At 74.0% G+C, this 227365-nt stretch carries 190 protein-coding genes, 6 pseudogenes and 2 riboswitches (2 of these 198 cut by a window edge); of the genes and pseudogenes, 89 read left to right on the forward strand and 107 right to left on the reverse strand.

The genetic code is table 11. The features are described from left to right. Positions 1-180 carry the final stretch of a hypothetical protein gene (locus IF61_RS0101050; RefSeq protein WP_030364226.1) on the forward strand. The gene continues 402 nt to the left of window position 1, outside the view, so 180 of the gene's 582 nt are visible here — the last part of the coding sequence; its start codon lies beyond the left edge, outside the window; the stop codon is at positions 178-180. Positions 181-230: 50 nt separating this feature from the next. Here IF61_RS0101050 and IF61_RS0101055 read toward each other — a convergent pair whose 3' ends face one another. From IF61_RS0101055 to IF61_RS0101085, 7 genes and pseudogenes are all read right to left on the reverse strand, one after another. Further along, the gene (locus IF61_RS0101055; RefSeq protein WP_030364227.1) at positions 231-1748 is read right to left on the reverse strand and encodes a recombinase family protein; all 1518 of its coding nucleotides are present in this window, start codon (positions 1746-1748) and stop codon (positions 231-233) included. A 30-nt stretch (positions 1749-1778) separates the two neighbouring features. Beyond that, positions 1779-1913 (reverse strand): annotated as a pseudogene (locus IF61_RS33815) (DUF4291 family protein); the annotation flags it as partial. Between the two features lie 126 nt (positions 1914-2039). Continuing rightward, entirely contained in the window at positions 2040-2705 is a 666-nt protein-coding gene (locus IF61_RS0101065; protein ID WP_030364228.1) for a hypothetical protein, read from the reverse strand. A 115-nt stretch (positions 2706-2820) separates the two neighbouring features. Beyond that, entirely contained in the window at positions 2821-4674 is a 1854-nt protein-coding gene (gene asnB / locus IF61_RS0101070) for an asparagine synthase (glutamine-hydrolyzing) (protein WP_030364229.1), read from the reverse strand. Positions 4675-4810: 136 nt separating this feature from the next. After that, the gene (locus IF61_RS0101075; protein ID WP_052392296.1) at positions 4811-6289 is read right to left on the reverse strand and encodes an MFS transporter; all 1479 of its coding nucleotides are present in this window, start codon (positions 6287-6289) and stop codon (positions 4811-4813) included. A 126-nt stretch (positions 6290-6415) separates the two neighbouring features. Beyond that, entirely contained in the window at positions 6416-6874 is a 459-nt protein-coding gene (locus IF61_RS0101080; protein WP_030364231.1) for a hotdog fold thioesterase, read from the reverse strand. Continuing rightward, positions 6871-8610, reverse strand: coding sequence for a class I adenylate-forming enzyme family protein (locus IF61_RS0101085; protein WP_078659914.1), 1740 nt, complete (start codon positions 8608-8610; stop codon positions 6871-6873). The genes IF61_RS0101080 and IF61_RS0101085 overlap by 4 nt, the downstream gene beginning before the upstream one ends. Positions 8611-8946: 336 nt before the next feature. Between IF61_RS0101085 and IF61_RS0101090 the strand changes: the two genes are divergently transcribed. From IF61_RS0101090 to IF61_RS0101140, 11 genes are all read left to right on the forward strand, one after another. After that, positions 8947-10776: an AMP-binding protein gene (locus IF61_RS0101090; protein WP_078659881.1), complete on the forward strand. Its 1830-nt coding sequence runs from the start codon at positions 8947-8949 to the stop codon at positions 10774-10776. Continuing rightward, the gene (locus IF61_RS0101095) at positions 10773-11933 is read left to right on the forward strand and encodes a beta-ketoacyl synthase N-terminal-like domain-containing protein (protein WP_030364234.1); all 1161 of its coding nucleotides are present in this window, start codon (positions 10773-10775) and stop codon (positions 11931-11933) included. The genes IF61_RS0101090 and IF61_RS0101095 overlap by 4 nt, the downstream gene beginning before the upstream one ends. Beyond that, the gene (locus tag IF61_RS0101100) at positions 11930-12877 is read left to right on the forward strand and encodes a beta-ketoacyl synthase N-terminal-like domain-containing protein (RefSeq protein ID WP_030364235.1); all 948 of its coding nucleotides are present in this window, start codon (positions 11930-11932) and stop codon (positions 12875-12877) included. Before IF61_RS0101095 ends, IF61_RS0101100 begins: the two co-directional genes overlap by 4 nt. Before the next feature lie 73 nt (positions 12878-12950). Then, positions 12951-13223 carry an acyl carrier protein gene (locus IF61_RS0101105; RefSeq protein WP_030364236.1) on the forward strand — a complete coding sequence of 91 codons (273 nt, stop codon included), beginning with the start codon at positions 12951-12953 and terminating at the stop codon, positions 13221-13223. Then, entirely contained in the window at positions 13220-14005 is a 786-nt protein-coding gene (gene fabG, locus IF61_RS0101110) for a 3-oxoacyl-[acyl-carrier-protein] reductase (protein WP_052392297.1), read from the forward strand. The genes IF61_RS0101105 and fabG overlap by 4 nt, the downstream gene beginning before the upstream one ends. Positions 14006-14300: 295 nt before the next feature. After that, on the forward strand, positions 14301-16127 hold the full coding sequence (locus IF61_RS0101115; protein WP_157848533.1) for an Hsp70 family protein: 1827 nt from the start codon (positions 14301-14303) through the stop codon (positions 16125-16127). A gap of 9 nt (positions 16128-16136) precedes the next feature. Next, a complete protein-coding gene (locus IF61_RS35690) occupies positions 16137-17045 on the forward strand; it encodes a hypothetical protein (protein WP_030364239.1) in 909 nt (302 codons plus the stop codon). Beyond that, positions 17042-18109, forward strand: a complete 1068-nt coding sequence (locus IF61_RS0101125; RefSeq protein WP_030364240.1) for a hypothetical protein — start codon at positions 17042-17044, stop codon at positions 18107-18109. The genes IF61_RS35690 and IF61_RS0101125 overlap by 4 nt, the downstream gene beginning before the upstream one ends. Further along, a complete protein-coding gene (locus IF61_RS0101130) occupies positions 18106-19422 on the forward strand; it encodes a patatin-like phospholipase family protein (RefSeq protein ID WP_030364241.1) in 1317 nt (438 codons plus the stop codon). The genes IF61_RS0101125 and IF61_RS0101130 overlap by 4 nt, the downstream gene beginning before the upstream one ends. Positions 19423-19442: 20 nt before the next feature. Beyond that, positions 19443-20186 (forward strand): glycerophosphodiester phosphodiesterase family protein, encoded by a 744-nt coding sequence (locus IF61_RS0101135; protein ID WP_030364242.1) that lies wholly within the window; start codon positions 19443-19445, stop codon positions 20184-20186. 78 nt (positions 20187-20264) lie between these two features. Continuing rightward, on the forward strand, positions 20265-20792 hold the full coding sequence (locus IF61_RS0101140; RefSeq protein ID WP_052392299.1) for a DUF4231 domain-containing protein: 528 nt from the start codon (positions 20265-20267) through the stop codon (positions 20790-20792). A gap of 27 nt (positions 20793-20819) precedes the next feature. Here IF61_RS0101140 and IF61_RS0101145 read toward each other — a convergent pair whose 3' ends face one another. Beyond that, positions 20820-23789, reverse strand: a complete 2970-nt coding sequence (locus IF61_RS0101145) for an AfsR/SARP family transcriptional regulator (RefSeq protein ID WP_043187331.1) — start codon at positions 23787-23789, stop codon at positions 20820-20822. Between the two features lie 228 nt (positions 23790-24017). Here IF61_RS0101145 and IF61_RS0101150 point away from each other — a divergent pair, with 228 nt between their 5' ends. After that, entirely contained in the window at positions 24018-24203 is a 186-nt protein-coding gene (locus IF61_RS0101150) for a hypothetical protein (protein WP_030364245.1), read from the forward strand. A 508-nt stretch (positions 24204-24711) separates the two neighbouring features. Next, positions 24712-25782 (forward strand): S1 family peptidase, encoded by a 1071-nt coding sequence (locus IF61_RS0101155; RefSeq protein WP_030364246.1) that lies wholly within the window; start codon positions 24712-24714, stop codon positions 25780-25782. A gap of 94 nt (positions 25783-25876) precedes the next feature. On the opposite strand, the gene IF61_RS0101160 is transcribed toward IF61_RS0101155, so the two are convergent. Beyond that, entirely contained in the window at positions 25877-26350 is a 474-nt protein-coding gene (locus tag IF61_RS0101160; protein ID WP_030364247.1) for a C40 family peptidase, read from the reverse strand. A gap of 5 nt (positions 26351-26355) precedes the next feature. Continuing rightward, positions 26356-26519: riboswitch (cyclic di-AMP (ydaO/yuaA leader) on the reverse strand. A gap of 344 nt (positions 26520-26863) precedes the next feature. Between IF61_RS0101160 and IF61_RS0101165 the strand changes: the two genes are divergently transcribed. Next, a complete protein-coding gene (locus IF61_RS0101165; protein WP_030364248.1) occupies positions 26864-27946 on the forward strand; it encodes a carboxylate-amine ligase in 1083 nt (360 codons plus the stop codon). A 115-nt stretch (positions 27947-28061) separates the two neighbouring features. On the opposite strand, the gene IF61_RS0101170 is transcribed toward IF61_RS0101165, so the two are convergent. Further along, the gene (locus tag IF61_RS0101170) at positions 28062-29294 is read right to left on the reverse strand and encodes a sodium:proton exchanger (RefSeq protein ID WP_078659886.1); all 1233 of its coding nucleotides are present in this window, start codon (positions 29292-29294) and stop codon (positions 28062-28064) included. Between the two features lie 287 nt (positions 29295-29581). Between IF61_RS0101170 and IF61_RS0101175 the strand changes: the two genes are divergently transcribed. After that, positions 29582-30409 carry an MmyB family transcriptional regulator gene (locus IF61_RS0101175; RefSeq protein WP_030364250.1) on the forward strand — a complete coding sequence of 276 codons (828 nt, stop codon included), beginning with the start codon at positions 29582-29584 and terminating at the stop codon, positions 30407-30409. A 22-nt stretch (positions 30410-30431) separates the two neighbouring features. Here IF61_RS0101175 and IF61_RS0101180 read toward each other — a convergent pair whose 3' ends face one another. Then, positions 30432-31967 carry an MFS transporter gene (locus IF61_RS0101180; protein WP_245684354.1) on the reverse strand — a complete coding sequence of 512 codons (1536 nt, stop codon included), beginning with the start codon at positions 31965-31967 and terminating at the stop codon, positions 30432-30434. 118 nt (positions 31968-32085) lie between these two features. On the opposite strand from IF61_RS0101180, the gene IF61_RS37375 reads away from it, so the two are divergent. Both IF61_RS37375 and IF61_RS37380 read left to right on the forward strand, forming a co-directional pair. Continuing rightward, complete coding sequence (locus tag IF61_RS37375) at positions 32086-33630, forward strand: FAD/NAD(P)-binding protein (RefSeq protein ID WP_211264825.1); 1545 nt, start codon at positions 32086-32088, stop codon at positions 33628-33630. Positions 33631-33677: 47 nt separating this feature from the next. Next, positions 33678-34058 (forward strand): annotated as a pseudogene (locus tag IF61_RS37380) (universal stress protein); the annotation flags it as partial. 25 nt (positions 34059-34083) lie between these two features. Here the strand turns inward: IF61_RS37380 and IF61_RS37385 are convergent. Both IF61_RS37385 and IF61_RS33140 read right to left on the reverse strand, forming a co-directional pair. After that, entirely contained in the window at positions 34084-36435 is a 2352-nt protein-coding gene (locus IF61_RS37385) for an FUSC family protein (RefSeq protein ID WP_052392300.1), read from the reverse strand. A gap of 99 nt (positions 36436-36534) precedes the next feature. After that, positions 36535-37290 (reverse strand): polysaccharide deacetylase family protein, encoded by a 756-nt coding sequence (locus IF61_RS33140; protein ID WP_052392301.1) that lies wholly within the window; start codon positions 37288-37290, stop codon positions 36535-36537. A 242-nt stretch (positions 37291-37532) separates the two neighbouring features. On the opposite strand from IF61_RS33140, the gene IF61_RS0101205 reads away from it, so the two are divergent. Further along, a complete protein-coding gene (locus tag IF61_RS0101205; RefSeq protein ID WP_107042946.1) occupies positions 37533-38585 on the forward strand; it encodes a YncE family protein in 1053 nt (350 codons plus the stop codon). 70 nt (positions 38586-38655) lie between these two features. Next, complete coding sequence (locus IF61_RS0101210) at positions 38656-39075, forward strand: YchJ family protein (protein ID WP_030364257.1); 420 nt, start codon at positions 38656-38658, stop codon at positions 39073-39075. 5 nt (positions 39076-39080) lie between these two features. Here the strand turns inward: IF61_RS0101210 and IF61_RS0101215 are convergent, their stop codons facing one another. The 8 genes from IF61_RS0101215 to IF61_RS0101250 form a co-directional block, all read right to left on the reverse strand. After that, entirely contained in the window at positions 39081-39947 is an 867-nt protein-coding gene (locus IF61_RS0101215; protein ID WP_030364258.1) for an endo alpha-1,4 polygalactosaminidase, read from the reverse strand. Continuing rightward, positions 39944-40684, reverse strand: coding sequence for a spherulation-specific family 4 protein (locus IF61_RS0101220; protein ID WP_078659889.1), 741 nt, complete (start codon positions 40682-40684; stop codon positions 39944-39946). Before IF61_RS0101220 ends, IF61_RS0101215 begins: the two co-directional genes overlap by 4 nt. After that, positions 40681-41580 (reverse strand): NAD-dependent epimerase/dehydratase family protein, encoded by a 900-nt coding sequence (locus IF61_RS0101225; RefSeq protein WP_030364260.1) that lies wholly within the window; start codon positions 41578-41580, stop codon positions 40681-40683. Before IF61_RS0101225 ends, IF61_RS0101220 begins: the two co-directional genes overlap by 4 nt. A 9-nt stretch (positions 41581-41589) precedes the next feature. Beyond that, positions 41590-42303 (reverse strand): nucleotidyltransferase family protein, encoded by a 714-nt coding sequence (locus tag IF61_RS0101230; RefSeq protein ID WP_030364261.1) that lies wholly within the window; start codon positions 42301-42303, stop codon positions 41590-41592. Positions 42304-42362: 59 nt separating this feature from the next. Then, positions 42363-43364: an SDR family NAD(P)-dependent oxidoreductase gene (locus IF61_RS0101235; protein WP_030364262.1), complete on the reverse strand. Its 1002-nt coding sequence runs from the start codon at positions 43362-43364 to the stop codon at positions 42363-42365. An 89-nt stretch (positions 43365-43453) separates the two neighbouring features. Beyond that, positions 43454-44911, reverse strand: a complete 1458-nt coding sequence (locus IF61_RS0101240; RefSeq protein WP_030364263.1) for a hypothetical protein — start codon at positions 44909-44911, stop codon at positions 43454-43456. Then, complete coding sequence (gene pelF / locus IF61_RS0101245; RefSeq protein ID WP_078659890.1) at positions 44908-46458, reverse strand: GT4 family glycosyltransferase PelF; 1551 nt, start codon at positions 46456-46458, stop codon at positions 44908-44910. The genes IF61_RS0101240 and pelF overlap by 4 nt, the downstream gene beginning before the upstream one ends. A 67-nt stretch (positions 46459-46525) precedes the next feature. After that, the gene (locus IF61_RS0101250) at positions 46526-48703 is read right to left on the reverse strand and encodes a hypothetical protein (RefSeq protein WP_030364265.1); all 2178 of its coding nucleotides are present in this window, start codon (positions 48701-48703) and stop codon (positions 46526-46528) included. An 808-nt stretch (positions 48704-49511) separates the two neighbouring features. Between IF61_RS0101250 and IF61_RS0101255 the strand changes: the two genes are divergently transcribed. The 3 genes from IF61_RS0101255 (at position 49512) to IF61_RS0101265 (ending at position 52554) form a co-directional block, all read left to right on the forward strand. After that, entirely contained in the window at positions 49512-50528 is a 1017-nt protein-coding gene (locus tag IF61_RS0101255; RefSeq protein WP_043187340.1) for an SDR family oxidoreductase, read from the forward strand. A gap of 89 nt (positions 50529-50617) precedes the next feature. Then, complete coding sequence (locus tag IF61_RS0101260; RefSeq protein WP_030364267.1) at positions 50618-51751, forward strand: alpha/beta hydrolase; 1134 nt, start codon at positions 50618-50620, stop codon at positions 51749-51751. Between the two features lie 332 nt (positions 51752-52083). Continuing rightward, complete coding sequence (locus IF61_RS0101265; protein WP_157848534.1) at positions 52084-52554, forward strand: hypothetical protein; 471 nt, start codon at positions 52084-52086, stop codon at positions 52552-52554. A gap of 55 nt (positions 52555-52609) precedes the next feature. Here IF61_RS0101265 and IF61_RS0101270 read toward each other — a convergent pair whose 3' ends face one another. Together IF61_RS0101270 and IF61_RS0101275 are read right to left on the reverse strand one after the other, a co-directional pair. After that, positions 52610-53185 (reverse strand): hypothetical protein, encoded by a 576-nt coding sequence (locus IF61_RS0101270; RefSeq protein ID WP_245684355.1) that lies wholly within the window; start codon positions 53183-53185, stop codon positions 52610-52612. Positions 53186-53209: 24 nt separating this feature from the next. Continuing rightward, positions 53210-54634, reverse strand: coding sequence for a hypothetical protein (locus IF61_RS0101275; protein WP_030364270.1), 1425 nt, complete (start codon positions 54632-54634; stop codon positions 53210-53212). Between the two features lie 430 nt (positions 54635-55064). Here IF61_RS0101275 and IF61_RS0101280 point away from each other — a divergent pair, with 430 nt between their 5' ends. Continuing rightward, positions 55065-56525, forward strand: a complete 1461-nt coding sequence (locus IF61_RS0101280; protein ID WP_030364271.1) for a PP2C family protein-serine/threonine phosphatase — start codon at positions 55065-55067, stop codon at positions 56523-56525. 96 nt (positions 56526-56621) lie between these two features. Here IF61_RS0101280 and IF61_RS0101285 read toward each other — a convergent pair whose 3' ends face one another. Continuing rightward, complete coding sequence (locus IF61_RS0101285; protein WP_030364272.1) at positions 56622-58133, reverse strand: DNA-binding protein NsdB; 1512 nt, start codon at positions 58131-58133, stop codon at positions 56622-56624. Positions 58134-58423: 290 nt separating this feature from the next. Here IF61_RS0101285 and IF61_RS0101290 point away from each other — a divergent pair, with 290 nt between their 5' ends. Beyond that, on the forward strand, positions 58424-59530 hold the full coding sequence (locus IF61_RS0101290; protein ID WP_078659891.1) for an aminoglycoside phosphotransferase family protein: 1107 nt from the start codon (positions 58424-58426) through the stop codon (positions 59528-59530). Positions 59531-59786: 256 nt separating this feature from the next. Then, positions 59787-61802 (forward strand): N-acetylmuramoyl-L-alanine amidase, encoded by a 2016-nt coding sequence (locus IF61_RS0101295; protein ID WP_030364274.1) that lies wholly within the window; start codon positions 59787-59789, stop codon positions 61800-61802. Positions 61803-61877: 75 nt separating this feature from the next. Here the strand turns inward: IF61_RS0101295 and IF61_RS0101300 are convergent, their stop codons facing one another. Further along, entirely contained in the window at positions 61878-62375 is a 498-nt protein-coding gene (locus tag IF61_RS0101300) for a hypothetical protein (protein WP_030364275.1), read from the reverse strand. 311 nt (positions 62376-62686) lie between these two features. On the opposite strand from IF61_RS0101300, the gene IF61_RS0101305 reads away from it, so the two are divergent. From IF61_RS0101305 to IF61_RS0101310, 3 genes are all read left to right on the forward strand, one after another. Continuing rightward, complete coding sequence (locus tag IF61_RS0101305) at positions 62687-63130, forward strand: rodlin (protein WP_052392304.1); 444 nt, start codon at positions 62687-62689, stop codon at positions 63128-63130. Positions 63131-63275: 145 nt separating this feature from the next. After that, positions 63276-63350, forward strand: coding sequence for a putative leader peptide (locus IF61_RS37665; RefSeq protein ID WP_353620260.1), 75 nt, complete (start codon positions 63276-63278; stop codon positions 63348-63350). Between the two features lie 174 nt (positions 63351-63524). After that, entirely contained in the window at positions 63525-64541 is a 1017-nt protein-coding gene (locus tag IF61_RS0101310; RefSeq protein ID WP_030364277.1) for an isopenicillin N synthase family dioxygenase, read from the forward strand. Between the two features lie 7 nt (positions 64542-64548). Here IF61_RS0101310 and IF61_RS0101315 read toward each other — a convergent pair whose 3' ends face one another. The 5 genes from IF61_RS0101315 to IF61_RS0101335 form a co-directional block, all read right to left on the reverse strand. Next, on the reverse strand, positions 64549-64782 hold the full coding sequence (locus IF61_RS0101315) for a DUF397 domain-containing protein (protein WP_030364278.1): 234 nt from the start codon (positions 64780-64782) through the stop codon (positions 64549-64551). A 99-nt stretch (positions 64783-64881) separates the two neighbouring features. Next, positions 64882-66060 carry a thiolase domain-containing protein gene (locus IF61_RS0101320; protein ID WP_030364279.1) on the reverse strand — a complete coding sequence of 393 codons (1179 nt, stop codon included), beginning with the start codon at positions 66058-66060 and terminating at the stop codon, positions 64882-64884. Next, on the reverse strand, positions 66057-67037 hold the full coding sequence (locus tag IF61_RS0101325; RefSeq protein ID WP_030364280.1) for a lipid-transfer protein: 981 nt from the start codon (positions 67035-67037) through the stop codon (positions 66057-66059). The genes IF61_RS0101320 and IF61_RS0101325 overlap by 4 nt, the downstream gene beginning before the upstream one ends. After that, the gene (locus tag IF61_RS0101330) at positions 67034-67981 is read right to left on the reverse strand and encodes a Zn-ribbon domain-containing OB-fold protein (protein ID WP_030364281.1); all 948 of its coding nucleotides are present in this window, start codon (positions 67979-67981) and stop codon (positions 67034-67036) included. The genes IF61_RS0101325 and IF61_RS0101330 overlap by 4 nt, the downstream gene beginning before the upstream one ends. A gap of 13 nt (positions 67982-67994) precedes the next feature. Beyond that, positions 67995-68798, reverse strand: a complete 804-nt coding sequence (locus IF61_RS0101335) for a crotonase/enoyl-CoA hydratase family protein (protein ID WP_030364282.1) — start codon at positions 68796-68798, stop codon at positions 67995-67997. Between the two features lie 174 nt (positions 68799-68972). Here IF61_RS0101335 and IF61_RS0101340 point away from each other — a divergent pair, with 174 nt between their 5' ends. Further along, positions 68973-70613, forward strand: a complete 1641-nt coding sequence (locus IF61_RS0101340; protein WP_030364283.1) for an acyl-CoA synthetase — start codon at positions 68973-68975, stop codon at positions 70611-70613. 111 nt (positions 70614-70724) lie between these two features. Next, positions 70725-71987 carry a phenylacetate--CoA ligase PaaK gene (gene paaK / locus IF61_RS0101345; protein WP_030364284.1) on the forward strand — a complete coding sequence of 421 codons (1263 nt, stop codon included), beginning with the start codon at positions 70725-70727 and terminating at the stop codon, positions 71985-71987. A gap of 220 nt (positions 71988-72207) precedes the next feature. Here paaK and IF61_RS0101350 read toward each other — a convergent pair whose 3' ends face one another. After that, on the reverse strand, positions 72208-73722 hold the full coding sequence (locus IF61_RS0101350) for a fatty acyl-CoA synthetase (RefSeq protein ID WP_030364285.1): 1515 nt from the start codon (positions 73720-73722) through the stop codon (positions 72208-72210). Between the two features lie 166 nt (positions 73723-73888). On the opposite strand from IF61_RS0101350, the gene IF61_RS0101355 reads away from it, so the two are divergent. Continuing rightward, entirely contained in the window at positions 73889-76291 is a 2403-nt protein-coding gene (locus tag IF61_RS0101355; protein ID WP_030364286.1) for a penicillin acylase family protein, read from the forward strand. 31 nt (positions 76292-76322) lie between these two features. Here the strand turns inward: IF61_RS0101355 and IF61_RS0101360 are convergent, their stop codons facing one another. From IF61_RS0101360 to IF61_RS33145, 6 genes and pseudogenes are all read right to left on the reverse strand, one after another. Then, positions 76323-77876 (reverse strand): acyl-CoA synthetase, encoded by a 1554-nt coding sequence (locus IF61_RS0101360; protein WP_030364287.1) that lies wholly within the window; start codon positions 77874-77876, stop codon positions 76323-76325. Positions 77877-78329: 453 nt separating this feature from the next. Next, a pseudogene (locus IF61_RS0101365) lies at positions 78330-79421 on the reverse strand (NAD(P)H-dependent flavin oxidoreductase); the annotation flags it as partial. Between the two features lie 80 nt (positions 79422-79501). Continuing rightward, positions 79502-81805, reverse strand: coding sequence for a serine/threonine-protein kinase (locus IF61_RS0101370; RefSeq protein ID WP_030364289.1), 2304 nt, complete (start codon positions 81803-81805; stop codon positions 79502-79504). Further along, positions 81787-82713: an oxygenase MpaB family protein gene (locus tag IF61_RS0101375; RefSeq protein WP_030364290.1), complete on the reverse strand. Its 927-nt coding sequence runs from the start codon at positions 82711-82713 to the stop codon at positions 81787-81789. The genes IF61_RS0101370 and IF61_RS0101375 overlap by 19 nt, the downstream gene beginning before the upstream one ends. A gap of 24 nt (positions 82714-82737) precedes the next feature. Beyond that, a complete protein-coding gene (locus IF61_RS0101380) occupies positions 82738-83925 on the reverse strand; it encodes an acyl-CoA dehydrogenase family protein (RefSeq protein WP_030364291.1) in 1188 nt (395 codons plus the stop codon). Between the two features lie 141 nt (positions 83926-84066). Further along, on the reverse strand, positions 84067-84867 hold the full coding sequence (locus IF61_RS33145) for a phosphatase PAP2 family protein (protein WP_078659892.1): 801 nt from the start codon (positions 84865-84867) through the stop codon (positions 84067-84069). A 554-nt stretch (positions 84868-85421) separates the two neighbouring features. Between IF61_RS33145 and IF61_RS0101390 the strand changes: the two genes are divergently transcribed. Beyond that, positions 85422-86660, forward strand: coding sequence for a serine hydrolase domain-containing protein (locus tag IF61_RS0101390; protein ID WP_052392338.1), 1239 nt, complete (start codon positions 85422-85424; stop codon positions 86658-86660). Between the two features lie 91 nt (positions 86661-86751). On the opposite strand, the gene IF61_RS0101395 is transcribed toward IF61_RS0101390, so the two are convergent. From IF61_RS0101395 to IF61_RS36770, 3 genes and pseudogenes are all read right to left on the reverse strand, one after another. Continuing rightward, positions 86752-88371, reverse strand: a complete 1620-nt coding sequence (locus tag IF61_RS0101395) for a phospholipase D-like domain-containing protein (RefSeq protein WP_078659893.1) — start codon at positions 88369-88371, stop codon at positions 86752-86754. A 134-nt stretch (positions 88372-88505) separates the two neighbouring features. Then, complete coding sequence (locus IF61_RS37390) at positions 88506-89495, reverse strand: TIGR04222 domain-containing membrane protein (protein WP_030364295.1); 990 nt, start codon at positions 89493-89495, stop codon at positions 88506-88508. Continuing rightward, positions 89492-90941: pseudogene (locus tag IF61_RS36770) on the reverse strand (multinuclear nonheme iron-dependent oxidase). The gene IF61_RS37390 and the pseudogene IF61_RS36770 overlap by 4 nt, the downstream one beginning before the upstream one ends. A 289-nt stretch (positions 90942-91230) precedes the next feature. Here IF61_RS36770 and IF61_RS0101415 point away from each other — a divergent pair. Further along, a complete protein-coding gene (locus IF61_RS0101415; protein WP_030364298.1) occupies positions 91231-92277 on the forward strand; it encodes a tetratricopeptide repeat protein in 1047 nt (348 codons plus the stop codon). Between the two features lie 79 nt (positions 92278-92356). Next, a complete protein-coding gene (locus tag IF61_RS0101420) occupies positions 92357-93409 on the forward strand; it encodes a polyprenyl synthetase family protein (protein WP_030364299.1) in 1053 nt (350 codons plus the stop codon). A 16-nt stretch (positions 93410-93425) separates the two neighbouring features. On the opposite strand, the gene IF61_RS0101425 is transcribed toward IF61_RS0101420, so the two are convergent. From IF61_RS0101425 to IF61_RS0101440, 4 genes are all read right to left on the reverse strand, one after another. Continuing rightward, positions 93426-95021, reverse strand: coding sequence for an alpha/beta hydrolase (locus IF61_RS0101425; protein WP_078659894.1), 1596 nt, complete (start codon positions 95019-95021; stop codon positions 93426-93428). A gap of 147 nt (positions 95022-95168) precedes the next feature. After that, the gene (locus IF61_RS0101430; RefSeq protein WP_030364301.1) at positions 95169-96338 is read right to left on the reverse strand and encodes an alpha/beta hydrolase family protein; all 1170 of its coding nucleotides are present in this window, start codon (positions 96336-96338) and stop codon (positions 95169-95171) included. 56 nt (positions 96339-96394) lie between these two features. Then, positions 96395-97756 (reverse strand): MFS transporter, encoded by a 1362-nt coding sequence (locus tag IF61_RS0101435; protein WP_030364302.1) that lies wholly within the window; start codon positions 97754-97756, stop codon positions 96395-96397. Further along, positions 97753-98400, reverse strand: coding sequence for an ArsR/SmtB family transcription factor (locus IF61_RS0101440; RefSeq protein ID WP_078659895.1), 648 nt, complete (start codon positions 98398-98400; stop codon positions 97753-97755). Before IF61_RS0101440 ends, IF61_RS0101435 begins: the two co-directional genes overlap by 4 nt. 41 nt (positions 98401-98441) lie before the next feature. On the opposite strand from IF61_RS0101440, the gene IF61_RS0101445 reads away from it, so the two are divergent. After that, the gene (locus IF61_RS0101445) at positions 98442-98645 is read left to right on the forward strand and encodes a hypothetical protein (protein WP_157848535.1); all 204 of its coding nucleotides are present in this window, start codon (positions 98442-98444) and stop codon (positions 98643-98645) included. Positions 98646-98657: 12 nt separating this feature from the next. Here the strand turns inward: IF61_RS0101445 and IF61_RS0101450 are convergent, their stop codons facing one another. From IF61_RS0101450 to IF61_RS0101460, 3 genes are all read right to left on the reverse strand, one after another. Next, entirely contained in the window at positions 98658-99818 is a 1161-nt protein-coding gene (locus IF61_RS0101450) for an alpha/beta hydrolase (RefSeq protein ID WP_030364305.1), read from the reverse strand. Between the two features lie 157 nt (positions 99819-99975). Then, positions 99976-100524 (reverse strand): hypothetical protein, encoded by a 549-nt coding sequence (locus tag IF61_RS0101455; protein ID WP_030364306.1) that lies wholly within the window; start codon positions 100522-100524, stop codon positions 99976-99978. A gap of 118 nt (positions 100525-100642) precedes the next feature. Next, positions 100643-100894: a hypothetical protein gene (locus IF61_RS0101460; protein ID WP_052392306.1), complete on the reverse strand. Its 252-nt coding sequence runs from the start codon at positions 100892-100894 to the stop codon at positions 100643-100645. A gap of 181 nt (positions 100895-101075) precedes the next feature. Here IF61_RS0101460 and IF61_RS0101465 point away from each other — a divergent pair, with 181 nt between their 5' ends. The 6 genes from IF61_RS0101465 to IF61_RS0101485 all read left to right on the forward strand — a co-directional run bounded on the left by IF61_RS0101465 (position 101076) and on the right by IF61_RS0101485 (position 107756). Continuing rightward, positions 101076-102299: a sensor histidine kinase gene (locus IF61_RS0101465; protein ID WP_030364308.1), complete on the forward strand. Its 1224-nt coding sequence runs from the start codon at positions 101076-101078 to the stop codon at positions 102297-102299. After that, complete coding sequence (locus IF61_RS0101470; protein WP_078659917.1) at positions 102296-103054, forward strand: response regulator; 759 nt, start codon at positions 102296-102298, stop codon at positions 103052-103054. The genes IF61_RS0101465 and IF61_RS0101470 overlap by 4 nt, the downstream gene beginning before the upstream one ends. 346 nt (positions 103055-103400) lie before the next feature. Then, the gene (locus tag IF61_RS0101475; RefSeq protein WP_245684357.1) at positions 103401-105542 is read left to right on the forward strand and encodes a PIG-L family deacetylase; all 2142 of its coding nucleotides are present in this window, start codon (positions 103401-103403) and stop codon (positions 105540-105542) included. A gap of 11 nt (positions 105543-105553) precedes the next feature. Further along, a complete protein-coding gene (locus tag IF61_RS37670; protein ID WP_078659896.1) occupies positions 105554-105667 on the forward strand; it encodes an endonuclease domain-containing protein in 114 nt (37 codons plus the stop codon). A 39-nt stretch (positions 105668-105706) separates the two neighbouring features. Continuing rightward, positions 105707-106489, forward strand: a complete 783-nt coding sequence (locus IF61_RS0101480; protein ID WP_030364311.1) for a class I SAM-dependent methyltransferase — start codon at positions 105707-105709, stop codon at positions 106487-106489. Positions 106490-106649: 160 nt separating this feature from the next. Next, positions 106650-107756, forward strand: a complete 1107-nt coding sequence (locus tag IF61_RS0101485; protein WP_030364312.1) for an isoaspartyl peptidase/L-asparaginase family protein — start codon at positions 106650-106652, stop codon at positions 107754-107756. A 253-nt stretch (positions 107757-108009) separates the two neighbouring features. Here IF61_RS0101485 and IF61_RS0101490 read toward each other — a convergent pair whose 3' ends face one another. Further along, a complete protein-coding gene (locus IF61_RS0101490; protein ID WP_030364313.1) occupies positions 108010-108720 on the reverse strand; it encodes a hypothetical protein in 711 nt (236 codons plus the stop codon). Positions 108721-108764: 44 nt separating this feature from the next. On the opposite strand from IF61_RS0101490, the gene IF61_RS0101495 reads away from it, so the two are divergent. Continuing rightward, positions 108765-109397: an AAA family ATPase gene (locus tag IF61_RS0101495; protein ID WP_030364314.1), complete on the forward strand. Its 633-nt coding sequence runs from the start codon at positions 108765-108767 to the stop codon at positions 109395-109397. A gap of 80 nt (positions 109398-109477) precedes the next feature. Here the strand turns inward: IF61_RS0101495 and IF61_RS0101500 are convergent, their stop codons facing one another. The 3 genes from IF61_RS0101500 to IF61_RS0101510 form a co-directional block, all read right to left on the reverse strand. Continuing rightward, complete coding sequence (locus tag IF61_RS0101500; protein ID WP_078659897.1) at positions 109478-110302, reverse strand: lysophospholipid acyltransferase family protein; 825 nt, start codon at positions 110300-110302, stop codon at positions 109478-109480. 111 nt (positions 110303-110413) lie between these two features. Continuing rightward, positions 110414-111259, reverse strand: coding sequence for an SAM-dependent methyltransferase (locus tag IF61_RS0101505; protein ID WP_030364316.1), 846 nt, complete (start codon positions 111257-111259; stop codon positions 110414-110416). A 179-nt stretch (positions 111260-111438) separates the two neighbouring features. Then, positions 111439-111951: a hypothetical protein gene (locus IF61_RS0101510; protein ID WP_030364317.1), complete on the reverse strand. Its 513-nt coding sequence runs from the start codon at positions 111949-111951 to the stop codon at positions 111439-111441. A 92-nt stretch (positions 111952-112043) separates the two neighbouring features. Between IF61_RS0101510 and IF61_RS0101515 the strand changes: the two genes are divergently transcribed. After that, on the forward strand, positions 112044-112625 hold the full coding sequence (locus IF61_RS0101515) for a TetR/AcrR family transcriptional regulator (RefSeq protein WP_030364318.1): 582 nt from the start codon (positions 112044-112046) through the stop codon (positions 112623-112625). Between the two features lie 96 nt (positions 112626-112721). Here IF61_RS0101515 and IF61_RS0101520 read toward each other — a convergent pair whose 3' ends face one another. Continuing rightward, on the reverse strand, positions 112722-113114 hold the full coding sequence (locus IF61_RS0101520) for a YunG family protein (RefSeq protein ID WP_030364319.1): 393 nt from the start codon (positions 113112-113114) through the stop codon (positions 112722-112724). A 241-nt stretch (positions 113115-113355) separates the two neighbouring features. Here IF61_RS0101520 and IF61_RS0101525 point away from each other — a divergent pair, with 241 nt between their 5' ends. After that, on the forward strand, positions 113356-113658 hold the full coding sequence (locus IF61_RS0101525) for a hypothetical protein (protein WP_030364320.1): 303 nt from the start codon (positions 113356-113358) through the stop codon (positions 113656-113658). A gap of 91 nt (positions 113659-113749) precedes the next feature. Here the strand turns inward: IF61_RS0101525 and IF61_RS0101530 are convergent, their stop codons facing one another. Further along, entirely contained in the window at positions 113750-114163 is a 414-nt protein-coding gene (locus tag IF61_RS0101530) for a hypothetical protein (RefSeq protein ID WP_030364321.1), read from the reverse strand. A gap of 184 nt (positions 114164-114347) precedes the next feature. Here IF61_RS0101530 and IF61_RS0101535 point away from each other — a divergent pair, with 184 nt between their 5' ends. Continuing rightward, a complete protein-coding gene (locus tag IF61_RS0101535) occupies positions 114348-115331 on the forward strand; it encodes an alpha/beta fold hydrolase (RefSeq protein ID WP_030364322.1) in 984 nt (327 codons plus the stop codon). Positions 115332-115472: 141 nt separating this feature from the next. On the opposite strand, the gene IF61_RS0101540 is transcribed toward IF61_RS0101535, so the two are convergent. The 8 genes from IF61_RS0101540 to IF61_RS0101575 all read right to left on the reverse strand — a co-directional run bounded on the left by IF61_RS0101540 (position 115473) and on the right by IF61_RS0101575 (position 126020). Then, positions 115473-116729 carry an MFS transporter gene (locus tag IF61_RS0101540; protein WP_052392307.1) on the reverse strand — a complete coding sequence of 419 codons (1257 nt, stop codon included), beginning with the start codon at positions 116727-116729 and terminating at the stop codon, positions 115473-115475. Next, entirely contained in the window at positions 116726-117631 is a 906-nt protein-coding gene (locus tag IF61_RS33150) for a formyltransferase family protein (RefSeq protein WP_052392308.1), read from the reverse strand. Before IF61_RS33150 ends, IF61_RS0101540 begins: the two co-directional genes overlap by 4 nt. A gap of 38 nt (positions 117632-117669) precedes the next feature. Then, positions 117670-119190, reverse strand: a complete 1521-nt coding sequence (locus tag IF61_RS36165; protein WP_169748792.1) for an FAD/NAD(P)-binding protein — start codon at positions 119188-119190, stop codon at positions 117670-117672. Between the two features lie 379 nt (positions 119191-119569). Then, a complete protein-coding gene (locus IF61_RS0101555) occupies positions 119570-120199 on the reverse strand; it encodes a hypothetical protein (RefSeq protein ID WP_030364326.1) in 630 nt (209 codons plus the stop codon). Between the two features lie 146 nt (positions 120200-120345). Continuing rightward, positions 120346-122343 carry an RICIN domain-containing protein gene (locus IF61_RS0101560; protein WP_245684358.1) on the reverse strand — a complete coding sequence of 666 codons (1998 nt, stop codon included), beginning with the start codon at positions 122341-122343 and terminating at the stop codon, positions 120346-120348. Positions 122344-122491: 148 nt separating this feature from the next. Next, positions 122492-124132: a sigma-70 family RNA polymerase sigma factor gene (locus IF61_RS0101565; RefSeq protein WP_030364328.1), complete on the reverse strand. Its 1641-nt coding sequence runs from the start codon at positions 124130-124132 to the stop codon at positions 122492-122494. A gap of 247 nt (positions 124133-124379) precedes the next feature. After that, the gene (locus IF61_RS0101570) at positions 124380-124778 is read right to left on the reverse strand and encodes a VOC family protein (protein WP_030364329.1); all 399 of its coding nucleotides are present in this window, start codon (positions 124776-124778) and stop codon (positions 124380-124382) included. Positions 124779-124793: 15 nt separating this feature from the next. Continuing rightward, positions 124794-126020, reverse strand: a complete 1227-nt coding sequence (locus IF61_RS0101575; protein WP_030364330.1) for an acyl-CoA dehydrogenase family protein — start codon at positions 126018-126020, stop codon at positions 124794-124796. A gap of 158 nt (positions 126021-126178) precedes the next feature. Here IF61_RS0101575 and IF61_RS0101580 point away from each other — a divergent pair, with 158 nt between their 5' ends. Beyond that, complete coding sequence (locus IF61_RS0101580) at positions 126179-126823, forward strand: TetR/AcrR family transcriptional regulator (protein ID WP_030364331.1); 645 nt, start codon at positions 126179-126181, stop codon at positions 126821-126823. A 39-nt stretch (positions 126824-126862) separates the two neighbouring features. On the opposite strand, the gene def is transcribed toward IF61_RS0101580, so the two are convergent. Then, entirely contained in the window at positions 126863-127438 is a 576-nt protein-coding gene (gene def / locus IF61_RS0101585) for a peptide deformylase (RefSeq protein ID WP_030364332.1), read from the reverse strand. A gap of 177 nt (positions 127439-127615) precedes the next feature. Here def and IF61_RS0101590 point away from each other — a divergent pair, with 177 nt between their 5' ends. From IF61_RS0101590 to IF61_RS36170, 5 genes are all read left to right on the forward strand, one after another. Then, positions 127616-128854, forward strand: a complete 1239-nt coding sequence (locus IF61_RS0101590) for a MurT ligase domain-containing protein (protein WP_030364333.1) — start codon at positions 127616-127618, stop codon at positions 128852-128854. Between the two features lie 29 nt (positions 128855-128883). Then, a complete protein-coding gene (locus IF61_RS0101595) occupies positions 128884-129612 on the forward strand; it encodes a type 1 glutamine amidotransferase (RefSeq protein ID WP_030364334.1) in 729 nt (242 codons plus the stop codon). Positions 129613-129732: 120 nt separating this feature from the next. Beyond that, positions 129733-130758, forward strand: a complete 1026-nt coding sequence (locus IF61_RS0101600; protein ID WP_030364335.1) for a 6-phosphofructokinase — start codon at positions 129733-129735, stop codon at positions 130756-130758. A gap of 113 nt (positions 130759-130871) precedes the next feature. Next, on the forward strand, positions 130872-131825 hold the full coding sequence (locus IF61_RS0101605) for a cytochrome c oxidase assembly protein (protein WP_030364336.1): 954 nt from the start codon (positions 130872-130874) through the stop codon (positions 131823-131825). Between the two features lie 131 nt (positions 131826-131956). Then, a complete protein-coding gene (locus IF61_RS36170) occupies positions 131957-132115 on the forward strand; it encodes a hypothetical protein (RefSeq protein ID WP_030364337.1) in 159 nt (52 codons plus the stop codon). 45 nt (positions 132116-132160) lie between these two features. On the opposite strand, the gene IF61_RS0101615 is transcribed toward IF61_RS36170, so the two are convergent. The 9 genes from IF61_RS0101615 to IF61_RS0101655 all read right to left on the reverse strand — a co-directional run bounded on the left by IF61_RS0101615 (position 132161) and on the right by IF61_RS0101655 (position 140087). Continuing rightward, positions 132161-132577: an SSI family serine proteinase inhibitor gene (locus IF61_RS0101615; RefSeq protein WP_030364338.1), complete on the reverse strand. Its 417-nt coding sequence runs from the start codon at positions 132575-132577 to the stop codon at positions 132161-132163. A gap of 129 nt (positions 132578-132706) precedes the next feature. Continuing rightward, on the reverse strand, positions 132707-132907 hold the full coding sequence (locus tag IF61_RS0101620; RefSeq protein ID WP_078659919.1) for a hypothetical protein: 201 nt from the start codon (positions 132905-132907) through the stop codon (positions 132707-132709). A gap of 176 nt (positions 132908-133083) precedes the next feature. Continuing rightward, a complete protein-coding gene (locus tag IF61_RS0101625) occupies positions 133084-134685 on the reverse strand; it encodes an alpha/beta hydrolase (protein WP_030364340.1) in 1602 nt (533 codons plus the stop codon). 161 nt (positions 134686-134846) lie between these two features. Then, positions 134847-135698 (reverse strand): urease accessory protein UreD, encoded by an 852-nt coding sequence (locus tag IF61_RS0101630; protein ID WP_397945352.1) that lies wholly within the window; start codon positions 135696-135698, stop codon positions 134847-134849. Next, on the reverse strand, positions 135656-136363 hold the full coding sequence (ureG, locus tag IF61_RS0101635) for an urease accessory protein UreG (protein WP_030364342.1): 708 nt from the start codon (positions 136361-136363) through the stop codon (positions 135656-135658). The genes IF61_RS0101630 and ureG overlap by 43 nt, the downstream gene beginning before the upstream one ends. A gap of 643 nt (positions 136364-137006) precedes the next feature. Next, entirely contained in the window at positions 137007-137747 is a 741-nt protein-coding gene (locus tag IF61_RS0101640; RefSeq protein ID WP_078659900.1) for an urease accessory protein UreF, read from the reverse strand. Further along, on the reverse strand, positions 137747-139468 hold the full coding sequence (locus tag IF61_RS0101645; RefSeq protein WP_030364344.1) for an urease subunit alpha: 1722 nt from the start codon (positions 139466-139468) through the stop codon (positions 137747-137749). Before IF61_RS0101645 ends, IF61_RS0101640 begins: the two co-directional genes overlap by 1 nt. Beyond that, a complete protein-coding gene (locus IF61_RS0101650; protein ID WP_030364345.1) occupies positions 139461-139772 on the reverse strand; it encodes an urease subunit beta in 312 nt (103 codons plus the stop codon). Before IF61_RS0101650 ends, IF61_RS0101645 begins: the two co-directional genes overlap by 8 nt. Positions 139773-139784: 12 nt before the next feature. Beyond that, the gene (locus IF61_RS0101655; protein WP_030364346.1) at positions 139785-140087 is read right to left on the reverse strand and encodes an urease subunit gamma; all 303 of its coding nucleotides are present in this window, start codon (positions 140085-140087) and stop codon (positions 139785-139787) included. Between the two features lie 737 nt (positions 140088-140824). Then, a riboswitch (cyclic di-AMP (ydaO/yuaA leader) is annotated at positions 140825-141000 on the forward strand. A gap of 4 nt (positions 141001-141004) precedes the next feature. Between IF61_RS0101655 and IF61_RS0101660 the strand changes: the two genes are divergently transcribed. Beyond that, positions 141005-141475, forward strand: coding sequence for a C40 family peptidase (locus IF61_RS0101660; protein WP_030364347.1), 471 nt, complete (start codon positions 141005-141007; stop codon positions 141473-141475). Between the two features lie 98 nt (positions 141476-141573). Here IF61_RS0101660 and IF61_RS0101665 read toward each other — a convergent pair whose 3' ends face one another. Next, positions 141574-142014, reverse strand: a complete 441-nt coding sequence (locus IF61_RS0101665) for an ATP-binding protein (RefSeq protein ID WP_030364348.1) — start codon at positions 142012-142014, stop codon at positions 141574-141576. A gap of 305 nt (positions 142015-142319) precedes the next feature. Here IF61_RS0101665 and IF61_RS0101670 point away from each other — a divergent pair, with 305 nt between their 5' ends. Both IF61_RS0101670 and IF61_RS0101675 read left to right on the forward strand, forming a co-directional pair. Then, a complete protein-coding gene (locus IF61_RS0101670) occupies positions 142320-143198 on the forward strand; it encodes a helix-turn-helix domain-containing protein (protein WP_030364349.1) in 879 nt (292 codons plus the stop codon). A 9-nt stretch (positions 143199-143207) separates the two neighbouring features. Next, positions 143208-143438: a DUF397 domain-containing protein gene (locus IF61_RS0101675; RefSeq protein ID WP_030364350.1), complete on the forward strand. Its 231-nt coding sequence runs from the start codon at positions 143208-143210 to the stop codon at positions 143436-143438. 13 nt (positions 143439-143451) lie between these two features. Here IF61_RS0101675 and IF61_RS0101680 read toward each other — a convergent pair whose 3' ends face one another. Then, positions 143452-144612, reverse strand: coding sequence for an 8-amino-7-oxononanoate synthase (locus IF61_RS0101680; RefSeq protein WP_030364351.1), 1161 nt, complete (start codon positions 144610-144612; stop codon positions 143452-143454). A 191-nt stretch (positions 144613-144803) separates the two neighbouring features. Between IF61_RS0101680 and bioB the strand changes: the two genes are divergently transcribed. The 7 genes and pseudogenes from bioB (at position 144804) to IF61_RS0101715 (ending at position 152805) form a co-directional block, all read left to right on the forward strand. Next, positions 144804-145973, forward strand: a complete 1170-nt coding sequence (gene bioB / locus IF61_RS0101685) for a biotin synthase BioB (RefSeq protein ID WP_030364352.1) — start codon at positions 144804-144806, stop codon at positions 145971-145973. After that, complete coding sequence (locus tag IF61_RS0101690; protein ID WP_030364353.1) at positions 145966-147273, forward strand: adenosylmethionine--8-amino-7-oxononanoate transaminase; 1308 nt, start codon at positions 145966-145968, stop codon at positions 147271-147273. The genes bioB and IF61_RS0101690 overlap by 8 nt, the downstream gene beginning before the upstream one ends. A 457-nt stretch (positions 147274-147730) precedes the next feature. Next, positions 147731-148447, forward strand: a complete 717-nt coding sequence (gene bioD / locus IF61_RS0101695; protein ID WP_030364354.1) for a dethiobiotin synthase — start codon at positions 147731-147733, stop codon at positions 148445-148447. A 143-nt stretch (positions 148448-148590) separates the two neighbouring features. Beyond that, positions 148591-149256 (forward strand): annotated as a pseudogene (locus tag IF61_RS0101700) (class I SAM-dependent methyltransferase); the annotation flags it as partial. A 190-nt stretch (positions 149257-149446) separates the two neighbouring features. Continuing rightward, the gene (locus IF61_RS0101705; protein ID WP_030364356.1) at positions 149447-150796 is read left to right on the forward strand and encodes a hemolysin family protein; all 1350 of its coding nucleotides are present in this window, start codon (positions 149447-149449) and stop codon (positions 150794-150796) included. Beyond that, positions 150793-151809, forward strand: a complete 1017-nt coding sequence (locus tag IF61_RS0101710; protein WP_030364357.1) for a hemolysin family protein — start codon at positions 150793-150795, stop codon at positions 151807-151809. The genes IF61_RS0101705 and IF61_RS0101710 overlap by 4 nt, the downstream gene beginning before the upstream one ends. Positions 151810-151965: 156 nt before the next feature. Beyond that, positions 151966-152805, forward strand: coding sequence for an SGNH/GDSL hydrolase family protein (locus tag IF61_RS0101715; protein ID WP_030364358.1), 840 nt, complete (start codon positions 151966-151968; stop codon positions 152803-152805). Positions 152806-152822: 17 nt separating this feature from the next. Here IF61_RS0101715 and IF61_RS0101720 read toward each other — a convergent pair whose 3' ends face one another. After that, entirely contained in the window at positions 152823-153650 is an 828-nt protein-coding gene (locus tag IF61_RS0101720; protein ID WP_030364359.1) for an ATP-grasp domain-containing protein, read from the reverse strand. Between the two features lie 120 nt (positions 153651-153770). Between IF61_RS0101720 and IF61_RS0101725 the strand changes: the two genes are divergently transcribed. Further along, the gene (locus IF61_RS0101725; RefSeq protein WP_030364360.1) at positions 153771-154190 is read left to right on the forward strand and encodes a VOC family protein; all 420 of its coding nucleotides are present in this window, start codon (positions 153771-153773) and stop codon (positions 154188-154190) included. 30 nt (positions 154191-154220) lie between these two features. Here the strand turns inward: IF61_RS0101725 and IF61_RS0101730 are convergent, their stop codons facing one another. Further along, positions 154221-155051: an alpha/beta fold hydrolase gene (locus IF61_RS0101730; protein WP_030364361.1), complete on the reverse strand. Its 831-nt coding sequence runs from the start codon at positions 155049-155051 to the stop codon at positions 154221-154223. Positions 155052-155156: 105 nt separating this feature from the next. Here IF61_RS0101730 and IF61_RS0101735 point away from each other — a divergent pair, with 105 nt between their 5' ends. Continuing rightward, positions 155157-156041 carry an RNA polymerase sigma-70 factor gene (locus IF61_RS0101735; protein WP_030364362.1) on the forward strand — a complete coding sequence of 295 codons (885 nt, stop codon included), beginning with the start codon at positions 155157-155159 and terminating at the stop codon, positions 156039-156041. Positions 156042-156049: 8 nt separating this feature from the next. On the opposite strand, the gene IF61_RS0101740 is transcribed toward IF61_RS0101735, so the two are convergent. Then, complete coding sequence (locus IF61_RS0101740; RefSeq protein ID WP_030364363.1) at positions 156050-156796, reverse strand: SDR family oxidoreductase; 747 nt, start codon at positions 156794-156796, stop codon at positions 156050-156052. Between the two features lie 153 nt (positions 156797-156949). Between IF61_RS0101740 and IF61_RS0101745 the strand changes: the two genes are divergently transcribed. Next, on the forward strand, positions 156950-157693 hold the full coding sequence (locus IF61_RS0101745) for a GntR family transcriptional regulator (protein ID WP_030364364.1): 744 nt from the start codon (positions 156950-156952) through the stop codon (positions 157691-157693). 226 nt (positions 157694-157919) lie between these two features. On the opposite strand, the gene IF61_RS0101750 is transcribed toward IF61_RS0101745, so the two are convergent. The 3 genes from IF61_RS0101750 to IF61_RS0101760 all read right to left on the reverse strand — a co-directional run bounded on the left by IF61_RS0101750 (position 157920) and on the right by IF61_RS0101760 (position 161186). Beyond that, the gene (locus IF61_RS0101750; protein ID WP_030364365.1) at positions 157920-159101 is read right to left on the reverse strand and encodes an ROK family protein; all 1182 of its coding nucleotides are present in this window, start codon (positions 159099-159101) and stop codon (positions 157920-157922) included. An 84-nt stretch (positions 159102-159185) separates the two neighbouring features. Then, positions 159186-159836: a response regulator transcription factor gene (locus IF61_RS0101755; protein WP_030364366.1), complete on the reverse strand. Its 651-nt coding sequence runs from the start codon at positions 159834-159836 to the stop codon at positions 159186-159188. Positions 159837-159977: 141 nt separating this feature from the next. Then, positions 159978-161186, reverse strand: a complete 1209-nt coding sequence (locus IF61_RS0101760) for a sensor histidine kinase (RefSeq protein ID WP_030364367.1) — start codon at positions 161184-161186, stop codon at positions 159978-159980. A gap of 108 nt (positions 161187-161294) precedes the next feature. Here IF61_RS0101760 and IF61_RS0101765 point away from each other — a divergent pair. After that, positions 161295-161954: pseudogene (locus tag IF61_RS0101765) on the forward strand (ABC transporter ATP-binding protein); the annotation flags it as partial. A gap of 74 nt (positions 161955-162028) precedes the next feature. Next, positions 162029-162787 carry an ABC transporter permease gene (locus tag IF61_RS0101770; RefSeq protein ID WP_030364369.1) on the forward strand — a complete coding sequence of 253 codons (759 nt, stop codon included), beginning with the start codon at positions 162029-162031 and terminating at the stop codon, positions 162785-162787. 215 nt (positions 162788-163002) lie between these two features. Here the strand turns inward: IF61_RS0101770 and mug are convergent, their stop codons facing one another. The 5 genes from mug to IF61_RS0101795 all read right to left on the reverse strand — a co-directional run bounded on the left by mug (position 163003) and on the right by IF61_RS0101795 (position 166560). Beyond that, complete coding sequence (mug, locus tag IF61_RS0101775; RefSeq protein WP_030364370.1) at positions 163003-163545, reverse strand: G/U mismatch-specific DNA glycosylase; 543 nt, start codon at positions 163543-163545, stop codon at positions 163003-163005. 14 nt (positions 163546-163559) lie between these two features. Further along, complete coding sequence (gene purB / locus IF61_RS0101780; RefSeq protein WP_030364371.1) at positions 163560-164993, reverse strand: adenylosuccinate lyase; 1434 nt, start codon at positions 164991-164993, stop codon at positions 163560-163562. Positions 164994-165058: 65 nt separating this feature from the next. Beyond that, entirely contained in the window at positions 165059-165514 is a 456-nt protein-coding gene (locus IF61_RS0101785; protein ID WP_030364372.1) for a hypothetical protein, read from the reverse strand. 79 nt (positions 165515-165593) lie between these two features. Then, entirely contained in the window at positions 165594-165812 is a 219-nt protein-coding gene (locus IF61_RS0101790) for a hypothetical protein (protein ID WP_245684367.1), read from the reverse strand. Positions 165813-165894: 82 nt separating this feature from the next. Further along, entirely contained in the window at positions 165895-166560 is a 666-nt protein-coding gene (locus tag IF61_RS0101795; RefSeq protein WP_030364374.1) for an HNH endonuclease family protein, read from the reverse strand. Positions 166561-166745: 185 nt separating this feature from the next. Between IF61_RS0101795 and IF61_RS0101800 the strand changes: the two genes are divergently transcribed. The 4 genes from IF61_RS0101800 (at position 166746) to IF61_RS0101815 (ending at position 173189) form a co-directional block, all read left to right on the forward strand. Continuing rightward, positions 166746-168317, forward strand: coding sequence for an alkaline phosphatase D family protein (locus IF61_RS0101800; protein ID WP_030364375.1), 1572 nt, complete (start codon positions 166746-166748; stop codon positions 168315-168317). Between the two features lie 63 nt (positions 168318-168380). After that, positions 168381-169781 carry a dihydrolipoyl dehydrogenase family protein gene (locus IF61_RS0101805; RefSeq protein WP_030364376.1) on the forward strand — a complete coding sequence of 467 codons (1401 nt, stop codon included), beginning with the start codon at positions 168381-168383 and terminating at the stop codon, positions 169779-169781. 239 nt (positions 169782-170020) lie between these two features. Further along, on the forward strand, positions 170021-171427 hold the full coding sequence (locus IF61_RS0101810; protein ID WP_052392310.1) for a GNAT family N-acetyltransferase: 1407 nt from the start codon (positions 170021-170023) through the stop codon (positions 171425-171427). Positions 171428-171503: 76 nt separating this feature from the next. Continuing rightward, positions 171504-173189 (forward strand): DUF885 domain-containing protein, encoded by a 1686-nt coding sequence (locus IF61_RS0101815; protein WP_030364378.1) that lies wholly within the window; start codon positions 171504-171506, stop codon positions 173187-173189. Between the two features lie 58 nt (positions 173190-173247). Here IF61_RS0101815 and IF61_RS0101820 read toward each other — a convergent pair whose 3' ends face one another. The 3 genes from IF61_RS0101820 to IF61_RS0101830 all read right to left on the reverse strand — a co-directional run bounded on the left by IF61_RS0101820 (position 173248) and on the right by IF61_RS0101830 (position 174422). After that, positions 173248-173619 carry a hypothetical protein gene (locus tag IF61_RS0101820; RefSeq protein ID WP_030364379.1) on the reverse strand — a complete coding sequence of 124 codons (372 nt, stop codon included), beginning with the start codon at positions 173617-173619 and terminating at the stop codon, positions 173248-173250. Further along, entirely contained in the window at positions 173619-173849 is a 231-nt protein-coding gene (locus IF61_RS0101825) for a hypothetical protein (protein WP_030364380.1), read from the reverse strand. Before IF61_RS0101825 ends, IF61_RS0101820 begins: the two co-directional genes overlap by 1 nt. Positions 173850-173927: 78 nt before the next feature. Beyond that, positions 173928-174422 carry a rhodanese-like domain-containing protein gene (locus IF61_RS0101830; RefSeq protein ID WP_030364381.1) on the reverse strand — a complete coding sequence of 165 codons (495 nt, stop codon included), beginning with the start codon at positions 174420-174422 and terminating at the stop codon, positions 173928-173930. Positions 174423-174516: 94 nt separating this feature from the next. Between IF61_RS0101830 and IF61_RS0101835 the strand changes: the two genes are divergently transcribed. Next, positions 174517-174963 carry an Lrp/AsnC family transcriptional regulator gene (locus IF61_RS0101835; RefSeq protein WP_030364382.1) on the forward strand — a complete coding sequence of 149 codons (447 nt, stop codon included), beginning with the start codon at positions 174517-174519 and terminating at the stop codon, positions 174961-174963. Between the two features lie 143 nt (positions 174964-175106). Here the strand turns inward: IF61_RS0101835 and IF61_RS31970 are convergent, their stop codons facing one another. Together IF61_RS31970 and IF61_RS0101845 are read right to left on the reverse strand one after the other, a co-directional pair. Next, a complete protein-coding gene (locus IF61_RS31970; protein WP_043187360.1) occupies positions 175107-178349 on the reverse strand; it encodes an AAA family ATPase in 3243 nt (1080 codons plus the stop codon). Next, positions 178346-179521, reverse strand: a complete 1176-nt coding sequence (locus IF61_RS0101845) for an exonuclease SbcCD subunit D (RefSeq protein WP_030364384.1) — start codon at positions 179519-179521, stop codon at positions 178346-178348. Before IF61_RS0101845 ends, IF61_RS31970 begins: the two co-directional genes overlap by 4 nt. Positions 179522-179620: 99 nt before the next feature. Here IF61_RS0101845 and IF61_RS0101850 point away from each other — a divergent pair, with 99 nt between their 5' ends. Next, positions 179621-180631, forward strand: coding sequence for a polysaccharide deacetylase family protein (locus IF61_RS0101850; protein ID WP_078659903.1), 1011 nt, complete (start codon positions 179621-179623; stop codon positions 180629-180631). Positions 180632-180646: 15 nt separating this feature from the next. Here IF61_RS0101850 and IF61_RS0101855 read toward each other — a convergent pair whose 3' ends face one another. Next, on the reverse strand, positions 180647-181273 hold the full coding sequence (locus IF61_RS0101855) for a YigZ family protein (protein WP_030364386.1): 627 nt from the start codon (positions 181271-181273) through the stop codon (positions 180647-180649). Positions 181274-181331: 58 nt separating this feature from the next. Here IF61_RS0101855 and IF61_RS0101860 point away from each other — a divergent pair, with 58 nt between their 5' ends. Beyond that, a complete protein-coding gene (locus IF61_RS0101860) occupies positions 181332-181784 on the forward strand; it encodes a CoA-binding protein (RefSeq protein WP_052392312.1) in 453 nt (150 codons plus the stop codon). A gap of 61 nt (positions 181785-181845) precedes the next feature. Beyond that, positions 181846-182343 carry a GNAT family N-acetyltransferase gene (locus IF61_RS0101865; RefSeq protein ID WP_030364388.1) on the forward strand — a complete coding sequence of 166 codons (498 nt, stop codon included), beginning with the start codon at positions 181846-181848 and terminating at the stop codon, positions 182341-182343. Between the two features lie 46 nt (positions 182344-182389). Here IF61_RS0101865 and IF61_RS0101870 read toward each other — a convergent pair whose 3' ends face one another. Continuing rightward, on the reverse strand, positions 182390-182965 hold the full coding sequence (locus tag IF61_RS0101870; protein WP_030364389.1) for a helix-turn-helix domain-containing protein: 576 nt from the start codon (positions 182963-182965) through the stop codon (positions 182390-182392). Between the two features lie 103 nt (positions 182966-183068). Here IF61_RS0101870 and IF61_RS0101875 point away from each other — a divergent pair, with 103 nt between their 5' ends. Continuing rightward, a complete protein-coding gene (locus IF61_RS0101875; protein WP_030364390.1) occupies positions 183069-183935 on the forward strand; it encodes a DMT family transporter in 867 nt (288 codons plus the stop codon). 108 nt (positions 183936-184043) lie between these two features. On the opposite strand, the gene IF61_RS0101880 is transcribed toward IF61_RS0101875, so the two are convergent. From IF61_RS0101880 to IF61_RS0101895, 4 genes are all read right to left on the reverse strand, one after another. Continuing rightward, positions 184044-184805: an acyltransferase gene (locus IF61_RS0101880; protein ID WP_030364391.1), complete on the reverse strand. Its 762-nt coding sequence runs from the start codon at positions 184803-184805 to the stop codon at positions 184044-184046. Positions 184806-184884: 79 nt separating this feature from the next. Next, a complete protein-coding gene (locus IF61_RS0101885; protein WP_043187363.1) occupies positions 184885-192594 on the reverse strand; it encodes a non-ribosomal peptide synthetase in 7710 nt (2569 codons plus the stop codon). Next, positions 192591-195935, reverse strand: a complete 3345-nt coding sequence (locus IF61_RS0101890; RefSeq protein ID WP_043187366.1) for a type I polyketide synthase — start codon at positions 195933-195935, stop codon at positions 192591-192593. Before IF61_RS0101890 ends, IF61_RS0101885 begins: the two co-directional genes overlap by 4 nt. Next, positions 195932-197224: an MFS transporter gene (locus IF61_RS0101895; protein WP_030364394.1), complete on the reverse strand. Its 1293-nt coding sequence runs from the start codon at positions 197222-197224 to the stop codon at positions 195932-195934. Before IF61_RS0101895 ends, IF61_RS0101890 begins: the two co-directional genes overlap by 4 nt. Before the next feature lie 284 nt (positions 197225-197508). Between IF61_RS0101895 and IF61_RS0101900 the strand changes: the two genes are divergently transcribed. Further along, positions 197509-197739 (forward strand): response regulator transcription factor, encoded by a 231-nt coding sequence (locus IF61_RS0101900; RefSeq protein WP_030364395.1) that lies wholly within the window; start codon positions 197509-197511, stop codon positions 197737-197739. Between the two features lie 59 nt (positions 197740-197798). Here the strand turns inward: IF61_RS0101900 and IF61_RS0101905 are convergent, their stop codons facing one another. After that, a complete protein-coding gene (locus IF61_RS0101905) occupies positions 197799-198461 on the reverse strand; it encodes a DedA family protein (RefSeq protein WP_030364396.1) in 663 nt (220 codons plus the stop codon). A gap of 115 nt (positions 198462-198576) precedes the next feature. Beyond that, complete coding sequence (locus IF61_RS0101910) at positions 198577-199032, reverse strand: DUF4442 domain-containing protein (RefSeq protein ID WP_030364397.1); 456 nt, start codon at positions 199030-199032, stop codon at positions 198577-198579. 82 nt (positions 199033-199114) lie between these two features. Here IF61_RS0101910 and IF61_RS0101915 point away from each other — a divergent pair, with 82 nt between their 5' ends. Further along, complete coding sequence (locus IF61_RS0101915) at positions 199115-200176, forward strand: DUF8017 domain-containing protein (protein ID WP_030364398.1); 1062 nt, start codon at positions 199115-199117, stop codon at positions 200174-200176. A gap of 43 nt (positions 200177-200219) precedes the next feature. Here IF61_RS0101915 and IF61_RS0101920 read toward each other — a convergent pair whose 3' ends face one another. Then, positions 200220-201074: a spermidine synthase gene (locus IF61_RS0101920; RefSeq protein WP_030364399.1), complete on the reverse strand. Its 855-nt coding sequence runs from the start codon at positions 201072-201074 to the stop codon at positions 200220-200222. Between the two features lie 15 nt (positions 201075-201089). Beyond that, the gene (locus IF61_RS0101925; RefSeq protein WP_030364400.1) at positions 201090-202274 is read right to left on the reverse strand and encodes a GTP-binding protein; all 1185 of its coding nucleotides are present in this window, start codon (positions 202272-202274) and stop codon (positions 201090-201092) included. A 180-nt stretch (positions 202275-202454) separates the two neighbouring features. Here IF61_RS0101925 and IF61_RS0101930 point away from each other — a divergent pair, with 180 nt between their 5' ends. The 6 genes from IF61_RS0101930 (at position 202455) to IF61_RS0101955 (ending at position 206943) form a co-directional block, all read left to right on the forward strand. Next, the gene (locus IF61_RS0101930) at positions 202455-203165 is read left to right on the forward strand and encodes a TVP38/TMEM64 family protein (protein ID WP_043187369.1); all 711 of its coding nucleotides are present in this window, start codon (positions 202455-202457) and stop codon (positions 203163-203165) included. Between the two features lie 95 nt (positions 203166-203260). Continuing rightward, positions 203261-203581 carry a hypothetical protein gene (locus IF61_RS0101935; RefSeq protein ID WP_030364402.1) on the forward strand — a complete coding sequence of 107 codons (321 nt, stop codon included), beginning with the start codon at positions 203261-203263 and terminating at the stop codon, positions 203579-203581. A gap of 305 nt (positions 203582-203886) precedes the next feature. Continuing rightward, the gene (locus tag IF61_RS0101940; RefSeq protein ID WP_030364403.1) at positions 203887-204483 is read left to right on the forward strand and encodes a hypothetical protein; all 597 of its coding nucleotides are present in this window, start codon (positions 203887-203889) and stop codon (positions 204481-204483) included. Between the two features lie 49 nt (positions 204484-204532). Continuing rightward, positions 204533-205087, forward strand: a complete 555-nt coding sequence (locus tag IF61_RS0101945; protein ID WP_052392313.1) for a DUF4352 domain-containing protein — start codon at positions 204533-204535, stop codon at positions 205085-205087. A gap of 297 nt (positions 205088-205384) precedes the next feature. Then, positions 205385-205810, forward strand: a complete 426-nt coding sequence (locus tag IF61_RS0101950) for a type II toxin-antitoxin system VapC family toxin (protein WP_245684368.1) — start codon at positions 205385-205387, stop codon at positions 205808-205810. 89 nt (positions 205811-205899) lie between these two features. Further along, on the forward strand, positions 205900-206943 hold the full coding sequence (locus IF61_RS0101955) for an enoyl-CoA hydratase/isomerase family protein (RefSeq protein ID WP_030364406.1): 1044 nt from the start codon (positions 205900-205902) through the stop codon (positions 206941-206943). Positions 206944-206964: 21 nt separating this feature from the next. Here IF61_RS0101955 and IF61_RS0101960 read toward each other — a convergent pair whose 3' ends face one another. From IF61_RS0101960 to IF61_RS0101980, 5 genes are all read right to left on the reverse strand, one after another. After that, a complete protein-coding gene (locus IF61_RS0101960; protein ID WP_030364407.1) occupies positions 206965-208314 on the reverse strand; it encodes a CAP domain-containing protein in 1350 nt (449 codons plus the stop codon). Between the two features lie 115 nt (positions 208315-208429). Then, positions 208430-209419, reverse strand: a complete 990-nt coding sequence (gene meaB, locus IF61_RS0101965; RefSeq protein ID WP_030364408.1) for a methylmalonyl Co-A mutase-associated GTPase MeaB — start codon at positions 209417-209419, stop codon at positions 208430-208432. Between the two features lie 15 nt (positions 209420-209434). Continuing rightward, a complete protein-coding gene (gene scpA / locus IF61_RS0101970; protein ID WP_030364409.1) occupies positions 209435-211645 on the reverse strand; it encodes a methylmalonyl-CoA mutase in 2211 nt (736 codons plus the stop codon). Then, a complete protein-coding gene (gene mutA, locus IF61_RS0101975) occupies positions 211645-213534 on the reverse strand; it encodes a methylmalonyl-CoA mutase small subunit (protein WP_030364410.1) in 1890 nt (629 codons plus the stop codon). Before mutA ends, scpA begins: the two co-directional genes overlap by 1 nt. Positions 213535-213792: 258 nt before the next feature. Next, positions 213793-215895, reverse strand: coding sequence for a SpoIIE family protein phosphatase (locus IF61_RS0101980; protein WP_052392315.1), 2103 nt, complete (start codon positions 215893-215895; stop codon positions 213793-213795). Between the two features lie 70 nt (positions 215896-215965). On the opposite strand from IF61_RS0101980, the gene IF61_RS0101985 reads away from it, so the two are divergent. Further along, on the forward strand, positions 215966-217402 hold the full coding sequence (locus IF61_RS0101985) for a lipase maturation factor family protein (RefSeq protein WP_030364412.1): 1437 nt from the start codon (positions 215966-215968) through the stop codon (positions 217400-217402). A gap of 79 nt (positions 217403-217481) precedes the next feature. On the opposite strand, the gene IF61_RS0101990 is transcribed toward IF61_RS0101985, so the two are convergent. Next, a complete protein-coding gene (locus IF61_RS0101990; RefSeq protein WP_107042949.1) occupies positions 217482-218951 on the reverse strand; it encodes an FAD-dependent oxidoreductase in 1470 nt (489 codons plus the stop codon). A 123-nt stretch (positions 218952-219074) separates the two neighbouring features. Here IF61_RS0101990 and IF61_RS0101995 point away from each other — a divergent pair, with 123 nt between their 5' ends. Then, positions 219075-220091 carry a PHP domain-containing protein gene (locus IF61_RS0101995; protein WP_030364414.1) on the forward strand — a complete coding sequence of 339 codons (1017 nt, stop codon included), beginning with the start codon at positions 219075-219077 and terminating at the stop codon, positions 220089-220091. 10 nt (positions 220092-220101) lie between these two features. Continuing rightward, on the forward strand, positions 220102-221076 hold the full coding sequence (ligD, locus tag IF61_RS0102000) for a non-homologous end-joining DNA ligase (RefSeq protein WP_030364415.1): 975 nt from the start codon (positions 220102-220104) through the stop codon (positions 221074-221076). Positions 221077-221086: 10 nt separating this feature from the next. On the opposite strand, the gene ligD (IF61_RS0102005) is transcribed toward ligD (IF61_RS0102000), so the two are convergent. After that, positions 221087-221992 carry a non-homologous end-joining DNA ligase gene (ligD, locus tag IF61_RS0102005; protein ID WP_030364416.1) on the reverse strand — a complete coding sequence of 302 codons (906 nt, stop codon included), beginning with the start codon at positions 221990-221992 and terminating at the stop codon, positions 221087-221089. Positions 221993-222024: 32 nt separating this feature from the next. On the opposite strand from ligD (IF61_RS0102005), the gene ku reads away from it, so the two are divergent. After that, entirely contained in the window at positions 222025-223035 is a 1011-nt protein-coding gene (gene ku / locus IF61_RS0102010; RefSeq protein WP_030364417.1) for a non-homologous end joining protein Ku, read from the forward strand. Positions 223036-223080: 45 nt separating this feature from the next. On the opposite strand, the gene IF61_RS0102015 is transcribed toward ku, so the two are convergent. Further along, positions 223081-225795 carry an ATP-binding protein gene (locus tag IF61_RS0102015; protein ID WP_052392316.1) on the reverse strand — a complete coding sequence of 905 codons (2715 nt, stop codon included), beginning with the start codon at positions 225793-225795 and terminating at the stop codon, positions 223081-223083. Between the two features lie 447 nt (positions 225796-226242). Between IF61_RS0102015 and IF61_RS0102020 the strand changes: the two genes are divergently transcribed. Then, positions 226243-227365: the 5' portion of an ATP-binding protein gene (locus IF61_RS0102020; protein WP_030364419.1), read on the forward strand. It continues 389 nt past the right edge of the window; only the first 1123 of its 1512 coding nucleotides appear in the window; its start codon is at positions 226243-226245; the stop codon falls past the right edge of the window.

The raw sequence follows: 227365 nt of genomic DNA on the forward strand, positions 1-227365 counted from the left end.
GTACTGCTCTCAGCCGATGGCGGTCTCTGCCGCGGGCCCGCCGGGGAGAAGTGGTGGCACATCTTCCACGCCTCCTGGTCCGAACTGCGCGTCGCGGGATTCTCTCCGTCCGGACGTACCCTGGCCGTCGCCACCAGCAGTGACATCACGCTCCTGACCAGGTCCGAACCCAACCCCTGAACGGCATACGGAGGGGCCCAGGCCATGGCCCCTCCTTCGCAGTACCTTGGTCAGAGCCAGATCGGGCTCTGGTCGATGTCGATCCTGCCGTAGTCGAACTGGCGGCCCTTCTTCGCGGCTTCCTTGATCTTCACGGCCTCGAAAAGGAACCGCATGACGGCATTCATGCGCTGGTGGTTCCCCGCCTTCTCCAGCGACTCCCAGCTCTCACGGGCGTCCGGACCGACGAGCCCCTTCAAGACGTCTGCGGCAGGGCGGACGATCATCTTGCGTTCGACCTCAGCGATGCGCGCCTCGACCTTCTTGCGCATCTCGCGGTACTCCCTCGTCCTGAGCTCTTGGCTCTCCCACATGTCCTTGAGGTCTTCGAGCTCTTGACGGTCGGCATCAATGGCGGCCTGGTCCTCTTCCGACAACGTTGACGGCGTGGGGGCGTTGGCGAGATCGAGGCGTTCCAGGAGATAGATCGCGGCCTTGGTCACGAAGTCCTCCAGGATGGGTGCGGACACGGCCCGGTTGCAGCGCGGGACGTCAAGCCGGTGGGTGTGGCCGTTGCAGATGTACTTCCCTCCGGCTCCGCCCATGGGCTTGCTGCACCCCGTGCAGATGACGATGCCGCGCAGGAGATAGAACCTGCCCGCTTGGTCACTGGTCTTCCGCGCCGCGGCCCGGTACGCACGGCGCTCCCTGACCTCCAACCACATGCCCCGGTCAATGATCGCGGGCCATTCGCCATCGCCGATCTCCTCGCCCCGGAAGACACGAATGCCTGCGACATGGCGGTTGTCGAGGAGATCACGCACTCGGGGTGCGTTCCAGTAGCGCCCTTCCGCGGTCTTCTCACCACGGTCGTACAGGTCCTTGGCCAGTTGGACCGGGCTCTCCCCGTCCAAGTAGCGGGTGAAGACCTCCCGGACGATGGCGGCTTCCTCGGGGATGATCTCCATGCCGGTCTTGTCGTACCCGTACCGGCGCCTGCCCGTGTGCGGCCTTCCGTCCTTCGCCCGGTCCACCATGGCGTCGATCAGCCGGCGTGAGGTGTCATCGCTGGAGCGACAGGCGTGCGCCACCTCGATCCGGAGGAAGAACCGGTCGTCGGGGTCCGAGAGATCGCGCCGATTCGCCTGCCCGTGCAGGGTGATGTCGTGGTCATCGGCAATCTGCAACAGCTCTTCCAGATCGCGCGGCTGCCGCATCAGACGGTCAGGGTGGTACGTCAGGACGTGGCGCACGCGCCCTTTGCCCGCCTCGGCAAGCAGCGCCTCCCACCCCGGGCGTTTCCGCTTGCGCTGCCACGCAGACCTGTTGTTGTCCACGAACACTTGGTCCTCGGACACGGTGAGACCGAGACGCTCGGCAACTTCCCGGCAGATCCTCTCCTGGCGGTCCACCCCGGTCTGATCGTCGTCGTTCACGTGGGAGATCCGGCAGTAGATCGCCGCTGACTCTCCCTGCCAGTTGGCGCGACCGCCGACCTTCCTGGCCCGTTGCGCACCTGCTGTCTGACTTGCGCGCAGGGCCCTACGTAACCGCGCGTCGGCCCTCTCGTCCTTCTCGTCTGCCGTCATGGAAAGAGCCTATGAACACTGCTTGACTCACGTCATCCGGTCGCGCTTCCACGCAGGCGGGAAGCGGCCGTCCCGGGCAGCCGGCAGGCCGAGGCGGGGCGCGTACGCCTGGTAGACGGTGATGGTGGTGTCGGTGTACGCCGCCCGGATACGGCGGTAGGGCTCTTGCACGTCTTGCATGTCTTGCACGTCTTGCATGGGGTCAGTCTCGGCGGGCGGTGGTGTGCGGCCAAACGATTTACGGCGGGCGGGGCCGGGCCGACGGCTCCGGCCCGGGCCCGCCGCACCGCGCTACCGCCGCACCACCGCCGTGTCCAGCAGGTCCGTGACGAACTTCCGCAGCCGTCCGGCGCGTACCGGCTGGACGCCGTGGAGGACCTGCGCGCCGTAGGCGAGGCCGGTGCCGGGCCCGGCGGGGGTGACCCAGCGGGTGCTGGGGACCTCCTCCAGCCACGTGGGCACGGCGGCGTGGTCGGGCACGTGCGGCAGCCGGTGCGTCAGGGGCGTGCCGGGGGCGTAGCCCTCGGGCTCGCCGACGAGTTCCCCGGTCCAGACGGCGGGGCTGGCGGTGGTCTCGATGTAGAACTCGCCTCCCTCCTCGGCCTGTTCGATGACCACCCCGATCCGCCCGATGCGCCGGGGCGCGGTGGCCGGGTCGGGGATGCCGTCGATGTGCGTCGGGATGTACTGACCCGCCGTCAGTTCCGTGTAGTCCCAGCGGGCGTCGGCCGCCACCGAGGGCAGGGCCCGCTGCAGGGCGTGCAGCGAGCGGGCCGTGGCGGCGCGCAGGATCTCCTGGGCGGGCGCGGGCGCCCGGAGGACGTCGGCCTGGTGCCGGGGCCGCCATCCGGTCGCCGCGAGCTCACTGTCCATGATCTTGATCAGGTGCTCCCGCTCCGCCGCCGTCAGGAAGTCCTCGACGCTCTGCAGGGCCAGGGTCTCGGTCAGCTGGATCACCAGTCGTCCCCTCGCTCGACGTGCGCGGTACTTGCCATGGGATTCATCCGGCAGTGTCCCGGCACGGCGTGCCCTCGGGCAGTCGACAACTGGCCGACTTGGCCGCGGCCTCCGGTCAGAACTCCAGGGACACGTCGTGCGTGCGCAGCCAGAAGTCCAGGGCGAGGACGAGTTCGGTGCCGGTGCGGTAGCCCGGCTGCGGGTCGCCGGCGGTGGCCGCCGCCAGCGAGGGGCCGTCGAGGAGCGGGCGGACGAGCGAGTCCGGGCCCTCGGTGACGCGTTTGAGCGCGGCGCGCAGGCCGTCGAGGTAGTGCGGGTCGCGCGTGGTCGGGTAGGGGGCCTTGACGCGGTCGGCGATCTCGGGCGGGAGGAGGTCGCGGGTGGCGGCACGCAGGAGGGACTTCTCGCGGCCGTCGAAGGTCTTCATGGCCCAGGGCGTGTTGAAGACGTAGTCGACGAGGCGGTGGTCGCAGAAGGGGACGCGGACCTCCAGGCCGACGGCCATGCTGGCGCGGTCCTTGCGGTCGAGCATCCACTGGACGAAGCGGGTGAGGTGCAGGTGGCCGATCTCGCGCATGCGGCGCTCCACCGGGGAGGCGCCGGCCACATGGGGCACTTCGGCGAGCGCGTCGTGGTAGCGCTGGGCCCGGTACCCCTGCAGGTCGATCTTCTCCAGCAGGCCGCGGTCCAGCAGGGCCTCGCCGGGGCCGCTGCCGGGGCCTGAGATGCCGGTGCCGAAGGGCGGGGCGAGCCAGGGGAAGGTGTCGGCGGCGACGGAGTCGGGGTGGTGGAACCAGCGGTAGCCGCCGAAGACCTCGTCGGCGGACTCCCCGGACAGGGCGACGGTGCACTGCTCCCGGACGGCCTTGAACAGCAGGTAGAGGGAGGTGTCGCCGTCGCCGAGGTCGAAGGGCAGGTCGCGGGCGCGCATGACGGCCTCGCGGGCCGCGGGGTCGAGCAGTGCGGACGGCGGGAGGGTGACGACCCGGTGGTCCGCGCCGGCGTGCCGGGCGAGGAGGTCGGCGTAGGGCGAGTCGCGGGTGCCGCGCCAGTCGTCGGCCGTGAAGTTCTCGGCGTGGCGGGCGAAGTCGAGGGCGAACGACTTGACGGGGGCGCCGCCTTCGGCGGTGCGCTGCCGGGCGCCGAGCGCGGTGATGACGCTGGAGTCGAGGCCGCCGGAGAGGAGGGTGCCGAGGGGGACGTCGGCGACCATCTGCCGGGCGATGATGTCTTCCAGGAGCTCGCGGATGCGGGCGACGGTGGTGTCGAGGTCGTCGGTGTGCTCGCGGGCTTCGAGCGCCCAGTAGCGGCGCAGGAGGGTGCCGCCGCGCCGGACGCGGAGGGTGTGCCCGGGCGGGAGTTCGTACATGCCCTTGTAGACGGCGTGGCCGGGGGTCTTGGTGAAGGCGACGAGTTCGGCGAGGCCCTCGGCGTCGACGGCGGGCCGGACGGCCGGGTGGGCGAGGATCGCCTTCGGCTCGGAGCCGAAGAGGACGCCGCCGGGGAGCGGGAAGTAGTACAGCGGCTTGATGCCCATGCGGTCGCGGACCAGCAGCAGTTCCCGGGTCCGGGCGTCCCACAGGGCGAAGGCGTACATGCCGTTGAGGCGCTCGGTGAAGTCCTCGCCCCACTCGAGGTAGGCGTGCAGGACGACCTCGGTGTCGCTCCGGGTGCGGAACGCGTGGCCGCGTCTCTCCAGCTCGGCGCGCAACTCGCGGAAGTTGAACACTTCGCCGCTGTAGGTGAGGGCGACGGCCACCCGGCCGGCGTGGTCGAAGGTCATGGGCTGCTTGCCGCCGTCGGGGTCGATGACGGCGAGGCGGCGGTGGCCGAGGGCGACCCTGTCGTCCAGCCAGAGGCCGTGCGCGTCCGGGCCGCGGCACGCCATGGTGTGCGTCATCGCGTCGGCGGTGTCGGCGGTGACGGGGTGTGCCGGGTCGTACGAGACCCATCCTGCTATTCCGCACATGGCGTGCTGTCTCCTGTCGGTGTGCCGGGGTGTGCCTCTTGGCGTGTGCCTCTTGGCGTGTGCCTCTTCGGGGGTGAGAGAGGGGGTGCGGCCCTCCTGGCGGAAGGGCCGCACCCCTGCGGTGCCGTGGTGGTGGTCAGACGTGCGCGGCGGGCACCTCGGCAGGCCGCTCGCCGCCGGTGAAGCGGCGGAACGTCCAGGTCATCCACATCACGACGAGGACCATCAGCACGCTGATCGCAGTGGCCCAGGCCATGGCGTCGGCCCAGCTCGCGTCGGTGGCGTGCTGGCCGGCGACGGCGAAGAACACCGCGCCGATGACGGCGACGCCGGCGGCGCTGGCGAACTGCTGGGTGGTGGTGAGGATGCCCGAGGCGATGCCGGCGTCCTGGGGCCGGACCCGCATCAGCGCCGCGCCGAACAGGGCGGGCAGCACGACGCCGTTGCCGGCGCCGATCAGGCACAGGCACGCCACGATCCACGGCAGGCCGGTGTCGGGCCCGGCCGCGTACAGCCGTACGGCCAGGGCCACCAGGCCCAGGGCGATCACCGCGCTGCTGACGACGAGGGCGCTCATGCCCCAGCGGTTGGTGAGCCTGCCGCCGATCATCGAGGTGGCGGTGAAGAGGATGCCCATCGGGGAGAACACGAGGCCCGCCTGGAACGGCCCGAACCCCAGGCCCGACTGCAGCAGCAGGGTGAGGGTGAACATGAAGCTGCCGAAGTAGACCATGAACGCGACGCTCGCGATCACGCCGCCGCGGAAGGACGGGCTGCGGAACAGCGGGAAGACGAGCACCGGGTCGCCGCCGCGGCGCCGGAGGGTCTGCTCCCAGCGCAGGGTGACGGCCGCGACGGGAATCGCCAGGGCCATGCAGACCCAGGTCCACGCCGGCCAGTCGGCGCTGTGACCCATGGTCAGCGGTACGAGCAGCAGGGCGAGGGAGAGGGAGACGCCGAACGCCCCTACGGGGTCCAGGCCGATGCTGCGGCGCTGCGTCTGCGCGGGCAGGACGCGCAGTGCGGCGGCGGCGATGACCACGCAGAACGGGACGTTGATGAGGAAGATGGTGCGCCAGCCGAGACCTGCGAAGTCGGCGGCGATCAGGGCGCCGCCGAAGACCTGGCCGGCGATGGAGCCGAGGCCGGCGGCGGCCCCGTACCAGGCCATGGCCTTGGGCTTGCGCTCGTCGGGGAAGTGCGCCGTGATCACGGCGAGCACCTGCGGGACCATGATCGCGCCGGACAGGCCCTGGGCCAGGCGGGCGGCGACGAGCTGCTCGGGGTTGGCGGCGATGCCGCAGAGCAGCGAGGTGATGCCGAAGGCGATCGTGCCGATGACGAACAGCCTGCGGTAGCCGTACTTGTCGCCGAGCCGCCCTCCCGTGATCATGCCGGCCGCGTAGGCGAAGGCGTAGCCGCCGACGACGAGTTCGAGGGCGGCGGGCCCCGCGTGGATGCTCTCCTCCAGCGACGGCGCGGCGACGTTCACCACGAAGAAGTCGAACTGGGCGAAGAACATGGCGGACAGCAGGACGAGGAGGATAGGTCCGGTGCGTACGGTCGGTTTGGTCGAGGCCTCCGCCACGGCGGGCGGGGCGAGCTGGTCGGTCATGGGGCTCCTCGGCGCGGGCGCGTGCGGCGCCGGCGCGGTTCGCGGACCTGTGGTCGGGACGGGGTGGACTCGAAGGGACGGATCCCTGCGTGTACGGGGGTGTCTACGGGGGGCGTCTACGGGGTGTCAGCGGTCCCCGCGCCGGCCGTGGACGGCGCAGGTGATGCGGGCGGTGCACACGCGCCGCCCCGCCTCGTCCGAGATGACGACCTCGTAGGTCGCCGTCGTACGGCCGAGGTGGAGCGCGGTGGCGACGCCGGTGACCGTGCCGGTGCGGACGGCCCGGTGGTGGGTGGCGTTGAGGTCGACGCCGACGGCGATGTGGCCCTCGCCGGCGTGCAGCACGGCGCCGATCGAGCCCAGCGACTCGGCGAGGACGGCCGAGGCGCCGCCGTGGAGCATGCGGTAGAGCTGGGTGTTCCCGGCGACGGGCATGGTGGCGACGAGCCGCTGCGGGGTGGCTTCCTGGAAGGTGATGCCCATCCGGTCGGCGAGGGTGTGCTCCCCCGCCGCGTTGATCCAGGCGACGGGGTCCTCGGGGGGCGCGTCGAGGATGCCCGGGGTCCGGGGCGCGGCCGTGGTCATCGGGTGGTCACCGCCTCGGCGACGGGAGCCTCAGCGGCGGGCGGAGCGGCGGGCGCCGTGGCGACGGCCGCGGGGTCCGCCGGCCGGTAGGTGCGCAGGGCCAGGTACTTCTCGCGCAGCTGCCGCTTGAGGACCTTTCCGGTGGGGCCGAGGGGGATGTCGCCCGGGGACGCGGCGATCTCCAGGAGGGCGAGCCGGGGCTGGCCGATCCGGTCGAGGACTGTGTTGGCCCTGCGCAGGAGGTCCGCGGCGTCCCCGCCGCCGCCGAACAGCCGGACGAGGGCGACGGGCACCGTGCGGTCCTGGTCGTGCCCGGCGACGACCGCGCAGTCGGCGACCTCCGGAAGGCTCAGCAGGATCTCCTCCTCCATCAGGGCCGAGTAGCCGTCGCCGGCGTCGGTGCGGATGCGGTCGACGGCGCGGTCGACGTGGAAGTACTCGCCGTCCTCGGTGCGGTGGACGAGGTCGCCGGAGAGCCAGTAGCCGGCGAGGGTGGAGCGGTAGGTGGTGTCGGAGTCGTTCCAGTAGCCGCGGGCGATGGAGTCGCCGCGGACGCCGAGCAGGCCGACCTCGCCGGGGTCCGCGTGGCTGCCGTCCTCGCGCAGGACGGCGACCTCGGAGAGCGGGACGCGGCGGCCGAGGTGGCGGGCGCGGGGCGGGCTGTCCGGGGTGATCTCGCGGCGCAGGGCCGCCCAGCCGAGCTCGGAGGAGCCGAGTCCGTCGTCGATGACCGAACCGGGGACGGTGCGGCCGTCGGGGGTGACGGTGTGGCCCAGCTCCATCAGGCGCCGCATGTGGGCGTCGTGACCGCAGTCGCCGAGGTTGACCCACACCTGTACGGAGGTGAAGTCCGCCGGGTCGGGGTGGTGGTGGGTCGCCAGGTGGGCGAGGGCCTCGTTGAAGGCGAGGACGACGCCGGGCCGGTAGGTGGCGCAGCCGCGTGCGAGGCCGGGCCCGGTGGGGTCGGACCAGGCGACGGTGGGCAGGCCGCCGAGGACGGAGAGGAAGGTGAAGGCGATGGCGCTGGAGTGGGACTGGGGGTAGGCGGCCAGGACGACGGAGTCTTCGGGGCCGGGCGGGTTGACGAGCCGGTAGCGGGCGCCGGCGACGCTCTGCGCGTGGGTCCACACGACCGGCTTGGGGTTGCCGGTGGTGCCCGACGAGTGGCAGATGACGACCGGGTCGTCGGCGCCGTGGCGGTACTCGGCCCCGGCGGGCAGGGTGCGTTTGCCGAGGATGCCGGCGTCCTGGCGGGTGCAGGTCCAGCGGACGACGGGCAGTTCGCGCTCGCGGCCGGCGAAGAGGGCCAGCCGGGGTGCGTCGGTGTAGATGCCGACGGGGGCGGTGCGGCGGATGAGGCCGAGGGCGAGTTCCGGTTTCATCCGGCCGTTGATGAGGACGGCGATCGCCCCGATGCGGGCGAGGGCGGCGAGGTGGAGGTGGTCCTCGAAGGAGTCCTCGATGTAGACGGCGACGCGGTCGCGGGGCCGTACGCCCCGGTCGTGGTACCAGGCCGCCCACGCCTCGGCGAGGTCGTCGAGCTGGCGGAGGCTGAACTCGCTCTGCTGCCAGCCGTCCGTGTTGAGCAGCGGCACGTCGGCGGCGATGAGCGGCAGGTCGGCGGCGGGGTTGGCCGCGGCGGCGACGCGCCAGGCGTTCCCGCCGCCGAGGCCGGGGTGGTCCACGAGGCGCAGGCGGGCCTCCGGGGGGAGCAGCGTGTGCGGAGTGAGCGGCATCATTCACCTGGCCTCGGGATTCGGGACGGAACGGAGCGTGCGGGGGTCCGAGTTCGCCGGAACATGGCAGTCCGCTGAGGGGGCCCGCCGGTAGGCGACGCTAGGCGCGCCGTCGGGGGGCCCGCCAACCGCCGGACGATAGACCGTCAAGTCGCCTTGCGGGAACGGGAGTCGGGGCCGGACCGGCGGCGTGAAAGGCAAGCCGGTTCCACTTGACGGACTCCCCCGCGGCCGGTTCGGGCGTCACAGGCGCGTGGCTATGTTCGGGAAAGTCCTCCGGCGTGCTCCGGGATCCGCAGTGACCGGTAGCCGTACGTTCCCGAGAAGGAGTACACAGTGCCACCTGTCCGGAAATCCGATGCCGGCGACCGGCTTCGCGAAATAGTGGCGTTCGTCCTCGACGTCGACGTGGCGGACGTACGGACCGACGCCTCCTTCCACCAGGAGCTCAAGGTCGACTCCCTGGAGAAGGTGGAGATCGCGGCGCGCATCGAGCAGACCTTCGGGATCGTGCTCGGCGACGACGAGACGGCGGCCGTGGACAGCGTCCGGGACGCACTGGAGTTACTGGCCGCGAAGAGCTGCCGGAGCTCCGAGGTCTCCGCGGGCGGCGATGCCCCGGCGGGCGCGGCGCCCCCGGCCGCGGAGGGCGGCGCCCTGGTGGACCGCCTGCTCGGCACCCACGTCGCCGCCGGGCACGGCGAGCGGACCGCGTACACGGACCCGGAGGCCGGCACCGTCTCGTACGCCCGCCTCCACGCGGCGGCGCAGGGTTATGCCCGGGCCCTGGCAGCTCGGGGCGTGCCGGCCGGCAGCCGCGGGCTGGTCGTCGCCGAGGACTCCGTGGCCACGGTCGCGGCCGTCCTCGGGCTGTGGTGGCACGGGTGCGTGCCGGTGCCGGTGAGCCCGATGCTCGGCGACGACGACATCCGGTTCGTCGCCGCCGACTGCGGCGCGGCCGTCGTCCACCTCGACACCGCCCCGGCCCAGCAGGCCGCCCTGCAGGAGGCCTTCGCCCGCCTCCCCCTGCTGACGGGAGATCAGGTGCGGGAGGAGCTGGCGGGCGCCCCTCTCGCCGGCCCGCCCGTCCCGCTCGCGCACCGCCCCGCGGGCGCCGAGTCGCTCATCCAGTACACCTCCGGCTCCACCGGCCGGCCCAAGGGCGTGCGGCACTCCGCCGCGGGGATCCACGCCATGCTCGACGGGTACGGCGCCGTGCTCGGGCTGCGGCCCGACGACGTCGTGCTGTCCACCGCCCGGATGTCCTTCGGCTACGGCTTCGGCAGCTCGGTGCTGTGCACGCTGGCGGCCGGCGCGAGCGCCGTCGTCCTGCGCGGGGCCGTGGACCCGCTGTCGGTGAGCGCCGCCCTGCGCCGCCACCGGCCGACCGTGCTGTGCTCGGTGCCGCGCCTGTACGCGGGCCTCCTCGACGCCGCCGGCCGCCCGGACGACGGCGCCCTGTCGTCCCTGCGCCTGTGCCTGACCGCCGGCGAGCACTGCCCGGCCGCCCTGAGCCAGCGCATCGAAGCGGCCTTCGGCGCGCACGTCATGAACTGCCTGGGGGCGACCGAGGTCATGCACGTCGCCATCGCGACGCCCGCGGACCGCCCGCTGCACGGACTGGCCGGCCTGCCCGTCCCCGGCGTGACCGTGACCGTCCGCGACGACCTGGGCCGGCCGGTGCCCGACGGCACCGACGGCCGGCTGCACATCGCCGGACCGACCGTCTCCCTCGGCTACGTCGACCGCCCGGACGCCGACGCGGTCACGTTCGGCGCGGGCGGCGCGTACACCGGCGACATCGTCCGACGGAACCCCGACGGCAGCATCTCGTACCTGTGCCGCGCCGACGACATCCTCAACCTCGGCGGCTACAAGGTCGTGCCCCGCGAGATCGAGGACGTGGTCCGCTCGATCGACGGCGTCACCGACTGCGTCGTGGTCGGCGCCCCGGACCCCGACGGCCTGCAGCGCTCGGTCGCGTTCACCGTGACCGCGGAGGGCACCGACCGGGACAGGGTCCGGCGCGCCATCCGCGCCTGCGTCCGCAGCCGCCTCGCCCCGTACAAGCGGCCCAGTCGCTTCGAGTTCGTGGACGTCCTGCCGGCGACGGCCACCGGCAAGCTCGCCGCCTACCGGCTGCGCGAGCGGATGGGACAGTCATGACCTGGGACATCACCGGCATGGGGGCGGTCGCCAGCATCGGCGGCACCCCGCAGGAGATCTTCGCCGCGCTCTGCGCGGGCCGCAGCGGACTCGCCGGGCTGCGCGCCTTCGACACCGAAAAGTACCGGGCCCGGCAGGCCTACGAGATCGACGACCGCGCCCGCCCGGGAACCGACGAGCCGGGCCGGGCCACCCGCTGGCTGCGGCAGGCCGTCGCCCAGGCCCTCACCGACGCGGGTCTCCCCCACGACCTCGCGGACGTCCCCGTCCTGGTCGGCACCACCCTCCAGGAGCAGCGCAGCGCCGAGCTGTGGTGGCGCCAGGGCAGCCGGCTGGCCCCTTCGGACCTGCACTTCGGCACCGCCCTGCGGGCGGCCTTCGGCGCCACCCGCACGTACACCTTCGCCAACGCCTGCGCCGCCTCCCTCTACGCGCTGGCCATGGCCACCGACCTCATCGAGGTGGGGGCCGCGGACACCGTCGTGGTGGCGGGCACGGACGCGATCGGCGAGAGCGCCTTCGGGACGCTGGACCGGGTGCAGAACGACGTCCCCGACGCGCTGCGCCCCTTCGACCGCTCCCACAAGGGCATGCTGATGGGCGAGGGCGCGGTGGCGGTGGTCGTGCGGCGCGCCCCGGCCGAGCCCGCACCCGGGCGGCGCGTGCACGCGCGCGTGCGGGCCGTCGGCATCAACTGCGACGCCCACCACCCCACGGCCCCCGACCCCGACGGCATCACCCGCGTGGTGCGCGACGCCCACCGGCGCGCCGGGGTCGCCCCCGGGGACATCGACCTGGTCATGCTGCACGGCAGCGGCACCCCCAAGAACGACACGACCGAGGCCGGCGTGCTCGCGCGGGTCTTCGCGGCCGGCCCCGGTGGCGGTGACGGAAGCGGGCCGCTGATGACGGCCGTCAAGTCGATGACCGGCCACACGCTGGGCGGCTCCGGGCTGCTGAGCCTCGTGGTCGCCGCGCTCGCCCTCCGGCAGGGCACGGTGCCGCCGGTGCTCGGGCTCACCGACCCGGTCGAGGAGGCCGCCGGGCTGCGGCTCGTCCAGGACACGGCGGCCACGGCCGACCTCGGCCTCGCCCAGATCGACGCGTTCGGCTTCGGCGGGATCAACGCCGCGGCGATAGTGGAGGCGGTCCGATGAGCAGTGCGTCCAGTACGTCCGCGCAGCCCGAGGTCGTCGTCTCCGGCGTGGGCCTCGCCGTCCCCGGCGTCACCTTCCCCGACGAACTCCTCGGCGCCGTCCGCGAGGGCGGCTTCGACCCGCACACGGGCCTCACGGGCCGCGAGATGCGGCACAAGGACCGCGCCTCGCGCCTGGCCCTGCGCGCCGCCGAACCGGCCCTGCGCGACGCGGGCCTGCACGACGGCAAGGCCTTCACCGGCGACGGCGACACCACCGCGGTGGTCGTCAGCTCCAACTTCGGCATCCTCGACAGCGTCTGCGCGTTCGCCGACGTCATCGCCCGCGACACCGTGAAGGGCCTGAGCCCCCTCGGCCTGCCGCAGACGTCCAGCAACGTCATCGCCGGGTCCGTGGCCATGCGCCACGGACTGCGCGGCCCCAGCATCACCCTGTGCAACGGGCCCACCAGCGGGCTCGACGCCGTGTACTGGGCGCGCGGGCTCATCGCGTCGGGCCGCGCGGAGACCGCCGTCGTCATCGGCGTCGAACCGTCCGGCGACGCCGTCACCAAGCTCCTGGGCGAGCCGGTGTTCGACGGCGCCGCCGCCCTCGTCCTGGAGGCCCGCGACCGCGGCGCCCGGCCCCGGGCCGTCGTCGGCGCGGGAGCGTACGCGCGCGGCGCGGACCCGTCGGCCGCGGTGGCCGCGGCCCTGGGCAGCCGCTCCCCCGGCGCCGTGGGCCTGTGGCTGCCCGGCGAGGACGCCTGCGGCGCTCCCGGCGGCGGGCCGGCCTTCGACCTCACGGCGCGGCTCGGCCGGTGTTCCGGCGCCCTGGGCGTGCTCCAGTGCGCGGCGGCCGTCGCGTACTTCGACCGCCGCGCGAACGAGGACACCGCCGTCCTGGCCTCGGCCGGGGGCCCGGCGGACGACGCCGCCGCGGCGCTCCTGCTCACCGCTCCCTGAACTTCCCGTTCCCGCTCCGCACTTCCCTCCCCGTACAACCAGCCCTGACATCCCCCGAACCGGAGGCACCGCCATGACCGCTCAGCCCACGATCAACACCCTCGACGTCGAAGAGCTCCGCGCCGTGGTCGCCGACGCCCTCGAACTGCCCGTCGAGGAGGTCACCGACGACGCCCGCTTCAAGGAGGACCTCGACGTGGACTCGCTGATCTCCCTGGAGATCGCGGTGCGCATCGAGGAGCAGTACGGCATCCGCATCGACGACTCCGACCTCGCGGACCTGGGATCCTTCCGGCTGATCAGCGAACTGGTGGCGGACCGGGTCGCGGGGCGGTCCGCGGCATGAGCGCGGCGGCCCGCGCCGTGCGCGGCGAGGCGGCGGACGGCGCCGCGCGGCGGCCGGTGGCCCTGGTCACCGGCGGCTCGCGCGGCATCGGCCGGGCGGTGGTGGTGCGGCTGGCCGAGGACGGCCACGACGTCGCCTTCTGCTACCGGTCCGACGCGGACGCCGCGGAGACCACCGCGAAGGCGGCCCGGGCGGCGGGCGCCCGGGTGCTCGCCCGGCGGGTGGACGTGGCGGAGGCCGGCGCGGCCCGGGAGTTCGTCACCGAGGCCGTCCGCGAACTGGGGCCGCCCGACGCGGTGGTCACGTGCGCGGGCATCACCCGCGACCGGCCGCTGGCGCTGATGACCGACGAGGAGTGGCGGGAGGTCATCGACACCAACCTGCACGGCACGTACCACGTCTGCCGCGCGGCCGTCTTCCCGCTGATGAAGCGCCGCAAGGGGGCGATCGTCACGCTGTCCTCCGTCGCCGGCGTCCACGGCAGCGCGGCGCAGACCAACTACGCCGCTTCGAAGGCCGGCATCATCGGCTTCACCCGCTCGCTCGCCAGGGAGGGCGGGAAGTACGGCGTCCGCGCCAACGTCGTCGCGCCGGGCCTGATCACGACGGACATGACGGCGGCCCTGCCCGAGGCGGTGACGAAGCGTCACCTGGAGCAGATTCCGCTCGGCCGGGCGGGGACCCCGAAGGAGGTGGCCGACTTGGTCGCGTACCTCGTGTCCGACCGCGCCGCGTACATCACCGGGCAGGTCGTCGAGATCAACGGAGGGCTGCCGGGATAACGCCCGTCCGGGGCCGCGCAGAGCACGGCCGCTAAAGATCGAACGGATATATCTATGGGTTTCTCCTGAGCTCCTCATAGCTCCTCCTGAGCTTCTCCTGAGCCTTCGCCAATAGATGCCGCCACCAAGGAAATCCATTCCCGGCCCCGCGCCGGACGGCGGCGGAACTCATTCCGCGAATGGTCTCCCCGCAACCCACGGTGACGTGTACCCTCATGCACCTGTCGGCAACTGTGCGGAGCTCGGGGGACCCATGACGCCGTCAACACCACGTGGTGCGACTTTCAAACCCAAGGTGATCGTCGCGATCGATTTCGGGACGCACGGCACCGGTTTTGCCTGGGCGACCGTTTCTGCACTGCAGGACGCGGCGGGGCACCGGGTCGTGGTCTACCAGCCGTTCACACAGTCGGGGGGCCACACCTACCCGAAGGACCTCAGCGCCGTCCTCGTGAACCGGTCCGGCGCCCCGGTGAAGTTCGGGGAAAAGGCGCGCAATGCCTGGGACCGTGAACTCGCCCGCGGAAACCCCCAGGGTTTCGGCTACGCCGGCAAGTTCAAGATGGCAATTCACGGGCGCGAGGGAAAGTCCGACATCCCGGAATTCCTGGGCAGCCTGGCGGGCGCCCGGCGGAACACCGTGAAAGCTCTTGTCACCGCCACGCTCACACACGTGCGCGGGGCCGCGCTGGACCAGATCGGCCGTTATGCCGTCGGCGGCGCCGCCTATACCGCCGACGAAATCCGCTGGTGCCTCACCATTCCGGCCATGTGGACCGAGGCGGACCGCCAGTTCATGCGGACGGCGGCCGTCTCCGCCGGGCTGCCGGGGGACGTCGAGCGGCTGCTGCTGGTGCAGGAGCCCGAGGCCGCGGCCGTCTACTGCGCGCTCAACGCGGGCACGGTGCTCGGCCCGGACCGCCCGGAAGGGCAGTTAGAGGTCGACACCCCCGGCAGCCGGTTCATGGTGGTGGACTGCGGCGGCGGCACCGTCGACATCACCAGCTACCAGATCCGCGCCGAGGGCGTCGGCCCGGGCCAGCTCAAGGAGACCCGTGTCGCCGACGGCGACCGCCTCGGCTCCGCCTACGTCAATCACGCCTTCGTGACGGACATCCTCGCCGACCGCTTCGGCGAACAGCAGCTCAAACAGCTGATCGCGGCCTGTCCCAAGGAAGTCGGGCAGCTGGAGACGGAATGGGAGACCGAAAAGGTCCGGCTCGTCTCCGAAACCGCCGGCGACGGCACCCCCGTGATCACGGACACGGTGCTCATCAGCATTCCCGGCAAGATCTGGGACGCCCTCGACGCGGGAACCCGGACCCGGCTCACGGTGCTCGCCTCCGGCGAGACCCACTACATCGAGATCACCGCGCACGAGGTCACCAAGCTCTTCGAATCCGTGGTGCACCCGATCCTCTCCACCATCGAGCGGCAACGGGCCGCCGCGGCCGGCGACGGCCCGGCCGTCGGGCGGGAACAAATGCTGCTGGTGGGCGGATTCGCGCGCTCGACGTACCTCCGGGACCGCATCGCCCAGCGCTTCGGCCACGAAGTGCGCGTGATCACGCCGATGGACCCGGCGGTCGCCGTGCTCGGCGGCGCCGTGCACTTCGCCTACGACCCGTCCATCATCTGGGGCCGCCGCTCCAAATACACCTACGGATTCGGGTGCAGCATGCCGTTCCGGCACGGCATCGACCCGCAGGAGAAGTTCTTCATCGACGACGACGGCAACGAGAAGTGCAACGACCGCTTCGTCGTCATGGCCCGGCGCGGCGACCTCGTGCCGACGGACCACAAGGCGGTGAGCACCGTCGCGGTGTTCCCGAAATGGACGTCGGTCCAGGTGACGATCCACGCCACGTACGCGCACGACCCCGACTACACGGACGAGGAAGGCTGCGAGGCCATCGGAAAGGTCATCCCCGACATCTCGGGGTCGGTGGGACTCCCCACGAGCGAGCGCTCCCTGGACGTCGCCTTCTCGTTCGGGACCACCGAGATCGAAGTGGAGGTCTGCGACCGCCGGTCGGGGGCCGCCCGCCGCGCCGAGGTCGCCTTCGACGACCTGTACGGCCGCGGCAGCACCGACCGGCCCGACACCCCGCAGGGAAGGTGACCCAGGACCATGTACGACTACGGGTGGAACGATCACGAGGCACCGAAGGAACCGCACCCCGCCGCCCCCTCCATGCGGGCGGCGACCAGCGGCCAGTACTCGCAGGAGTGGTGGCTCGGCCAGCTGCACGACCTCCAGCAGCGGCTGGCGGCGGTGGAGTCCTGGCAGCACGCCGTGGACGCGAGGGCGGAGCAGCAGGCCGCGAAGGCGAGAAGGGGCGGCGGCTCCACGCAGACCGACCTCACCCGCCTGCGGGAGACGGTGGTCCGGGTGTCGGACGGCGTGACGGCCATGGCCCACCGGGTGGACCACCTGGAGACGAGGCTGCGGCAGGCCGAGGTCCTGCTCGACCGGCTGCGCTCCGCGGGCGTCCGGGACGCCATCGCCACCGGCGAGGCACCCAGCGACATGCACCGCCGGCACTCCCAGATCAAGGAGCGCTACCAGCGCCTCGTCGACCAGGACCTGCGCAACCTCGCCCGCGAGCTGTGCCCCGCCGACGCCCGGCAGTGGGACCAGATATCCGGCGGCCTGCCGGCCGCGCGGGCCCGGGCCGTCGGCGAGACCGTGCTCATGCTGTTCACGGCGGCCCAGCAGGGCGCGCCCGCCACGGCCGAGGGCGTGCAGTCCACGCTGGCGCACCGCGGCTACGCGACGGAGGGCATCGACCCCCGGCTCCGCAAGGTCGTGGACGGGGCCAATGGCATCGTCCGCGACATGGCCGACGTCGACCTGCCCGCGTCCCTGCTGTTCGACGTCGACGTCACCACCCTCACCGAGGGCGAGTACCAGGCCTACAACCGGCAGGACACCGGGGTCCCCGGCTTCCTCGTCGCACCGGCCTACGCCGTCCAGGGCGAGGCCCCGGAGAACCACCTGAAGGCGTTCGTCTTCCTGGCCCCCGGCGAGGCCCCATGACCCCCCGGGACGACTCGCTCAGCCTGGAGATCGTGGCCCGGGGCGTGCCGCTCGTCGACGACCGGCTGCTCCTCGAGCTGACCAACGACCTCCACACCGCGAACGACCTCACCCGCGCCGCGGCCCGCGAGGGCTTCTTCGCCCGCCTGCTCGGCCGGGCGACGGGCCGCGACCGGATCCGCGAACGGACCGTCCGGGACCGGATGCTGAGCTCCCAGCAGCTCACCCTGCGCTGGCTGACGCACCTGAGCGAGCGGATGACGGTGACCGACCTCGTGGTGGCCGAGGTCTCCGAAGAGGTGCACGACGCGAAGAAGCGCATCGAGCGCGTCGAGGCCGCCGGCCGGTGGTCGGCCGCCGCGATCGGCGAACTCGGGGCGATCCTCGGCAGGCTGGCCAGCGACACCGGCCGCTTCCTCTCCGACCACGAGCGCCGGCTCGCGGCGCTGGAGGCCCAGCTGGCGCTGGACCGCGCGGCCCGGCGCTGGCGCCACCCCCGGCCCGACCCGGAGCTGCCCTGGCTCGTGGGAGCGGTGCTGCTGGCCCGCGAGGTGGCCTCCGGGCCGGCCGGCACGTACGCCTTCACGGGCGGCGAGGCGCTCATGCAGCGGCAGCTGGTCGAACGCATGCTGCAGGATCCGCCGGCGCCCTGGTTCGAGGGCGTGAAATCGGTGCCCGCCATGCTCACCGCCGTCGTGCGCGACCTGCCCAGCGAGAACCACCGGCTGATGGTGGCCGAGCTCCTCGGCCTCGGCGTGGCCGACGAACTGTCGGACGCCGTCGGCCCGCTGACCTCCGCGCTGGCGCGGGCGACGGAGCTGGCCGTGGCCGGTGCCGACCCCGACGACGCCGCGCGGGCCGCCCTGCGGGACAGCAGCGGCAGCGGCGACCTCTTCCTCCCGTCCAGCCTGAGCGTCGAACAGCTCGTGCGGCGCATCGTGGCCGAGCAGTTCGCGGAGGCGCGGCAGCGGCGGATCCGGCTCCGCAAGCACGCGGAACCCGATGACGATGCCGCCGCCGCTGGCGGCGGCGGACAGGACGGTGCGGGGCGTGATGCACGGTGAGTGACACGCAGGACATGGGGGAGGCACCGGACACCGGTGCCCCGCGGTGCACGAGCCAGGCACCGGACACCGGCGATCCGCGAGACACGGGCGAGGTGCCGGGCACCGGTGGCCCGCCGTACGTGGGCGAGGCACCAGGCATCGGTGACCCGCCGTACCTGGGCAACGCGCAGGACATCGCGCGCACCTTCGCCGGCTGGGCGGCCCGCGCCGACAGCGTGGCCGCCGGGCACGCCGCCCCCGTGCCCAGGGCGCGCCCGGCCCCCGAGGAGCCGGGCACGGCACCGGCGGCCCGGCCGGCGTTCCCGTCACCCGGATCGCTGCGCATCGGGCTCGTGCTGGCCGGCGGAGGCGCCAAGGGGGCCTACGAACTGGGCGTCTGCGACTACCTCGCGGAGATGGGCCTGGAGATCGCGGCCATCGCCGGGACCAGCATCGGCGCCCTCAACGGCGCCGTGCTGGTCGGCGCCCCGGACCTGCCGACCGGCACCCGGCGCCTGGCCGGGTTCTGGGAGCGCTTCTCCACCCGCTCGGGCGTGACGCCCTTCGCCGACCAGGGCCTCCCGCTCGACGCGGCCGGGGCGGCGGCGGAGGGCACCGCCCGGCAGGCCCGGCTGCTCGCGCCCAGGCTGCTGGGCCTGCGTCGCCGGGTCGGCCTGCTGGAGGAGCTCGTCGGCGAGGCGGTGGACGCGGCGGCGATCCGGGCCGGCCGCCCCCTGTGGGTGGCCGCGTACCCGCTCGTGCGCACGCCCGCCCTCCCCGTGCGGATGCGCCACCTCGTGGAGGTCCTGCGGTGGCTGGGCGGCGCGAAGGGCGCCATCCTGCGCCTCAACGGCTATCCGGAGCACCAGATCCGGGAAGCCGTCCTTGCGAGCGCCGCGCTGCCGTTCATCTTCCCGTCCCGCGTGGTCGACGGCTGCGCCTACCTCGACGGCGGGCTGGGCGGGCCCGGCGACCGCACCCCGGTGCGCGCCTTCGCCGAGCAGGAGCACTGCGAGGTCGTGGTGGTCGTCCACCTGCACCCGGACGCCGTCGTGAGCTCGCACCCCGCGGGCCCCGTCACCCGGATCGACATCCGGCCCAGCGTCCCCATCGTCCCGCCCGGCCCGCTGGGCCCGCTCACCGGCCTGCTGTCGTTCTCCCCGGACCGGGTCCAGGCGCTGCGCAGGCTCGGATACCGCGACGCCTGGGTACGCTTCGAGGAGCTCCGCCATCTGCTCGGTGTGCACAACTCCCTCTCGCGGGCCGAGACGCGCATGCTCGCGGCGTTCCAGCGGCTGTGCGACGCGCCCCGGCCCGCGGCTCCGTCGTGACATCCGTCCTGGAGGCCATCGTGCGAGATCTCCCCTGGCACCTGAGCCGGCCGATCGCGCACCGTGGCCTGCACGGCGGCCCGGACGGCCCGCCGGAGAACTCGATGGCGGCGTTCCGGCGCGCCGCCGCGCACGGCGTGCCCTTCGAGCTCGACGTGCAGCTGACCAGGGACGGTGCGCTCGCCGTCGTGCACGACGCGGTGGTCCGCCTGCCGTCCGGGCGCGAACGGCCCGTCACGTCCCTGACCCTGGGCGAACTGCGCGCGGTGGCCTCGTCGGTGCCGGGCGCCGCCGTGCCGGTCACGCTGCCCGAGGTGTTCGCGGCGGTGGCCGGGCGCGTGCCCGTCATGGTGGACGTCCGCCGCTGGGGGGTGGCGGGGGCGGCCGGCCTGGAGCGGGCCGTGACGACGGCGGTCCGCCGTTACGGCGGCCCGGTCGCCGTGCAGTCCTTCGATCCGCGCACGGTGTACCGGCTGCGGCGCGCGCTTCCCGGTGTGCCGGTGGGGCAGATCGCGGGGGCCCTGAGGTCCGCGCCGCCCGTCCTGCGTCCGATCGGCCGGTCCATGGCCACCAACGCCGTCTCCCGCCCCGGCTTCCTCAGCTTCGAGCTGGACGCCCTGCCGTCGCGGGCCCTGCGCTTCTGGCAGCGGCGGGGGCTGCCCGTCATCGGGTGGACCGTCCATTCGCCGGAGCAGGAGCGGGCCGCGCGCGAATCGGTGTCGAACGTCTTCTTCTCCGGATACCTGCCGTCGGCGTACGCGTAACGTCCGCCGGCGCCGGTCCGGTGATCCGCCGTCACCGGACCTGTGAGTGAGTGAGCGCGAGTGAGTGCGAGGAAGAGTGTGCTGAGGAAACTGGGTCTGAGATTCTCCGCGCCCCGCTGGCGGAACTCCGACAAGGGGTTCACCGCCGCGACCGAGCGCTACGTCCTGGACGTCATAGATTTCTACGACATCCGCGCCACCTGGCACCGGCGCTTCTACCGCCTGAGCGGTGCCCTGGTGATCCTGGCCGGCGCGGCCCTACCGGTCCTGACCGCGCTCGACTTCACCGGCAAGAGCGCCGCGATCTCGGGCGCGGGGTTCCTGGTGGCGGTCACCACCGCTATGAAGAGCCTCTACCGCTGGGACGTCTCCTGGATACTGCTGCGGGAGACGGAGGTCGAGCTCACCCGCGTCTATCTCCAGTGGTGCGCGGGAGGCCTCGGCCCGGACGGCCCCGACGGCTCGTCCCGCTCGGCGAACGCCCTGCTCGACGCGGTGTTCAAGATCCGCCGCCGGGAGTCCTCCGAGTTCTTCAAGAACCTCCCGGACCCCGGCCCGGCCGTCCAGCCGGTCAACGGCGGCACGGGGAGCCGCGCGGCGCGCTGACGGCAGGCGGGAGGTCCTTCCGCCGCCTCACCGCATCCGTACGGGCGCTCCGGCGAGCAGCTCCCGCACCGGAGCCGCCTCCGGCACCCCCAGCCTCTCGAAGAGGGTGAGAGCCTCGCGGAGGTGGTCGTGGCCGTGGGAGGGGTCGCCCAGGCGGGTGCGGGCGCGGCCGAGGACGGCCAGGGCCAGGCCCTGGCAGTAGGTCTTGCCGAGTTCGCGGGCGATGGCCAGGGACTGCTCGGCGCAGGAGACCGCGTCCTCGTCACGCCATTCGGCGAGGCGGCACTCGGCGAGGCGGGCCCAGGCCAGGCCCTCCCAGCCGCGCTGCTGCTGCTCGATGAAGGAGCCGAGGGCGTTCTGGAGCTGACGGCCCGCCAGGTCCGGTCGGCCGGTCTTGATGAGGACGCAGCCGTGCTGGTAGAGGGTCAGCGCGATGGTCGGGCCGTTGCCGGTGGCCCCGGCGATGCGGACGGCCTCGGCGGCGTCGCGCTCGGCCTCGCGGGGCCGGTCGAGGGCGAGGCGGACGCGGGCGGTGTTGGCGAGCACCCTGGCCTCGCTGCCCTTGTCGTCCAAGGCGTCGCACAGGCAGCGGGCCTGCTCCAGGAGGGGCAGGGCGCGGGCGGGGCGGTCGGTGGCGAAGCAGAGGATGCCGAGGGCGTTGGCGGCGAGGTGGCGGCACATGGGGTCGTCGGCGTCGTCCGCGAGGCGCAGTGCCTCGGACAGCTCGCGCTCGGCGGCCTCGTACACGTCGGTGAGGTAGTGCAGGTTGCCGAGGGTGTAGCGGGCCCGGGCCCCGACGCGCAGGTCGCCCGCCGCGTGTGCGGCGAGGGCGGTCAGCTCGGACAGGCGGCGCAGTTCGTCGCGGTGCGCGGGGCCCTCGATCAGGCCCGACCAGGTGAGCAGCAGGTCGCCTGAGGGGCGCAGCGCGCCGGGCAGTTCGCGGACGGCCTGGGCGAGGCCGGTGGCGAGCGTGATGTGCTCGCGGCGCAGCCACTGGCGGGCCTCGTCGGCGTCGGCGAAGCCGGTGCCGGGGGTGGTGACGGGGTGGAGGTGGCGGTGCAGGGCGTGGTCGGGTTCGAGGATGCGGGAGGCGTTGCCGACGGTGGCGAGCAGGTGGTCGAGGAGGCGGGCGACGGCGGCGCGGCGGTCTTCGGGGGCCTCCGTGCGTTCGGCGCGGCGACGCGCGTAGAGCCGCAGGAGGTCGTGGAAGCGGTAGCGGCCGGGGGCGTACGACTCGAGCATGCCGGCGTCGGCGAGGCCCTCGGCGAGGTCTTCGGCGGTGAAGTCGTCGCAGCCGAGGAGGGCGGCCGCCGCGGTCAGGGGGAGGTCGGGGGCGTCGGCGAGGGCCAGCAGGCGGAAGGCCCGGGCCTGGTCGGCCGGGAGGTGGGTGTAGCCGAGGCGGAAGGTGGACTCCACGGTGAGGTCGCCGGCCTGCAGTTCGTCGAGGCGGCGGCGTTCGTCGTCGAGGCGGGCGACGAGGGAGGCGACGGTCCAGCCGGGCCGGGAGGCGAGGCGGGAGGCCACGATGCGGACGGCGAGCGGCAGGTGGCCGCACGCGGCGGCCAGGGCCTTCGCGGCGCGCGGCTCGGCGGTGACGCGCTCCTCGCCGGCGATGGCGGCCAGCAGCGAGAGGGCCTCGGCCTCGCTCGCCACGCCGACGTGGAACTGCCGCGCGCCGCCGAGGGTGACGGCCCGGGAGCGGGTCGTCACGAGCACGGCGCTGCCGGCGGTGCCGGGGAGCAGCGGGCGGATCTGGGCGGCGTCGCGGGCGTTGTCGAGGAGGAGCAGGACGCGCCGGTCGGCGAGCACGGAGCGGTAGAGGGCGGCCCGCTGTTCCAGGTCGTCGGGGATGTCCGGCTCGGGGACGTCGAGGGCCTGGAGGAAGTGGGCGAGGACGCTGCCGCTGTCCGCGGCGTCGGCGCTGGTGCCGCGCAGGTCGACGTAGAGCTGGCCGTCGGGGAAGCCGGGGCGGGCGAGGTGGGCGGCGTGGACGGCGAGGGTGGTCTTGCCGACGCCGCCGATGCCGGTGAGCACGGCGATCGGCACGGCGGGGCCGGCGGCCGGGGTGAGCGCGCCGCGCACGTCGCCCAGCAGTTCCTCGCGGCCGGTGAAGTCGGGTATGCCGGCGGGCAGTTGGAAGGGGGCACCGGCCGGGCGCCGGCCTTCGGCGGGCCCGGCGGCCGCGGTCGCCGTGGGGGCGGGCAGGGCGAGCGCGGGGTCGCCGGCCAGGACCTGGGCGTGCAGCCGGGTCAGCTCGGGGCCGGGTTCGACGCCGAGTTCCTCGACGAGCAGCCGCCGTGCGTCGGCGTAGGCGGCGAGGGCGTCGACCTGGCGGCCGCAGCGGTAGAGGGCGAGGATCAGCTGGGCGCGCAGCCGTTCCCGCAGCGGGTGCTCGGCGGTGAGCGAGGTGAGCTCGGGGACGAGTTCGGCGTGCCGGCCGAGGGCCAGGGCGCAGTCGAAGCGGCCCTCCTGGGCGGCGAGGCGCGCTTCGGAGAGCCGGTCCTGCTGGCGCTCGCAGTACGGGCCCGGGAGCCCGGCCAGCGGGGTGCCGTTCCACAGCTCCAGGGCGGCGGCGTACGCGTCGTGGGCCGTCGCCGTATCGCCCGTGGCCCGGGCCGCGGCCGCCTCGGCGAGGAGGCGTTCGAAGACGTGGGCGTCGACGTGCTCGGGCGCCACGCGCAGGGCGTAGCCGCCGGCCACGGAGACGAGGACGGTCGCGGGGGTGCGGGCGGCGCGGCCGGGTTCGAGGAGGGTGCGCAGGCGGGAGGCGTAGGTGCGGACGGTGCCGAGGGCCTGGGGCGGTGCGTTCTCGCCCCACAGGGCGTCGATCAGCTCGTCGCTGGAGACCGTGGCGCCACCGCGGAGCAGGAGGACGGCGAGCATGGCGCGCTGCTGGCGCGCGCCCAGGTCCACGTGGCGGTCGTCCGCCAGTGCGCGGACCGGGCCGAGCAGCTGGAAATGGAGCCGGCCCGTGGACGGCTCCGTTGTATCCCGCATGTCTCCCCCGACCGTGCCGTGCCGGATTCGTCCGGCGACAGCGGTGACAGTACCTCAGTGTTCCTTACGGGAGCAGGCGTCGGGATGGGCGGGCGGTCCGGTGGGCGGGCGGGGGCGTGCCGGGCGCCGGTGAGGGGGCGTTGATCGTCCGTTGATGGCGTCGATACATACTGCTGGCACCGTTGTTTCACGGCGCGTCACAGCGCGCCTTCTCTACAGGAGTTCGATATGACCGCTGAGGACCCCAAGCACACGGAGCAGGCCGGGGCCCCCGCCGAGCATGCCGCCACGCCGTCCGAGCAGGCCATCTCGACCGAGCTGGACCAGCCGGTCGAGCACGCGGAGGGTGCCGGCGCGCAGGGGCAGGGCGCCAGCGGCCCGATCCGTCCGACCCACACGACGGGCGCCCAGTAACCACGCGTGACGGGGCCGGGGTCCGCCGTGCGAACGACGGGTCCCGGCCTTGCTTTTGCAGGCGTTCCGCCGCCCCGGCCGTTAAGACTGTGCAAAGGACGCCCCCGGGCCCGGGCACGGACGGCCCGCGGAGAGCGAATACCGGACAGGCGCGCCCCTCGCCGTCCGCTCACCGCCCGGCCGCCGTCCGTACGCGTCGCCCCCGTTCAGGAGGACGGCCTTCCGGTGCGTATGTGCCGCCGGAGGTCTCCCGCCGGGGCCGTTCGCACGACCGAATGTCGCTCTTGAACTTCCGCTCGCCGCCTCGGGATACTCGCCCGTATCCCGTTCTTGACATGGACGCGACGATCTCATCGGCCTGTCGCGCACCGTGTCCCGCCCGTGCGCGTCACGTGGGCGCATGACGTACGCGCAGCACGCACGCGCACGACGTACGCACGTCCGCACCTCCTCCATCACGCCCGGGCGCCCGTGGCGCCGCCGGGCACTCCCCCACAGGAGGCCACGAGTGAAACGTTCCTGCACATCCAAGCGCTGTACGGCCGCCGCCGGCGCGGCGATGGTCGCGCTGACGGCCGCGGCACTCACGCTCCCCAGCGCGCACGCGAGCTCGCCGGCGCCCCGTCAGCTCTCCTCGCCGCAGGCTTCGGAGCTCGCCCGGAAGATCTCCGCCGAGCTGGGCGCGGACTCGGCCGGCACGTACTACGACGCCGGGAGCGGCCGGCTCGTCGCCGGCGTCCTCGACGAGGGGGCGGCCGCACGGGTACGGGCCGCCGGCGCCGAGCCGAGAATCGTGCGCCACTCCGCTGCCGAGCTCGCCTCGGCCCAGCGGACGCTGAAGTCGGATGCATCCATTCCGGGCACGGCCTGGGCGGTGGACCCGCGCCTCAACAAGGTCGTCGTCACCGCCGACAGCACGGTCACCGGCGCCCGCAAGGACCGTCTCGACAAGGTCGTCGCGAGCCTCGGCGACAAGGTGGCCGTGAAGAGGACGGCCGGGACGTTCCGCCCCTTCATCGCGGGCGGCGACGCGATCTGGGGCAGCGGCGTGCGCTGCTCCCTGGGCTTCAACGTCACCAAGGGCGGCAAGCCGTACTTCTTGACGGCCGGGCACTGCGGCAACGCCTCGCAGACCTGGTCCGCCACGCAGGGCGGCGCCCAGATCGGGGTGACCGAGAGCTCGACCTTCCCCGGCCACGACTACGCGCTCGTGCGCTACACCTCGTCCGTCGCCCACCCCAGCGCGGTGGACCTCTACGGCGGCGGCACGCAGAACATCACCAAGGCCGGCGAAGCGACCGTCGGCGAGACGGTGCAGCGCAGCGGCAGCACGACCGGCGTCCACGACGGCCAGGTCACCGCGCTCGGCGTGACCGTCAACTACCAGGAGGGCGCGGTCGAGGGCATGATCGGCACCTCGGTCTGCGCGGAGCCGGGCGACAGCGGCGGCGCGCTCTTCGACGGCGGCACCGCCCTCGGCCTCACCTCGGGCGGCAGCGGCGACTGCTCCTCCGGCGGCGAGACGTTCTTCCAGCCCGTACCGGAGGCCCTGCAGGCGTACGGGGCGCAGCTGCCCTGACGCACTCCTCCGGGGACGCCCGCCGAGGTGTCCCCGGAGGTCTCCGGGCCGGGGTGGGGTCGCCCCGGCCCGGTTCGTCCGCGTCCGGCCGGGGTCAGTTGACCCGGCCGTACCAGACGCTGCCGGACCAGATCTTCTCCAGGCGCACCGACGTGCCCGGCTTGGGCGAGTGCCAGATCTTGTTGCTACCCGCGTAGATACCGACGTGGTAGACGTTGCTGCCCGAGTGGAAGAAGACCAGGTCGCCCGCCTGGCGGGAGCCGGAGGAGATGTGCCGGGTCTTGTTGTACTGGTCGGCCGCGGTGCGCGGCAGGTTCTTGCCGGCCTTCTTGAACGAGTAGAGCGTGAGGCCCGAACAGTCGAACCGGTTGGGGCCGGCGGCGCCGTACTGGTAGGGGGAGCCCTGCTTGGAGGCCGCGACCTTCAGGGCGGCGGCGCCCGAGGTGGCCGCACTCGCCTCGGCCGACATGCCGGGAAGGAGCATGGACGCGGTCACGGTGGCGGCGGTGACCACGGAGGCGGCACCGGCGCGGGACATGAGCGTGGATATGCCAGGGAACGCAGACATGCCAAAAACCCTTCGTCATCCGCCTACGAAAGATGACCTGTCGGGTTCGGGCTGTCGAAGTTGCCCGGCCATCTGAAATGGCTTCACCCCAAGGACCACCGCCATCGTGGTCCGCCGTGCTCGGGTCTCCCGCTCCTGCCGATCCATTCGCTTGAAGCTCCGCACCCGGTACGGCGGCAGGACTCGGCGTCCGCCCGGGTCGCCCGCCTCGGTGACGGGATCTTGTTGTTCGATGCACGATCCTGCATCACGGACCGCCGGAATTCGGAGCCGAAAGGTGCTTCTGTGAACTTCTTCACTTCGCGTCGGCCCGTGGAACCGGGGTGTTACCCGGCATCACGAGTGACGGGAAATCCCGTTTATCAAAAGGCAGTTGAAGAACTGATTCGAGTCACCCCGGCAAGGCCCGGAAGGCGAGGTGAGCGGGGGCGCGGCAGGGCGTCTTTGCGTCAGAAAGCCGGAGTGGCAGGCTCCGTGCGGTTCGCCGCGAGGGCCTGAGGGTAGCCCTACGGCATGCTCACCCTAGGGATCGAGGAGGAGTATCTTCTGCTCGACCCGGCCACCGCACTGCCGGTTCCCCTGGCCGATGAGGTCCGGGCGGCGGTCGACCTGGATCCGGTCGTGAATGAGCGGGAGATTCAGGCGGAGCTGTTGCAGGCCCAGGTGGAAGTTGCCACTCCGGTCTGCTCCGATCTCGCCGAGGCCGGCCGGCACCTGCTGCGGCTGCGCCACGCGTTGAGCTCCGCCGCCAAGCGGTCCGGCTGCCGGATCGCCGCCTGCGGTACGGCACCGTGCTCGGGCCCCGAGCCCATCCCGGTCACCGGCAATCCGCGCTATCTGGCGATGCGGACGCGTGCCGCCCAGCTCGTGGACGAGCAGTTCGTCCACGGGATGCACGTCCACGTCGCCATCCCCGACCGCGAGACGGGCGTCGCGGTCCTCAACCGGGTGCGGCCCTGGCTGCCCGTCCTCGTCGCCATGGCGGGCAACTCCCCGCTGTGGAACGGCCAGGACACCGGCTTCTCCAGCTGGCGGACGGTGGTCTACAGCCGCTGGCCGGTCAGCGGCCCGCCCCCGTACTTCCACGGCCTCGCGGACTACGAGGAGCGCATCGAGGCGCTGCTGACGGCCGGGGCGATCGCGGACCGGGGCCAGCTGTACTGGACGGCACGGCTCTCGGACCGCTATCCCACGGTCGAAGTGCGCTGCCTGGACGTGCAGTTGCGGGCCGACGACGCCGTCATGTTCGCCGGCATCGTCCGCGGGCTGGTCGCCACCGCCATCCGCGACGAGAAGGCCGGGCGGCCCCCGGTGCTCTGCCTGCCGGAGCTGCTCGCCGCCGCGAACTGGCACGCCGCCCGGCACGGGCTCGACGGTGTCCTCGTGGACCCCGCCGGCCGGCGCCGGGGCGCGGACGAGGTCGTCCGCTCCCTCCTCGTCCACATAGGGCAGTCCCTGGAGGAGGCGGGCGACACCCGGCAGGTGACCTCGCTGGTGCACCGGCTGCTGCGCCGGGGCACCGGGGCGGACCGGCAGCGCCGGGCGCTGGCGACGGACGGGCTCAAAGCGGTGACGGAGCTGATCTCGGAGCCGTAGGGCGCGGCCGGGCGACCGTGAGCCGCGGGCCGGGACCGGGCCCGCCGTAAGCCGCAGGCCGCTCCCGGCGCCGTGAGCCGTATGCCCCGGCAGGGCGGCGCCCCTCGCCGGGAGTTCAGAAGTGCGGATCGCCCTCGATCCGCCCGCCCAGGGCCCGTCCGGCGGCCGGGAGGTACCGCACCCGCGTCGTCAGCAGGAGGGCCGCCAGGCCCAGGTAGACGTAGGTGAGCACCTCCCGGGCGTACTCGCCGGGCAGCGCGAACTGCACCGCGAACAGGACGAACAGAGTGGCCGCCTGCCAGTGCGCGAAGCGCAGGTCCAGCAGGACGACGACGGCCAGGACGGTCTGCGCGGCCGTCAGGGCTACCTCGTCGACCTGACGGGTCACCAGCGGCAGGGCCGCCCCTCCGCCGCCGAGCGCGTGGGCGAGGGGCAGGCAGCCGACCAGCAGCGTCCACTGGTTGACCTTGCTGGACAGCAGCGCGCCGAGCCCGTCGCCGGCCCGCGCGCGCCACGCGAAGACCACGGCGACGATCAGCTCCGGCGCCTCCGAGGCGAGCGGGGCGAGCCACTGCACCAGGACGAAGCGGTCGATGCCGAGCGAGGCACCCGCCTCCACCAGGCCGTTCGCGAACGGCTCGGCACAGGCGAAGACGACCGCCGCGGCGCCGGCGAACAGCACGGCCGTGGTGGCGCGCCGGCCGGTCCGGGGCAGCTCGGCGAGCCGGGCCGGAACGCCGACGAGATCCTCCATCTCGCCCGAGCTGCACTTCCCGATCCGGTAGAGGTAGTAGCCGTACCAGGGGACGAGCACGACCGGTACGTACCAGCCGATCTCCCGGGTGAGCGGCATGACGAAGGCGAAGACGGCGGCCACGGCGAGGAAGGCGACGTCGATCCGGCGGTGCGGCTCCAGGACGACCGGTCCCGGGGCGGCGCCCCGGCGGCGCCGGGACAGCGCGGCGGCGAGCGCGACGAGCGGCCAGCCGACGCCCACCAGCAGCCGGTTGGCGCCGGTCATGTTGGCCGCCGCGTACGCGGCGTAGGAGGGATCGGATCCGGCCGCGTAGGCGAAGTAGAGGTCGACGGCGTACTCGGGCAGCACCGCGATGAAGGCCAGCAGGGCGAGCGCGAGCGCCCCGGCCATGTCCGCGCGGGCCGTCTCCGCGGCCCACATCAGCAGCAGCGCCGCGCTCAGCACACCGAGCCCGAAGACGGCGACGGCCGGGCCGGGCGAAAGCCCGGCGCCGCTCAGCCGCACCACGACCGCGGGCGCGGCCCCGGCACAGGCCACGGCGATCCGCGCCGTGCTCACCGGAAGGGAAGGCGGGGCCGCCGACTCGCGCATACCGCTCCTGAGCATCGTGTCCGTACTGCCCGTTCCTGCCGATCTACCAGCAGGAACGGCCCGTACGGCGCGAACGGCCCGGAGCGGCGGCCACTCCCGCCCGTTCGGCCCAGGAAAACGGCAGGCCGGCTGCACCCCCGTGACAACCGGCCCACGGTCCGATCATGCACCGGGGGTGCGATCATTTCTGCGGCGTACTTTTCCTGGGAAAAACTGGCCCGGAAAAACGCCTTCCGCAGGAATTTCCGGTCTGGTAATGGACCGGCCCGGACAGAGGACAGAACAGCGTGGACAAGGAAGCGTTGCGGGCCCTGCTCCGCGAACGCCGGGCGCTCGTCGCACCGGAAGACCACGGCCTCCTCCGTCCTTTCCGCCAGGGCAGGCGCGCCCCCGGGCTCAGCCAGAGCCAGGTCGACCAGCTGCTGCACCGCACCCAGGGCACGTACAACCGGCTGGAGACGGGCTCCTGGCCCAACCCGCCCGAGGACCTCCTGCGGGACGTCGCCCGCCTGTTCCGCTTCAGCGAGCACGAGTGGACGTCGCTGTGGCTGTACGCGGTGCACCGCGACCCGCCCCACCCGCTGCACCCCCGCTCGGGGACGGAGGTCCCCCGGGCCTGGCAGGACGTCATCGACGGCATATCCCACATGGCGTACATCAACGACCAGTCCTGGCGGGTGCTCGCCCACAACGAGGCGTTCGCCGAGATGTTCCCGCGGGGCGAGGTTCCCGGGAACACCATGCGCTGGATGGCCCTCGACCCCGGGGCCCGCTCCGTGCTGACCGGCTGGCGCGACCACTGGGTCCCGATGATCCTGCCCCAGGTGCGCGCCGCCGTGGCCGCCCTCCCCCACGACGAGACCCTCGCCGCGCTGGAGGCCGACATCCTCGCCGACCCGGTCGTCGGCCCGCTCTACGAGGCGGGCGGCCGCGCGTACGTCCACCCGGACGGTGACGAGCGCCCCCTGCACCACGCACTGAAGGGCCCGGGCTGGGTCTCCCTGTGCGGCGCCCAGCCCCTGGCCTCGCCGCGGGCCCGCCTGATGGTCCTGATCTTCCGGCCGGGCGAGCACAGCGGTCCCACGGCCGGCCGCCCGATGCTGTACGCGCGCTGACCCGCGCCGCGCCGCCCGGCGTTCAGTGCGCCGAGTCCGCGCGGAAGCCCTTCGGTACGAGGAACGCGGCCAGGGCCACGGCCGCCGCCACGATGACCGCCGACACCAGCGACGTGGTCCGCAGGGCGTCGTCGAAGGCCCCTCTCGCCGCGGCGAGCAGGGCGCGGCCCTCCCTCGTGGCGGGGCCGAGGGCGCGGGCCGCCTGGTCGGCGCCGCCCACCGATTCGCGCGCGGCCGGCGGGAGGCCGGCGGGCATGCCGGAGCGGAAGAGGGTGGTGTGGATGCTGCCGAGGAGGGCGACGCCGAAGCCGATGCCCAGCTCGTAGGCGCTCTCGGAGACGGCACCGGCCTGGCCTGCGCGTTCGGGGCGGACGGCGGCGACCATGACGGCCGCGGCGGCGGTGATCGCCATGCCGTCGCCGATGCCGAAGGTGACGAGGGCGACGGCGACGACGCCGTAGCCCAGCGGCTGGGGCGCGGCGGCGAGGAGGACGAAGCCGCACAGCAGGGCGCCCAGACCCGCCGTCAGGACCGTGCGGACGCCCGTGCGGCGCAGCATCCACGGCGTCAGCAGCGAGGACGCGAGCAGGGCGAGGGCCACCGGAAGGGTGCGCACGCCGGCGGCGAGGGCATCGTGGCCGCGGACGTACTGCAGCCACAGCGAGATCAGGTAGAGGGCGGCGCCGATGCCCATCATGGCGATGAGGGTGGCGAGGGCCGCGGCCAGGAAGGGGCGGCTCGCGAAGAGGCGGACGTCCAGCAGCGGGTCGGCGGACTGCAGCTGGCGGCGGACGAACCAGGTCAGGGCCGCGAGGCCGACGAGCAGGGCGGCGAGGTCCACCGGCCGGAAGCCGCCGGCCAGGTGCTTGATGCCCCAGGCGGTGAGGACCACTCCGGCGACGGAGAGCAGGGCGGCGACGAGGTCGAGGTCGTGGTGGGAGGGGCTGCGGTACTCGGGCAGCAGGAGGACGGCCGCCACGACGGTGGCCAGCACGACGGGCACGTTGACCCAGAACGCCGCCGACCAGGAGAAGGCGTTCACCAGCAGGCCGCCGACGAGGGGGCCGATCGCGGCGCCCGCACCGGCGACGGCGGCCCAGATCCCGATGGCGAGGGTGCGCTCGTGGGGGTCGGGGAAGATGGTGCGGATCAGGGACAGGGTGGACGGCATCACCATGGCCCCGCCGATGGCGAGCAGGACGCGTCCGGCGATCAGCTGCAGGACGCTCTCGGTGAGGCCGGCCGTGGCGGCGAGCACCGAGGCCGCGCCGAAGACCGTGAACCCGGTGGTGAACAGCAGTTTCCGGCCGAACCGGTCGCCGACCGCGCCCGCGGTGACGAGCAGGCCGCCGAGGACCAGCCCGTAGATGTCGATGATCCACAGCTGTTCGAGGGCGTCGGGCCGCATCTCCTTGATGAGCGAGGGCAGGGCCACGTTCAGGATGGTGGCGTCCATGGCCACGAGCAGCAGGCTCGCGCACAGGACGGCGAGCATCGCCCAGCGCGCGGGATCGGCCTGCGCCTGCTCAGGAGGGCCTTCGGGGGAGGGACGGTCCACAGCCGGAACGTAACCGCCGGGTGGGCGGCCCGCATCCGGAAGGCCGGGCGGGTTCCGCGGGCCGGCCGGCTGGGCAGTGTGCCCTACGGGCCCGGGAGAGAGAGCCGGGGGAAGGGCGGTGGATGTGAAGGGTGACACCGGCCGGGAGGTCGTCGTCATCGGCGGCGGGGTCGCCGGGACCAGCCTGCTGCTGCAGCTGGTCCGCACGCTCGCCGGCCGCCGCCCGCCGCACCCCGTGCGGGCCGTCCGCATCGTGGATCCCCGCCCGGCAGGCTGGGGGCTCGCCTTCGGGGACGAGGACCCACTGCTGCTGTGCAACTCCGCCGCCGAGCTCAACTCGCTCCTCGCCGACCGGCCCGGCGACTTCGTCGACCACCTGCGCGCGCACGGCTGGACGGGCTCCGCGAAGGACTGCGTCCCCCGCGCCCGCATGGCCGAATACTGCGCGGACCGCGCGGACCGGGCGCGGGAACAGGCCGCACGGGCCGGCATCGCCGTGGAGCACGTACGGGCCTCGGCGGAGAGCATCGGCACGGCGGCGGACGGCCGCGGCGGCCACCAGGTGCGGCTGAGCACGGGCGAGGAGCTGTACGCCGACGACGTGGTCGTCTGCACCGGCGTGCAGCGCCCCCGCGTTCCGCGCGGCTTCGCGGAGTTCCGGCACCACCCGCGCTACCTCGACAGTCCCTACCCGGCGAGCCGGATCCGGCAGCGCCTGCGCCCGCGCTCCCGGGTGCTGGTCCTCGGCAGCCACCAGTCGGCGACCGACGCGGCGCTCCTGCTGTGCCGCGACGGACACCGCGCCACCCTCTCCTCGCCGTCGGGGAAGCTGCCCGCCGTGCGCGAGTCCCTCGCCGCGCCGCCGCACGCGTACCCGCCGCTGGAGCGCATCTCCCGCCTCGACCCGGCGGACCCGTACCTGGAGGACCGCCTGGTGCGGTGCGTCGTGGAGGCGGTGCGGCTGCACGATCGGCGCCCGCTGCGCCGGCAGGTCTCCCGCGCCTCCGACCCCGTGCAGCGGCTGCGCGAGGAGACCGCCCTGGCCGAGGCGGGCGCCTGTGCCTGGCCGGACGTGATCGTCCCCCTGATCGAGCAGGTCATCGAGCTGGCCCCGGAGCTGCCCGCGGGCCGGCTGGAGGAGCTGTCGGCGGAGTTCGCCTGGCTGACCGACCGGTACGCGACCGCGCTGGCCCGCGTGAACGCCCGGCGGCTGCTCGCGCACTTCGACTCGGGGGCGCTGCGCCTGGCCCGCCCTTATCCGCGGGCCGCCTCCTTCGAGGACGGCCTGTGGCGGGTGGAGCGCCCGGGGGCCGCGCCGGAGACGTACGACTACGTCGTCAACGCGACGGGTTTCGAGCAGCCGGTCCTGCACTGGGACCGGGAGCGGACCGCCCTCCACCTGGACGGCGCGCCCGCCGGGGGCACGGCTGTCGGCCGCCTGGAGGCGGACCTGCGGGTACGGAGCGGGCCGGGGGCGGCGCCCCAGCGCGTGTGGGTGGTGGGGGTCGGCACGCACGTCCGCATCCCCTTCGCGAACCACCTGCGGAACGTGGTCCGCCAGGCCCGGCAGGTCGCGGACCGGCTGGCGGAGCCCGCCCCCGATCCCGCCTTTTCCGTCATTTCGGTCATACGGCCGATGCCGTCCGGGGACTGCCTTTCCTAGCGTGGGCCGAGGAGCGATAAGGACCCCCGAGGGAAAGGACCGGGCCCATGCCGGAGAACGTGACGCGCGTCGTCGTCGGAGTGGACGGCTCAGCGGGCAGTCTGGCCGCCCTCAGGCAGGCCGCGCAGGAAGCGGCGCACCACGGCGCCGTGCTCTGCCCCGTGATCGCCTGGCAGCCCCCGGGCGGCGAGGCCGCCGACGCCGTGCAGCCGGCGCCGCCCGACGTCTGCGCCCACTGGGAGCGAGCGGCCCGGGACAAGCTGTCACGAGCCTGCCGCAGAGCTCTGGGCGAGGACGCGCGGCGCCTGCGGATGCGCCCCCGCGTGGTGCGGGCGGACGCCGGGCCGGCGCTGGTGGCGTGCGCCGCGCGGGACACCGACATGCTGGTGATGGGGGCGGGCAGCCACGGCCCGGTCCACCGGCTGGTGCACGGCTCGGTCAGCCGCCACTGCCTCAGGCACGCCCGGTGCCCGGTCCTGGTCGTCCACCCCCGTGCCGGGGAGGCACCGGAGGAAGGTGCCACGCGCCGTCCGCGGCCCCCGGCCCGGCCGCCGGCCACGATTCCGGCGGGTCTGCTCGACGTGTGGCCGGCACGTCCCTCCGGGCCGGAGCCGCCCGCGTCCGCACCGCGTCGTGGGCCACGCCGGTGAGCCACGCCTCGGTGTCGACGATGAGCATCACGTGGGCGTCGCTGACGCCCGCCTGCCCCTCGGTGGCGCGGCGCAGCGGGCCGGACTCCTCCGCCGGGTAACGGGAGACGGTCGTGCGGGGCTCGCGCGGCCCGCCGCTGCGCACGGAGTCCGCCGCCCGCAGCACCTCCTGCGCCACCTGCCCCGCGAGGCCGGTCAGCGCGGCGGCCGGGCCCGGCGGGAGGGGCTCGCGCAGGCCGTCCTGGTGGGTCATCAGCAGGAGCTCGGCGCCGTGCACGACGGCGCGGCCGGTGGCCAGGGCGGCCTCCCAGTGCTGCTCGGGCCGGACGCGGTGCATGCGCTCCGTCAAGTACTGGGCGAAGGAGGCCTCGGCGAGGTGCATGGCGCGGCGCGCGGGCTGCAGCGGATCGCCCTGGGAGCGCTCGCGCTGGAACCGGTCGTCGCCCAGCAGCGCGGTCACGGCGCGGCAGGCCACGGCGCACTCGGCGAGGAAGTCGGCCATGTCGCGCCCCAGTTCGCCCCGGCCCCCGCGCGGCCAGGCCAGCAGGCCGGCGGCGACGCCGATGGCGCTGCCGACGAGGACGTCGAGGATCCGCGCCTCGGACAGCCGCCAGTCGGCCGTGGAGAACTGGGCGAAGACGAAGACGACGACGAGCGTGAAGGCGGCCTGCATCCAGGCGGGCCCGAGCGGGGGGCCCGCCGTGAAGCCGGTGAACATGACGAAGGGCAGCGCGACGGCGTAGACGAGGGGCCGGTCCCCGACGGCGTACAGCAGGAGGGCGGCGGCGGCCGCACCGGCGACCGTGCCGGTCAGGGCGGGGCGCAGGGCCGCCCGGGTGTCGGCCGCCGAGGTGCGCATGAGGCTGAGGGTGGCGAGCAGCACCCAGAAGCCGTGGGAGAGGTCGAGGGCGCCGACGACCAGCCGGGCGCAGGCGAGCGCGGCGGCCAGGCGCAGGGCGTTCTGCAGGTGGACCGAGTGCGGCGTCAGGTGGACGCGCAGGCGACGCCACCACAGCCGGTACGGCGGCGTGGTGGCGTACGCGAAGACGTCCGTGCCGGGCCGCGCGGGGCGACCGGCGTCCCCGGCCGGCGGGCCGTGGCCGGCGGGGGGCCCGTTGCCGAGGGCGATGCCGGCGGCCTCGGTGGCCAGCCGGGTGCCTTCGGCGGCCGCCCGGGCGACGGCGTCCTGACGGAGCCGCTCGGTGGCCGTGCCCCGCAGCCCGGCGGCGCGGGCGGCGTCGAAGGCGGCGAGGGCCGCGGGCAGCGGGTCGGTGTGGGCGTCGGCGGTGCCGGTGCGCAACGCGCCGGCGACGGACCGCAGGGAGAGCTCGGTGTGCCGGAGCAGGGTGACGGCGGCGGGGTCGGCGGGGAGGGGGCCGGGGCAGTCGGCGAGGCGGTCGAGCTGGTCGCGCACGTGGCGGACGGCCGCGCGGGTGTGGTTGAGGGCCCGGTCGTGCGCGGAGGGCGAGGCGGGGCGCTCGGTGACGGGCACGCGGGACAGGCGGGCGGCGGCGAGCGCGCGGTCGGCCGCCTCCCGCTCGGCCAGGGCGCCGCCGCCGGCCTCCAGGTGGTAGGCGGTGGCGCTGGTGTAGTCGGCGACGGCCGCGGCCGCCCCGGCGAGGACGGCCCGGTAGGGGACGGGGTCGGGCTCGGGCAGCAGGAACCGCTCGGCCAGGACGGTCAGGAGGATGCCGGCGGTCAGGCCGGCGAGCCGGGAGCCCAGGGTTCCGGGCTCGTACGGAGGGAAGCAGGGCAGCACGTAGAAGAGCTGGAAGGCCATGGCGAGGCCGGTCAGGCGCGGGCCGCCGACCCCGCAGAAGGAGATGGCGAAGCCGACGGCGAACATGCCCGCGGCCGCGGCCCAGGGGCTGACGGCGAGCAGGGTGCCGGCGGTGACGAGGACCCAGCCGACGGGCAGGGCGGCGAGCAGGGTGCGGGTCCGCTGCGGCGCGGGACCGGGCACGCGGCAGAACATGGCCAGGGGCAGCGCCCCGAACATCGCGTACAGGGCCATGACGGAGTCACCGGTGACGTACCGGAAGAGGTAGAAGCCCGGGCAGCCGGCCGCCACCACCCACAGGGCGCGGCGGGCCGCCTGCGGCACGCCCTCGTGCCGCAGGAGCCTGTGGACGGGCGTGCTCACGCCCGCGCCCACCGGGGCACCTTCGTGCCAATTGCGCTGATCATAGTGTTTCCTCACATTAAGTGAAGTCCCGTCAGCTTCAAGGCGACACCCCGTCGCGCGGCGGACCGGTCAGCACCGCAGCGGGTCCTTGATCACCGGCGTGGTGCGGCCGGTGTTGCGGCACAGGGAGTAGCCCTGGGCCCGCAGGTCGTCGACGATGCCCGGCACGGCGTCCGGGAAGCTGCTGAACAGGTGTCCGAGGATCACACCGCCGCGCTTGTCCGCCGCGGGGGCGTTGCGGACCCTCGCGCGGAGCGTGGCCACGTCGGGGAGGCGGCCGTCCCCGCCCTCCCAGTCGAGGGTGTCGACCGTCCAGGTGCACACGCGGGCGCCCAGCGACGCGGCGATCCGCACCTCGCGGGGGCCGTAGTCCCCGTACGGGGGCCGGAACAGCGAGCTCTTGACGCCCTCGCCGATCTCCTTGCGGGCGGCCTCCTCGGACAGGCCCGTCAGGTGCGGGTGGGACCAGGTGTGGTTGCCGACCCAGTGCCCCTGGCGGCGCAGGGTCCTGGCGACCTCCGGGTGCTGCGAGGCCTGCTCGTTGATGAGGAAGAACGCCGCGCGGATCCCCCGGCCCCGCAGGTACGCGCCCACCTCCGCGGCCCGCTCGACGCGGTCGTAGGACCAGTCGTCGAACGTGAGCAGCACCCGGCCGGAGTCGTTGCCGCATCTCGTCCGGTCGTAGTCGCGGGGGGCCGCGGGGGCGGGGGGCGCGGCGGACGCGGAGGCGGGCAGCGGGCACAGCGTCAGGAGCAGTGAGGCGAGGGCCGCGACGAGGGGCGGCCGTACGCGGAGCGTGTGGAGCACGGGGGACGTGGCGAGCACGGGGGACTCCTCCCGGGGGCACGGCTGGGGGTTCAGATGATTCCGGCGCCCGCGCACCGCCGCCAGCAGTGCGCCGCCTACGGAGTCACACGGAGGGACCACCCGGGCCGCCGGCGGTGTGACCCCTGCCACGGCGCCAACCGCCCGCGGCGCCCACGAGCAGCACGAATGCGCGCAGGGCAAGGCATCCTTGCCCGTACGGCATTGGAACGCCCCGGGAAGGGCGGCCGAGGATGCGGTCCATGAACACCACCACGGATTCCCGCGGCGGCCTGCTGGCCGTCGTGAGCCAGACCGGCCCGACCGTCACCTTCTTCGACGCCACCACGTACGAGCGGCTCGACGTGCTCGAAGTGCCCGCGCAGCCCCACGAGTTGTGCTTCGACCCGGACCGGAAACTGCTGTACTGCGCGACCACCTACGTCTCCGGCTACTACCACGACCACCAGGGCCGCGCCCGGCAGCTCACCGTCATCGACGCCGACACCCGGAAGGTCGTCGACACCGTCGACCTCGGACCCGACCACGGGCCCCACGGCCTCGCCCTCGACCGGGAGCGCTCCCGGCTGTACGTCAGCGTCGAGTCCACCGACGACACCACGGGCGGCGTCGTGATCCTCGACGCGGACACCCGCCGGCGCATCGGGCGGATCCCGGTGATGGCCGACGGCCCGCACTGGTTCGCAATCTCCCCGGACGGCCGCCGCGGCTGGTCAGCCAACAAGGAGGCGGGGTTCGTCTCCGTCCTGGACCTGGAGCGGGAGGAATTCGCAGGACGCGTGCCGGTCCCCGGCAGCGAAGGCCTGGACGTCTCCCCCGACGGAACGTACGTCTACGTCGCCGGCCCCAAGGGCGACTTCCGTCCCGCCCCCTCCGCCCGGCCCGGCATCCGGGTGATCGAGGCCGCGACCGGCGAGGTCGTGCGCGTGCTGCCCACCGAGGGCGTGGTCTTCCCCGTCCACACCACGGCCTCCGGCCTGGTCCTCGCCGGCGAGCTCCGCATGGAGCCGGGCGAGGGCGGCTCGCTGGGCGCCCAGGCGGACGGAGTGCTCACCGTCTTCGCGCCCGGCTCCCACGAGGTCGTGGGACAGGTGCCCGTGGGCCGGTTCCCCCTGACCATCACCTCGTCGCCGGACGGCCGGACGGGCTACGTCGCGGGCGTCGTGTCCAGCACGGTGACCGTCGTCGACCTGGAGCGAATGGCCGTGATCACCACCCTGGAGGTCGCCCGGGAGGGGGAGGCGGGCGCACACGGACTCGCCTACATCCCCGCCGCCGGCCGAACCACGCCCTGAAGGCCGCCGGCCGCGGCCGCCCGCAGGGGTGGCGGCCGGGGCCGGACCGGGGAACGGGCACAATCGTGGGGTGAGCGGAAAAACCAGACACCACGCACCCCGGCCGGCCGTCACCGGCGCCTCCCCCTGCCCCTGCGGGCTCGACGCCGCCTACGGCGACTGCTGCGGCGCCCTGCACGACGGCCGGCGGACCGCCTCGACCGCCGAACGGCTGATGCGCTCGCGCTACAGCGCCTTCGCCGTCCAGGACGCCGCCTACCTGCTGCGCACCTGGCACTCCACCACCCGGCCCGGTAGCCTGGAGTTCGACCCCGGCATGCGGTGGACCCGGCTGGAGATCCTCGGCACGACGGACGGCACGCCCTTCCACCAGGAGGGCACGGTCGAGTTCCGCGCCCACTACACGGCCCACGGCCACGCGGACTCTCAAGCCGAGAACAGCCGCTTCGTCCGCGAGGACGGCCGGTGGGTGTACGTGGCCGAGGTCTGAGCCGCTCAGCGGCACGGCTCCCGCCACGCGTCCAGTCCGAGCTTCTTGCGCATGGAGCTGAGACCGAGCTTCTGCGCCGTCGCGCAGAACTCCTTCGGCTCCAGCTCGTACTCCACGTGGAAGACCGCCTTGCCGTTCTTGACGAACGGCGTCAGCTTCTCGCACTCCTCGAACTCGGCGCACTGCTCGTTCACCGCGAAGTCGAAGTCGCCCACGAGGGCGGGGACCTGGTCGAGGTCGTTCTTCAGGCCCACGGCCATGCCGCGGTCGTGGGCGAGCCGGGCCAGCATCCGGTTGAACGCGAGCTGGTCCTCACCGGACAGCGGGAAACCGGTCTTGTTGCGGTATCCCTCCGTCAGGTCCGGCTCGACGGCGTCGAACCCCTTCTCACGGCACATCTCGAAGCGCGCCGCCATGATCGGCCGGAGCTCGTCCAGGCGGCGAATGTCCAGCCACCTCTCGCCCTTCCAGCCCTTGTTCCGCTCCCCCAGCAGCCGCTTGGGGAACGCCTTCTGGTCGGTGCGGAAGTCCTCCCACGCCCCGGCGTTGACGTAGCAGATCACCTTGGCGCCACGGTCGTGCAGCTCCTTTACCGTACGGGCGGAGTTCTCGAAGCCGTCGATGTCGTAGACGGGAACGCCCACGGACGTGTCGACCTTGCCGTCGAGCTGCCACTGCCAGCGCAGACCGGGGCGCGGCTGCCAGTGCGGCCCGCCGGCCCGGCGGGCTTCTCCCGACGCCGCCGGGGCGGTGGGCCCGCCCTCGCCGTCGTCGTCCGGCCCGTCGCCGGCCTCCGTGGCCGAGCAACCGGCCGCAGCGGCGAGCAGGAGCAGCGCGACCAGGGCGGCGTACGGCCGCTGCCGCCGGTTCACAGCGCCCTCCGCTGCAGCGAGGGCGCGGCGGCGCGCAGCGCGGACGCGGCCGCTCCGGACGGGCAGCCGTCCGGCCACGGCCCCGAGCGCCACGGATTCGCGCCCTCCCCCGGGACCGCGCAGTGGGCCGCGGCGCCGCGGCTCTCCGCGGTGCGGGCCACCTCGGCCGCACCGCCGGGCGGGACGGCGTAGACGAGGTGGCAGAAGCGGGACGGCGGGTGGTCCGCGGTCCACGGCGGGACCGCGGCCTGCCGGTAGGCCTCCCACGTGCCCTCGAAGGTGACGAGGAGGTCGGCGATGCGGGCGTAGCCGGGGTCGGGGTGGGTGCCGGGGTTGAGGACGGCCGTCCCCGCGCCGAGCGCCTTGGCGAGCAGGACGAGCCGGCGGTAGTGGGGCAGCGGCGCGGCGTGCGCCGGGACCTGGTCGAGGAAGACGCCGTCGACGCCGTACCAGCGGCGGTGGCGGCGGATGTCGCCGACGACGGCGCGCGGCGCGCGGCGGCCGTAGCCGGTGTCGACGTAGCCGAGCAGCGGGACGCCCGCGCCGCGCAGGCGCTCCGCGGCGGCGTGGAAGGCGGGGTCGGGCCGCTGCCCGGGTCCGTCCGCGGCGTTGAGGACGACGCCGCGGAGCCGGGGCGCGGCCTCGGCCAGGGCGGCCCACGCCGCGGGGTCGACCGCGGGGTGGACGTAGAGCGGAACGAGCAGCCGCCCGCCCGGCGGCGGCCCCGGCGGGGTCATCGTGCGCGCTCCTCGGGACGGTCAGCGACCTCGGCCCAGAGGTCGGCGAGGGAGGTGGCGAGGGAGCGGCGCGGCGACCAGTCCAGCGCCCCGCGGGCCAGGGTGACGTCGGCCTCCTGCCAGGGGACGGCGGCGGAACGGGAGGAGCCGGCGCCGTCCTCGTCGAGCCGGCCGCGGAACCCCGCCGCGGCGATCAGGGCCTCGGCGACGGCCCGGACGGGGCGGGCCGTGCCGCCGGCGATGTTGAGCACGGGCGGCAGCGACCCGGGCGCGGTGACGGCGAGCGCGACGGCGTCGGCCACGTCGCGGGCGTCGACGAAGTCGCGGTGGGCGGAGAGGTCGCCGACGCGGACCCGGCCGTCCCGCCCGGCCTCGCGGAGCAGCCCGGCGAGGCGGCCGGGCAGCGAGGCGGCGGGCGCGCCGGGCCCGACGGGGTTGAACACCCGCAGGACGGTGGCGTCGAGGCCCGAGCCGGTGACGGCGAGGGTGCCGGCCAGCTTGGCGGCACCGTAGAGGCCGGCGGGGCGGGCGGCGTCGGTCTCCGTGAGGGGACGGTCGGCCGGCCCGTACTCGGCGGCGGAGCCCAGGTGGACGAGGCGGGCCTTCGGTGCGGCCTCGGCGAGCGCCGCGCACAGGGCCGCGGGGCCCAGGGCGTTGACGCCGGTGAGGTCCACCGCGCTGCCGCCCACCGCGCCCGCGCAGTTGACGACGGCGTGGGGCGCGGCCTTGCGCAGCGCGGAGGCGAGCCGCACGGTGTCCCCGCGGGCCAGGTCGGCGGGGAGGTCCGCGCGGGGGGACCGCCCGGCGTGGAGCACCTGCGCGCCCGGGAGGGCGCGCAGGCGCTCGGCGGCGTGCCGGCCCAGAAAGCCGGTGCCGCCCAGGACGAGGATGCGCATGCCTGCCGTTCACACTCCCTTGATCAGCATGTCGCGGTGCAGGGAGAACTCCCGGTTGGCGCGGTCGTAGTCGTCGGGCCGGCCGATGTCGAGCCAGTAGCCGTCGAACTCGTACGCGTGGGGCGGGGTCTGTGCCTGCAGCATGTCCAGCACCAGTTCGTCGAAGCCCAGCGGGAGGCCGGGGGTGTAGCGGGCGAGGGCGGCGCGCGAGACGCCGTAGACGCCCATGGAGACGCGGTAGTCCATTCTGGGTTTCTCCGCGAAGCCGACGACTCTGCCGGAGTCGGTGGTCAGCACGCCGAAGTCGATGCTCACCTGGCGGGCGTAGGTCGCGATGGTCAGCGGGGCTCCGGATGCCACGTGCGTACGGTACACATCGCCGAAGTCCAGGTCGGTGAGGATGTCGCCGTTCATGGCGAGGAAGTGCTCGGGCAGCCGGTCGAGCATGGTGAGGAGGGGGCCCATGGTGCCCAGGGGGCTCTCCTCGGTGGCGTAGTCGACGCGTATGCCCCACTGGGAGCCGTCGCCGACGTAAGCGCGGATGATGTGGCCGAGGTGGCCGATGGCGAGGGTGCAGCTGGTGAAGCCCGCGTTGACGAGCTGGCGCATCACGATCTCCAGGATCGCGTGCTCCTCTCCGATGGGGACCAGCGGCTTGGGCAGGGCGGTGGTGTAGGGGCGCAGCCGGACGCCTTTGCCTCCGGCGAGAATGACGACATGCATGGGTGCTGTTCCTCTCTGCGTGGGTGACGCCGGGACGGGCGGCGAGCGGTGCCGCCGCGTCAGACGTTGTAGATGCCGGCCTTGTACCGTGCGAGGTTCAGCGGGTCGCGGAAGAAGGCGACCGTGCGGGCGAGGCCCTCCTCCAGGGTGTGGGCGGGGGCCCAGCCGGTGGCGGTGCGCAGCCGGGTCGCGTCGCAGACCAGGCGCATGACCTCGGAGGCGGCGGGCCGGATGCGCTCCTCGTCGGCGCGGACCTCCAGCTCGGTGTCCATGATCTTGCCGATGAGGGTGACGAGGTCGCCGACCGAGATCTCCTCGCCGGTACCGGCGTTGAAGGTGCGTCCGACGACGTCGGCGGCGGGTGCGGTGCCGACGGCGAGGAAGGCGGCGACGGTGTCCTTCACGTAGCTGAAGTCACGGGTGGGTCGCAGGTCGCCGAGGGTGATGGTGCGCTCCCCGGCGGCCACCTGGCCGATGACGGTGGGGATGACGGCCCGCATGGACTGGCGCGGCCCGAAGGTGTTGAAGGGGCGCAGGGTGACGACGGGGAGCTCGAAGCTGGCGTGGTAGCTGTCGGCGAGGCGGTCGCCGCCGGCCTTGGAGGCGGCGTACGGCGACTGGGTGTTGATGGGGTGGTCCTCGCTGATGGGCACGGTCTGCGCGGTGCCGTAGGTCTCGCTGGTGGAGGTGTGGACCAGGCGCGGGATGCCGAGGTGGCGCACGGCTTCGAGCACGTTGAGGGTGCCGGTGACGTTGGTCTCCACGTAGCTGTGCGGCGCGCGGTACGAGTAGGGGATCGCGATGAGGGCGGCCAGGTGGTAGACGGCCTCCGTGCCGGCGACGAGGCCCTGGACGGAGCCGGGGTCGCGCACGTCGCCGAGGACGACGTCCACGTTGTCCATCACCTCGTCGGGGACGGTCTCCAGCCACCCGTAGGAGGAGAAGGAGTTGTACTGCACCATCGCGCGGACCCGGTGGCCGGCGGCGACGAGCGCTTCCACCAGGTGCGAGCCGATGAATCCTTCCGCGCCGGTGACGGCGACGGGTGCGGGTGCGGACATGACGGTGTCTCCCTTGCGTGGGCGGAACGCGGCGGGTGCCGCGGCGGAGCGGGGACGTGCCGAGAGCAGCGGTCGGAGCGGACGGTGCGTCAGCGGTGCGTGGTGATCCGGCTGAGCAGGGCGGTGGCGGCGGCGAGCAGGCACGCTGCCGCCGCCGTGCAGACGGCGAGCTGGGTGGCGACGGGTGCGGACAGCCGCAGGGCGAGCGCGGCCGCTTCGGCGCCGGCCGCGCCGAGGCAGAGCAGGGCCGGGGTCCAGGCGACGCCGAAGGCCTGGAGGAGCAGTCCGGTCCACAGGACGGCGCCGAGGGCGAGCAGGGCGGCCGTGCGGGCGGCGGTGACCGGCGGGCCGTCGGGCCACAGGGCGCCGGTGGCCAGGCCGAGCACCGCGAGCGCCGCGAGATAGACGGCGACGCACAGGGCCAGGATGCGGGCCGCGCCGAATTTCAGCCCGGCGGTGGTGGTGGAGCGGGCGAGGGCCGCGAGGGCGGTACCGCGGCAGCGGTAGAGCAGCCATTCCGCGACGCCCATGCTGAGGGTGAGCGCGATGACGGCGGCTCCGGCGGTGGTCGCGCCGGGAGTGCGGCGCAGGACGTCGCCGAGGGCGGCGATGGTCGTCAGCACGCCGCAGCCCAGGCCGAACAGGCCGTACGGGACGGAGGCGAGCGGCGACAGGGCGGGCTGTTCGGGTGGTTCGCCCTCCCGGCGGGCGCGCAGGATCTCGTACGCGGCCGTGCCGAGCACGCCGCCCGCGGTGGCGAGGAGCAGGCCGGTGCGGACGGCTTCGGGCGGCTGGACGACGAGGAGCGCCGCTCCCCCGGCGGCGGTGGGCGCCAGCGTGAGGAGGAGCAGCCGCTCCCGGCCGAGGACCAGCAGCACCGTGGCCGCGGCGAGGTAGAGCGCCTGGCCCGCCGCGAAGGCGGTGACCCCGGCCAGGCCGGGCAGGGCCGCGGCCGCCCCCGCGGCCAGGAGGGCGCCGAGCGGGGCGCCCCACTGCAGGCAGCGGGCCGCCGCGGTGCGGCCGCCCGTCGCCAGCCGCAGGTAGGCGCGGTGGGCGAGGGCCTGGTTCCACGCCCAGGCCACGAGGGCGGAGAGGACGAGCCCGGCGGTGCCCTGCGGCAGGCCGTAGCCGTCGCGGCCGCCGGCCATGAGGGGTGCGGCCAGCGAGTAGCCGAAGCCGGGCAGGGTGAAGACCAGGGCCCGCAGGACGAACCGGCCCGGGCTCACCCTCCAGGGGTCCGGGCGGGGCCCGGGCTCGGGGTGGCTGCGGGGGACGCGTGCGTACAGCTCCGCGGCGAGCTCGAAGGCGTCGGCGCGGCCGTAGCGTTCGGTGATCTGCTCGCCCGTGAGGCCGTCGGCCTCCAGGACGGCCGCGATCTCGTCGGGGTGGACGGCCGCGGCGCACACCTCGGCCAGTTCTTCGGCGAGCGCGTCGACGGGGTCGGCCGCCCAGCGGGGCCGCGGCCGGGACCGCACCGCTGCCGGTGCGGCCGCCAGGTCGTGGGCGGGCTCGGGCTCGTCGGGCACGAGGCGCAGTAAGCCGCTCATCCCGCACCGCCCGCGGCCATGGCCATGACGGGTCTCTCGGCGTCCGCGGCGGCCCGGGCGGGCCGGGCCGGTGTGCGCCGGGGACGCTCGAAGGGTTCGGGCCGGCGGGTGCCGGCGAGGTCGTGGTAGATGTCGCGGAAGGCGTCGATGGTCTGCCGGAGGGTGAACTGCTCGATCACCCGGAGGCGGGCCCGCTCCCCCATGCCGGCGCGCAGCGCGGGGTCGTGCAGGAGTTTCAGGGCGGCCCGGGCCATGGCCTCGGGGTCACGGGGCGGTACGACGAGGCCGGTGTCGCCGACGGCTTCGCTGACGCCGCCGACGTCCGTGGAGACGGTGGCCCGGCCGCACGACATGGCCTCGATGAGGGTGAAGGGGAATCCTTCGCTGATGCTGGAGAGCATCACCACGTTGCCGGCGGCGTAGGCGTCGCGGATGTCGTCGACGCGTCCCTCGAAGACGACGGCCTCGCCGACGCCGAGCTCGGCGGCGAGCTTCTCGCAGGCGGTGCGGTAGCCCTCGCCGCCGCGCGGGGTACCGCCGAAGAGCCGCAGGCGGGCCTCGGGTATCTCCTCGCGGACGAGGGCGAAGGCGCGGATCAGCGTCTCCAGGCCCTTGATGGGGTCGACGCGCCCGGCCCAGCTGAGCGTCGGGTGCTCCGGCTCGGGCCCGGCGGGCGGGAACGCCGCCGGGTCGACTCCGTTGTAGACGGTGCGGATGCGGTCCGGCGGGGTGCCGCCGTGCTCCTCCCAGCGCCGGTTGTAGCGGTTGCCGGGGGTGACCAGGGAGGCGCGCCGGTAGCTCTCGGCGGCGAGCAGCCGGAACAGGCCCAGCATGAGGGCCTTGACGGGCCACCGGTAGGGCTCGGCGCGGAAGCTCAGGTAGCGCTCGCGGAGGTAGATGCCGTGCTCGGTGAGGAGGAAGGGGGTGCCGTGCCGGTGGTGGGCGAGCAGGCCGGGCAGCGTGGCCAGCCCTCCGCTGACGGCGTGGGTGACGCCTTCGGCCGGCGGGGTCGCCGCGAGCGGGCGCAGCGCGTGCTCCAGCAGGTCGGTGGCGAGCAGCGCGTCGTGCAGGGTGGGGCGGGCGGCGGCGGTGTGCAGGTGCGGGCGGTTCCAGACGCGGACGAGGGTGCGGGCCGCGGCCTCCCCGCGCAGGGCGGCCGAGAGGGTGCCGGAGGCGGCGTGGTCGGCCAGGCGGTAGAAGGTGCGGGCGAAGTGCTGTTCCTGGCCGGGGTCCAGGAGGGACAGCAGGAACTGTTCGTAGGCGGTGAGGAAGGAGCGCAGGCCCCGGCCGCGCGGTGCGCGCCCGGGGGGCGGCGGTCCCCACAGGGGATGGCTCTCCACCTCCCTGACGTGGCGCGGCAGTTCCCAGGCGAGCGGTTCGCGGCCGGTGCCTGTCACCGCTATCACCCGGAATTCGACGTCGGGCATGCCCTGGACGAGCTGGTCGCACCACACGCTCACTCCGCCATGGCTGTGCGGGTACGTTCCTTCGGTGAGCAGCGTCACCGAGGGAGTGTCGGATGCCGTTTCGGCAGGCGGTCCGTGCATAGAACTCGGTTCTCTCCAGTGTCGGCGGTGCATGGGGTGGTGCGGCACGGAGTGATGGCGGGCCGGGTCAGCGCCGGGTGGCGTCCCCGGGGCCGTACGGAACGCGGCCGGTGACGCCCTCGGGCACCGGGAGTGCGGTGCGGGCCGGGGGCTGTACGCGCGCGGTGGCGGAGGTCAGCGCACGGGCGGCCGGGGTGGCGCTTGCGGGCAGGGTGAGGTCGAGCCGGGTCTGGCCGGCGGCGGGGGCGGCCCAGCCGGAGCGCAGGCCGGCGTAGGCGTCGCCGAAGACGGTGTTGGTGTCGTTGCGGACGGTGCCGCCGGGCAGGGTGGCGGTGATCTGCGTGCCGGCGGGTGCGGTGACGGTGACGGCGCTGCCGATGCGGTAGGCGGTGACCTTGCCGGCGGCGAGCGCGGCGCTCCAGGCGGCCCGCTTGCTCATCTCGCCGCCGATGTCGCGCATGCGGAGGTTGACCAGCGGGGTGTTGTCGGCGTAGAGGCCGGAGTAGTCGCCGAGGACCTTCTCCAGGACCTTGTAGCCGATGCGCTCCTCGGCGAGGTTGGACTGGTGCATGAAGTGCGGCCGCGGGTCGTTGGCCAGGACGTGGCCCATGGCGATGCGGGATTCCAGGGGCACGATGTACGACGAGAAACCGGTCTTGACGTCCAGCGGGGCCTTCAGGCAGGTGGTCGTGGAGGAGTTCTCGCAGATGCCGCTGCCGCCGTCGGCCTTCTTCGTGTACAGCCAGTTGTACTCGTCGGTCTGCTCGGTGGCCTTGCCGACGTTGTAGTAGACGTTCATCGGGTAGCGCGGCACGGTGAGCGCGGGGCCGGCCTGGCGCTGCCCGGGCTCGCGCGAGTTGTCGCTGGCGATCCAGCCGACGCCGTACTGGGTGAGGGACGGGGCGAGTTCGGGGTTGTCCTGGGGCTGCTGGGGCGTGGTCTTCAGGCCGGAGTGCTCGCCGGTCACCAGCTCGTCCTTGTCGAGGCCGAGGCCCTGGCGCGCCGCCCAGTTCAGGTTGTTGCCGATCTCGCCGCCGATGGTCGCGCGGCTGACCCAGCGCACGTTGCCGAAGAGGTCGGTGGCGCACTTCCAGGGGACGACGGTGGTGTTCTGCACGCAGCCCAGGAAGGCGTGGGTGTAGGTGTGGTTGATCCAGCGGAAGGACTTCTGGTCGGTGCGCAGCTGGTCGAGCAGCGGGTCGTACGTCCCGCCGTGCTCCGCCTTGAACTCCTCGCTGCCCACCCCGTTGTAGGCCAGGTCGAGCGGGAGGTTGTGGCTCTGCGACCACTGCTTGGCGTACTGGGCGTCGGCCGCCGTCATCCGGATCGGCGGGCTGTCGGGGCTGGGGTTGCCGGGGCAGTCGACGTCGCCGGGGGTGCACTTGCGCTTGGTGTCCCAGCGGTCGTCGGAGGCGAAGACGTCGTCGGCGTGCACGCCGAAGTAGTTGCGGGAGGCGCCCAGGTGGACGCCCTGGGTCAGCCACTCCACGATGCCGCGGGAGACCAGCCGGAACTGGCTCTGGTACTGGTTGGCGATGAAGGTGACGACCAGTTCGCTGCGGCCGTCGTGGGTGTACTGGCCGATCAGCGAGCCGCGCGCGGTGCTGCCGGGGACGGGCGCGTCGAGGTAGCTGGTGTAGGCGGCGCCCGGCTCCTGCTGCGCGAGGGGCGCGGCAAGGTAACCGTAGCTCTCGTTGACGGAGGCGTCGTTGTCCTCGAAGGGAACGTTTTTCTTGAGGTAGCCGAAGGGGCCCGTGGCGCCGCCCGCGGTCACCTGTGCGGTCTTGCCGTCCATGGGACCGCTGTACCCTCCCCCGTCCTGGGGGCTGTTGAGCCCGACCTTGGGGCTCGCGTACGTGTAGGCGTCGACCTGACGTATGCCGAAGCGCTTCTCGTACGTGGCGAGGGCGGCCATCTCCGGCGAGTCCGCGCCGAAGGGGTTCTCGTTCGGCAGCACGACGCCCTGGAATCTGGCGCGGGGTCTGCCGTCGACGGTGTCGCTGAGGAACGCCTCGTCGATGCGCTGCCGGTTGCTGCTGGTCAGGTCCACCTTGGTGTACGGCGTGCCGGCGCCGTCGAGCTCGGCGCGCAGCGCCTCCGTGGCGGGCCCGCCGTCGTCCACGACGAGGACCTGCAGGTCGATCCTCGGCGCCGGGCCGGCGGCTTGGGCGCCGCCGGCCGGAGCGGCGACGGCGAGCAGAGCGGCCGCGGACAGCACCGCGGCAAGACGGGTCGGACGACCCATAGGATTCTCCCCCCAGGACGGCGGCGCGCACGACGCGGCCCTCCGGTCCAAAGACACGTGCGCGCAGCGCCGACGGCGCGGCCCGCACATCGAATCGATCCCCACTTGATCCCCATTGGCACGGCCCCCCGGCGGTCGTGCCTCCCCACCCGACCGCCTGCCGGATCCCCCCACGGCCCCGGACACCGATGCCCGTGACCGAGCCGCACGGCCGGAGCCGGACCGCACGGCGTAGCGCGGGCGCCGGGCACACGGATGCCACGGCATCGAGAGGCACTTGCGTCTCTCAACAGTCTCTCGACCGCCCAGGCATATAGTGCGCCATGCCCGGAGGTCTCGCTGGCTCACTGGCCCAGGAGCGGGGTGAACCCTTCGGCCGGTGGCCGGAATTGACCGCCTCGCGATCATCTCGCACGGGACGGGCGGTTCGCTCGTGCGCGGTTGCCCGTGCGGCGGTGACCTGTGGGAACATGGTCGCGCGCCGCAGGCTCCCCGGCGTGCGCTCCCCGGCGCCCCAGGGGTCCCGGGAGCGGCGGACCGCGCCGAGATCGGCCTGATGAAGGCCGTCCGACTTTTCGCCTTTATCGCCCGATCAGCGTCTACATCCCCCGGCTCCCGCCGCTGCTGATCTCGTGGCGCAGGAGGGCCCGCAGGACCCGGAGGCAACCGGAAGCAACTCCTCGCCCTCTAAGTAAGGTTACCCTCCTTCCGCTTGGCGATCTCTCCTCCGTTTTCCCCCTCCCGGTTTCCCCCTCCCGGCGGCCTCCCCTTCTTCCCCGGGCCGGGGTGCAAGAGGCAGGGTGGAGGCATGAGGCTCTTGATACTGGGCGGCACGGAGTTCGCAGGCCGGGCCGTCGCCGAGGAGGCACTGGCCCGCGGCTGGCAGGTGACGGTCTTCCACCGGGGGCGGCACGCCCCGCCGGAGGGGGCGGCGGCCCTGCACGGCGACCGCACCGCGCCGGACGGCCTGCGCGCGCTCGGCCGCGGCGAGTGGGATGCCGTCGTCGACACCTGGTCGTGGGCACCATCGGCCGTGCGGGACGCGGCGCGGCTGCTCGCCGGACGCACCGGGCGGTACGCCTACGTCTCCAGCGGCTCCGTCTACCGCTACCCCTCACCCGCCGGGCACGACGAGGACTGGCCCGTCGTCGACGGTTCACCGGACGCCGGGGAGGTGGAGTACGCGCAGGACAAGCGCGGCGGCGAGCTGGCCGCTCTCGCGTCCTTCGGCGACCGGGCGCTACTGGTGCGGGCCGGGCTGATCCTCGGCCCCGGCGAGAACCTGGGCCGGCTGCCGTGGTGGCTGGGCCGGATCGCCCGCGGCGGGCCCGTCCTGGCCCCCGGCCCGCGCGACCTCGGACTGCAGTTCATCGACGTGCGCGACCTCGCCGAATGGACCCTGGACGCGCTCGGAGCGGGGCTCGGCGGACCGTACAACCTGGTGAGCCCGCCCGGCCACACCACCATGGGCGAGCTGCTGGAGGCGTGCGTCCGGGTGACCGGCTCGGACGCCGAGCTGCGCTGGACCGCCCCCGAGCGGATCCTCGCCGCGGGCGTCGAGCCGTGGACCGACCTGCCGGTGTGGGTGCCGCCGGGCGAGCTCTACGACGTACTGCACATGGGGGACTCTTCCAAGGCCGTCGCGGCGGGGCTGCGCTGCCGGCCCGCGGCCGGGACCGTGGCGGACACCTGGGCGTGGCTGGGGCGGATCGGCGGCCGGGCGCCGCAGCGGCCGGACAGGCCGCCGCTCGGGCTGGACCCGGAGCGCGAGGCGGAGCTGCTCTGCCGCTCTGCGAGCACGGACACCAATGTCAATATAAAGTGAAAAACTGAAATAAGGGTTACATGGCTCAACCCCGACCGCTCCGACTCCCCTCTCTCCTGGAGACCGCCCTCCAAGAGGAGTGACTGCCCGTGGGCCTGACGTCCCCGACGTTCCAGCTCGTCCTCGTGCTCATCGCCGTCGCGGTGTGCGTGCTCGTCCTGTGGCAGTGGCCGCGCGCCGCGCGGAAGGGGCCGCTCGCGCTGGCCGGGCGCGTCGGCCTGCTCGTCCTGACGCAGGTGAGCATCCTGGCGGTCCTGCTCGTCGCCGCGAACAAGGAGTTCGGCTTCTACTCCACCTGGAACGAACTCCTGGGCCGCACGTCGAGCAGACAGGCCATGCAGCCGGGCACGGACGGCGGCAAGCGGCCGCCCGCGCTCGCCGTGAAGGGACAGGAGTCCATCGGCCTCAAGGGCACCCGCGAGAAGGCCGGGCAGGTGGACCGCATCGAGATCCGCGGCCCGGTGACCGGGCTGAGCATGGACGGCTACGCCTACCTGCCGCCGGAGTACTTCCAGAAGGAGCACGAGAAGGAGAAGTTCCCGGTCGTGGTGGTGATCACCGGCCAGCCGGGGGTCTCCAAGAACCTCATCACCCAGCTCAAGGTCCCGCAGACCGCCTCCTCCGCCATCATGAAGAAGGAGATCCGGCCGACGATCTACGTACTGGTCCGGCCCTCGGTGGTCGCCGACCGCGACACCAACTGCACGGACGTGCCCGGCGGTCCGCAGGCGCTCGCCTTCTTCAACCAGGACCTGCCGCTGGCCGTGACCGACGTCTACCGCGCCTCCGGCGCCCCGGGCAGCTGGGGCGCCGTCGGCAACTCCACCGGCGGCTACTGCGCGTTGAAGCTCGCGATGACCAACCCCACGCGCTACGGCGCGGCCGCCGGCCTGTCCGCCGACTACTTCGCCCGGCAGGACGGCAGGACCGGCGACCTGTACGCCGGCAGCAAGGCGTACAAGAACGAGAACGACCTGACGTGGCGGCTGGAGCACATGCCCCCGCCGCCGGTGTCGCTGCTCCTGGCCACCAGCAAGAACGAGGACGACTACGAGCCCAGCCTGAAGTTCGCACAGAAGGCCAGGCCCCCGCTCAAGGCCGACAAGCTGGTCCGGGACGAGGGCGGGCACAACTTCCAGACGTGGCGCGAGGAGTACCCGGTGGTGCTCAAGTGGCTGGACAAGGAGCTCAGGGCACTGGCGGACCGCAACGGCGGCCAGTAGCGCCGCCGTCCGCCGCGGGCGTACGGCGCGAGCGGGCCCGATGGATCCCAAGTGTCCGGATCAGCGCCACCCCTGTCGCATTCGGCGCTCTTGCCCCGCTGGTCACAGCGATGCTCGCTGGCCACAGAGATGAAGGCCGCGTACTGGAGGAAAGTGACCACACCTAAGGATCAGAACGTTCCAGTTCCGTCCCAGAGCTTCCGTGCGCCCTGCTCGGCGACTTGTCGGTGTGCAGATAATGGGGGCCGCGTTCCGGAGGCCGGGCCCTGCGGCCCGTCGTCACCGGAACGCACCTCTGCACAAGATCACCTGGAACACCGATGGGGGCGTCAATGAACGCTGAGCTGATGGACGACGAGCGGCAGGCAGGTGCGGCGGCACCCGTCGTACGGCGGCGGTGGCAGCGGGCCCGCCGGGCGGCCGTCGTCGCGGCGCTCGCGCTGGGCGCCTCCCTGCTGGTCTCCCCGGCCTCCGCCCAGGGCACGGAGCAGGCCCGCCCGGCCGTCGTGACGGCCGTGGCCGAGCGTCAGGCCGAGGTGAGCACGGCGGCGGGCACCGCGCAGTCGGGTGCCGCGAACGCGCTCCAGGCCTCGCACGGCCACCACCGGTCCGCGAAGGACCACGTGACGACGGCGGCGAAGAAGCCGAAGAAGGACAAGGACAAGAAGAAGAAAAAGGGCTTCTTCAAGAAGCTCGGCATCTTCCTGATCATCGTGCTGATCCTGGTCGTGATCTTCATCATCGCGCTGATCGCCCTGGCGATCCACTTCATCCGGAAGGCCCTCAAGCGCCGCCGCGCCTGAGGAACCGCCGGACGGGAGGGGGTACAGGGCCGTTGCCCCGTACCCCCTTCGGCCGTCAGCTGACGGTCTGGTCGCCGTCGGGCACGTCCTGGACGGTCACGACGGCGCGCGGCTGCCCGAGGCCCGCCGCGACGGCCGCGGCGATGCCGCCGGGGTCGGGCGCCTCCGGGAAGGGCACGGCCTCGCCGTCCCCGTAGCTCTCGATGGCCTTGGTGAAGTAGCTCGGGTCCCAGGCGCCGACGGCGCCCCTGACCTCGACCGCGCGCACCGCACGGCCGCCGACCCGCTGCTTCAGCTCGGACAGGATGCGGTCGGAACGGAACTCGCCCGGCACCTGGAAGAGGCTGGCGTGGGCGCCCACGAGGCCGCGGTCGCGCAGCCGGACGGTCACGGTCAGGCAGCTGGTGACGCTCGGGTAGAGGAGGGTGCCGCCCGGGGCGGCCTCGCCGACCTGCCCCTCCGTGATCCTGACGGCGGCCGCCTTGCTGTGCGGACCGCCCGGGGCCTTCACGGCGACGCCGACGGCGGCCGGTGCGGGCGCCGGAGCCGCCTCCGCGGCCGTCGCGGCCGCGAGCTGCGCCCCTACGAGGAGGGCGACCGCACTTATTTTCGCAGTTGTTATCGCATTCACGTGATCATTCTGCTCGTACGCCCGTCACACCGCGGTCTCCGGCCCGAAGCGGCTGCGGACCGCGGTCTGGACGTCGTCCTCCTCGGCCGGGTCCGCGGCGAGCCTGCGCAGCTGTTCGACGACGCGGGCGTCGGCGGTGGTGGCGTGGTGCGCGGCGAGCTCGCGGGTTGTCTCCTCGCAGTCCCACAGGCACTCCACCGCGAAGCCGGTCGCGAAGGACGGGTCCGTCGCCGCCAGCGCCCGCGCCGTGCGGCCGCGCAGGTGCGAGGAGGACGTCTCCCGGTAGATGTGGCGCAGCACGGGCGCGGCGCAGGTGATCCCCAGGCGGCCGGCGCCCGGCACGAGGTCCCACAGGACCGGCGCGTCGGGGCCCTCGGCCCGGACCGTGCGGCGCAGGGCACCGAGGACCAGCGGCGCGTCGTAGGGCGCGCCGCGGGAGGCGAGCATGCCGGCGGCGGCGCCGCCGAGGGCGTCGGTGCGGTGGATCCAGGCGCGGGCTCGCTCCAGGGCGGCCGTGCCGCGCATGCGCTCGAAGGCGGTGACGGCGGCCTCGGCCACGAGCGCGCCGGGATCGGCCGCGGCGGACTCGATGAGGTCGAGCGCCTGCGGGTCGTCGTGCTCGGCGAGGTAGCGCAGGGCGGTGGCACGGGCGGCCTCGGGGCCGAACGCGGCGGCCTCGATGATCTCCAGCCGGTCCTCGGGGCCCGCGACGGCGTTCAGGCAGCGGGTCGCGGGGACGTGGCGGAGCTGGGCGGGGTACAGGCCGAGGCCCTCCTGGGCCCAGTCGAGCACTTCGCGCACGCTCCAGCCGGGCCGCGGGCCCGACGGGCGCAGCTGGCGCTGCCAGCGGTCGAAGGAGCCCTGCTCCTGAGCGGCGCGCACCCGGGGGGCGGTCACGGGCGACTGCGTCTCGTCGGCCCACAGCCGCCAGGGGCGGGGCTCGAAGGCGTCGCGCACGGCCGCGGCGAGGTCCCGGTCGCCCTCCTGCCCCGCGGGGAAGCGGGCGAGGACGCTCTCGCCGAGGGCGAGCAGCCCGGCGTCGTCGTCGCGCAGGGCGAGCTCATCGAGGGCCCAGGCCCAGTTCGCGCCGGAGATCGCGTACCGCCGCAGGAGCAGCAGGGCGTCCTCGCGGCCGTACGAGGCGAGGTGGCCGAGGACGGCGAGGGCGAGGCCGGTGCGCTCCTCCGCGCTGTCGAGGAGGTCGTCGGCGCAGAAGAGGTGCCGTTCGAGCTCGCCGAGCCCGGCGTCGAGGTCCAGACACAGGCGCGCGTAGTAGAGGGAGCGGTTCTCCACCTGCCAGTCGCGCCTGGGGTCGCTGAGGAGGCAGTGGTGGAGCGCCGCGAGCGCCTCCGCCCGCGGCGCCGCGAGGGCATGCAGGGTCCCGTCGCCGCGGCCTCGCTGAAGGAGGCCGAGCAGGGTGCCGCTGGGCGCTATGTCTGGATCGAACATGGGGTCAGCATCCGGTGCGGGGAGTCGGCTGGCAACGGGATTTCCGTCGTCCGGCATTCTTGCCGGTGTCCACCGGTGCTATGCGTGGTGAACAGGGGGAACTCGAGGTCGGTCGAGCGCCCCGCAGCCTACCTGGAGTGCGGGATTCCGCCGAGCCCTGTCCGTTTCGCCTCCTTTTCACCCCCTTACCGGTCCCTTCCCGACGCCTTCCGGCCCCCTTCTGACAGGTCCGGCCCCGGCGCACGCCCGGCCCGCCCCGAGGGGAACCCTCCCTCTTGAATTTTCCTGCCTCTGACATATGCCCTGGACACCACCGGATCGGGTGTTGCCAAAGCCCTTACAGGCCCTCTCCGCCTGTGCCAGAGTCGTTACGGCCCATCCCGCGGATCCTACGGAGCCGGCTGCGCCGCTCCCCCCATCGGAGTACGACATGCCGTCCCCCCTCCACGCGGACTCCTCCGCAGCTCAGCCGCCCGAGCACGGCACGGTCGACGCCCTCATCTCGCAGACGCGGCGGCTGCGCGGCGGCCTCGATGCCGTGCGGCGCGCGGCGGCCGCCGGGGAGGAGCCGGACGACGCCCACCGGCGGTGGCACCGCGCCCTGTGCGACCTGGCCGCCCACCACCTCGACGATCTCGGGGAGCACCTGGGCCAGCTCCGCGAGGGCCCTCCGCCGCCCGGCGGCACCGCCCCCGCGGGTGCGGTGCAGGCCCCGCCCGCCCCGCAGCCCGCCACCGCGCCGGGCCGGGCCGGCAGCGCGGAGTGGAATCTCCTCACCGACGAGGCCACCTGGTCCGAAGAGCTCTTCCAGCTCTTCGGCCGCCGCCCCGAGGACGGGCCCCTGACCCTGGACGAGCTGCCCTCCTGGCTGCTCGAGGAGGACCGGGGCCTGCTGACCACGATGGTCACCGGCTGCCTGGTGGACGGCAAGCCCATCGACGGCGAGTTCCGTATCGTGCGCGCCGACGGCTCGACCCGTGCGGTGCACATGATGGGCGAGCCCGTCCTGGACGGCGACGGCGCCGCGACCTCCATGTGGGCCGTCTTACGCGACGTCAGCGAGCTGCGCCGCAGCCGCCGTGCCGTCGACGAGACGTCAGACTCCCTGCAGCGCCGCCGGCACCTCGCGCGGGCCGAGCACCGGATCGCGGTCGAGCTGCAGGAAGCCGTGCTGCCACCGTGGCGCGGCTCCCTGCGCTTCCCCCAGGGCGGCGCTCCGCAGTCCGACGGCGCCCCCGGCACCCTCGACCTCGCCGCCCACTACCTCCCTTCCGCCAGCAGCGCCCTCGTCGGCGGTGACTGGTTCGATGCCCTGGGCCTGCCCGGGGGGCAGACCCTCCTCAGCGTGGGCGGCCTCACCGGGCACGGCGTGGCCGCCACCTCCGGCATGGCCATGCTGCTCGGCGCGCTGCGCGGCATGGCCGTGACCGGCGCCGAGCCCGGCCCCCTCATGGGCTGGCTCAACCGCCTCCTCGACGCCTCCGCGCAGCCCGCCCTGGGCAGCGCCGTCTGCTGCCGTTACGACCCCGCGAGCCGCACCCTGGCCTGGTCCCAGGCGGGCCACCCCGCACCGCTGCTCTTCCGCGGCGGGAGGGGCCGTGCGCTGCAGCCCCCGGAGGGCATGCTGCTCGGGGCCGTCGCGGATGCCGCCTACGGGCAGGCCGAGGAGCTCCTGGAGCCCGGCGACGTCCTTCTCCTGCACACCGACGGACTCTCGCCCCACAGCGCGGGGCCGGTCGCCGGGACGGTCACCGACCGCCTGCTGGACCTCGCCCCACGGTTCACCGCGGCGAGATGCGCACAGGACTGCGTACGAGCCGTGCTGGAGGAGTTCGGCGGCAAGGAGCGCGAGGACGACGCCTGCCTGCTGATCGGCCGCATTAACGGCTAGACGTGGCTGTTCCTACGGCTGCACGTACCGGAGACCGGACGTACCGACTGGACGCCGGACACGTACGAGCCGGACACGTACGGGACATCCCGGCGGCTAGACCGCCAGGCCCTTCCCTCCGCTCCCTCCGCCCTTCTTGGGCTGGGCCTTGGGGGCGTTGGGCAGGGCCCGTTTGATCTCCTGCCGGAGATCCTCGATCCGGGCGTATCCGGCGTACTTCCCCGTGAGGCGGTACATCTCGCGGAGCCGGTCCCAGGTGCGGTGCGAGGAGGTCTCGCCGATCGACACCAGGGCCAGCCGGGCATAGGTGTCCGCCTGGTCGGGGTCGTTGCTGATGAAGCAGGAGGAGGCCATCGAGATGTAGTCGAAGATCATCGACCGTAGGGTCTCGTTCCCCCGCAGGGCCAGCGCCTCCTTGGCGTGCCGCTGGGCGATGACCGCGACCGAGGGATCGTGCTCGGCAAGCGTCCGGTAGGCCAGGGCCTGCATGCCGTGGAGCTCGACCTCGTCGAACTTCTGCATCCAGCTGGGGGCGGGCACGTCCCCCTTGTCGGAGATGAAGAGCTCCTCCGCCTCGCCCAGGGTCCGCCGCATGGCCTGACCCCGGCCCATCGACGCCTGCGCCCAGGCCTCGATCGTGGCGAGCATGGCCCGGGTGCGCGGCAGGGTCTCGCCGCCGGAGCCGGATTTGGCGAGCTTCATCAGATCGAGGGCGTCGTCGGGCCGACCGAGGTGCACCATCTGGCGGGCCGCCCGGGAGAGCGCCTCGCCGGCACGGGGCCGGTCGCCGCCCTCGCGCGCCGCGTGGGCGGCGATGACGAAGTACTTCTGGGCGGTCGGTTCGAGGCCCACGTCGTGGGACATCCAGCCGGCGAGCACCGCGAGGTTCGCCGCGACGCCCCACAGCCTGCGCTGGAGGTGCTCGGGGTGGTGGTAGGAGAGCATCCCGCCCACCTCGTTGAGCTGGCCCACCACCGCCTTGCGCTGCAGCCCGCCGCCGCGGGCCGCGTCCCAGGCGCGGAACACCTCGACCGAGCGCTCCAGGGCGTCGATCTCGGTGGAGCCCACCGGCGCGGCCTCGTAGCGGTCGAGCCCGGCGGATTCGGTGTGGATGCCGTCCCTGAGGGGATCGTCGAAGCGGGGGGAGTCGGAGGCGAGGACCGGATCGGAGTGCAGCCAGTCGTGCATGGCGCTGCTGAGTGCTGAGCCTGCGGCGAGCGCGGCGCCCGCGCCCACCAAGCCGCGTCGGTTGAGCATGAGGTCCATTCCCGTGAATTCGGTGAGGACCGCGGCGGTCCGCTCGGGCGGCCAGGGGAGGCCGTCCGCGGACTGCCCCCTACCCGCGCGCCCTCGACGGCCGAACCCGAGGTCCTCGATGGTCACGACACGGCCGAGTCGCTCGGTGAAGAGGGCTGCCAGCACCTTGGGCACGGGATCGCGCGGGGATTCCCCCATGTCGATCCAACGCCGCACTCGCGAGGTGTCGGTCGCCAGCTGCGGGTGGCCCATGACGGCCGCCTGCCGGTTCACGAGCCTCGCCAGTTCGCCCTTGGACCATCCGGCCAGACCGAACAGATCCGCGAGGCGGGTGTTGGGTTCCCTTGTCACGTCAAGCCCCCAGGTTCTCGGCTGACTTGAAGGTAGCGGCCCGTCATGGACCAGGCGAGTATTCGCCAGGGTTCGCCAGGGTCCGCCACATGGTGTGCCACCCGCGGCCGGGTGTGATGTAGGAACGCGCCACCCCGGTCACCCGGCAGCCGGTCCGGATCCGCTGTTCCCCGCGTATGCGGGGAGGGTCCGTCAAGGGGTGACCCCGTGCATTCCCCAGGGTGCACGGCCGGCCCGGGTACCGGGGCAGCGCGGCAACTCGTCGGCACACGAAGGGATCCGTTCCGCTCATGTATGCAGCCTCGTCCTCCGTGTCCGCCCCGCCCCGGCTCCGTCCCCAGCACGCCGGCGGCGGGCCGTACCTCGACCCCTCCCATGCCGCGGGGGCTGCCTTCGGGGGCGGACGGGCCCGGCTGTCCCCGGGGCTAGGCGGCCAGCCGCTCAGCGGGAGAATCGACCTGTCCGGCCCCCAGGGGGCGCAGTTGCGTACGGTGATCGCCGCGGTGCAGCGCATCTGCCCGGAGTTCAACGCCGTCCAGGTCCTGCGCCACAACGCGCACTCGGTCCTGCTGGTCGGCTCCACCGGCCGCACCACAGCGGTGGCCAAGTGTTTACTGGACCCGTCGCCGGCCTGGACCGAGCGGTTCCGGCAGGAAATAGCGACATACCGTGCGTTCGTCCGCCACCGTCCGCCGGTGCGGGTGCCGCGGCTCATCGCCGCGGACCCCGACAACTGCACGCTGGTGATCGAGCGCATGCCCGGGCGGCCCGCGGCCGCACAGCGCCACCCTTCGGACACCCCGCCGCGGGCGGACGTCCGGGCCGCGCTCGGTGCGATCTGCAGGGTCAACCTGTGGCGCCCCCCGGCCGGCATGTTCGACATGCCGCTGGACTACGGCAAGCGCATCGCGCGCTATCACGAGCTGGGCCTGCTGACCGACCGCGACATGGGCGACCTGCAGAAGCTGCTGTACGGGCTGGCCCACGTCCAGGGCCAGTTCTGCCACGGCGACGCCCAGCTCTCCAACATCCTCCTGGCCCCCACCGGCCCGGTGCTGGTGGACTGGGATCAGGCGGGCTGGTACCTCCCGGGGTACGACCTCGCCACGCTCTGGATGGCCCTCGGCGACGCCCCTGTGGCGCGCCGGCACATCAGCCAGGTCGCCCGGCAGGCCGGCACGGTGCAGCGTGACGCCTTTCTGGTGAATCTCATGCTCGTGCTGACCCGCGAGCTCCGCATGTGCGAGACGGCCGTGCAGCGCGCCGTGCAGGACCCCGCCCCGGCGGCGCCCGGCGCGGCCGACGCGGGCGAGGAGCAGCGGCTGCTGCTGCGCCGGCTGCACGACGACTGCGCGCTGGCCCGGCGCGCCGTGCGGGCGGCGGTCGGCACCCGCTGACCGCCCGGCCGCCGGCACGTCACCGGCCCCTCCGCGACACGCCGCGCCCCGTGCGCGGCGTGTCGCCGTGTGCGGGGCCGGAAAGGGTGCAGCCTCGGCGTCGGAGGCGCAGTGTCCGTACGGGCAACATGCTTCGCAGCAGCATGATTGACGGATCGTCTGCCAGGGACTACCTCTGGTTACGTCCGGTCCCGCACGCCCGCTCGCGCCCCGACCATTTCCCGCGCGTGGCACGGCACGCCCCGAGGAGGCTGCATTGCGAGGATCCGTTCCCGAATCGTGGACCGCTCCCCTGAGAGCCCTCCGAAGAAGCCGGGGGGCGTTCCGGGCGGCCGGAGTCCTGGCTTCGGCTGCCCTGTTGCTGCCCCTGGCGCCCGGTGCGGCCACGGCTACGGCCACGGCCACGGGCCGCCAGGCGCGCTCCGGCGCGCTGCAGCGGGCCTTCGCCGCGGCGTCCCACGAGTACCGCGTTCCGCAGAGTGTGCTGCTGGGCGTCGCCTATCTGGAGTCGCGGTGGGACACCCACAGCGGCGCCCCGAGCGTCACCGGCGGCTACGGCCCCATGCACCTGACCGATGCCGCGCACGCCGTGGCCGCCGTTCCGCACCACAGCGACGGCCGCGAGGATCCGCGCGGCGACAGCTCCCGCCCGGCCGCCGGCCCCCGGACGGTCCGGCCGCCCGTGCTGCCGGCCGGTGAGCTCCCGCCTCGGCTGCGCATGCTGGAGCAGGCCGCCCGGGTGTCCGGCCTGTCGCGGGAGGCCCTGCGCAAGGATCCCGCCGCGAACGTACGGGGTGGCGCGGCTCTGCTCGCCGCCGCCCAGAAGCGGCTGGGGATGCCCCTGAGCGAGGATCCGGCGGACTGGTTCGGCGCCGTGGCGGGCTATCCGGGCGCCTCCGACACGGCGACGGCCACGGCCTTCGCCCGTGACGTCTTCGACGTGATCCGTTCGGGTCAGCGGCGCACGACCGACGTCGGCCAGCGGGTCGCCCTGCCGGCCGCCCCGCGCCTGCCCGACCGTCCGGAGCAGGTGGGGCGGCTGGGCCTGCCGGATCCTTCGGACGAGGAGACCGAGTGCCCGGCGGCGGTGGCCTGCGAGGCGATCCCGGCCCCGTACGAGAAGCTGCAGGGCGACAACTACGGCAATCACGACCTGGCGGACCGCCCTGACTCGCAGAAGACGGAGTTCATCGTCATCCACGACACGGAGGGGTCCTGGGAGACGACGATCAAGCTGATCAAGGACCCCGCGTACGTCTCGTGGAACTACACGGTGCGCTCCTCGGACGGCCACATCGCCCAGCACGTGCCGACGAAGGATGTGGCCTGGCACGCGGGCAACTGGTACGTGAACGCCAAGTCGGTCGGCATCGAGCACGAGGGCTTCCTCGCCCAGCCCGACGCCTGGTATACGGAGGAGATGTACCGCACCTCGGCCCGTCTGGTGCGGTATCTGGCGCAGCAGCTGGGGATCCCGCTGGACCGGCAGCACGTCCTGGGCCACGACAACGTCCCGGGCACGACCCCGGCGACGATCAAGGGCATGCACACCGACCCCGGTCCGTACTGGGACTGGGCGCACTACTTCGATCTGATGGGCAAGCCGTTCCGCCCGACGGGCGGCGCTTACGCGGGCATGGTCACGGTCCTGCCCGACTACGACGCCCACAAGCCCGCCTACACCGGCTGCACGGCGCCGGCCAAGCCCTGCGCCTCGCACGGTTCGGGCGCGGTGCGGCTGTACACGCAGCCGAGCGAGAAGGCGCCGCTGGTGAAGGATGCCGGGCTGCGGCCGGACGGCAGCGCTTCCACGATCGACGTCAACGACACGGGGGCGCGCGCCTCGACGGGCCAGCAGTTCGCGGTGGCGGGGCGCAAGGGCTCGTGGACGGCGATCTGGTACCTGGGGCAGATGGCGTGGTTCAGGAACCCGTTGTCGCAGCCGACCGCGGTCAACGCCTACGGCTCGGTGGTCACCCCGAAGGAGGGGCTGGCGGAGGTCCCGGTGTTCGGGCGCGCGTATCCGGAGAAGGAGGCGTATCCCGCGGGGGTGCCGGTGCAGGCGCTGGCCCCGCTGCCGTACAAGCTGCCCGCCGGGCAGGCGTACGTCATGGGGCAGCGGCTGCGGAGCGAGTATCTGTGGGCGAAGACCTTCGATCCCGAGGGCCACAAGGTGATCCAGGGCAAGGACGTGTACTACGAGATCCAGTTCGGCCACCGGGTGGCCTTCGTGAAGGCCGCTGACGTGACCGTGCGGCCCTCGAACCGGTAGCGCCCGCAAGGACGCGAGGAGCCCGGTGCGGCGTCGGCCGTACCGGGCTCCGGTGCGTCGGTGTGCGGGGCCTTGTCAGGCCGTCTGGAACATCTCGGCGGGCAGCGGCTTGAGGAGCTGGTAGAGCTCGTCGGTGATGGGCCGGTCCCAGCTGGCGATGGTGACGAGGACGCCGTCGCTGCGGTCGAACTGGGTGCAGGAGATGCGGCCCTCGGAGCACTTGATGCGCCGGACGATCAGGAGGTTGTCCTCGTGCATGACCGGGATGTCCTCGGTCTCCAGCACCTGCACCGGCTCCTCGTTGCCGAGGGCGGCCAGGAGCTGGGTGACCTCGAAGGGCACCTGGCCCTCTTCGAGCTCGCGCGCCGGGGAGCCCTCCGGCAGATTGCCGATGATCATCGCCGGGCCGCGCCCGCCGAAGAGGTCGTAGCGGAGGAACACACCCTGGCAGCTGCCGTCGGGCGCGGGCAGCAGCCCGGCCCCGAGATCGCCCGGCCAGTCCCCCGGGTCCATGGCCAGGACGTCGAAGTCCGGCCCGGTGGGCGTGGCGCTGCGGCGGCGGAGGAAGGACATGCCCACATCGTACGTGCCCGGACCCCTGGCGTGGCGCCGGGGAGAGCTTCGGGCGGCGGCTCGTCCGAGGGGCCCTCAGCCGGTCCAGGGTCCGCCCGGACGCAACTTGTGGGGGCGCTGTCCGGGCGGACCGACGGCCGAAGAACACCGCCGCGGGCGGCACGTTACCAGGCAAAAGCGGGACTTCTCCGTACGGAAACCACTGTCCCGAAGCAAATGAGTGAATTCCCGAAACTTCCGTTATGGGGCCGAGTTACTCAGGTCGCTTCCCTGTCTGTGAGAGGCAGCTAATCGATCGAAAGGCACAGACCGTGCTCAAGAAGGTACTCACGACGGCCGCCGTGACGGTTACCAGTGTCGGCACCATCGCCGGCCCTGCGATGGCGATCGGCAACGACCAGGACGTCGCCAACGGCAACGCTTCGCACACCGGCTACGGCAACACGATCACCGGTGGCAAGGAAAGCCCGCAGATGAGTCTCATCCAGGGCACCCTCAACAAGCCGTGCCTCGGAATCGGCAAGATCGGCATCCAGTCGGTCCTCGCCCTGCTGCTCAACGTCGGCATCCAGGACGTACCGATCCTCACTTCCCAGCAGCAGCAGCAGTGCACCGACAACTCGACGATCAGCGACGGCGACGACCCGCTGTCGCACATCCTCGACGAGATCCCGATCATCTCGGGCAACGGCTCGGGCAACAAGGGCGGCGGCCACCCCGGCTTCGGCGGCCCCGGCTTCAACCACGGCCACTGACCGACGCCGCGCCCGGCCTCACGGCCGGCCGGATCTCCCCCTGTCTCGGGTGCACGGGCCCCGGGGCAGGGGGATTCCCTTGCCCGGAAACCGCAGGTCAGAGCCGCTCGCGCCGGTTTCCCTGCGGGTCGTATACGATGGGCGCGTGACTATGCTCGTCAAACGCCGCCACGTGGACCTCCTCCGCGTCACGAGCATGTCCTGTCGCCGCTACGGCTGATCTTCTTTCTGCCCGGCCCCTTTTCTCCGGCCGTGGCCGCCTTTTCTTTCTTTTCTTCTTTCCTGCCGTTCTCCCGGTCCCGCTTCGCCCTGCCCGCGCACCCCGCGGCGGCGCCGCGGGCGTCCGGCGCACCGCCGTACGCGATTCCGGGCCCTCACGCTGTGGACAACCCTCATGAGCAACAAGCTTCCCGTCCTCGACCTCTCCGCCGCCTCCGCCGGTCCCGAGGCCCGTGCCCGCTTCCGCGAGGAGCTGCACTCGGCCGCGCGCGACGTGGGCTTCTTCCATCTGACCGGCCACGGCGTCACCGAGGCGGAGACCGCCGAGCTGTGGCGCACCATGCGGGCGTTCTTCGCCCTCCCCGAGGCGGACCGGCTGTCCATCAGCAACCTCAACTCCCCCCACTTCCGCGGCTATACCCGCATCGGTGACGAGCGGACGGGCGGCAGCCGGGACTGGCGCGACCAGCTCGACATAGGCGCCGAGCGGGAGGCGCGCGCGCCGGGTGCGGACGAGCCCGGCTACTGGTGGCTGGAGGGCCCGAACCAGTGGCCGGCGGCCCTCCCCGGGCTGCGGACGGCCGCCCTGCGCTGGATCGACCGGCTGAGCGCGGTCGCCGAGCGGCTGCTGCACGAGCTGCTGGCCTCGATCGGCGCCCCCGAGGACTTCTACGACGAGGCCTTCGCCGACCGCCCCCACCTGCACCTGAAGCTGGTCCGCTACCCCGGCAGCGCCCCCGACGGCGCCGGGCAGGGCGTGGGCGCCCACAAGGACTACGGCTTCCTGACCCTGCTCCTGCAGGATGCGGTGGGCGGCCTGCAGGTGGAGGCGGCGGACGGGTCCTTCCTCGACGTGCCGCCGGTGCCGGGGGCGTTCGTGATCAACCTGGGCGAGCTGCTGGAGGTGGCCACGAACGGCTATCTGAAGGCCACCAACCACCGTGTGGTCAGCCCGGCCGGCACCCGCGAGCGGTTCTCGGTCCCGTTCTTCTACAACCCGCGCCTGGACGCGCGCATCGAGCCCGTGTCGTTCCCGTACGCGGACCGGGCGCCGGGCGTCACTCAGGACGCCGGCAACCCGCTGTTCGCGGAGTACGGCCGCAACGAGATCAAGGGCTGGCTGCGCGCGCACCCCCAGGTGGCCCGCCGCCACCACGCGGACCTGCTGACCGAGGGAACGCCCGTGGGCTGACGGTTCGTCAGGTCAGGTCGAACTCGCCCTCGCGGGCGCCGCGTACAAAAGCGCGCCACTCCGCGGGCGAGAACACCACTGCGGGACCCGGATCACGTCCGTTGCGCATGGCGATGAAGCCTTCCACGAAGGCGATCTGGACATCGCCGGTCCCCTGACTGCCCGGCAGCCAGGCGGCGTTGCCGAGGTCGAGCTCGGGCACGATGGCGCCCGCCGGTCGTTCAGTCGTGCTCTCTGCCACTGCTGAAGCTCCTCCCGGTCGTCGTCCCGCGCCCACCCTAGCGAGCGCGGCGTGCGCCGCACAGGCCGCACGGCGGCAAACGCTCCCCCCTGCGCTCCTTCAGGTGGTGGGCGGCCGGTCGCCCACCACCCACATGGAGAAGAACTGCGCGCCCCCTCCATAGGCGTGGCCGAGCGCTTTGCGGGCGCCGTCGACCTGGTGCTCCCCCGCCCTCCCCCGCACCTGGAGGGCCGCTTCGGCGAAGCGGATGAGGCCGGAGGCGCCGATGGGATTGGTGGACAGGACGCCGCCTGAGGGGTTGACGGGCAGTTCGCCGCCGAGTTCGGTGGCGCCGGAGGCGGTGAGCTTCCAGCCCTCGCCCTCGGCGGCGAAGCCGAGGTTCTCCAGCCACATCGGTTCGTACCAGCTGAAGGGCACGTAGAGTTCGGCGACGTCGAGCTCGCGGCGCGGGTCGGTGATGCCTGCCTGGCGGTAGACCTCGGCGGCGCAGTCGCGGCCCGCGCGCGGCGAGACGAAGTCCTTGCCGGCGAAGAGCGTGGGCTCGCTGCGCATGGCGCCGCCGTGCACCCAGGCGGGCGGGTGCGGGGCGCGGGCGGCCCCGGCGCGGTCGGTGAGGACGACGGCGCAGGCGCCGTCGGAGGAGGGGCAGGTCTCGGAGTAGCGGATCGGGTCCCACAGCATGGGCGAGGATTGCACCCGCTCCAGGGTGATGCCGTGCTCGTGCACGTGGGCCCAGGGGTTCCGCAGGGCGTTGCGGCGGTCCTTGTAGGCGACGAGCGCGCCCACGCCGCCGGGCGCGCCGCTGCGGCGGATGTAGGCCCGTACGTGCGGGGCGAAGAATCCTCCGGCGCCGGCCAGCAGGGGCTGCTGGAAGGGCACGGGCAGGGACAGGCCCCACATGGCGTTGGACTCGGACTGCTTCTCGAAGGCGACGGCGAGGACGGTGCGCTGGACGCGCGCCGCGACGAGGTCGGCGGCGACGAGGGCCGTGGAGCCGCCGACGGATCCGGCGGTGTGCACCCGCAGGACGGGTTTGCCGGCGGCGCCGAGGGCGTCGGCGAGGTACAGCTCGGGCATCATCACGCCCTCGAAGAAGTCGGGGGCCTTGCCGAGGACGACGGCGTCCATGTCGGCCCAGGACAGCTGCGCGTCGTCGAGGGCCCGCCGGGCGGCTTCGCGGACGAGTCCGGCGAGCGAGACGTCGCGGCGGGCCGCGGCGTGCTTGGTCTGGCCGATGCCGACGACGGCGACGGGTTCCCTGCTCGTCCGTCCGCTCACCGGTTCTCCCCCTCCAGCACGGCGACGAGGTTGTGCTGCAGGCAAGGCCCGGAGGTGGCGTGGGCCAGGGCCCGGTCGGAGTCGCCCCGGTGGATGCGGGCGGCCGCTTCGCCGAGCCGGACGAGGCCGGTGGTCATGAGGGGGTCGGCGGCGAGCGCTCCGCCGGAGGGGTTGACGGTGACAGTTCCGTCGAGGCGCAGTGCCCGCCGCAGGACGGCCTCCTGTGCGGTGCAGGGGGCGTGGAGTTCGGCCGTGTCCACGGGGGCGCGGAAGGCTCCGGCGCGTTCGGCGGCCAGGCGGGTGGAGGGCGAGTCGGTGAGGTCGCGCAGCCCCGGGGCCTGGGGTTCGATGCGGTGGTCGATGCCGCGGATCCAGGCGGGCCGGTCGCACATGCGGCGGGCGGTGTCGCCGGCGGCGAGGACAACGGCGGCCGCGCCGTCGGTGGGGGCCGGGAAGTCGGTGGCGCGCAGGGGCAGCACGGCGTGGGCCTCCGCGGCGGGCGGCTCGTCGAGGTGGCCGGCGTCGATGAGGGCGCGGGCCTGGAGGGCGGCCAGGGCGAGCGGGTCGGGCCACAGGGGGGCGAGGTAGTAGGGGTCGAGCTGGCGGGTGAGGACGTCCGCCGGGTCGCCGGCGGTGGGTTTGCCGTGGGCGTAGACGAGGGCCGTGCCGGCGCGGCCGGTGAGGATCTTCACCCAGGCCTCGTACAGGGCCCAGGCTCCGTCCGTCTCCACGTGGGACTCCGCGATGGGCGGCCAGGCGCCGACGCTGTCGAGGGTGAGAGTGAAGGAGAAGGGGCGGCCGGCGAGGTAGTCGCTCGACCCGGAGCAGGTGAAGTCGGCCTCGCCGGGGGCCAGTCCTGCCTGGCTCAACGCGTCGTGCAGGACGGGCAGGAGCAGTTCGGGCTCGGACGCGCCGCCGGCACCGCCGTGGTGCTCGCTGCGCGCGAAGGCGACGACGGCCACGTCGCGGGGCGTCACAGCAGCTCCTTGTAGGTGTCGTAGCCGGCGTCGGGCTCGCCGGTGGGCCGGTAGTGGTCCGGGTGGCGGGCGTCGCCGGTCCACACGGGTGCGACGCGCATGCCCATGCGCACCTCGTCGTAGGGGATGCCGCCGATGCGCGCGTGGAGGGCGAGGTCGGCCCCGTCGAGGGCGATGTGGGCGTAGACGTACGGGACCTCGATGCCGGCCCCCCTGGCCTTGATGTTGACGACGCAGAAGGTGGTGACGGTGCCGTGCGGCCCGACCTGTGTCTGCTCGGTCGTGGGGACGCCGCAGGTGGGGCAGACACCCCGGGGCGGGACGTGGACCTTGCGGCAGGAGGGGCAGCGTTCGCCGGTGATCCTGTGCTCGGCGAGGGCGGCGAGGTGACGGCTCAGGGCGCGGCCGGGCGTGTAGGTGTAGTCGAGGCGGGCGGGGGTGACGATGCCGGTGACGGGGTCGTCGAAGACACCGTCGTGCGGTACGGCCGGGCCTGCGCGCTCCTCCCCTTCGTACGGTTCGAAGCAGCCGATGTCGGTGATGGCGCCGGTGCGTTCGGGGGCCCAGCGGATGCGGACGCGCATGCCGGTCCGTACGGCGTGCGGGCCGGGGGCGTCGAGGACGTGCAGGAGTGCGGTGTCGGCGCCGTCGAGGCGGACGAGGACCCAGGCGAAGGGGGTGCGCAGGGGCTGATTGTCCCGGGGGGCGGGGTTCCAGGCCCAGGTGGTGACGGTTCCGGTGGGGGCGACCTCGGCGAGGTCGCGGATCTCCTCGGCGGTGACGGGGTCGTACTCGACGGGCGGTACGAGGATCCGGCCGTCGGTGGTGCGTACGCCGAGGACGGTGCGCTCCCGGAGGCCGGTGAGGAAGGCGCTCTGGACGGGGCCGAGGGAGCGGGTGAAGGGGAAGGAGACGGTCAGGGGTGCGGTGAGGATCTCCGGCACGGCGGGGCTCCCTTCAGGCGCGCCGGTAGACGGCGGGGCGCTTCTCGGCGAAGGCCCGGGTGCCCTCCTTGGCGTCGGCGCTGCCGAGGACGGGCAGGCCCCGTTCGAGTTCGAGGGCGAGGCCCGCGGCCTCGTCCAGGCCGGCGGTGTCGTGGACGCAGGCCTTGACGGCCTCGACGGCCAGCGGCCCGTTGGCGTTGACGAGTGCGGCGGTCTCCAGGGCCCGCTCCAGGGCCGTGCCGTCGGGGACGACGTGGCCGACGAGGCCGATGCGCGCGGCTTCGGCGGCGGTGTAGGGGCGGCCGGTGAGCAGCATCTCCAGGGCGTGGGTGCGCGGGATCTGGCGGGCGAGGCGGACGGTGGAGCCGCCGACGGGGAAGAGGCCCCGGCGCACTTCGAAGAGGCCGAAGACGGCGCTCTCGCCGGCGATGCGGATGTCGGTGCCCTGGAGGATCTCGGTGCCGCCGGCGACGCAGGGGCCCTCGACGGCGGCGATGACCGGTTTGCGCGGCCGGTGGTGGCGGAGCATGGCCTTCCAGTGCAGGTCGGGGTCGGCCTTGAAGCGTGCGCGGCAGGCGTCGTCCGCCGCCGGGCCCGGTCCGTGCAGCGCCTTGAGGTCCATGCCGGAGCAGAAGGCGCCGCCGGCGCCGGTGAGCACGACGGAGCGGATCGCGTCGTCCTCGTCGGCCTCCAGCCAGCCGTCGTGGAGCCCGGCCAGCATCGGCAGCGACAGGGCGTTCTTCGCTTCCGGCCGGTTGAGAGTGAGCACCAGTGTGGCGCCGACGCGTTCGACCGTGAGGTGTTCGGTCCCGCTCATGGGTGGCCCTCCCGTCCCGACGACCAGAACAGGGTGCAGGAGGCGTGGCCGGGGTTCAAGAGTTTTCTGACTTCCCGTCAGATTTCTTGGCCTTCCCGGGTTCCGGCCCTTCCTCCCTGCGGCCCGCGGCGCTCTAATGGGCGCCGGCCGCCGTTCCCCCGGGCAGGAGGAGACGTGGACTACAACCTCGCGGATCTCTTCGAGTCGGTCGTGGACGCCGTGCCCGGCAGGGAGGCCCTGGTCCACGCGGACCTCCCGGGTCCCGGCGCCGAGCGCCGGCTGACGTACGCGCAGCTCGACGCGGCCGCCAACCGGCTCGCGCACCACCTGCGCGACCAGGGGATCCGGCCGGGCGACCACGTCGGGCTGCACCTGTACAACGGCGTCGAGTACCTGCAGTCCTTCTGGGCCTGCCTGAAGATCCGGGCGGTGCCCGTCAACGTCAACTACCGCTACGTCGAAGACGAACTGGCCTACCTCTACCGGGACGCCGACCTCGTGGCGCTGGTCTTCGACGCCGCGTTCACCGCCCGGGTGGCCGCGGCGCTCCCCCGTACGGACGTGCTGCGCCACCTCGTGCGCACCGGGACGCCTCCGGAGGGGGCGCCCGAGCCCGCCCTCGCGCCCGTCCCCTTCGCCGAGGCCGAGGCGTCGGGCTCGCCCCTGCGGGGCTTCGGCCCGCGCTCGGCGGATGACCAGGTCGTCATCTACACCGGCGGCACTACCGGCCTGCCCAAGGGCGTGATGTGGCGCCAGGAGGACCTGTTCTTCTCCGGGCTCGGCGGCGGCGCGCCCACGGGCGAGCCGGTCGCGCACCCGGGGGAGCTGGCCGAGCGGGTCGCCGAGGGGGGCGAGGGCCTGGTCTTCTTCCCCACCGCGCCGCTGATGCACGGCACGTCCACGCTCACCGCGCTCATCGCCTTCGACTACGGCCAGAAGGTCGTGCTGCACAGCAGGTTCGCCCCCGAGGAGGTGCTGCGCACCGTCGAGCGCGAGAAGGTCACCTGCGTCTCCCTGGTCGGCGACGCGATGCTGCGGCCCCTGGTGGACGCGCTGGCCGGGCCGCTGCGGGGCACCGACTGCTCGTCGCTGTTCAGCGTGAGCAGCTCGGGGGCGATCCTGTCCCGCACCGTACGGGAGCAGTTCGCGGCGCTGCTGCCGCACGTGGCGCTGCTGAACAACTTCGGCTCTTCGGAGTCGGGCTTCAACGGCACCGCCGAGGACGGGGCGGGGGCGGAGGAGGCCGGTGGTCTCCGGCTGCGCGTCAACGACCGCACGGCCGTCGTCGACCCGGTCACGCACGAGCGCGTGGCGCCCGGCGGGGAAGGGCGCGTCGCGCAGCGCGGCCACGTGCCGCTCGGCTACTACAACGACCCGGAGCGGACCGCGGCGACGTTCTTCCGGGCGGGCGGCGAGCGGTGGGTGCTGCTCGGCGACATGGCGCGGGCCGGCGCGGACGGCGAGATCACGCTGCTCGGGCGGGGCTCGCAGTGCATCAACACCGGCGGCGAGAAGGTGTACCCGGAGGAGGTCGAGCAGGCGCTCAAGGCGCATCCGGACGTGTACGACGTGCTGGTCGCCGGCGTTCCGGACGAACGGTGGGGGCAGCGGGTGGCCGCCGTCGTCCAGTTGCGCGAGGGGGCGGGGCCGCTGCCTCCCGGCGTGCTGCAGGCGCACTGCCGCGCGCGGCTGGCGGGCTACAAGGTGCCGCGCTGCGTGGTCTTCACGGAGCGGGTGCGGCGATCGCCGAGCGGGAAGGCGGACTACCGGTGGGCGCGAGCGGTTGCGGAGGAGGGCGCGCGGACGGGGAGTTAGCGCCCTCTTGACGCCCGCCGCCGCCCCTGGATACTTGATCCCATGCAACGACCGAACGATCGGTTGGTTCCCGGAGCCGTTCCCGCCATTCCACGGGATCCGGCCGAGCGGATGTCCCGCGATGAACTGGCCGCGCTCCAGCTGGAGCGGCTGCAGGCCACCCTCCGGCGCGCCTACGAGCACGTGCCCTTCTACCGGCGGGCCTTCGACGCGGCCGGCATACGCCCCGAGGACTGCCGCAGCCTCGCCGGCCTCGCCCGCCTCCCGTTCACCACCAAGGCGGATCTCCGGGAGCACTACCCCTTCGGCATGTTCGCCGTTCCCGGCAGCGAGGTCCGGCGCATCCACGCCTCCAGCGGCACCACGGGCACCCCCACCGTCGTCGGCTACACCGACCGGGACCTGGACGTCTGGGCCGAGGTCGTCGCCCGCTCGATCCGCGCCGCCGGCGGGCGGCCCGGCGACAGGATCCACGTGGCCTACGGCTACGGCCTGTTCACCGGCGGTCTGGGCGCGCACTACGGCGCCGAGCGGCTCGGCTGCACGGTGATCCCCGCCTCCGGCGGCATGACCGCGCGCCAGGTCCGGCTGATCCAGGACCTGGAGCCCCGGATCATCATGGTGACGCCCACCTACATGCTCACCCTGCTCGACGAGTTCGAGCGCCAGGGCATCGACCCCCGGAGCACCTCCCTGACCACCGGCATCTTCGGAGCCGAGCCCTGGACGGAGGAGATGCGCCGGGAGATCGAGGAGCGCTTCGCGATCGACGCCGTCGACATATACGGCCTCTCGGAGGTCATCGGCCCCGGCGTCGCACAGGAGTGCGCCGAGACGAAGGACGGCCTGCACATCTGGGAGGACCACTTCTACCCGGAAGTCGTCGACCCGGTCACGGGAGAGGTGCTGCCCGACGGCAGCCACGGCGAGCTGGTCCTCACCTCCCTCACCAAGGAAGCCATGCCCGTCGTCCGTTTCCGCACCCGCGACCTGACCCGGCTCCTGCCCGGCACCGCCCGCCCCGCCTTCCGGCGGATGGAGCGGATCACCGGGCGCAGCGACGACCTGATCATCCTGCGGGGGGTCAACCTCTTCCCCGGCCAGATCGAGGAGATCGTGCTGCGGACGCCCGGCCTCGCCCCGCACTTCCAGCTCCGGCTCACCCGCGAGGGCCGCATGGACCACCTCACCGTCCGGGCCGAGGCGCGGCCGGAAGCGACGCCGGAGCAGCGGGTGGCTGCCGCCGGCGAGGTGGCGCGGCGGGTGAAGGACGGGGTCGGTGTAACGGTGGCCGTCGAGGTGGTCGACGGTGGGACGCTGGAAAGGTCGGTGGGCAAGCTGAAGCGGGTCGTGGACGAACGGGGGGCGGGGTGAGGGGGCCGGTGCGTTGCGGGGCCGGGCCGGGGGCTCCGGGGCAGGGTCCCTGGACCGTGCAGCCCGGCGGAGGCCGTTCCGGCGCCGCGGCGCCGGCAAAAATTGCCCGCCGCAACGGCGAGACACCATCGCGGCGCGGGTCCGGCGGAATCCGCGATCACAGCAGCGTGAATGCGGTCGTCATCCGCCCGAAGGGCAAACCGCAACCCGGACGTCGTCGTCATCCGCCCGAGAGGGCAAACCGCAGCTCTCTCTTCAGCACCTTGCCGGAGGCATTCCGCGGGAGGGCGTCCGCGAACAGCACGCGCTTCGGCACCTTGAAGGGGGCCAGCCGCTCCCGCGCGTACGCCACCAGCTCCTCCCCGGTCACGGTGCCGCGCGCGACGACCACGGCCGTGACCGCCTCGATCCACCGCGCGTCGGGGAGCCCGACGACCGCCGCCTCCGCGACCGCCGGATGACCGTAGAGCACGTCCTCGACCTCGCGGGAGGCGACCAGCACGCCACCGGAGTTGATGACGTCCTTCAGCCGGTCCACGACCGTGAAGTAGCCCTCGGCGTCCCGGACCGCCAGGTCCCCGGAGTGGAACCAGCCGTCCCGGAAGGCCTCCTCGGTCTCCTCGGGCTTGCCCCAGTACCCCCGGCACAGCTGCGGGGAGCGGTAGACGACCTCGCCCGGGGTGCCGTCGGGCACGTCCACGCCCTTGTCGTCCACGACGCGCGCCTCGACGAACATCACCGGCCGGCCGCACGAGTCCATCCGCCCCTCGTGCTCCTCGGGCCGCAGCACGGTGGCCAGCGGCCCGATCTCGCTCTGCCCGAAGCAGTTGTAGAACGCGAGACGGGGCAGCCGGGCCCGGAGCCGCTCCAGGACCGGCACGGGCATGACGGACGCCCCGTAGTACGCCTTGCGCAGCGCCGACAGGTCACGGGTGGCGAAGCCGGGGTGGCCGGCCAGTGCGATCCATACGGTCGGCGGGGCGAAGAAGCTGTCGGCCCGCCCCGCCTCCACCAGTTCGAGGATGCGGTCCGGGTCCGGCGCGTCGATGAGCGTGCTCTCGGCGCCCACCGCCAGGAAGGGCAGCAGGAACACGTGCATCTGCGCCGAGTGGTACAGCGGCAGGGCGTGCAGCGGCCGGTCCGTCTCCCTGAGGTCCAGGGCGGTGACCGCGCTCATGTAGGCGTGCACGAGCGCGCCGTGCGTCATCATCGCGCCCTTGGGCTGCGCGGTGGTGCCGGAGGTGTAGAGCAGCTGCACGAGGTCGCCCTGGTCCGGGCCGCCGACGGCGAGGGTGGCCCTGCCCACGCGCGGGGGCCGCACCGCCCGCTCCAGCAGGGAGCCCGTGGCGTCGCGCAGCGGCAGGGTGCGCACGGAACCGGGCAGCTGGTGGGCCAGGGCCGGGTCGGTGAGCACCAGCGCGCTGCCCGACTGCTCCAGGATGTAGCCCAGTTCACCGCCCGTGAGCCGGTGGTTGACGGGCACGTGCACCAGGCCGGCCCGGGCGCAGGCCAGGAAGCCGATCAGGTAGGCGTCGGAGTTGTGGCCGTAGGCGGCGACGCGGTCGCCGTCGCGCAGCCCGCTGCCGAGCAGGGCCAGGGCGGCGCCCGTCACGGCCTCGTCCAGCTCGCGGTAGGTCCAGACGCGCTCCTTGTACCGCAGCGCCGTCCGGTCCGGCACGCGCCGGGCCGTGCGCCGCAGGATGCCGTCCACCGTGCTGTCGTGGGCTCCCGTCATGCCCCGGATCCTGGGGCCGCCGCGCGCGGAAGGTCAAGAGGCGGCCGCATCGTGCCCGCGGTCAACTCCCCGCGCCGCCCGGGCGTCCTCCTCCTCGCAGGCGACTTCTCGTCCCTCTGTACCCATGGGAGCCACGTTGCCCTCACGCCATCGCATCCGCGCCCTGATGGGCCTCGGCCTGGCCGTGCTGACCTGCGCCGCCACCCTGCCCGGCGAGGCCGCGGCCGCCGCCGCGCCCGCCTCCGAACGCGCCTCGGGCGGCGGCCTGTCCGCCGTCATCCGCTACACCGAGTACGGCGTCCCGCACATCGTCGCCGGGGACTACGCGAACCTCGGCTTCGGCACCGGATGGGCCCAGGCCGCCGACCAGGTGTGCACGCTCGCCGACGGGTTCGTCACCCTGCGCGGCGAGCGCTCGGCCCGCTTCGGCCCCGGCGCACGGCCGGACGGATCCCTCTCGTCCGCCTCGACCAACCTCTCCAGCGACCTCTTCTTCCGCGGGCTCAACGACGCGAAGACCGTCGACAAGCTCCTCGACCGGCCCGCCCCGGCCGGCCCGACCCGGCAGGCCAAGGAGCTGATGCGCGGCTGGGCCGCCGGCTACAACGCCTGGCTGGCCCAGCACCGCATCAGTGACCCGGCCTGCCGCGGCGCCGGCTGGGTCACCCCGGTGACCACGCTCGACGTGGCGCGGCGCGGCTACGCGATCACCGTCCTCGGCGGCGAGGGCATGGCCGCCGACGGGATCGCCGGTGCCGCACAGCCCGGCACGGCGGCCCGTACCGCCAAGGCTCCGGCGGACCCGGCCGAAACGGCCCGCAAGGTCTTCGACCAGCAGCGCAGGGCCGCCGGCCTGGGCTCGAACGCGGTGGCCTTCGCGGGCTCCACCACCGCGAACGGCCGCGGCCTGCTGCTCGGCAACCCCCATTACCCGTGGCAGGGCGGCCGCCGCTTCTGGCAGTCGCAGCAGACCATCCCCGGCGAGCTGAACGTCTCCGGCGGCTCGCTGCTCGGCGTCCCCGTCGTGGAGATCGGCTACAACGAGCACGTCGCCTGGAGCCACACGGTCGCGACCGGCGTCCCGACGAGCCTGTACGAGCTCCGGACCGCGCCCGGCGACCCGCACGCCTACCTCGTGGACGGCAGACGGGAGAAGATGACCGAACGCAAGGTCACCGTGCCCGTGCGGGGCGAGGACGGCCGGACGTCCGAGGTCACCCGCAGCCAGTGGTGGACGCGGTACGGGCCGGTGGTCACCTCCCTCGACGAGCTCCCGCTGCCCTGGGCGGACGGCAAGGCGTACGCCCTGGTCGACCCCAACGCGGAGAGCCTGCGCTTCACCGACAGCTCCCTCGCCCTGGGCAAGTCCCGCAGCGTGCGCGGGATCCAGGACGCCCTGCGCCGCACACAGGGCCTGCCGTGGGTGAACACGATCGCCGCCGACTCCGGCGGTCACAGCCTCTACACCCAGTCCCAGATCCTGCCGCGCGTCACCGACGAGCTGGCCGGCCGCTGCTCCACCCCGCTCGGGAAGCAGACCTTCCCGGCCGCCGGCCTCGCGGTCCTGGACGGCTCGCGCGGGGACTGCGCGCTCGGGCGGGACGCCGACGCGGTCCAGCCCGGCGTCTTCGGGCCGTCCGCGATGCCGTCACTGGTCGACGCCCCGTACGCGGAGAACTCCAACGACAGCCCCTGGCTGGCCAATGCGGACCGGCCGCTCACCGGCTACCCGCGGATCTTCGGCGACGTCGCGACGCCCCGTTCGGTGCGCACCCGCGGCGCGATCGAGGACGTCTCCGCCATGGCGCGGCGCGGCGGGCTGACCGTGGCTGACCTGGAGCGGCAGCAGTTCGCGAACCGTGCTCCCGCGGGCGACCTGGCCGCGGCGGACGCGGCGAAGGCGTGTGCCGCGCTGCCGGGCGGGAAGGCGACGGGCAGTGACGGCAAGGCCGTCGAGGTCGCGGAGGCCTGCGGGGTGCTGGGCCGCTGGGACCGTACGGTGCGCACCGGCAGCAAGGGAGCGGTCCTCTTCGCCCGCTTCTGGGGCAGGCTCGTCCGCTCCGTCCCGCAGGCGGAGCTGTGGCGCGTCCCCTTCTCCGCCGCCGCCCCCGTCACGACGCCGAACACCCTCAACACGGCCTCCCCCGCGTTCGGCCGCGCCCTCGCCGACACCGTCGCCGAGCTGCGGTCGGCGGGCATCGCCCTGGACGCGCCCCTGGGCGAGCACCAGTTCGTCGTGCGGAACGGCCGAAGGATCCCCGTCTCCGGCGGCGCCGACGCGCTGGGCATCTGGAACATGATCGAGTCGGCGCCGTGGGACTCCGCCCGCGGCGGCTGGTCCGAGGTGCGGCACGGCTCCAGCTACATCCAGGCCGTCGGTTTCGAGGGCGGCTCCTGCCCGGTGGCCCGCACGCTCCTGACGTACGGGCAGTCCTCGGACCCCACGTCGCCGCACTCCGCGGACCAGACCCGGCTGTTCTCGGCCGGGCGCATGGTCCCGGGCAGGTTCTGCGAGAAGGAGATCATGTCCTCGCCGCAGCTGCGGGTGGTGCGCGTGAGCGAACGCTGACGGCTCCCGCCGGACCGGGGCCGGGCGCCGCTCACACCGGGCGGGCCCGGCCCTGCCAGTGGGGCTCGCGCAGCCGGCGCTTGTAGAGCTTGCCGTTGGGGTCGCGGGGCATGGCGGCGATGAACTCGACGGCCCTGGGCCGCTTGTAGCCGGCCAGGGCCCCGGCGCAGTGCGCGAGGATCTCCTCGGCCAGCGGGGCGCCCGGCGCGTGGCCCTCGGCCGGTTCGACGACCGCGCGGACCTCCTCGCCCCAGTCGTCGTGCGGCACGCCGAAGACGGCGGCGTCGGCGACGGCCGGGTGCCCGAGCAGCACGGCCTCGATCTCCGCGGGGTAGATGTTGACGCCCCCGGAGATGATCAGGTCGATCTTGCGGTCGCGGAGGAAGAGGTAGCCGTCCTCGTCCAGGTAGCCGAGGTCGCCGACGGTGAAGAAGTCGCCGATGCGGCCGGCCCGGGTCTTGCCGGCGTCCTTGTGGTACGCGAAGCCGCCGGTGGTCATCTTCATATAGACGGTGCCGAGCCGGCCCGCCGGGAGGCGGTTGCCGTCGTCGTCGAAGACGGCGAGCTCGCTGATGGGCCAGGCCTTGCCGACCGTGCCGGGCTTCTTCAGCCAGTCCTCGGCGGTGGCGAAGGCGCCGCCGCCCTCGCTGGCCGCGTAGTACTCCTCGATGCAGCCGCCCCACCAGTCGATCATCGCCCGCTTCACGTGGTCGGGGCAGGGCGCGGCGCCGTGCACGGCGTGGCGCATGGACGACACGTCGTAGCGGGCGCGGACGTGCTCCGGCAGGGCCAGCAGCCGCTGGAACTGGGTGGGGACCATGTGCGTGTGCGTGCACCGGTGGGTCTCGATGAGGCGCAGCATCTCCTCGGGCGCCCACTTGTCCATGACCACCAGCCGGTGGCCGATGTGCAGGGCCGCGGCCGCGAACTGCAGCACGGCCGTGTGGTAGAGCGGGGAGCACACCAGATGGGTGTTGCCGTCGAACGGCCGGATCCCGAAGATGCCGAGGAATCCGCCCAGATGGCCCTCCTCGGGCGGCCTGCCGGTGAGCGGGCGGCGGATGCCGCGGGGCCGGCCGGTGGTGCCGGAGGTGTAGTTCATGACCCAGCCGGCGGTGCGGCCGGCGGGCGGGGTGTCCGGGCGGTCGTCGAGGAGCGCGGCGTACGGGCGGAATCCCGCGATGTCCCCGACCGCGTAGCGCTTGGCGGCGGGCAGGGCGGCCTCGTCCGCGGCCGCGGCCGCCGTGGTGGCGAACCGCTCGTGGGCGATGAGCGCCTTGGCCTCGCAGTCGGCGACGATCCAGGCGATCTCCGGGCCCACGAGGTGATGGTTGACCGGCACCAGGTACAGGCCCGCCTGCGTCGCGGCGAGGTGGGCGGTGAGCAACTCGGCGCCGTTGGGGAGCACGACGGCGAACGCGTCCCCGGCCCGCAGCCCCGCGGCGCGCAGCCCGTGGACGAGCCGGTTGGCGGCGGCGTGCAGGCGGCCTGCGGTCCAGGTGCCGCCGGCCGGGTCGACGAGGACGACGCGGCCGGGGTCGGCGGCGGCCTGCGCCCAGAACCCGTTGGGCGGTGGGGGTGGCATGGGGCCTCCTTCGTCTGGCGGGTGGAGGGTGGACGGCGTGGGCGCGCTACGCGGTGCGGCGCCGGGCGCGAACGTGGCCGGGGCGGTCGGTCCGGCGCAGGACCAGGCCGCGGCGCTGCCGCGGTCGGAACGGGTGTCCCGCGCGTCCGCGCCCGGTCCGGCTCGTTCCGCAACGCCCGCGGCACCGGGCGCCGCAGGAGCCCCGCGGCCACGGCTCACCGGCAAGTCCTGCACTCACCGGCCCGGCCCGGCCTGATGGGTACCTTCCCCGGCACCGGGCGCCGGAGCGGCCTCGTGGCCACGGGCCTCGGGCGAGGCCTCCACGTCCTCGAGCGCCGCCGCCCGGTCGGCGCCGCCCCCGACGCCGGGAGTCGTGACGGCCCCGCGGGCCGCGGGCGCGTGCGGTGCGTCCGCGGGGAGTTCCGCCCGCCCGGAAGGGCCTTCCGCCCCCGACGCGATGCGGTCGAGGCGGGCGACGGCCCGTTCGAAGCCTCTGGTCAGGTCGTCGAAGACGGCCTGGACGCCGCGGCGGGTGGTCATGCTGCCGACGATCTGGCCGACCGGCGTGCCCAGCAGCGGCTCGGCCTCGTACTTCTGGATGCGGGTCAGCGCCTCGGCGACGAGGAGGCCCTGCAGGGGCATGGGGAGGGTGCCGGGGCCGGCGGGGTCCTCCCAGGCCTCGGTCCAGGCCGTGCGCAGCTGGCGGGCGGGCTTGCCGGTGAGGGCGCGGGAGCGCACGGTGTCGCCGGAGCCCGCGGCGAGGAGTTTGGCCGTCAGGGCCGGCGAGCCCAGGTCGGCCTCCTCGGTGGTGAGCCAGAGGGAGCCGAGCCAGACGCCCTGGGCGCCGAGGGCGAGCGCGGCGGCGATCTGCTCGCCGGAGCCGATGCCGCCGGCCGCGAGGACGGGCAGCGGTCCGACGGTGCGGACGACCTCGGGGGTGAGGACCATGGTGGCGATCTCGCCGGTGTGGCCGCCTGCCTCGTAGCCCTGGGCGACGACGACGTCGATGCCGGCGTCGGCGTGCCGGGCGGCGTGCCGGGCGCTGCCGGCGAGCGCGGCGACGAGGACGCCGTGGGCGTGGGCGCGCCGGACGACGTCGGCGGGCGGCGGGCCGAGGGCGTTGGCGAGCAGGGCGAGCGGGTGGTCGAAGGCGGTGTCGAGCTGGGCGCGGGCGACGTCCTCCATCCAGCCGGTGATGCGCCAGCCCTGCCGGTCCCCGGCGGCGAGTTCGGGTACGCCGTGCCGGGCCAGGGTCTCGCGGACGAACCGGCGGTGCCGTTCGGGGATCATCGCCTCGACGTCCGCCTCGGTGACGCCTTCCACCTTCTTGGCGGGCATGACGACGTCGAGCCCGTACGGTCTGCCGCCGGTGCGGGCGTCCATCCAGTCGAGGTCCCGGGCGAGGTCGCCGGGGTCGGTGTAGCGGACGGCGCCGAGGACGCCGAGCCCTCCGGCGCGGGAGATCGCCGCGGCGACCGCGGGGAAGGGCGTGAAGCCGAAGACGGCGTGCTCGATGCCCAGCCGCCGGCTCAACTCGGTCTGCATGGGCGGCAGGATGCCGCAGGGGTCCGGGCGAGGGAAGAGGTTTTCTGACGCAACGTCAGAAAAACCGGGCAGGCCGCCGCTCAGCGGTGCAGCGGCCGCCCCCGCGCGGCCCCGACCCGGCGGACCGCCGCGACCTGCCGGTAGAGCTCCACGGCCTCCGTGGAGCGGCCCAGCTGTTCGAGGCAGTGCGCCTCGTCGTTGCGGCTGGTGAGGGCGTCCGGATGGTCGGCGCCCAGGACCCGCTGCCGGGCCTGCGCGACCTCGCGGTAGACGGCGAGGGCCTCGGTCCAGCGGCCGAGCCAGCCGAGCCCGACCGCGATCTCGCGCCGGCTGACCAGCGTCTCGGGATGGTCGGCGCCCAGCACCCGCTCGCGCACCGCGCACACGTCGCGCGCCTCGGCCAGGGCCTCCTCCCAGCGCCCGAGGCGGCCGAGGTTGACGCCGAGGCAGTGCCGGGAGCGCAGGGTGTCCGGGTCCTCGGGCCCCTGGGCGCGGGTGCGCTCGTCCACGAGCTCGCGGAACAGCCGCAGGGCCTCCGCGCTGCGCTGGAGGCGGCCGAGGCAGATGCCGGTCTCGTAGCGGGCGGCGAGCGTGTCGGGGTGGCCGGCGCCGAGCACCCGCTGCCGCGCGACGGCCACTTCGCGGTAGGTCTGCAGCGCCTCGGTCCAGCGGCCCAGCTGCCCGAGGGCGTAACCCACCTCGTAGCGGCTGACGAGGGTGTCCGGGTGGGCCGGGCCCAGCACCCGGGAGCGGGTGACCGCCACCTCGCAGGCCATGCGGTACGACTCCTCCAGCCGGCCCAGGCGGCCGAGGTTGAAGGCCAGGTTGTGGCGGCAGCGCAGGGTGTCCGGGTGGTCGGGGCCCGCGGTCCGCTCGCGCGCGGCGAGCACGGCGGCGTACACGTCGTGCGCCTCGAAGTGCCGGCCGAGCTGCCCGAGGACGTACGCGGTCTCCTGGCGGGCGGCGAGCGTGGCCGGGTGGTCCGGCCCGAGGACGCGCTCGCGCCCGGCCGCGGCGCGGGCGTACTCGCGCAGCGCCTCGCCGGGGCGGCCCAGCACGCTGAGGGCGAAGGCGGCCTCGTAGCGGCTGGTGAGGGTGTCGGGGTGGTCGGGGCCGAGGAGCCGCTCGCGGTCGGCGGCGACGGCGGCGTGCGCCCGGCCGGCCTCCTCCCAGCGGCCCAGCCGGCCCAGGCGCAGGCCCTCCTGGTGGCGGGCCACGAGCGCGGCGACGGCTTCCGGCGCGGGCGGGACGGCCGGCTCGCGGACAGCGGGCAGGCCGCCGGCGGGCACGGCCGTGAGCCCGGCCGGCCCCGCGGGCCCCGCGGTCCAGGCGCCCGTGAGCGCCGCCGCCGGGTCCGGCGGGAGCGCCGTCCGCGGCCCGGGGCCGGTCGCCTTGGAGCCGGTGGTCATGTTCCTGGCCCAGCCGGGCAGCCGGGGTTCGGGCAGCCGGACGGCCGCCCGCACGGGGTGCGGGCGGCGCTCGGGCGGCGTCCGGTGGACGGTCACCGGGCGGGCAGGCCGGCCGTGGGGTTCCACCACGAGCAGGCGGCCGTGGAGGTCCGCGGCGTCGGGAGGGCGGTCGTCGGGGTCCTTCGCGAGCAGGTCGAGGACGATGCGTTCGAAGGCCTCCGGCAGCTCCGGACGGTGGGTGCGCGGCGGCAGGGGCGCGGTGTCCCGGTGGCCGACGAGCACGGCCCAGGCGTCGTCCATGTCGAACGGCGGGGCGCCGGTGGCGAGCTCGTACAGCACGCAGCCCAGGGAGTACAGGTCGCTGCGGTGGTCGACGGGGCCGCCGCCGATCTGCTCGGGCGACATGTAGTGGGGCGTGCCCATGGCGATGCCGGTGCCAGTGAGGCGGGAGGAGACCGAGGAGTAGCCGATGGAGTCGCCGAGCCGGGCGATGCCGAAGTCGCAGATCTTCACGCTGCCGTCGGTCAGCCGCATGACGTTGGCGGGCTTGAGGTCCCGGTGGACGACTCCCTGACCGTGGGTGTAGGCGAGGGCGGCGGCGACCTGCTCGGCGATCTCCAGGATGTCGGGCACGGCCAGCGGGCGCCCGCAGGTGTCCTCCAGGAGCTCGCTGAGGTTGCGGCCGTCGAGGAGCTCCATGACCAGGTAGAGCACGCCGTCGGACTCGCCGAAGTCGTGGATGACGGTGATGCCGCGGTGCTGCAGGGCGGCCGCGACGCGCGCCTCGCGCCGGAAGCGCTCGCGCAGCACCCGGAGGTAGGAGGGCTCGTGCCGCGGCCCCATCGGCTTGAGGCACTTGACGGCGACCTGCCGGCCGAGCGACTCGTCGAGCGCCCGCCACACCTCGCCCATGCCGCCCCGCCCGATGCGTTCGAGCAGGCGGTACCGCCCTTGGATCAGCCTGGTGTCCACCATCCCGCGCCGCCGCCCCCGTCGATGCCCCGCGCCTCCCCCGGCCCGTCCAGTATGGCGGCCCGTCTGTGCAGGTTGTAGACGGAAGGACGGGTACCGGGCCCGAGTCTGGCGACCGCGCGGAGGATGTGCTTGGGCGGAAGCTGCCAGCGGACACCGGCGGGGATCAGACGCAGCGCGGCGCCCGCGGCGCGCAGCCGGCGGGTGACGACGGCCGGGGGCGGGGCCGGCCGGCCGTACAGCTCGTGGGCCCAGGGAGGCAGCGCGGCGTAGGCGAGGGAGGCCACCCGGCCCCAGACCAGGGCGCGGGCCGGGACCGCCGGGAGCGGCACGGGCGGGCGCCGCAGGAAGGCGTCGACCCCGCGGGCCTCCGGGGTGAGGGCGAGCTCGGGGCGCACCTTCTCGAAGTAGGCGGCCAGCCGCCCGGTGGTGTCGGGCACGTCGGCGGGATCGAGGCCCACGAGGCGGGCGGACTGCCGGTGTTCGGCGCAGTAGGCGTCGGCCCGGGCGGCGCTGAGGCGGATGCCGGAGCGGCGGACGACGTGGAGGTAGGAGTCGATTTCGGCGCAGTGCACCCACAGCAGCAGGCCGGGGTCGTCCACGGGGTAGCGCTCGCCGGTGGCGGGGTCGGTGGCGGACAGCCGGCGGTGGATGCCGCGGACGGCGGCGCCCGCGCGCTCGGCGGCCTCGGTGGTGCCGTACGTGGTGGTGCCCACGAAGTTCGCGGTGCGCAGCAGGCGGCCCCAGGCGTCCTTGCGGAAGTCGGAGTTCTGCGTGACGCCGCGGACCGCGCGGGGGTGCAGCGCCTGCAGCCACAGGGCGCGCACCCCGGCGATCCACATCATGGGGTCGCCATGCAGCTGCCAGGTCACCGAGGCGGGCCCGAAGAGCCCGGGGTCGGCTTGCGGCATGGGGCACCTCCCGTCGTCGTCAGGTTAGCGGCGCACGCGCGGCATCCCCAGGCCGATCCAGGAGATGATCTCCCGCTGGATCTCGTTGTTGCCGCCGCCGAAGGTGAAGACGACGGCGGCGCGGTAGGCGCGTTCCAGTTCGCCGTGGAGGGCGGCGCCGGCGGAGCCCTCCTTGAGGGGGCCCGCGGCGGCGAGGACCTCCATGAGCCGGGCGCAGGCGTCGCGGCGGGTCTCGGAGCCGTAGACCTTGGCGGCGGAGGCGTCCTGCGGGGTGAGGGCGGAGCGCTGCAGGGCGTCGACCATCTGCCAGTTCAGGAGCTTCATGGCCTCCAGGCTCAGATGGGTGCGGGCGAGGCGGGTGCGGACCCAGCCGAGGTCGATGACGCGGCGGCCGTCGGCGAGCTTGGTGGCGGCGGCCCAGCGCCGGACGTCGCGCAGGGCGCGGATCGCGGTCGCGCCGTGGGCGGCGAGGGTGACGCGCTCGTGGTTGAGCTGGGTGGTGATCATCCGCCAGCCCTGGTTCTCCTCGCCTACGCGGTTGCGGACGGGGACGCGCACGTCCTCGTAGTAGCCGGCGGTGGTGCTGTGGGAGGCGAGGGTGTTGATGGTGGTGCAGGAGTAGCCCGGGGAGCTGGTCGGTACGAGGAGGAGCGTGATGCCCTTGTGCGGCGGGGTGCCGTCCGTGACGGGGGTGGTGCGGACGGCGAGCCAGATCCAGTCGGCGCTGTCGCCGTTGGTGGTCCAGATCTTCTGCCCGTTGACGACGTAGTCGTCGCCGTCGCGCACGGCGCGCGTCGTGAGGGAGGCGAGGTCGGTGCCGGCGTCGGGCTCGCTGTAGCCGATGGCGAAGTCCAGCTCGCCGGAGAGGATCCGCGGCAGGAAGTACGCCTTCTGCTCGGCGGTGCCGAACTGCATGAGGGTGGGGCCTACGGTGTTGAGCGCCATCAGGGGCAGCGGCACGCCGGCCTGGGCGGCCTCGTCGAAGAAGATGAACTGCTCCATCGGGGTCCGGCCGCTGCCGCCGTACTCGGCGGGCCAGCCCACCCCGAGGCGGCCGTCGGCGCCGAGGCGGCGGATCGTGGCGCGGTAGAAGCGCTTCTGCGCGGCGGGGTCGTCGTGGCTCTCCGGGTCCCGGCCAAAGGCCAGTCCGGCGAAGTAGTCGCGCAGCTCGGCGCGGAAGCGCTGCTGTTCCGGGGTGTACTCGAGGTCCACGGCCCCTCCAGGGTCTCGCCCGCACCGACGGCGCACACCGTAGAACCTGTTCCAGAAATGTGGAAGGCGCAGAAAAAACAGACCTCGCAGGGCGTCGGCCCTGCGAGGTCCCGTCAGAGGCGGCGGACGGCGCCGCGGCCGTCAGCGGCCGGCGTGCCGGCGGTGACGGCCGCCCGAGGCGGCGCCGCTTCCCCCGCCGCGGCGCCGGCTGTGCGGCACGGGACGGGTGTGGTCGTGGTGGCCGCCGTGCTCCGCGGCCTCCAGCTCGGCGAGCTCCTGGTCCAGGCCGAAGCGCTCCAGCAGCGGGATGCGGTAGAGCCGCGGCAGCAGCCAGGCGTGCCAGACGCCGGTGACGAAGAGGATCGCGGACGAGGCGATCAGGACCGAGCCGAGGGTGTCGGTCGGGTAGTGGGCGCCGACGTACCACCGGGAGAAGGCGACGAGCAGCACGGCGAAGGCGCCGACGACCAGCACGGTGCGCCGGTGGCGCGACTCCCGGAAGAGGAAGTACGCGGCGATGACCACGGCCACGGTGAAGGCGGTGTGGCCGCTGGGGAAGCTGTTGGAGCCGATCTCGGGGTCCAGCATGAACTCCCGCGGCGGCCGGGGCCGGGCGACGATGGCCTTCGCGAGCTGGGTGCTGTTCCAGCCGACCGCGACGACGAGGAAGGTGGCGACCGCCGTCACCGGCCGGCGCCGCACGAACAGCAGCCAGCCGCTCCAGACCGCGAGGATCAGGACGCCCGCGACCGGGGACGCGAGAGCGCTGACCCCCTCCATGACCACGTTCAGCCACCCGGTGCGGAAGGTGGTCTGGACCGTGCGGTCCAGCTTCAGGTCGTGCGGCTGGATGAGGTCGGTGTGCACCGCGACCAGGCCCAGCGCGATCGCGACAGCGAACAGCAGGAGGGAGTTGCGCAACCAGTGGCGCACGTACGGCATGGGTGGGGCGTCCTTTGGATCGGTAGGGCGGTACCGGCACGGCAGTACCCGCGAAGGTGACGATCGCCTGCCGCAGAGGATGACGACGGCACGGCTGTACGGCAAAGCTACACGCGCCCCGCCCGCACCCCCTCGGTGGCGCCCGCCGCGGGCGGCAGGCACGGGCCGCCGGCACCGGCCGCCACCGGGCGCGGAGCACCCTGGGTGAGCGAGTTATACCCGACAGTGACACCCCGGCCGGACGTGAAGACGGCTGCCGCGCAGCGCTGGAGCGGTCGCAGGGTACGGGATTCAGCCGATCGTGGGGCGAGGCCGCCCGGGCCGGGGACGGTCACCCTTGACGCCGCGGCCCCCTTTGCGGTTCCCGCGCGGTGGATTCTGTGCGGTATCTCAACCCGATCGCACACCCTGACACACACCCGGCCTTAAACCGGATGCTCCCCTTCCAGGTGGCCTGATCTCGAGCCTCCCCCACAAGGCCCTTCAACCCCAGGCGCCTTGGTGAAGTCCTGCCTCGTGTCCGCACACCGGCCGGAGCAGAGGGGTTGCACACCATGACCATGCGCACCATCCACAGAGCAGTGACGGGAGCACTGGCCACCGCCGCGGTGACCGCGGCGGTCCTCACCGTCCCCGCGGCGGCCGGCACGGCCGACGGCACCGCCGCCGGGCGCCACGACCGGCACTCCGCCACCCGCAGCGCCATGGAGGCCCAGATACGGGCGGGCATACCCGGCGTCCTGGGGCAGACCCGGGACGCCGGCGGCACCTGGCAGGGGTCCGCGGGGGTCGCCGATCTCGACACCGGGCGCCCGCGCCTCCCCCAGGACCGCTTCCGCATCGGCAGCGTCAGCAAGGTCTTCACTTCCGTCGTCCTGCTCCAGCTGGAGGCCGAGGGCAGGCTGAGCCTGGACGACTCCGTCGACCGCTGGCTGCCGGGCGTGGTCCGGGGCAACGGCCACGACGGCCGGAAGATCACCGTCCGGCAGCTGCTCAACCACACCAGCGGGATCTACAACTACACCGCGGACCCCGAATTCCAGAAGTTGATCGGCCCCGGCTTCCGCGAGCACCGCTTCGAGACCCACACCCCGGCCGAGCTGGTGAAGATCGCGACGGCGCACGCGCCGGACTTCCGGCCGGGCGAGGGCTGGAACTACTCCAACACCAACTACATCCTCGCCGGCATGATCACCGAGAAGGTGACGGGCCACTCGTACGCCACCGAGATCGAGCGGCGCGTCATCCGGCCCCTCGGCCTCCGCGCCACCACCCTCCCGGGCACGTCGCCGAAGATGCCCGACCCGCACGGCACGGCGTACAGCAAGCTCGGATCCGAGGACCCGAGCACGCAGCCCTTCGACGCCACCGAGCTCAACCCGTCGTGGGGCGGGGCCGCCGGCGAGATCATCTCCACCACCGGCGACCTCAACCGCTTCTACCAAGCCCTGATCGGCGGGAAGCTGCTGCCCGGGGCCCAGCAGCGCGAACTGCAGACCACCGTCTCCACCGGCGGCAAGATGCCCGGCGCCCGCTACGGCCTCGGGGTCGCCGAGATCCCGCTGTCGTGCGGGGTGACCGTCTGGTCGCACACCGGCGGCATCCACGGCTCCGTCACCCTGGCCGCCTCCACGGCCGGCGGCAAGCACACCGCCGCCTTCAACCTGAACGGCGACTGGGCCGGCGACCTCACCGCGCTGACCGAGGCCGAGTACTGCGGCAAGGCGCCCTCCGGGGACTTTGCCGGGCGGACGCCCGACCGCGCTCCGCAGAAGGTCATGACGCTGCGCTGACGCGGCAGGGACTCCGGCAATGACCGCGGCCCGCGGCTGGTGACAGCCGCGGGCCGCGGTTTCCTGCGGGTGGGCGAGGACCGTCAGGCGCTCAGCCCTGGCAGATCCCCCGGGCGTAGTCGAAGGTCGCGGTCGCCTGCGAGTACTTCCACTGCGGGGCCAGCAGCTCGGAGTCGAGCTGCTTGGCGGCCTCCGGGCTCTCCACCACGTACCCGAAGTCCTGCAGCCAGGACGGGTAGAGGTTCTTCGAGCCGATGTAGAAGGCCGAGCCGTCCACCGAGACCAGCTTGTGGTGCTGGGCGTACGGCTTGCCGTCCGCCCACTTGGCGCTGTCCGAGCTGCGGGCGGTCGCGAGCTGCAGGTTGCCGCACATGGCCGTCTTCGCGCCCTGCGCGCCGCCGGGCAGCAGCGAGAGGCGGTTGCGCAGGACGTCGCTGATCTCGTTCAGCGACTTGATCTGCGAGTAGCCTCCGCTGCCGACGGCGCCCCGGTTGGCGGGGTCGCTGACGACGATGCGCACCTTCACGCCGGCGGCCAGCTTCGCCGCGAGCGCGTCGTAGAGGCGGACGTCGTAGCGCGGCAGCGGCGGGCAGGTGGCGTTGAGGTCCTGCTGGGAGATCTCGACGTGGCTGCGCGCACTGCCGACGAGGGCGCGCAGGGCGCTCTCCTCGGGGTTGACCGTGTCGTAGTCGCGGTCGGCGTTGGTGTTGTCGTGCAGGCCCACGACGCACTTGGTGTCGGGTGCCGACGGCAGCTCCGGCCGGAAGGACGAGGACGGGTCGGAGTCCTTGATGCCGACGCCCAGTCCGCCGACGGCGATGACGGGGACGTTCCCGGTGGCCGGGGCCGCCGCGGGGTTGGCGTCCTTCTCCATCGTGGGCATGCAGCCGGCGCCCGGGGAGGCGGCGAACCAGACGCTCGCGATGTTGCTCTTGTTCTCGCAGGTCCAGGACCACAGCTGGTCCAGGTACCGGCCGGCGGAGCCGGCGGCGGGCCCGGTCAGGGCGAGGTCGACGTCGGACACCGGGTGGGTGGTGTCGACGTAGTCGTCCTTCCAGCTGTTGATGCCGCCGGTGATCGCCGACTGCCCGTCCACGACCAGGAGCTTGGAGTGGTTCCAGGAGAACGCGGTCTTGGAGGTGGTCATCGACGCGACGTTGAGCGTGATGCCGTCGGCGGCCTTGCCGAGCTTGTCGCGCAGCTCGTCGCGGTACTTCGAGGGCAGCACGTTCATGTGGTAGACCGGCGCGGCCCCGACGAGGACGCGGACCTTCGGCTTGTTGCCGTTCTCCACCGACTTCTTCAGGCCGGCGACGATCGCGTCCTGGAACGCCCCGTTGGGGAACGGGGCGAGGGTGGATATGTCGACGGTGCGCGTGGCCTTCGAGATGTTCTCGGTCATCCTGGCCAGCAGCCGCTTCGTGCCGGGGCGCTCGGTGCAGCCCGCGTCGCCCCAGCAGCCGGGCGTCTGCAGCAGCCAGCCGGCGGGATCACCGGCAGGGGCGTCGAGCGCGTTGCCCGCCGTGCGCTCCCACACGTGGCCTTCGAGGCCGGGCGAGACCTGACGGAGAGTCTGCTCGACGGCGTCGAGGTGCGGGGTGCCGGAGGAGTCGGCGGACGCCGGGGTCGCGGGGAGCGCGGCGAGGGCGAGGGCGGAGACCGCCGCGGGGCCTGCAATACGGGTTAAACGGCGGAGCCGGTGACGAGCCAAGGTGCTTCCTTTTCGGGGGTGCTGGTAACGACCAGGTGATCGAGAAGTGATCACCTGGTGAAGCTACCAGCTCACCGGAAGGAAGCGTTCAGGAGGAACCGTCCAGGAAAGTCCAGGAACCGTTCAGAAACCGATCAGGAAGAACAGCTGCTGCCGCCGCCGCAGCTGGAGCTCGAACTGGAGCAGGAGGAACCGGAGGAGCAGCTGGAGTGACCCGAGTGTCCCGAGTGGTGGGAGCCGGAGGAGCAGCTGGAAGCGCCGGAACAGCTGTACCCGCCGGAGGAGTAGGAGGTGTACGACGACGAGGACGAAGAGGAGGACTTCGCGGACTTGGAGGTCTTCGCGGGGGTGCGCTTGGCGGGGCGCGACACCGCCGCCAGCCTGAGCTGGTGCAGGTACGACTCGTCCGGCTCCGGCCCGCCCGTGCCGTGCACGGCGACGACGCCCGCGACGCCTTCCGGGTGCCCGGCGGACGTCCGGGCGCTCCAGGGGCCGGTCCTCCCCACCCGGTCGGTGAACTCCTGGCCGCGCGGCGTGAGCCCGGGCTTCGGGCGCGGCCCGTACGCCATGCGGAGCTTGATGCCGCCCGCGAGGAGGACGAGCCCCACGATCGCCACCGGGAGGGCGGCGGACACGCCGAGCAGCCCCAGGGCGATGACGCCTCCGACGACCAGGCCGCCCACCTGCACCTCCCCGGCCCGCTTCCACTTCTCCTCCGCCGCGCGGGATATCAGCAGCCCGCGGTTGACGAGCGAGCTGCGGACGCCGTCCACGGCTTGGTCGAACTGCAGCTGGACGCGGAGCCGGTACAGCTCGGTGCCCCAGTCGGAGCCGCAGCGGGCCAGCAGGGCGCGCTCCACGGCGTTGCAGGCGACGGCCCGCTCCACCTTCAGCTTGCCGCTGCTGTTGACGGACACCCGCCCGTCCTCGCACATGCGGGTGATGGCGGTGTCCACCACCCGGATCGGCCCGCCCGTCATGTGCGCGACGCCGAGGAGGTCCGGTTCGCCCCGTACGGACGGCGGGAGGGCGAGCGTACGGCGGCGGGTGACGGCCAGCCGGGCCGAGGGGACCAGGAGGGCGAGGAACATCACGAGGGAGAGCACGATGATGCCGGCGGTCATAGATCGGTTGCCTTTCGGGTCACGCGTGAACGAAGGGTGCGCCAGGCCGAGGCGAGGCGGGCGGACGGTGGGCGGGCCTCGGCCGTGTGGTCCGTCGCACGGTCCGGCGTGGCATGCGCCTCCCGCCACGCCGCGAGGCGCTCCCGCTGCCCCGGGTCGGTGAGTGCGCCGTCCGTCTCCAGGAGCCGGGCGGCGAAGTCGAGGGCGTCCTGGCGGTATCCGTGGCGCATGGGGCGGCCGCGGGCGTGGTCGAGGAACAGCCGCCGGAAGTCCGCCCCGAGGATCGCGGGCAGCTCCGGCGCGACCTTCGCGACGACCTCCGCGCGCTTGCCCAGCAGCGCCTGGCGCTGGGTCCGCAGCCGCTGCGGGTCGTGGCCGGCCGGCGGGGGCGCGTCCGCGACGAGCGCCGAGAGCAGGGCGTGCTGGGCTTGCGCGAGGCGCAGGCGTGCGGCGTCGGCCGTGGAGGCGGTGGGATCCGAGGGGGGCATGAGGCCCGATGGGGCCGAGGTGGCTATGGGATCTTTGGGGTCCGAGGTGACTACGGGATCCGTGGGTTCAGACACCGGAGGCCTCCTTCTGCCGCCGGGCCGGCTGCACGGGGCGCCGGGCTCCGGCCACCGTCGCCCTCACCGCGCCGAGTTCCGCCGCGAGCTCGTCCGCCCCGGGGAAGGCGTCGTCCCTCTCCAGGAGGACGCCGGGGAGGGCGACGCGGGAGGCCAGTTCGGCGAGGACGTCGAGGACGGGCCGGGTGACGGGGTGGGCGTGGGTGTCGTGCCACAGGCCGTCGCGCTCGGTGCCGCCGGCCACGTGCACGTAGGCGATGGCGTCGAGCGGCAGCTCGTCCAGCGCGGCCGCCGGGTCCTGGCCCAGGTTGACGTGGTTGGTGTGGAGGTTGGCGACGTCGACGAGCAGCCTCACGCCCGTCCGCTCGACGAGCTCGGCAAGGAACCGGCCCTCGGTCAGCTCCTCTTCGGGCCAGGTCATGAGGGCCGCGATGTTCTCCAGGGCGAGCGGTACGGGCAGCATGTCCTGCGCGATGCGGACGTTCTCGCACAGGACGTCCAGGGCGTCGCGGGTGCGGGGCACGGGCAGCAGGTGGCCGGCCTCGATGCGCGGCGAGCCGGTCAGCGGCCCTCCGGAGCGTACGAAGGCGATGTGCTCGGAGACGAGCGGCGAGCCGAGGGCCTCGGCGCGCTCGGCCAGCGCCGCGAGGCGGGCGAGGTCGGGGCGCTCCGCGCCGCCCAGGCCGAGGGAGACGCCGTGCGGGATCACCGTCGTGCCGCGCTCGCGCAGCCGCCGGATCGGCTCAGGGAGGTGGCCGGGGCAGATGTTCTCGGCCACGACCTCCACCCAGTCGGCGCGGACCGGTCCGGCGAGGGCGGCGGCGAGCTCCGCCCGCCAGCCGACCCCCGTCCCCAGCGCACCGGGCACACCGGAATCGCTCATGGTCCCGCCCCCCGTCTTTCCTGTGCTCCCCCTGGCGCCGAACGCCTGTACCAGGGGATTTCCCAGCAGGACACTTTACAAATCCTTCCCCCGGCCCCCGGTCCCCGTACATCTCGCGTATGACCCGCGCCCTGCGCGCCGGACCTCAGATGTACGGAACACCGCCTCACGGTCTGATTACCCGCGGTGGTCCGGGGCCGTAGTTTCTTGATCATCGGCAGGGGGCGCGGGCTGCCACGGCATGGCGCCCTCCCTGAGCGATCCCGAAATCCCGACTTTGAGGCGGACCATGTACGGCAAGGCATTTGCTCCCGAGTACCGGGGCTCCCTGGAGGACCTCTCGGTGAACGCTTCCCTCGAAGAAGTGCTCGCCAAGGCCGTCGAGCAGCAGCGGCGTGCCGAGCTGGCGGGCTCCGCCCTGGACGCGGCGCACGCCGGGCTGGCCGTCGCCGAGGCGAGCCGTCGGCTCGGCCGGGTGGCCGAGGCCGAACGCGCGTGGAAGGCGAGCTACCGGTCCGCGCGGGAGGCCGGCGACCAGGGGGCGATGGCGTGGGCCGTGTGGAGCGGCGGCACGCTCGCCCGGCAGCGCGGCGAACTGGCCCTGGCCCGCCGGTGGCTCGGCATCGCCGCCGCCCTCGCCGAGCGGGGCGGTGACATCGTCGCCCGGGGCTACTCCCTCGCGGGCCTCGCCGAGACCGGCCGCATCCAGGGTGACTACGAGGCCGTCGGCGCGCTGCACGAGCAGTTGCTGGCGGAGGCCCGGCGCCGCGGCGAGGCCCGGCACACGGTGTGGGCGCTGGAAGGCATCGCGCAGATGCACCGCAACTCCGGTTCGTACGACACCGCGCTCGCGATGTTCGAGGAGGCCGCGGAGATAGCGGGCGGGGCCGACGACTCCCGCGGGCACGCGTGGGCGCTGCGCGGGATCGCCGACGTGCTGTCCCTGCGGGGGGAGACTGAACGGGCGCTTGCGCTGCTGTCGGAGGCGGAGGGGACGTGCCGGCGGATGAAGCTGGTGAGCGCGCTCGCCTACAACCACAAGATGCGGGGCAACGTGCTCTTCCGCGCGGGCCGTTACGCCGAGGCCGAGAAGTGCTACCGGGGCGCGCTGGCGGAGTTCGAGGAGATGGCGGAGCCGCGCGGCGCGGCGCTGGCCCGGCTGGGGCTGGTCAAGTCCCGGGCCCGGCTGGGGCACGACCGCGCCGCGACGGCCGCGGAGCTGGACGACCTGCACCGCACGCTCGGCCGGATCGGGCTGCTGCACGCCCGGGAGATGGTCGAGGCGGCACGGGCCGAGCTGGGGATGTCGCCGGCCGGCGCCCGGCCGGCCGCCTGACCGTACGACTTCCGCCCCGTACGCCCTCCGCCCGCGCGGCGCTCCCCACGCCGGGCCCACCACAGGAAAGAGAAGCCCCATGCCCACGCAGACCAGCCTCCCCGCCCCCGCGCCCCCGGCGACGGCCCGTGCAAGGGAGTTGGTGGAGCCGGCGCTCAGAGCCGCCGTGGCGACGCTGCATCCGCTGCCGGGCCGGATGGCGGCGTTCTCGTTCGGCTGGTGCGAGGCCGACGGCACTCCGGGCGCGTCCCCCGGCGGCAAGGGTGTCCGCCAGGCGTTCGCCCTGCTCGGCGCGGAGGCGGTGGGGGCACCGGTGGAGACTGCGGTGCAGGCGGCGGTCGCCGTCGAGCTGGTGCACACGTTCTCGCTCGTGCACGACGACATCATGGACGGGGACGAGCGGCGGCGGCACCGTGACGCGGCGTGGAAGGCGTTCGGCACCGGCCCGGCGGTCCTGACGGGCGACGCCCTGTTCGCGCTCGCCGTGCAGACGGTGGCGGGGTCCGAGGGCGGGCACGCGGGCCGGGCAGTGGCGCACCTCGCGGACTGCCTGGGCGAGCTGGTGCGCGGGCAGGCCGACGACCTGCTGTTCGAGGACCGGCCGTGGGCCGGGCCGGACGCCGTGGGCATACCGGAGTACGAGGCGATGGCCGGCCGCAAGACCGGCGCCCTGCTCGGCTGCGCGCTGTCGCTGGGCCCGGTCCTCGCGGGTGCCCCCGCGCTGCAGACGGGTGCGCTCGCGGAGGCGGGCCGGCGGCTCGGTGTGGCGTTCCAGGCCGTGGACGACCTGCTGGGGATCTGGGGCGACCCGCTCACGACGGGAAAGCCGGTGCACAGCGACCTGCTGCGGCGGAAGAAGACCCTGCCGGTGCTCGCCGCCGTCGCCCGGGGCGGCGGTGCGACCGGACGGGAACTGACCCGGCTGCTGGGCTCGGAGACCGCACCGGACGCCGCTGCCGCGCAGCGTGCGGCGGCCCTGGTGGAGGCCGCGGGCGGCCGGGACTTCGCCTTGGAGGAAGCGCGCCGCCATGCCGATGCCGCGCAGGCCTGCCTGCGCGGCGCGGGGCTCGCCGAGAGCGCGACCGGTGAGCTCGTCGCGCTCTCCGCACATCTCCTGGAGCGGCAGCTGTAGGGCGCTCCGGGCTGCGCTACTTGGCCGGTGCGGCCTCACAGGTGACGTCCCGTGCGGGCAGCTCCCCCGACAGGAGGTACTTGTCGACGATGCCGTCGGCGCAGGCGTTGCCGTCGCCGTAGACACCGTGGTCGCCGCCGGGGACCGTGACCAGGCGCGAGCCGCGCAGGGCCCGGTGGGCGCGCTGCGCGCCCTCGTAGTACGTGGCCGGGTCGTGCAGGGAGTTGAGCATCAGGACGGGCGGCACGCCCTTGCCGGTGATCTTCACGCGCGGGCCGGGGGCCGTGGGCCACGCCGCGCACGTGGCGGAGAACGCGAGCTCCCGGGCACCGGCCAGGGGGTACTTCGCGATGTCCTCGGCGCTGCGCCGGACCCAGTGCTCCGGGTCACGGCTCCAGGCCGTGTCGGCGCAGGTCACGGCGAGGAACTCGGCGAAAAAGTTCGGGGAGAGGTACGAGCCGAAGACCCTGTCGGCCATCTGGCGCTCCGCGGCCGTGGCGGAGTCCCAGTGCTCCAGCGCGGCCAGGGCCGTCGCCAGGCCGGGGAAGCCCTGCTGCGAGTTGTAGACGGCCTGGATCGTGCCGCTGTCGAAGCGGTTGGGGTCGACGGTCTTCCCCTTGGTCTTCCCTCCGTCGAGGCCGAGCGGCCGGTCATGCAGGGCGCCGCGGCGGCGCTCCCAGGTGGCCTTGGCCTCGGCGGCGGTCTTCCCGTAGTGGTAGGTGGCGTCGTTCTTCGCGAGCCAGGGCAGGAAGTCCTGCTCGAAGCGGCGCTGGAAGCTCTTCGGCTGGCCGGTCTCGAACTCCTCCCACGTGCCGTCGAAGGCGATGTTGCTGTCCAGGACGGCGCGTTCGACGCGCTGCGGGAAGACGGAGGCGTAGTAGGCGCCGACCATGGTGGCGTAGGAGGCTCCGTAGTAGGAGATCTTCCGCTCGCCGAGCAGGGAGCGCAGGAGGTCCATGTCGCGCACGGTCTGCTCGGTGGTGATGTACGGGAGGAGGTCGCCGTGCTTCGCGCCGCAGGCTTCGGCGAGCTTGCGGGAGTTGTCGAGGACCCGCTGGACGGCCTCGGGTGAGCGGTCGCGGAAGTCCCCCGCGAAGAAGGCGTCGAGCTCTTCCTGGGTCTGGCACTGCAGCGGTGTGCTCGCGCCGACGCCGCGCTGGTCGAAGCTGACGATGTCGTGGACGGCGCCTATGGAGGGGGCCGCCTTCGCGAGCCCCGCGGGCCGCTTGAGGCCGGAGCCGCCCGGGCCGCCGGCGGCCATCATCAGCACGCCGCGCCGGTGGGCGGGATCGCCCGCCTTCACGCGCGACACGGCGATCGTGAGGTCCTTGCCCGCGTCCGGGTCGTGCCAGTCGCGCGGGACGGTCATCTGCGCGCACTCCAGGCCGGGCGCGACCTCGGGGCAAGGCTTCCAGTCCAGCTTCTGGGAGGCGTACCGCTCAGGCACGGTCACCGCGCCGGCCGTGTGCGACGCTGCGGCCGTGTACGACGGACCGGCCGCCCCGGGCGCTGCGGCCGCGGTCCCCGCCGAGAGGGCGGTTGCTGCGATCACCACGGCCACTGCTGCCGACACGGCGGAGACGGCCCGCCGCGACTTCCTGGACTCGAACATCGAACCTCCTGGGCTTTTCTTGACGGTTCGATGTTCCCGGGCGGCGGTGCCGTGGACGATCCCTCTGGTATCCGTTCCCGGGGTGGCACTGGTACCACCCCGGGACCCGCTGCTCCCTCTACAGGAAGATGGCTTACCTCGGGTGAGTCACTTCTGCAGGAAGGTGACTTCCGGATAGGCCGGGGACGGCCGGTCGAGGAGCGGGCTCGGGGTCCCGCGCAGGTGCCGGTCGAGGAACGCGCCCACGTAGGCGCGGGTCAGGGCGGCCGAGCGGGGGCCGTGCAGGGTGCCGTATCCCCTCTTGACGTCAGCCGGCGGCGTCCCGTCGGGCAGGCCGAACCGGTCGGCGAGCCAGGGCGCGTCGGTGAAGGTCATGTGCCCGCCCTCGGGGACGTCGAGCCAGCGCTTCCAGCCCGTCAGCTGCTTCCAGGTCTGCTCCCAGTTCGCCTTGGGCTCGGCGAGCTCACCGCGCTGGGCCCCCATCAGCAGCACCGGCTTGTTCACCCCGCCGGCGAGTTCGCCGAAGAAGTTGCCGTCGAGGTTGACGGCGGCGTCCACGCGCGGGTCGTCGTGGAGGGCCTGCACCGCGCTCGCACCCCCGATGGAATGCCCGGCCACGGCAATCCGGCGGGCGTCGACGGCGAGCGGGCTGCGGGGGCCGGTCAACTGGTCGAGCAGGAACCGGATGTCCTTGGACCGGTTCGGCACGACTGCGGGGAGGAGGTCGTACTTCTGGCAGATCTCGCAGGCCTCGATGCGCCCGCCGGGAAACTCCACCGGGGCCTCGTAGGTGTGGTCGACCGCGGCCACGGCGTAGCCGCGGGACGCCAGGTCCTCACCGAGCCCGGTGAGCGACGCACGGCTCATCCCGAAGCCCGGCGAGAGGACGACCAGCGGCCGGGGCTTGCCGGCCGGCCGGGCGCCGGCGGTGGCGTTGGTGCGCATACCGGCCAGGTCTTCCTTGCCGAGCCACGCCTTGGACAACTGCTTCGACATGTAGGGGGCGTTCCGGTCCCCCTGGTGCCGCGCCGGGTACCAGAGCGTGACCATGAGCTCCCGCTTGCCGGCGGCGGGCTTCCAGGGGTCCGGCCGCGAGGTGTCGACGAGGTGCAGGGTCTTCGTGCCGACGGGCTCCTTGCCGGTGGGTGCCGGGAGCCGGTCCGGGGTCTCGGTGCCGGCCCGCCCGGGCGCCGCCGGGGCCACGGCCGGGACCGTCGCCGCGGCGGCGACGGCCGGGAGCTGGGGTACGGCGAAGGCCGTGAGGAGCGCGGCGGCCACGAAGGACCGCCGCGTTATCTTCCGCGATTTCCACATCATGATCATCAGGCTATGCGGCCGGGGTGTGCCGGGCATCGGCCGCAGGTCGGACGTGATCACTGCAGGGCGGCGGCGTCCTCGGGCCGCTCCGTACGCGAGCTCCTCGCAGCGCGGCCGCGGCCGCGGTCCATCTCGCGCCATTCCGGGCGCAGGCCGGCCAGGTTGGTGGTGAGGAAGTACAGCGCGCCGCCCGCCAGGAGGACGGGCGCGAGCCCGGCGGAGGTGACGGCGAGTCCGGCGAGCAGGCCGCCCAGGGGGATGCCCGCCCAGGCCAGGGAGTCGCCGAGCGCCCGCACCCGGCCCAGGAGGCCGCGCGGCACCCGCTCGAAGGAGACGGCTCCGAGGATGGGGTTGAGGAAACCGCCGCCGAAGCCGCTGACGGCGAAGACGACGAGCACCGCCCACAGCGGCGCGTCGCAGGCCAGGACCACGAACCTCGGCGCGCCCGCGAGCAGGAATCCGGCGAAGAACACGGGCCGGCGGCGCATCCGGTGGGCGAGCGCGGCGGCGACGAGACTGCCGCAGACCGCGGCGATGCCCGCGGCACTGCTCGTGAGCCCGATGACGGCCGGGCCGTCCCCGGACCGCTCGGCCCACACGGGGACGAGGACGGCTGCGAAGCCCGCGTCGAGGAGGTTGGTGATGCCGACCATGACGATGACGGTGAGCAGCAGGGGCTCGCCGCGCAGGAACGTGAAGCCCTCGCCGAAGCGGCGCCAGTAGCCTGCCGGTTCGCCCGCCGGGGCGCCCGCAGTGTCACCGTCCGTACCGCCCGGTGGCTCGTTTCCGGGCGGTACGGCGCGGCCCATGCCGCGGGGCAGGACGAGCGCGATGACGAGCGAACCCAGGGCGAAGGAGACGGCGTTGACGACGATGCCGGCCATGGGGCCGAGCAGGGCCACGAGCGCGCCGCCGGCCGCCGGGCCGACGGTGGAGGCGAGGCGCTCGGTGACGCCGGAGAGGCCGGTCGCCCGCTCCAGCGGGACCCTGCTGCGCTCGGCCGCCTCCGGAACCATGATCTCCTTGGCCAGGTCGCCGGGCCCGCGCACGGCGCCGATCACCGCGACGAGGGTGAGCAGGAGCCAGAAGGGCAGCAGGCCGAAGGCGTGGAGCGCGGGGATCAGCGCGGCGGCGACGGCGCTGAGGGAGTCGGCCGACCACGAGATGACGCGCGGTCCGACCCTGTCCACCAGCGGGCCGGTGAACATCTTCACCAGCACGTACGGAGTCATCTCGCAGAAGGCGACGAGCCCGGTCTGCGCGGCGCTGCCGGTGGTGACGAGCACGAACCACGGCAGGGCGATCGCCGAGACGCGAGTGCCGGTCAGGGAGACTGCGGTCGCGGCGAGGACGCCGGCGAGGGGGCGGATGCTGCGCCCGGATATCGGGCCGGGCGGCGACGGAACGGACCCGGTCATGCGCCGCTCCACGACGCGCCCTGTGCGCTCTCGGCGTCGTCCTGTACGTCCTCGGAGTCATCCTGCGCGTCTTCGGAGTCGTCCACCGCGGCCGGATCCGGCAGGAGCTGCAGGATCAGGGAGACGCGCTCGGTGTCCGCGGGGGCGTCGGCACCGGGTGCGTGCTGCCGGTACCGCTCGACGACGGCCCGGAGTTCGCCGCCGAGCTCCACGGCCTCCTGCGGGGTGAGCCGGAGCATCCAGTCGCTCATGTCGAACGCTTCGCGCCAGGGGCGCGGCAGGCCGGGGTACGCGGCGGTGGCCAGCTGGGCGCGGAGGGTGTGGCCGGCTGCCACGCCCTGCAGGAAGCCGAGCATGGCCTCGGGCTCCTGCTCGGCGAGGTCGTCGCCCTCGATCCGGGTGACCTGGTGGACGGCGCGCCACCAGCGCTCGCGGGCGTTGCCCCGGCCGGTGTCCTCCACGACGAAGCCCGCGTCGGCGAGCTGCCGCAGGTGGTAGCTGGTCGCGCCCGAGGCGACGCCGAGCCGCTCGGCGAGCCGGGTGGCGGTCGAGGGTCCGTAGACCCGCAGCAGCCCGACGAGCTGCACCCGCACGGGATGGGCCAGGGCGCGCAGTCCCTTGGCATCGAGGATCGCATCGGTCATGGCCTCAGACTAGACCGCCAAGGTTTCTTTGCAAAGAAACCTTGGCAATCGCCGTGAGTGCGCCCCGCAGGGCGGAGTTGACCGGGATCACGCCGAGCGGCTCGAAGGCGGTGTACGAGGAGAGGTTGACGAAGGCCCCGCGCCGGGCGTGCTCCATGTCCTTGCGCCGCGAGGACCTCGACGCCCGCTTCCCCGGGCTGCTCGACGCGGTGCTGCGCGCCACTCCCCCGCTGCGGGAGCCGTAGGCCCCGGCGCGGTCAGCGGACCGAGGCGTACGCGCCGAGGGCGATGTCCGCGAAGTTGTGCAGGGAGTCCGTGCCGGGCGCGAAGTACCCGGTGTGGCCGTGGGCGCCGCCGGTGGGGACTACGCGCGCGCCGAACTCAGGGGAGGTCGGGTCGGTGCCGTGGCCGAGGCCGAAGAGGTCGACGTTGGGCACATTGCCGATCCAGTCCGAGGAGTTGCGCGCGGCCGCCCACACGCGGGCGCCGGTGTGCAGTTCCTTCACGGAACCGGCCCGCATGCCGGGGCTGCCGAGCGCGACGAGGTCGGCGGCCTCGCTGCGGTCGACGGAGGGCGCGGCCAGCCCGCAGACGACCGAGCCGTAGCTGTGGCAGAACACGGCCGGCGGCGGCGCCGCGGGCGAGGCCGCGGCGGCGGCCAGCCCGGCGAGCAGGCGCTCCAGCCGGACCGCCCCGGCCTGCGCGAGCCGGCCGGTGGCGGCGTCGACGCCGAGGCCGACGGGCGTGGTGTAGCCGGCCCAGGCGATGACGGCCGTCGGGGTGCCGGGCGCCCGGCGCTCCATCTCGGACCGCAGCGCTACGGCCATCCCGGCGGGGGTGCCGTACCGGTCGTGCGTGCGGTCGAAGCCGGCGAGGTCGATGTCCGATCCCGGCACGACGACGGCGGTGTGCCGGGCCGTCGCCAGGTCGCCGAACACCTCGGCGACCTGGCCGCGCCCCCGCGGGTCGAAGGCCAGGATCCGCCGGCCCGGCGCGAGCAGCCGCTCGCAGTGGTCGGCCCGCTTCCGGGCCTCTTCGCGCACGGCGCGCGGCAGGCCGGAGTTCCCGGCCCGGGCCAGCGCCTTCTCCCGCTCGGCGGCTATCGCCCAGGCGTTGGCCTCGTACCTCAGGGTGACGGGCGCGCCGTCGAGGTTGCCGACGGTCAGGGCGTGACGGGCCGCCAGATCCTTGCGCTGGTCCTCCGTGAGGCCGGCGAAGAACGCGGCGACCGTGCGCGGGGCCGCCGTCGCGGGGTCCGGCAGCGTGCGGTGCAGGGAGTGGTCCGCGCGCCACTCCGCCGCACCCGCGGGCGGACCGGTGACGGCCGTCTGCTCGCTGCCGGCGGCCCAGCCCGCCGTACCCGCGACGACCGTGGTGGCCAGCGCGGCGGCGACCAGCGTGCGCTTGAAGCGGCCCATGAACGTCTCTCCCTCGCCCTGTGTGGTGACAGGGGGAAAGCTAGGAAGAGCACGCCGGGGACGACGTCACCCCTGGGAGCCAACCCTGGGGTGATACCTCAGTAGGGGGCTGCCGACAGTGGGACCCGCCGGCAGCGGCGGCTGCACGGCCGATCCGCTACAACCAGCTGACCCGCGCGCTGGTGACCGGCCCGGAACCGTCACCGCCCGCCGGCCGGCCGAGCTCACCGGCCCAGACCCGCTCCAGGAGCCGGCGGACGGTGTCCGCGATCTCGGGCACGGCCGCGCGGAGACCGGCCGCATCCGCCTCGGTGAGCTCACCCGGAGAGATGCCGGTCTCCTTCAGCAGACCGGGGACGTCGGAGAGCTTGCCGGCCAGCCAGACCAGCGGATCGGCGGACAGCTCCTCTACGAAGACCCGCGGGCCGGGGATCCAGCCGTTGAAGTCCGGGTGGTGGTGCGTGCGGTCGAAGGTGGCCGGGGCGGCGTCCGCATCCTGCAGCAGGTCGACCCGCCACAGCGGGCGGGCGATCGTGATGGGCCGCGCGGCGTAGACGGACCCGGCCGGCTCGCCGCGCTCGAAGAGCCGGAGCTCCAGGCGCACCCCTCGCTCGGGGGTCGCCTGCCCGGGCAGCGGATCCGGGTCGACGAAATAGAGGTCGCTCACCACGACGCCGAGCCGCTCGAAGCCGAATGCGTACAACACGTCAACCCCCTGGGGCCGCTTGCGGGACATACGCGCCTGTAACGACGAGCCTACGGAAACCCGCTCCCCTGCCGCATCAACCCGAACCGGCCACGCAACCGCCGGAGGGCCGCCCCCCTCAGGTGCGCGTCCGGCCGCCGGACTCGGTCCCTGACCGGTCGCCGGACCAGGCGCCGGCCTTGTCGGAGGCTATGAGCATGCTCACGCCGAGGACCGCGAGCACGATGCTCGCGTACACCTCGTAGCCGTCGAGGAAGCCGAGGTGGCGCACCACCACCCCGTACCGGAACCAGCCGGTGACGGCGTGGACGATGCCGGCCAGGCCCTGCAGCGCGAGGATGAAGCCGAGGATTTCGAGCGTCTTCTTCATGCCTGCCATGCTCGGGCCGCCGGCCGGCCCCGGTCATCGCCCGGAAGGCTCCGGCACCACCGGCCGAAGTAGCCTTTGCCGCACCCCCGGGACCATCCAAAGTCTCGTCTCCTGCGACTTTGGTACACGACCGCCGTCCGGCGCCCCCGCCCCCTCCGCCGGCTCAGTAAATTGGCTGTTCATGAACGGGACAGCAGGGGCGATGAAGGAGGAGCGGCCGCGCACGGCGCGCAGCTTGCGCGACTGGGCCGTCGACATCCTCTGCCTCGCGCTCGCGGCCGTGATCGGAATACTGGCCGCCGAGGCCCTGCGCAAGGACCCGGACGTCTCGCCCGCGCTCCTCGCCGCCGACCAGATCGTGGGCGCCGTCGCCTGCGTCGCCCTGTGGACGCGCCGCCGGTGGCCGGTGCCCCTCGCCGTGACCCTCATCGTGGTCAGCACGTTCGTGCCCCCGGCCTCCGGGGCCATGCTGGTCGCCGTGTTCACCGTGGCGGTGCACCGGCCGTTCCGGACCGTGGCCGCCGTGGGAGGGCTCGCCCTGATCAGCGAGCCGGTGCAGGCGGCCGTGCGCCCCGACCCCGACCTGCCGTTCCTCGTGGCGACGGCCACGGGCGTGCTGCTGGTCCTCACGGTCATCGGCTGGGGCATGTTCGTCCGGTCCCGGCGCCAGCTGGTCCTGTCACTGCGCGAGCGCGCCCTGCGCGCCGAGGCGGAGGCCCGGCTCCGGGCGGAGCAGGCGCAGCGCCTGGCCAGGGAGCGCATCGCCCGCGAGATGCACGACGTCCTCGCGCACCGGCTGTCGCTGCTGTGCGTGCACGCGGGCGCGCTGGAGTTCCGGCCGGACGCACCTCCCTCGGAGGTCGCCAGGGCCGCCGGGGTGATCCGCGACAGCGCCCACCAGGCCCTGGAGGAGCTGCGCGAGGTGATCGGCGTGCTCCGCGCCCCCGGAGCGGACGGCGGTGGCGACCGTCCGCAGCCCACTCTGGCGGCGCTGGAGGAGCTGGTGGAGGAGTCCCGGCAGGCGGGCATGGCAGTGGCGCTCGACCAGCGGGTGGCCGACGCCGCCGCGGTGCCGGAGGCCACCGGCCGCACGGTCTACCGGATCGTGCAGGAGACGCTGACCAATGCCCGTAAGCATGCCGAAGGAGCCGAGGTGAGCGTCCGGGTGGAGGGCTCCCCGAAGACGGGCCTGACGGTCGAGGTCACCAACCCGCCGGGCGGCGAGCAGGGCGAGACGGGCGCGAAGGGCGGGTCCACGGGACGGAGCGGCGCATCCGTGCCCGGATCCGGGCAGGGTCTCATCGGGCTGGCCGAGCGCGCCGCCCTCGCCGGCGGCCGCTGCGCGCACGGTCCCACCCCTGACGGCGGCTTCCGCGTCCACGGCTGGCTACCGTGGCGGCCATGAACGCCCCGCAGCGCCCGCACAGCCCCGGGCTCCCCCAGGATCCGGCGGCCCCGAGCGGCCCCGGCTCGCCCCGGACCCCGCCGATCCGGGTCCTGCTCGTCGACGACGATCCGCTCGTGCGGGCCGGGCTGTCGTTCATGCTGGGCGGCCTGCCCGACCTCCGGATCGTCGGCGAAGGAGCCGACGGCACGGAAGTCGCCGCGCTCGTCGACCGGCACGCGCCCGACGTCATCCTGATGGACATCCGCATGCCGGCCATGGACGGCCTGGCCGCGACCGAGGAGCTGCGCAGCCGCGAGCGGGCCCCGGAGGTCATCGTCCTGACCACGTTCCACGCCGATGAGCAGGTACTGCGGGCCCTGCGCGCCGGGGCGGCGGGCTTCGTCCTCAAGGACACCCCGCCGGCCGAGATCGTCGCGGCGGTGCGCCGGGTCGCGGCGGGCGAGCCGGTCCTCTCCCCCGCCGTGACGCAGCAGCTGATCGCCCGGGTCACGGGACACGAGCAGCAGCAGGAGCAGGACACCCGCGGCGACCGGGCACGCGCGCAGCTGGCCCTGCTCAACGACCGGGAGCGGGCTGTCGCGGTCGCAGTGGGCCGCGGGCAGTCCAACGCGGAGATCGCCCGCGCGCTCTACCTGAGCGTGGCCACGGTCAAGACGCACGTCTCGCGCATCCTCACCAAGCTCGGCCTCAACAACCGGGTGCAGATCGCCCTGCTCGTCCACGACGCGGGCGGCCTCGACGCGGAAGCCTGAGGCTCCACCGCCCACGGCCCCTGAGGTCCTGCCGCCGGAACCTCCTCGGGCCCCGGCTCCGTCCTCCCTCCGGGAACCGTCTCCAGAAGCCGTTCCGCTACCACCGGGCAACCGTCGGTGACCTCCGCCCGGGGCCGCGGTCCGCGTTGCGCAACCGCGCACGAACCTACATGCGGCCGACGTACGGCTGTTACAAAACAGCGGGGAAACAGCAGGTTGCGTTTCATAAGATCGAACTCACGATCCACGGGCGATTAGTTCTAATCGCCCTTTCGCTTTTCCACTGCGCGTCCAGCGCAGCAGAGTTGGGGGAATACCTGTGCCAGGGCACATACCGCGCCGACGCGTGCTCCAGGTCGCGGGCGGCGGCATCGTCCTCGGAACGGGCGCGGTGGGGGCCTGGCAGTGGCTCGCACCCGACGCGAAGAAGAAGCCCGGGCACGAAGGCGCCCCGGTGCGGCCCGCGAAGGCCACGACCTCCGAGTCGTTCGTGCACGTCATCGCCCACCCCGACGACTCCCTCTATTTCATGAACCCGGAGCTGGAGCAGTCGATCCTCGGCGGCGGCCCCTCCGTCACGGTATGCCTCACCGGCGGCGAGTCCGACGGCCGTAACGAGCTGTCGAACGCCCGCGGCTACAAGCAGCTGCCGGAGAAGCGCGGCGAATTCGTCCGCGCCCGGCTCAACGGCTTCCGCGAGGCCACCGCCCAGATGGCCACCGGCGACTGGCTCAGCCCCTGGACCGTCGAGCCGCTGTCCCTCCTGCCCGGTGTCCAGGTCGAGCTCCACACGCTGCGCGCCGCCCCCCAGGTCCAGTTGATCTTCCTGGAGCTGGTCGAGGCCCGCACCCTGCGCAACCCGCGCAAGGACAGCCTGCGCGGCCTGTGGCTCGGGGCGACGCCCCGGCTGACGACGCTGCTGCCGGCCGGCAGCCCGGTCAAGCGCACCTTCCAGTACGACCGCCAGCAGGTCATCAACACCCTCGTCGCGATCTTCGAGCGCTACCAGCCGACCGTGGTCCGCACCCTGGACCCGAACCCGACGCACCTGCCCAAGCCGCCGGAGTTCCCGAACACCCCGCCCGTCCTGCGCGGCATAGCCAAGTACGACCACCAGGACCACACCACGTCGGCGTTCTTCGCCCAGGCCGCGCTCGCCGAGTACTGGGGCCGCAAGCACGCCCGCCCGACGGCCGTGGACAGCTACGTCGGCTACGAGGTCTCCCACCTCCCCAGCAACCTCGACAAGGCCACCACGGACCACAAGCTCAAGTTCCTCGACACCTACGGCTGGGCCGACGGCAAGGACTGCGGCGACGACGCGGGCTGCGGCGACCGCAAGGTCGGCAAGACCTCGCGGACCAAGTACCACGGCTGGTCGAGCAACTGCCGCCACCGCGCCCCCGGCACCATGCGCTGGGTGCAGCCGCTGCCCGACGGCCGCCTCGCGGCGTTCGGCCTCCTCGACGGCGCCGCGCAGTGCTGGACCGAGGCCAAGGCCGGCAGCGGCGTCTGGTCCACGCCCACGTCGGTCGGCGGCTCGATGCTGGAGGGCCAGATACAGGCGCTGCGCCAGTCCGACGGCACCCTCCAGCTGTTCTCCATACGCACGGTGCTGCCCGCGAAGGACCAGCCGCACCGGCGCGAGGTCGTCACCGCCCTGCAGACCGGCAGCAACGGCGGTACCCCGGCCTTCGGCCCCTGGGAGTCGCTGGGCTCGCCCGAGCAGGACCCGGAGCGCACGATGGAGATGGGCTATCCGGTGGCCGCCGCCGGCAAGGACGGCACGGTCCACGTCTTCGTCCGCACCTTCGAGGGCGAGGTGGCCTTCCGCAGCGGCTCCGGCGGCAAGGACTTCTCCGACTGGGAGACCCTGCCCACGTCCGGCCCGCCGGTGAAGACCGAGGACGGGCTCGACGCGGCCCTCGACAGCCAGGGCCGGATCCACCTCGTGGCCGCCGACACGAAGACCGTGCACCACTGGATGTCGCAGGGTCCCGGCGCCCCGCTGCAGATGACCGAGCCCACGAAGCTCCCCGCCGCCACCGGCCCGCTGTCCCTCGTTCCCCTCGCGAACGGCGGCATGCGCATGGCCATGCGCCAGCCGGACACCTCCCGCATTCTCGTCGCCGACCGGCTCGGCGACGACAAGGGCTGGCGGATCTCCTCCCAGTGCGAGCCGCTCCACGGCCACGGCCGGGTCGCCGTGGCCCAGGCCGGGAACACCACCGTCCTCACGGACCACGACGCCAAGGGCCGCGTCCGGCTGTCCGCCGGCTCGGGCCGGCCGGGCCCGTGGGGCAAGGACGGCATCCCGCACCGCGGGGTCCCCGGCGTCGCACTGGACGGCAAGGACAATCCGGTCGTCGTCGTCATGGGCCTGGACAACCGGCTCAGCAGCGCACGGCTGCGCGGTACGGGCAAGGACGCGTTCACGGACTGGATCACGCACGACGGCAAGGCCGCCCGTACGAACGCGGAGTCGTAGGCCCGTAGCCGGTGTCAGGCCTTGGAGCCCCGCACCGCGTCCGCGCTCTGTTGTGCACAGCATGCAACCAGGGAACCGGCAAGTTCCGGGATAACCCTGAGCTTCTGCGCGCGGCAGCCGCTTAGCTGGAGGCCATCCAGGCCCTTTGGGGTATTACTTCTGATATGCCATCCGATAACCCTGATGTACAGCGCGGCTTCGACGAGCTGGTCGCGGAGGCGGAGACCGTCCCCGTGGCCGGCTGGGACTTCTCCTGGCTGGAGGGCCGGGCCACCGAACAGCGTCCGTCCTGGGGCTATCAGCGCACGATGAGCGAGCGCCTCGCCCACGTGGACGCGGCCCTCGACGTCCAGACGGGCGGCGGCGAGGTCCTCGCCGGCGCGCGCCGGCTGCCCCGCACGATGGTGGCCACGGAGTCCTGGCCGCCCAACGTCGCCAAGGCGACGAAGCTGCTGCACCCCCTCGGGGCGGTCGTGGTCGCGGACCCCGACGAGCCGCCGCTGCCCTTCGCCGACGAGGCGTTCGACCTCGTGACCAGCCGTCACCCGGCGACCGTGTGGTGGGAGGAGATCGCCCGCGTGCTCCGGCCCGGCGGCGCGTACCTCGCGCAGCACGTGGGCCCGGCCAGCGCCTTCGAACTGGTCGAGTACTTCCTGGGGCCGCAGCCGGAGGAGGTCCGGCGCAGGCGCCACCCCGACGACGAGCGGCGGGAGGCAGAGGCCGCCGGGCTCGGCGTCGTCGACCTGCGTGCCGAGACCCTGCGCATGGAGTTCTTCGACGTCGGCGCGGTGATCTACTTCCTGCGCAAGGTGATCTGGATGGTTCCCGGCTTCACCGTCGAGCAGTACCGCGACCGCCTGCGCGAGCTGCACGAACGCATTCGGGAGGACGGCCCCTTCGTCGCCCACTCGTCGCGCTTCCTCATCGAGGCCCGCAAGCCCGTGTAAGCCGAGGCCCGCACGCCCGTGCGAGACCTTGGTGACGCCTCCGCACGCGGCGGCAAGGCGGCGTTCCCGGCCGTTCCCGGCCGTTTCCCCGGATCCCGTTCCGTCGCGCCCCTGTCCTCGGCAAGGTGAGCGGGACACCGAGCGAGCGAGGAGAGGGCCCATGCGCGTGCGTTCGAGACTCTGGATCGTTCCCGTACTCGCCGCCCTGGTGGCGGTCGTGGCGGCGCTCCCGGCACTGTCGCAGCCGGCCGCGGAGCCCGCCGCCACCACGTCCGTGGCGGTCGGCCCCGGCCGCGGGTCGCCGTCCCGGCCGGAGGCCACCGGGGTGGTGCTGGCCGTGCACGGCGGCGCCGGGACCGCGCTGCGGCGGGAGGACACCGACGCCCGTACGGAGAAGGCCTACCGCGACGGGCTGGCCGGCGCCCTGCGCGCCGGGCAGAAGGTGCTGCGGGACGGCGGCGGCAGTGTGGCGGCGGTCGAGGCGGCCGTACGGGTCCTGGAGGACGACCCGCTGTTCAACGCGGGCCGGGGCGCGGTGTTCACCGAGGACGCGGGGCACGAGCTGGACGCGTCGGTCATGCGCGGCTCGGACCAGGCGGCCGGGGCCGTGGCCGGCGTGCGGCACGTGCGCAACCCCGTCTCCGCGGCCCGGCTCGTGATGGAGAGGACCCCGCACGTGCTGCTGGCGGGCCAGGGCGCCGACGACTTCGCCGCGCGCAACGGCCTGCCGGCGGTCACCCAGGACCACTTCTGGACACAGGCGCGCTGGGACAGCCTGATGAAGGCCAAGGAGCGGAGCAGGGGCGGGCGGACGCCGGCCGTGGGCGCGGAGGCGGCCGGCGAGGCCGCGATGGGCACGGTCGGCGCCGTGGCCGTCGACCGCGGGCGGGACCTCGCGGCCGCGACGTCCACGGGCGGGATGACGAACAAGATGGCGGGCCGGGTGGGCGACTCCCCCGTCGTCGGCGCGGGCACGTACGCGAAGAACGGCACGGTCGCGGCGAGCGCGACGGGGCAGGGCGAGGTGTTCCTCCGGGGCGCCGCGACCGCGACGATCTCCCACCTGATGGAGTTCGGCGGCCGGGACGTGGCCTCGGCCGCCCACGAGGTCGTGCGCGAGCGGCTGACCGCCCTGGGCGGCACGGGCGGCGTGATCGCGCTCGACCCCCAGGGGGTGCTCGCCGCCCCGTACAGCAGCGAAGGCATGCTCTACGGATATCTGACCGCCGACGGCGAGGTGGTCACGAAGGTGTTCCCCGGCGAGTGAAGCGAGTGAAGAGCGCGCCGAGCACTACGGACGGGCAGCAGCTCACCGTTCCGTACAGGTACATGGGCAGGCGCTCGGGAGCGAGTACCGGCCCTGGCCGCCGGGCGGACGACGGCGCCGGGGACGTGCGCGCGCAGCCGCACGGAGCCGTCCGGATCCCCCGGGGTCGTCCGCTGCCCGGCGCTCCGGCCGGTGCCGCCGGTTCGGGTGAGGCCGGGGGCCGGCAGCCCGGGGGCGCGTCGGCGGTGCCGGGTCAGCGGGCGGTGGCCGCCGCCGTGACGTCGGCGACCAGCTCGACCATGTCCGGGCCGTACGCGTCCGAGTTCACGACCTTCAGCAGCAGGCAGAAGGTGCCGTCGAGCCCGTGCTGGCGGGCGAGCCGTGTGTGGTGCTGGGCCAGGTACCTTATGGCCGCCTGGTTGGTAACGCTGCGCTGGCCGGAGACGAGGAAGACCGGCCTGCTCCCGCCGGGCCCGGCCAGCCGGGCGAGCAGGGCGTACTCGGCCGTTCCCTTGTCCATCCGGTATGTCTCGCCGCCGACGGTGAACGCGCCCTCGTCGGGGCTCTCGTGCACGGTGTTCACGTCGACCCCGGGCAACAGCGAGCGCAGGTGGGCCTCGGTGCGCCGGTTCGACACGGGCCCGCCGACGCAGAACTCGGTCCGGACGCCGATCCCCTGGCGGGCAGCGTCGTGCACCACGATGTCCGCGTGCGCCCCGCACTCCTTGATCAGCGCGGAGATCTCCAGCAGCGCGAAGGCGTCGTGACGTGCGACGCCCCAGCCGCTTGCGGTGGGGTCCTGGTTGACGACGAGCAGACACTCCGAGCCCATGGAGAGGCCGAAAAAAGCGCGTTTGCGGCGGAGTTGGCGCCGCCACAGCTGTGTCCTCACGAACCAGCCCGCGGCAGCGCTGATCCCGCTGGCGACCAGGCCCAGAACGATATTCCGCACATCGTCATTCATGGGCGGGGAGCCTACGGGAACGCCCCCGGCGTAGGGTCCGGGGCATGCTTCTGTGGATCAACGGCCCCTTCGGCGGCGGCAAGACGCAGACCGCGCACGAGCTCCGGCGGCGCCTGCCCGGCAGCGTCATCTGCGACCCCGAGCACGTCGGGTTCGGCCTGCACCGGATGGTTCCGCCGGCCCTGCGCGGCGACTTCCAGGACTTCCCGGCCTGGCGGCAGGGCGTGTACGAAGTGCTGGATCTGGCCCTCCGCGAGCACGGCGGGCCGGTCATCGTGCCCATGACGGTCGTGGAGCCGGAGGTCTTCCGGGAGACCGTCGGGCGGCTGCGCGAACGCGGTCACGACGTCCGGCACTTCACCCTCATGGCCACGCGCGCCACGGTGCTGCGGCGCCTGCGCGAACGCTCCGTGGTGCACGCCCTGCAGGTGGCCACCGGCCGCACCGCGCCCGGGCGGCGGGGGAGCTTCGCCGAGTCGATGCTCGACCGGTGCCTGGAGCGGCTGCGCGAACCGGAGTTCGCCGCGCACCTGTGGACCGACCGGCTCACGGTCCCGGCCGTCGCCGACGCCGTCGCGGGTGCGGCCGGCCTGACCCTCGCCCCGGACACCGACGGTGCGCTGCGGGGAGGGCTGCGCCGGGCGTGGACGGGGATCAGGCACATCCGCTTCGACTGAGCCCCGCCCGCTCCGGCGGGGCCCCGACGGCGGTCCGGCGTACCGGTCCCCGCAGCGGCCCGGCCGCTCTCCTGCGTCTCCTACGCCGCGTGGCGTCCTTCTCCGGGCGCCGCGTGCCGGGCGGCGGCCGGGCGGTCGCCGGGCGTGCGGTCGCCGGGCGTGCGGTCCGGGACCGGCGCGAGCTGCGAGGCGCCGGCGGCGTCCGCGCGGGCGGGGCCGGAGCCGTGGGCGGTGAGCTGCGCCCTGGCGTCGACCGCGTACATGTCGACGTACTCCTGCTCGGAGAGCTTGAGGATCGCGTACATGATCTCGTCCGTGACCGCCCGCAGGACGTGCCGGCTGTCCGCCATGCCCGCGTAACGGGAGAAGTCCAGGGGCTCGCCGAAGCGCACCGTGACGGGGACCAGTCGGGGCAGCCGCCGCCCCGCGGGCTGCGCCTCGAACGTGCCGATCATCGCGCACGGCACCACGGGCGCGCCGGAGCGGATCGCCATCTCCGCGACGCCGACCTTGCCCTTGTACATCCGCCCGTCGTGGGAGCGCGTGCCCTCCGGGAAGATGCCGAGGAGGTCGCCGCGGCCGAGCACGCGCACGCCTTCGTCGACGGCCGCCTGGCCGGCGGCCCGGCCGGAGCGGTCGACGGGTATCGCCCCGAGCCCGCGGAAGAAGGCCGCGGCCAGCCGGCCCTTCAGGCCCCGGCCGGTGAAGTACTCCTGCTTGGCCAGGAAGCTGATCCGCCGCCGGAGGACCACTCCCATCAGGAACTGGTCGGTGAACGACTGGTGGTTGCCCGCCACGATCGCCGCGCCGTGCTGCGGCACCCGGCCCAGGCCCTCGACCCGCGGCCGGAAGAGCCACCGCAGCAGCGGCACGAGCACCACAGCCCTGAACGCGCTATAGAACATGCCAACGCCCTTCTCCCAGAGAGGCCCCCGCGCCGGGGCACGCTACTCGCGGGTATCGATCAGGGGGAGAAGGCAAATCAAGCCAGAGCGTGGCCGGTCGGTCACTGACGATTACGGGCGGCTGCCGTGCAGGACGCCCCAGCGCAGCAGGCCGCGGCGCGCGGCGTCGGCCCACACGGGCAGGTTCTCGTTGAGGTGGGTGAGGTAGGCGGCACTGATGCGGCCGCCGAGCTCCGCCGTGCGCGCCGCCGTCTCGGCCGTCAGCCGGTCGTAGTGGGTGACCAGCTGGCCGCTGTGGTCGTCGAATCCGGTGCCGGTGAGGCCGAGTTCCGCAAGCCGCTCCCGGTAGAAGGACGGGGTCGCGAGGGCGTCCACGCCGAGGCGGGAGACGGCCGGGCGCAGCGCCTCCGCCGTCGCGTCCTCGGCGGCCATGATGTCGGTGAAGGCCAGGGCGCCTCCGGGCTTGAGGACGCGGACCGCCTCGCTCAGCACCCTGGGCCGGTCGCCGCTGTGGCAGAAGGCTTCCAGGGAGCAGACGGCGTCGAAGCTGCTGTCGGGGCACGGCACGTCGTGGAAGGAGCCGGTGACGACGTCGACGAGGCCGTCCAGCCCGCGCGCGGCGTTGACCGCGCGGTGCTTCTCGTTCTGGGCGGCGCTGAGGTTGAGGGCGACGACGCGGCAGCCGAAGCGCTCGGCCAGGCGGCGGGCGGTGCCGCCGTACCCGGATCCGAGGTCGAGGACCGTCCGGTCCGGGCCGAGCCGGTGCGCGAGGCGGTCCGCGACCCGGTCGACGGTGCGGCGGGAGGCGTCGGCCACGGGTTCGCCGGGTCGAGCGAAGATGCCGGTGTGGATGTCCTCTCCGCCCCAGACCGCGTCGTAGAAGGCGTCGACGTCGCCGGAGTCGTAGTACTCGCGGGTCGCTTCCTCGCCGCTGCGCAGCGTGTTGTCGCCGGTCACAAATGCTCCCCTCGCTGACGGGATGGTTCGTGATCAGCCTGGCCCGCCGCGCGGCGGGCGGCCACAGGGCAGAACCGGCCATGATCGGGCCGCGTTCGCGCCCGCGCCGCAGTCCCCTGTGCTGCGGCGTGGACGCGAACGGACCCTGTCCGTGGGGCCGGCGGGGCCGGCGCCGGTGGTCAGCGGGCGAGGGCGCGGAGCGCTCTCACGTACGGGCTCCAGCGGGCGGGCCGTGCCACCGTGCCCGTGCAGGCGAGTTCGGCGCGGTCCAGGCCGTCCTCCAGACAGGCGTCGTGGAGCGGCCGCCAGAACAGCGGCCAGGTGAGGCGGGCGGGGCCGCGGGCGGCCATCGCGAGGGTGTGCCGCAGGACGGAGTGGTCCCCGTCGGCGTGCGTCCCGGCGGCGTACGTCCCGGCGGCGGGCAGGGCCGCGAACTCGTGGAAGCCGTGGAAGCCGCGCGGCCCGCTGAAGGTGAAGCGCACCCAGGTGGCGGGGACATAGGCGGCGACGCGGTAGCGGACGGGCCCGTGGCCTCCGACCGCCCCCACGCTCAGAGGGCGGTCGAAGGCCATCGGATGCCAGGACCTGCGCGGCCACAGCCGGTCCCCGTCGCTCGCGAGGCCGTCGATCAGCGCGCCCGCCTCGCACTCCGGCACGGGCAGCAGGCGTTCGTGCACGTTATACACGTCCATGGGTCCCCCCGGTCCTCCGTGACGTTCTCCTGTGACGTCTCGACCGATTATAGAGACTCCTCTCTAATATTGTGGAGAGTAATCTCCAACTCATGGCACGCCCTTCCCGCTTCGACACCGACCAGCTCCTCGACGCCGCCGTGCGGCTCGCCGCGGAGTCGGGGCCGGCCGGCGTCACGATGTCCGCGGTCGCCAAGCAGGTGGGCGCACCGAGCGGTTCGGTCTACCACCGCTTCGCGGGGCGGACCGCGCTGCTCGCCGAGGTGTGGCTGCGAACCGTCGAGCGCTTCCAGGAAAGCTGGTTCGCCGTCCTCGGAGGGGACCCCGACCCCCGGCGGGCCGGGGCCGCGGCGGCGCGCCACACCGTCGCCTGGAGCCGCGCCCACCCGCAGGAGGCCGCGCTCCTGCTCTACGGGGCCGCCGACTTCGCACGCGCCGAGTGGTCCGAGGAGCACGCCCGCCGCGCCGACGAGGGCCACCGGCGGGTACGGGCCGCCCTCGCGGGCCTCGCCGCGGCCCTGGGAGCGGAGGGGCCCGCGGCGGCCGAACGCGTCAGCGTCGCCGTGATCGACCTGCCGCTCTCGCTGGTCCGCCGCCGCCTGCGGGCCGGCGAGCCCCTGCCCGCCCACACGGAGGACCTCGCCGAGGAGTGCACGGCGGCACTGCTCGGCTGAAGTCACGGGACCGCCCGACCGGAGACGCGGGACCGCCCCCGGCCGGGCATGCGCGGCTGCCCGGCCGAGGACGTGCGGACGAGGCGTCGCGGCCCGCTACGCCGCGGCGGAACCCGCCAGCCTCTCCAGCACCCGGGCGCGCAGCAGTTCGTACTCCTCGCGCAGGCGCTTGATCTCCGGCGGGCGCGGTATGACCACACCTGCGGTGACGATCTCCTCGGGGCGGAACTGCTCGCGCGTGAGGTCGATCTCCACCCCCTCCCCCAGGCGGTTCCACCAGTGGTAGTCGGTCCGCACGCCGCCGACGCGGACCTCGCCCCGGATCAAATCGCCACCCAGTAGGTCGTTGAGGACCAGCGCAGTGACACCGCACTGGTCGCGGGCGGGATTGGCCGGGGTCCACTGCGACCGGCACTCCGGTGTGCACGTGTCGGCACCCCAACTGCTGCGCAGGGCTTTTTCGATGTCGGTGAGAAGTCGAGGAGTCATGCCGGGCATCCTGGCACCAGGCACTGACAATGACCGGAGTCACCGGCAGAAGCAGCCCTGCTCCGGTCGCTTTGCGGGCGCGTTCTGCCATATCCGAAGGCGACTTGGGAGCTTCTTGACCACGGTTCACCCACAACGGGGATCACCCGCCGGCGCGAGGGGGCGCTCCCGGCGCGCGGACACCTAGGGTGCTTCCACGTGACCCGCTGACGGACAGAATCACGGACAGAATCGAGGACACGTGGACGAGGAAGAGGACCGGAGGCTGCGGGCGATCGCCCCGGAGATCTCGCACACCACCATCGGGCTGATGCGCACCATCGTCGGCCTCGAACCGGCGGAGCGCGTGCCGGAGGAAGCCCTCAAGGTCGCGGACAGGGTGCTCGCCGAGCACGGTACGGACGGGCTGCGGGTGCTGGTCATGAGCGTGTCGGGCTGGATGGCGGTCGGCATCGAGAACGTCGCGCACCTGAAGGGCCAGACGAACGAGGCCATCATCGACGACATCGAGCTGACCTGCCTGGAGGCCAACCCGGAGGGGTGACGGAGCTCCGAGGCAGCCGGTCTCGCGGAGGCCGCCCGGAGGGGCGATCCGGCACGTAGCGGACCATCCGGCCCGTGGCGGGCGATCGCCCCTATCCGGCGTCCTCGACCCGGAGCCGCACCTGCTCCTCCAGCCGCGCGAGGCTCCGGTCGAGGGCGCCGAGCACGGCCTCCTCCCCCGGGTCGTGCCGCCGGTCGGAGAACGAGAGGTGGACGGTGACCTCGCTCGCCCCGGTGTCGTAGCCGGCCACCTGGAGCCATCCCGTGTATCCGCTGCCGCCCTCCAGCGCTCCCCACTCCAGCCGCATCCGCTCCCGGTCCGCGTGGAGCAGCGCGGGCGCGTCCAGGCCGGTGCGGTCCTCGTGGACGGCCACGGCCGGCGGGTCCCCGGGCCGGACGTGCACCTCGTCCGGGAGCCAGCTGCTGAACCAGGTGATGACGCTCGCCTGGTCGAAGACGTGCTCGGGGAGATCGGGCATCGTCCGGGAACGCTCGTATTCGCTCATGCCCTACCCATGACCCACCCCGCCGGCCGGCGCAACAGCAGCGCGCCACCCGGCCGAACGCCCCGCCGCCGGAGCACGCCGCGGATCGGGAATCCCGGGTCCGCGCCCCGAAGTTGCGCCTACTGTGGAGTACGCCACGGAGTACGCCGGTGACCGCGCCGGCGTTACGCCCCAGGAGGACGCCATGGACAGCTCGGTCGGGCACAGCTTCGTCGAGGTCAACGGAGTCAGGCTGCACATCGCCGAGCAGGGGCGGGGGCCGCTGGTCGTGCTCCTGCACGGCTTCCCGGAATGCTGGTACTCCTGGCGGCACCAGTTCGGGCCCCTGGCCGGCGCCGGCTACCGGGTGGTCGCCGTGGACCAGCGCGGCTATGCGCGCAGCGAGCAGCCCGGCGACATCGGCGCCTACAGCGTGCTCCACCTCGCCGGTGACGTGATCGGCCTGATCCACGCCCTCGGCGAGGACAGCGCGGTGCTCGTCGGGCACGACTGGGGCGCGCCGGTCGCCTGGACGACGGCGCTGCTGCGGCCCGACGTCGTGCGCGGCGTGGCCGGCCTGAGCGTGCCGCCGGCGCCGCGCGGCCCGGCGGCCCCGCTGCCGGCCCTGCGCCGCCTGCTCGGCGACGGGTTCTACCAGCTGTACTTCCAGGAACCGGGCGTCGCCGACGCGGAGTTGGTGCGGGATCCGGCGGCGACGTTCCGGGGGTTCCTGGTGGGCGCGTCGGGCGACAGCCCGCGGACCGAGGAGCCGAGCCCGTGGGTCATCCCGGCCGGCAGCACGATCCTGGAGACGATGCCGGAGCCGAAGGAGCTGCCGGGCTGGCTCACCGAGGAGGACGTGGCCACGTTCGTCCGCGAGTACTCCGCGCACGGCGACCGCGCCTTCACCGGCGGCCTCAACTGGTACCGCAACATCGACCGGAACTGGGAGCTCCTCGCGCCCTTCGACGGCCGCCGCATCGAGGTGCCCGCGCTGTACGTGGCGGGCGACCGCGACCTCGTAGGGTCCTTCCCCGGTGTCGCGCAGGTGGTGGCGTCGCTGGAGACGCAGGTGCCGCGCCTGCACCGCAGCGTGACCCTGGCCGGCTGCGGCCACTGGACGCAGCAGGAGCGCCCCGACGAGGTCAACGCCGCGCTGCTGGGTTTCCTGGCCTCCCTGGGTGCGTGACGGCAGCCCCGTACCACTTCCACCCGATCGGGTGAGCTCCCCGCCATCGCCGGGCAGGACTGAGGTCCCGCCCGGCCGGGGCCCGCGCGCCCTGCGCAGGTCCGCCCGGTGCCCCCTCGCGCTCGGCGGCCCGATGCGTGGTCAGCCCGCCCGGGAGGCGGCCTCCTCGGCGGTGGTGCCGGCCGGGGCGTCGCCCACCGGTCGCGCGTCACGGGTGGTGCACAGGATCGGCGCGGCCAGCAGCAGAGCACCCACCCCGAGGACGGCGACGGCGTACCACCCTCCCGCGTTCCAGATCTGGGAACCGATGAGGGAGCCCGTCGCGATCCCCAGGAAACGGGTGGTGAAGTAGAGGGTGTTGAGCCTGCTGTGCTGCCCTGCATCGAGCTTGAAGAGCATGGCCTGGTTGACGACCTGGTTGCCCCATACACCGACGTCCAGCAGGATGACGCCCAGCACCATCAGGGCCAGCCATTCCTTGCCGCCCGCGAGCGCCGCCCAGCCGGCCAGCGAGACGACCAGCAGCACCGTCTGGGTATAGCGGCCCCCCTTGCGGTCGGCCAGCCGGCCGGCCCGCGGCGACCCGAGCGCGCTCGCCGCGGCGACCAGGCCGAACAGCCCGGCGATGCCCGGCCCGTAGCCGTAGGAGTCCTGAAGGACGAAGGCGAGCGTCGTCCAGAAGGCGCCGAAGGAGACGCCGACCAGTGCCCCGGACGTACACACCCGGCGCACCAGCGGGCTGCCCCGGAACAGCTTCGGCAGGCTCTTGAGCAGATCGCCGTACGGCATCGCGGCACTGCCGGTGATGCCCTTGGGCAGCGCGAAGAACAGCAGGACCAGGAGCATCACCATCAGCGCGACCGAGCAGCCGTAGACCCAGCGCCAGCCCACGAGGTCGGCCAGCGCCCCGGCGTAGGTGCGGGAGGCCAGCAGGCCGACCAGCAGGCCGCCCTGGAGGACGCCGACGGTCCGGCCCTTGGCCTGACCGCCGGTGAGCGCCACGGCGAGCGGGACGACGATCTGCGGAATCGGGGTGAGGGCGCCCAGCAGGAAGCTGACGACGGTGAGGACCGCGAGGTTGGGGGAGAGCGCGGCGGCGGCCAGTGCCACCGTCGTCGCGGCCCCCAGGGACAGGATCAGCTTGCGGCGGTCGCGGGTGTCGCCGAGCGGGACGAGCAGCAGGATGCCGAGCGCGTAGCCGAACTGCGTGGCCGTCGGGACCGAGCCCATCGCGCCCTCGGAGACTCCGAAGGAGCTCGCCATGTCGGTCAGGACGGGCTGGTTGATGTAGATGTTGGACGAGGTGACCGCGCAGGCCAGGGTGAGCACGATCGTGAGCGTCCGGCCGAGCGCGCCGTCCGCCGCGCCGCTCTTCGGGGGACCGGCCGCGGGCGTCACGGCAGGATCCCGGCGCCGACGACGGCGTCCCGCAGGACCTTGTGCGCCGCGCGCGCCGCGCTGCCGCCGTCGGCGCAGAAGGCGCGGACCAGTGTCCCGATGACGGGCTCGGCCCGGAACAGACGGATCCCCTTGTCCTGGATGACGGTCATTTCCTCCGGCGTGGCGTGGGTGTAGTAACGGGCCTCAGCCGCCGGCTGCGGAACGCTCAGCAGCCGCTCGCCCCCGAGCGTCTGGACGACCGCCTCGTGTATCAGGGCTGCGCCGGCCCGGTGGTGCCGGATCATGTTCTCCAGCACCGAGCGGTCGTGATCCAGCGGCTGGGTGGTGCAGGCCAGCACATCACCCGCGTCCCAGTCGGCATTGATGTGGTGCAGCGTAAACCCGGCGTGTGCATCGGAGTTGGCCATGGCCCGGGCGTAGGTGAGCACCCCGCGGTAGGCGGGCAGGACGCCCGGGTGGAGGTTGAGCAGCGCGGAGTGTCCGGCCGCCGCGGAGAAGTACTGGATGATATCGGCACCGAATTTCTGGTAACAGCGTACCGAGAAGCCGAGGGTTATCCCTCGGCGGCGCAATTCCTGGATGGTGTCGGGGGAGTTGACATTGTCCAGTCGCTGCACCGTGATGCGCTTCGGGTCCATTCGGGCGAGGGCGTCGGGAGTGTAGTACGGGCCCTCTGCCACGGCCGCGGCGTCAAGGTGGGGGTAGAGCACGTCATTCGTCAGCTGGTGCTCGACGAAGAACAGATCGCGGCGTTCGCGCGGGGCCGCCGGGTTCGGTTTCTGCACGGTGTGGAAAAGGTGGATTCCGACATCCTCCGTGGCGAGCGAACGCACTGCCGCGTTGACCGCCAGGTGCGAGGTGACATCGCTGCCGACAAAGAAGGCGACTTGCAGGGTCATTAAGGTTTCTTTCCTTGGAGATTCCGGGCTGTCCGGTACTAGCCGAGATCGCGCAGCACGGACCGCGCCGTGGCCGTGGAGTTCGTGCGCAGGGTCTCCACCGAATTGGTATAGAAGTGCACGCCCCGGGTGAGCGGACCGACGAAGTACACCGGCGCGCTCGCGGTGCCGTCAAGGCCGATCAACCGGCCGGTCTCGAAGTCCACATCGACCCCGCCGTGCCGGTGCGGGCGCAGCCGGCCGGCCTGCCGCAGGTTGCCGATCAGCGGGTCGTCCAGCTCGGTGATGTCCGGTGACGCCCCGGTGGCGTTGACGACGTAGTCCGCGCCGAACTCCCGTTTCCGGCCGTCCTCGACGCAGGTGAGGGTGTGCCGCCCGCCGTGCGCGACGGCCGCCCGGAGGCCGGTGTGCGCATGCAGCTGTCCCGCGCGCACCAGCCGCCAGAGCTTCTCGGCGTTGGGGAGCGGCATGCTGTGCCGGTACATCGCCCACAGCGAGGCGTGCTTCGCCAGGAAGACCTCCTTGGCGGCGTCGTCCATGCGGTGCCACAGACGGGGGGCCAGGTGTCCGGTGGCGTCCAGCGCCGCGTACCAGCGGTTGCGCCCCTCGGCGGCGTCCCGGATGTCCTCGGGCAGGGTTTCGGCCACCGGGCGGCGCGCCGAGCGCAGGGCCGCCTCCCAGTCCAGGGGGGCTCCGGTGGCCAGCTCGATCTCCTGCCGGAAGAGGCCGGCGATCTCGGCCAGGGTGGCCTGCCGTGCCCCGCCGGCGGTCAGTTCCTCGACGCGCTCCTCGGTGACGTACTGCGACTTCCAGGGTGTGGGCGCCCCCTGCACCTTGGGCAGCGACCGCAGGCGGGAGAAGCAGTGGATTTCCCCCTGGTGACCGAGGGCGTCGAGCAGGACGACCACGTCGACGGCGGTCAGGCTGGAGCCGATGACGGCCACCGAGGCGGTCGAGGGGATCCCGGCGATGTCGTCGTACTGCCAGGCGGAGGGGAGGTACGCCGGAGAACCGGCCAGCTCCGGCAGCCCCTTCCCCGGCAGGTCCCCGGAGCACAGCACTGCGGCGTCGCAGGAATATACGACGTCCCCGCACTGGACGAGCGCCTTTCCGGCACCGGGCAGACAGTCCGTGACGCGGGCCGTCACGAACTCCACCTCGACGCCGTGCCGGTGGGCGTCCTCAACGGCGGCACGCAACTGCTCGCGAAGGTAACCGCCGTATTGCGCGCGGGGTATATACGCATCTCCGGAGGTCGGTCGACTCCCTTGCGGAATACGCGAGTCGATCCAGTCGAGGAAGTGGTCCGGACGGTCGCTGTACATGCTCATGGTGGCTGCACGCATGTTGAGAATATGACATTCGTGCGGCGTGCCGTAAGCGGGACCGGTCGCCGGCTCGCCGGTGTGGTCGAAGAGTTGGATGCGTAACTTGTAGTCGCGACTTAAAACAGCTGCCTGGGCGATGAGTTGGGTCGTCGTGAGAATGCCGCTGGCCCCTGCGCCCACGACAGCGACAACTCTTTCCGAGTGCGGACCTCGGCCCTTGATCGCGTTCACTCGGCGAGCGTAACAACGTAGATCTTTTGCGCCCAATACTGAAATCAAGCCACCTAGCAACGGCTCACAGGAGTCGTTGCAGGGTGCACGGAGTTGTCGGAAAGGGGACCAAATCCCCCGTCAATGACCATCGAAATCGGCCGCGTTGCCATGGTCGGCCGGCTCCGGGAGTGGCCGGAGAGGTACGCCCCGGCATCGCCGTGATCCGAGGCTCGCGGAAAAGAGACGCCTTGCAGTCGCTCAAGGATTGGCAAAAGACCGGCACCGCAACCGGCACCTCCACTCCGGCCGGCCCACCCCGGCCTCCGGACGGGAGTGATGCCCCTGCCCCGGCCCAGGAGGCTCAGCGGTACCCGGCCCGCTCGCTGTCGGCCGCGCCTCACGCGGATGCCGCGCGGCCATTCCTCGACCGCCAGGCGCGGTACAGGAGCACGCCACCCACGGCCGCGATCACGACGGCCGCCGCACCGGCGCCGACGGCGAGGCCTGTACGGGATGAGGACGCCGCTTCCCGCGGGGCGGCGCTGTGGCCGGACGGCGCGGACTTGGCCGCCGGGGGCGCCGTGGCGGCCGGAACGGGGCCGCTCCCGGCTTCGCCACGGGCCCCTTCGCCCTTGGCTGCTTCGCCCTGGGCCGCCACGTCAACCGTGCCCTCGCCGTGGCCGAGGTCCGGGAAGCCGCTGTGGACGACGACCTTCCAGCTGCCCGGCGGCAGGGCTTCGCGGGTGGTGTAGGCCGCCTTCTCGCCCCCGGCGGCCACGAGCTGCCACGGCCCGAGGGTGCGCCCGTCCCGGCCGGTGGCCGTCAGGGTGCCGGCCACCGGCTCGTCCACGGGGTCGCCGTCGTTGTCCCAGGCCGCCACGGCCCGTACGTGACCGTCCGACTGCGCGCCGCCGACGGTGAAGTGGATGGTGTCGCCGTGCGCGGCGGCCGGCGCGGGCGTGCCCAGGACCAGCAGGGCGGCGGCACAGCCGAGCGCGGGGGCCAGGGTGACGGGGCGGGGCTTCATCGCGGCGTTCCTCCGGGGAAGGTGTGGGCTTGGGTGGGTGAGCAGGGCAGGGAGGGCCGGCGACCGCCGGTGGGGGGATGGGGAACAGCGGTCGCCGGCCCGGATCAGGGGACGGCCGTCGAGGGACGGCCGTCAGGAGTCAGCCGTCAGGAGGCGGCCTTCGCCAGGGTCCAGTTCTGGTAGCCCTGGCCGTTCTTCGGCTGGAGTTCGAGCAGCCAGCCGCCGTAGTACCAGCGCTTGCTGATGCCCAGCACCAGGGAGGAGCCCTCGGGCTGCAGGACGTACGCCCCGCCGCCGGCGCCGTTCAGCCGCCACTTCTGCGCGGCCGTGTCGCGGCACGGCCGCTGGGCGACGTACTGGCCGGACACGGCCTGTCCGCCGCTGCCCAGTTCGAGGCACTTGCCGCTCTGGGCCGACTTCAGGCGCAGCGCGCCGCCGCCGGCGTTCTCGAAGACCCACTGCTGGTTGGCGTAGCCGTGCCGCTGGTAGGCGATGGCGACGGTGCCGTCCGCGGCGGAGCCGCCCCACAGGTCGACGGCCTGGCCGGTGAGGCCGTTGACCATCAGGTACGGGGTGCCCGGGCGGACCGGGGAGCCGCCGTCCGCGGGGAGGGTACGGAAGGCCGCGGCGCGGCCGGGCGCGGAGGTCTTGCCGTCGGTTCCGCGCGCGGCGACGGCGACCTTGTAGGCGGTGCCGGGGGTGAGGTTGGTGAGGCGGACGACGGTGTCCTTGACGTCGGCCGTCTTCTTCCCGTCGACCAGCAGGTCGTAGCCGGTGGCCGAGGGGACCTTCGTCCAGCTGACCACGGCGGAGTTCGGGGTGATCTGGCTGACCTGGGCGTCGGGGCCGGCGGACGGCTGCCGCGTCGGGCCGGGGCCGGGCGTCCGGGTCGGCGTGGGGCCGGGGTCGGGGTTGGTGGTGCCGCCATCGGCCATCAGGAAGCGGTTGTTCGCGATGTTCCAGTGGGTGGCCAGGTAGCTGCCCGGCTTGGGGTTGGTGTGGAAGTAGTCGTCGTGGCCGCAGTCCAGGCGGTTGTCGTTCGCCCGGTCGGGGCAGATGGTCTGCATCTTCGGGTAGTACGGGGCGTCCGAGTAGCACATGATGTCCCACTCGTCGACGCAGTGCGCGGCCTTGCTGGTGTGCGGGGCGCTGTTGTTGACCGCGCCGAGGTTGTGGCCGAGTTCGTGGGCGGGCGTGCTGCCGCCCCAGCAGCCGGAGTCCGTGCGCCCGTAGGAGGGCCCGAAGTTGCTGAGGTTGTCCTGGCCGGGGCGCTCGTCGCCGTTGAAGGTTCCGATGCCGCAGTAGACCTGGGCGTCCGCGAAGACCATGTACTTGCGGTCGCGGCGGTTGAAGCCCTTGGCGGCCAGGGCGTTGTTCATCGCCCCGAACTCCTGCAGGTCGCCCGCGGAGACCTCGACGTCCAGGACGGAGACGGTGCAGTCGGCCTCGGTGACGTAGCGGACGTGGCGCTCGCCGCCGGTCTCCTTGGCGCTGGCGTTGTAGATGACGTCGGTCTCGGCCGCCCACTGCTTGAAGGAGGCCGCGTACTGGCCGAACCGGTCGCGGCCGGGGGCGTGCACGTACAGCACCTGGACGCGGTTGCCGGTGGTGCCGTCGCCCTCGCAGACGACCTTGGAGCCGGAGCCGTCCTGCGGGCCGGCCGGCGAGCCGGTGCCGGGGCCCGGTGCGGCGGCGGCCGCGGCCACGCCGCCCTTACGGGCGTCGATCACGGCCGGTGCGCCGCGCAGGGCCTCGGTGGCCGAGGGAGCCTGCTCGCCGTCGCCGGTCAGGGACGAGGGCCCGGCGGTGCCCTTGGCCGCGGGCGGGGTGTCCTTGGTGATGTCGATGCCCTTGGGCGGGGCGTCCGGGCCGTGGGTGCACAGGCCGGCCCGGGAGACGCTGTAGACGCCGACGCAGCGGTCGCCCTTGGGGGCGGGCTTGAGGCCCTCGTAGACGAGGCCGCGGCGCTTGTCGGCCTTGGGGGCCGAGGTGAGCGGGGCGGGCGGCTTCTTGTGGACGGGCTCGGAGGCGGGGGCGCTCACCGCCCCGGGCTGCGGGCCGCCGCCCGGGCTCGCGGATCCGGCGCTGATGACGCCGAAGGTGATGCCGGCGGCCGCGGCGGCCGCGGCCGCCGTGAGTATCACGCGGCGGCCGGTTCTGCTGCGGCGGTGGCTGTGTTTGCGTGGCAAGGGAGTTCCCTTCGGTGGGGGGCTTGCGGGACGGCCGGGCGCGGCGCGGGGCCCGCCCGGCGGGGAAAGAGGCTCGGAGTGCCGTGGCCGGGCGCGGCCCGGCTCAGCGCGCGGCGAAGACCTGCAGCCAGCGCGGTCCGTCGTAGGTGAAGGTGACGCCGACGCCGATCTCGGTGTAGGCGCAGTTGAGGACGGTCCTGCGCTGCCCGGGGTCGTTCATCCACGCGGTGACGACGGCGGAGGCGCTGCCCTGGCCGGTGGAGGCGTTCACCCCGTACGTGCTCCAGTGGTGGCCGGGCGCGGCCATGCCGCGGGCGAACGCGGACCACTGGTTCAGCGGGGTGTGCGGCGCCGTGTCGTCGGTGCGGCGCTGGGCGAAGGCGACCAGTTCGGCGCTGCGGCGGACGGGTCCGCAACCGGCCTTGGCGCGCTCGGTGTTGACGATGCGGACGACCTCTTGCGCGAGGTCCGTCCCCGGAACGGGCGGCGGGGTGCGCCGGGGCGACGCCTCCGCGGCGGGCTTCCTGCCCGGTCCGGGCGGCGCGCCGGTCCGGCCGGGTGCCTTGTCCGTGGCCGGAGTGACGGACGGGGTGACGGCCGGGGCCGGCGGTGCGGGAGCGGCGGATTCGCGTACGGGGGGCCGCCCGTTGTTCTCGGAGCGGGCTACGGGCGTGGCGTCGGTGCGCTCGGGCGCGGTCGGCGTGGGGCCGCCGGCGGTGACCGGGACGACCTCGACGGGGCCGCCCGGAGCCTGCGGAGCCGCGCTCTTGGGGGCGGCGCTGAAGAGCTGCGGGCCGCCGCCCAGGGCGCCCGCCACGACGACGGCGATGACACCGGCGACGACGGCCCGGCGGGCCAGGCGCGCGCCGTCGCCGGACCAAGAGGGGGCGGCCGGGGCGGTCTCCGCGGGGCCCGCCGCGGCGCAGGCCGTCATGGCGTCGCCCATCGCGCTCCCGGTCAGCCGGCCCAGCAGGGCGGCCCCGAGGGGGACCAGCCCGAGGCCGGCGAGCAGCCCTTCCGCGGGCACCAGCGCGGACCAGTGCCCGCCGCAGTCGGAACAGCCGCGCGCGTGCCGGGCGATGCGCTTGCGCCACAGCGGGCCCGGCGCTCCGTCCCAGCCCCCGAGGACGGCGGTGAGCTCGGGGCAGCGCGGGGTCGTGGCGAGGGCGCGGACGACGACGCGGGCGGTCTCCAGCTGCGTCTTGGTGCGCTGGACGCGGACGGCGGTGTACTGCGGCGAGCGGCCCAGGGCCGCGGCGACCTCGGCGCGGTTCAGCTCGCCCGCGGCCTCCAGCCACCACAGCGACATGACGACCTGGTCGTCGCCGTCGAGCCAGCGCGTGGCCTCGGCGGCCTGCCTGCGCTGGCCCTGCAGGCCGAGGCGGAGGATCGACCAGTCGACGAAGTCGGGCTCGGGGGCGGCGGCCTCGGCCACCTCCTGCGGGCCGCCCGCGGGGGCGTCCTTGCGGTCCCCCCGCTCCTTGCGCCAGTGGCTGCGGATCTGGTTCATCGTGATCGCGACGAGCCACGACCGGAACCCTTCGGGGTCCCGCAGCCCGCCCAGGCCGCCGACCATCCGGATCATGGTCTCCTGCACGACGTCGTCGACGTCCGCGTGGCCGTTCAGGGCCCGGCCGACGATGTTGTAGACCAGGGGCAGGCATGCGGCGACCAGCTCGCCCTGTGCCGCGCGGTCCCCGTCGCGTGCCGCTTCGACCACACCGGCCGTGCTGTCCAAGTTCACGTTCCGCCCACCTCTTTCCGCTCCACCGCATCGGCGGTCTTACGCATGGGAGACCAGGGGGCGCGTAGCGGATAACAGAAAAATCTGCGGTTCGGCGGAATCTTTTTTGCCGGGGTGGGTATGACGGGTGCTCACACCCGGGCGAGGGCCCGGTTCTCGGCCCCGTTCCGGGCCGTACGACGCCGGCAGCAGGCGACGGTCACGGCCGTCGGAAGCACCGCCGGAAGTTCCCGTCAGGAGCCACCGGTCAGGGGGCGTCCCCCGCCGTGACGGCGACGAGTTCGACCTCGAAGCCGTCCTCGTTCTCCAGGTACGCGGCGTAGTGGCCGGGCCCGCCGGCGAAGGGGTGCCGGTCGGGGAACATCAGCCGCCAGCCGTGCCCGGGAGCCTCCTCCACGAGCGCGTCGACGGCCGCCCGGCTCTCCACGCGGAAGGCGACGTGGTTCATGCCCGGCCCGCGCCGCTCGTGGGTGCCGCCCGTGAGCGCGGGCGACTGCTCGACGACGAGATAGAAAGCGCCCAGCCGCCAGCTGCGACCGTGCTCCCAGTGCTGGTAGGGCGTGCAGCCCAGGGCGCCGAGCAGCCAGCCGAAGCTCTTCTCGGCCCGCTGCAGGTCGGGCACCCACAGCTCCAGATGGTGCAGCACGCCCACGCCCCCGGTTCAGCGGATCGGTACGTCCGAGATCGTACGGGCGATCACCAGCCGCTGGATCTCGCTCGTGCCCTCAAAAATGGTGTAAATGGCCGCATCCCTATGCATGCGCTCCACCGGGTAATCGCGCGTATAGCCGTTCCCGCCGAGGATCTGCATCGCCTGGGCCGTGACGGCCTTCGCCGTCTCGCCCGCGAAGAGTTTGGACATCGAGCCCTCCGCCGAGGTGAAGGGCTTGCCCGCGGTGGCCATCCAGGACGCGCGCCACACCAGCAGCCGCGCGGCGTCGATACGGGTGCGCATGTCGGCGAGCTGGAAGGCGACGCCCTGGTTGTCGATGACGGGCCGGCCGAACTGGACGCGCGTCTGGGCGTAGTCGAGCGCCACCTCGTACGCGGCGCGGGCGATGCCGACGGCCTGGGCGCCGACCGTGGGGCGGGAGGCCTCGAAGGTGGCCATGGCGGCGTTGTGCGTACGGGCACCGCCGGCGCGCACGCGCTCGCGGGCGCGGGCCAGGCGCTCGTCCAGCTTGTCCTTGCCGCCGAGGAGGCAGTGGCCGGGGAGGCGCACGCCGTCGAGGACGACCTCGGCGGTGTGCGAGGCGCGGATGCCGTGCTTCTTGAACTTCTGGCCCTGGGAGAGCCCCGGCGTACCCGGCGGAACGATGAAGGAGGCGTGGCCGCGCGCGCCCAGCTCGGGGTCCACGACCGCGACGACGACGTGGACGTTCGCGATGCCGCCGTTCGTCGCCCAGGTCTTCGTCCCGTTGAGCACCCATTCGTCCTTGGCCTCGTCGTAGACGGCGCGGGTGCGCATGGCGGAGACGTCGGAGCCCGCGTCGGGCTCGGAGGAGCAGAAGGCGGCGATCTTCACGTCGTCGGCGTCGCCGTACATCTGCGGGAGCCAGGTGCCGATCTGCTCCTCGGTGCCGTTGGTGAGGACGCCGATGGCGGCGAGGCCGGTGCCGGTGATGGCGAGGCCGAGGCCGGCATCGCCCCAGAAGAGCTCCTCCATGGCCATGGGGATGCCGAGGCCGGTGGGGTCGAAGAACTGCTGGGCGTAGAAGTCGAGGGAGTAGAGGCCGATGCGGGCCGCTTCCTGGACGACCGGCCAGGGGAACTCCTCGCGCTCGTCCCACTCGGCGGCGGCCGGGCGCATCACCTCGGCGGCAAAGCCGTGGATCCAGTCGCGCACACCCCGCTGGTCCTCGTTGAGCTCCATCGTGAACTCGGCCACGCGGCCCTCCCACCCCTCGGCACGGCATTACTCGCGGTAACGCGAGTATGTTACCGACCGGTAGTAGTGTCAACCGTCCCGCCTCCCGGATTCGCTGGGTGGAGCGGGTGTTACGTTGCGCAGGCATCAGGATTCACAGGGGCGGGGAGGCAGGTCATATGGAAACCAGTCAGCGGGAGGACCAGCAGCACGCGGCGGAGCGCCGCCGCCAGGAGCTGCTCGAGGCCGCGGACCGGGTGGTGCTGCGGGAGGGGCCGGGGGCCTCGATGAACGCAATCGCCGCCGAGGCGGGCATCACCAAGCCGATCCTCTACCGGCACTTCGGCGACAAGGGCGGCCTCTACCGCGCCCTGGCCGCCCGGCACACCGACGCGCTGCTCGTGGGGCTGCGGGCCGCGCTCGACGCCCCGGCCGAGCGCCGCGACCGCGTCGAGCGGACGCTCGACAGCTACCTCGCGGCCATAGAGGCCCGGCCGCAGGTCTACCGCTTCTTGATGCACCCCGCCGACGAGGGCCAGCCCTCCGAGGGCGGCTTCGACGTGGGGCGGCACTCGGCACCCCTGCTGCGGCGGATGGGCGAGGAGCTCGCCCAGGTCATATCCGAGCGCGTCGACCTCGGCCCGGGCAGCGACGAGCTGGCGCGCACCTGGGGCCACGGCATCGTGGGCATGATGCACGCGGCCGGCGACTGGTGGCTGCGCGAGCGCCCCTTCCCGCGCGAGCACCTCGTGCGGCACCTCGCGGACCTGCTGTGGGGCCGGCTCGCCTACTCGGGCGACCTGCCGGGCGGGCCCGGCTTCTGAAGAGCTGAAAAGCGCGCCGCGGCCGGCCGCCCGTACGTCCTACGCCGTACGGGCCGGCTCCGGCCGCGCCTCCGTGCGCCCGGCCCACGGCGCACGGCGTACGGCCCGCAGCGCCCGGCGGCGGCGCAGCCCCGTCACGTGGTCCAGGTAGAGCCCGCCGTCGAGGTGGTCGCACTCGTGCTGCAGGCACCGGGCGAAGAACCCGGTGCCGGCCACGCGCACCCGCGAGCCGTCCAGGGTGAAGCCCTCGACGACGGCGTGGTCGAAGCGCGGCGTGCCCGCCTCGATGCCGGGGACGGACAGGCAGCCCTCCGGCCCGCGGACGGTGATCCCGTCGGCCTCGACGAGCCGGGGGTTGACCAGATGCCCCAGGTGGCGGCGGTCCTCGTCGTCCGGGCAGTCGTAGACGAAGACGCGCAGCGGGACGCCGATCTGGTTGGCGGCGAGGCCCACGCCGTTCGCCGCGTACATGGTCGCGAACATGTCCTCGACGAGCCGCGCGAGGCCGTCGTCGAAGTCCGTGACGTCCTCACAGGGGGTGCCGAGCCCCGGGTCGCCGAGCAGCCGCATGGGCCGCACACGTCCGGAACTGCCGGGGATCGAGCCGTTTCGCATGCGCCAACCCTACGGTCAACCTCGCGCTACGTGGACGGCCGGTTCGGGCCTGCGGCCGGATCTCGATAGGCTGATCCCCGACCGGGCCTCCTGGCTGGCGATTCGGCACGGAGGGGGCGTTCCACCACCGGCGGACCAGGGACGGGCACGGCGCCGGAACAAGGAGGATCTAGGACGATGGCAGGCAACTCGGGGCCACTGTCGCCGCGGGCCAAGCTGGCCGTGACGGCGGGCAAGGCGGCTGCGGCGGTGTCGCGGGCCGCGGGCCGCGGCAGCGGATCGGTGATCGGCGGCAAGGTCGCGCTCAAGCTCGACCCCGACCTGCTGGCCCGGCTGGCGACCCACCTGGACGTGGTCCTGGTGTCGGCCACCAACGGCAAGACGACCACGACCCGGCTGATCGCCGAGGCGCTGCGCGCCAGCGGCCCGGTCGTGTCGAACGCGCTGGGCGCGAACATGCCCGCGGGCATCACCTCGGCGCTGGCGGGCGGCTCGGACGCGCGCTACGGCGTGATCGAGGTGGACGAGAAGTACCTGGCGGGTGTCGCCCGGGACGTCTCCCCCAAGGCCATAGCGCTGCTGAACCTCTCGCGCGACCAGCTCGACCGGGCCGCGGAGACGCGCATGCTCGCCGAGAAGTGGCGTGAGGGCCTGGCCGGCACCAAGGCAGTGATCATCGCGAACGCGGACGACCCGCTGATCGTGTGGGCCGCCTCCTCCTCGCCGAACGTGGTGTGGGTGGCGGCCGGCCAGGAGTGGAAGGACGACGCCTGGTCGTGCCCGTCGTGCGGCGGCGTGATGCAGCGCCCCGGCGACGACTGGTTCTGCGGCGAGTGCGGCTTCCGCCGGCCGACCCCGAGCTGGGCGCTGTCGGGCGACTACGTCCTCGACCCGCACGGTTCGGCCTGGCCGATCCACCTGCAGCTGCCGGGCCGGGCCAACAAGGCGAACGCCACCACCTCCGCGGCCGTCGCGGCCACCTTCGGCGTCCCGCCGCAGGTCGCGCTGGAGCGGATGTACCAGGTGCAGGCGGTGGCGGGCCGGTTCGACGTGGTGCAGTTCCTCGGCCGCGACATCCGGCTGCTGCTGGCCAAGAACCCGGCCGGCTGGCTGGAGACGTTCTCGCTGATCGACGGGCCGCCGGCGCCGGTGATCCTCGCGGTCAACGCCCGCGGCGCCGACGGCACCGACACCTCGTGGCTGTGGGACGTGGACTACCCGCGCCTCGCCGGCCACCCGATCTTCGTCATCGGCGACCGCAAGCTGGACCTGGCCGTCCGGCTCGAGGTCGCGGGCCTGGACTTCCGGGTCTGCGAGACCGTCGACGAGGCCGTGCAGCAGTGCCCGCCCGGCAAGATCGAGCTGATCGCCAACTACACGGCGTTCCAGGACGTCCGCCGCCGCGTCGGCAACTGACCCCCGCAACACTTGACAGGATTGTGAGCATGAGCCAGAACAGTCTGCGTGTGGTGTGGGTCTACCCCGACCTGCTCAGCACCTACGGCGACCAGGGCAACGTCCTGGTCCTGGAGCGGCGGGCGCGCCAGCGCCGGCTGGATGTCCAGCGCGTCGACATCCGGTCCGACCAGCCCATCCCGACCTCCGGGGACATCTATCTGATCGGCGGCGGTGAGGACCGCCCGCAGCGGCTCGCGGCCGAGCGGCTGCGCCGCGACGGCGGCCTGAACCGGGCCGTCGCCAACGGCGCGATCGTCTTCTCGGTCTGCGCCGGCTACCAGATCCTGGGCCACGAGTTCGTCAACGACCTGGGCCAGCGCGAGCAGGGCCTCGGCCTGCTCGACGTCATCAGCACCCGCGGCGAGGGCGAGCGCTGCGTCGGCGACGTCCTCGCGGACATCGACGAGCCGCTGGGCCTGCCGCCGCTGACGGGCTTCGAGAACCACCAGGGCGTCACCCACCTCGGCCCGACGGCCCGCCCGTTCGCCCGCGTGCGCTACGGCAACGGCAACGGCTCGGGCGACGGCTTCGAGGGTGCGTACAACGACACCGTCTTCGGTACGTACATGCACGGCCCGGTGATGGCCCGCAACCCGCACATCTCGGACATGCTGATCAAGCTGGCGCTGGACGTCAACGCCCTGCCGCCGGTCGACGACCGCTGGTACGAGGCGCTGCGCGCCGAGCGGATCGCCGCGGCGACCCAGTCGGCGTAGCCCTGCCGACCGCATGACGGACGGTCGCGTCCCCCGCCACCCATCGCGGTTAGGGTGGCGGGGACGCAACCGGACGACGGGGTCCGGTCCCCCGCCCTGTTGCGAAGGTTTCTCCCTGTCATGCGCATTGGTGTACTCACCTCCGGTGGCGACTGCCCCGGTCTGAACGCCGTCATCAGGTCCGTCGTGCACCGCGCGGTCGTCGACCACGGCGACGAGGTCATCGGCTTCCACGACGGCTGGAAGGGCCTCCTCGAAGGCGACCACCGCAGGCTCGACCTGGACGCCGTGGCCGGCATCCTGGCCACCGGCGGCACGATCCTCGGCTCCTCCCGCGTCCAGCCCGCACAGCTGCGGGACGGCGTCGAGCGGGCCAAGGGCCACGTGGCCGACCTCGGCCTGGACGCCGTCATCCCGATCGGCGGCGAGGGCACGCTCAAGGCCGCCCGGCTGCTGTCGGACGCCGGCCTGCCGATCGTCGGCGTGCCGAAGACCATCGACAACGACATCGCCTCGACGGACGTCACGTTCGGCTTCGACACCGCCGTCGGCGTGGCCACCGAGGCCCTGGACCGGCTCAAGACCACCGCCGAGTCCCACCAGCGCGTGCTCATCGTCGAGGTGATGGGCCGGCACACCGGCTGGATCGCCCTGCACTCGGGCATGGCCGCCGGCGCCCACGCCATCGTCGTGCCCGAGCGGCCCTTCGGCATCGACGAGCTGACCGAGGTCGTGGGCCGGCGCTTCGAGGCCGGCAAGCGCTTCGCGATCGTCGTCGTCGCCGAGGGCGCCAAGCCGCGCGAGGGCTCCATGGCCTTCGAGACCGGCGCCACGGACGTCTACGGGCACGAGCGGTTCGCCGGGGTGGCCCGGCAGCTCGCCGGGGAGCTGGAGCGGCGCCTGGGCAAGGAGGCCCGCCCGGTGATCCTCGGCCACGTGCAGCGCGGCGGCACCCCGACCGCGTACGACCGCGTCCTCGCGACCCGGTTCGGCTGGCACGCCGTGGAGGCGGCGCACCGCGGGGCGTTCGGGATGATGACGGCCCTGCGCGGCACGGACATCACGCTGGTGCCCCTCGCGAAGGCCGTCGAGCGGCTCAAGACCGTGCCGCAGGAGCGGTACACCGAGGTCGAGTGCGTGCTCTGACCCGCCCTGACCCGCTCTGACCCGGTCCCGGGCGGGGCGCCCCCGGCCGCGGACGCGGCCCGGGGCGCCTCTACTCTGGTTCCGGCGCATCGGTGCGAAATGGGAGAGAGCGGATGGATCACAGCGGGCACGGCATGATGCACATGGACATGCCGCCGTTCACGCTGGAGCGGGGTCTGCAGTTCAGTGGCGACCCGTTCTTCATGACCGGCTGTCTGCTGGCGCTGGCCCTCTACGGCTGGGCGGTGGTCCGGCTGCGGCGCCGCGGCGACGCCTGGCCGGTGGGCCGGACCGTCGCGTTCGCCCTCGGTGTGCTGACCGTGTGGCTGGTGATGTGCACCAAGCTCAACGACTACGGCATGGTCATGTTCAGCGTGCACATGGTGCAGCACATGGTCATCAGCATGCTCTCGCCGATCCTGGTCCTGCTCGGCGCGCCGGTGACGCTGACGCTGCGGGCGCTGCCGGCGGCCGGGCGCGGCCGCAGGGGTCCGCGCGAGTGGCTGGTCTCGCTGCTCCACAGCCGCTACATGCGGGTCATCACGCACCCGGTGTTCACGATCCCGCTGTTCATCGCGAGCCTGTACGCGCTGTACTTCACGCCGCTCTTCGACTTCCTGATGGAGTCCAGGACGGGCCACATCGCGATGATGGTCCACTTCCTCGCCGTGGGCCTGGTGTTCTTCTGGCCGATCATGGGCGTGGACCCGGGCCCGCACCGGCCGGGCTACGTGATGCGGATGCTGGAGCTGTTCGCGGGCATGCCCTTCCACGCGTTCTTCGGCATCGCGCTGATGATGGCGTCCGAGCCGATGATCGGCACGTACATGCACCCGCCGGCCTCGCTGGGCATCGACGCGCTGGAGGACCAGCAGGCGGGCGGTGGCATCGCCTGGGCGTTCAGCGAGATCCCGTCGGTCGTGGTGCTGCTCGCGCTGGCCTACCAGTGGTACCGCTCCGAGCAGCGGCAGGCCCGGCGCTCCGACCGCGCCGCGGACCGCAACGGCGACAAGGAGCTGGAGGCGTACAACGCCTACCTCGCCTCGCTGCGCTCGCAGGAGAGCTGAGGGGCGGGCGCACGAGGGAGGCGGGGCGCACGGGATCTGGCGGCAGGGGCCGCGGCCGGGAGACGATGGACTCCAGGCCGCGGCCCCTCGCGCGTCGGCGCGCTCACGGGCCGCCGTGAGGAGGTGCGGGAATGCCCGGATCGGCGAAGGCGATGGCGGGGCTGACGGTGGGGGGCCTCGTCGTGGTGACCGCGTATTCGGTGACGATCGGCAGCGACGGCTGGCTGTGGTTCGCATGGGTGATGCTGTCGTTGCTGACGATAGGGACGCTCGTCGCCCGGGGGACGTGAGCGGAGGGCCCGTAAGGCCCGGCGGCGGGCCCAGTCAGAAGGGCCTCAGAAGCGGAAGACGGGCCCGGTCGCCGCGTCGAGCGCGCAGGCATTGGGGAAGGTCCTGTGCCAGACGACGGGGCGGCCGTTCCACTCGCCTTCGGCGGTCGCGGTCACGGGGTCGTACTGGCGGGTGCACCGGTGCTCCGCGCCGGGCACCCGGCCGGGGTCGCCCTTCGCCTTGTTCAGCGTCGTGCACGCCTCGGCGGCGTGCGGGTGGTGGCCGTCGGCGTCCGGGCAGCTCAGCTGCACCCCGCGGATCCAGGTGTTCTGCGCGCCGGAGACGGTGAGGAAGAACCGCCCGTCGGTGCCGCCGGCGCCCGGCCGGCCCGGCTTGCCGTCCGCCGCGGCCCGCGGTGCGGCGAGGAGGAGCAGCGCGGCGGCGGCCGCCGAGGCGGCCACGGCGGTACGGGGTAGGGACATCGGTGCCTCCTGGAGCGGGGTGCCCGGGTCAAGGCCATCGCGCGCGGACCGGGCCCGGCAAGCCGCCGCGCCGCACCGTCCCCCGGGCGGCAGCGGCCGGCCACCCGGCCGGCCGCGGGAGGAGTCACCCTACTGCGCTCCGGCGCACGAGGAGGACGACACGGCCGCCGCCGCACCGTCCCGCACCGCCACCAGCCACTCCGCCCGCAACCGCTCGTAGGCCCTGCGCTCCTCGCCGTTGAGCATCCGGCCGCGGCGCTCGGCCAGGAACGCACGGATCGCGTCGTTGATCTCCTCGGGCGACTGGGTGAGGTCCGGGTTGACGGGCATGTGCACAGGCTACGAGGGACGGGCGGCCAAAACACCGAGAACCGTCGAGCTTTGCAGAATGCTCATCAAATGGTCATCCAGCCAAAAACCCTCCCGATGGCGCCCGAAGCGCGGCGACAACGCAGGTGGCGCCCCGGTCCGGGAGGACCGGGGCGCCACGGTGCGGTGCGGTGGGACTACTTCGCCGCGGCGGCCTTCGGGGGCTCGGGGGTGGCGTGCGGGGCGCACGTCACGTCCTGGGCGTCGAGCTTGCCGTCGACGAGGTAGGCGTCGAGCCGGGCGTTGACGCAGGGGTTGGCCTCGCCCGTGACACCGTGCGAGCCGGCGTCCTTCTCCGTGATCAGACGGGAGCTCTTGAAGCGCTTGTGCAGCTCCACGGCGCCCTCGTACGGGGTCGCGGCGTCACGCTCGCTCTGGATGATCAGGGTCTGCGGGAGACCCTTGTGGGTCGTGACCTCGATGGGGTTCCCCTGGGGGGCCTTCCACGTGGCGCACGGCAGGTTCATCCACGCGTTGGCCCAGGTCATGAAGGGCGCCTTGCGGTGGATGCGGGTGTTGTCGCGGTCCCACTTGGCCCAGCTGGTGGGCCACTTGGCGTCCGCGCACTCGACCGCGGTGTAGACGGCGTTGCTGTTCTCCGAGGCGATGTTGCCCGCGGTGTTGGACAGGTCGGGGCCGGCGGCCTCGACGAGCGCCTTCTCGTCACCGGCGACGTACTTGCTCCAGGTCTCGGCGACCGGGACCCACGAGGTGTCGTAGTACGCCGCGCCCTGGAAGAAGTTGATCAGCTCGGCCGGGCCGACGACCCCGCCTATGGGCTTCTTCTTGGCCTCGGCCCGCAGCTTCTCCCAGCCCTGCTGGACCTGGGCCTGCGTGGTGCCGAGGTGGAAGGCGTCGTCGTGCTTGGCGACCCACGTCTCCCAGTCCTTGAAGCGGGACTCGAAGGCGACGTCCTGCTCCAGGTTGGCCTGGTACCAGATGTTGTCCCGGTCCGGGTTGACGACGCTGTCGACGACCAGGCGGCGGACGTGGCCCGGGAAGAGGGTGCCGTAGACGGCGCCGAGGTAGGTGCCGTAGGAGACGCCCAGGTAGTTGAGCTTCTTCTCGCCGAGGGCGGCCCGGACGACGTCGACGTCGCGCGCGGTGTTCGCCGTGGTGAGGTACGGCAGCAGCTTGCCACTGCGCTCGGCGCAGCCGTCGGCGTACTCGCGGGCCAGCTTGCGCTGGGCGCGCTTGTCGGCCTCGCTGTCGGGCACCGGGTCGGCCTTCGGGGCCGCGACGAACTTCTGCGGGTCGATGCAGGAGATCGGGGCGGAGTGGCCGACGCCGCGCGGGTCGAAGCCCACGAAGTCGTACGCCTTCGCCGTCTTGGCCCACAGCGGGGCCTTGGTGGTGATCCGGCGCGGGAACTTCATGCCGGAGCCGCCGGGGCCGCCGGGGTTGTAGAGGAGGGCCCCCTGACGCTCGCTCGCGGTACCGGTCGAGCGTGCCCGGTCCACTGCGATCTTGATGGTGGGCCCGTCGGGCTTGGCGTAGTCGACGGGAACCGTGACGTAGCCGCACTGGATGGGCTTCTCGAGGCCCCAGGCGGCAGGACAGTCCTGCCACTTGACGCCCGCCTTGGCCGCGCGATCGGCGGCCACCTTCGCGCCGCGGGCCTCGGCGGCCCCGCCCGGCACGGGCTCGCTCGCGCCGGCGGCCGGGGCGGTCAGGAACCCGGCCACCAGCGCGCCGGTCACCAGGGTGCCGGCCGCGCCGAGTATTGACGTGTGTCTCACGTAGGAATCCCCCTGCAAGGTACGCCGCTTGAGGCGGCGGAGATCGCAATGCTGCAAGGGGATCCTTTCGTCTCCTATCCCACAATGGACAGATCGTACGAGCGTTCTTTACTAATCCGTAAGAATGACGAAACACGGCGTGCCACGAGTGGCGTATTTCGTCACTGCCGTACCGGAACATCCGTATCAGGTTGTATACCGAAATCCACCCCCGAGCGGCCGTCTTCGAGCAGCGTCCGGAGCTGCAGGCCGTCCGGCGCCACCGCGCTCACGACGACGGCCGGTCCGGCCAGCGGGGCGGCGACGGCCGTCGGCCCGAGGACCCGGGGCGCGGGCGGACGCGCCGCGAAGGCCGGGTCCACGACGAGGAGTTGCCCGGCCGCCCGGTGGCCGCCCAGGACCGCCCCGCCGTCCCAGCCGGGTGCCCCCGGCCCGTACGACAGCTCCTGGTCGTAGAGCGGGCGCCCCCCGTGACGGACAGTCAGCCGGGCGGTCAGCCGCCCCGGCCGCTCCCCCGCGCGGCCCAGGATCTGCTCCTCCCGGAACACCAGCCGGGCGGTCGGGGCGAGTTCTACGGTCGTGGTCATCCGCAGCTCGCCGCCGCGGGCCGAGATCAGCGGCTCGGGCAGCCAGTGCAGCACCGCGCCGTCGCCGACCCGGATGCGGACGTCGTACGTGGCCGGCGCGCCCGTACGGCCCGGCAGGGCGATGGTGGCGGCCGTGGTGCGGAAGTGCAGCGCGGCGCCGTCCCCCACCTCGGCGGAGAGCGCGAGGGCGTCGCCGCCCAGCGGGGCGCTCATCGCGCCCACCAGACACACGCGCGCCTCGCGCCCCACCGAGCGCAGGCGCCGCAGCGCGAACGGGCCGGCGCCGTCGAGGACGGGCAGCGCGGTGCCGCCCCTGCCGTCGGCCACGGCGACGACCCGCGCGGAGGCCAGCAGGCCGGGCCCCGCCGGGGCGAGGGCCGTGGTCACGGCGCCGCGGTCCACGCGGCGAGCTGCGCGCGCACCCACGCGGTGACCGGCTCCACGCCGCCCTCGGTGACGAGGGAGGTGAAGACGGCGGGGAGCTCGCCGCGCTGCGCCTTCGCGTCGCGCGCCATGCCCTCCAGGTCGACGCCGACGTACGGGGCGAGGTCCGTCTTGTTGACGACGAGCAGGTCGGCGGTGGTGATGCCGGGGCCGCCCTTACGCGGGATGTCGTCGCCGCCCGCGACGTCGATGACGAAGATCTGGGCGTCCACCAGACCCTTGGAGAAGGTCGCGGTGAGGTTGTCGCCGCCGGACTCGACCAGGACGAGGTCCAGCGGCCCCGCCCCCGAGGAGGAAGCCACAGCCTCCAGGTCCTCCACGGCCTCCAGGTTGGCGGAGATGTCGTCACGGATCGCGGTGTGCGGGCAGGCCCCGGTCTCCACGGCGGTGATCCGCTCCGGCGGCAGGACGGCGTTGCGCAGCAGGAACTCCGCGTCTTCGCGGGTGTAGATGTCGTTGGTGACGACGGCGACGGACAGCTCGTCGCGCAGCGCGCGGCAGAGGGCGGCGACGGTCGCCGTCTTACCGGACCCGACGGGCCCGCCGAGCCCGATCCGCAGGGCACGGCGCGAGCCGTCGGGGCGGACGGGGGAAGGGGCGCTGTAGGTGTGGCGGTGGGGGTAGGTCTCGGGGTGGTCGCGGTGCATGGTCCCTCCGGGTGGGTTCGGTGGTCGACAGGGTTCCGGTGGCTACGGATGCCGCCGGGCCTTCGCCGTTGCGGCGGAGAGTTGTCCGCCGTTCCGGCGGAGGTACACATGGTGGTGACGGCCTGGTGACGGGAGCCGGCGCGATCCGGACGCGATCCGGCACCGCCGGGATGCCACGGCGTGGCCGATCGCCGCCGCGGCGGAGAAGACCACCGCGCCACGAGCCCGCCGGATCGCCCGGTGAACGGAGCCGACGCGGCCCTGGCGCCGTCCGGCACCGCCGGGATCCCACGGCGTGGCCGATCGCCGCCGCGGCGGAGAAGACCACCGCGCCACGAGCCGGCAGACCGCCCGGTGAACGGAGCCGACGCGGCCCTGGCACAGTCCGGCACCGCCGGGATGCCACGTTGTGGCCGATCGCCGTCGCGGCGGAGAAAGCCTCCCGCGGCACGAGCCCGGCAGACCGCCCGGTGAAAGGCTGACATCGGCGGGCCGCCGTGTCGTGGTCGACCGCCGTCGTGGCGGAGAAGCCCGCTCGCCCCGGTGCCGGCAGAACGATTCCGCCGCGACGGCGGCGCGCCACCGCGGCGTGTGTCCGGCGGAGTGGGCGGGCGCCGCAGCGCCGCGCGGGCGATGGCGCGCATCAGCTTGCGAAGAGTCGTACGGGCCACGCCGCGTGGAGCTCCGCCGTGATGTCCAGCAGCGGCGCCGCGGAGGCCGGGAGGGCGTCCGGGCCCTCCAGGACGGCCCGCGCCGCGGCGTCGACGGCACGCCCGGCGACAGTGTCCATCGCGGGTGCGAGCCGGGCCAGGACGGCCGTCGCGTCGAACGGGTCGAGGCTCAGCAGGCGTACGACCGCGGTGGCCGGGCCGCTGACCGACTCGTAGACGCAGGCGTAGGCCGCGTCCAGCGGGCCCAGTCCGGCGGACCGGGCCGTGAGGCCGAGGACGACCGGTTGGTGGGCGCCGCGCGGCCGGGCCGCGGCGAGGGCGTCGAGCGCGTCCGAGGGCCATGTGGCGCGGGCGGCGCGCATGAGCTGCCGGCCGAGGCGCCGGGCGGTGGCGCGCAGGGCGGGTGCGGGGGTGCGGGCGTCCGCGGCGTCGTCGAGGGCGAGCGGGTCGAGCCCGGCGGCGGCCGCGGCGGCGAGGGCGGCGGCGGTGAGCCCGGCGGTGTGCAGCCGTCCCCGGCAGAACTCCTCCAGGGACGGCCCGTCGGTGATCCGCCCGGCTTTGACGGCGGCCTCGGCCCCGCCGGAGTGCGCGTGCCCTCCGGCGGGGAAGCGCCCGTCGGCGAGGACGAGGAGGGCGGCGATTCCGCCGCGGCCCGGCCCGGGGGCGGGCGCCCCCGGCGGGGCGGCCACTGCGGCTTCGGTGGTCCCTGTCATCAGAACAGGAAGTAGCGCTGGGCCATCGGCAGTTCCGCCGCCGGCTGCGGTTCGATGACTTCTCCGTCGACGGTGACCGTGAACGTGTCGGGGTCGACCTCGACCCTCGGCCTGGCGTCGTTGTTGCGCATGTCGGCCTTGGTCACGCCGCGCGTGGACCGTATGGGAACGAATCGCTTGCCCAGCCCCAGCCGTTCCGGGAGGCCGTCGTCCATGGCCCACTGGGTGACGAAGTTGAGGGAGTTGGCGGCGGGGGCGCGGCCGTGGGCGCCGAACATGGGCCGGGGCAGGACGGGTTGCGGGGTGGGGATGGAGGCGTTGGCGTCGCCCATCTGGGCGTAGGCTATCTGGCCGCCCTTGATGACGAGCTGCGGGCGTACGCCGAAGAAGGCGGGGTCCCAGAGCACGAGGTCGGCGAGCTTGCCCTGTTCCACGGAGCCGATCTCGTGGTCGAGGCCCTGTGCGACGGCGGGGTTGATGGTGTATTTGGCGACGTAGCGCCGGGCCCGGGCGTTGTCGGCGGGGCCGTCGCCGGGCAGGGCGCCGCGGCGCTTCTTCATCACGTGCGCGGTCTGCCAGGTGCGCAGGACGACCTCCCCGATGCGGCCCATGGCCTGGGAGTCGGAGGAGATGATGGAGATGGCTCCGAGGTCGTGCAGGACGTCCTCGGCGGCGATGGTGCCGGGCCGGATGCGGGATTCGGCGAAGGCGAGGTCTTCGGGGACGGCCGGGTTGAGGTGGTGGCAGACCATCAGCATGTCGAGGTGTTCGTCGACGGTGTTGACGGTGTGCGGCCGGGTGGGGTTGGTGGAGCTGGGCAGGACGTTGGCCTCGGAGACGACGGTGATGATGTCGGGCGCGTGCCCGCCGCCGGCGCCTTCGGTGTGGTAGGCGTGGATGGAGCGGCCGGCGATGGCGGCGAGGGTGTCGCCGACGAAGCCGGCCTCGTTGAGGGTGTCGGTGTGGACGGCGAGCTGGGCGCCGCTCTCCTCGCACACGGCGAGGCAGGCGTCGATGGCTGCGGGTGTCGCCCCCCAGTCCTCGTGGATCTTGAAGCCGACGGCGCCGGCCCGCAGCTGGGCGCGCATCGAGTCGTACGAGACGGTGTTGCCCTTGCCCAGCAGGCCGACGTTGACCGGGTACCCCTCCATCGCCTCGAACATCCGGGCGAGGTGCCAGGCGCCGGGGGTGATGGTGGTGGCCTTGCTGCCCTCGGCGGGCCCGGTGCCGCCGCCGAGCAGGGTGGTGACGCCGGAGGCGAGTGCCTCGTCGGCGGCCTGCGGGCAGATGAAGTGGACGTGGGCGTCGACGGCGCCGGCGGTGAGGATCTTCCCGTTGCCGGCGATGATCTCGGTCTCGGGGCCGATGACGAGGTCGGGGTGGACGCCGTCCATGGTGTCGGGGTTGCCGGCCTTGCCGATGCCGGTGATGCGGCCGTCGCGGATCCCGACGTCGGCCTTGACGATGCCCCAGTGGTCGAGGACGAGCGCGCCGGTGATGACGGTGTCGGGGGCGCCGTCGGCGCGGGTCGCGCGGGACTGGCCCATGGACTCGCGGATGACCTTGCCGCCGCCGAAGACGGCCTCGTCGCCGGCGTGGCCGGGGCCGCCGCTGCGGTCCTCCTCGATCTCGATGACGAGGCCGGTGTCGGCGAGGCGGACGCGGTCGCCGGCGGTGGGCCCGTAGAGGTCGGCGTAGGCGACGCGGCTGAGCTCACTCATCGAGCGGTCCCCCGCACTCGCCGCGCAGGCCCTCGACGATGCGCTTGCCGCCGATGGGCACGAGGTCGACCTGGACGGGGATGCCCGGCTCGAAGCGGACGGCGGTGCCCGCGGCGATGTCGAGGCGCTTGCCGCGGGCCGCGGTCCGGTCGAAGTCGAGGCCGGGGTTGGCCTCGGCGAAGTGGTAGTGCGAGCCGACCTGCACCGGGCGGTCGGCGGCGTTGAGCACGGTGAGCCGGGTGCGGTGCAGGCCCTGGTTGAGGGCCACGGGCTCGGCGGCGTGCAGGATCTCTCCGGGAATCATCGGTCCGCCCCTTCAGCAGATGGGTTCGTGGACGGTGACGAGCTTGGTGCCGTCGGGGAAGGTGGCCTCGACCTGGACGTCGGGGATCATCTCGGGGATGCCCTCCATGACCTCGTCCCGGGTGAGCACCTTGCGTCCGGAGGACATGAGCTCGGCGACGGTGCGGCCGTCCCGGGCGCCTTCCAGGACGTGCACGGTGATGAGGGCCACCGCCTCGGGGTGGTTGAGGAGCAGGCCACGGGCCTTGCGCCGCGCGGCGACGTCGGCCGCCACGTGGAGGAGCAGGCGTTCCTGCTCACGCGGGGAGAGTTGCATGCGTGCCACCTCACTGTCGTCCCGGGGTCCCGGATGGACACACCGGGCCGCCACCCGAAGTTCAACACGGTGTTGACCTGGGGTTCTTCGGCCGGGAGCCAGGGATTGCAGATTAGGGCCGAACCTTTTCCAACGCGTTAACTGACTCTTTGCGCTGCCATGGCCATAGCCCTGCGGGCCCGCTGTCGGATGCATCTACTGGATCTTCTGGGCCGGATCATGGCCGTCCGCCCGCACGACACGTACCGCCGGCTACGGGCAGCGCAGACGCCGCCGTCGCCGTGCCGCGACCGCCGCCCGGTTCGCAGGGGTGTGCGAACCGGGCGAACGGGAGATGTGAACGGGCCGTGCCGACGCGGGCGGTACGGGGCTCCGGCGCAGAGCGCCGGGGGCGAAGGGATCTCCGCGCCATGTGCGCCGGAGGGCCGGGGGTCCGCACGCGAATAAACCCGGCTCCGTCCCATGGAGGATCACGGCGTAGACGGGGCGTGGTGATCGATTTGGGGCGGACGGCCGGATTGCGCCCGGCCGGGTATGAACCGCCGCAGGCCAGCGGCTCAGCCGGCTTGCGCGCACACCATCAATTCGCCCTGTGTCCACCGGAATTACCCAGAAGTGATCAGCCTCACATACCCCCGGTTCCGCTCGGAATCCGCGCGGCGGCTGCGCCAAGATCCCTGCGACGACAAGACCCCGCCACCCCGGCGGGGCGGTCCCGGCGGACGCCGAACCCTGCCGCCGACGGGATGCCGGGTCGACTTGAGTGCACGGCAGGGATGGAGGACCCAAGAGTGGTGGGACGACCAAGAGTAGTGCGGTCGGCCCTTGGGGTGAAGCCGTTGACCACGGCCGGGCAACCTTCGCCTGCCCGAACCCGACAGGTCATCCTTCACAGGCGGCTGACGAAGGGTTAGCGCATGGGCGCGCACAAACGTCCGTCGAAGCTGTCCAGGGCCGGTGCCGCATCGGCCCTCACTCTCGCCGCAGTAGGTGCCACGGTGCTGGCACCGGGCGGCGCGGCAGAGGCGGAGGCGTCTTCCGTCTCCACCACGGCACTCCGGATCGCGGCCTCGAAGCAGGGCTCCCCGTATCAGTGGGGAGCGACCGGACCCTACCGGTTCGACTGCTCGGGCCTCACGCTCTACTCCTTCAAGCGGGCCGGCAAGTCCCTGCCCCGCACCGCCGCCCAGCAGTACAACAGCACGCAGCACATCTCGCGGTCCGCACGCGAACGCGGCGACCTGGTCTTCTTCATCTCCGGGCGCGGCATCTACCACGTCGGGATATACGCCGGGGACGGGAGGATCTGGCACGCTCCCAAGACGGGCGCGGTCGTCCGCCTGGAGCGGATCTGGACCAACAGCGTCCGCTACGGCCGGGTCGGCTGATCCGCCGGCACCCCCGGGCGAATGAGCCCGCAACCGCCCCGAAAGGGCCCGAGGCCCCCCGCACCCCGTGCGGGGGGCCTGGCCGGCCGGAGGGGAGTTCAGCGCTCGGCGCTGACCGGCACGGTCCAGGGGAGGGAGATCCACACCGTCTTGCCGCCGTCGGAGGTCGGGGTGAAGAACAGCCGCCCCCCGTACTCCGCGGTGAGACAGCGGATGATCACCATGCCGCGGCCGTTGTCCTGCTGGACCGCGGCGGGCAGCCGCCGGGGGAAGCGGGGGTGGCTGTCCGTGACCCCGATGCGCAGCTGCTGGTCGCGGTCGAGGCGGACGTCCACGGTGAAGGTGGGCGACTGGCCCCGGGTGTGCTGCACGGCGTTGGTGGCGAGCTCCGAGACGATCAGGCGTACGGTCTCGGCGGTGTCGGTCCCGCCCGGCAGCCCCCAGTCAGCCAGCACCTCCGCGACGTAGCGCCGCGCCGTAGACACCGAGCCGGGGGCGCTCGGCAGAGTGACGGTGGCTTCTTGGTGGTCTGCTGCCATGGCGGTGGCCCTTTCAGCCGAGGTCCCGCCGAAAGCCGGACCCCCGTACACCGCCGGTGCACCGCCACGGAAATCGGGGAGCATGCCGTACGTCAGTGGGAGTCGTGAGCGGCCTCGGGCGGCTCTGTGCGACAGCCTGCCACTGATAACGCCTGTGATGGGAGCGATCCCCCAAGATATGCATATATCTGTCGCCCAAAGCAGTGAACTCTACGACGAGCGACCGTATTCGCCCGGCACACTGGGCTATTGACACTGACGTATGTCAGTGACAGTGGCAGTGATCTAGGGGAGGGCAGGGCCGAATGCGGTACGGACCGGCGGTGCGCCGCCGCAAGCTGGGTGCGGAGCTGCGCCGCCAGCGCGAGCTGGCCGAGCTGACGAGCCTGGAGGCCGCGCGCGCGGTGGGCTGGCACCAGTCGAAGGTCAGCCGGATCGAGACGGGCGCCAGTGGCGTGAAACCGGCGGACGTGGCACGGCTCCTGGACGCCTACGGGGTCACCGACTCCGAACTGCGCGCGCTGCTGGGGGCGCTGTGCGGGGCGGGGTCGCCCGCGCCGGGCGAGGGCGCGGGGGCCCGGCGCGGCTGGTGGTACGCCTACCGCGACCGGCTGCCGCCGGCCTATCTGGACTTCATCAGCCTGGAGTCGGAGGCGTCGCGGTTAAGCACCCTGGAGACCGCCGTGGTGCCCGGCCTGCTGCAGACGCCCGACTACGCCCGGGCCGTGACGCGTGCGGCACTGGGCGATCCCGCTCCGGAACAGGTCGAGGAGCTGGTGCGGGTGCGCATGGCGCGGCAGGCGGTGCTGCGGGGCGAGCAGCCGCTGGAGGTGTGCGCCGTGCTGGACGAGGCGGTATTGCACCATGAGGTGGGCGGACCGGAGGTCATGGCCGGACAGCTGCGGCACCTGGTGGAGACGGGGTCGTTGCGGCATGTACGGCTGCACGTCCTGCCGTTCTCCAGTGGCGGCCATATCGGCATCACCGGGCCTTTTGTTATCTTCTCATTTCCGCGCATTGCTGATCTGGATGTGGTTGTTCTCGACCACTTGACGAGTAGCCTCTACCTGGAGCGGAAAGAAGACCTCCGGGCGTACGGCGCGGCATTCACGACGCTGCGCGAACACGCGCTCTCGCACGAGAACTCACTGGAATTCATCGCCGGGATCAACGACGGCGCGTAAGGAGGCACCATGTCCGCAATGCCTCGGTACGTACCTGCCGCCCCTTCGCTTCTCCGCGGCGCCTTGTGGCGGCGCAGTAGCTACAGCACCGGATACAACAACTGCGTCGAGACGGCCGGGCCGCTCCCGGGCCGTTTCCTCGCCGTGCGCGACTCCAAGAACACAGCCGGTCCCGCCCTGCTCTTCCGATCCGCCTCGTGGACCTGCTTCGTCGACGGGCTGCGCGCCGGCCTCCGCTAGGACCGCCGCGGGCTTACACGGCCGGCGCGGTCCGTACGATCGCGCCGGCCGCCGCCGTCACCTGTCCGTCCGTCAGATCCGCCCGGGCGGTCAGCCGCAGCCGTGAGATGCCGTCCGGCACGGACGGCGGCCGGAAGCAGCCGACCGCGAAGCCGGCCTCCCGGCAGTCCGCCGCCCACCGCACCGCCGCCTCCGGCGAGGGCGCGCGGACGGACACCACCGCCGCGTCGGGCCGTACCGCCTGGAGGCCCGCCGCCACGACCCTGCGGTGCAGCTCGGCGGCGATCTCCCGGACCCGGACCGCGCGCTGCGGCTCGCGGCGCAGCACCGTGAGGGCCGCCAGCGCGGCGCCGGCCGCCGCCGGGGCGAGGCCGGTGTCGAAGATGAACGTCCGGGCGTTGCTCACGAGGTGCCGGATCACGCGCGCGGGGCCGAGCACCGCACCGCCCTGGCTGCCGAGCGCCTTCGACAGGGTGACCGTGGCGACGACGTCCGGGGCGCCCGCGAGCCCCGCCGCGTGCAGCGCGCCGCGGCCGCCCTCGCCGAGGACGCCGAGCCCGTGCGCGTCGTCCACGAGCAGCGCCGCGCCGTGCTCGCGGCACGCCGCGGCCAGTGCGGTCAGCGGGGCCGCGTCGCCGTCGACGGAGAAGACGGAGTCGGTGACGGCCAGGGCGCGGCCGGCGTGCGTGGCGAGGGCCTTGCGGACGGCGGCGGGGTCGGCGTGCGGCACGATCGCCTTCTCGGCGCGGGCGAGCCGGCAGCCGTCGATCAGCGAGGCGTGGTTGCCCTCGTCGGAGACGAGCAGGGCCCCGCCGGCCCCGGCGCCCGGTCCGGCGAGCGCGGTGACGGCGGCGAGGTTGGCGGTGTAGCCGGAGGAGAAGATGAGCGCCGCCTCGAAGCCGCAGAACGCGGCGAGCTCCGCCTCCAGCCGGGCGTGCAGGTCGGTGCTTCCGGTGACCAGGCGGGAGCCGGTCGCGCCCGCGCCCCACTGCCGGGCGGCCGCCGCGGCGGCCTCGGTGACCTCCGGGTGGCGGGTGAGGCCGAGGTAGTCGTTGCCCGCCAGGTCCACCAGCGGCGCGTCGGCCGGGCGCGGCCGCAGGGTCCGTACGAGACCGGCCGCGAGGCGCCGCTCGTGGTGGGCGTCGATCCAGCCGAAGGCGTCGTCCTGAGGCATGCGGCCGTCCTTCGCGTTCCAGGGGGCTGGGCCGGTTCCGCGGAGCGTTCTGTGGAGCCCGGATAGAACCTCCCTAGAACGTAGCGGCCGTCACTCCTGGTCAGGGTGTGGCAATACACACACATCAATCCGCCCCTGTTGTGTAATCCCTACCTTGGCCGAGAGTGCGGCCGTGAGCGAGGATCACCGCCATGGACCTGCTGAACACGCTGGTGGACAAGGGGCTGCGGCGCGAGCTGCCGAGCCGTGAAGAGGCACTCGCCGTACTGGCGACCTCCGACGACGACCTGCTCGACGTGGTGGCCGCGGCCGGCAAGGTGCGCCGCAAGTGGTTCGGGCGCCGGGTGAAGCTCAACTACCTCGTCAACCTGAAGTCGGGGCTCTGCCCCGAGGACTGCTCGTACTGCTCGCAGCGGCTCGGCTCCAAGGCCGAGATCCTCAAGTACACCTGGCTCAAGCCGGAGGACGCCTCCAAGGCCGCGGCGGCCGGTGTCGCGGGCGGCGCGAAGCGGGTCTGCCTGGTCGCCAGCGGGCGCGGGCCCACGGACCGGGACATCGACCGCGTCTCGAAGACCATCGAGGCGATCAAGGAGCAGAACGAGGACGTCGAGGTGTGCGCGTGCCTCGGACTGCTCTCCAACGGACAGGCCGAGCGGCTGCGCGCCGCGGGCGCCGATGCGTACAACCACAACCTCAACACCTCCGAAGCCACCTACGGCGGCATCACCACCACCCACACCTACGCCGACCGCGTCGACACCGTGCAGCAGGCCCAGGCGGCGGGCATGTCCGCCTGCTCCGGCCTGATCGCGGGCATGGGCGAGACCGACGAGGACCTGGTCGACGTCGTCTTCTCGCTGCGGGCGCTGGACCCGGACTCGGTGCCGGTGAACTTCCTCATCCCCTTCGAGGGCACGCCGCTGGCCAAGGAGTGGAACCTCACGCCGCAGCGGGCGCTGCGCATCCTCGCCATGGTGCGGTTCGTCTGCCCGGACGTGGAGGTCCGGCTGGCGGGCGGGCGCGAGGTGCACCTGCGGTCGATGCAGCCGCTCGCCCTGCACCTGGTCAACTCGATCTTCCTCGGCGACTACCTGACCAGCGAGGGCCAGGAGGGCAAGGCCGACCTTGACATGATCGCGGACGCCGGGTTCGAGGTCGAGGGCGCGGGCGAGACGACCCTGCCGGCGCACCGGGCGGACGCCGTCGCGGCCGCGGGCTGCGGCGGGGGCTCGTGCGGGCCCTGCGGGGACGACTCCCCCACGGTCGCCGCCTCCGAGGCCGTCGCCGGCCAGGACGCGCGTACGGACCTGGTCGCCGTGCGGCGCCGGGGCGCGGGCACGGACCTGCCGCCCAATGCCTGAGCCGCTCACCCCCGGTGAGCTCCTCGCCCTCGACCGGCAGCACGTGTGGCACCCCTACGGTCCGATGCCGGGCCGCCAGGAGCCGCTGCTCGTCGCGTCCGCGTCGGGGGTGCGGCTGCGGCTCGCCGAGCCAGTAGACGGCGTGGGCGAGCTGATCGACGGGATGTCCTCGTGGTGGTCCGCCGTCCACGGCTACAACCACCCCGTCCTCAACGAGGCCGCGCAGGCGCAGCTGGGGCGGATGAGCCACGTGATGTTCGGCGGGCTCACCCACGAGCCGGCCGTGCGGCTCGCCGCCCGGCTGGTGGAGATCACCCCCGAGGGCCTGGAACACGTCTTCCTCGCCGACTCCGGTTCGGTGTCGGTCGAGGTGGCCGTCAAGATGTGCCTGCAGTACTGGCGCTCGGCCGGGCGGCCGGAGAAGCGGCGCCTGATGACGTGGCGCGGCGGCTACCACGGGGACACGTGGCAGCCGATGGCCGTGTGCGACCCCGACGGCGGGATGCACGAGCTGTGGTCCGGGGCGCTCCCGAAGCACGTCTTCGCCGACGCGCCGCCGGCTCTGTCCACGGGCCCGGAGGCCGTCGCGGCGTACGCGGCGCACCTGCGCGAGACGCTCGCCGCCCATGCCCACGAGCTCGCGGCGGTCATCGTCGAACCGGTGGTGCAGGGTGCGGGCGGGATGCGCTTCCACGATCCGGCGTTGCTGCGGGTCCTGCGGGACGCGTGCGACGAGCATGACGTGCTCCTCGTCTTCGACGAGATCGCCACCGGCTTCGGCCGTACGGGCCGGCTGTTCGCGGCCGAGCACGCCGGGGTCACGCCCGACGTGATGTGCCTCGGCAAGGCGCTCACCGGCGGCTACCTGACGATGGCGGCGACGCTGTGCACGACGCGGGTCGCCGGCGGCATCTCGCAGGGCGAGGTGCCGGTGCTGGCGCACGGGCCGACGTTCATGGGCAACCCGCTCGCCGCGGCGGTCGCAGGCGCCTCGATCGATCTTCTCCTGGGCCAGGACTGGCAGACGGAGGTCAAGCGGATCGAGGCCGGCCTGCGGAACGGCCTCGCCGAGGCGGCCTCGCTGCCGGGCGTCCGGGACGTCCGGGTGCTCGGCGCGATCGGCGTCGTCCAGCTCGACCACGAGGCCGACGTCGCGGCCGCGACGCGGGCGGCCGTCCGCGAAGGCGTCTGGCTGCGGCCCTTCCGCGACCTGCTGTACGTGATGCCGCCGTACGTGACGGACGACGAGGACGTGGCCCGGGTGTGCGGGGCGGTGTGCGCGGCGGCGCGGGTCGCCTGACGGCGGGTCGTCGCAGGACGCGGGGTTCCCCGCCGCGGCGCGGACGGAACCTCCGGCGGGGGCGGAACCTCCGGCGGGGGTGAGCGACGCACCTCGGGGCGCGGCCGGCGCGGCACCGCCGGACTGCGGCGTTGTGGCTGAGCACCGCTGCGGCGGAGGGAGGGGTGGGCTGCCTGCCAGGCCATGAGGCGCCCGGTGCCCCCGGCCCCGGGAACCACGTCAGCCGGTTGTTCGGCACCGCCGGACTGCGACATCGTGGCCGGGCACCGCTGCGGCGGCGGCAGAGGCGGGCAGTGGGCCGGACCGGGCGAGCGAGGCGCAGGAGATGCCGTGCGCTGCGCTGTGGCGCACGCGCTCTCCCCCGCCGCAGCGGCGCTCAGCCACAGCCGTGGTGTCCGGCGGTGCCGGGCCGGCCCGCCGCAGACCGTAGGCAGACCGTAGAGAGCTGAGGACATTCATGACCGTACTCGTCGTCACCGGCACCGGCACCGAGGTCGGCAAGACCGTCGTCACCGCGGCCGTCGCGGCGGCGGCGCGCGCCGCGAGCCGCACCGTCGCCGTGCTCAAGCCCGCGCAGACGGGGGTCGCCCCGGGCGAGCCCGGTGACGTCGCCGAGGTGCGGCGGCTCGCCGGGGACGCGGTGACCGGGGAGGAGCTCGCGCGGTTCCCCGAGCCGCTCGCGCCGGGCACGGCCGCGGCCCGGGCGGGCCTCTCCCCCGTCCGCCCGAAGGAGATCGCGGAGGCGGCCGCGCGGCTCGCGGAGAGCCACGACCTGGTCCTCGTCGAGGGCGCCGGCGGCCTCCTCGTCCGCCTGGATGAGGAGGGCGCGACCCTCGCGGACGTGGCGCGCCTGCTGGACGCCCCCGTCCTGGTCGTCGCGCGGGCCGGCCTCGGCACCCTCAACACGACCGCCCTCACCGCGGAGGCGCTGCGCGCGCGGGACCTGCGCTGCCGGGGCGTCGTGATCGGCAGCTGGCCGGCCGCCCCGGACCTGGCCATGCGCTGCAACCTCGCCGACCTTCCGGAGGCGGCCGGCGCCCCGCTGCTGGGCGCGGTCCCGGAGGGCGCGGGAGCCCTCCCGCCGGAGGCCTTCCGTACGGCGGCCCCCGCCTGGCTGGCGCCGGAGCTGTCCGGCACCTGGGACGCCGGAGACTTCGCCGCGGCCCACCGCTGAACCCGCCCGCCCCGGCCACCCCACGCGCCCCGCCCGCCCCAACTGCCGCGGCCGCAGCGGAGCTTGCGGCGCGGCGACGGTGCGGGCCGGTCCGGCCGGGGAACAATCGCGGTAGCCGTCGTCCCCGGAAAGGGGTGTGTGCCATGCCGCCGCTTCGGAGCACCAGGTTGCCGCACGACGCCGTGCACCATCCGGTCTTCGCCCGCTTCTACGCCAAGGTGAGCCCGATCATCGACGAGCGGGCGGGCATCGGGGAGCACCGGCGCGAGCTGCTGGCCGGCCTGTCGGGCCGGGTGATCGAGATCGGCGCGGGGAACGGCCTGAACTTCCCCTTCTACCCGCCGGCGGTCTCCGAGGTGGTGGCGATCGAGCCGGAGCGCGAGCTGCGCAGGATCGCGGTGGACGCGGCGGTGCGGGCGGGCGTCCCGGTGGATGTGGTGCCGGGCGCGGCCGAGGCGCTGCCGGTGAAGAGCGAGGCGTTCGACGCGGCGGTGACCTCGCTGGTGCTGTGCTCCGTACGGGACGTGCGGCGCGCGCTGGCGGAGCTGCGGCGGGTGCTCCGGCCGGGCGGTGAGCTGCGGTTCTTCGAGCACGGGCGGGCGGAGGGCCGGGCACTGGCCGTCACGCAGCACGCCCTGGACCGGACACTCTGGCCGCTGCTGTTCGGCGGGTGTCACACGGCGCGGGATCCGCTGGCGTCGATCGAGGCGGCGGGGTTCGAGCTCGGTGCGTACAGCCGGCTGCGGGTCCCGCAGACGCGGGTGCCGACCCCGGCCTCGCCCTGTGTCCTGGGCGTGGCCAGACGGCCCGCCGTGCCGGGCCCGGCGGGTCCGGCGGGTCCGGCGGGTCCGGCGGGTCCGGCGGGTCCGGCGGGTCCGGCGGGTCCGGCGGGTCCGGCGGGTCCGGCGGGCCGCCCATGGGCGAGCCTCCCAGTAGCCCCCGCAGCCGACATCGCGCGGTCCCCGTCCCTCCGTCCGATCATGGAACGGAGGTGAACCGATGACCGAGGTAGTCCTGCTGGTGGTCGCCCTGCTGCTGACGCTGGCCTGCGCCGTCTTCGTCGCGGCGGAGTTCTCGCTCACCACCGTCGAGCGCGCCGACCTCGAGCGCGCCGCCGAGAACGGCGAGCGCGGCGCGGCGGGCGCGATCCAGGCCGTGCGCAGCCTCACCTTCCAGCTCTCCGGTGCCCAGCTCGGCATCACCGTCACCGGCCTGATCATCGGCATGATCTCCAAGCCGTCCATCGCGGCGCTGCTCACGGGCCCGATGGAGGCGATCGGCCTCGGCGCCGCCGCGGCTTCCTCCACAGCCCTGGTGCTGGCCACGGTGCTGTCCACCGTCGTGCTGATGGTGGTCGGCGAGCTCGTCCCGAAGAACTGGGCGATCTCCCGGCCGCTGCCGGTCGCCAAGCGGGTCGCGGGCCCGCAGCGCGCGTTCTCCGCCGCGTTCCGCCCGCTGATCCGGCACCTGAACAACACCGCGAACCGGACCCTGCACCGGATGGGGCTGGAGCCCGCCGAGGAGCTGGCCTCCGCGCGCGGCCCGCAGGAGCTGGCCGCGCTGGCCCGCCACTCCGCCAAGGAGGGCACCCTGGAGGCGGACGCCGCCGAGCTGTTCGTGCGGACCCTGAGCCTCGCCGACCTGACGGCGGAGAACGTGATGACGCCCCGCGTCCAGGTCATCGCCCTGGACGCCCAGGCCACCGCGGAGGACGTCGCGAACGCCACCCGCGCGACCGGCCTGTCCCGCTTCCCCGTCTACCGGGGCAGCCTGGACACGGTCGTCGGCGTCGCCCACATCAAGGACGTACTGGCGATACCCGCCGACCGGCGCCCCCGCCACCCCGTCACCTCGATCCTGCGCGAGCCGCTGCTCGTACCGGAGTCGCTGACGGTGGACCGGCTCCTGGACCGGCTGTCGGGCAAGCGCACGATGGCCGTCGTCATCGACGAGTACGGCGGCACCGCCGGCGTCGTCACCCTGGAGGATATCGTGGAGGAGGTCGTCGGCGAGGTCCGCGACGAGCACGACCCCCGCGAGGTGCCCGACCTCGCGCCCGCCGGCACGGACGCCGACGGCCGCCCGCTGTACGACGCGGACGGCGCGGCCCGCACCGACCAACTGGAGATCATCGGGCTGCACGCGCCGGACGGGCCGTACGAGACCCTGGCCGGTCTCGTAGCCACCGAGCTCGGCCGGATCCCCGTCCGCGGCGACACCGTGGAGGTCGCGGGCTGGCGCGTCGACGTCGTCGACGCGACCGGTCACCGCGCGGCCCGCGTCCGCCTGACCGGGCCGCCCGCGGACGCGGACACCGGCACCGGGATCCCGGGGGAGGCCGGCCGATGACCTTCGTCCAGCTGCTGATCGGTCTGGCGACGCTCGTCGTCAACGCCTTCTTCGTGGGCGCGGAGTTCGCCCTCATCTCGGTCCGCCGCAGCCAGATCGAGCCCTACGCCGACCGGGGCGACCGGCGCGCCCGCAGCGTCCTGTGGGGCCTGCGGCACATCTCGGCGCTGATGGCCGCGGCCCAGCTCGGCATCACGCTGTGCACGCTGGTCCTGGGCGTGGTCGCCGAGCCCGCGATCGCCCACCTGCTGGAGCCCGTCTTCGACGTCCTCGGGGTGCCGCACGGCCTGGTCCACCCCGTCTCGTTCGTCATCGCGCTGGCCGTGGCGACGTACCTGCACATGCTGTTCGGCGAGATGGTGCCGAAGAACATCGCGCTGGCCGAGCCGGTGCGCACCGCCCTGCGGCTCGGCCCGCCGCTGGTCGCCCTGGCGCGGGCGCTGCGCCCGTTCGTCTTCGCCATCAACTCCTTCGCCAACGTCCTGCTGAAGCTGTTGCGGGTGGAGCCGAAGGGCGAGGTGGCGGCGACGTACTCGGACGATCAGCTCGCGCGGATCGTCGCCGACTCCAGCGCGGCCGGCCTGCTCGACTCGCGGGCCACGGAGCGGCTGCGCGACGCCCTGGAGCTGGGCAAGCGCCCGGTGCAGGACGTGGTCACGCCCGTCGAGCGCGTGGTCTCCGCACCGCTGGGCATCACGCCCGAGGGGCTGGAGCGGCTGTCGGCCGACTCCGGGTTCTCGCGGTTCCCGGTGGTGGACACGACGGGCCGCATCCTGGGCTACCTGCACGTGAAGGACGCCCTGGACGCCCGGCCGCGGGACTTCCCCTTCCCGCTGCAGCGGATGCGCCGGATCGCGACGGTCCCGGCGACGACGCCGCTGGACGACGTCATCACCACGATGCGCGGCACGGGAACGCACCTCGCCGGGGTGACCGGCGAGGACGGCAAGCTGGCCGGGCTGGTCACGCTGGAGGACCTGCTGCGCGAGCTGGTGGGGCGCCCGGCGCTCTGACCGGCCCCGGCTCTCCTCGGTCCCGGCCGGTACGGCACCGCGGGACGCCACCGTCGTGGTCGCGCGCCGCTGCGGCGGATTCAAGGGTGCGGCGCACCCTTGACCCGGCGGCCGGCACCGGGCGGTCCGGCTGCGGGGAGTAGGATCGCCCGGGCCATGCAGATGAATGCCATGTACACCAGTTTTGTCGCGGTCGGGGACTCCTTCACCGAGGGCATGTCCGACGGCCTGCCGGACGGCTCCTACCGGGGCTGGGCCGATCTCCTCGCCGCACGGCTGGCGGCCCGCAGCCCCGGCTTCCGCTACGCGAACCTCGCCGTGCGCGGCAAGCTGATCGGCCAGATCGCGGACGAGCAGTCCGCGCCGGCCGCCGCGCTGGGCGCGGACCTGGTGACGCTGGTGGGCGGCCTGAACGACGTGCTGCGGCCCAAGTGCGACGTGGACGAGGTGTGCGCCCGGCTGGCCGAGGCCGTGGACCGGCTCGCGCCGAGCTGCAAGCAGCTGGTGCTGATGCGCAGCCCCGGCCGGCGCGGCCCGGTCCTGGAGCGGTTCCGCCCCCGCATGGAGCAGCTGTTCTCGTTCGTCGACGCGCTGGCCGAGCGGCACGGGGCCGTGGTCGTGGACCTCTTCGGCGCCGAGGTGCTGGGCGACGCGCGGCTGTGGGCCGACGACCGCCTGCACCTGAACGCCGAGGGGCACCGGCGGGTGGCCGAGGCCGTGTGGCAGGCGCTCGGCCACGAGCCGGAGGACGACTGGCGCGCGCCCCTGCCCCCGGCCGTCCGCGCCGGCTGGGCGGCGCGGCGCGCCTCCGACGCCCGCTTCACGCGCGAGCACCTCGTGCCGTGGATCGGGCGCCGCCTGACGGGCCGCTCGTCCGGTGACGGCCGGGCGGGCGCGCACTTCAGCGCGGCCGAGGGCCGTGCGTTCTGGGTGACGCCGCCGGCCGGCGGGGCCGGGACCGGCGACGTGACGGGGTGGCTGCGGGCGCAGCCGTAGGCCCCTCCCCCGCCGGCTCAGCTCTCCAGCAGCCGGTGCAGCGCGGCCTTGAAGGCGGCGACGAAGGCGTCGCGCGTCTGCGGGGCCACGAGGTCCAGGGACAGGTACGGGTTGAGGTCCTCCAGCTCGACCAGCAGCAGCTCGCCCCCGGGGGCGCGGCAGGCGTCCACGCGCTGGATGCCGTGCTCGATCCCGTTCCACTCGACGAAGCGCTGCGCGAAGGCCAGGTCCTCCGCGGTGGGCTCGTACGGCACGAGCTCCCAGCGGCGGTCGGGGTCGGGCGCGTGGAGGGCGTACTGGAAGGCGTCGTCGACGAAGTAGAACGACACCTCGTAGCGGAAGCGGATCCGCGGCTGGACGAGGACGCCCTCGTAGGAGAGGTCCGCGAGCTCCTCGCGCGGGACGAAGCGCAGGCCTATGGAGTCCGCGCCGAGCTTCGGCTTGACCACGTACTCGTCGGCGGCGGGCAGCAGGCCGGTGTCCTCGGGGCGGTCGACGGTCGGGATGACCGGGTGGCCGGCGGCGGTGAGGTCCAGCAGGTACTGCTTGCCGGCCATGTCGGCCTTGCCTGTCAGCTGGTTGTAGACGCGCACGCCGCCCTCGGCCGCGCGGCGCGCGAAGTCGTCGTACGCGGCCTGGTAGTGCAGCACGGGCCCGCTGTTGCGGACCACGACGGCGTCGAAGGCGTCCATCAGCGCGGCGGCGTCGAGCGGGTGGCACAGGGCGACGTCGAAGTCCTCGCGCAGCCGGGAGGACAGGAAGATGTCCTCGTCGCAGTACCTGCGCCCGCGCGCCGGGTAGGCGAGGTCGGTGACGTAGAGGACACGGGGCTGGGCGGACGGCATGGCTCTCCTGACACGGTGCTGCCCAGGGGCCCCATTGACGGCCCACGGGCTGTCCGGTCGATGATATCCGTGCAGGTCAGACGGAGATCGTCCGGTGTTACCGAGCGAAGGAGAAACGGCGTGCCTGTCGACGGCAAGGCCCATGTGCGCATCGCCCGCCCGTCCCGCGACCTCGCTGCGGCGGAGCGGTTCTGGACCGGGGGGCTGGGGCTCTCGGTCCTCTACCGGCACGAGGCCGGCCCGGACGCCCCGCCCCGGGAGGACCACTCGCTGCTGATGCTGGGCTGGCCGGACGCGGGCTGGCACCTCGAACTGGTCGTCTCGGAAGGTGAGTTCGTCCGGCCCGTGCCCACGGTGGAGGACCTCCTCGTCGTGTACGTCGCCGAGGAGGTCCCGCAGGAGCTCGTCGACCGCCTGGAGGCGCACGGCGGCAGGCGCGTCGAGGCCCACAACCCCTACTGGGACACGTGGGGCGTCACGGTCGAGGACCCCGACGGCTACCGCCTGGTGCTGTCCACGCGCGATTGGTCCAATTCGTAACCGGGCCGCCCGGGCCCGGCGGGCCGGCGTTCAGCGCGTGGCGTCGAGGATGACCCTCGCCACGAGCGCCGGGTCGTCGTTCATGGGCACGTGCCCGCAGCCCGGCAGCCGGACCAGCCTCGCCCCGGGGATCACCTGCTTGGCCCGGACGCCCTGGCGGCGCGGCAGCAGCCGGTCGCGCGTGCCCCACGCGACGGTCACGGGGACGTCAGCGATGTCGTGGGCGAAGAGGACGCCCTGGCCCGCGGCGAGGGTGGGCGCGAAGCCGGTGGCCTCGCGCAGCGCCCGCGTCTCGGCCATCACGGCGTCGGGCGAACGGCGGCCCGGGCTGGCGTAGATGGTGCCGGTCAGCGCCGCGCGCCCGGCGGCCGTGCGGGCCAGCCGGGCGACGGCCCGCGGCGGCAGCGACTCGGCGCCGCGCCGCATCGCCCGCAGCATGGTGAAGGCGTAGCGGCGCTCGGCCTCGGTCCAAAAGCCCGCGGGCGAGAGCGTGACCGCGGTCCGTACGAGCTTCTCGTGCGCGAGCTGCAGGGCCAGCAGCCCGCCGAGGGAGTTGCCCGCGACGTGCGGCCGGTCCAGGTCCAGGGCCTCGAACAGCGCTCTGAGGACGGGGACCACGCCGCGCAGGTCGTAGGTGACGCCGTCCGGGAGCGCGGGCGAACTGCCGAAGCCGGGCAGGTCGACGGCGATGACGTCGCGCTCCGCGGCGAGGATGCCCGCGACCGGGTCCCACGCCTGCAGGTGGTGGCCGATGCCGTGCAGGAGCACCAATGGCTCCCCGCCACCGAGCCGTTCGTAGGACACCTCCGCCGTCCGCCGTCCGGCGGGGGTGTCGATGGGGAAGACGACCGTGTCGGCCATGCGTGGCTCCTCGTCATCCTGGGGTGACCGGTGAGGTATTGAGACAGGATGTCAGTAAGAGTTACCGCAGGGTAGACCTTGTGCGAAGAGCCGTACGATGGCCCGGTGACCGTACGTGACACCGCCGTCGACGCCTTCGAGGAACACCGCTCCGTCCTGACGGGGGTGGCCTACCGCATGCTCGGCCGCGTCACCGACGCCGAGGACGTCGTCCAGGAGGCGTGGCTGCGCTGGTCCGGCGCCGACCGGGAGGACGTGCGCGACCCGCGCGGCTATCTCGTGCGGGTCACCGCCCGGCTGGCCGTCGACCGGCTGCGCCAGGTCCAGGCGCGGCGCGAGGCGTACGTGGGTCCCTGGCTGCCCGAGCCGATCGCCACCGACTACGGCCCGGCCGTCCCGGACACCGCCGAGCAGGCGGTGCTGGCGGACTCGGTCTCGCTCGCCGTACTCGTGGTCCTGGAGTCCCTGTCACCGCTGGAGCGGGCGGTCTTCGTACTGCGGGAAGCCTTCGGCTTCCCCTTCGGCGAAATCGCCGTCACTCTCAACCGCTCGGAGGCGTCCGTGCGGCAGCTCGCGAGCCGGGCCCGCCGCCATGTCGACGAGCGCAGACCGCGGTTCACCGTGGACCCGGCCGAGCAGCGCGACCTCACCGAGAAGTTCCTCGCGGCGGCCACGGGCGGCAGCATCGGGAACCTGCTGGAGCTGCTCGCGCCCGACGTGCGGCTGGTCGGCGACAGCGGCGGCAAGGCCAAGGCGCCGCTGCGCGTCATCGAGACCGCGGACAAGGTCGGGCGCTTCCTGTACGCGGTGGCGCAGCAGCCCCTGCCGGGACGGGAGGCTCGTTTCATGGAGATCAACGGCCGTCCGGGCCTCCTCGTCCTGTCCGGGGGACGCCCGGATACCGCGCTCAGCCTCGAGGTGGCGGACGGCCGGATCACGACGGTCTACCTGGTGCGCAACCCTCACAAGCTGGGCGGCCTGGCCGTCTAGCCGGCCGCCTACAGGCCGCCGGCCACCCGCAGCACCGCGCCCGTCGTGTACGACGCCTCCGGCGACAGCAGCCACGCCACCGCCCCCGCGACCTCGTCGGGCATGCCGGCCCGGCGCATGGGCACGACGGCGGCCTTGTGCTTCGGCCGGTCGGGGTCGCCCATCGACGCGTGGATGTCCGTGACGATCAGCCCGGGCTGTACGGAGTTGACGCGTATGCCCTCCTCGGCGAGTTCCTTGGACAGGCCCATGGTCATCGCGTCGACGGCCGCCTTGCTCGCCGCGTAGTGCACGTACTCGCCGGGGCTGCCGAGGGTGGCCGCGCCCGAGGAGATGTTCACGATCGCACCGCCCCCGCCGCCGTGCCGGGTCGACATCTCCAGGGCCGCGCGGCGGGCGCATATCAGAGCGCCCGTCACGTTCACGTCGATGACCCGGCGCATCCGCTCCACCGGCGTCTGCGTGAACCGGCCGAGCAGGCCCGTGACGCCGGCGTTGTTGACCAGGCCCGTGACCGGGCCCAGCTCCGCGCGCACCGTGTCGAACAGTTCGTCGACCTGGCTCTCCACGCTGGTGTCGGCCTGGACGACCACGCAGCGGACACCCTCGGCGCGCACCTCTTCGGCCGTCGCCTCAGCGGCTTCACGCGCGCGTTCGTAACCGATGCCCACGCTGTGGCCCGCGCGTGCGAGCCGCACCGCGACCGCCGCGCCGATCCCCCGGCCGCCTCCCGTGACCACCGTGACCTGATCCATCGCCCCGTACCCCTCGCCTGTGTCTTCCTGTGTCTCCCACCCGTACGGTAATCGGGGCATTGGTCTTGACCAAGTCCGGGCACCGTCCTATGGTCGCCATACTGCAACAACCTTTAATAAAGAAGCGCGCAAAATGCTTTGCGGAGGATCAGGGTGGGGACCACGCAGCTCGACACGGTGCCGGAGCCGAAGTACTGGCACCTGAAGACCGTGCTCAGCGAGGCGCTCGACTCCGAGTTCGCGGTGGGTGAGATCCTGCCGAACGAGCGGGAGCTCGCCGCCCGGTTCGGCGTCGCACGGGCCACGCTCCGGCAGGCGCTCGAACAACTGGAGCTCGAAGGGCGGCTGCAGCGCCGCCGCGGCGTCGGCACCACCGTCGCCCCGCCCCGCGTGGGCGTGGCCGTCGGTGACGCCGAGCAGGCCTGGCCGGGTACCGCCGCGGACTCCTGGCAGGCCGTCGACTGCCAGGAGGCGGCCCCGCCCGCGGCCGTCGCCCGGCTGCTGGGCACGCCCGCCGGGCGGCCGGTGCACACCGTCCGCCGGATCCGCCGGACGCACGGCCAGCCCGTCGCCGCCGAACTGCTCTACGTGCCGGGGCACTCCGTCCCCGGCCTCGCCGCGATCGACACCGCGCCGGGCGCCGCCCGCGCCCGGACGGTCCTGCGCGAGCTGCAGCGCCTCGCCCTGGACGGCCAGGACCGCGCGGTGGAGCTGGGCTCGGCCCGCGCCGAGGACGCCAAGCAGCTCGACCGGCTGCCCGGCGCGCCCGTCCTCCTCGTCACCACGCGCTACTTCGCCGAGGGCGCGACCGCGGCCGTGGCCGTCGCGACCTACCGGGCGGACACCTGCCGGCTCACCTTCGGTGAGACCGGGGTGCAGCTCCTCGCCGCCGGCTGACGGTTCCTCCGGCGGTTCGCACAGGACGCTCCGGTGACGGGCGGGTTCGCATGCCGCCGGACCCTCGCCGCGGTGGCTCGACGCCATGGCGGCGGGTTCTTGTACCGGCTGGAGGCCGGGCCCGAGACAGGACGGCTGTGCGGCCCCGGACGCGGAGCTGCCGTGGCAATCCCCGGCGGTGCCGAACCGCCGGACGGGCCGAGCGGGCTGCTCCCCACCGTCCCGCTCACCGCCGTGCGGTGACCGTGCTCTCCACCGCGAACAGCTGCTTCTCCACGTGGTCGAGGGCCAGGCGCAGCGCCCCCGTGGCCACCGCCGCCTCGCCGAGCATCGACTGCACCACCTGCGGCGGCCGCAGGCAGTAGCGGGCCAGCTCCGTGCGCAGCGGCTCCAGGACGCCGCTGAGGCCCGCCGCCCAACCGCCGACGACGACCAGCTCGGGGTCGAGGGCCAGCACCAACGCGGCCACGTCGTGCACCAGCCTGCGCATGAAGCGCTCCACGGCCGCGGCGGCCCGCTCGTCGCCCTCGCGCGCGAGCGCGAAGACGCGCGCCACCTGCGCCTCGTCCAGCGGGTGCAGCGGCTCGCCCGTCGTGGACAGCACTTCTTCCGGGGTGGCCTCGCGGCCCAGCAGGTGCAGGGCGCCGATCTCGCCGGCCGCGCCCCCGAAGCCGCGGTGCAGCCGCCCGCCGATCAGGGAGCCGGCCCCGGGGCTGAGCCCCGCCAGGACGAAGACGACATCGTCGGAGCCGGTGGCCGCGCCCTTCCAGTGCTCGGCCACGGCGGCGGCGTTCGCGTCGTTCTCCACGAGGACCGGGCAGCGGAACGAGCGGCGCAGCCGCTCCCCCAGCGGCAGGCCCGTCCAGCCGGGGAGCGCCGTGCCCAGCCGCACCGTGCCGTCGGCCTCGACGATGCCCGGGCTGGCCACGCCGACGGCGCGCAGCCCGCTGCGCGGCACGCCCGAGCGCGCCAGCAGGTCGGCGACGGCGTCGCGCACGCGGTCCAGCCGCTCGTCCGCCGGGGCCGTCTCCGCGACGTCCACGGACTCCGAGCCCGTGACGCGCCCGCTCAGATCCGCCATCAGGGTGGCGATCCGGTGCGGCCCGATCTCGATGCCGAGCAGGTGGCCCGCCTCGACGCGGAAGCGGAAGCGGCGCGCGGGCCGGCCCTGGCGGCGGGCCTCGCCCTCCTCGGCGGGGGCCTCCACCACCAGGCCTGACTCCATCAGGCCCTCGACCACGCCCTCCACGGTCGGCCGGGACAGGCCGGTGACCTTGACCAGGTCCGTGAGGGTGGGCGCGGCGCCGAGCGGGGACGCCGGGGACGCGGCCGTGCGGAGCGCGTGCAGCACGACGGCCGAGTTGATCCGCCGCAGCAGGGACGGGTCCCCGCCGGTGAGCCGCCCCAACGTCGCCGCCTCCTCGCGTTTACGCGTCCTTTGCCTACTGGCCGGATCGTATCGGGTGCGGTGGCCCGCGGCGAGCCTCGGGACTCAGCCTGGGGTCACGAACCCCGACTCGTACGCGGCGATCACCGCCTGGGTGCGGTCCCGTGCCCCGAGCTTCGCCAGCACCGCGCTGACGTGCGTCTTCACCGTCTCGGAGCCGAGCGTCAGGGCCCGGGCGATCTCCGCGTTGGACAGGCCGCGGGCCATGTGGCGCAGCACCTCGGCCTCGCGCGCGGTCAGGGCCGCCCGCTCCATGGCCGCCCGGGCCCGCTCGTTGCCGCGCCCGGCCGCGAGCCGCCGCAGCGCGGCCGGGAACAGCAGCGAGTCGCCGGCGGCCACCGTGCGGACCGCCTGGACGATCTCGGCGGGCGCGGAACGCTTGAGGAGGAAGCCGTCCGCGCCGGCGCGCAGCGCGTCGTAGACGTACTCGTCGTTCTCGAAGGTGGTCACGACCAGGATCTTCGGCGGCCGGTCGACCGTACGGAGGACGGCGCGGGTCGCCTCGATGCCGTCCAGGAGCGGCATCCGGACGTCCATCGCGACGACGTCCGGGCGCAGCTGACGGACCATCGGGACCACTGCCGCGCCGTCCGCGGCTTCGCCCGCGACCTCGATGTCGTGCTGTGCTCCGAGGATGGCGCGCAGGCCCGCGCGGACGAGGGGTTCGTCGTCGACGAGCAGAACAGATATCGGCACGGGGTCACCATAGATCGTCGTCGCCCGGGCACGGCGCGGCACCGCCGGGCCGCCTCGTCGTGGTCATTCGCCGTCGCGGCGGACGAAACCACCCGCCACGACGGCGAGATCCCGGCGGAGTGTGCGCCCGCCCGGGAGACGTCACACCCCCAGCGGGAGCACGGCCCGTACGCGCCACGTCCCCTCGTGCGCGCCCGTCTCGGCGTGGCCGCCGAGGAGCGCGGCGCGTTCGCGGATGCCCCGCAGCCCGCTGCCGCCGCCGCTGACGGCGCTGCCCGCGGACCCGGGCAGGGGGTTGCGGATGTCCAGTTCCAGGACGTCCGCGCGGACCGCTATGCGCAGCGAGACCGGCACGGGGCCCGCGTGCCGCACCACGTTGGTGAGCGCTTCCTGGGCGATGCGGTAGCCCTCGCGCGACACCGGGCCCGGCACGGTCTCCAGGGCGCCGGTGACGTCGGCGGTGACCTCGGCGCCGGAGCCGCGGGCGGCGGTGAGCAGCCGTTCGATGTCCGTCAGGGCCGGGCGTCCCGCCGCCGGTCCGGGCGCGTCCTCCCGCAGGACCGCGAGGACGCGCTCCAGGTCCTCCAGCGCGTGCCGGCCCGTCTCCTCGATGGCGGCCAGGGCCTGTTCGGTGAAGGCGGGCGAGCCCGCCGCGCGCGCCGCGCCCGCCTGCACCACCGCGACCGTCAGCGCGTGCCCGACCGAGTCGTGGAGCTCGCGGGCGAGCCGGTTGTGCTCCAGCAGCCGTTCCGTGCGCTCCTCCAGCGCGGCCAGCCGCTCGGCCGCGGACGGGCCGAGGAGCGCTCGCGCGGCGCGCGCCTGCAGCTCCCCCGCCAGGACGACGAAGGCGAGGAGGAGCACGGGCACGAGCAGGCCCAGGACGGCGTACGACCAATGGCCCGGCCCGGCGGTCCACAGCGGCATGCGCACCACGCCGTCGCCCGCGGCACTGCTGACGAGCTTCACCGCCAGCGTCGGCGCGTGGACCGAGAGGAACGCGGTCGCCACACCCGCTTCGTACCGCACCATCAGCCACATCGCCGTCCGCCGGCGGTCCGTCCAGGAAGCCGAGCGCGCGGGCGTGAAGTGCGGCTGCGGACCCTTCCTCCCCGCCGGGAACAGCAGCAACTGCGCCTGCATGCCCTCCGAGAGCCGCACCCCCGGGACCATGGCCGCCACCGCCAGGAAGGGCAGGGGCAGCACGAGCAGCCAGGCGCCCGCCGGGCTGTTGACGTTGCCGAGCCCGGGCGTCACGAACGCGAACACGGTGGCGACGACGGCCGCCATCACGAGGTGCAGCCAGCGGGTATACGTGACCGCGCGGATCACCGGGCGCAGGGGAACGATCATGGCGTCATCCTTCCAGCGCCCCGCGCGCCGCGGCCTCCCCCGCGTGGGGGAGACGATCCCCACGCGAGGGGGAAGCGCCGCCCCCGGCCCGGGCGCGAGCCTTGGGCCATGACCTTGATCGAGATTCGCGGACTCACCAAGCGGTACGGCCCGGTGTGCGCCCTGGACGGGCTCACCGTGACCGTCCGGCCCGGCCGGGTGACCGGCTTCCTGGGCCCCAACGGCGCCGGCAAGTCCACCACTATGCGCATCCTCCTCGGCCTCGACCGGCCCACCTCCGGGACGGCCCTCGTCGGCGGCAGCCCGTACGCCTCGTTCGCCGAGCCGCTGCGGCACGTCGGCGCGCTGCTGGACGCCTCGGCCGCCCACCCCGCCCGGACCGCCCGCGACCACCTGCTCACCCTCGCCCTCAGCAACCGCATCCCCGCCCGCCGCGTCGACGAGGTGCTGGAGGAGACGGGGATCGCGAGCGCGGCCCGGCGGCGCGTGCGCACCTTCTCCTTGGGGATGCGGCAGCGGCTGGGGCTGGCCGCGGCGCTGCTCGGCGACCCGCCCGTGGTGCTGCTCGACGAACCCGCCAACGGCCTCGACCCGGAGGGCATCCTCCAGCTGCGCCGGCTGGCCCGCCGCCTGGCCGGGGAGGGGCGGACCGTCCTCCTCTCCAGCCACCTCATGAGCGAGATGGCGCAGACCGCCGACCACCTCGTGGTCCTGGGCCGGGGCCGGCTGCTGGCCGACGCGCCCCTGGACGAGTTCGTCGGCGGGAGAGCCTCACTGGAAGAGGCCTACTTCGCCCTGACCGCCGGCTCCACCGAGTTCACGCACCAGGAAGGCACGCCCTCATGACCGCCCTCGCAACCAACCTCGCGCCCGTCGTCCGCTCCGAGTGGGTGAAGATCCGTTCCGTACGGTCCCTGCTCGTCGCCCTCTTCGCCGCCTTCGTCTGCACGGTCGGCGTCACACTGCTGGTCCACGCCATGGTCGGCAAGGCCGAGGCCGACAACGCGGACTTCGAGCCGGTGTACGGCTCCTATTACGGCCTCAACTTCGGGCACATCGCCGCCGTCTGCTTCGGCGTGATGGCGGTCGCCGGGGAGTACGCGGGAGGCGGGATCAGGCTCTCGCTCGCCGCCGTCCCCCGCCGCGGCCTGTTCTTCGGCGGCAAGCTGCTCGTCGTGGGCGCCGCGGCCCTGCCGGTGGGCCTGGCGACCGGCTTCGGCTGCTTCCTCGGCGCGCAGGCCCTGCTCGGCGAGTACGGGGTGGGGCTGGGGGCGCCCGGCGCGCTGCGGTCGGCGATCGGCTGCGGTCTCTACCTCACGCTGCTCACCGTGTTCTCGGCGGGCGTGGCCGCGGTGCTGCGCAGCCAGGTCGGCGCGCTGTCGGTGCTCACGCCCGTGGTCTTCCTGATCTCGCCGGTCTTCGCGGGGGTCTCCGGCATCGGGAAGGTGGTGGCCTTCCTCCCGGACCGGGCCGGCCAGCAGATCCTGCACCCGGTCCCCGAGGGCCCGCTCGGGGCCTGGTCCGGGATGGGCGTGATGGCCTTGTGGGCGGCGCTCGCCGCCGCGGCGGGCTGGTGGTCGCTGCGTCGCCGCGATGCGTGACCCCCTCCGGGGAAGGTGCCGCGTACGCGCCGGAGCGGCGACGGCGACGCCGGGTCGTCGCAGCCCTCAGCCGCGTGCGGTGTGCGGCGGAGCCGGCGAGGGCACGGTGCCGCACGGGGCCGGGCACCAGCGACGGCCGGCACGGTTTCCTCCGCCGCAGCGGACCCCGGCCACGGCGGCGCAGTCCGGCGGTGCCGTACACGATCAGGTCCTGCTCAGGCCGCGCCGTCCGCGGCCGCCCTCAGCCGGGCGAACTCCTCCGCCATCTTCGGCAGCGGCCAGTGGGCGTTGAGGCCGCTGGGGTTGGGCAGGGCCCAGATACGGGTGGCGCCTATCGTCCGCTCCTGCGGGCCGATCTTCGCGTGCTTGTCGCCGAAGGCGACGCGGTAGGCGGTCACCCCGACGACCGCGAGCCAGCGCGGCTTCAGCAGCTCGACCTTCTCGGTCAGGATGCGGCCGCCCTCGACGTACTCCGCGGTGCTCAGCTCGTCCGCGCGCGCCGAGGCCCGGGCGACGACGTTGGTGATGCCGAGCCCGTAGCCGAGCAGTTCCTCCTGCTCGGCGGGGCGCAGCCGCCGCGGCGTGAAGCCGGAGGCGTGCAGGACGGGCCAGAAGCGGTTGCCCGGGCGGGCGAAGTGGTGGCCGGTGGCCGCCGACATCAGGCCGGGGTTGATGCCGCAGAAGAGGACGCGGAGGCCGTCCGCGACCACGTCGGGTACGAGGCGGTCGCGGGCGGCCTCCAGTTGCTCCGCCCTCATGACAGAGAAAACACTTAGAGGATCGCCCCCGGCGCGTACGCGGCGGCCTCCGGGTGGCGCTTGGCGATCTCCTCGATGCGGGAGACCACGAGGGCGGCCTGGGCGGCGGCGGCGCCGGTGAAGGACAGCTTGTCGGCCATCAGGGCGTCGAGGCCGGCCCGGTCCAGCGGGATCCGCTCGTCGGCGGCGAGCTTGTCGAGGAGCTCGTTGCGCTCGGCGCCCTGCTCGCGCATGGCGAGCGCGGAGGCCACGGCGTGCTCCTTGATCGCCTCGTGGGCGACCTCGCGGCCGACCCCGGCGCGCACGGCGGCCATGAGCACCTTGGTGGTGGCGAGGAAGGGCAGGTAGCGGTCCAGCTCGCGGGCGACGACGGCGGGGAAGGCGCCGAACTCGTCGAGCACCGTCAGGAAGGTCTCCATCAGGCCGTCGAGCGCGAAGAAGGCGTCCGGCAGGGCCACGCGGCGCACCACGGAGCAGGAGACGTCGCCCTCGTTCCACTGGTCGCCCGCGAGCTCGCCGGCCATGGAGGCGTAGCCGCGCAGGATGACCATGAGGCCGTTGACGCGCTCGCAGGAGCGGGTGTTCATCTTGTGCGGCATGGCGGAGGAGCCGACCTGGCCGGGCTTGAAGCCCTCGGTGACCAGCTCGTGCCCGGCCATCAGCCGGATCGTCTTGGCGAGCGAGGACGGCGCCGCGGCCAGCTGGACCAGCGAGGTCACGACCTCGTAGTCGAGCGAGCGCGGGTAGACCTGGCCGACGGAGGTGAAGGCCTGCGCGAAGCCGAGGTGGTGGGCGATGCGCCGCTCCAGCTCGTCCAGCTTGGCGGCGTCGCCGCCGAGGAGGTCGAGCATGTCCTGGGCGGTGCCGACGGGGCCCTTGATGCCGCGCAGCGGGTAGCGGCCGAGGAGCTCCTCCAGGCGGGCGAAGGCGACGAGGAGCTCGTCGGCGCCGGTGGCGAAGCGCTTGCCGAGGGTGGTGGCCTGGGCGGCGACGTTGTGCGAGCGGCCGGCCATGACCAGCTCGGCGTTCTCCGCGGCGAGCTTGCCGAGGCGGGCGAGGACGGCGACGGACCGGTCCCGGACGAGCTCCAGGGACAGCCGGATCTGCAGCTGCTCGACGTTCTCCGTGAGGTCGCGGGACGTCATGCCCTTGTGGATGTGCTCGTGGCCGGCGAGGGCGTTGAACTCCTCGATGCGGGCCTTCACGTCGTGCCGGGTGACCTTCTCGCGCTCGGCGATCGAGGCGAGGTCGACCTGGTCGAGGACGCGCTCGTAGTCGGCGAGGGCGGCGTCCGGCACCTCGATCCCCAGGTCCTTCTGGGCGCGCAGGACGGCGAGCCACAGCCGCCGCTCCAGCGTCACCTTGTACTCGGGGGACCACAGGACGGCCAGCTCGGCGGAGGCGTAGCGGCCGGCCAGGACATTGGGGATGCGGGGCTTCACAGACACGCTGCCGAGTCTACTGTCGGTTGCTGCAGACTCCGGCACGGGGCTCGTTCGTAGCTTGCTACGAGCTACGGCGTCACCTTCAGGGTGTATTCACAGCCCCTGACGGAGCCGCCGCCCCCGCCCGCCGCGACCTGCCTGCCGTCGACCTTGATCACGCACGGCGGGGTGGCGAACTTGTCGTCATGCTCGGGGCCGGTGCCGTAGACGGAGCCGGGGACCAGGGCCAGCAGCACGCCCTCCTTCGGCTCCGCGCCGCGGAAGGTGACGTCGACGGTCTTCGTCCACGGCAGGGAGACCTGCTCGGTGGCGTTGCGGTCCCAGGCCACGTAGGTGACCTGGGAGGAGCCCGTGCCGTGCAGCTCGAAGGTCACCCGGCGGACGGGCGGCTCGGCGTGCGCGGCGGCGGCCTGGCGGGGCGCCGCGGCCGCGGCGTCGCTGCCCTTTCCCAGACCGCTCCCGCAGCCCGCCACCAGCGTGGCCGCCGTCGCGGTGAGCGCCGTCCAGGTGACCGCCTTGCGCATGTTTCCCCCATAGCCCGGTCCGGCGCGGAGGCAAGATCACTTCCGGCCGACGGTGATCATAGTGGGGGTGCGGAGGGGCTCAGCGGGGGACTTCCGCGGCGCCTCCCTCGCGGATGCGGGCGAGCACCCGGCCGTGCAGGGCCACCAGGCCGCCCTCGGGGACGGGCACCGGGCTGCCGGTGAGGGTGTACCACTCCTCGGCCCCGGTGTACTGGACGTCGACGCGGGCCTCCCCGCCGGGCAGGGCGGCGGTGGCGACGGTGAGGTCGCCGGTGATGACGCCGACGTCATCGGTCATCGCCCCGCCCGGTCCCGCGGTCACCTGGTCCACGAGGGGCCCGCCGGGCTGTCCGCCGGTCACCGGCTGCTGCTCGTGCTGCTCATCGGTCGCATGAGTCCAGCATGGCAGCAAGCGTGTCCTGCTCGCCCTGGGTCACGCTCAGTTTGTACACGTGCTTGACGTGGGTCCAGGCGCGGGAGTACGTGCACCAGTAGGTGCCCAGCGGCGGGCGCCACTGGTCCGGGCTCTGGTCGCCCTTGGCGCGGTTGGAGGCGGCGGACACGGCGATCAGCTGAGGGTTGGTCAGGTCGTTGGCGAACCGTTTGCGCTGGTCGGTGGTCCAGGAGTCGGCCCCGGACCGCCAGGCGTTGGCGAGGGGCACCATGTGGTCGATGTCGAGCTGGCCGGACACCGTGAAGTCCTTGCCGTCGTAGGCGCTGTGCCAGCGGCCGGAGACCGAGCGGCACTGGTCGTCGGTCTTCACGTCCTGGCCGTCGCGGGAGAGGACGACCTCGCGGGTGTCGCAGGTGCCCACCTGCTTGACCCAGTGGGGGAACTTGGCGCGGCTGTAGCCGGCCATCGAGTGCGGCAGCTCGACGGTGAGCCCGGCCAGCTCCTCCTTGGCGACGGACGCCGCGGGCGGCTCCGGCAGGTCGTGCGGCACGGGCGGCGGCGCGGCCGAGGCCGGGACGCCGGCGGGGGCGAGGGCGGCGGACAGACACAGGGCTGCGGCAGTGGCGGCGCGGCGCCACCGGATTCGTGGGATCACAGACCAACAGATACCGGTACTCACACTCCGATACGGAACATATACCCCGGACGGCGACGTGCCGGGGTGCCCCGTTGACGCCGCGGCCGCGCAAGGCACCTCGTGTTCACGGCGCGTTCGGCCGCCGGGCACCTCACGCCGGTAGGAACGCACCGTCAGGAACAGGCGAACGAGGAGGATTCATGGCGCACGGGCCCGGGTTCGGCGTGGGCAGACGAGCCGTCCTGCGAGGTGCGGCGGGCGCCGCCGCGGTCACCGCGCTGCCCGCGGCGGCCGGCGCGGCACCGGCCCTGGCGCTGTCCGGGCGGCCGGAGGCGCGCTGGGGCGTGCAGACCGGTGACGTGACGGCGTCGTCGGGCCTGGTGTGGGTGCGCGCCGACCGGCCCGCCCGGATGATCGTGGAGACCTCGGCCACGGAGTCGTTCCGCAAGGTGCGCCGCATCACGGGCCCGCTCGTCGGGCCGGACACGGACTTCACCGGGCGCACCGCGCTGCACGGCCTGCCGGCCGGGGAGCAGATCCACTACCGCGTGCTGCTCGCCGACCCGGACGACCCGCGCCGTACCGGCCGCCCCGTCCAGGGCACCTTCCGCACGGCGCCCGCCCGCCGCTCGGACGTGCGCTTCCTGTGGTCCGGCGACCTGGCCGGGCAGGGCTGGGGCATCAACCCCGACCGCGGCGGCTACCGCATCTACGAGCACATGCGCCGCCTCGCACCGGACTTCTTCCTCTGCAGCGGCGACAACATCTACGCCGACAGCCCCATCGCACCGTCCGTGACGCTGCCGGACGGCAGCATCTGGCGGAACGTCACCACGGAGGAGAAGGCGAAGGTCGCCGAAACCCTGGCCGAGTTCCGCGGCGCGTTCCGCTACAACCTCCTGGACGCCAACCTGCGCCGCTTCAACGCCGAGGTGCCCACCGTCGTCCAGTGGGACGACCACGAGGTGCACAACAACTGGTACCCGGGCCGGATCCTGGACGACGCGCGCTACACGGAGAAGCGGATCGACGTGCTCGCCGCGCGGTCGCGGCGGGCCTTCTCGGAATACTTTCCGCTGTCCACCCAGCCCGAGGACGGCGACGGCCGCGTCTACCGCGTCCTGCGCCACGGTCCCCTGCTGGACGTGTTCGTGCTGGACATGCGCACGTACCGGAACGCGAACTCGCCCGGCCGGCAGCCCGACGACACCCAGGGCATCCTGGGCGCCCGCCAGCTGGAGTGGCTCAAGCGCGAGCTGTCGCGCTCGCGCGCGGTGTGGAAGGTGATCGCCTCCGACATGCCGCTGGGGCTCGTGGTCACCGACGGCCCCGCGGACTTCGAGGCGGTGGCCCAGGGCGACCCGGGAGCGCCGCTCGGCCGCGAGCTGCAGATGGCCGAGCTGCTGCGGCACATCAAGCACCGGCGGATCACCGGCACGGTCTGGCTGACGGCCGACGTGCACTACACGTCGGCGCAGCACTACGAGCCGGAGCGGGCGGCGTTCAAGGACTTCGCGCCGTTCTGGGAATTCGTCTCGGGCCCGCTCAACGCGGGCGGCTTCCCGGCGAACGAGCTGGACGGCACCTTCGGCCCGCGCCGGGCGTTCCTCAAGGCACCCGCCACGGCCAACGTCCCGCCCGGGCAGGGCAGTCAGTTCTTCGGCGAGGTGGCCATCGCGGGCGACAGCGGGGAGCTGACCGTGCGGCTGCGGGACGAAGACGGCGCGGTGCTGTTCACCAAGGTGCTGCAGCCGGGGCGCGTCGGACAGTGACGCTGTCAGCGGGTGGTGGGAAGGTGGGGCTGTCCGGCCGACCCGAGCGGAAGGTGGCTTGCCATGGCCGAGCAGGTGGACGTCGTCGTCATCGGGCTGGGCCCGGGCGGTGAGCATGTCGCGGGCCGGCTCGCCGACGCCGGGCTGAGCGTGGTGGGCGTCGAGGCGGAGCTGGTCGGCGGCGAGTGCCCGTACTGGGGGTGCGTGCCGAGCAAGATGATGATCCGCGCGGGGAACCTGCTGGCGGAGGCGCGGCGCGTGCCCGGCATGGCGGGGGCCGTGGGGCAGGTCGTGCCCGACTGGGCGCCGGTGGCGGCCCGGATCCGCGACGAGGCCACCGACGACTGGAACGACCAGGTGGCGGCCGACCGCCTCACCGGCAAGGGCGGCCGCCTGGTCCGCGGGCACGGCAGGCTCGCCGGCCCGCGCCGGGTGGCGGTCGAGGGCGGCGACGGCGACGGGCTGCACTTCGAGGCCCGGCTGGGCGTGGTGCTCGCGACCGGCTCGGGACCGCAGATCCCGCCGGTGCCGGGCCTGGCGGACGTGCCGTACTGGACGAACCGGGACGCGGTCTCGGCGAAGGAGGCGCCGCGCTCGCTGCTCGTGCTCGGCGGCGGCGCGATCGGCGTGGAGGTCGCCCAGGTGTACGCCCGCTTCGGCACGCACGTCACGATCGTGGAGGCGAGGGACCGGCTGGTCCCGGGCGAGGAGCCGGAGGCGGGCGCCCTGCTGGCCGAGGTGCTCGGACGGGAGGGGCTCGTCCTGCGCACGGGCGCACGGGCGGCCGGCGTGCGGCACGAGGGCGACGTGTTCGCGCTGGCGCTGGAGGACGGCACGGAGCTGACGGGAGATCAGCTGCTGGTGGCCACCGGCCGCCGGGTGGAGCTGAGCGGCCTGGGCCTGGAGACCGTCGGCCTCGACCCCGGCGGGCGGGCCCTCGCCGTCGACGGCCGGATGCAGGCCACGCCGGGGCTGTGGGGCGTGGGCGACGTCACGGGCCACGGCGCGTTCACGCACGTGGCGATGTACGAGGCGGAGATCGCCGTCCGCTCGGTCCTCGGCGAGCCCGGCCCCCACGCCGACTACCGGGCCCTGCCGCGGGTGACGTTCACCGACCCCGAGGTCGGCGCGGTGGGCCTGACCGAGCATCAGGCCCGCGAGAAGGGGCTGCGGGTGCGCACGGGCCTCTCGCGCGTGCCGTCCTCGGCGCGCGGCTGGATCCACAAGACCGGCAACGACGGCCTGGTCAAGCTGGTCGAGGACGCGGACCGCGGGGTGCTCGTGGGGGCGACGACGGCCGGGCCCATGGGCGGCGAGATGCTGTACGGGCTGGCCGTGGCCGTCCAGGCGGAGGTCCCCGTGGAGTCGCTGCGGCACATGATCTACGCGTACCCGACCTTCCACCGGGGCGTCGAGGACGCGCTCGCGGACCTCCGCGCGCGGGAGTCCTTGCCGGACGCCTAGGAGTGTCAAGGGGCGACCGGTTGCGGTGCCCGCGCATTGCGCCGGTTCCTCGCCGTTGTGGTGCATCATCGTCGCGGCGGGCACTTTCCTGCCGGCCGGCGCACCCCTCCCGGCGGGCACACTTCCGCCGCGGCACCACCCGCTTCCTGAATCGGGACAGTTGGTAAAAAGAACCCGCTTAACCCATCGGTCACAAGCTGTTTGTGATCACGCAACACCCCTCCGTCAGGGTGGTGCCCATGACGGACGAGACCACCGCGAAGCCCCACCGCCCCCATCACTGGCGGCGGGACCTGGTCGAACTGGCCGCCCTGTTCACCGCGGTCGCCGCCGCCGACACCATGGCCGACACCGTCGTCCACGGCCCCGACGGGCCCGTGCTGCTCGCTTCCTCGGCCGCCGCCCTGCTGGCCACCACCGCCTTCCACACCTGGTGGGCGCGGCGCGGCGGCGGCCGCAGCCACGCTCCCCCGCCGGTGCCGGCCACCACCGCACCCGCAGCCCCGCGCACCGCCGGCCCTGCGGAGCGGCCGCGGCCGGGCACCGCCGCGGACGACGCCACCGGCACGGCCCTGTGGCGGATGCGCACGACCGTGCGCGACGAGCCCGGCAGCCTGGCCGCGCTGTGCACCGCCCTCGCCTGCGAGGGCGTCGACATCCTCTCCCTGCAGACGCACCCCCTGGCCGACGGCGTCGTCGACGAACTCCTGCTGCGGGCACCCGCCGCCCTGGCCGCGAGGGACCTGGCCGGGGCCGCGGCCGCGGGCGGCGGCTGCGACACCTGGCTGGAGCGGGCCGACGCCCACGACCTCGTGGACGTGCCGACCCGGGTCCTCAACCTCGCCACCCGTACGGCGCTCGACGCCGCCGAACTCCCGCTCGCGCTGCGCCGGCTCCTCGGCCGCTGCACGATCCGCTCCGTGCCCGCCCGCTCGCCGCGCAGCGGCGGCGCACCCGCCGAGCAGGTGCCGGCGGAAGGGGTGTGGGAGGAGACGGTCATGCGGCTGCGCGACCCCTCCGGCGGCTCCATCACGATCGAGCGCCCGTACCTGCCCTTCACGCCCACCGAGTTCGCCCGGGCCCGCGCCCTGGTCGAGCTCGACGCCCGGCTCGGCCCGCGCGTCCCGCCGGGCGCCGACGTCCTGACCCTGCCCGAGGGCAACGAGATCACCATCCGGCGCGCCGGCGCCGAGGACCTCGCCGCGGCCCGCGCCATGCAGGAGCGCTGCTCCGCCGCGACGCTCGCCCAGCGCTACCACGGCCCGGCCGGCGACGCCGACCGCTACCTGCGCCACCTGCTGAGCCCGCGCTTCGGCCGCACCCTGGCCGCGTACACCGCGACGGGCCGCCTCGTGGCCCTGGGCCACCTGCTGTGGGACGGCGACGAGACGGAGGTCGCCCTGCTCGTCGAGGACGACTGGCAGCGGCGCGGCGTCGGCGGCGAACTCCTCGGCCGCCTGGTGGACCTGGCCGTGGCGGACGGCTGCCGCAGCGTCTACGCCGTCACGCGGTCCTCCAACACCGGCATGGTCGCGGCGATGCGCGCCCTGGACCTGCCGCTGGACTACCAGGTCGAGGAGGGCACGCTCGTCGTCACCGTACGGCTCGCCCCGGCCCCCATTCCGGCGCTTCCGCCCGCACCGTGACATTCCGTCCGCCCGCCGCCGCCGGACCTGCAATTTCCCAGTGACGCGGCGCACTCCGCCGTACGAGGATGTCCGCATGCCGAACGACACGAGCACGCTGCTCCCCCGTCAGGTCGCCGACGCTTACGTCGACGCGTACACCGAACTCGACCCCATCACGGGCACCTATCTGGGGGTGCCGGCGTCCGCGACCCGGCTGCCGGACTTCTCCCCGGCCGGCGCGCGGGCCGTCGCCGACCTCGCGCGCGCCACGCTCGACCGCCTCGCCGAGGCCGAGCGGCAGCCCGGCGCGGACGCGGGCATCGAGCGGCGCTGCGCCCGGCTGCTGCGCGAGCGCCTGACCGCGGAGCTCGCGGTGCACGAGGCGGACGAGCACCTGCGCGCCGTCAGCAACATCCACTCGCCGGTGCACTCGGTGCGCGAGGTGTTCGCCGTCATGCCCACGGACTCCGTGGAGGACTGGGCGGCGATCGCCGAGCGGCTGCGGGCCGTACCCGCGGCCCTGGAGGGCTACCGGGAGTCGCTCGCCGAGGGCCTGGCGCGCAAGCTGCCCGCCGGCCCGCGCCAGGTGGCCACCAACCTCGCGCAGCTGGAGGAGTGGATCGGCACCGGCAACGGATGGTTCGGCGACTTCACCGCGGCCGGCCCGCAGGAGCTGCGCGCCGAGCTGGACGCGGCGGCGGCCGCCGCGACGGGCGGCCTCGCCGAGCTGCGCGACTGGCTGCGCGACGTCTACGCCCCGGGCGTCGAAGGGGCGCCGGAGGTCGTCGGCCGCGAGCGCTACGCCCGCTGGTCGCGCTACTGGAACGGCACGGACCTCGACCTCGACGAGGCCTACGCCTACGGCTGGTCGGAGTACCACCGCCTCCTCGGCGAGATGCGCACCGAGGCGGAGAAGGTGCTGCCCGGCGCGAAGACGCCGTGGGAGGCCCTGGCCCACCTCGACGAGCACGGCACGCACATCGAGGGCGTCGAGGAGGTGCGGGTCTGGCTGCAGAAGCTGATGGACGAGGCGATCGAGGCGCTGGACGGCACCCACTTCGAGCTGGCCGAGCGGGTCAAGAAGGTCGAGTCCCGCATCGCGCCGCCCGGCGGCGCGGCGGCCGCGTACTACACCGAGCCGTCCGAGGACTTCTCCCGGCCGGGCCGCACCTGGCTGCCGACCATGGGCCAGACCCGCTTCCCCGTCTACGACCTGGTGTCGACCTGGTACCACGAGGGCGTGCCCGGCCACCACCTCCAGCTCGCCCAGTGGATGCACGTGGCGGAGCAGCTCTCGCGCTACCAGGTCACCCTGGGCGGGGTCAGCGCCAACTGCGAGGGCTGGGCGCTGTACGCGGAGCGGCTCATGGACGAGCTGGGCTTCCTCACGGACGCCGAGCGCCGGCTGGGCTACCTCGACGCGCAGATGTGGCGCGCCATCCGGGTGATCGTGGACATCGGCATGCACCTGGAGCTGGAGATCCCCGCGGACTCCCCGTTCCACCCCGGTGAGCACTGGACGCCGGAGCTGGTGCTGGAGTTCTGCGACCTGCACAGCGGGCGCCCCACGGACTACGTGGAGAGCGAGGTCGTCCGCTACCTCGGCATGGCCGGCCAGGCGATCGGCTACAAGCTGGGCGAGCGGGCCTGGCTGGCCGGCCGTGAGGCGGCCCGCGCCGCGCACGGCGACGCGTTCGACGCGAAGGCCTGGCACATGGCGGCGCTGTCGCAGGGCTCACTGGGCCTGGACGACCTGGTGGCGGAGCTGTCCGTGCTGTGACGGCCGGGGCGGGCCCCCGGGCCCGCCCCCTTCCACTTCCGCTTCGGCTTCCTGGCCGTCAGATCCGCCAGGTGCGGATCCGGTCGGCGCATTCGTAGACGTCGACGCGGTACTCCTTGATGTCGCGCGCGAGGTCGACTATCGACCCGTACGGCGGGTCGATGCCCTCACCCGCCGCGGCCATGTAGGCGACGACGACCATGCAGGCGTACAGGCTGCTGCGCACGGGCAGCGGCTGCAGCCGGACGAGGGTGTGCATCAGGGCGGCCGCGCGCCAGGCCGCGTCGGGCTCGTGGTCGAACTTCGCGACGTCGAAGGCGTGCCGGGAGACGGCGGCGGCGAGGGCGGTGTAGTCGTGGACGGCGGGCTCTTCGTACAGCTTCTGCTCCTGGACTCCGAGGAGCCAGGGCAGGTCGATGAGCAGCGGCATCAGGCGGCGGCACCGCCCGTGGACGGGGGAGCCTCCTCGGGGAAGGCGGCGTCGAACTCCGCCATGTGCTCGTTCCAGAACTTGGCGGCGCGCTCCACGAAGCGGCGGCGCTGCTGCTCGCGCACGGACAGGTCGTGCACGTACGCCTTGATGCTCTTGCCGTCCGCGGCAGCGGCCTCGCGGATGGCCGCGAGCTCCTCTTCCGTGAATTCGATGTTGAGTGCCGGCATGGCACCACGGTACCGGCCGAGTACCGCGGGCGGCAGCGCCCGGAGCGGACTTCGCGGCGGGGCGCCCCGCCCGGCCGGTCAGCAGCCGCAGTCGTCCGCGCCGAGCGGGGCGGTCAGCGGGTCCGGCGGGAGCTGCCGGGTGCCGTCGGCGGTCTCCACGGCGTAGCCCTCGCGGATCCAGTACTCGATGCCGCCCAGCATCTCCTTGACGCGGTAGCCGAGCCGGGCGAGGGCCAGGGCGGCGCGAGTGGCGCCGTCGCAGCCGGGGCCCCAGCAGTAGACGACGACGGGGACGGCGGGGTCGAGGAACTGCCGGGCCAGCCGCGGGATCTGTGCCGTGGGCAGGTGGACGGCGCCGGGGACGTGGCCCTGGTCCCAGGACTCGGTGGAGCGCGAGTCCACGACGACGAAGTCCTTGGCGCCGGCGGTGAGGGCCGTGTGCACGTCGGCGACGTCGGTGTGGAAGGCGAGGCGCGCGGCGAAGTAGGCGGCGGCATCGGCGGAGGGGGCGGGCGGCACGGCCATGACGGGGCTTGCGGGGGCTGCGGCCGGGGCAGGAGCAGTGGTGGTCATGGCAGTGAATCTACGGTCTGAGATCACCGAGCAGAACCGTCAATCCTCGGCAAAAATCTTGAGTTACCGGTGATTTCACTGTTAGACATCGCCCATGACCGGCTATTCCCCTGACGCCACCGACTGGCGCATCCTCGACGCCCTGCAGCGCAACGGACGCGCCGGCTACGCCGAGCTGGCGCGGATCGTGAACATGTCCTCCAGTGCCGTCACCGAACGGGTGCGCAGACTGGAGGAGGCCGGCGTCATCGGCGGCTACACGGCCGTCGTGGACCCCGAGAAGCTGGGCATGCCCGTCCTCGCCTTCGTCCGGCTGCGCTACCCCAACGGGAACTACAAGCCCTTCCACGACCTGCTGGACTGCACGCCGGAGATCCTGGAGGCCCACCACGTCACCGGCGACGACTGCTTCATGATCAAGGTCGCGGCCCGGTCGATGCGGCACCTGGAGGAGGTCTCGGGCCGGATCGGCGCCCTGGGGTCGGTGACCACGAGCGTCGTCTACTCCTCCCCGCTCCCCCGGCGCGCCATCGGTCGCTGAAGGCCGGGCCCCGGTGAGGGACCGGTCTTCGGGAACGGCCCGTTCTGGTCCCGGGCCCCCGCCGGGGCTGCTCGAAGCGCCGGTCAGGCGCTGCTCCCGCTCGCCGGTGCCCACGGGCCGGAGGCGACGACGCCGCGGTGCGTTCAGTCGGGCCGGCCGCCGCCGGCCACCTCGTGCCGCACGGTCGAGCCCGACCGGCCCTTGACCACCCGCAGCCGGGCGGGCACGCGCCGGCGCAGATCGGCGACGTGGCTGACGATGCCGACGGCGCGGTCCCGCTCGCGCAGCGCGTCCAGGACGTCCAGCACCTCGTCCAGGGTCTGCTCGTCCAGGCTGCCGAAGCCCTCGTCGACGAAGAGGGTGTCCAGCCGTACGCCGCCCGCCTCCTCGGTGACGACGTCGGCGAGGCCGAGGGCGAGGGCGAGGGAGACGAAGAAGGTCTCGCCGCCGGAGAGGGTGGCGGTGTCGCGCTCCTTGCCCGTCCAGTGGTCGATCACGTGCAGGCCCAGTCCCGAGCGGGCGTTGCCGCCGGCCCGGGCGTCGGAGTGGACGAGCGTGTAGCGGCCGGCGGACATGCGGCGGAGCCGGGCGGTCGCGGCGGCCGCGACCTGTTCGAGGCGGGCGGCCAGGACGTACGACTCCAGGCGCATGCGGCGTTCGTTGCGCGTGGACGTGCCCGCGGCGAGCCCGGCGAGCTCGGCGACGCGGTGGTGCTCCTCGCGGAGCGGGGCGAGGCGGCGGGCGTCTCTGAGGGCCTCGGCGGACAGGCGGTCCAGGTCCTGGCAGCGGGTGCGGGCGGCGACCTCGGCGACGGAGGCGTCGCGCAGCCGGGCGGCGGCCGCGGCGAGGGCGGCGGCCGCCGCCCCGGGGTCGGCGGCGGGCCGTGCGGCGGCGGCCTCGACGGCGGGGTCGGCGAGGGCCGCGGCCACGGCGGCCTCCTCGCGGGCCCGGGCGTCGAGCCGCTCCTGCAGGTCCCGGCGGTCCGCCGCGCCGAGCACGGCCTCCTCCACGAGCGCGGGGTTGCCGAAGCCGGCGCGGAAGGCGGCGTCGGCGAGCCGGGCGTCGGCCTCCTTCAGCCGGCCGGCCGCGTCCGCGGCGGCGCGGACCGTCTCGACCGCGCCGGCGAGGAGCTCCAGCTGCCGTTCCAGGTGGGCGGCCCGGCGGGCGACGGACTCCTCCCCGCCGCGGGCCCGGGCCAGCTCCTCCTCCAGGGCGGCCAGGTCGCGGTCGAGCTGTTCGCGGCGGGTGGTGCGCGCGGCGGCCCGCGTCAGGGCGGCCTGCCGGGCCTCGCGGCGCAGGTCGTGCTCGCGCTCGGCCTGCCGGAGGGCCTCCTGGGCCGCGTGCAGGTCCGCGCCCGCGGCGCGCGCCTCGGCCAGGGAGCGGCCGAGGTCGCCGGCGAGCGCTTCGAGCTCGGCGGCCGTGGCCTCGCCCGCGTCGGCCTCGGCGCGGGCGAGGGCGTCGCTGAGCCCCTGCAGTTCGCGGGCGGCCTCCTCCCGTGCGCCGTCGGCGCGCTGGAAGGCGGCCAGCGCGGCCTCCTCGTCGGCGCGGTCGACCCGGCCGGCCGCGGCCCGCGCCGGGTCGGGGTGCTCGGTGGCTCCGCACACCTTGCAGGCCACGCCGGGCGCGAGTTCGCCCGCGAGCTCGGCGGCGATGCCGTCCAGGCGGCGCTCCTTGACGTCGAGCCAGGTGGTGCGGGCCGTGACGGCCCGCTCCCGGGCACCGGTCAGCCGCTGCCCGGCCGCGTCGGCGGCACCGGTGAGGCGGTCGCGTTCGCGGGCGGCGGCCAGGCGGGTGCGGACGGGGCCGGTGTCGGCCTCCAGCCGGACGGCCCGGCCGGCTTCGGCGCGTGCGGTCTCGACGCGCCGTTCGCAGGCGGCGCGCAGTGCCTCCCAGCCGTCGAGCCAGCCGGTCAGCTCGGCGAGCTCGTCCTCGTCGGCTCGGGCCTCGCGCTCCAGCTCGCGCTGCCGGACCTTGGTCGCGGCGGCGCGCTCCTCCGCGCGGCGGGCGGCGGACAGGGAGCCGAGCTCCTCGCGGAGGTGCCGCTCCAGTGCGGCGAGCTGCTCGCCGCCCGCGTCCCGCCGCTCCTCGGGGAGCGCGGCGCGGACCCGCTGTTCGGCTGCGGCGGCCGCGCGGTGGGCGCGCTCGGCTTCGGCGCGCATCTCCAGGACGGGGACGACCGCGTCGGCGGCGCGGGCCCGCCGCATCCGCTCGCGGGCGGCCTCGTGCGCGTCGTGCTGTGCGGCGAGGGCGTCGGCGCGGTGGCGGGCCTCGGCGTGGCGGTGCTGGAGCCGGGCGAGTTCGCGTACGGCGTCGGCGTGTTCCTGGGCGGCCCGGTGGGCGTGCTCGGCGGTGCGGGCGGCGACGGCGGCGACGTCCCGCCGTTCCCGGGCGCTGCTGCGGGCGAGGGCGGCCCACTCCAGGACGGCCTCGGCGAGTCCGGGGTCGCCGGGGGCGAGCGGGGCCGCGGCGGCGCGCTGCGCCGGAAGAACGGCGCCGCCAGGCCGGCCGGACACGGCGGCGAGGGTACGGCCGGATGCCGCGGTACGGGTCCGGGCCCCGGTGGCGGCCGCCGCAGCCTCGGTGGCCGTGCCTGTCGTCCGGGCTCCGGACTTCGAGCCGGGCCCTGCGGCGGTTCTCCTCGTGCCGGCCGCAGCCCCGTGCACCGTTGCCGTGGCCGGGTCCGGGGTGGCGACGTCCGGGAGCGTCGGATCGGCGGCGGCCTGCCGCATCCGGTGGGCGAGGGCGAGCAGCCCGTCGTCGCCGGCCCGTACGCCGGCCTCCGCGGCGCGGCGCAGCTCCGCGAGCCGCTTCTCGACGGCGGCGAAGCGGCCGGTGTCGAAGAGCTTGCCGAGCAGTTCGCCGCGGGCGGTGTCCCTGGCGCCGAGGAAGCGGGCGAACTCGCCCTGGGGCAGGAGGACGACCTGGCAGAACTGCTCCCGGCTCATGCCGAGGAGCTGCTTGACCTCCTCGCCGATCTCCTGGTGGGAGCGGCTGAGCGCCTCCCACTTCCCGTCGCGGTGTTCGCGCAGCTCGCTGGCGGCCCGCTCCTTGGTGTAGCCGGTGCCCTTCTTCTTGGGGCGCAGTTGCTCGGGGCGGCGGGTGATCTCCAGGCGGCGGCCGGCGACGGTGAGGTCGAGGACGACCTGGGTGCGGGTGTCGTGGCCGGCGTGGTCGCTGCGCAGCACGGGGCTGCCGGCGGTGCCCTGGCGGGCGCCGGGCACCTCGTTGTAGAGGGCGTAGCAGACGGCGTCGAGGACGGAGGTCTTGCCGGCGCCGGTGGGGCCGTGGAAGAGGAAGAGCCCGTCGGCGGACAGCGCGTCGAAGTCGATGTGCTGGGTGCCGCCGAAGGGGCCGAACGCGGTGATCGTCAGCCGGTGCAGCCTCATCGGGCGCCCGCCTCCTCGGTGGTCTCGGTCTCGCCGAGCCGTACGTGGTCGAGGGCGGCGGTGAGGATGCCGCGTTCGCGGTCGTCGGCCGCGAGCCCGCCGCGGACGTGGGCCACGAAGTCCTCGGCGATCTCCTGGTCGCTGCGGTCGCGCAGCCGCCGGGCGTACGAGGCGAGGGGGTCCTGCGGCGGCCGCTCGGGGTCCAGGACGAGGCTGAGCACGTGCGGGAAGCGCTCGGCGAGCCGGGCCATGGGCTCGTCGGGGCGGTGCGGGTCGGTGAGGGCGGCCTCGACCCACGCGTCCTCGTGCCGGGCGAGCGCGGGGTCGCGGAGCAGGTCGTCGAGGCGGCCGCGGATGCGGGCGAGGGGGCGCGGCACGGGGCAGTCGATCCGCTCGGCGGTGAGGCTGCCGCCCGCGCCGAGGTCGACGAGCCACATGGTCTTGCGGTGGTCCGCCTCGGAGAAGGAGTAGGCCAGCGGCGAGCCGGAGTAGCGCACGCGCTCGGTGATCGTCTGGCAGCCGTGGAGGTGGCCGAGGGCGGCGTAGTCGACGCCGTCGAAGACGGAGGCGGGGACCTGGGCGACGCCGCCGACGGTGATGTCGCGCTCGCTGTCGCTGGCGGTGCCGCCGGTGACGAAGGCGTGGGCGAGGACGACGGAGCGGGTGCCGGCGGGCCGCGCGGCGAGGTCGGCGCGGATCCGGTCCATGGCGGCCGTGAGCACGTCCGTGTGGGTGGGGCGGCCGGCGCCGAGCTCCTCGCGGACGAGGGCGGGTTCCAGGTAGGGCAGGCCGTAGAAGGCGATGTCGCCGTGGTCGTCGGCGAGGACGACGGGGGTGCCTACGCCTGCTGGGTCGGTGCGCAGGTGGATGCCGGCGCGGTCGATGAGCCCGGCGCCGACGCCCAGGCGGCGGGCCGAGTCGTGGTTGCCGGAGATCATGACCGTGGGCACGCCGAGGTCCGCGAGCCGGTGCAGCGCCTCGTCGAAGAGGGCGACGGCGCCGAGCGGGGGGACGGCCCGGTCGTGGATGTCGCCTGCGACGAGAACCACGTCCACCTGCTGCTCCCGGACGGTGCGCACCAAGTGGCCGATGAAGGCGCGCTGGGCGTCGAGCAGGTTCACGCGGTGGAACGAGCGGCCCAGGTGCCAGTCGGACGTATGCAGGATCCTCACGGGTCCCAAGTGTTCCATCCGCGGGCGGGTGGCCGGGCATGGCCCCGATGGGTGTACCGGACGGGCGGGGAGGCCAACCCGCTGAAAAGATCCGGAAATATGCGACTTGTACGAAATACTCTTGCGCGGCGCCGGGCCGCCCGCCATCCCATATGCCGCCCCGTCCGGCCCCGCCGCCCCCGGGGGCCCCTCGCCCTCATCGTGGCCGCGCTCCTGCTGTTCGCCTGCGCCGCCGCGTGCGCGACGACCGGGGACGCCGCCCTGCCCGGTGTCCGTGAGGCCCAGGACATGGCCGGCCGCGGGCAGCTGCGGGGGCAGGCCCGCCGGCCGGTGCAGAAACAGCAGGAACAGGAGCAGCAGGAGCAGCAGGCGCCGGCGCCGCCGAAGCTCAAGCAGACCCCCGAGCAGCGGCTGGCCGCCGCGCAGCGCTGGGGCCTGGACCAGGCGCCGCTCGTCGCACCGCCCCCGCCGGGGGACAAGCCCCGGCTGACCACGCCGGAGTGGGCGGACCAGGGGCCGGACCTGATCCCCGCGCCCGCCCACGTGCCGACCGACCAGAAGATCGCGTTCCTGACGATCGACGACGGGGCGGCGAAGGACCGGGAGTTCCTGGACATGGTGCGGGACCTGCAGATCCCGCTGAGCGCCTTCCTCACCGACGAGTCCGCGGCCGAGGACTACGGCTACTTCCGCGACCTGCACGCGCTGGGCGTCTCGATCCAGAACCACACCCTGCACCACCCGCAGATGAACCACATCTCCGAGGACGAGCAGTACACGGAGATCTGTGGTCAGCAGGACATCCTGGAGCGCGAGATCGGCGTCCGGCCGACGCTCTTCCGGCCGCCCTTCGGCGACTTCGACGCCGACACCCTCGCTGTCGCCGAGGAGTGCGGCGCGCGGGCCGCGCCCCTGTGGAACGAGGAGGCCTTCGCGGACCGGATGGACTTCCGCCACGACGACCAGCGCTTCCACCCCGGCGACATCATCCTCACCCACTTCAACGGGCCCAAGGCGTGGGGCGGCACCATGTGCGACATGCTGCGCACCGTGCTGCGCAAGGTCACGGAGCAGGGCTACGCGCTGGCCCGGCTGGAGGACTACGCGTAGGGCGGGGGCGGGGGCTCAGGCGTCCCCGTACGCCTCGCCGCCGAGCTCGAGGCGGGCGGTGCCGGCCGTGGTGTCCGCGAGCCAGGCGCGGAAGCCCTCGACGTCCGCCTCGGGCAAGCCCACCTCGATCCGCACGTCCGCGCCGTAGCGCACCTCGCGCACGGCGCGGCCCGTCGCCCGCAGGTCGTTCTCCAGCTTCCCGGCGCGCTGGTGGTCGACGGTGACGGACGCGAGCCGGAAGCGCTGCCGGGTGACGGTCCCGACGGCGTCCAGCGCCTCGCCGACCACGCCCCCGTACGCGCGGATCAGGCCGCCCGCGCCGAGCTTGACGCCGCCGAAGTAGCGGGTGACGACGGCGACGGCGTAGCGCACCTCGCGGCGGACCAGCATCTGCAGCATCGGCACGCCGGCGGTGCCGCCCGGCTCGCCGTCGTCGCTCGCCTTCTGCACGCCGCCGGCGGCGCCCAGCACGTAGGCGAAGCAGTGGTGGCGGGCGGTGGGGTGCTCCTTGCGGATGCGCGCAATGAACGCCTGCGCCTCCTCCTCCGTGGCGGCGGGCGCGAGCGCGCAGATGAAGCGCGACTTGCTGATCTCGATCTCGTGCACGCCCTCGCGCGCGACCGTCCGGTACTGCTCCGTCATCCCGCCAGCCTATGCGCCGGTCCGGGAATGGTGACGGCGGGATGATCGTTGAGCGGGCATGTACGCGGAACCGGGGATCATCCGGAAGATCATCGAGGAGACCGGCGACACGTGGGCGCTGGTCGGTCTGTCGTCCAACCGGCAGCGGGCGGCCTACGGCGTCGCCGAGGTGCTGCGGCGCCACGGCAAGCGCGTCGTGCCGGTGCACCCGAAGGCCGAGGCGGTCCACGGCGAGCAGGGCTACGCCCGTCTCGCGGACATCCCCTTCCCGGTCGACGTGGTGGACGTGTCCGTCAACAGCGGCCTCGCGGGCCCGGTCGCGGACGAGGCCGTCGCGATCGGCGCGAAGGCGGTCTGGTTCCAGCTCGGGGTGGTCGACGAGGCGGCCTACGAGCGGACGCGCACGGCAGGCCTGGACATGGTGATGGACCGGTGCCCCGCGATCGAACTGGATGCGATGCGGGTGCGCGACGCCCGCGGTGCGCACCCCGTCGAGGAACCGCTCGCCTGACGGCCGGGGACGCCCGCACCCGTCCCGCCGCCCCGTGCGGACCGTGCGCTAGCGTCGCTTCATGATCAGGACGCGGTCGGCGACCCCCGGGGATGCCACGGAAATAGTCCGGCTCCGCCGGCTGATGTTCGCCGCGATGAACGGCGACGACGCCCGGGGCGACTGGGAGCGCACGGCCGGGGAGCAGGTGCGCCGGCAGCTCGCGGCCCGCCCGCGCCTGCTCGGGGCCTTCGTCGTGGACGGCGATCCGGCGCCGGGCGGGCCGCCGCACCTGGCCGCGTGCGCCGTGGGCCGGGTGGAGGAGCGGATGGCGGCGCCCGGGCACCCGGAGGGGCGGTTCGGCTTCGTCTTCACCGTGTCCACCGACGAGCGCTACCGGGGGCGCGGCCTCGCGCGGGCGACGACGGAGGCGCTACTGGACTGGTTCGCCGGGCAGGGCGTCACGCGCGTCGACCTGCACGCGACGCCGGACGCCGAACGCCTCTATCGGAGCCTGGGGTTCGCCGAGCACTCGCTCGCGCTGTCGCTGGACGTGTCGGCGCGCGCGGTGCGGGCCTGACGGAGCCGTCCGCGGGAGGCCCCGCGGACGGCCGGTGCGCGGCCGGTCAGTGCGCGGGCGCGATGGCGACGGCCATCGTCATCTCCACCGGCACGTCACCCACGTTGCGGTAGATGTGGGGCACGCTCGACTCGAACGCCGCCGAGGTGCCGGCGGGCACGGTGTGCTCCTCGTCGTCCACGACGAGGGTGAGCTCGCCGGCGGTGACGGTGATCAGTTCGAGCGTGCCGGGCGGGTGCGGGTCGGACGCGCTGACGTCGCCGGGGGCGATGCGCCAGTCCCACAGCTCGACCGGGCCGCGGCCCTGGGCGCCGACGAGCAGGGTGGTGTGACTGCCCGCCTCCGTCGACCACATGCGCACCGCTTCTTCCCTGGGCACGAGGCGGACGCGGGTGACCTGCTCCTGGTCGAGGAGCGTGGTGATGCTGACGCCGAGGGCGTCGGCGAGCTTGACGGTCGTGCCCACGCTGGGGTTCGTCCGGGCCTGCTCGATCTGGATGATCATGCCGCGGCTGACGCCGGAGCGGGCCGCGAGGGCGTCGAGGGTGAGGTGGCGCTCGGCGCGCCAGCGCTTGAGGTTGCGGGCGAGCGACTGGGTGAGCCGGTCGAGGTCCGTCGCCATCTCTGCCGTCTTCCGTCGAATATATTTGATACCGAAGTTAAAGATAGTGAACTACGGTGTGCTGCACTGCACTGTTCACCACACTGTACTGCGAGGTTTTCCCATGACGGCGGTCTTCGCCCTGACCACGAGCTTCCTGTGGGGGCTGGCCGACTTCGGCGGCGGGCTGCTCGCCCGGCGCATCCCCGCCCTGACCGTCGTCCTGGTCTCACAGCTGCTGGCCGTGGGCGCCCTGGGGGCGATCGTCGTCGCCACGGGCGGCTGGACCGAGGCCGGCCCCCAGCTCTGGTACGCGGCCGCCGCCGGCGTCGTGGGCACCGCGGCCATGCTCGCCTTCTACAAGGCACTGGCCCTGGGGCCGATGGGAGTCGTCTCACCCCTGGGCGCGCTCGGCGGCGTCGCGGTACCGCTGGGCGTGGGGCTCGTCCTGGGCGAGCGCCCCGGCATCCTGCAGTTCGCGGGCATCGCGGTGGCCGTGGCGGGCGTGGTCCTGGCCAGCGGGCCGAGCATGGGCGGGGCGCCCGTCCAGCGGCAGACCCTGCTGCTCACCCTCGTCGCCGCCTTCGGCTTCGGCTCGGTGATGGCCCTGATCGCCGAGGCGTCGCACAACCTGACCGGGCTGTTCCTCGCCCTGTTCGTCCAGCGCGTGTGCAACGTGGTGGTGGGCGCGGGCACGCTCTTCGCCTCCGTGCGCCGCGGCAACCCGGCACTGCCCGAGGGAGGCTGGAGCACGATCCGCTCGGCACTGCCCGCACTCGCCTTCGTCGGCCTCGCCGACGTCGCCGCCAACGGCACGTACAGCATCGCCGCGAACAGCGGCCCCGTGACCGTCGCCGCCGTCCTCGCCTCGCTGTACCCCGTGGTGACGGCGCTGGCCGCGCGGGGCGTTCTGAGCGAACGGCTGCGGACGGTGCAGGCCGCCGGCGCGGGGCTGGCCCTGGTGGGAACGGTGCTGCTGGCGGCGGGCTGAGGCACGTCCTTCCGTCGCGACGGGCAGTTCTTCCCGCCGCAACGGCGGTGCACCACCACGTGGCGCTCCGGCGGTGCCGAGCCGGACTCGGCCGGACTCAGCCCCTGGCTAAGATCCGTCGGCCGCCGGCGGTTCGGCGAGCGCCCTCAGCTGTTCCGCCGTCATCTCCGAAGGGATCGGCACCGGAGGTGCCGTCCGCAGGGGCGGGACCCAGCCCGTTGCCGCTTCCCAGCGCCGTACGACCTTCGCGGGGGCGCCCGCGACCACCGCGTGGTCCGGGACCTCCCCGCGGACCACCGAGCCGGCGGCGACCACCACGTTCCGGCCGAGCCGGGCGCCCGGCAGTATCACCGCGCCGGTGCCCAGCCAGCTGCCGGAGCCGATGGAGACGGGCGCGCTGCGCGGCCACTGCCGGCCGATGGGCTGGTGCGGGTCGTCGTAGGAGTGGTTGTCGCTGGTGACGTAGACGTACGGGCCGCAGAAGACATCGTCGCCGAAGGTCACCGGCTGCGAGGCCACCACGTGGCTGCCGCGGCCGAGGACCACGCCGTTGCCCAGGCGGAGCACCGGGTCGGGGCCGAGGTCGAGGTCCGGCATCATGCCGGCGGTGAGGGTGACCTGCTCGCCGATGATGCAGTGGTCGCCGAGTTCGATCCAGCGCTCGCCGAAGACCGTGCCGAGGGGGAAGGCGAGCCGGGTCGCGGGGCCGATGCGGCGGAAGCGGTACGGACCCGGCTGTTCGGCGGTCACCGCGCCGGCCCGCTGGACCCACCGCCAGCCGCGGTGCACCGCGCGCGACGCGGCGCGACGCCCCCAGGCGCGCACGGCCGCGGAGGCGTCGGAAGAGAACGCGTTCCTGTTCTTCGGCACCCGGACACGGTAGTCGGCCGGGTGCCGGCCGGCCGCCGGGGTGACCTGTGATCTTCACCCCACCGGCCGGCCGGTCCGCTCAGTCCGCGAGGGCCGCCCGGACCTCGTCGCGCAGCAGCCCGACGTAGTCGCGCATCCAGCCCTCGACGGTCGCCCGGTCCCACAGGTCGGACGCGTACTCGGCCATCCCCACGAGCACGTCGCCCGCCGGGACGAGACCGAACGTGAACTCCGCCCGGGCGGCCGCGATCGCGAGGTCCTCGATCGCCACGGTCACCCCCGGCATGTCGATATCGGTCTCCAGGGAGTTCTGGTAGGCGAAGCCGACCGCGAGCCGGTCCGGCATCTCCGTCCCGTACCGCTCCCGCAGCAGGGGCGCCAGGTCCCGCGGCGGCATGAACGCGTCGATGCACGCGACCGACGTCCGGGCCACCTGATCGACCAGGTCGGTGAAGGAGGCGGCCTCCCCGTCGCGCACCCGCAGGGCGAACCCGGAGGTCGCGCAGGTCACGAGCGACTCGAACTCGCGGCGCCACCGGTTGGCGTAGGAGACGTTGAACACCACGTCGGACTGCCCGGACCGGCGGGCCATCAGCCGTCCCAGCGCCGCCGCGGTGACCGCGTAGGGCGTCGCCCCGCGGCGCCGCGCCAGCCGGTCCACGTCCGCGCGCACGCCGGCGGGCACCGTGAACATCACGACGCCGCCCCGCCCGCTCAGCTCCTCGGGGCGCGGCCGGTCGAGCGGCATGGCGACGCCGAACGGCGCGCCGTCCAGCTCGCGCTTCCAGAACGCCAGCTTGCGCTCCTCGACGGCCGGGTCGGTCTCCTCGCGCTGCCAGCGCGCGTACGCACCCGGCTGGCACGGGTCGGGTGCCAGCCCGTCGGGCAGGCCCTTCGCGGCCGAACCGTAGAGCGCGGCCAGCTCCTGAAGGATCAGGCTGACGGCCCAGCCGTCGCACACGGCGTGGTGCAGGACGAACAGCAGGATCCAGGTGCGCTCGCCGGAGCGCAGCAGGCGCAGCGCCGGTCCCGCACCGGCGGCGAGGTCGAACGGGGTCTCGGCGGCCTCGGCGGAGATCCGCGCCACCGCGGCCTCACGCTCCGCGGCGGGCAGCCCGGTCAGGTCCTCGACGGGCAGGGCGACGGGCCGGGCCCGCAGGACTTCCTGCTGCCAGTCGTCGCCGGCGGGGACGATGCGGGTGCGCAGGCCCTCGTGCCGGGCGACGAGCCGGGTCAGTGCGGTGTGCAGGGCGGGCACGTCCAGGTCGCCGGTGAGGGTCAGGCGCATGGCGACGTTGAACACCTGCGGCAGCGCGTGGGCCTGCTGGACCCGGGCGAAGTGGACCTGCTGATCGGTGGCGGGCACCCGGTGCTCGACGGCGTCGCCGCCGGAGGTGTCCTCGCCGCCGGAGGGCGCGCCCGCGAAGAACGCGGCCATGGCCCGCAGCGTGGGCCGCTCGTAGAAGCGCACCATCGGGTACTCGGCGCCGAACTCCTCCCGGGCCCGGTTGACCAGCCGGATCGCGGTGATCGAGTGGCCTCCCAGGTCGAAGAACGAGGCGTCGGGCGCGATCGAGCCGGCGTCGGTGCCGAACTCCTCGGCCCACAGGGCGCGGAGCCGCCGCTCCACGTCGTCCGAAGGCGACGGCCCGGCGGCGCTTTCCGTCCGGGGCGCCGGGGACGCGGCGGGCGCGGCCGTGACCAGGTCGGGGGCGGGCAGCCCGGCGCGGTCCAGCTTGCCGCCCGCGGTCACGGGCAGCGCGGCCAGGACCGTCCAGGCGCGCGGCACGAGGTACTCGGGCAGCCGCTCGGCCAGGGCGTCGGCCATGAGGTCGGCGAAGGCCTGCCGGTCGCCCTCGCCCTCCCCCACCGGGTCGGCGGGCACGGCGAAGGCGGCGAGGTACGCCTCGCCCCGGCCGTTGCGGCGCGCCAGGACGACGGCCTCGCGCACGCCTTCCAGGGAGTTGAGCGTGCGGGAGACCTCCTCCGGCTCGACGCGGAAGCCGCGGATCTTCACTTGGTCGTCGGTGCGGCCGCGGAACTGCAGCCTGCCGTCCGCGGTCCAGCGCACGAGGTCGCCCGTGCGGTAGAGGCGGGCGTCCGGGCCGCCGTCGGGGTCGGGCAGGAAGCGCCCGGCGTCCGCCTCGGGCCGGTGCAGGTAGCCGCGGGCCACGCCCGGCCCGCCGACATGGAGCTCCCCCACGCCGCCGACCGGCACCGGTGCGCCCGACTCGTCCAGCACGCGCAGGCGCACGTTGTCGACGGGGCGCCCGATCGCGATCTCCCCGGGCTCGCCACCGGACCCGTCCCCGGCGGCGACCGTCTCGGCGGTGCACAGCACCGTGACCTCGGTGGGCCCGTAGACGTTGACGACCTCGTACGGCGTGCCGGGCCGCGGCCGGGTGCGCAGCACGTCGCCGCCCATGAGCAGGTGGCGCAGCGGCGGCTGGGCGTCCGGCGCGAGCTGCAGCAGCGTCTCGCCGAGGGCCGTGGGCAGGATGGAGAACGTGACGCCCTGGTCCGCGTACCAGCGGGCGAGGGCGAGCGGGTCCTTGCGGACGGCATCGCCGGCGACGGTCAGCGAGGCGCCCGCGGTCAGCGCCGGCCAGACCTCCAGGACCGAGGCGTCGAAGCTCTGGCTGCAGACGACGGCGCTGCGGTCGGCGGAAGTGAACCCGAAGCGCCGGTGGTGCCACGCACAGAGGTCGGTGACGGCGCGGTGCGGGACGGCGACACCCTTGGGGGCGCCGGTGCTGCCCGAGGTGTAGATGACGTAGCACAGGGACTCGCCGCCGCCGGCGGGCGCCGCGGGGGCGGGGGTGCCGGCCGGGGTGTCGCCGGGCGACACGACGGCGACGCCCTCCTGCAGCCGGAGCCGCGCCGCGTCGGCGGGCGGCGAGACGAGGACGCGGGCGCCGGACTCGGCGATCACCTTCTCGGCGCGGGCCCGGCCGAGCGCGGGGTCCAGCGGGACGTACGGGCTGCCGGCCTTGAGGGCGGCGAGCATGGCGACGACGAGCTGGGCGGAGCGCGGCAGCCACAGGGCGACGGGTGCGCCGGCGGCGCCCCGCTCGCGGAGCACGGCGGCCAGCCGGCCGGCGTCCTCGTCCAGCTGACGGTAGGTCAGCACGCGGTCGCCGTCGGCCACGGCGGTGGCACCGGGCGCGGCCAGGGCCTGCCGCTCGACCAGCTCGTGGACGCCTGCCGCTGCCACGTCCCGCCGCGGCCCCCGCTCCCACTCGGCGGGCACGGGGCCGCCCGGCACGGCGGGTGTCACGGGTCCGCCGGGCACGGCCGGCGCGGCCGGCGGCGCGAGCCGGGACAGCGGGGTCTCCGGTGCCTCGACGGCGGCGGTCAGCAGGTCCCGGAAGACGGCGAAGAACCGCTCGGCGGTCTCCGCGTCGAACAGGTCGGTGTTGTACTCCAGGTGGCAGCGGATGCCCTGCGGCTGGTCGGTGAAGTAGACGGTGAAGTCCGTCAGGGCCTTGTCCGGGCCCGCCTCCAGGGGCGTCGCCCGCACGTCCGGCAGGTCGAAGCGGAACGGCTCGCTGCTCTCGAACTCGGCGAGCACCTGGAAGACCGGCGTGCGGTCGGTCACCCGCGGCGGGGCGAGCTCGCGCACCACCGCCTCGAAGGGGACGCCCGCGTGGTCGTACGCGTCGAGGGCGCGGCCGCGCACCCGGTCCAGCAGCGTGGCGAAGGACGGGTCCCCGGAGAGGTCGAAGCGCAGGGCCAGGGTGTTGACGAAGAACCCGAGCAGGTCCTCGGCCCGCTGCGGGCGGTCCGAGATCGCGGTTCCGATGACGATGTCGTCCTGCCCGGTGACACGGCGCAGCATGGCCGCGTACCCGGCGAGCAGGGTCATGAACAGGGTGCCGCGGCGGGCCCGGCTCAGCTCGCGCAGGCGCGCGGAGAGCTCCGGGTCGAGCGTGCGGAAGACGGCCCGGCCGTTGGACGTCATGACCGCGGGGCGCGGCCGGTCGGTGGGCAGGTTCAGAGCGGGCAGGTCGCCGCCGAGCGTCTCGCGCCAGTAGGCCAGGTCCGCTGCCGCCTCCGGACCCTCCAGGGCCGCGGCCTGCGTGCGGGCGTGCTCGGCGTAGCTCCAGGTGAGGGCGGGCAGCCCGGGGTCGGTGCCGTCGCGCCAGGACCGGTAGAGGGCCGACAGGTCGCGGGCGAGGACGATCGCGGAGGCGGCGTCGACCACGATGTGGTGGAGCGACAGCACGAGCACGTGCGCGTCGTCGGCGAGCTTCACGAGCCGGGTGACGAACAGGGGCCCTTCGGCGAGGTCGAAGCGGCGGGCGCTCTCGGCGGCCAGGGTCTCCCGCAGCGCCTCCTCCCCGCGCTCCGTGCCGTTCACGACCGCGAAGTCGGGTTCGGAGGGGGGCCGTACGACCTGGCGCGGCTCGCCGCCGGTCTCCCGGAAGACGGTCCGCAGGCCCTCGTGGCGGGCCACGAGGCCGCGCAGCGCCGCGCGCAGGGCGGGCACGTCCAGCGGGCCGTCGAGGCGGATCGCCTTGGTCTCGTTGTAGGCGGTGCGGCCCGGCAGCATGCGCTCCAGGAACCAGATCCGCTGCTGGGCCGGGGAGAGCGGGGCCTCCACGGGCGCGGGGGCGAGGACGGCGGCGGGCACCGGTGCGGGGTCCTCCGCCGCGGCTTCCCGGTAGCGGCGGCGCAGGGCGTCGACGTGGGTGAGGCTCGCGCGCAGTTCGCCGGGCGCGACGCCGAAGTCGACGAGCGAGACGAGCTCGTCGGCGCCGGCCGCGGTGACCGAGTCGACCACGGGCGAGACGCTGTCGACGGTGCCGATCAGCGCCCGCTGGTCGCAGTAGCGGTCGTAGGCGCGGCGGAACACGACGTCGAGGTCGTCCTCGCTGAGCGTGGAGAGGTCCACGTTGTGCCCGAGGCTGTTGGTGACGCCGCCGAACAGCGACAGCGACGCCCGCATGTAGCGCGACAGGGGTGCGTACGCCTCGGCGCGGGCCGTGTCGTGACGGTCGGCGAGATAGGTGTGCAGCAGGACGGCCACGCGGCCGGCGGCCGGGTCCAGGCCGTGCTCCTCGCGGGTACGGCGGTACAGCGCGATGTTCTCCGCGAGCTGTTCGACGCTCTGCGTCATCAGGTTGGTGACGATGCCGAGGTCGTGGCGGGCCGCGAGCGCGAACGAGGCCGGGTTGCCGACCACGGCCGTGTACATCGGCGGGACGTCCTGGACAGGCCGCGGGAAGAGCCGTACGTCGGCCTCGCCGTCACCGCCGGTCCGGCGCAGCGGCTCCCCCCGCCAGAACCGCCGCACCTGCTCCAGCTGCTCGTACATCGTCTCCTTGTGCCGGCCGAAGCGGTCGGGGAAGAAGACGAAGTCGTTGGCGTGCCAGCCGCTCGCGATGCCGATGCCGACGCGGCCCCCGGAGAGGTTGTCGGCCATCGACCACTCCTCCGCGACCCGGATCGGGTCGTGCAGCGGCAGGACGACGGACCCGGCGTTGAGCCGGATGCGACGGGTCTCCCGGGAGAGGGCGGCGGCGAGCACGGCGGGGTTGGGGAAGAGCCCGCCGAAGGAGTGGAAGTGCCGCTCGGGCATCCAGAGGGCGTGGAACCCGTTCCGGTCGGCGAACCGGGCGGTCTCCATGAGCAGTTCGTACTTGCCCTGCGAGTCGCCTTCCGCGGGATAGTCGCCGAAGAAGTAGACGCTGAAGTCGGGAGTGCGCGGGGTTGTCTGCGGCGCGGCCGAGGTAGCGGCCGCGGCCGCGTTCCAGGCGATGGAGGCGACGGGGCGCTCGGGCCCGCCGGGCCCGCTGCCGGCGGAGCCCGCCTGCGTGCCGGGCTCGCCCAGCCCCTCACGGCCGAGGGCCTGCCCCGTGCCGGGCTCGCTCGGCTCCAGCGGACCGGAAGCCCGCCCCTTGCCAGGCGCACTCGGCTCCAGCAGACCGGAAGCCCCTTGTGTTCTCAGCCCGTCCGGCGATTGAGGACCGGGGTCCGGGGCGGAGCCCCGGGGCGGGGCCGCCGGTTCCGGCGCCCTGGCAGCCACGGTGACCAGGTCCGCCACGGACGCACCACCGGCCGCAGGCACCGGCGTCACCGCGCGGGTACCCGGAAAGAACCCCGCCCCCCGCAACTCCCGCAGGGAACCCCTGACCGCGTCCGCGATGAACTCCAGGTCACCGTCGGAGTGCGCGGTGGAGAGGAAGAAGTTCCGCCACTCCCACACGTGCACGCCGCGCAGCATCAGGTGGTGGTAGAGCAGCTCCATGTCCGCCCGGTGGTCGAACCGGAACTGCGAGCCGAAGTGGCTGATGCGCAGCGGGAGCTCCTCCGCCTCGAAGAAGGCGTTGAGCGTCCCGGCCAGCTCGGCCGTCCGCGCGTTGAGCCGCTCCTGGAGCAGCGGGCTGTGCTCCTTGAGGTGCGTGAGGACGGCCCGCGCGGCCACCATCGACACGGGGTGCTGGATGTACGTGCCGCCGAAGAACGTGGTGTCCGCGGGCGGGTAGCTGTCGTCGCCGTAGGACCAGTGGCCGCCGTCGACGCCGTCCATGATGTCGGCGCGGCCGGCGATGGCCCCGATGGGGAAGCCGCCGCCGAGCAGCTTGCCGTAGGTGGCGAGGTCGGGCGTGACGCCGTAGAGCTCCTGGGCGCCGCGGAGCGCGGGGCGGAAGCCCGTCAGCATCTCGTCGAACATGAGGACGATGCCGTGGCGGGTGGTGAGTTCGCGCAGCTTGCGCACGAACTCGACGGGCTGCAGCGCGGGGTGCCTGCTCTGCACGGGCTCGATGATCACGGCGGCGATGTCGCCGGCGTGCTGCTCGATGGCCTCCAGGGAGGCGTCGCTGCCGTAGTCGAGGACCATCAGGTCCGCGACGGCGCTGTCCGGGATGCCGCGGGAGACCGGCACGGTGATCCGGCTCTCCGGGGAGCCGGAGGGGCGGCCGAGGACGGTGTCGGCGTGGCCGTGGTACGCGCCGAGGAAGGTGACGATCTTGTTGCGGCCGGTGGCGGAGCGGGCGAGGCGGATCGCCGCGGAGTTGGCCTCCGTGCCGGAGTTGGCGAAGGCCACGCGCTCCATGCCGGTCAGCCCGGCCAGCAGCTCGGCCGCCTCGCCGGTCTCGGCGTTGCGGGGGCCGAGCTGGATGCCGCGGGAGAGGTGCTCGCGGACGGCTTCGGTGACGAAGGCCGGCTCGTGGCCGAAGAGGAGCACGCCGAAGCCCATGGTGATGTCGACGTACTCGTTGCCGTCGACGTCCTGCAGGCGGGCGCCGCTCGCCCGGCGGCCGGCGATGGGGTAGAGCATCTCCTTCGTGCCGCTGCGGAAGCCGACGACGGCGCGGCTGTCGGCGAGGACGCGGCGGTAGCGCTGGGCGAGCTGCTTGGAGGCGGGGGTCTTCGCGGTGTAGCGGCGTACGAGGTCGGCCAGGTGCTCCTGCTGGGCGCGCGGGGCACCGCCCCGGACCATCCCGGAGCCGCGCGGGACGGTCACGCGGGGGCCGTGCACGCGGCGCGGCGCGGCGGCCTGCTCCGCGGCCGCCGCATGGGCCGGGGCTGCCGGCTCGCCCGGGACCGCCGGTTCCTCCGGGACGGCCGGCTTGCCCGAAGCCCCGGGACGCCCCGGTGCCGCCGTGGCAGGCGGCCCGCCCGCGGCCGCCGGTTTCTCCGGGCCCGGTTTCCCCGTGCCCGCCGCCGGGCTCCCGGTGCCCGCCGGCCCGCCGCCGATCTGCCCGGCGATGCGCCGCGAGAGCTCGGCCATGGCCGCGAGGTCCCGGTCGAGGGCCGCGGAGGCGGCGTCGAGGCCGGTCACCGGGCCACCGCCGCCGTGCCGTTGAGCGCGGACGTCGCGGCTGCCGTCTGGAGGGCCAGCAGCTGGGAGAGCTGGGACATCATCTGCAGCTGTATCTGCGATATCTGCTGCAGCCTGTGGGCGAGGTCCTCCAGCTCCCGGCGCGTGGCGTACTCGGGGGCGCCGGCCGCCGGAGCGACAGGCTCCGGGGCGACGGACGCGGGGGCCGCGGAGGCGGCCGGTGCCGGCGCGGCGGGCCACTGCCCGGCGGCGGGCCGCGGCGCGACCGGCCGCTCCGCCACAGGCGGTGCCGGCGGCACGGCCGGCACCGCGGCGGACCCCGCGGGCACGGCCGCCCCGAGCCCCTCCCCCGTCATCCGGCTCACGATCAGCTCCGCGAGCCGGAGCGGCGTCCCGGTCTCCTCGAACAGCTCCCGCATCGAGACCTTGACCTTGTACTCCTGCTCCAGCTCGCGCAGCGCGCTGATCATCTGGAGCGAGTCGGCGCCGAGGTCGAAGAAGGAGGTCTCGCCGGCGATGGCGTCCGGGTCGTGCCCGAGGTGCCGGGCGGCCGACTCGACGATGCTTCGGACGACCCGCTCGACCGCTGCCTGGTGCTGTACCACAGTGGCTCCATCTGTCGCTGGTGTTCCGGTACGTACGGCCGTCAACTCCGGCCCTGTCCAGTAGTCCTTGTGCTGGAAGCGGTAGCCCGGCAGCGGGATCCGGCGGCCGCCGCTGCCCGCCAGCAGCGGCCGCCAGTCCAGGTCCGCGCCCGCGCAGTGCAGGCCCGCCGCCGCGGCCCACAGGGCGCCGAGGCCGGTGCCGCGGCGCAGCGACGGCAGGGCGCGCGCGTCCGGCAGGGCCCGGCGCGCCAGGCCGCTCAGCGTGGTGTGGGGGCCGATCTCGACCACGGCCGCAGGCGTCTGCGCGCCCACGGTGCGCAGCGCTTCGTCGAAGCGCACGGGCTCCCGGGTGTGGCGCAGGAAGTACGCGGTGTCCGGCGTCCAGCCGGGCGCCCGGAGCGCCCCGTCCAGTGCGCTGACGAAGGGGATCCGGGTGGGCCGGAAGGCGACCTCGCCGAGCACCGCCCGGAAGTCCTCCAGCACCGGCTCCATGAGGGCGGTGTGGAAGGCGCGTTCCACGGGGAGGCGTTCGCCGGGCGTGCCGCGCTCCTCCAGCAGGGCGAGCACCCGGTCCACGGCGGCGACGGGCCCGGCGAGGACGTGGGAGCGCTCGCCGTTGGCCACCGACAGCTCCGCGCCCGGGACTTCGGCGGCGAGGGCGAGGGCCGCGCCGCGGGTGAGCGGGACGGCGGCCATCGCGCCGGGGGCGCAGAGCTTCTGCATCAGCCGGCCGCGTGCGGCGGTCAGGCGCAGGCCGTCCTCCAGCGTGAGGGCTCCGGCTGCGTGGAGGGCCGCGTACTCGCCGACGCTGTGCCCGGTGACGGTGCCGGGGGCGACGCCGGTGTCCTGCCAGAGCCGCGTGAGCGCGCACTGCAGCGCGAAGAGGGCGGGCTGGGCGGTGTCGGTGGCCCACACGGAGTCCGCGCCGGTGGTCCCGGCGGTGCCGAGCAGTCCGTCGAGCAGGGAGCCGCCGCCGAGGTCGCGGTGGTGGTGCTCGCAGGCGTCGAGCACGTCCCGTACGGCGGGGAAGCGCTCGTAGAGCTCTCCGGCCATGCCGGGGTACGGGCTGGCCTGGCCGGTGTACTGGAAGACGATGGCGGGCGCGCCGTCGCGCGGCGCCGTCCCGGCGGTGACGGCCGCGGAGTCCGTGCCCGTGAGCCGGGCGTCGAGGGCGGCGGCGAGCGCGGCGGGCGTGGTGCCGCGGACGGCCAGCCGGTGGCGCCCGTGGGTGCGGCCGAGCGCGGCGGTGGTCACGAGGTCGGCGAGCGGGGTGCCGGGCCGCTCCCGCAGCCGGTCGCGGAAGGCGCGGGCGTTGGCGGTCAGCGCCTCCTCGCTGCTGCCGGAGACCAGCAGGACGTCCGGCGGGGGTGCGGCGGCAGCCGGGCGGGGCGCCGGCTCGGGGGCCTGTTCGAGGACGAGGTGGACGTTGGTGCCGCCGATGCCCAGCGAGGTCAGGCCCGCGCGGCGCGGGCGGCCGTCCTCCGGCCAGGGCTGGGCGGTGGCCGGTATGTAGAAGGGGCTGCCGTCCAGGGCGAGCAGCGGGTTGGGGGTGGTGAAGTTCGCGATCGGCGGGATGACGCCGTGCTCCAGGACGAGCAGCGTCTTGATCAGGCCGGCCAGGCCGGAGGCCACGTCGAGGTGGCCGATGTTGGCCTTCGTCGAACCGAGCGCGCAGTACTGGGTGCGGTCGGTGTCCTCGCGGTACGCGGCCGTGGCGCCGTCGAACTCGATGGGGTCGCCCTTGAGGGTGCCGGTGCCGTGGGTCTCCAGATAGCCGATGGTGTCCGCGCCGACGCCGGCCCGGTCCAGGGCGCGGCGGACGGCGGCGCGCTGGCCGCCGGCGCTGGGCGCGCTGTACGCCTTCTTGTCCGCGCCGTCGTTGGTGACGCCCCAGCCGCGGATGACGCCGCGCACGGTGTCGCCGTCGGCCAGCGCCCGGTCCAGCCGCTTCAGGACGACGGCGGCGACGCCCGTGCCGCCGACGGTGCCGTCGGCGCCCGCGTCGAAGGCGCGCAGCCGGCCGGACTTCGAGAGGATGGAGCCCTTGACGTACTGGTAGCCGAGGACCTGGGGGACGTGGACGGCCGTGGCGCCGGCGAGGGCGAGGTCGCAGTCGTCCGCGAGCAGCGCCTGCGCGGCCGTCTGGACCGCCACGAGCGAGCTGGAGCAGGCGGTCTGGACGTTGACGGCGGGGCCGGTGAGGCCGAGCCGGTAGGCGGTGCGGGTGGCGGTGAAGTCGGGGGCGTTGCCGGTCACGATCTGCATGCCCGCCATCCAGTTGCCGGCGGGCGTGCTCGGGAGGACGTTGTTGAGCTGGTAGGTCTGCAGCGTGTACAGGTGGTAGCCCGTGGTGGCGTAGACGCCTACGCGGCTGCCGTCGCGCTCGTCCGGGTATCCCGCGTTCTCCAGGGCGTGCTGGGCGCACTCCAGGAACAGGCGCTGCTGCGGGTCGGTGAGCTGCGCCTCGCGGGCGCTCATCCCGAAGTGCGGGGCGTCGAAGCCGGTGATGTCGTCCAGGATCCCGGAGGCTCCGACGAAGTCGGGGGCCTCGTAGCGCTCGGCGGGCACACCGGCCGCGGCGAGCTCCTCGTCGGTGAAGCGGGTGATGCAGTCGGTGCCGTCGCGGATGATGCGCCAGAAGTCCTCGGGGGTGTCCGCGCCCGGCAGCCGGAAGGCCAGTCCGATGACGGCGACGGCCCGGTCGGTGCGGGGCCCGTGGTGGGGCGTGGGTGTCATGAGCTGCGGCCTTCCGCCGTCGATACGTCCCGGGCCGCCTGGTCGTCGCGGCCGCCGGGCCGGTCCGGGCTCCGGGTGGGGGTCCTGCCGCGGATGAGGAGCACGGCGAGCAGGACGACGCACAGGGCGATGGCCAGCCCGTGGAAGGCGGCCACGACCTGCAGCGGTGAGAACGGCTCCAGCAGGGCCGCGCTGACGATCATGCCGAGGCCGAAGCCGGTGTTCTCGGCCGAGGCGGACAGCCCGAAGAGCCGGCCGCGCTCGGCATCGGGGGCGGCCTGGAGGCGGGAGACGTACACGATCTCCGTGAAGCCGTCGGCCATGCCGGCGACCAGCGCGGCGATGAGGGTGGGCACGGTGGGCAGGCCCGCGAAGACGACGATGAACGCCGCTGACATCAGGCACGCCCCGAGCGCGAACGCCCGCTCCCCCGGGGTGCGGCCGGTCTTCTTGGTGACCCGGCCGAAGAGCTGCTGCGCGACGATGTTGCCGATGGCCCAGGTGGCCCAGAACTGGCTGATGAACGTGGCCGGGTGGGCGGGGTCCAGGCTGTCCGAGTAGATGGGCAGCGCCACGTTGTGGGACGAGGAGCCCAGTCCGTCCACCGCCCGCACGGCGATCATCACGGCGAGCAGGGGTGCCGTGCGCAGCAGCATCCGGGCGAAGCCGCCCGCGGCGCCGGCCCCCTCCTGCTCCGCGCCCGCGGCCCCGGCTTCCGAGGCGTCCTCGGCGGCCGCCCGGGTCCGTACGGGCAGCAGGAACAGGACGCTCGCGGAGATCACGAAGGTGACGGCGTCCAGGGCGAAGGCCGTGGAGTAGCCGAGCTGTGCCACGACCAGGCCCGAGGACGCGAAGCCCGCGATCATGGCGAGCGAGCGGCCGGTGACGAGCAGGCCGTTGGCGCGGGCCCGGTGCTCGGCCCCGACGATCTCCGGCACGCTGGTGCGCAGCGCGACCTGGGAGAGCGTCGAGCAGGAGCCGGTGATCACCGCCAGGGCGAAGAGCAGGCCGACGCGGGCGCCGTCCGGGGCGAGCAGCAGCGCGAGCAGGGCGATCGCCTGTGTGAGGTCGGCGCCGGCCATCAGGCGCTTGCGGTCGCGGGTGGAGACCAGGCGTCCGGCCACGAAGCCCGCGAGCACGCTGGTCACGAGGCGTACGGCCATGAAGAGGCCGGCGGTGAGCGCGCTGCCGGTGACGTGGTAGATGAAGACGTTCAGCGCCACCATGTTCAGGTAGCTGCCGTACGCCGAGATGCCGTTGCCGACGACGAGCAGGCGGAAGTGCCCCACGCGCGGTCCCCCTCCGGTCGCTCCGGGCTTGTGGTGCCGCGGTCGGCGGCTTCTTTCACATTCGCCCGGTTCGAAGCGGGGCTGGAGCCGCGGAAGTTGGGGACTTGACAGCCGACCGGCCTTTGATTATGGGGCTATTGACCGGGCGGTCACTCTTTTTTGCTTGCATTTAGCAGAGTTCGTGGTTAGATCCCTCTAAAGCGTCGCGCGGGTGGAGGAACTCCGCCCGCGGCCGGCCGCAGGTCACCCATGCCGAGCGGCTCCGCCAGCCACATGGAGACGAGATGCCCGGCCGCAGCGTCCAGACGGGACCGCCGCGCCTGTCGCCCCGCGAGCGGCAGGTGCTGACCCACATCGGCGCCGGGCTCACCTACCACCAGACGGCCAGGCGACTCGGTATCAGCGTCCACACCGTCGGCACCTACCTGCGCCGCATCCGCGCCAAACGCCCGGCGCCCACGCTCGCGGACCTGGTCCGCCTCAGCATCAACCAGGACGCGAGCCGGAGCGGCTGAACGGAAACAGCCCCCGGATCCGCGGTGCGGTTCCGGGGGCTGTTCGTGGAGGCGCTGCGTCAGTCGGCGGTGCCGACCGGCTCGGGCCGGGCCTCGGCCGGGTCGGCAGCGCGGGCGGCCTCGGCCTTCTTGGCCTTGATCCGCATGATGACCAGCGAGCCGACCCCGAAGAGCACGGCGGCGATCAGGCCGTACATGGAGAACTTCTTCAGCCACTCCTCGGCGACCTTGCCGACGTAGTAGATCACCGCGACGGTGCCGCCGGCCCAGACGACGCCGCCGAGCACGTTGGCGATCAGGAACTTCCAGTACGGCATCCTCAGCACGCCCGCGAGCGGGCCGGCGAAGATCCGCAGCAGGGCGATGAAGCGGCCGACGAAGACGGCCCACATGCCCCACTTCTCGAAGGACCGCTCGGCCGTGGCGACGTGGTGCGGCCCGAAGTGCTTGGGGAACTTCCGGCCGAGCCACTCCAGCAGCGGTCGGCCGCCCTTGCGGCCGATCAGGTATCCGATGGAGTCACCGATGATCGCACCCGCGACGGCACACGCGCCCAGCACCCAAGGGTTGATGTGGTCCTGGGTGGCGGCCATCAGCGTGGCACTGACGAGGACGATCTCACCGGGAAGCGGAATACCCAGGCTCTCCAGCCCGATGACCCCGCCCACCAAGAGGTAGACGGCGATCGCCGGTACCGTTTCGAGCCACTCCTGGATGTGCAACGCCGGTTCCTCCCCGGTTTGACGATCTCTTCCCGGCGTGCGCCGCGGGGCGCACGCCGGGAAGCCTACTGGAGGAGAGGACTCCCTCAGGCGCCCGCAGGTTGCGGCGGACCGGCTACTTGTTCGGCCGGAGGGTCCAGACGACCGTCATTTCGCCGGTCACCGCGCCGTCCTCACGGGTGATCGCCACGTGTACGGGGAATTCCGGGCGGCCGCCCGCGTCCAGCTCGGCGACGACGTCGGCGGCCGGGCGACCGAGCTCGGCGGTGGCGGTGACGGGGCCCATGGCGAGCTTCTTGTAGCCGATCTCGGCACTGACGGCCAGCGGCACCGCGCGCGAGAGCTGGTCGCCGAAGGCGGCGAGGACGATCGCGCCGCTCGCGGACTCGGCGAGGGTGAACATCGCGCCGGCGTGCGGGCCCCCGACGTGGTTGTGGTAGTCGGGCTGGTCGGGCAGGCGGACGACGGCGCGCTCCGCTCCCGCCTCCTCGAAGACGAGGTTGAGCGTCTTGGCCATGGGCACGGTGGCCAGGAGCATGTCGCCGATCGAGGGCTGGGTGGTCTCAGACATACCCGCAAGTTACCAGTCAGTAGTAACGGCGGGGAAGGGGTGGCCTCACCGGGATCACCATCTGCCTCTATGGTTATCGGCCATGTGGCCAGGACAGCAGCCGCCCGGGGGCGAGCAGAACCCGCAGGACCCGAATCCCTACAAGACACCGGTGCCCCCGTCAGGGCCGCCGTCCGGCGCGCAGCCGGGCTACCCGCAGCCCAACCCCTACCAGCAGCCGCCGACCCTCCAGCAGCCGAATCCGTACCAGCAGCAGCCCCCCGGCCCGCCGCAGCCCGGTGGGCCGGCCGGCGGTCAGCAGTGGCACACGCCGGCCCCGGCCGGTGCACCCGGGCCGCCGCGCGACAACCGCAAGCGGACCACGATCATCGCGATCACCGCGGCGGTCGCCGTGGTGGCCGCCGCCGTGATCACCGGTGTCGTCGTCCTGAAGGACGACGACACGGAGAACGTGGCGCACAACGACCCGACGAAGGCGCCCACCGCGGCCCCCTCCGCTTCCTCGGCAGCGCCGTCGCAGAGCGCGAGCGAGGACCCGGCGGACAACCCGCGGGCGAACGTCGAGGTCAAGCCCGTGATCGACGGCTGGAAGGTCGTCACCAACAGCAAGCGGCACATCGCCTACGACGTGCCGCCGGAGTGGAAGGTCGCCTCCCCGGGATCGAGCATCGGCTTCCAGGACGAGGACGACCACTCCTTCCCGCCCAACGGCAAGGGCATCAGCATGACCGGAGTGGCGAAGTTCAACGAGGACCGGTGCGAGCAGGGCGCCAACCCGGTCGCCGCCGGCACCAAGGGCGCCCAGGGCGCCAAGAGCGAGGCCGACGCCGCCGAGAACGAGGCGCTGAACTGGCTCTTCTGGGGCTTCGACCAGAAGAAGACCGGGAAGTTCAACTACTCCAAGGGCAAGGAGTTCAAGAGCGACCACGGCATCACCGGCACCTCCTCCTCGGCGACGGTCACGGGCATCGCGAAGAAGCGCCACTGCGCCGGCAGCGGCAAGTCCGCGACGGTGACGTACAAGGACGTCACCGGCGACCTCGCCACCTGGTGCCTCTACAGCGTCACGGGCACCGAGGACGAGGTGCCCGACGACGTCATCAAGAAGATCATGAGCTCCCTCAGGCCCCTGAAGACCTCCTGATCTCCTGAGCTCCTCCCCCGGCCCGCCGGGCGGGTGCCCCGCGTCAGCCCACGCTGAACGCCCCGCCCGGCGGCTCCGGCGAGCCCACGGCCTCCGCGTCGTGCACCGGCCCGGCCCCGGCCGCGAACCGCTCCAGGGCCGGGCCGTGCTCGACCCGGGCCGGGAAGGCGTCCGCGGCCGCGCGCCGGGCCAGCGCCGCGACCGGGAGTTCGGTGTGCGAGGCGACGAGGATCGCGTTGCCGAAGCGCCGCCCGCGCAGCACCTGCGGCTCCGCGATCAGGCACACGTGCGCGAAGACCTCCGCGAAGGTGGCCACCTGCGAGCGGAGGAAGGTGAAGGGCGCGCCGTCGGCGAGGTTCGCGGCGTAGCGGCCCCGGGGCCGCAGCACCCGGGCGGCGGCCCGCGCGTACTCCAGGGACGTGAGGTGGGCCGGGACCCGGGAGCCGCCGAAGACGTCCGCGACGATCACGTCGGCGGAGGCGGCGGGCGACGCCTCCAGCTCGCCGCGCGCGTCGCCGGCGATCACCTCGACTCCGGAGCCGTGCCTCAGGGGCAGGTGCTCGGCGACCAGCGCGAGCAGCCCGCGGTCCGCCTCGACGACGCGCTGCCGGGAGCCCGGGCGGGTCGCGGCGACGTAGCGGGGCAGGGTGAGCGCCCCGCCGCCGAGGTGCAGCACGTCGAGCGGGCGGTCCGGCTCGGCGGCGGTGTCGAGGACGTGGGCGACCCGCTGGGCGTACTCGAATTCGAGGTGGGTGGGGTCGTCCAGGTCGACGTACGACTGCGGCGAGCCCTCCACGGTGAGCAGCCAGGCCCGCGGCCGGTCCACGTCGGGCAGCAGCTTGGCGGTGCCCCAGTCCACGTCCCGCGTCACGGGTATCGGTTCTGCTGGTTCGTTCACGTCCCTATTGTGCGTTCAGGGGTGCGGTGCGGAGACCGTACCGGTGCCGACCGTGCGGCCTCCCTCGCGGATGACGAAGGCGAGGCCGGGTTCGAGCGGCACGTCCCGGTCGAGGGCGACGGCCGCCGTGACGGTCTCGCCGGGGAGCGCGACGCCGGCCCCGCCGAGGTGCACGGTGCCGGGGACGCCGGCCGTGCGGACGTGGAACTGCGGGCGGTAGCCGGAGAACACGGGGGTGTGCCGGCCGCCCTCGTCCGCGCCCAGCAGGCGGATGTCCGCGGCGAAGCGGCGGCGGGGCACGACGCTGCCGGGCGCGGCGAGGGTGTCGCCGCGGCGCACCTCGTCGCGGTGGATCCCGCGGAGCAGCAGGGCGACGCGGTCGCCCGCCTGCGCGGCGCCGAGCGGCCGGCCGAAGCTCTCCAGGCCGGTGATGACGATGCCGCGGGGGCCCTCCGGGCCCAGGAGCTCGACGTGGTCGTGGAGCAGGACGGTGCCGCGCTCGACGACGCCGGTGACGGCGGTGCCGCGCCGGGCGAGGGTGAAGACCCTGTCCACGGAGAGCAGGAACGGCGCGTCCGCGTAGCGCAGGGGCGTCGGCACGTAGGTGTCGACGGCGTCGAGGAGGGCCTCGATCGCGGCGGTCCAGCGCGGGTCGCCGCCGAGGGCGCGCAGGCCGGAGACGCGGACGACCGCGGTGTGCTCGCCGTCGTAGCCGTGGGCGGTGAGCAGGGCGCGGACGTCCCGCTCGGCCAGGTCGGTGCGTTCCGGGTCGCTCGCGTCGGCCTTGGTGAGCGCGACGACGACGTGCCGCACGCCCGTGCTGCGGGCGAGCAGCAGGTGCCCGGCGGTCTGTGCGGCGGGCCCGTCGGCGGCGGAGACGGCGAGGACGGCGCCGTCGATCCGTGCCGTGCCGGCGAGCAGGTTGCCGGTGAAGCGGGGCCGGCCGGGCGGGTCGGTGTGGGCGTAGTGGCGGGTGTCGGTCTCGTAGGCGACGTGCGCGCAGGCGACGGTGCTGCTCTCCGCGGCCCCTTCCGGGGCGCGGTCGAGGCGGGCGGGCGGGACGAAGACGGCCCGGCCCCGGTCGCCGAGGACCTTGGTGACGGCGGCGGTGAGGGTGGTCTTGCCGTGGCGGGAGTGGCCGAGGACTGCGATGTTGAGGTGCGGTTTGTGGCGCGGAAGGCCTGATGGTGGCCGGTGCATGCGGTCGATGCTCGCGCACGGGGTGCGGGGCGTCGAACGGTTTTCGCGGGCCCCGGGCCGCCGCGCGGAGAGGACGCACGGGCGGCATCCGAGTGAACGTATGAGGAAGGAGTGTTCCCGTACCGCCCGGTCTTTCCGGGATGACGACCGCTTTATATCCCTGTCGGTTAGGCTCCAGCGATGTCCGATCCCGCCGTGCCCTCCCCCGGCCCCGCCGAGCACCGTCCGCGCGCCCGGCCGTCCGCGTGGCTCCGCCTGGGCCTGCTCGTGGTGGTGCTGGCCGCCGCCGCGGCCACGGTGCTCGCCCTGCACCCCGAGCGGCTGCTCGCCGAGGGCTGGCCGCAGCTGTCGGGCGGCACGGCCGTCGTGCTGTTCTCCGCGGCGTACGGGCTGTGCACCGCGGCGTTCGTGCCGCGTCCGATCCTCAACATCGCGGCCGGCGCGCTGTTCGGCGCCCCCGCGGGGACGGCGGCGGCCGTGGTGGGCACGGTGCTGGGCTCGGCCGCGTCGTTCGGGCTGGGCAGGATGCTGGGGCAGGACGCGCTGCGGCCGCTGCTGCGCGGGCGGTGGCTGCGGGCGGCGGACCGGCAGCTGAGCCGGCACGCCTTCCGTTCGATGATGGCCGTCCGGCTCTTCCCGGGGGTTCCCTTCGCCGCCGCGAACTACTGCGCTGCCGTGTCGCGGATGCGGTGGGCGCCGTTCCTGCTGGCGACCGCGCTGGGCAGCGCGCCCGCCACCGCGGCCTACGTGATCGCCGGCAGCCACGCCACGGCGCCGACGTCGCCCGCGTTCCTCGGGGCGACGGCGTTCATCGCGGTGACCGGGCTGGCGGCCGTGGTCGTGGCGTGGCGCAAGAAGGGTCCGGCGGCGCGGCGGCTGTCCCGGCCGTAGCGGAGGGGTTCGTCCGCCATCCGGGCGGACCGGCGCGCGCGGGTGCCGCCGGAGTGCTGTCCTGTCCTGGACACACCGCCGAAAGGAGCCGTCCCGTGATCCCCGTCGAGCAACTCTCCGACCCCGCCGTACGGACGCTGGTGAACGCCCTCAACGCCGGCGACCGCACCGCCTTCCACGAGTCCCTCGCGCCGGGCGCCACGATGTCCGACGACGGCACCGACCGCAACCTCACCCAGTGGGCCGACCGCGAGGTCTTCACGTCCAACGGCCACATGGACGTCGAGTCCGAGAGCGACGACGGCCGATCGCTCGTCGCCCTCTACCGCAACGACACATGGGGCGAGATGCGCACCAAGTGGTACTTCACCGTGGACGGCGGGAAGGTGACCCGGTTCGAGACGGGTCAGGCCTGACCCGCCGTCCGCTGCCCCGGATGCTGAAGTACGCCGGAGACGCGTCCGGCGGGCATACGGCGTGGGGGCCGACGGTGCTGGGCCCGCACGCGGGCGAGGACGTGAGCTGACAAGCGGGCGCGGGCCGCGCAAGTCCGTCTCGTACCGTTTCGGGGCGTCTTAGTGGGATGAGGTGCCCCACGGCAATACCGGGACGGTAGCGAGCTGGTCACGATTGATGCAGATCGGCGCTGGAGGGCTTGTTACCGAGGGTACGGTTCCCCGGTCGTTTCACACCTCACGTAACCCGAACCTCCGGGGGATGCATGCGCACCACTGCCGTCACCGTCGCCGCCTTCAGCCTCGCCGCCGCACTGTCACTCACCGCCTGCAGCGACGAGTCGAAGGCCGAGACCGTGAAGTCGGACGGCTCGTCGCCCTCAGCCGCCCCCGCCGGCCCGTCGGCGGAGCCCCTGGCGCTGGGCAAGGGCACGGAGACCGTGGGCGCGGGCGGCGGCGGCAAGCTCGACATCACGCCGGTGAGCGTCGTGTACGCGGCCAAGACCGCGACCGACAAGCCCTCGCACGGCCTGTACGCCGTGGTCGCCGTGCAGGAGCGCCCCATGACGGACGTGGCCGCCGCGGAGACCACGCCGACCGAGAAGGGCGGCTGGCAGTGGATAGCCGCTGACGGCCAGGCCGTCAGCGCCGAGCCGAACGTCTTCGTACCGGGCCTCGACGCGGGCGGCCCGATCCGGGCCGGCGCCACCCAGCTGCGGGCGCGCACCTTCGACATCGCCGCCGCGCAGCGCGGCGGCACCCTCACCTACACGGACGGCGAGGGCAAGACCTTCCGCTGGCAGATCCCCGCCCAGGACTCCGGGCCGCAGGCGGCCAAGGTCAAGAAGGCCCTGGGGAGCTGACGCCCGCGCTGCGGATGCGCACCGCCGCGGCTCGGCGCAGGCTGTGCACATGGGCACGAGAGCGCCGCTGCGGGCGGCCGCGGCCTTCGCGGCCGCGGCCGCCGTGGCGACGGCGGGCGCGGCCTGCGGGGGCTCCTCCGGCAAGGCGGGCACCACGATCACGCTCCCGGGCGGCCCGTCGGCCTCCCCGCGGTCCCGCACGGCCTCCTTCGGGGACACCTACGCCTACCACGACGGCCTCAGGGTGACGGTGACGCAGCCGGTGAAGTTCACGCCGAGCGGCACCGCCCTCGGCCACGAAGCGGGCAACCAGGCCGTCAAGTTCACGGTCGCCCTCGCCAACGGCGGCAAGGATCCCCTCGACACGGCGGGCGTCCTGATCACCCTGGAGTCCGGCGACAAGGCCGACCGGGCCCAGCAGATCTTCGACAGCGCGAGCGGCGTCGGCACACCGTTCACCGGGAACCTGGAGCCGAAGGGCTCGGGCAAGGCGACGGTCGCCTTCGACGTCCCGCCGGGCGGCCTCGGCCGGCTGGACGTCGCCGTACGGCCCGGCTTCGGCCAGGAACGCGAAACCGCCCACTGGACGGGCCCGGCGGGGTGACGCCGGCGCCGGGCCGCTCCGGGAAGGCCGGGAAGGCCCCTTGATCCACTCGGCGTGCGTGCGGCTAGGGTGGTGGGCGCGGCACGTCCGGCACCGCCGGACAGCCACGTTGGTGGTTGCGCACCGTTGCGACGGCCCTCTTCCCGGGGGTGCCCCGGACCCCGTCCGGGAAAGATGAGCCCGCCGCCACGGCGAGAAAGCCCCGCGGCGAGGGTCCGGCGGAATGCGCGGCCACCACAACCGGCGCGTTCGTCATGACCGCCGGAAGGCACTGCGCTGGGAGTCATCTTGATCGTCGTGGACGCCTCCGCCCTCGTCCTCGCCCTCGCCGACGACGGAGCGCGGGGCGAGAGCGCCCGTGCCGCACTCGCGGCGGACGCCGACTGGGCCGCCCCGGAGCACATCCTGGTGGAGGTGATGCAGTCGCTGCGCGGCATGTACCTCGCGGGCCAGGTGAGCGCGGAACGGGTCGCCGACGTCGCCGGGCGGCTGCCGGGCCTGACGCTGCGGAAGGTCCCCGTGGAACCGCTGCTGGGACGGATGTGGCAGCTCAAGGACAACCTCACGCCGGACGACGCGGCCTACGTCGCCGTCGCCGAGGAGCTGGGGGCGACCCTCGTGACGGCCGACCTGCGGCTGCTGCGCGCCACCGGGCCGCGCTGCCCGATCCGGGGCATCACCGACGCCGCCGGCACCGCCGCCGCCTCCGGCCGCGCCGGATAGAAAGCCGGGCCGGTCGCCCGCCGTGCTGCGCGCGCCGGCCCGCCCGCTCCGCCGCTTCCATCAATCCGCCGTTCAGTGAAAGGCGCACGATGACCACCGCCGACGACGCCGTCCTCCTGCGCCGCGAGGGGCGCGCGGGCCGCATCACGCTCAACCGGCCCCGGGCGCTCAACGCCCTGACCCACGCCATGGTCCGCCGCATCGCCGGCGCCCTGGACGCGTGGGAGCACGACGCCGCAGTGACCACCGTGGTGCTCGACGGCGCGGGTGAGCGCGGCCTGTGCGCGGGCGGCGACGTCCGGGCCGTGCACGACGACGTCCGGGCCGGGGGCGGCGCGGCCGCCAGGGAGTTCTGGCGCGACGAGTACCGCCTCAACGCCCGTATCGCCGCCTACCCCAAGCCCTACGTCGCGCTCATGGACGGCCTGGTGATGGGCGGCGGGGTCGGCCTGTCGGCGCACGGCGGCATACGGGTCGTCACCGAGCGCTCGTCGGTGGCCATGCCCGAGACGGGCATCGGCTTCGCCCCCGACGTCGGCGGCACCTTCCTGCTCTCCCGGGCCCCCGGCGAGCTGGGCACGCACCTCGCGCTGACCACCGCCCGCATGGCCCCGGGCGACGCCGTGCACGCCGGGTTCGCCGACCACTTCGTGCCGGCCGCACGGCTCGCGGAGTTCACGGCGGCGCTGGCGGAGAAGGACCCGGCCGAGGCCGTACGGGCCTTCGCCGCCCCGGCCCCCGCCTCCGGGCTCGCCGTGCACCGGGACTGGATCGACCGCTGCTACGCCGCCGGCACCGTCGAGGAGATCCTCGGGCGGCTGACGGACAGCGGGGCGGCCGGGGCCGAGGAGGCGGCGGAGGCGATCCGGGGCAAGTCGCCCACGGCCCTCAAGGTGACGCTCAGCGCGCTGCGCCGCGCCCGCCGGCTGCCCGGGCTGCCCGAGGTGCTGGAGCAGGAGTACCGCGTGATGTGCGCGTCGCTGGCCGACCCCGACCTGCTGGAGGGCATCCGCGCGCAGGTCGTGGACAAGGACCGCACGCCGCGGTGGCAGCCCGCGAAGCTGGAGGACGTGACGGACGCGGACGTGGCGCGGCACTTCGCGACGACGGCCGCGCCCGGGCTCGGCCTCTGACCGCCCCGCCCCCTACGTGCCCTACGTGCCGAACAGCTGCGTCCAGTACGTGCCCGCGCGGCTGCCGGTGGCGTAGCCGACGCCGATGTACGCGAAGTCCGGTTTGAGGATGTTGGCGCGGTGGCCCGGGCTGTTCATCCAGCCCTGTACGACCTCCGCCGCGCCGCGCTGCCCGCAGGCGATGTTCTCGCCGATCCCCGGGTGCGGGGCTCCCGCGGCCCGTGCCCGGTCCCAGGGCTCGCTCCCCTCGGGCGAGGTGTGGGCGTAGAAGTCGCGGGCGACCATGTCGTCGCTGTGCGCCTGCGCGGCGGCGGCCAGCCGGTGGTCGGCGGCCAGCGGGCGCAGCCCGGCCGCGGCGCGCTCGGCGTTGGTGAGCGCGGTGACCTCGGCGGTCAGCCGGGCCAGGCCCCCGGGCGTCATGGGCGAGGCCCACAGCGCCGTCCAGTAGACGTCCCCGGCGGGGCCGCTGACGTGGGCCGCGCCGGCGTGGACGACGGCCGGGTCGCGCAGCGGCCGGGCGCGCCCGGGGTCCGCGAGGCAGTACGCCACGAACTCGGCGGGGGTGCGCGGCCCGGACACGAGGTGCTCGGCCACGGTCAGGCAGTGGTAGCCGGCCGCGGCGACCCGGTGGTGGAGCGAGGTCCCGTCGGGGCCCTCGGCGGCGAGCCGGCCCTGCGCGGCCATGCCGGCGGCGTGCGCGCGGGCCGCGGCGGCGAGCCGGTGGTCGGCGGTCACGGGCGGCGCTCCGGCGGCGGCCCGCTCGGCGTTCACGAGCGCGGTGAAGGCGTCGGCGCCGCCCGGGTCGCCGTGCGGCCCCCGCACGCCGGCATCCCCGTGCGGCCGGGCGGCCGCAGGCCCGGGGCGCTGCCCGGTCGCCCCGGAGTCCGTGCCGTCGTCGGCCACGTCCACGCCGAAGTCCCGGGCCACGCCCGCGAGTCCCTCCGCGTAGCCCTGGCCCAGGGCGCGTATCTTCCAGCCGGTGCCGCGCCGGTAGAGCTCGGCGAGCAGCAGCACGGTCTCCGGCCCGGGGCGCGGCGGCACGAACCGGGCCAGGACCCCGCCGCCGCTTCCGGCGACGGTCAGGACCGGTACGGGCAGGGCTCCGAGCCGCGTGCCGGGGTCCGCCGGGCTGACCACGACCGTGACCCGCGCCGCGCCGTGCCGCAGGCCGCGCGGATCGACGGTGACGGTGTCGCCGGTGAGCCGGGCGCCGGGGGCGGCCGGCTGGTTGTAGAAGACGAAGTCGCCGTCGCCGGCGGCCTTTCCGTTCTCGCCGGTGACGATGACCGACAGGTCGAAGGGGCCGGGCACGCGGAGGGAGAGTGCGCCGTCGGGCAACGGTGCGTTGCCTCCGGCCGCGAGGTCGTTCATCGCTGCTCCTCCGATTCCGGCCGCGGGTCGGCCGGTCCGGAGAAAACGCGCTGTAGAGCCGGGAGGTTCCCGGAGCCCGGAGCACCGCCTTTGTCCTCAATCGCCGGACAGGCTTTTAACTTTTGTGGCGGAACGCCTCCAGCAGCCGTTCCGCCGCCAGCCCCGCCGGCAGTGTGCCCTCCCGTACCCGCTGTTCGATGCCCGGGCCGGCCGCCCGCACGGCGGGGTGGTCGCGCAGTTCGTCCATGAGCTGTTCGCGGACCATCGTCCAGACCCAGTCGACCTGCTGCTCGCGCCGGCGGGCGGCCAGCGCGCCCGTGGTCTCCATGACGCGCCGGTGCTGCTCCAGCCGCTCCCACACCGTGTCCAGGCCCGTGCCCTCGCGGGCGCTGCAGGTGAGCACGGGCGGGTTCCAGGCGGCGTCCGGCGGCTGCAGCAGGCGCAGCGCGCCGGCGAGTTCGCGGGCGGCGGCCTTGGCGTCGCGCTCGTGCGGGCCGTCGGCCTTGTTGACGGCGACGAGGTCCGCGAGTTCGAGGACGCCCTTCTTGATGCCCTGGAGCTGGTCGCCGGTGCGGGCGAGGGTGAGCATGAGGAAGCTGTCGACCATGTCGGCGACGGCGGTCTCGGACTGGCCGACGCCGACGGTCTCCACGAGCACGACGTCGTAACCGGCGGCCTCCATGACCACGATGGTCTCGCGGGTGGCCCGGGCCACGCCGCCGAGGGTGCCGGCCGTGGGCGAGGGCCGGACGAACGCGGCGGGGTCGACGGCCAGCCGCTCCATGCGGGTCTTGTCGCCCAGGATGCTGCCGCCGGTCCTGCTGGAGGACGGGTCGACGGCGAGGACCGCGACGCGGTGGCCGAGGCCGGTCAGCATCGTGCCGAAGGCGTCGATGAAGGTGGACTTGCCGACGCCGGGCACGCCGGTGATGCCGATCCGCCGGGCCGCCCCCGCGTGCGGGAGCAGCTCGGTCAGCATCCGCTGGGCGAGGGCCCGGTGGTCGGCCCGGGTGGACTCGACGAGCGTGATGGCGCGGGCGACGACCGCGCGCTTGCCGTCGAGCACGCCCTTCACGTAGGCGTCGATGTCGATCGTCCGCGCCATGTCAGGGGCCCTTGCTCACAGTTCGTGGCCGAGGACCCCGGCGAGGGTCTTCAGCAGGTCGTGGGCGGCGTCCGGGATGACCGTGCCGGGCGGGAAGACCGCGGCCGCGCCCATCTCCAGCAGCGTGGGAACGTCCTGCGGCGGGATGACGCCCCCGACGACGATCATGATGTCTTCGCGTCCCTGCCCGGCCAGTTGCTCGCGCAGCGCCGGGACGAGCGTGAGGTGGCCGGCCGCGAGCGAGGAGACGCCGACGATGTGCACGTCGGCCTCGACGGCCTGCCGGGCGACCTCCTCGGGCGTCTGGAAGAGCGGGCCGACGTCGACGTCGAAGCCGAGGTCGGCGAAGGCGGTGGCGATGACCTTCTGGCCGCGGTCGTGGCCGTCCTGGCCCATCTTGGCGACGAGGATGCGCGGGCGGCGGCCGTCCTCCCGCTCGAACGCCTCGACCAGGGTGCGGGTGCGCTCCACGCCGGACGACGGGCCTGCCTCTTCGCGGTACACACCGGAGATCGTACGGATCTGCCCGGCGTGGCGTCCGTAGACCTTCTCCAGTGCGTCGGAGATCTCACCGACGGTCGCCTTGGCGCGGGCGGCGTTCACGGCGAGGGCCAGGAGGTTGCCTTCGAGGCCCGGTCCGCTGCCGGCGTCGGCGGCCCGGGTGAGCGCGTGCAGGGCGTCCTGGCAGGCGGTCTCGTCGCGCTCCTCCCGCAGCCGGCGCAGCTTCTCGATCTGCTGGGCGCGCACGGAGGAGTTGTCGACCTTGAGGACCTCGATCTGCTCGTCGCTGTCGACCCGGTACTTGTTGACGCCGATGACCGGCTGCCGCCCGGAGTCGATACGGGCCTGGGTGCGGGCCGCGGCCTCCTCGACGCGCAGTTTGGGGATGCCCGCGTCGATGGCCCGGGCCATGCCGCCCGCGGCCTCGACCTCCTCGATGTGCTGCCAGGCGCGGCGCGCGAGGTCGTGGGTGAGCCGCTCGACGTAGGCGCTGCCGCCCCACGGGTCGATGACCCGGCAGGTCCCCGATTCCTGCTGCAGCAGCAGTTGGGTGTTGCGGGCGATGCGGGCGGAGAAGTCGGTGGGCAGGGCGAGGGCCTCGTCCAGGGCGTTGGTGTGCAGCGACTGGGTGTGCCCCTGGGTCGCGGCCATGGCCTCCACGCAGGTGCGGGCCACGTTGTTGAAGACGTCCTGCGCGGTCAGCGACCAGCCGGAGGTCTGCGAGTGGGTGCGCAGCGACAGCGACTTGGTGTTCTGCGGCTCGAAGCGCTTGACGAGCCGGGCCCACAGCAGGCGGGCGGCGCGCAGCTTGGCGATCTCCATGAAGAAGTTCATGCCGATCGCCCAGAAGAAGGAGAGCCGGGGCGCGAACGCGTCGACGTCCAGGCCGGCCCCGATGCCCGCCTTGAGGTACTCGACGCCGTCGGCGAGGGTGTAGGCGAGCTCCAGGTCGGCCGTGGCTCCGGCCTCCTGGATGTGGTAGCCGGAGATGGAGATGGAGTTGTAGCGCGGCATCTTCTGCGAGGTGTACGCGAAGATGTCGGAGATGATCCGCATCGAGGGCGTCGGCGGATAGATGTAGGTGTTGCGGACCATGAACTCCTTGAGGATGTCGTTCTGGATGGTCCCGGCCAGCTTCTCGGGCGGCACGCCCTGTTCCTCGGCGGCGACGATGTAGAGGGCGAGGACGGGCAGCACGGCGCCGTTCATCGTCATCGACACGCTCATCTTGTCCAGCGGGATGCCGTCGAAGAGCTGGCGCATGTCGTAGATGGAGTCGATGGCGACGCCCGCCATGCCGACGTCGCCGGTGACGCGCGGGTGGTCGCTGTCGTAGCCGCGGTGGGTCGGCAGGTCGAAGGCGACGGACAGGCCCTTCTGACCGGCCGCCAGGTTGCGGCGGTAGAAGGCGTTGGACTCCTCGGCGGTGGAGAAGCCCGCGTACTGCCGGATCGTCCAGGGCTGGTTGACGTACATCGTCGGGTACGGGCCGCGCAGGTAGGGCGCGATGCCGGGGTACGTGCCGAGGAAATCGAGTCCGTGCAGGTCGTCGGCCGTGTAGAGGGGCTTGACGCCGATGCCCTCGGGGGTCTCCCAGACGAGGTCCTCGGCGCTCTTGCCGGTGGCCTCCTTCAGGGCCGCGCGCCACTGGCCCGGGTCGGCGGGGGCGGCGTGCGCCGGGCCCAGGCCGATGCCGGAGAAGTCGGGGACCGGGGAAGGCGGCATCACGCGACTCCCATGCTGTCGAGGACGGAGGACAGGACGGCGACGGCGTCGCCGCCGGCGAAGACGAACGCGTCGACCCCGGCCCGCAGATACGCTTCCCGCTGCTCGCCGCCGGGCTTGCCGGCGAGGAACACCCGCTGCGCGCCCGCGGACTTGAGGGCGGCGGCGACGGCCTCGGCCTGCTCGGCGTAGAGCTTGTCGCTGGAGCACAGGCAGGCCACGCCGGCGCCGCTGCGCGCGAACGCCTCGGCGGCGGAGGCCGCGTCGACCGTCGCGGGGTCGTGCACGGCCTCGATCCCGCCGGCCTGGAAGAGGTTGGCGGCGAACGTGGCCCGGCCGGTGTGGGCGGCGGCGGGGCCGAGCGCGGCGAGGAAGACGCGCGGGCGGGCGCCGGTCGCGGCGAGGTGGGCGTCGGAGCGGGCGCGCAGGGCCTCATAGGCCTCGTCGCGCCGGACCCGGGGCAGGCCGCCGCCGGGGGCCGCGGGTGCGGGCTCGCGCCGCAGCGGCTGCTCGCCGAGGTTCGGGAACTCGCTGACGCCGGTGACGGGTTCGCGGCGGGTGGCCAGGTCGGCGGAGCGGCGCGCCCAGGTGGCGGCGAGCCGCTCGGCCACCAGGCCGGAGCGGAGCGCCGCGGCCTGGCCGCCGGCGCGCTCCAGCTCCTGGAACCAGGCCCAGGCGGCGTGCGCGAGCTCGTCGGTGAGCGCCTCCACGTACCAGGAGCCGCCGGCGGGGTCGATGACCCGGGCCAGGTGGGACTCCTCCAGCAGCACCGAGGAGGTGTTGCGGGCGATGCGGCGGGCGAAGGCGTCGGGCAGGCCGGCCGCCTCGTCGAAGGGCAGGACGGTGACGGCGTCGGCGCCGCCGACGCCCGCGCCGAGGCAGGCGACGGTGGTGCGCAGCATGTTCACCCACGGGTCCCGGCGGGTCATCATCACCGTGGAGGTGACCGCGTGCTGGCGCTGTGCGGCGCTCGCGGTGCCGGCTCCGCTGACCTCGGCGACGCGGGCCCAGAGCCTGCGGGCGGCGCGGAGTTTGGCGATGGTGAGGAACTGGTCGGCAGTGGCCGCGTAGCGGAACTCCAGCTGCCCGCAGGCCTGATCCACCGTCAGTCCGGCGGCGGTGAGCGTACGGAGGTAGGCGACGCCGGTGGCGAGCGAGCAGCCGAGCTCCTCGGCCGCGGACCCGCCGGCCTCGTGGTAGGGCAGGGCGTCGACGGTCAGGGCGCGCAGGCCCGGGCGGCCTTCGGCGCACAGTGCGGCGAGGGCGGCCGCGGCGGCCAGGGGCCCGTCGGGGGCGGTGTCGCCGCCGGTGCGGGCCAGGGTGCCGAGCGGGTCGGCGCCGAGGTTGCCGAGGGCGGCGTGCGGGGCGAGGCCGCGCTCGTCGTACAGGCGCAGCAGCCCCCGGGCGGCCGGCTCGAAGTCCGCGCCCGCGTCGAGGACGACGGGGGCGAGGTCGAGGTAGACGCCGTCGAGGGCGGCGGGAATGCCGTCGACGGGGATGCCGGCGGGGCCGGCGGTCAGCCAGAGGGAGGTGACGCCGTTCTCCAGGTCGGCGAGCACGGCCTCGTTGGCGTGCCGCGGGTCCGGGTGGGCGTGGCGCTGGCGCACGTCCCAGCCGGTCGCGGCCGTCCCCTCGGGCCGTCCGCCGCGGACGAACGGGGGGAAGCCCGGATGTCCGGGCACGCCGGGGGCGTCGTCGGCGGTGTAGAGCGGGCCGGTTGCGAGCCCGTCCTGGAGTTCGGTGGCGAGCGCCGCCTCGGCAGCCGGGCCGGATGCGTCAGCCGCGCCCGCTTTGCGCAGTACGCCCTCCACCAGGCGCTGCCACTGCTCGCGGGTGGGGTCCGGGAACTCGGCGGCCAGGGGGAAGCCTTCGTCAGGCAGGACCGTCATGGGGGGAAGGCTAGGGGAGCCGGGGCGCCCTGCAGCAGTGGCAACCGCTGTGACCTTGGCCTCTTCGGCGTGGACGCCGTCGCGCTCCGCCGTTGCCGCAGGCGTCTCCCGTCCGCCGCGACGGCGGGACACCACGACGCGGGAGACCGGGGGTGCCGCACCGGGCCGGCCCCCGTGGCGCGGGCGCGGACGCACGCGGCGCGGTCGGGGTTACCGGCGGTCCGGCCGCGCGGCCCGCGGCAATGACATGACGCCCCGTCAGACGGACTCCTCCGCCTCGTCGTACACCTCGTGCCGCCCCGGCACCACGAACTCGCACCACACGCTCTTGCCCGTCCCGCGCGACTCGACCCCCCAGACGTCGGCGAGCCGGTCGACCAGCAGCAGGCCGCGGCCCGAGACGCCCGACTCGCCCGGTTCGCGGCGCCGGGGCAGCGTGCTGGACCTGTCCTCGACGTCGACGCGCACGCGCCGTTCGGGCCCGGTGATGATGCGGATGGTCACGACGGCCGCGCTGTCGGTGTGGATCAGTGCGTTGGTCACCAGTTCGTCGGCGACGAGCTCGATCTCGTCGGACCGCTCGCGCGCGCCCCAGGCCCGTACGGCCGCGCGGATCATGTGGCGGGCCGCGGAGAGCGCCTCCGGGTCGGCCGGGGCGATGTGCTGCTGCAGCCGGCCGCCGCCCCGGGTGGCCGCGCCCTCGCGGCGCAGCAGCAGCACGGCCATGTCGTCCTCGCCGACGCGCTCCCCGATCACGTCGCACAGCCGGTCGGCGAGCTGGTGGAGCTCGTAGGGGCCGGCGCGGACGACCTCGGAGAGGCGCTGCATACCCTCGTCGAGGTCGGAGCCGGGCTGTTCGACGAGGCCGTCGGTGAACATCAGGAGCGTCTCGCCCGGGTCGATTTCAACGGTGGTCACGGGGTAGTCGAGGCGCCCGAACTCGACGGAGAGGCCGAGCGGCAGGCCGCCGGAGACGGGCAGGCGCCGGCACGTGCCGTCGGTGTGCCGCAGTAGCGGGTCGATGTGGCCGGCGCGGACGAGCTGGACGACGCCGGTGGACAGGTCGGCCTCGGCGTAGGCGCAGGTGGCGAAGCGGTCGGTGTCGAGCTCGTGGAGGAAGGAGGAGGCGCGGGCCATGACGGTGGCCGGGGCGTGGCCCTCGGTGGCGTACGCCCGCAGGACGGTGCGCAGCTGGCCCATGACGGCGGCGGCCTGGGTGTCGTGCCCCTGGACGTCGCCGATGACGGCGCCGACCCGCCCGCCGGGCAGCGGGATCACGTCGTACCAGTCGCCGCCGATGTCGCGGCCCATGCGGGCCGAGCGGTAGCGGACGGCGATCTGCGCGCCGGGGATCTCGGGGATGCGGCGCGGCAGCATGGACTGCTGGAGGCCCTCGGCGAGGTCGTGCTCCTGGTCGTAGAGCATGGCGCGGGCGATGGCCTGCGAGAGGCTGCTGGAAAGGGCGATCAGGAGGTTGCGCTCCTGCTGGGTGAAGCCGCGGGTCTCCCGGTAGAGCAGCCCGATGGCGCCGACGGGGCGGGCCTGGGCGATGAGCGGGAGGTAGGCGGCCGACGAGATGCCGGCGTTCTTGATGCGCTCCCACAGCCAGGGGTAGGAGCGGGCGAACTCCTCGCGGGACTCGATGAAGCGCGGTGCCATCGTGCGGATGACGTCGCTCATGGGGAAGTTGTCGTCGATGCGGGTCCAGCGGGTGCCGGGGATGTAGTGCTCGCCGGGGCCCTCGGCGACCATGTGGATGCGGCCGGCCTCGACGATGCCGAGGACGAGCAGGTCGGAGCCGAGGTGCGTAACGGCCCGGTCGTCGCGGAAGAAGTCGATGACGTCCTGGACGGTGCGGGCGTGGGCGAGGGCCGCGGTGAGGGTCTCCACGATGGAGGTGTGCGTGAGGCGGTTCTCGTCGCGTCTGCCGATGGAGTGGCCGAGCTCCTCGGCGGCGTCGCGGACGATGCCGATGATGCGGTGCGGGCGACCCTCCCCGTCGCGCCGGATCCGGCCCTGGGTGTACGTCCAGCGCAGGGTGCCGTCGGGGGTGCGGATGCGGTAGTAGGCGCTGTAGGTCTCGCGGCCCTCCTTCAGGGCGCGGGTGACCTGGGCGTCGAGGTCGGCGGCGTCGGCGCGGAGCACCTTGCCCGTCAGGCCCGAGAGGCGGCCGTTGAACTCGTCGGGGGTCAGGTCGAAGAGCTCCAGGGCGGAGGCGTCCATGTGCAGCACGCCGGTGTCGAGGTCCCAGTCGAAGCCGCCCATGCGGTTGAGGGCGAGCATGACCTCCGGGCGAGCGGGCCAGTCGTCCGGCACGGAACCTGCCGGCGCGGTGGCAGGCGTCGCTCCCCGATCAACCATAGAGCTACTCTGACACCTTTTGCCCGTTTCTTCGATGTGACTGCGCGCTCCGGAGTGGTACGGATACGCCATGGAGTGGTTCACGGTCCCGGGGTACTGGCTGAGCCGGCTGGTGGTGCAGCGCGGGCTCGCCGGCCTCTACCTGGTGGCCTTCCTGGCGGCGGCTCTCCAGTTCCGTGCGCTGATCGGCGAGCGCGGCATGCTGCCCGTGCCGCGCTTCGTGCGCCACGTGCCCTTCGCCCGCGCCCCGGGGGTCTTCCAGCTGCACTACTCGGACCGGTTCTTCGCGGCGTGGGCGTGGACGGGCGCCGCGCTGGCCGCCGCGGTGGCTGCGGGGGCGGCCGACGCGGTGCCCCTGTGGGCGTCGATGGCGATGTGGGCCGCCCTCTGGGCGATGTACCTGTCGATCGTCAACGTGGGCCAGACCTGGTACGGCTTCGGCTGGGAGTCACTGCTGCTGGAGGCCGGGTTCCTCGCGGTCTTCCTGGGCAACGCGGACACCGGCCCGCCGGTCCTCGTGCTGTGGCTGATGCGCTGGCTCGTCTTCCGCGTCGAGTTCGGCGCGGGGCTGATCAAGATGCGCGGCGACCCCTGCTGGCGCGACCTGACCTGCCTGTACTACCACCACGAGACCCAGCCGATGCCGGGCCCGCTGAGCTGGTTCTTCCACCGCCTGCCGCGGCCGCTGCACCGGGTCGAGACGGGCGCCAACCACGTCGCCCAGCTCGTCGTGCCGCTCGCGCTGTTCACCCCGCAGCCCTTCGCGAGCCTGGCCGCCGCGGTGATCATCTGCACCCAGCTCTGGCTCGTGGCCTCCGGCAACTTCGCCTGGCTCAACTGGGTCACCATCGTCATGGCCTTCGCCGCCGTCGACGGCGACGGCATGGCGGACGCCTTCGGCCTCGCCCGGCACGCCCCCGTGTCCGCTCCCCCGGGCTGGTACGAGGGCCTCGTCATCGCCGCGACCGCGCTCGTGGCCGTCCTGAGCTGGTGGCCGGTGCGCAACATGCTCTCGCGGCAGCAGCGCATGAACATGTCCTTCAACGCGCTCCACCTGGTCAACACGTACGGCGCCTTCGGCAGCGTCAACCGCAGGCGCTACGAGGTGGTGGTCGAGGGCACCGACGAGGAGCGCGTCGGGCCGGACACCGTGTGGAAGGAGTACGGGTTCAAGGGCAAGCCCGGCGACCCGCACCGGCGCTCCCGCCAGTACGCCCCGTACCACCTGCGGCTCGACTGGATGATGTGGTTCGCCGGGATCTCCCCGGCGTACGCGGAACCGTGGTTCGGCCCGTTCGTGGAACGGCTGCTCACGGGCGACCCGGACACGCTGCGCCTGCTGCGGCACAACCCCTTCCCCGGCGCACCGCCGACCCACGTCCGGGCGCGGCTCTACCTCTACCGCTTCACCACGTGGGAGGAGCGGCGCGAGACGGGCGCCTGGTGGCACCGGACGCTGCGGGGGGAGTTCTTGCCGGTGGTGGCACTCCGCTCCGGCGAGCGGTGAAAGAAGAGCCCGCCGCAACGGCGGGACACCACCGCGGCGGGGGTCCGGCGGCAGACGCAGCCGCCGTAATCGGCACGTGTCAGGAACGGCCCCGCGGGCCCAGCCCGCACACCGCCAGTTCGGCGGGCGTGATCGACGGCTCGTTCCGCACGTCGCGGCCCGGGCCGCGCAGAACCCCCAGCACCACGGGCGGGCTGACCAGGGCCGTCATCGGCGCGGACAACGTCATCACGTCGTAGAGCGAGCGCAGGACGACCGGGTTGACCACGGCCGTGCGCATCAGGCGCTGGACGTATCCCCGCAGCAGCCGGGCCGCGGCCGGGGGGCGCTCGCCGATCGCGCCGGGGTAGTTGATGTCCTCGCCGGTGGCGAGGTCCCAGGGGCTGCTCGCGGCGCGGCCGACCGCGCGCTGGATGCGCCGGGCCAGGCCGGGCGCGGCCACGCCGTGCTCGGCCAGGAGGCCGCGGATCGCGGTCGCGCTGTGGGCGGCCACGGACATGCCCTGGCCGTAGACGGGGTTGAAGGTGGCGACGGCGTCCCCCATCACGGCGAAGCCGTCCGGCCAGGCGGGCAGGCGCTCGAAGTAGCGGCGGCGGTTGACGGTGCTGCGGGTGAGGTGGACGTCGGTCAGCGGCTCCAGGCCGGCGATCAGGTCGGCGATCAGCGGGTGGCGCAGGCTGCGGATGAACGGCTCGAACTCCCCGGGCTCCCGCGACGGTTCGCCGCCGCGCGTGCCGCAGGCCGTGAGCAGCCAGCGGCCGCCCTCGACGGGCAGCATCGTCGCGCCCTGTCCCGGCATGGCGCCGTGCGGGTCGGCCTGCACGCTGACGACGGGGAAGCGCTCGCTGCCCGGCGGCGCCCGGAAGATCCGGGTCACGTAGACCATGCCGGTGTCGACGGTCTCCTCATGGGCGGGGTGCAGCCCGAGCTCGTTCAGGCGGCGCGCGGCCTGCGAGCCGCGCCCGGAGGCGTCGATCACCAGATCCGCCTCCAGCGCCTCGGCGGAGTGGCTGCCGGCCGTGCGAACCTTCACGCCGGTGACCCGCTGGGCGTCGCCGAGCAGCGCGAGCGCGTCGGTCTCCTGGCGGAGCACGACCCCGGGCAGGGCCAGGACCTTCTCGCGGACGACCAGGTCCAGCAGGTCGCGGGTGCAGGCCATCAGGAACTGCGTGCTGGGCCAGCGCGGATACCAGCCCTGCGGGCCGAACGCGACCAGCCCGGTCCCCAGCGGGACCCGGCGGGCGCCCGCGCTCACCCACCCCTCGACCGTGCCCGGCAGCAGGGACTCCACGGCCCGGGCGCCGCCCGACATCATCAGGTGCGCGTGGCGCGCCTGCGGCAGGCCCTTGCGCGGCTCCAGCCCGTCCGGCAGCCGGTCCCGCTCCACGATCACGACCTCGCCGACGTGGCGGGCCGCCGCGGCCGCGGCCAGCAGGCCGGCCATGCCCGCACCGAGGACCACGACGCGGCCCACTCTGCGGGAGGCGCCGGAGGAGCCGGAGGAGGAGGCCTCGTCGGGGACGGGAACGGCGGAGGAAGGGGCTCTCATGCCACGGACCCTCCCCACCCCGCCCCGCGCCTACTCACGGGTTCACCCGCGGGTGCGCCCGCGGCATGCGCGTCTCCCGCCGAGCGCGCACCGTAGGACGAGAGGCGAGGAGGCGGTGGTGCGATGGACCCGGTGGAGGCGCTGGACCGGATCGCTTTCCTGCTGGAGCGCGCGGACGCGCCCACGTACCGCGTGAAGGCGTTCCGCACGGCCTCCGAAGTGATCGCCGGGCTGCCGGAGGACGAACTGCGGCGGCGCGCGGCCGCCGGCACGCTGACCGCCGAGAAGGGCATCGGCCCCAAGACCGCGGCCGTCGTGGCCGAGGCGCTGGCCGGGCGCGTGCCCGGGTACCTGGCCAAGCTGGCGGAGGAGGCGCGGGAGCCGCTGGCCGAGGGCGGCGAGGCGCTGCGCGCGGCCCTGCGCGGCGACTGCCACATGCACTCGGACTGGTCCGACGGCGGCAGCCCGATCGAGGCCATGGCCCGCGCGGCGCAGGGCCTCGGCCACGAGTGGGCGGTGCTCACCGACCACTCCCCCAGGCTGACGATCGCCCGCGGTCTGACGGCCGAGCGGCTGCGCGCCCAGCTCGGCGTCGTCGCCGAGGTGAACGACGCGCTCGGCGACGGCTTCCGGCTACTGCGCGGCATCGAGTGCGACATCCTCGACGACGGTTCCCTCGACCAGGAGCCGGGGCTGCTCGGCGAGCTCGACGTGGTCGTCGCGTCGGTCCACTCGAAGCTGCGCATGGACGCGGACGCCATGACCCGCCGGCTGGTCGGGGCCGTCGCCAACCCCCTCGTGGACGTGCTCGGACACTGCACCGGGCGGCTCTCGGCCGGGCGGGGAAGGCCGGAGTCGGTGTTCGACGCGGCGATGGTCTTCGCCGCGTGCGCCCGCTTCGGCACCGCCGTGGAGATCAACTGCCGGCCGGAGCGGCTGGACCCGCCGCGCCGGCTGATCCGCCAGGCCCTCGACGCGGGCGTGCTGTTCTCCATCGACAGCGACGCGCACGCCCCGGGCCAGCTCGACTGGCAGATCCACGGCTGCGCCCGCGCCGAGGAGTGCGGCGTGCCCGCCGAGCGGATCATCACGACGTGGACGGCTTCCGAGCTGCTGGAATGGGCGCGGGACAAGAGGTAGGCGGCGGACGATGACCCCGACAGCCGGGCGCGCCCCGGCCGCGCCGCCCGCGATCCGGCCGATGCTGGCGACCCCCGGGCCGCTGCCGGCCGCCGACGAGGACGCGGCCTGGGCGTTCGAGGTCAAGTGGGACGGCATCCGCCTGGTCGTGGGCGTCGGGGGCGACGGCACCGTACGGCCGGTCACCCGGGCCGGCAACGACGCCGGCGTCACCTACCCCGAACTGCGGGCCCTGGGCGGGCACCTGGGCGGCCGGCCCGCGGTCCTCGACGGCGAGGTCGTCGTCCTCGACGGCGCCGGCCGGCCGGACTTCGGTCTGCTGCAGCGCCGCATGGGCGTCACCGACGCGCGCCGTGCGGCCCGCCTCGCGGCGGAGTACCCCGCCCGCCTCATGCTCTTCGACGTCATGCACCTCGGCGACCGGTCCCTGCTGGACCTGCCCTACGCCGAGCGGCGGGCCGTCCTGGAGGGCCTGGACCTCGCGGGCCCCGCCTGGTCGGTGCCCGCGTACGTGGCCGGCCACGCGCAGCAGGCCTGGGACGCCACGCTCGAAGCCGGGTTCGAGGGCGTCGTGGCGAAGCGGCTCACGTCCCTCTACACCCCCGGCATCCGGTCCTCCGAATGGCGCAAGACCAAGCACGTCGTCACGATCGACGTGGTCATCGGGGGCTGGGCGGAGGGCCGCGGCGCGCTGTCGGGGCTGCCGGGCGCCGTGCTCGCGGGCGTGGAGGAGCCGGGCGGGCTGCGGTACGCGGGGTCCGTGGGGTCGGGGCTGTCGGAGCGCGAACGCCGGGACCTCGCCCGCTGCCTGTCGGTGATCCCGCGCGCGGACCCGCCGTTCTCGGGGCCCGTGGACGTGCCGGGGGCGCACTGGGTGGAGCCCCGGCTCGTCGCCGAGGTCGTCTTCTCCGGCTGGACGTCCGCGGGCCGCCTCCGCCACCCCGTCTGGCACCGGCTGCGGCCCGACCTGACGCGGCTCGGCTGAGGCGGGGGCGTCAGGGGAGGCGCGCGCGGGTGGCGTCGCCGGTGAGCGGGGCCAGCAGGTCCCCGTAGGCCTCCGCCCGGTCCAGCACCTCCTCGGGGGTGAAGGCGAGGTCGGCCGGGTCCCGGCACGCGGCGACCTCGTCCCAGGTGACCGGGGCGGCGACGCCGGGGGCGCCCTCCCGCAGCCGCACGGTGTACGGGGCCGCCGTGGTCTTGGCGCTCGCGTTCTGCGACCAGTCGATGAGCACCTTTCCCCGGCGCTCGACGCGCGCCATCGACACGACGACCAGCCCCGGGTGCTCGCCCATCATGCGGGCCGCCAGCTCCTTGGCGTAGCCGCCCGCCGCCCGCCCGGCCGCCGCGTGCACCGGTGCGTACAGGTGCAGGCCCTTGGAGCCGGAGACGACGGCGTGGGCGGTGAGGCCGTCGTCGTCGAGGAGCTGGCGCAGCCGCTGGGCGATCCGGCAGCAGACGACCAGGTCGGCGCCGGGGCCGGGGTCCAGGTCCAGGACGAGGCGGTCGTGGCCGTCGGGGCCCGCGGTCGCGGTCCACTGCGGGACGTGCACCTCGTACGCGCCGAGGTTGGCCAGCGCGACCAGGGCGGCCGTGGTGTCGATCACGACCTGCCCGGTGACGCCCTCGCGGTGCTCCACGGGCACCACCCGCACCCATCCCGGTACTCCACCCGGCGGGTTCTTGGCGATCCAGCTCTGCCCGCCGGGGCCCTCGGGGGCGCGGACGAACGAGGCGGGCCGGTCGGCCGTGTGCGCCACCATCACCGGGGCGATCCGCGCGTAGTACTGCAGCACCTGCGCCTTGGTGTGGCCGGAGGCGGGGAACAGCACCCGGTCGAGGTGGGTCAGGGCCAGCCGGTGGCCCTCGATCTCCACCGCCTGCCGCTCGGAGGAGACAGACATAAGGTAGGAATTCCCCGCGGAGGGATAAAACTATGCGGACCATGTGGAAGGGTGCGATTGGTTTCGGACTGGTGTCCGTACCGGTGCGGCTCTACGCCGCCGTCCAGGAACACGGCCTCAGGCTGCACCAGGTCCACGACAAGGACGGCGGGCGGATCCACCTCAAGCGCGTCTGCGAGGCCTGCGGCGAGCAGGTCGACTACGAGCACATCGCCAAGGGCTACCAGGACGACGAGGGGCACACCGCCGTCGTCACCCAGGACGAGCTGGCCGGCCTGCCGCTGCCCAGCAAGAAGCTCATCGACGTGCTCGCCTTCGTCGACTCCGGCAGGATCGATCCCCTGCAACTGTCCAGCGGCTACTACCTGGCGCCCGAGAGCGCGGCGGCCAACAAGCCCTACGTCCTGCTCCGCGAGACCCTCAAGCAGACCGAGCGCGTCGCCGTCACCAAGATCGCGCTGCGCACCCGGGAGTCCCTGGCCCTGCTGCGCGTCCACGGCGACCTGCTCACGCTGCACACCATGTACTGGCCGGACGAGATCCGCGACGCGGGCGACCTGGCCCCGCCCTCCTCGGTCACGGTGCGGCCGCAGGAGCTGAAGATGGCCACGAGCCTGATGGACACCCTCTCCGAGGAGTTCGACCTGGAGGAGCAGGAGGACGAGTACGAGATCGCGCTGGGCGAGCTGATCAACGCCCACCTGTCCGACCGCCCCGTCCCCAAGAAGGAGACGGCACCCGCACCGGACAACGTCATCGACCTGATGGCCGCCCTCCAGGCCTCCATCGACAGCGCGGCGCGAAAGCCCGGGGAAAAGGCGGAGCGGCCGGGAAGAACGGCCAAGAAGGCGGCCGCGTCAGGGAAATCGGCCCGCAGCACCGCGAAGAAGTCCGCAGCACCGCAGAAACGCACGACGGGCAAGAAGACAGCGGCGGCCTCCACCGCCTCCACGGGCCGGAAGGCCACCGCCAAGACCACCACTGCCAAAACCGCCAAGAAGACGGCCGCGGCCAAGAAGGGCGGCCGCCGCGCCGCCTCGTGAAAGCGGCCCGGCGGGTCCGCGCCGACCGGCGCGGACCCACCGCGCTCACCGCACGGTGTCGCCCGCCGGAGTGACGCCCTCGCAGACCGCCGAGGCGAGAGCCGCCCGGGCGGTCTCCACCAGCCCGTCCGCCGCGCACTGCTCGGCCACTTCCAGGCCCTCACGCAGCCGCTCGGCCGCCTCGGGCAGCTTCCCCGCGCCCAGCAGCGCGGCGCCGTGGGCGACCAGAGCCTCCGCGAACTCGTACTTGCACGGCGAGCGGCGCAGGTGCACCACGGCCTTCTCCAGCTTCACCAGGGCCTCGTGCGGCTCGGCGACGAGGGCCGCCCGGCGCAGGGCGTCACCGACCGCCGTGTCCGTGCCGAACACCGCCGCGTGCCGGACCGCCTTGTCGGCGAGCGCACGGGCCCGCTCCGGGTCCTCGTCGGCCAGGGCGACGGCGAGGTCGAGCGCCCACGGGGCCCAGACGGTGTTGTGCCGGCCGCGCTCCTCCAGCCTGCGCCCGGCGGCCTCCAGCTCCGCGATCGCCTCCTTCTTGCGGCCCTGGGCGAGCAGCAGCCGCCCGGCCAGGGACGCGGCGTCGGGCAGCACGACGGCGGGGGTGCACGGCGCCCGGAAACCGTTCTCCTCGGCGAAGGCCTGGGCCTCGTCGACCCGGCCGCGGGCCAGCAGGGTGTCGATCAGCAGACACGCGCCGTCCCAGTGGATCGGCAGCCCGGGGCCGAGGCGCTTGCCCAGCCGCAGCCCTTCGCGCAGCATCGCCTCGGCCTCGTCCAGCTCGCCGCGGCGGCGGAAGACCAGGCCGAGGAAGTCGTTCGCGAAGGCGAGGTGCCCACCGCTCCAGCCGGAGATCTCGAAAGCCGTCACGGCTTCCTTGAAGAGCTCCTCGGCCTGGTCGAGCCGGTCGGTGTAGGCGAAGGTGATGCCGATGATGCTGGGGACCTCGAAGCCCCACTCGGTGTTGGTCCAGCCCATGCCGTCGGCGAGCCGGCCGTCCACGAGGGCGCGCGTCATGTGCTCGACCACCTGCACGGCGTCCTCACCGCGGATCATGCCGTCGAAGCCGCGCAGCGCGCGCAGGGTCCGCTCGGTGTTGTCCCGGCCGGGGAGGCTCTCGGCGAGCTCCGCGATGCGCCGCGAACGGGCCAGCGAGTCCTGCTCCTCCACCTGGATGCCCTGCCACAGATAGTGCGCGGCCTGCAGGCGCATCCGCCCGGGGCCGGGCGGGGTGCGCTCGGCCTGCTCCTTGACGACAGCGGCGGCCTCCCGCAGCTGGCTGTTGTGGGCATAGGCCTGGGAGAGCCGGTAGGTGGCGTCGACCCGCAGCTCCTCGGTGAGGTGCGGCAGGGAGAGCGCCGACTTGAGGTGGTTGACGGTGGTCGGCGGCGAGGTGAGCAGCGCGGAGCAGCCCAGCTCGTAGAGGACCGCGGCCCGCTCCTCCTCGGGCGGCGGCTCCTGCAGGGCGCGCTCCAGACAGCGGCGGGCCGCGTCGGGCGCGCCGACCGCCAGGTGCTCGCGGGCGGCGATGCGCAGCTGCTCGACCAGCTCGGAGTCGTGGTCGGGGTGGACCTCCAGCAGGTGGCGCGAGGCTGCCGCGGCACCCAGGCCCGCCTCGGTGACGGACCAGGCCGCCTGCCCGTGCATGGCGGTACGGGTGGCGGGCGGGATCGAGGCGTAGATGGCGGTCGCGATCAGCGGGTGGACGAATTCGAGGTCGATGGCGCCGGCGAGGATGCGGGAGTGCCGCAGCTTGTCCGCGCATTCGGCGGCCTGGGCCGGGCCCATGCCCGCGAGGTTGGCGGCCAGGGACGGCTGGATCTCCGTGCCGAGGACGGCCGCCGCCCAGGCGAAGCGGGTGACGGCGGTGCCGAGCCGCTCCAGACGGGCCACCAGTCCGGGGCCGCGGGACGCGGCGCCGAGGTCGCGCAGGAGGGGGGCCGACTCGTCGAGCGGCTTGAGGCCCCGGTCCTTCGCCTTGGCGATCAACTCGATGGTCTCGTAGGGGTTTCCTCCGGTGACGGCCCAGACCTCGCGGCAGAAGGGGGCGTCGGCCTGCTCCGGGAAGGCGTCGCGCACCAGCCGGGTGACCGAGTCCGGCGTCAGGGGGCGCAGCTCCACGGGGCGGTTGCCGCGAGCGGTGACCAGGTCACGGAAGACCGGTGCGGAGTCCGCCAGTTCGTCGGGGCGGTAGGCGATGACCGCGAGCATGGGCGTCTCGCGCAGCCGCGCGGCGAAGTACCCGAGCCAGGTGAGGGACTCGGCGTCGGCCCAGTGCGCGTCGTCGATCACCGCGACCAGGGGCTCCCGGCGGGCCGCGAGTTGGGACACGAGCCAGTCGATGCCGTCGCGGACGCCCTGCGGGTCCTGCGGTCCGATCGGCGGGACGATGCCCAGCGCGGGGCCCGCGATCTCGTACCAGCCGGCGAGCAGCTTCCTGCGGTCGGCCTCGGAGATCGGCGCCAGCACCGGCTGGAACAGCTGGCGGATGACGTGGAAGGGGACGGCCTGCGTGGACTCGCTGCCGCGCGCGAAGAGGACGGTGCACCCTCCCTCCACCATGGCCTTCCTGCGGGTCTCGGCGAGCAACGCCGTTTTCCCCAGGCCCGCTTCGCCGTTGTAGAGCAGCAGACCGCCGAGCCGGGGCCCCCCTTCGCTCTCGGTCCCGCACAGCCTTTGCAGCGCTTGCTCAGCGGCTTGCAGCTCGAGCTTCCGCTCGAACAGGGCGGCGGATGCGTTCTGTTCACGCTGATGCCCTGACATGGCGTTGTCTCCCCGGAAGATGTGGTGGGGCGAGCCTAGCCCCGTCCGTGAGGCCAGGGGCAGGGTTCGGCGGACGGACCACCCGGGAGCGTGACCTCGCCCCGGCCGCCTCCGGCGCCCTCGCGGGGCACAGGAGCAACACGGGAGACACGCCCCACTCGCGCCGAACATACATTCATACGTTTCGTAAATCCATTCGGAATTCGAAGCGCGAGGCCATTATGAAGCCTTTCGAATTCCCGCGTCAGGCCGATCTGCGAATATGACAACTTCGCGCCGGAGCCCCGCGCGACCGGCTACGCTCCATGTCGCGCAGCGGGTTGTGGCGACTACTTCACGGTGCGCACAAGTGCTGCGCCCGCGCCGTTCCCCGCGGCAGACATCCGGGGAATGCCCCGCGCCGGGCCCCGAAGCAGTTACACCTTCTTAAGAGTTCCGAGGATCCCGATGGTTGGTACCGGCTCGTCAGTTCAACGGCGGCCCGTCTCCGCTCTGATATGGCTGATCTCCCCCCTGGTCCTGGCCGTGTGCACGGGAACGGCGATTCTCGCCGCCGCCCCCGACGCCCGCGTGCCCGTGGCCTGGTGCGGGTCGTCCGCCACGGTCGCGGTGGCGCTGGCAAGCTCCGAGGCCGCCCGGCGGGGACGGGTCATCGCGGCCCTGCGCCGGCGCTGCACCGAGCAGGAGGCCGGCTTGCGGTACCAGCTCGACCAGCACGAGGCGGAGACCCGGCGGCTGGCCAAGGAGCTGCTGCCCCGCGCCATCCACCTGCTGCAGCGCGGCGCCCCCACCGAGGTCGTGCTCCGCCACACCCTCCCCGTCCACGACCTCGAACCCGGCTACGCGGCCGCCCACCGGTCCGTGCTGAAGTCCGTCATCGAGGCGGTCCAGGCGGAGGAGGGGCTGCGCGACGCCGCGCAGCGCGCCTTCGTCAACATCGCCCGCCGCATGCAGGCCATCGTCCACCAACAGGCCTACGACATCCGGGAGATGGAGCACAAGCACGGCAACGACCCGGACGTCTTCGGCGACCTCCTCCACCTCGACCACGGCAACGCCCTGACCGGCCGCCTCGCCGACAGCATCGCCGTCCTCGGCGGCTCCCGCCCGGGCCGCCAGTGGAAGAACGAGATCCCGCTCTACAACGTGCTGCGCGGCGCCATGTCACGGATCCTCGAGTACCGCCGCGTCGACCTCCACTCGGTGGCCGACGTCGCCGTGGTCGGGCCCGCCGTCGAGCCGGTCATCCACGCCCTGGCCGAGCTGCTGGACAACGCCACCCGCTACTCCCCCCCGCAGACCCGGGTGCACCTGACCGCCGTGGACATCCAGTCCGGCATCGCGGTCGAGATCGAGGACGCCGGCGTCGGCCTGACCGACGAGGCGCGCCGCCGCACCGACCGCGTCCTCTCCCGCGAGGGCGACCTCGACCTCGACGACCTGGGCGAGGCGCCGCGGCTCGGCCTCGCGGTGGTCAGCCGGCTCGCCCGTACGTACAACCTCCTGGTGTCGCTGCGGCCCTCCGCCTACGGCGGGGTCCGGGCCGTGCTCGTCATCCCCATGGACCTGA

The organism is Streptomyces roseoverticillatus (assembly GCF_000719265.1).
Taxonomy (GTDB): Bacteria; Actinomycetota; Actinomycetes; order Streptomycetales; family Streptomycetaceae; genus Streptomyces; species Streptomyces roseoverticillatus.

What these genes read in the sequence shown, in the direction of transcription:
- IF61_RS0101990 (WP_107042949.1), bottom strand. Translation starts at nt 218,951, where the DNA reads ATGAGAGCCCCTTCCTCCGCCGTTCCCGTCCCCGACGAGGCCTCCTCC.
- IF61_RS0101310 (WP_030364277.1), top strand. Translation starts at nt 63,525, where the DNA reads ATGAGCAACAAGCTTCCCGTCCTCGACCTCTCCGCCGCCTCCGCCGGT.
- IF61_RS0101590 (WP_030364333.1), top strand. Translation starts at nt 127,616, where the DNA reads ATGGCAGGCAACTCGGGGCCACTGTCGCCGCGGGCCAAGCTGGCCGTG.
- IF61_RS0101945 (WP_052392313.1), top strand. Translation starts at nt 204,533, where the DNA reads ATGGGCACGAGAGCGCCGCTGCGGGCGGCCGCGGCCTTCGCGGCCGCG.
- IF61_RS0101375 (WP_030364290.1), bottom strand. Translation starts at nt 82,713, where the DNA reads ATGCCGCAAGCCGACCCCGGGCTCTTCGGGCCCGCCTCGGTGACCTGG.
- IF61_RS0101855 (WP_030364386.1), bottom strand. Translation starts at nt 181,273, where the DNA reads ATGACGGAGCAGTACCGGACGGTCGCGCGCGAGGGCGTGCACGAGATC.
- IF61_RS0101430 (WP_030364301.1), bottom strand. Translation starts at nt 96,338, where the DNA reads ATGATGTGGAAATCGCGGAAGATAACGCGGCGGTCCTTCGTGGCCGCC.
- IF61_RS0101355 (WP_030364286.1), top strand. Translation starts at nt 73,889, where the DNA reads ATGGGCCTCGGCCTGGCCGTGCTGACCTGCGCCGCCACCCTGCCCGGC.
- IF61_RS0102015 (WP_052392316.1), bottom strand. Translation starts at nt 225,795, where the DNA reads ATGTCAGGGCATCAGCGTGAACAGAACGCATCCGCCGCCCTGTTCGAG.
- IF61_RS0101710 (WP_030364357.1), top strand. Translation starts at nt 150,793, where the DNA reads ATGACCTTCGTCCAGCTGCTGATCGGTCTGGCGACGCTCGTCGTCAAC.
- IF61_RS0101865 (WP_030364388.1), top strand. Translation starts at nt 181,846, where the DNA reads ATGATCAGGACGCGGTCGGCGACCCCCGGGGATGCCACGGAAATAGTC.
- IF61_RS0101665 (WP_030364348.1), bottom strand. Translation starts at nt 142,014, where the DNA reads ATGGCAGCAGACCACCAAGAAGCCACCGTCACTCTGCCGAGCGCCCCC.
- IF61_RS0101925 (WP_030364400.1), bottom strand. Translation starts at nt 202,274, where the DNA reads ATGCACCGGCCACCATCAGGCCTTCCGCGCCACAAACCGCACCTCAAC.
- IF61_RS0101875 (WP_030364390.1), top strand. Translation starts at nt 183,069, where the DNA reads ATGACGGCGGTCTTCGCCCTGACCACGAGCTTCCTGTGGGGGCTGGCC.
- IF61_RS0101100 (WP_030364235.1), top strand. Translation starts at nt 11,930, where the DNA reads ATGAGCAGTGCGTCCAGTACGTCCGCGCAGCCCGAGGTCGTCGTCTCC.
- meaB (WP_030364408.1), bottom strand. Translation starts at nt 209,419, where the DNA reads ATGGCGCGGACGATCGACATCGACGCCTACGTGAAGGGCGTGCTCGAC.
- IF61_RS0101290 (WP_078659891.1), top strand. Translation starts at nt 58,424, where the DNA reads ATGTATGCAGCCTCGTCCTCCGTGTCCGCCCCGCCCCGGCTCCGTCCC.
- IF61_RS0101390 (WP_052392338.1), top strand. Translation starts at nt 85,422, where the DNA reads ATGACCATGCGCACCATCCACAGAGCAGTGACGGGAGCACTGGCCACC.
- IF61_RS0101280 (WP_030364271.1), top strand. Translation starts at nt 55,065, where the DNA reads ATGCCGTCCCCCCTCCACGCGGACTCCTCCGCAGCTCAGCCGCCCGAG.
- mug (WP_030364370.1), bottom strand. Translation starts at nt 163,545, where the DNA reads ATGAGGGCGGAGCAACTGGAGGCCGCCCGCGACCGCCTCGTACCCGAC.
- IF61_RS0101790 (WP_245684367.1), bottom strand. Translation starts at nt 165,812, where the DNA reads ATGACCGATGACGTCGGCGTCATCACCGGCGACCTCACCGTCGCCACC.
- IF61_RS0101600 (WP_030364335.1), top strand. Translation starts at nt 129,733, where the DNA reads ATGCGCATTGGTGTACTCACCTCCGGTGGCGACTGCCCCGGTCTGAAC.
- asnB (WP_030364229.1), bottom strand. Translation starts at nt 4,674, where the DNA reads ATGTGCGGAATAGCAGGATGGGTCTCGTACGACCCGGCACACCCCGTC.
- IF61_RS0101890 (WP_043187366.1), bottom strand. Translation starts at nt 195,935, where the DNA reads ATGACACCCACGCCCCACCACGGGCCCCGCACCGACCGGGCCGTCGCC.
- IF61_RS0101370 (WP_030364289.1), bottom strand. Translation starts at nt 81,805, where the DNA reads ATGGTGGACACCAGGCTGATCCAAGGGCGGTACCGCCTGCTCGAACGC.
- IF61_RS0101250 (WP_030364265.1), bottom strand. Translation starts at nt 48,703, where the DNA reads ATGGGTCGTCCGACCCGTCTTGCCGCGGTGCTGTCCGCGGCCGCTCTG.
- IF61_RS0101620 (WP_078659919.1), bottom strand. Translation starts at nt 132,907, where the DNA reads ATGCCCGTCAACCCGGACCTCACCCAGTCGCCCGAGGAGATCAACGAC.
- IF61_RS0101220 (WP_078659889.1), bottom strand. Translation starts at nt 40,684, where the DNA reads ATGACCCCGCCGGGGCCGCCGCCGGGCGGGCGGCTGCTCGTTCCGCTC.
- ureG (WP_030364342.1), bottom strand. Translation starts at nt 136,363, where the DNA reads ATGCACCGCGACCACCCCGAGACCTACCCCCACCGCCACACCTACAGC.
- IF61_RS0101715 (WP_030364358.1), top strand. Translation starts at nt 151,966, where the DNA reads ATGCAGATGAATGCCATGTACACCAGTTTTGTCGCGGTCGGGGACTCC.
- IF61_RS0101870 (WP_030364389.1), bottom strand. Translation starts at nt 182,965, where the DNA reads ATGGCGACGGACCTCGACCGGCTCACCCAGTCGCTCGCCCGCAACCTC.
- IF61_RS0101650 (WP_030364345.1), bottom strand. Translation starts at nt 139,772, where the DNA reads ATGATTCCCGGAGAGATCCTGCACGCCGCCGAGCCCGTGGCCCTCAAC.
- fabG (WP_052392297.1), top strand. Translation starts at nt 13,220, where the DNA reads ATGAGCGCGGCGGCCCGCGCCGTGCGCGGCGAGGCGGCGGACGGCGCC.
- IF61_RS0101850 (WP_078659903.1), top strand. Translation starts at nt 179,621, where the DNA reads ATGCGACTTGTACGAAATACTCTTGCGCGGCGCCGGGCCGCCCGCCAT.
- IF61_RS0101105 (WP_030364236.1), top strand. Translation starts at nt 12,951, where the DNA reads ATGACCGCTCAGCCCACGATCAACACCCTCGACGTCGAAGAGCTCCGC.
- IF61_RS0101660 (WP_030364347.1), top strand. Translation starts at nt 141,005, where the DNA reads ATGGGCGCGCACAAACGTCCGTCGAAGCTGTCCAGGGCCGGTGCCGCA.
- paaK (WP_030364284.1), top strand. Translation starts at nt 70,725, where the DNA reads ATGTCCCGCGATGAACTGGCCGCGCTCCAGCTGGAGCGGCTGCAGGCC.
- IF61_RS0101425 (WP_078659894.1), bottom strand. Translation starts at nt 95,021, where the DNA reads ATGTTCGAGTCCAGGAAGTCGCGGCGGGCCGTCTCCGCCGTGTCGGCA.
- IF61_RS0101465 (WP_030364308.1), top strand. Translation starts at nt 101,076, where the DNA reads ATGAACGGGACAGCAGGGGCGATGAAGGAGGAGCGGCCGCGCACGGCG.
- IF61_RS0101420 (WP_030364299.1), top strand. Translation starts at nt 92,357, where the DNA reads ATGCCCACGCAGACCAGCCTCCCCGCCCCCGCGCCCCCGGCGACGGCC.
- IF61_RS0101240 (WP_030364263.1), bottom strand. Translation starts at nt 44,911, where the DNA reads ATGAGCGGCTTACTGCGCCTCGTGCCCGACGAGCCCGAGCCCGCCCAC.
- IF61_RS0101690 (WP_030364353.1), top strand. Translation starts at nt 145,966, where the DNA reads ATGCCTGAGCCGCTCACCCCCGGTGAGCTCCTCGCCCTCGACCGGCAG.
- ligD (WP_030364416.1), bottom strand. Translation starts at nt 221,992, where the DNA reads ATGTCTGTCTCCTCCGAGCGGCAGGCGGTGGAGATCGAGGGCCACCGG.
- IF61_RS0101470 (WP_078659917.1), top strand. Translation starts at nt 102,296, where the DNA reads ATGAACGCCCCGCAGCGCCCGCACAGCCCCGGGCTCCCCCAGGATCCG.
- IF61_RS0101580 (WP_030364331.1), top strand. Translation starts at nt 126,179, where the DNA reads ATGGAAACCAGTCAGCGGGAGGACCAGCAGCACGCGGCGGAGCGCCGC.
- pelF (WP_078659890.1), bottom strand. Translation starts at nt 46,458, where the DNA reads ATGCACGGACCGCCTGCCGAAACGGCATCCGACACTCCCTCGGTGACG.
- IF61_RS0101440 (WP_078659895.1), bottom strand. Translation starts at nt 98,400, where the DNA reads ATGACCGATGCGATCCTCGATGCCAAGGGACTGCGCGCCCTGGCCCAT.
- IF61_RS0101095 (WP_030364234.1), top strand. Translation starts at nt 10,773, where the DNA reads ATGACCTGGGACATCACCGGCATGGGGGCGGTCGCCAGCATCGGCGGC.
- IF61_RS0101770 (WP_030364369.1), top strand. Translation starts at nt 162,029, where the DNA reads ATGACCGCCCTCGCAACCAACCTCGCGCCCGTCGTCCGCTCCGAGTGG.
- IF61_RS0101225 (WP_030364260.1), bottom strand. Translation starts at nt 41,580, where the DNA reads ATGCGCATCCTCGTCCTGGGCGGCACCGGCTTTCTGGGCCGGCACGCC.
- IF61_RS0101145 (WP_043187331.1), bottom strand. Translation starts at nt 23,789, where the DNA reads ATGCGGGATACAACGGAGCCGTCCACGGGCCGGCTCCATTTCCAGCTG.
- IF61_RS0101655 (WP_030364346.1), bottom strand. Translation starts at nt 140,087, where the DNA reads ATGCAACTCTCCCCGCGTGAGCAGGAACGCCTGCTCCTCCACGTGGCG.
- IF61_RS0101450 (WP_030364305.1), bottom strand. Translation starts at nt 99,818, where the DNA reads ATGGGCCGCTTCAAGCGCACGCTGGTCGCCGCCGCGCTGGCCACCACG.
- IF61_RS33145 (WP_078659892.1), bottom strand. Translation starts at nt 84,867, where the DNA reads ATGCCGTACGTGCGCCACTGGTTGCGCAACTCCCTCCTGCTGTTCGCT.
- IF61_RS0101520 (WP_030364319.1), bottom strand. Translation starts at nt 113,114, where the DNA reads ATGACTCCTCGACTTCTCACCGACATCGAAAAAGCCCTGCGCAGCAGT.
- IF61_RS0101810 (WP_052392310.1), top strand. Translation starts at nt 170,021, where the DNA reads ATGACGGACGAGACCACCGCGAAGCCCCACCGCCCCCATCACTGGCGG.
- IF61_RS0101275 (WP_030364270.1), bottom strand. Translation starts at nt 54,634, where the DNA reads ATGTTCGATCCAGACATAGCGCCCAGCGGCACCCTGCTCGGCCTCCTT.
- IF61_RS0101705 (WP_030364356.1), top strand. Translation starts at nt 149,447, where the DNA reads ATGACCGAGGTAGTCCTGCTGGTGGTCGCCCTGCTGCTGACGCTGGCC.
- IF61_RS0101150 (WP_030364245.1), top strand. Translation starts at nt 24,018, where the DNA reads ATGACCGCTGAGGACCCCAAGCACACGGAGCAGGCCGGGGCCCCCGCC.
- IF61_RS0101930 (WP_043187369.1), top strand. Translation starts at nt 202,455, where the DNA reads ATGTCCGATCCCGCCGTGCCCTCCCCCGGCCCCGCCGAGCACCGTCCG.
- IF61_RS0101740 (WP_030364363.1), bottom strand. Translation starts at nt 156,796, where the DNA reads ATGGATCAGGTCACGGTGGTCACGGGAGGCGGCCGGGGGATCGGCGCG.
- IF61_RS0101235 (WP_030364262.1), bottom strand. Translation starts at nt 43,364, where the DNA reads ATGTCCGCACCCGCACCCGTCGCCGTCACCGGCGCGGAAGGATTCATC.
- IF61_RS0101805 (WP_030364376.1), top strand. Translation starts at nt 168,381, where the DNA reads ATGGCCGAGCAGGTGGACGTCGTCGTCATCGGGCTGGGCCCGGGCGGT.
- IF61_RS0101170 (WP_078659886.1), bottom strand. Translation starts at nt 29,294, where the DNA reads ATGCGCGAGTCGGCGGCCCCGCCTTCCCTTCCGGTGAGCACGGCGCGG.
- IF61_RS0101900 (WP_030364395.1), top strand. Translation starts at nt 197,509, where the DNA reads ATGCCCGGCCGCAGCGTCCAGACGGGACCGCCGCGCCTGTCGCCCCGC.
- IF61_RS0101675 (WP_030364350.1), top strand. Translation starts at nt 143,208, where the DNA reads ATGTCCGCAATGCCTCGGTACGTACCTGCCGCCCCTTCGCTTCTCCGC.
- IF61_RS37390 (WP_030364295.1), bottom strand. Translation starts at nt 89,495, where the DNA reads ATGACCGCCGGCATCATCGTGCTCTCCCTCGTGATGTTCCTCGCCCTC.
- IF61_RS0101830 (WP_030364381.1), bottom strand. Translation starts at nt 174,422, where the DNA reads ATGACCACCACTGCTCCTGCCCCGGCCGCAGCCCCCGCAAGCCCCGTC.
- IF61_RS0101760 (WP_030364367.1), bottom strand. Translation starts at nt 161,186, where the DNA reads ATGATCGTTCCCCTGCGCCCGGTGATCCGCGCGGTCACGTATACCCGC.
- IF61_RS0101500 (WP_078659897.1), bottom strand. Translation starts at nt 110,302, where the DNA reads ATGTTCTATAGCGCGTTCAGGGCTGTGGTGCTCGTGCCGCTGCTGCGG.
- IF61_RS0101595 (WP_030364334.1), top strand. Translation starts at nt 128,884, where the DNA reads ATGAGCCAGAACAGTCTGCGTGTGGTGTGGGTCTACCCCGACCTGCTC.
- IF61_RS0101825 (WP_030364380.1), bottom strand. Translation starts at nt 173,849, where the DNA reads ATGCCGGCACTCAACATCGAATTCACGGAAGAGGAGCTCGCGGCCATC.
- IF61_RS35690 (WP_030364239.1), top strand. Translation starts at nt 16,137, where the DNA reads ATGTACGACTACGGGTGGAACGATCACGAGGCACCGAAGGAACCGCAC.
- IF61_RS0101205 (WP_107042946.1), top strand. Translation starts at nt 37,533, where the DNA reads ATGAACACCACCACGGATTCCCGCGGCGGCCTGCTGGCCGTCGTGAGC.
- IF61_RS0101530 (WP_030364321.1), bottom strand. Translation starts at nt 114,163, where the DNA reads ATGAGCGAATACGAGCGTTCCCGGACGATGCCCGATCTCCCCGAGCAC.
- IF61_RS0101490 (WP_030364313.1), bottom strand. Translation starts at nt 108,720, where the DNA reads ATGAATGACGATGTGCGGAATATCGTTCTGGGCCTGGTCGCCAGCGGG.
- IF61_RS0101265 (WP_157848534.1), top strand. Translation starts at nt 52,084, where the DNA reads ATGAACGCTGAGCTGATGGACGACGAGCGGCAGGCAGGTGCGGCGGCA.
- ku (WP_030364417.1), top strand. Translation starts at nt 222,025, where the DNA reads ATGCGGACCATGTGGAAGGGTGCGATTGGTTTCGGACTGGTGTCCGTA.
- IF61_RS0101435 (WP_030364302.1), bottom strand. Translation starts at nt 97,756, where the DNA reads ATGACCGGGTCCGTTCCGTCGCCGCCCGGCCCGATATCCGGGCGCAGC.
- bioD (WP_030364354.1), top strand. Translation starts at nt 147,731, where the DNA reads ATGACCGTACTCGTCGTCACCGGCACCGGCACCGAGGTCGGCAAGACC.
- IF61_RS0101640 (WP_078659900.1), bottom strand. Translation starts at nt 137,747, where the DNA reads ATGACAGGGACCACCGAAGCCGCAGTGGCCGCCCCGCCGGGGGCGCCC.
- IF61_RS0101165 (WP_030364248.1), top strand. Translation starts at nt 26,864, where the DNA reads ATGCTCACCCTAGGGATCGAGGAGGAGTATCTTCTGCTCGACCCGGCC.
- ligD (WP_030364415.1), top strand. Translation starts at nt 220,102, where the DNA reads ATGACCCCGACAGCCGGGCGCGCCCCGGCCGCGCCGCCCGCGATCCGG.
- IF61_RS0101495 (WP_030364314.1), top strand. Translation starts at nt 108,765, where the DNA reads ATGCTTCTGTGGATCAACGGCCCCTTCGGCGGCGGCAAGACGCAGACC.
- IF61_RS0101955 (WP_030364406.1), top strand. Translation starts at nt 205,900, where the DNA reads ATGACCACCGCCGACGACGCCGTCCTCCTGCGCCGCGAGGGGCGCGCG.
- IF61_RS0101485 (WP_030364312.1), top strand. Translation starts at nt 106,650, where the DNA reads ATGCGCGTGCGTTCGAGACTCTGGATCGTTCCCGTACTCGCCGCCCTG.
- IF61_RS0101080 (WP_030364231.1), bottom strand. Translation starts at nt 6,874, where the DNA reads ATGACCACGGCCGCGCCCCGGACCCCGGGCATCCTCGACGCGCCCCCC.
- IF61_RS0101230 (WP_030364261.1), bottom strand. Translation starts at nt 42,303, where the DNA reads ATGCATGTCGTCATTCTCGCCGGAGGCAAAGGCGTCCGGCTGCGCCCC.
- IF61_RS0101720 (WP_030364359.1), bottom strand. Translation starts at nt 153,650, where the DNA reads ATGCCGTCCGCCCAGCCCCGTGTCCTCTACGTCACCGACCTCGCCTAC.
- IF61_RS0101415 (WP_030364298.1), top strand. Translation starts at nt 91,231, where the DNA reads ATGTACGGCAAGGCATTTGCTCCCGAGTACCGGGGCTCCCTGGAGGAC.
- IF61_RS0101125 (WP_030364240.1), top strand. Translation starts at nt 17,042, where the DNA reads ATGACCCCCCGGGACGACTCGCTCAGCCTGGAGATCGTGGCCCGGGGC.
- bioB (WP_030364352.1), top strand. Translation starts at nt 144,804, where the DNA reads ATGGACCTGCTGAACACGCTGGTGGACAAGGGGCTGCGGCGCGAGCTG.
- IF61_RS0101085 (WP_078659914.1), bottom strand. Translation starts at nt 8,610, where the DNA reads ATGCCGCTCACTCCGCACACGCTGCTCCCCCCGGAGGCCCGCCTGCGC.
- IF61_RS0101940 (WP_030364403.1), top strand. Translation starts at nt 203,887, where the DNA reads ATGCGCACCACTGCCGTCACCGTCGCCGCCTTCAGCCTCGCCGCCGCA.
- IF61_RS0101860 (WP_052392312.1), top strand. Translation starts at nt 181,332, where the DNA reads ATGTACGCGGAACCGGGGATCATCCGGAAGATCATCGAGGAGACCGGC.
- IF61_RS0101785 (WP_030364372.1), bottom strand. Translation starts at nt 165,514, where the DNA reads ATGCGCAAGGCGGTCACCTGGACGGCGCTCACCGCGACGGCGGCCACG.
- IF61_RS33150 (WP_052392308.1), bottom strand. Translation starts at nt 117,631, where the DNA reads ATGACCCTGCAAGTCGCCTTCTTTGTCGGCAGCGATGTCACCTCGCAC.
- IF61_RS0101075 (WP_052392296.1), bottom strand. Translation starts at nt 6,289, where the DNA reads ATGACCGACCAGCTCGCCCCGCCCGCCGTGGCGGAGGCCTCGACCAAA.
- IF61_RS0101555 (WP_030364326.1), bottom strand. Translation starts at nt 120,199, where the DNA reads ATGAAGCCCCGCCCCGTCACCCTGGCCCCCGCGCTCGGCTGTGCCGCC.
- IF61_RS0101360 (WP_030364287.1), bottom strand. Translation starts at nt 77,876, where the DNA reads ATGCCACCCCCACCGCCCAACGGGTTCTGGGCGCAGGCCGCCGCCGAC.
- IF61_RS0101300 (WP_030364275.1), bottom strand. Translation starts at nt 62,375, where the DNA reads ATGTCCTTCCTCCGCCGCCGCAGCGCCACGCCCACCGGGCCGGACTTC.
- IF61_RS0101815 (WP_030364378.1), top strand. Translation starts at nt 171,504, where the DNA reads ATGCCGAACGACACGAGCACGCTGCTCCCCCGTCAGGTCGCCGACGCT.
- IF61_RS31970 (WP_043187360.1), bottom strand. Translation starts at nt 178,349, where the DNA reads ATGAGGCTGCACCGGCTGACGATCACCGCGTTCGGCCCCTTCGGCGGC.
- IF61_RS0101835 (WP_030364382.1), top strand. Translation starts at nt 174,517, where the DNA reads ATGACCGGCTATTCCCCTGACGCCACCGACTGGCGCATCCTCGACGCC.
- IF61_RS0101800 (WP_030364375.1), top strand. Translation starts at nt 166,746, where the DNA reads ATGGCGCACGGGCCCGGGTTCGGCGTGGGCAGACGAGCCGTCCTGCGA.
- mutA (WP_030364410.1), bottom strand. Translation starts at nt 213,534, where the DNA reads ATGACGGTCCTGCCTGACGAAGGCTTCCCCCTGGCCGCCGAGTTCCCG.
- IF61_RS0101055 (WP_030364227.1), bottom strand. Translation starts at nt 1,748, where the DNA reads ATGACGGCAGACGAGAAGGACGAGAGGGCCGACGCGCGGTTACGTAGG.
- IF61_RS0101960 (WP_030364407.1), bottom strand. Translation starts at nt 208,314, where the DNA reads ATGAACGACCTCGCGGCCGGAGGCAACGCACCGTTGCCCGACGGCGCA.
- IF61_RS0101995 (WP_030364414.1), top strand. Translation starts at nt 219,075, where the DNA reads ATGGACCCGGTGGAGGCGCTGGACCGGATCGCTTTCCTGCTGGAGCGC.
- IF61_RS0101980 (WP_052392315.1), bottom strand. Translation starts at nt 215,895, where the DNA reads ATGGTTGATCGGGGAGCGACGCCTGCCACCGCGCCGGCAGGTTCCGTG.
- IF61_RS0101460 (WP_052392306.1), bottom strand. Translation starts at nt 100,894, where the DNA reads ATGAAGAAGACGCTCGAAATCCTCGGCTTCATCCTCGCGCTGCAGGGC.
- IF61_RS0101480 (WP_030364311.1), top strand. Translation starts at nt 105,707, where the DNA reads ATGCCATCCGATAACCCTGATGTACAGCGCGGCTTCGACGAGCTGGTC.
- IF61_RS0101335 (WP_030364282.1), bottom strand. Translation starts at nt 68,798, where the DNA reads ATGAGCGGGACCGAACACCTCACGGTCGAACGCGTCGGCGCCACACTG.
- IF61_RS0101615 (WP_030364338.1), bottom strand. Translation starts at nt 132,577, where the DNA reads ATGTCCCTACCCCGTACCGCCGTGGCCGCCTCGGCGGCCGCCGCCGCG.
- IF61_RS0101915 (WP_030364398.1), top strand. Translation starts at nt 199,115, where the DNA reads ATGTGGCCAGGACAGCAGCCGCCCGGGGGCGAGCAGAACCCGCAGGAC.
- def (WP_030364332.1), bottom strand. Translation starts at nt 127,438, where the DNA reads ATGCGAAACGGCTCGATCCCCGGCAGTTCCGGACGTGTGCGGCCCATG.
- IF61_RS0101605 (WP_030364336.1), top strand. Translation starts at nt 130,872, where the DNA reads ATGGATCACAGCGGGCACGGCATGATGCACATGGACATGCCGCCGTTC.
- IF61_RS0101820 (WP_030364379.1), bottom strand. Translation starts at nt 173,619, where the DNA reads ATGCCGCTGCTCATCGACCTGCCCTGGCTCCTCGGAGTCCAGGAGCAG.
- IF61_RS0101730 (WP_030364361.1), bottom strand. Translation starts at nt 155,051, where the DNA reads ATGGCCGACACGGTCGTCTTCCCCATCGACACCCCCGCCGGACGGCGG.
- IF61_RS0101510 (WP_030364317.1), bottom strand. Translation starts at nt 111,951, where the DNA reads ATGGACGTGTATAACGTGCACGAACGCCTGCTGCCCGTGCCGGAGTGC.
- scpA (WP_030364409.1), bottom strand. Translation starts at nt 211,645, where the DNA reads ATGCCGCCTTCCCCGGTCCCCGACTTCTCCGGCATCGGCCTGGGCCCG.
- IF61_RS36170 (WP_030364337.1), top strand. Translation starts at nt 131,957, where the DNA reads ATGCCCGGATCGGCGAAGGCGATGGCGGGGCTGACGGTGGGGGGCCTC.
- IF61_RS0101255 (WP_043187340.1), top strand. Translation starts at nt 49,512, where the DNA reads ATGAGGCTCTTGATACTGGGCGGCACGGAGTTCGCAGGCCGGGCCGTC.
- IF61_RS0101645 (WP_030364344.1), bottom strand. Translation starts at nt 139,468, where the DNA reads ATGAGTGAGCTCAGCCGCGTCGCCTACGCCGACCTCTACGGGCCCACC.
- IF61_RS0101535 (WP_030364322.1), top strand. Translation starts at nt 114,348, where the DNA reads ATGGACAGCTCGGTCGGGCACAGCTTCGTCGAGGTCAACGGAGTCAGG.
- IF61_RS0101515 (WP_030364318.1), top strand. Translation starts at nt 112,044, where the DNA reads ATGGCACGCCCTTCCCGCTTCGACACCGACCAGCTCCTCGACGCCGCC.
- IF61_RS0101160 (WP_030364247.1), bottom strand. Translation starts at nt 26,350, where the DNA reads ATGTCTGCGTTCCCTGGCATATCCACGCTCATGTCCCGCGCCGGTGCC.
- IF61_RS0101350 (WP_030364285.1), bottom strand. Translation starts at nt 73,722, where the DNA reads ATGACGGGAGCCCACGACAGCACGGTGGACGGCATCCTGCGGCGCACG.
- IF61_RS0101680 (WP_030364351.1), bottom strand. Translation starts at nt 144,612, where the DNA reads ATGCCTCAGGACGACGCCTTCGGCTGGATCGACGCCCACCACGAGCGG.
- IF61_RS0101670 (WP_030364349.1), top strand. Translation starts at nt 142,320, where the DNA reads ATGCGGTACGGACCGGCGGTGCGCCGCCGCAAGCTGGGTGCGGAGCTG.
- IF61_RS0101985 (WP_030364412.1), top strand. Translation starts at nt 215,966, where the DNA reads ATGGAGTGGTTCACGGTCCCGGGGTACTGGCTGAGCCGGCTGGTGGTG.
- IF61_RS0101910 (WP_030364397.1), bottom strand. Translation starts at nt 199,032, where the DNA reads ATGTCTGAGACCACCCAGCCCTCGATCGGCGACATGCTCCTGGCCACC.